At 59.2% G+C, this 196398-nt stretch carries 113 protein-coding genes, 1 tRNA gene and 3 pseudogenes; 76 read left to right on the top strand and 41 right to left on the bottom strand.

Features of this window, described 5'->3' with window-relative positions; genetic code table 11:
- Both ACTQYB_RS04245 and ACTQYB_RS04240 read right to left on the bottom strand, forming a co-directional pair.
- Window positions 1–783, bottom strand: a 783-nt coding sequence (locus tag ACTQYB_RS04245) for an LGFP repeat-containing protein (protein ID WP_441481515.1), incomplete at its 3' end; no start/stop codon positions are given.
- A gap of 115 nt (window positions 784–898) precedes the next feature.
- On the bottom strand, window positions 899–1396 hold the full coding sequence (locus ACTQYB_RS04240; RefSeq protein WP_441481516.1) for a hypothetical protein: 498 nt from the start codon (window positions 1394–1396) through the stop codon (window positions 899–901).
- A 219-nt stretch (window positions 1397–1615) separates the two neighbouring features.
- On the opposite strand from ACTQYB_RS04240, the gene ACTQYB_RS04235 reads away from it, so the two are divergent.
- Window positions 1616–4255: an RICIN domain-containing protein gene (locus ACTQYB_RS04235; RefSeq protein ID WP_441481517.1), complete on the top strand. Its 2640-nt coding sequence runs from the start codon at window positions 1616–1618 to the stop codon at window positions 4253–4255.
- A gap of 106 nt (window positions 4256–4361) precedes the next feature.
- Here ACTQYB_RS04235 and ACTQYB_RS04230 read toward each other — a convergent pair whose 3' ends face one another.
- Genes ACTQYB_RS04230 through ACTQYB_RS04215 form a run of 4 tightly spaced genes read right to left on the bottom strand, consistent with a single transcriptional unit; the run spans window position 4362 to window position 11489 of the window.
- Complete coding sequence (locus ACTQYB_RS04230; RefSeq protein ID WP_441481518.1) at window positions 4362–5321, bottom strand: glycosyltransferase family 2 protein; 960 nt, start codon at window positions 5319–5321, stop codon at window positions 4362–4364.
- Window positions 5322–5329: 8 nt separating this feature from the next.
- Window positions 5330–7243 carry a DUF6020 family protein gene (locus ACTQYB_RS04225; RefSeq protein WP_441481519.1) on the bottom strand — a complete coding sequence of 638 codons (1914 nt, stop codon included), beginning with the start codon at window positions 7241–7243 and terminating at the stop codon, window positions 5330–5332.
- 21 nt (window positions 7244–7264) lie between these two features.
- Entirely contained in the window at window positions 7265–8413 is a 1149-nt protein-coding gene (locus ACTQYB_RS04220; protein WP_441481520.1) for an acyltransferase, read from the bottom strand.
- 58 nt (window positions 8414–8471) lie between these two features.
- Window positions 8472–11489: a DUF4422 domain-containing protein gene (locus ACTQYB_RS04215; RefSeq protein ID WP_441481521.1), complete on the bottom strand. Its 3018-nt coding sequence runs from the start codon at window positions 11487–11489 to the stop codon at window positions 8472–8474.
- Window positions 11490–11683: 194 nt separating this feature from the next.
- On the opposite strand from ACTQYB_RS04215, the gene ACTQYB_RS04210 reads away from it, so the two are divergent.
- From ACTQYB_RS04210 to ACTQYB_RS04200, 3 genes are all read left to right on the top strand, one after another.
- Window positions 11684–12508, top strand: a complete 825-nt coding sequence (locus ACTQYB_RS04210) for an ABC transporter permease (protein ID WP_015449917.1) — start codon at window positions 11684–11686, stop codon at window positions 12506–12508.
- Window positions 12508–13806, top strand: a complete 1299-nt coding sequence (locus ACTQYB_RS04205; RefSeq protein ID WP_441481522.1) for an ABC transporter ATP-binding protein — start codon at window positions 12508–12510, stop codon at window positions 13804–13806. The genes ACTQYB_RS04210 and ACTQYB_RS04205 overlap by 1 nt, the downstream gene beginning before the upstream one ends.
- Before the next feature lie 125 nt (window positions 13807–13931).
- Window positions 13932–16319 carry a glycosyltransferase gene (locus ACTQYB_RS04200; RefSeq protein ID WP_441481523.1) on the top strand — a complete coding sequence of 796 codons (2388 nt, stop codon included), beginning with the start codon at window positions 13932–13934 and terminating at the stop codon, window positions 16317–16319.
- A gap of 43 nt (window positions 16320–16362) precedes the next feature.
- On the opposite strand, the gene ACTQYB_RS04195 is transcribed toward ACTQYB_RS04200, so the two are convergent.
- Window positions 16363–17598 (bottom strand): glycosyltransferase family 2 protein, encoded by a 1236-nt coding sequence (locus tag ACTQYB_RS04195; protein WP_441481524.1) that lies wholly within the window; start codon window positions 17596–17598, stop codon window positions 16363–16365.
- Between the two features lie 126 nt (window positions 17599–17724).
- Window positions 17725–19125, bottom strand: coding sequence for a glycosyltransferase family 39 protein (locus ACTQYB_RS04190; RefSeq protein ID WP_441481525.1), 1401 nt, complete (start codon window positions 19123–19125; stop codon window positions 17725–17727).
- A gap of 231 nt (window positions 19126–19356) precedes the next feature.
- Here ACTQYB_RS04190 and ACTQYB_RS04185 point away from each other — a divergent pair, with 231 nt between their 5' ends.
- The 3 genes from ACTQYB_RS04185 to ACTQYB_RS04175 are packed head-to-tail and all read left to right on the top strand — an operon-like array spanning window position 19357 to window position 22434.
- Window positions 19357–20370 (top strand): glycosyltransferase family 2 protein, encoded by a 1014-nt coding sequence (locus ACTQYB_RS04185; protein ID WP_441495907.1) that lies wholly within the window; start codon window positions 19357–19359, stop codon window positions 20368–20370.
- 50 nt (window positions 20371–20420) lie between these two features.
- Window positions 20421–21470: a glycosyltransferase gene (locus ACTQYB_RS04180; RefSeq protein WP_441481527.1), complete on the top strand. Its 1050-nt coding sequence runs from the start codon at window positions 20421–20423 to the stop codon at window positions 21468–21470.
- Window positions 21451–22434: a lysylphosphatidylglycerol synthase domain-containing protein gene (locus ACTQYB_RS04175; RefSeq protein WP_441495906.1), complete on the top strand. Its 984-nt coding sequence runs from the start codon at window positions 21451–21453 to the stop codon at window positions 22432–22434. The genes ACTQYB_RS04180 and ACTQYB_RS04175 overlap by 20 nt, the downstream gene beginning before the upstream one ends.
- On the opposite strand, the gene ACTQYB_RS04170 is transcribed toward ACTQYB_RS04175, so the two are convergent.
- The 5 genes from ACTQYB_RS04170 to ACTQYB_RS04150 all read right to left on the bottom strand — a co-directional run bounded on the left by ACTQYB_RS04170 (window position 22406) and on the right by ACTQYB_RS04150 (window position 31103).
- Window positions 22406–23593 (bottom strand): nucleotide sugar dehydrogenase, encoded by a 1188-nt coding sequence (locus ACTQYB_RS04170; RefSeq protein WP_441481529.1) that lies wholly within the window; start codon window positions 23591–23593, stop codon window positions 22406–22408. The two genes, ACTQYB_RS04175 and ACTQYB_RS04170, sit on opposite strands and share 29 nt — an antisense overlap.
- Window positions 23594–23633: 40 nt before the next feature.
- The gene (locus ACTQYB_RS04165; protein WP_441481530.1) at window positions 23634–25277 is read right to left on the bottom strand and encodes a DUF6020 family protein; all 1644 of its coding nucleotides are present in this window, start codon (window positions 25275–25277) and stop codon (window positions 23634–23636) included.
- Between the two features lie 219 nt (window positions 25278–25496).
- Window positions 25497–27527, bottom strand: coding sequence for a glycosyltransferase (locus ACTQYB_RS04160; RefSeq protein ID WP_441481531.1), 2031 nt, complete (start codon window positions 27525–27527; stop codon window positions 25497–25499).
- A gap of 57 nt (window positions 27528–27584) precedes the next feature.
- Window positions 27585–30305 carry an LTA synthase family protein gene (locus tag ACTQYB_RS04155; RefSeq protein ID WP_441481532.1) on the bottom strand — a complete coding sequence of 907 codons (2721 nt, stop codon included), beginning with the start codon at window positions 30303–30305 and terminating at the stop codon, window positions 27585–27587.
- 342 nt (window positions 30306–30647) lie between these two features.
- A complete protein-coding gene (locus tag ACTQYB_RS04150) occupies window positions 30648–31103 on the bottom strand; it encodes a hypothetical protein (RefSeq protein WP_412171202.1) in 456 nt (151 codons plus the stop codon).
- A gap of 370 nt (window positions 31104–31473) precedes the next feature.
- Between ACTQYB_RS04150 and ACTQYB_RS04145 the strand changes: the two genes are divergently transcribed.
- Window positions 31474–32883: a polysaccharide biosynthesis tyrosine autokinase gene (locus tag ACTQYB_RS04145; RefSeq protein WP_441481533.1), complete on the top strand. Its 1410-nt coding sequence runs from the start codon at window positions 31474–31476 to the stop codon at window positions 32881–32883.
- 205 nt (window positions 32884–33088) lie between these two features.
- On the top strand, window positions 33089–35278 hold the full coding sequence (locus ACTQYB_RS04140) for a hypothetical protein (protein WP_441481534.1): 2190 nt from the start codon (window positions 33089–33091) through the stop codon (window positions 35276–35278).
- Between the two features lie 1532 nt (window positions 35279–36810).
- On the opposite strand, the gene ACTQYB_RS04135 is transcribed toward ACTQYB_RS04140, so the two are convergent.
- The 3 genes from ACTQYB_RS04135 to trxA all read right to left on the bottom strand — a co-directional run bounded on the left by ACTQYB_RS04135 (window position 36811) and on the right by trxA (window position 41145).
- Entirely contained in the window at window positions 36811–37722 is a 912-nt protein-coding gene (locus ACTQYB_RS04135) for a hypothetical protein (protein WP_441481535.1), read from the bottom strand.
- Between the two features lie 1537 nt (window positions 37723–39259).
- Window positions 39260–40264: a G5 domain-containing protein gene (locus ACTQYB_RS04130; protein WP_033507390.1), complete on the bottom strand. Its 1005-nt coding sequence runs from the start codon at window positions 40262–40264 to the stop codon at window positions 39260–39262.
- 542 nt (window positions 40265–40806) lie between these two features.
- Window positions 40807–41145, bottom strand: coding sequence for a thioredoxin (gene trxA, locus ACTQYB_RS04125; RefSeq protein ID WP_033507392.1), 339 nt, complete (start codon window positions 41143–41145; stop codon window positions 40807–40809).
- A gap of 474 nt (window positions 41146–41619) precedes the next feature.
- On the opposite strand from trxA, the gene ACTQYB_RS04120 reads away from it, so the two are divergent.
- From ACTQYB_RS04120 to ACTQYB_RS04060, 13 genes are all read left to right on the top strand, one after another.
- Complete coding sequence (locus ACTQYB_RS04120; protein ID WP_033507394.1) at window positions 41620–42246, top strand: DUF4916 domain-containing protein; 627 nt, start codon at window positions 41620–41622, stop codon at window positions 42244–42246.
- A 607-nt stretch (window positions 42247–42853) separates the two neighbouring features.
- On the top strand, window positions 42854–43675 hold the full coding sequence (locus ACTQYB_RS04115; protein ID WP_441481693.1) for an alpha/beta fold hydrolase: 822 nt from the start codon (window positions 42854–42856) through the stop codon (window positions 43673–43675).
- Between the two features lie 111 nt (window positions 43676–43786).
- A complete protein-coding gene (gene nudC, locus ACTQYB_RS04110; protein WP_033507396.1) occupies window positions 43787–44899 on the top strand; it encodes an NAD(+) diphosphatase in 1113 nt (370 codons plus the stop codon).
- A gap of 304 nt (window positions 44900–45203) precedes the next feature.
- On the top strand, window positions 45204–46838 hold the full coding sequence (locus ACTQYB_RS04105) for a L,D-transpeptidase (protein WP_441481536.1): 1635 nt from the start codon (window positions 45204–45206) through the stop codon (window positions 46836–46838).
- A gap of 171 nt (window positions 46839–47009) precedes the next feature.
- On the top strand, window positions 47010–47423 hold the full coding sequence (gene gcvH / locus ACTQYB_RS04100) for a glycine cleavage system protein GcvH (RefSeq protein ID WP_015449952.1): 414 nt from the start codon (window positions 47010–47012) through the stop codon (window positions 47421–47423).
- Between the two features lie 325 nt (window positions 47424–47748).
- A complete protein-coding gene (locus ACTQYB_RS04095; RefSeq protein ID WP_033507400.1) occupies window positions 47749–48963 on the top strand; it encodes an App1 family protein in 1215 nt (404 codons plus the stop codon).
- A 135-nt stretch (window positions 48964–49098) separates the two neighbouring features.
- Window positions 49099–51645, top strand: coding sequence for a S9 family peptidase (locus ACTQYB_RS04090; protein WP_441481537.1), 2547 nt, complete (start codon window positions 49099–49101; stop codon window positions 51643–51645).
- A 275-nt stretch (window positions 51646–51920) separates the two neighbouring features.
- Complete coding sequence (locus ACTQYB_RS04085) at window positions 51921–52958, top strand: 3-isopropylmalate dehydrogenase (protein ID WP_015449955.1); 1038 nt, start codon at window positions 51921–51923, stop codon at window positions 52956–52958.
- A gap of 455 nt (window positions 52959–53413) precedes the next feature.
- Window positions 53414–54274 carry an NINE protein gene (locus ACTQYB_RS04080; RefSeq protein ID WP_441481538.1) on the top strand — a complete coding sequence of 287 codons (861 nt, stop codon included), beginning with the start codon at window positions 53414–53416 and terminating at the stop codon, window positions 54272–54274.
- Window positions 54275–54285: 11 nt separating this feature from the next.
- The gene (locus ACTQYB_RS04075) at window positions 54286–55404 is read left to right on the top strand and encodes a lipoate--protein ligase family protein (protein WP_441481539.1); all 1119 of its coding nucleotides are present in this window, start codon (window positions 54286–54288) and stop codon (window positions 55402–55404) included.
- 590 nt (window positions 55405–55994) lie between these two features.
- Window positions 55995–56714 carry a Crp/Fnr family transcriptional regulator gene (locus tag ACTQYB_RS04070; RefSeq protein ID WP_033507404.1) on the top strand — a complete coding sequence of 240 codons (720 nt, stop codon included), beginning with the start codon at window positions 55995–55997 and terminating at the stop codon, window positions 56712–56714.
- 191 nt (window positions 56715–56905) lie between these two features.
- The gene (locus ACTQYB_RS04065) at window positions 56906–59032 is read left to right on the top strand and encodes a transglycosylase domain-containing protein (protein ID WP_441481540.1); all 2127 of its coding nucleotides are present in this window, start codon (window positions 56906–56908) and stop codon (window positions 59030–59032) included.
- Between the two features lie 326 nt (window positions 59033–59358).
- Window positions 59359–60516 carry an NADH:flavin oxidoreductase/NADH oxidase gene (locus tag ACTQYB_RS04060; RefSeq protein WP_441481541.1) on the top strand — a complete coding sequence of 386 codons (1158 nt, stop codon included), beginning with the start codon at window positions 59359–59361 and terminating at the stop codon, window positions 60514–60516.
- A gap of 180 nt (window positions 60517–60696) precedes the next feature.
- On the opposite strand, the gene ACTQYB_RS04055 is transcribed toward ACTQYB_RS04060, so the two are convergent.
- The 5 genes from ACTQYB_RS04055 to ACTQYB_RS04035 all read right to left on the bottom strand — a co-directional run bounded on the left by ACTQYB_RS04055 (window position 60697) and on the right by ACTQYB_RS04035 (window position 73621).
- Window positions 60697–63198: a DUF3488 and transglutaminase-like domain-containing protein gene (locus ACTQYB_RS04055; protein ID WP_441481542.1), complete on the bottom strand. Its 2502-nt coding sequence runs from the start codon at window positions 63196–63198 to the stop codon at window positions 60697–60699.
- Window positions 63195–64415 carry a DUF58 domain-containing protein gene (locus ACTQYB_RS04050; RefSeq protein ID WP_441481543.1) on the bottom strand — a complete coding sequence of 407 codons (1221 nt, stop codon included), beginning with the start codon at window positions 64413–64415 and terminating at the stop codon, window positions 63195–63197. The genes ACTQYB_RS04055 and ACTQYB_RS04050 overlap by 4 nt, the downstream gene beginning before the upstream one ends.
- A gap of 43 nt (window positions 64416–64458) precedes the next feature.
- The gene (locus tag ACTQYB_RS04045; RefSeq protein WP_441481694.1) at window positions 64459–65739 is read right to left on the bottom strand and encodes an AAA family ATPase; all 1281 of its coding nucleotides are present in this window, start codon (window positions 65737–65739) and stop codon (window positions 64459–64461) included.
- Between the two features lie 242 nt (window positions 65740–65981).
- Window positions 65982–72170, bottom strand: coding sequence for an Ig-like domain-containing protein (locus ACTQYB_RS04040; protein ID WP_441481544.1), 6189 nt, complete (start codon window positions 72168–72170; stop codon window positions 65982–65984).
- Between the two features lie 50 nt (window positions 72171–72220).
- Window positions 72221–73621 (bottom strand): serine/threonine-protein kinase, encoded by a 1401-nt coding sequence (locus ACTQYB_RS04035; protein WP_441481545.1) that lies wholly within the window; start codon window positions 73619–73621, stop codon window positions 72221–72223.
- Window positions 73622–74839: 1218 nt separating this feature from the next.
- Here ACTQYB_RS04035 and ACTQYB_RS04030 point away from each other — a divergent pair.
- On the top strand, window positions 74840–75025 hold the full coding sequence (locus ACTQYB_RS04030) for a hypothetical protein (RefSeq protein WP_441481546.1): 186 nt from the start codon (window positions 74840–74842) through the stop codon (window positions 75023–75025).
- Between the two features lie 713 nt (window positions 75026–75738).
- Here the strand turns inward: ACTQYB_RS04030 and ACTQYB_RS04025 are convergent.
- Entirely contained in the window at window positions 75739–76884 is a 1146-nt protein-coding gene (locus ACTQYB_RS04025) for a quinone-dependent dihydroorotate dehydrogenase (RefSeq protein WP_321046455.1), read from the bottom strand.
- A gap of 176 nt (window positions 76885–77060) precedes the next feature.
- Here ACTQYB_RS04025 and ACTQYB_RS04020 point away from each other — a divergent pair, with 176 nt between their 5' ends.
- The 6 genes and pseudogenes from ACTQYB_RS04020 (at window position 77061) to ACTQYB_RS03995 (ending at window position 83872) form a co-directional block, all read left to right on the top strand.
- Entirely contained in the window at window positions 77061–77834 is a 774-nt protein-coding gene (locus ACTQYB_RS04020) for a polyprenol monophosphomannose synthase (RefSeq protein ID WP_412171187.1), read from the top strand.
- A gap of 218 nt (window positions 77835–78052) precedes the next feature.
- Window positions 78053–78844: pseudogene (locus ACTQYB_RS04015) on the top strand (DeoR/GlpR family DNA-binding transcription regulator); the annotation flags it as partial.
- Window positions 78845–79195: 351 nt separating this feature from the next.
- On the top strand, window positions 79196–80479 hold the full coding sequence (gene galT / locus ACTQYB_RS04010; RefSeq protein WP_441481547.1) for a galactose-1-phosphate uridylyltransferase: 1284 nt from the start codon (window positions 79196–79198) through the stop codon (window positions 80477–80479).
- A gap of 192 nt (window positions 80480–80671) precedes the next feature.
- Window positions 80672–81895 (top strand): galactokinase, encoded by a 1224-nt coding sequence (gene galK / locus ACTQYB_RS04005; RefSeq protein ID WP_441481695.1) that lies wholly within the window; start codon window positions 80672–80674, stop codon window positions 81893–81895.
- A gap of 272 nt (window positions 81896–82167) precedes the next feature.
- Entirely contained in the window at window positions 82168–82440 is a 273-nt protein-coding gene (locus tag ACTQYB_RS04000) for an ACT domain-containing protein (protein ID WP_015449974.1), read from the top strand.
- 67 nt (window positions 82441–82507) lie between these two features.
- Complete coding sequence (locus ACTQYB_RS03995; RefSeq protein WP_033507421.1) at window positions 82508–83872, top strand: PFL family protein; 1365 nt, start codon at window positions 82508–82510, stop codon at window positions 83870–83872.
- 1254 nt (window positions 83873–85126) lie between these two features.
- Here ACTQYB_RS03995 and ACTQYB_RS03990 read toward each other — a convergent pair.
- The gene (locus tag ACTQYB_RS03990; RefSeq protein ID WP_081966448.1) at window positions 85127–85801 is read right to left on the bottom strand and encodes a tRNA (cytidine(34)-2'-O)-methyltransferase; all 675 of its coding nucleotides are present in this window, start codon (window positions 85799–85801) and stop codon (window positions 85127–85129) included.
- 80 nt (window positions 85802–85881) lie between these two features.
- Here ACTQYB_RS03990 and ACTQYB_RS03985 point away from each other — a divergent pair.
- The 14 genes and pseudogenes from ACTQYB_RS03985 to ACTQYB_RS03920 form a co-directional block, all read left to right on the top strand.
- Window positions 85882–86856, top strand: a pseudogene (locus tag ACTQYB_RS03985) (hypothetical protein); the annotation flags it as partial.
- A 210-nt stretch (window positions 86857–87066) separates the two neighbouring features.
- Window positions 87067–87729 carry a hypothetical protein gene (locus tag ACTQYB_RS03980; protein ID WP_441481548.1) on the top strand — a complete coding sequence of 221 codons (663 nt, stop codon included), beginning with the start codon at window positions 87067–87069 and terminating at the stop codon, window positions 87727–87729.
- A gap of 651 nt (window positions 87730–88380) precedes the next feature.
- Window positions 88381–91950 carry a DNA-directed RNA polymerase subunit beta gene (gene rpoB / locus ACTQYB_RS03975; protein WP_015449988.1) on the top strand — a complete coding sequence of 1190 codons (3570 nt, stop codon included), beginning with the start codon at window positions 88381–88383 and terminating at the stop codon, window positions 91948–91950.
- Window positions 91951–92042: 92 nt separating this feature from the next.
- A complete protein-coding gene (locus ACTQYB_RS03970; protein ID WP_441481549.1) occupies window positions 92043–96158 on the top strand; it encodes a DNA-directed RNA polymerase subunit beta' in 4116 nt (1371 codons plus the stop codon).
- A gap of 971 nt (window positions 96159–97129) precedes the next feature.
- Entirely contained in the window at window positions 97130–101638 is a 4509-nt protein-coding gene (locus ACTQYB_RS03965; protein WP_441481550.1) for a PD-(D/E)XK nuclease family protein, read from the top strand.
- Window positions 101635–106095: an ATP-dependent DNA helicase gene (locus tag ACTQYB_RS03960; protein WP_441481551.1), complete on the top strand. Its 4461-nt coding sequence runs from the start codon at window positions 101635–101637 to the stop codon at window positions 106093–106095. The genes ACTQYB_RS03965 and ACTQYB_RS03960 overlap by 4 nt, the downstream gene beginning before the upstream one ends.
- Before the next feature lie 142 nt (window positions 106096–106237).
- A complete protein-coding gene (locus ACTQYB_RS03955) occupies window positions 106238–107161 on the top strand; it encodes a GNAT family N-acetyltransferase (protein ID WP_052400824.1) in 924 nt (307 codons plus the stop codon).
- Window positions 107162–108583 carry an MFS transporter gene (locus tag ACTQYB_RS03950; protein WP_441481552.1) on the top strand — a complete coding sequence of 474 codons (1422 nt, stop codon included), beginning with the start codon at window positions 107162–107164 and terminating at the stop codon, window positions 108581–108583.
- A 92-nt stretch (window positions 108584–108675) separates the two neighbouring features.
- A complete protein-coding gene (gene dapB, locus ACTQYB_RS03945; RefSeq protein ID WP_441481553.1) occupies window positions 108676–109428 on the top strand; it encodes a 4-hydroxy-tetrahydrodipicolinate reductase in 753 nt (250 codons plus the stop codon).
- Between the two features lie 184 nt (window positions 109429–109612).
- On the top strand, window positions 109613–110518 hold the full coding sequence (dapA, locus tag ACTQYB_RS03940; protein ID WP_033505010.1) for a 4-hydroxy-tetrahydrodipicolinate synthase: 906 nt from the start codon (window positions 109613–109615) through the stop codon (window positions 110516–110518).
- A gap of 60 nt (window positions 110519–110578) precedes the next feature.
- On the top strand, window positions 110579–112438 hold the full coding sequence (locus ACTQYB_RS03935) for a ribonuclease J (RefSeq protein WP_015449999.1): 1860 nt from the start codon (window positions 110579–110581) through the stop codon (window positions 112436–112438).
- 653 nt (window positions 112439–113091) lie between these two features.
- Window positions 113092–115698 carry an aminopeptidase N gene (gene pepN, locus ACTQYB_RS03930; RefSeq protein WP_441481554.1) on the top strand — a complete coding sequence of 869 codons (2607 nt, stop codon included), beginning with the start codon at window positions 113092–113094 and terminating at the stop codon, window positions 115696–115698.
- Between the two features lie 105 nt (window positions 115699–115803).
- On the top strand, window positions 115804–116361 hold the full coding sequence (locus tag ACTQYB_RS03925) for a helix-turn-helix domain-containing protein (protein WP_441481555.1): 558 nt from the start codon (window positions 115804–115806) through the stop codon (window positions 116359–116361).
- Window positions 116361–116729 carry a HepT-like ribonuclease domain-containing protein gene (locus tag ACTQYB_RS03920; protein WP_033505013.1) on the top strand — a complete coding sequence of 123 codons (369 nt, stop codon included), beginning with the start codon at window positions 116361–116363 and terminating at the stop codon, window positions 116727–116729. Before ACTQYB_RS03925 ends, ACTQYB_RS03920 begins: the two co-directional genes overlap by 1 nt.
- A gap of 142 nt (window positions 116730–116871) precedes the next feature.
- Here ACTQYB_RS03920 and ACTQYB_RS03915 read toward each other — a convergent pair whose 3' ends face one another.
- The 4 genes from ACTQYB_RS03915 to ACTQYB_RS03900 all read right to left on the bottom strand — a co-directional run bounded on the left by ACTQYB_RS03915 (window position 116872) and on the right by ACTQYB_RS03900 (window position 122500).
- On the bottom strand, window positions 116872–118236 hold the full coding sequence (locus tag ACTQYB_RS03915) for an aspartate aminotransferase family protein (protein WP_101451885.1): 1365 nt from the start codon (window positions 118234–118236) through the stop codon (window positions 116872–116874).
- Between the two features lie 359 nt (window positions 118237–118595).
- Window positions 118596–119039, bottom strand: coding sequence for a GNAT family N-acetyltransferase (locus ACTQYB_RS03910; protein ID WP_321046396.1), 444 nt, complete (start codon window positions 119037–119039; stop codon window positions 118596–118598).
- A gap of 104 nt (window positions 119040–119143) precedes the next feature.
- Window positions 119144–121879, bottom strand: coding sequence for a bifunctional amino acid transporter/iron-containing alcohol dehydrogenase (locus tag ACTQYB_RS03905; RefSeq protein ID WP_441481556.1), 2736 nt, complete (start codon window positions 121877–121879; stop codon window positions 119144–119146).
- Between the two features lie 18 nt (window positions 121880–121897).
- Window positions 121898–122500, bottom strand: coding sequence for an AAA family ATPase (locus ACTQYB_RS03900; RefSeq protein WP_441481557.1), 603 nt, complete (start codon window positions 122498–122500; stop codon window positions 121898–121900).
- A 584-nt stretch (window positions 122501–123084) separates the two neighbouring features.
- Here ACTQYB_RS03900 and glmM point away from each other — a divergent pair.
- Window positions 123085–124485 carry a phosphoglucosamine mutase gene (glmM, locus tag ACTQYB_RS03895; protein WP_015450010.1) on the top strand — a complete coding sequence of 467 codons (1401 nt, stop codon included), beginning with the start codon at window positions 123085–123087 and terminating at the stop codon, window positions 124483–124485.
- Between the two features lie 2 nt (window positions 124486–124487).
- Window positions 124488–125144 (top strand): peptide deformylase, encoded by a 657-nt coding sequence (locus tag ACTQYB_RS03890; protein WP_029576618.1) that lies wholly within the window; start codon window positions 124488–124490, stop codon window positions 125142–125144.
- 289 nt (window positions 125145–125433) lie between these two features.
- Here the strand turns inward: ACTQYB_RS03890 and ACTQYB_RS03885 are convergent, their stop codons facing one another.
- Window positions 125434–126525, bottom strand: a complete 1092-nt coding sequence (locus ACTQYB_RS03885) for a hypothetical protein (RefSeq protein ID WP_441481558.1) — start codon at window positions 126523–126525, stop codon at window positions 125434–125436.
- A 152-nt stretch (window positions 126526–126677) separates the two neighbouring features.
- Between ACTQYB_RS03885 and ACTQYB_RS03880 the strand changes: the two genes are divergently transcribed.
- Window positions 126678–127718 carry an endonuclease/exonuclease/phosphatase family protein gene (locus tag ACTQYB_RS03880; protein ID WP_441481559.1) on the top strand — a complete coding sequence of 347 codons (1041 nt, stop codon included), beginning with the start codon at window positions 126678–126680 and terminating at the stop codon, window positions 127716–127718.
- Between the two features lie 269 nt (window positions 127719–127987).
- On the opposite strand, the gene ACTQYB_RS03875 is transcribed toward ACTQYB_RS03880, so the two are convergent.
- Window positions 127988–128293 carry an exodeoxyribonuclease VII small subunit gene (locus ACTQYB_RS03875; RefSeq protein ID WP_029576615.1) on the bottom strand — a complete coding sequence of 102 codons (306 nt, stop codon included), beginning with the start codon at window positions 128291–128293 and terminating at the stop codon, window positions 127988–127990.
- Window positions 128294–128487: 194 nt separating this feature from the next.
- Window positions 128488–129822, bottom strand: a complete 1335-nt coding sequence (gene xseA / locus ACTQYB_RS03870) for an exodeoxyribonuclease VII large subunit (protein WP_441481560.1) — start codon at window positions 129820–129822, stop codon at window positions 128488–128490.
- Between the two features lie 463 nt (window positions 129823–130285).
- On the opposite strand from xseA, the gene nrdD reads away from it, so the two are divergent.
- The 7 genes from nrdD (at window position 130286) to ACTQYB_RS03835 (ending at window position 141688) form a co-directional block, all read left to right on the top strand.
- Window positions 130286–132634 (top strand): anaerobic ribonucleoside-triphosphate reductase, encoded by a 2349-nt coding sequence (nrdD, locus tag ACTQYB_RS03865; protein WP_441481696.1) that lies wholly within the window; start codon window positions 130286–130288, stop codon window positions 132632–132634.
- A gap of 211 nt (window positions 132635–132845) precedes the next feature.
- Entirely contained in the window at window positions 132846–133559 is a 714-nt protein-coding gene (gene nrdG, locus ACTQYB_RS03860; protein ID WP_081966451.1) for an anaerobic ribonucleoside-triphosphate reductase activating protein, read from the top strand.
- 224 nt (window positions 133560–133783) lie between these two features.
- A complete protein-coding gene (locus tag ACTQYB_RS03855) occupies window positions 133784–134320 on the top strand; it encodes a hypothetical protein (RefSeq protein ID WP_441481561.1) in 537 nt (178 codons plus the stop codon).
- 2 nt (window positions 134321–134322) lie between these two features.
- Window positions 134323–134457, top strand: coding sequence for a hypothetical protein (locus ACTQYB_RS03850; RefSeq protein ID WP_441481562.1), 135 nt, complete (start codon window positions 134323–134325; stop codon window positions 134455–134457).
- A 226-nt stretch (window positions 134458–134683) separates the two neighbouring features.
- Window positions 134684–139498, top strand: a complete 4815-nt coding sequence (locus ACTQYB_RS03845) for an acyl-CoA dehydratase activase-related protein (RefSeq protein ID WP_441481563.1) — start codon at window positions 134684–134686, stop codon at window positions 139496–139498.
- 245 nt (window positions 139499–139743) lie between these two features.
- Window positions 139744–141015 (top strand): glutamate-cysteine ligase family protein, encoded by a 1272-nt coding sequence (locus ACTQYB_RS03840; RefSeq protein WP_441481564.1) that lies wholly within the window; start codon window positions 139744–139746, stop codon window positions 141013–141015.
- Window positions 141016–141058: 43 nt separating this feature from the next.
- Window positions 141059–141688: a TetR/AcrR family transcriptional regulator gene (locus ACTQYB_RS03835; RefSeq protein WP_441481565.1), complete on the top strand. Its 630-nt coding sequence runs from the start codon at window positions 141059–141061 to the stop codon at window positions 141686–141688.
- 99 nt (window positions 141689–141787) lie between these two features.
- Here the strand turns inward: ACTQYB_RS03835 and ACTQYB_RS03830 are convergent, their stop codons facing one another.
- Window positions 141788–144109 (bottom strand): glycoside hydrolase family 3 N-terminal domain-containing protein, encoded by a 2322-nt coding sequence (locus ACTQYB_RS03830; RefSeq protein ID WP_441481566.1) that lies wholly within the window; start codon window positions 144107–144109, stop codon window positions 141788–141790.
- A gap of 510 nt (window positions 144110–144619) precedes the next feature.
- Between ACTQYB_RS03830 and ACTQYB_RS03825 the strand changes: the two genes are divergently transcribed.
- From ACTQYB_RS03825 to ACTQYB_RS03800, 6 genes are all read left to right on the top strand, one after another.
- On the top strand, window positions 144620–145285 hold the full coding sequence (locus tag ACTQYB_RS03825; protein ID WP_441481567.1) for a MarR family winged helix-turn-helix transcriptional regulator: 666 nt from the start codon (window positions 144620–144622) through the stop codon (window positions 145283–145285).
- A gap of 143 nt (window positions 145286–145428) precedes the next feature.
- The gene (locus ACTQYB_RS03820) at window positions 145429–147165 is read left to right on the top strand and encodes an ABC transporter ATP-binding protein (RefSeq protein ID WP_441481697.1); all 1737 of its coding nucleotides are present in this window, start codon (window positions 145429–145431) and stop codon (window positions 147163–147165) included.
- A complete protein-coding gene (locus tag ACTQYB_RS03815) occupies window positions 147165–149246 on the top strand; it encodes an ABC transporter ATP-binding protein (RefSeq protein WP_441481698.1) in 2082 nt (693 codons plus the stop codon). The genes ACTQYB_RS03820 and ACTQYB_RS03815 overlap by 1 nt, the downstream gene beginning before the upstream one ends.
- A 428-nt stretch (window positions 149247–149674) precedes the next feature.
- The gene (locus ACTQYB_RS03810) at window positions 149675–154591 is read left to right on the top strand and encodes a Spy0128 family protein (protein WP_441481568.1); all 4917 of its coding nucleotides are present in this window, start codon (window positions 149675–149677) and stop codon (window positions 154589–154591) included.
- Window positions 154592–155304: 713 nt separating this feature from the next.
- A complete protein-coding gene (ileS, locus tag ACTQYB_RS03805; protein ID WP_441481569.1) occupies window positions 155305–158634 on the top strand; it encodes a mupirocin-resistant isoleucine--tRNA ligase in 3330 nt (1109 codons plus the stop codon).
- Window positions 158635–158949: 315 nt separating this feature from the next.
- Window positions 158950–161139 (top strand): GTP-binding protein, encoded by a 2190-nt coding sequence (locus tag ACTQYB_RS03800; RefSeq protein ID WP_441481699.1) that lies wholly within the window; start codon window positions 158950–158952, stop codon window positions 161137–161139.
- 61 nt (window positions 161140–161200) lie between these two features.
- Here the strand turns inward: ACTQYB_RS03800 and ACTQYB_RS03795 are convergent, their stop codons facing one another.
- Complete coding sequence (locus ACTQYB_RS03795) at window positions 161201–161560, bottom strand: YccF domain-containing protein (protein ID WP_033505108.1); 360 nt, start codon at window positions 161558–161560, stop codon at window positions 161201–161203.
- A 698-nt stretch (window positions 161561–162258) separates the two neighbouring features.
- Window positions 162259–163287, bottom strand: a complete 1029-nt coding sequence (locus tag ACTQYB_RS03790; RefSeq protein ID WP_441481570.1) for an aldo/keto reductase — start codon at window positions 163285–163287, stop codon at window positions 162259–162261.
- A gap of 161 nt (window positions 163288–163448) precedes the next feature.
- Between ACTQYB_RS03790 and ACTQYB_RS03785 the strand changes: the two genes are divergently transcribed.
- From ACTQYB_RS03785 to ACTQYB_RS03775, 3 genes are all read left to right on the top strand, one after another.
- On the top strand, window positions 163449–164801 hold the full coding sequence (locus ACTQYB_RS03785) for a glycerate kinase family protein (protein WP_441481700.1): 1353 nt from the start codon (window positions 163449–163451) through the stop codon (window positions 164799–164801).
- 483 nt (window positions 164802–165284) lie between these two features.
- Window positions 165285–166502, top strand: a complete 1218-nt coding sequence (locus tag ACTQYB_RS03780; RefSeq protein WP_441481571.1) for a trans-sulfuration enzyme family protein — start codon at window positions 165285–165287, stop codon at window positions 166500–166502.
- Window positions 166503–167969: 1467 nt separating this feature from the next.
- Window positions 167970–168926, top strand: coding sequence for an SPFH domain-containing protein (locus ACTQYB_RS03775; RefSeq protein ID WP_441481572.1), 957 nt, complete (start codon window positions 167970–167972; stop codon window positions 168924–168926).
- 331 nt (window positions 168927–169257) lie between these two features.
- Here ACTQYB_RS03775 and ACTQYB_RS03770 read toward each other — a convergent pair whose 3' ends face one another.
- Both ACTQYB_RS03770 and murI read right to left on the bottom strand, forming a co-directional pair.
- Window positions 169258–170103, bottom strand: coding sequence for a patatin-like phospholipase family protein (locus tag ACTQYB_RS03770; protein WP_033505054.1), 846 nt, complete (start codon window positions 170101–170103; stop codon window positions 169258–169260).
- A 508-nt stretch (window positions 170104–170611) separates the two neighbouring features.
- Window positions 170612–171388 (bottom strand): glutamate racemase, encoded by a 777-nt coding sequence (murI, locus tag ACTQYB_RS03765; RefSeq protein WP_033505055.1) that lies wholly within the window; start codon window positions 171386–171388, stop codon window positions 170612–170614.
- Window positions 171389–171741: 353 nt separating this feature from the next.
- Here murI and ACTQYB_RS03760 point away from each other — a divergent pair, with 353 nt between their 5' ends.
- From ACTQYB_RS03760 to dapF, 3 genes are all read left to right on the top strand, one after another.
- Window positions 171742–172818 carry a hypothetical protein gene (locus tag ACTQYB_RS03760; RefSeq protein ID WP_441481573.1) on the top strand — a complete coding sequence of 359 codons (1077 nt, stop codon included), beginning with the start codon at window positions 171742–171744 and terminating at the stop codon, window positions 172816–172818.
- Between the two features lie 418 nt (window positions 172819–173236).
- Window positions 173237–173821 (top strand): hypothetical protein, encoded by a 585-nt coding sequence (locus ACTQYB_RS03755; RefSeq protein WP_412170930.1) that lies wholly within the window; start codon window positions 173237–173239, stop codon window positions 173819–173821.
- Window positions 173822–174065: 244 nt separating this feature from the next.
- Entirely contained in the window at window positions 174066–174965 is a 900-nt protein-coding gene (gene dapF, locus ACTQYB_RS03750; RefSeq protein WP_441481701.1) for a diaminopimelate epimerase, read from the top strand.
- A gap of 130 nt (window positions 174966–175095) precedes the next feature.
- Here dapF and ACTQYB_RS03745 read toward each other — a convergent pair whose 3' ends face one another.
- On the bottom strand, window positions 175096–175704 hold the full coding sequence (locus tag ACTQYB_RS03745; protein WP_441481702.1) for a vitamin K epoxide reductase family protein: 609 nt from the start codon (window positions 175702–175704) through the stop codon (window positions 175096–175098).
- 174 nt (window positions 175705–175878) lie between these two features.
- On the opposite strand from ACTQYB_RS03745, the gene ACTQYB_RS03740 reads away from it, so the two are divergent.
- Window positions 175879–176763, top strand: a complete 885-nt coding sequence (locus ACTQYB_RS03740; protein WP_441481574.1) for a PHP domain-containing protein — start codon at window positions 175879–175881, stop codon at window positions 176761–176763.
- 392 nt (window positions 176764–177155) lie between these two features.
- Here ACTQYB_RS03740 and ACTQYB_RS03735 read toward each other — a convergent pair whose 3' ends face one another.
- Together ACTQYB_RS03735 and ACTQYB_RS03730 are read right to left on the bottom strand one after the other, a co-directional pair.
- Window positions 177156–177380, bottom strand: coding sequence for a DUF3107 domain-containing protein (locus ACTQYB_RS03735; RefSeq protein WP_015450064.1), 225 nt, complete (start codon window positions 177378–177380; stop codon window positions 177156–177158).
- Between the two features lie 1135 nt (window positions 177381–178515).
- Window positions 178516–179697 (bottom strand): annotated as a pseudogene (locus tag ACTQYB_RS03730) (phosphotransferase); the annotation flags it as partial.
- Between the two features lie 924 nt (window positions 179698–180621).
- Here ACTQYB_RS03730 and ACTQYB_RS03725 point away from each other — a divergent pair.
- Window positions 180622–182139, top strand: coding sequence for an ATP-dependent helicase (locus ACTQYB_RS03725; RefSeq protein ID WP_441481575.1), 1518 nt, complete (start codon window positions 180622–180624; stop codon window positions 182137–182139).
- Window positions 182140–182309: 170 nt separating this feature from the next.
- On the opposite strand, the gene ACTQYB_RS03720 is transcribed toward ACTQYB_RS03725, so the two are convergent.
- A complete protein-coding gene (locus ACTQYB_RS03720) occupies window positions 182310–183992 on the bottom strand; it encodes a zinc-dependent metalloprotease (protein ID WP_441481576.1) in 1683 nt (560 codons plus the stop codon).
- A gap of 237 nt (window positions 183993–184229) precedes the next feature.
- Between ACTQYB_RS03720 and ACTQYB_RS03715 the strand changes: the two genes are divergently transcribed.
- Both ACTQYB_RS03715 and ACTQYB_RS03710 read left to right on the top strand, forming a co-directional pair.
- Window positions 184230–185078 (top strand): YlbL family protein, encoded by an 849-nt coding sequence (locus ACTQYB_RS03715; protein ID WP_441481577.1) that lies wholly within the window; start codon window positions 184230–184232, stop codon window positions 185076–185078.
- Window positions 185079–185170: 92 nt separating this feature from the next.
- A complete protein-coding gene (locus ACTQYB_RS03710; RefSeq protein WP_205827695.1) occupies window positions 185171–185602 on the top strand; it encodes a DUF3052 domain-containing protein in 432 nt (143 codons plus the stop codon).
- A 356-nt stretch (window positions 185603–185958) separates the two neighbouring features.
- On the opposite strand, the gene ACTQYB_RS03705 is transcribed toward ACTQYB_RS03710, so the two are convergent.
- Window positions 185959–186032, bottom strand: a tRNA-Val gene (locus ACTQYB_RS03705).
- Between the two features lie 189 nt (window positions 186033–186221).
- On the opposite strand from ACTQYB_RS03705, the gene ACTQYB_RS03700 reads away from it, so the two are divergent.
- The 6 genes from ACTQYB_RS03700 (at window position 186222) to ACTQYB_RS03675 (ending at window position 194549) form a co-directional block, all read left to right on the top strand.
- Window positions 186222–188009 carry a DivIVA domain-containing protein gene (locus ACTQYB_RS03700; RefSeq protein ID WP_441481578.1) on the top strand — a complete coding sequence of 596 codons (1788 nt, stop codon included), beginning with the start codon at window positions 186222–186224 and terminating at the stop codon, window positions 188007–188009.
- Between the two features lie 366 nt (window positions 188010–188375).
- A complete protein-coding gene (dxr, locus tag ACTQYB_RS03695; RefSeq protein WP_033505121.1) occupies window positions 188376–189560 on the top strand; it encodes a 1-deoxy-D-xylulose-5-phosphate reductoisomerase in 1185 nt (394 codons plus the stop codon).
- Window positions 189557–190807 (top strand): flavodoxin-dependent (E)-4-hydroxy-3-methylbut-2-enyl-diphosphate synthase, encoded by a 1251-nt coding sequence (gene ispG / locus ACTQYB_RS03690; RefSeq protein ID WP_441481579.1) that lies wholly within the window; start codon window positions 189557–189559, stop codon window positions 190805–190807. Before dxr ends, ispG begins: the two co-directional genes overlap by 4 nt.
- Before the next feature lie 339 nt (window positions 190808–191146).
- Window positions 191147–192904 (top strand): alpha/beta hydrolase family protein, encoded by a 1758-nt coding sequence (locus ACTQYB_RS03685; protein WP_441481703.1) that lies wholly within the window; start codon window positions 191147–191149, stop codon window positions 192902–192904.
- Window positions 192905–193032: 128 nt separating this feature from the next.
- On the top strand, window positions 193033–193755 hold the full coding sequence (gene recO, locus ACTQYB_RS03680) for a DNA repair protein RecO (protein ID WP_441481580.1): 723 nt from the start codon (window positions 193033–193035) through the stop codon (window positions 193753–193755).
- Window positions 193756–193757: 2 nt separating this feature from the next.
- Window positions 193758–194549: an isoprenyl transferase gene (locus tag ACTQYB_RS03675; RefSeq protein ID WP_441481581.1), complete on the top strand. Its 792-nt coding sequence runs from the start codon at window positions 193758–193760 to the stop codon at window positions 194547–194549.
- A gap of 179 nt (window positions 194550–194728) precedes the next feature.
- Here ACTQYB_RS03675 and ACTQYB_RS03670 read toward each other — a convergent pair whose 3' ends face one another.
- Window positions 194729–195886, bottom strand: a complete 1158-nt coding sequence (locus ACTQYB_RS03670; RefSeq protein ID WP_441481582.1) for a LacI family DNA-binding transcriptional regulator — start codon at window positions 195884–195886, stop codon at window positions 194729–194731.
- Between the two features lie 33 nt (window positions 195887–195919).
- Here ACTQYB_RS03670 and ACTQYB_RS03665 point away from each other — a divergent pair, with 33 nt between their 5' ends.
- Entirely contained in the window at window positions 195920–196165 is a 246-nt protein-coding gene (locus tag ACTQYB_RS03665) for a hypothetical protein (RefSeq protein ID WP_441481583.1), read from the top strand.
- The last annotated feature ends 233 nt before the right edge of the window (window positions 196166–196398 follow it).

Here is a 196398-nt window from a genome sequence, read left to right as displayed (position 1 = left end):
GCGCTGGCTCCAGTATTGTTGGATGGCTCCTCTGGTGAAGTGCGCCCCGGTGCTTGGCGACCAGTGGATCTGCCCGTATTGGAAGACCTGGGACGCCCCTCCGTTGAGTTTGATCTCATCGGTGGTCGGGAAGCCGAGGATTCCCTGTTCGAACTTCAGGGCTGAGTACCTGCCGTGGATGTCGCCTTTGACGGCGTGTGTGCCGGTGCTGTTGGACCAGAAGAGGGTGCCGTGTTGGAAGGTCTGGGATGCGCCGCCTTTGACGGTGAGTTCGTCGCCGGTGGGCCAGCCGAGCCAGCTGTCCTGCCAGCCGCGCTGGCTCCAGTATTGTTGGATGGCTCCTCTGGTGAAGTGCGCCCCGGTGCTTGGCGACCAGTGGATCTGCCCGTATTGGAAGACCTGGGACGCCCCTCCGTTGAGTTTCATCCCGTCGTTGACTGGGAAGCCGAGGTCCTGCAGATGCTTCTGGTAGCAGCTATCGATATTGGAAGCTACAGAGTGAACCTTGGTATTGGCGGACCAATAGACGGCACCATGCTGATATGTACGCATAGCGCCATCGTTGACGGCAGTGACAGCGGTGATTTCAGCTGTCGGAGCGCCGAGCCATGTGTGTGCGGCGGCATATGCGTCAATTGCCCCATCGGACGGATCCGTGTCCGCGGGTTGATTTGGATCCGTATCTGTGGGCTGATTGTGGTCGGCCTCAGGGCTTTCGCTGGTTGGTTGTTGTTGCGCGGGTGTCGTGGTGTTTGCTGCATATGCCGGTGACATCGGAGCCATAGCCAGTCCAAGGCATAGCGCTGTAATGCAGGTTGTTGCAACTGCTGCTACCCGATTATTCGGCCGAGTACCGGTCTCCGTGTCTTTCTTCTTCATTATGCTCCCCATGACTTGTTCAGTCTTTACTTGTGACGTACAGATCGAGTCCGCTTCGTGTGTTGTATGTCCACTGGGCGGAATAGCCATCCCAACTGATGGGCACCATACTGGGGTTATCTTGCTTCTCGAGCATTTCCGCGGTGTAGTGTTCCGGTATATTCAGATGAGTGGCGACACATTTCAGCGTGGAAAAGTCTGAAGCGTTGCCGGAAAAAACGGTAAGCGATTTGCCGTTATCCTCCAGTACGAGCGCCTCCTTGGTAGTCGCAGTCTCATCAAACTCGACACCCCTGTTACATGCTTGGTATGCTGCGCTGAGCGATTTCGCCATCTTGGTTGAGGTCGGCGTGCCGGAAGGCTGTATCGTGGTTGAAGATGACTGGTTGCTTGCGGAGGGCTTAGCTGGTCGCTCGTCCGAATCCGAAGAATGCGAGAAGACAATAGCGGCGACAATGCAGGCAATAATCAGAATGCCTCCTGCCGCTAGCGCAATCGCTTTGCGATGTTTCCCCATGAGTTTCTCTCCCCGAATCATGGCTGACCATTGGTTTCCATTACGAGCAAGTATCGTACTCCTTGGCATTGCCATGAGTTCTATGCTGATAACAATATTGTTGCGGTGCTTTCTCCTGCTCTGCGAATATCATAACAACATAGGTGTGCCCTGATTCGAGCAACGTCTTCCGTATGCGTGCAGAGTTGCCGGATAGGGCGGAGAAAGGAATACTTCGGCATGACTTTGAAAACAATGCGATCCATGGTGGTGACTGCCGCTGCTGCTCTCATCTGTGTGGGCATGCTTGCGTCATGTGGAACATCCGGTTCTGCGGCGGACAAGACGGTGGATACAGTGATATCCGCGAACTCCGTGGCTGATCAATCAGGCAGTAACACAGCAACAACTATTGCGGACGACAATGCTGCTGCTAGTGATGCCATGCCAAGCAATCCTTCCCAAGATCTGCCGGATTCGGTGGATTCGTCGATTCCGAACAATGCGACCGTGGTCTCTTCGAATTTGGCGGTCACCAAGGACGGCACGGTGAAGAATCTTGAAACCGGCGAAACCGTCACCGATCCCGAGATTGTGGGTACTGAGGACACACCTCCTGATCCGCTTGCTAAGACCAACGGGCAGCGGTTCATCCCGGTGTCGGTGAAGACCGTGCGCAATGCTATCAAGGACCAGGCGAACACTGAGACTTCGGCATCGAAGTCAAAAGCGTTGACGTCTGCCGGTCCGAATGTGATGTCCGCTGTGTTGAAATCCAACACGAAGGCATCGGTGAAGCAGACAGTGTTGCAGAATAACGAATATGGCGCGTATTGGGGAACCTACGGGGGTGCACAGGCTTTCTTCGAGAAAGGAGGCTCACTGTTTGCGCAGAATGCCAAAGGTGTTGTCGATGTTTCGGAGCACAACGGAACCATTGATTGGGTGAAAGCAAAGGCCAATGGGGTGCAGGGGGTGATTATCCGTCTCGGCTTTGGCTGGGGGAATCGCCTGGATTATCAGGCGCGACAGAATATCAGTGAGTGCAAACGACTCGGCATTCCTTTTGGCATCTACTGGTATTCGTATGCATATCAGAATTATCAGGCGCAACGTGAAGCCGAGACGCTGGTTTCGCAATTGCGGCAGCTCGGTGTTAGCCCTTCAGATTTGTCATACCCCGTATTCTATGACCTGGAGAAGTGGGTATGGAGCGGGCACAATCCACCAAGCGACCCGGCAGCCTACCAAGGTCTCGTGAGCACGTGGTGGTCGCGTCTCAACTCCGCCGGATTCACGAATCTGAGCGTCTATTCATATGCCAGTTATCTCAATGGTCCCCTGAACACGAGCGATATCCACTCCAAAACCCGCTGGGTCGCCAGCTACGGCGGACATGTAGGGTTCGGGTTCGGCAGTGGTCTTCGAGGATGGCAGTATGCAGATAACGGGAATATTCCAGGCATTCCCAACCGTGTGGATTTGAATGCTTTCAGCAACGTATACGATGTTCGGACGCTTCCCAAGGTTACGATTCCTGATGGTGCATATTACCTCAATGCGATGGTACGGGATTCGTCTGGTGTAGATATCCAGTGGGGGTCTACGAGCAATGGCGCCCGAACCCAGTTATATCAGGCCAACGGTTCATCGGCGCAGAAATTCGTATTTACAAAACAGAGTGATGGTAGCTATGTGATTACCAGTGCACTCAGTGGCAAGGCGTTGGATGTTGCGGGTGCCGCGGCTGGCAATAATGCAGCGGTCCAGCAATACTCACCGAATGGAACCAAAGCGCAACGCTGGTATATCCGAGATACCGGATCAGGGTATTGCATCCAGTCGGCATTGGGCAATTGGGTACTTGATATTGCAAACGGTTCTGCAACCAATGGAACCTCTATCAGCCTGTACACTCCGAATGCGAGCAATGCCCAGAAGTTCACCTTGTCTTCGGCGACTGCTGCGATTCCAACCAATGTCAGTCTCAAGATTACATCCGCAGAAAATACGTCATTGACTATGGATGTGCCGGGGGCTTCTACCCAGAACGGCGCGAGGATCCAGATATATCGGGCGAATGGTTCAGATGCCCAGATATTCAGCGCGCAGCAAGTGGGTAATGGGGTCTATACCCTCACGAATACCGCTTCCGGTAAAGTTCTGGATGTTGCTGGGGCTTCCACTGGCAATGGAGGCGTGGTGCAGCAATATGCGTCAAATGGCACTGCCGCACAGCACTGGTCTCTGCTCGACTATGGCAATGGCAAGATTTCATTGACCAGCAATGTTTCCGGTAAGGCAGTCGATATTCCGTCTGGTAATGCTTCTTCATCGGTCAAGCTGCAGATTTATTCCGCGAACGGCACGAAGGCCCAGCAGTGGACGGTGACGAGGGTCAAGAGCGAGCGTGACAAGATTAACGATCTCGCTGCTCAAAATAAGGGCGTACTCGCTGACGGTACGATCACGGTGGTTTCCGCGCTGTCGGCTTCCAAAGCGCTTGATGTGTCCGGCGCGTCCCGCTCCAATTGCGCGAACGTGCAGCTGTACCAATCCAATGGTACGGGTGCGCAGCGTTGGATTGTTTCGCACGACGGCCAAGGGTATGTTACGCTTCGCAATGCCGCCTCGGGTAAGGTGCTCGATATTGCTGGTGCGTCCACCGCGAATGGTGCGAACGTGCAGCAGTATGCGTCGAATAACACATGGGCGCAGAAGTGGGTCGCCGTTTCTAACGGCGATGGTACGGTTACTCTGCATTCGGCTCTGAAGTACGGTCTTGTGCTCGATGTTGCTGGTGCGTCTACCGCGAATGGTGCGAACGTGCAAGTATATGCGTCGAATGGCACGAAGGCACAACGCTGGGTACGGAAGTGACCGACCATGTAGGGTGTATAGAAGACGTGGGAGAGCGGTCTTCTATGCGGGAATAAGCTTGTGGGCGGCGCCATTGGTGCCGCCCACAAGCATTACTGCCATTTTGTCAATCTATCTCGTGTCGGTTGGCCAGATGCCGTTTTAGATACGCGAAACGGTTGGCTTCGAGGATAAAAGTCTTCCTGTCGTTCTTAGCAATGACATCAAGGATGATTCCCGCGACAATAAGTAGCAGTCCTGCAATGACCAGCATGACCGCGCCGATCAGTGTGGGGAACCGCGCGACCATGCCGGTCGCCCAAAATTCCGATGCCACCTGCCCGCAGAGAATGATGCCGATGATGCCGATGATTGCGCCCAACCCACCGAAGAAGGGGAGTGGCTTGTACTCGCGGATCATGCGGAAAATCGTCGACATGACCTTCATGCCATCGCCCACGGTGTTGAGCTTGCTGACGGAGCCGGCGGGGCGGTCACGGTATTGGATGGGCATTTCGTAGAGGCGGAGATTGTTGTTGAGTGAGTGGATGGTCATCTCCGTCTCGATCTCGAATCCGCGGGACAGGACCGGGTAGGTTTTCACGAAACCGAAGGAGAATGCGCGGTACCCGGTCATGATGTCGGTGACATGGGCGCCGAACAGGCCATTGATCGAGCCTCGGACCAGTCGGTTTCCGAAGTTGTGGAAGGGCCGCTTGTTCTCCTGGAAGTACGTGGAGCTCAACCGGTCGCCAATCACCATGTCGTAACCCTCGAGGATTTTCGCGACCATGGCCGGGGCGGCGTCCGCCGGATAGGTGTCGTCGCCGTCAGCCATCACGTACACGTCGGCGTCAATGTCCTCGAACATGGCTCGGATTACGTTGCCCTTGCCTTGACGTGGTTCCTTGCGGACGATCGCGCCTTCGGCGGTGGCGATTTCCGCGGTGCGATCAGTGGAGTTGTTGTCGTACACGTACACGTCGGCACTTGGCAACGTGGCCTTGAAATCACGCACCACCTTGCCGATGGTGATTTCCTCGTTATAGCACGGCAGAAGCACCGCGACCCTAGTATTCTCTTGCACGGGTATCACTATAGCGAGGATGCAAGAAATGCGTGAGTGCCAGTCGAGGCAGAAGACTTCGTGTTATCGCTCTGAGTTGAATAGACATATCCTATCATCAATGGTGCAAATAATACGGACGCGAGAGCATAGCGAGTTGGGTCAGATGAGCCGGTCGTCGAGAGTGAGATTGGGCAAGCGAACAGCAGTATTGTCGAGCACAAGTAAGGTATTATTCCTGAGAAACCTATGTTCTGTGAACTCTTTCTTCGAATCCATAAGATATAGCATAAATAGCACGGTATGATAGCGGTCCAGAATGCGGTACTGAATAGTACGTTTACCACCGGTGTCGTTCTTGCGGTATTCATTATTGAACTGACGAATGAGCTTGATGGGCTGGGCTGATTACTGGGCATAACCTTACCGAAGGTATCTTCATTCGTGTGAGACGATGTGAGTAACTCTAGTTGTTGTGGGCGCGTATCCGAGTAGCTTGTGGATCCAGTCCACCTTGTGCTGCCAACAAAAGTAATCCAGCCCGATTCTTCGCAGAAGAATGACGTGATGTATGTCCCGGGATGTCTGAGCCCGACACGAATCCAAGCTTTCGCAAAATCGGTGAACGAGCTGGTTTGGTGCATTGGCTGGTATGCGAATCCGCTGACTGAGTCTGATGTGAACGGTGCATAGGATTTGCCAATGGAATCCCAATCGTTAATGAGATATCCATCTATTGCCGCACGCTCTTCTTCAGAAATATCAGAATGATGATAATGCGATGCGCGGGCAAGCATCAATATTGGCATCACAATTGCAGAGGGGCCATCGTCTTTGATTACACGTGTGTGCGAATATATGAAATTAGGAACAACGGTGGACGTCGACAGAACGGCCAAGACTGCAATGAAGACTGATGTAACACGCAATAATACTTTGGAGTGTTTGATGAATACCAAAAGCAGCAATGAAAAAACAACAATAGCCAAACCTGTCTTCTTCGTCAAGGGAAGAATGAGTGTGATAATCACGAATAGGGTTGTAAAAACCGGATGCGTGAGCTTTTCGAGCTTGGTGCTGGCTATTTCAACATACATAGCAGTCCAAACAATAAAAACAATGAGATAAGTTACATCCTTTGACATAATCATTCCGGTGATTGGAACGATGGGAAAGAACGCGAGAAAACAGGCGAGGATGTTATAAACTTTTATTGCGAGATTTCTTAGAACCAGAATTCTCAGAGCATATGCGCATGCGATAGCCAGACAGCATTCTTGAACCAGACTAAACAGAAAGATTCCAGCATTGTACGAGTTGAAGATTGACTTACCGATGCTGAGGAATGCTCCATAGAGATAAGTATCAAGGAACGGATGATGGTCCCATATTACCCCGGGTTCCTGCCCGAACACAGAGTGACCGAAATACTGAGCGAGTTGATCACCTGTATCCCAGTACACGATTCCAGGGCGAAGTAGTATCAGATAAGGAACCCAGCATACGAAAAAACGAAGGCTATTCCTGAGTAATGATTTTACATTGGCGCAATACTCAAAATGATATTGCCTGCTGATATTGGCCGATCCTGTGGTGTGAACGGAAATGCTGCTATGAGAAATCGCATAGATGACAAGCTTGTCGCAGCAGCGGAACGTAAGCATGAATAATAGGCTGAACAGTAAGGCTTGGGCCCAAAATGCAAGAGATGCTACAGGGATATTTGCGAAGACAGCTGCATTAGTGCCGCAGGCAAAAAGTAGACCAAGAACTACTGGGAAGAGTAGTCCATGATACCATGAATGAATATTTGTAGTATTCATATCGTTGCTGGAGATTTCATTACCATTGTCTGATCGTAATTTCTTAACAAATCTGTTAATATGAAGATGTGGTATAGACAATCCTGTCTTGCTCAATTTAAACCCCTTATGGTAAGCCATGAAATAGAATTTGCTTGTCTATCAACGAGTATTGCTATGTAGCTGCTCTTCAATTTTCATAATCAGCTGCTTAACAGCCAGCACGAAGATGGCAGTTATTGCATAGTACAAAAGTCCCCTTAACAGAGGAAGATTAGGCAGTACTGGTATGACAAGAAGCTGATTAACCAACAGAATATGGAACAGATACACGCCAAGCGACGCGCTTGACAATATGCGGATCACTTTTGAGAATGACGCAGGTGTGTGCCGTAATCTCGGCTCAAGCCATGCAAAGATCAGGAACAGACTGATTGCCTGGATGACTGCCAGCGGCGAGGTCGTACCGGACCAATAATTGATATATTCGCTGCTCAAACCGGCGGCAGAGCGCCAGCCATTATTAAGCAGTGTGGCAAAGAACATCGCGGCGGACGACAGCAGGAACGCGATTGACGCCATCCATAGGTGTGGTTTGACAACCGGAATGACATAGTTGTTCAGATAGTAACCAAGCGCAAAGTAGAGTAGTGAGACGGAAGCGAACAGAGGCCATCCGAACAGTTGCCCGAAGTACTTCGAGGGCACGCCAAGGTGTTCGATCAGCGGCAGAACAACTGCAACGAAACCCGTCAATCCAACAAGATATCGCATGGTCTTGCGTTCTGTGCATTTGCTGAGCAGCGGGGTCAGCATATACAGGTACAGAATCGAGTAGAAGAACCAGTAGATATCGTTGATGCTATTGGTTAGGAAATGCTTCGCGAAACCGATGATGCCGAAGTCGTCGGCAATGGATTCAGTGCCGTAGAACGAAGACGGGAAGAGCCCGAATACCAGGTAGCACACGACACTTCCGACCAACAGCGCGCGGCCCGTACGCCAGGCGCGTTTCTTGAAAAATGTGGCCGTGTCATATTTCTTGCGATATCCGAGCAAGTTCATGCCGCTGATCATGAAGAATATCGGCGTGGCAAAGATGAACAATGACTGCATGGCGACTTGACGTTTCCATAGCATCGTTTGCTCAGGATGGAACGCCCCAAGCGATGTATGCAAACAAACCACTGCGATACACGCAATGACGTTCAACACGTCGACGAACAGCCAGTGGCGTTTTACCTGAGTGGTTGCCTGTTGTTCTGCCAGTACGGGGTGAACAGTCGCCGCGCCTGTTGTTTCGGCCGTCATATTGTATTTCTTCCCTTCTCGTATGATGACATGTTGTAAAACAGACAGTGCGGTCAGCTCACCGCCCGCGCACAGCGCGACCGAAGCTCTTCAGCACTTCCCGCCGCCGTGACCCAATCGGCGCGAGCGGGTCGACAACCTTCCTCAGCACGTTGTCTTCGCCGACGGCTCGTGGTGGCTTCGGGCCGCCGATCGGCTTCGCATTGGGAGAGACGATTTTGCCGATGAGCTGCTCATAGAAGGGTGTCTGCCTTGCGTAGCTCCAGTACACGGGCGCGAAATCGCAGTCCGGTTTCACCCACGGCTTCTCGAATCCGGCGTAGTGGATGATCTTCGGATCCTTGCGGGATGCGATGTATGCATCATAGGAATCGTTCGGTGCGAAGGAGAACACGTTTGCCACGCGGTTCGCGCAATCATGCACCACGTTCCACGACCAGTCAAGGAACACGACACGGCCCTCACAGTGCGCGTTGAGCACGTCTTGGTCGTTGTAGATGAAGTCGGGGTCTGATGCGTAATCCAGCCACTGCTTGATGCTGTACGCCTTGCGCATCTCCTTCGTGTTGAGTACGAGCACACCTGCCTGGAAGTACTGGAACGGGTGCTTCATGTGCAGTTTCTCGTTCGTGTACTTCAGTCGCTTGCCGTCATTCATGTTCAGATTGCCCTGATAATCGATGTCGTGTACGGCGGCCAGCAGGTTGTCACCGAGTTCGGTGTCGTACAGCTGCGCGATGTCGCCGTTGATGACGATGTCGGAATCGAGGTAGAGCACTTTGTCGTAGAACGGCAGGGCTTTCTGGATCAGGAAGCGGTAGTAGGTCTCAATGCTGATATGCGCATTGCTGGTCGTCAGGTCGTAGCCTGAGATCTCACGGCTCACGTCGGCGAAGCGCAAGTTCAGGTTCTTGAACCTGCCGAGCAGGAACTGTCGCATACGTTCCTGGTTTTCCCAGGCGATGTCCTTCTGCAAGACAGTGACGTCATAATACCGGTCAGGATCGGCATTGGTCATTGCCGAGTAGATGGTGGTCGTCAGCTGCGGAACATAGTTGTTGTCTGCTGCGAACACCACCGGGACCACTGTCGCAGGGTCGATTTCGTCGGAAAGCCTTTCCAGCGGGTGATGCGGCTCCGGGTGAGTGAAGTGCACGCACTGCAGCTCCTTGACCTTCCAGCCGCTGCCGATGCGCTTGTGATGCATCAGGTAGATGTTCAGCAGCCGTTCGGACAGATGCCCCGGCGTGCGCAGGGCTTCCTTGCTGTACAGGGACATGTCCGTCGTCTCTTCGAACTTCTGGAGAATCGGGAACAGCCATGCGCAATAATCCTGGAAGATATCCTTGCGCATGATGAACATGTTGCAGAAGCAGGAACGATGCCCGTGCAGGAACGCGTCGGCATCGGTCTTGTAATCCGGGTGCATCTCGCACAGGATGTCATACATGTGCCGCAGGTCACGCAGGTGGAGCTTCGGCGCATGCTGGTAGATCTTGATGGGGGATCCATAGCCCTCGATAATCTCGCGCAGGTCGCCCCAACGCGTGGTCACCACGTCGGCACCAGCGATTGCCTTTTTAATGGATTCGTCATCGAGGCCGTATCGCTTGATGCTGGCGGCGTCGATGTAATCATCCATGATCTCACCGTACGCGTTCTCCTTGTGCTCAACACCCGAGAAGTCGAAATAGCGGCGGTAATGGCAGAATCCGTAATAATCGGCGTCGACGTTCTTCCACGCCCAGTACTGCGTGGTCAGCTCGCAGTACATCGGGTTCTTGTCGGCGATGTTCTCGCCCTCATCGTCTTGGAACGCCCACGGGAATCGTGTGGTCTTCGGCCCGACTTGAACCGGCTGGAGAATATCGCTCTGCGGCTTGTCGACCTCCTTGTGGGTGGTTACGAAGATGCGGATGCGCTGCTTGTCGTATTGTTCCTTCAATGCTCTGCTTTCGATATAACCGAGATGTTCCAACGCTTTGTCTTTCATCGAGATGAAACGTTCCGACGGTGAGAAGGGACGACCGGCGTTTTCGACCTCATCGGCAATTCGTTCCCAATAGTAAAGATTGTCCTGTTGCTGCGGAACAGTGTGTGAATCGAGGAATGAGTACGCCCTGTCACGGATGAAACGCCAGATTTCACGGCATGTGACATCGGTGCCGAACACGTCGTTCATCTGTTGGGCGGCCGCAAGCTTCTCCTCTTCGGGAACTCGTGTCAGCCAGTCGTTTGCGAGAAGCTCTATGGACTTATGTTTCAATCCGGCCAGGCAATCGTCGATGGAATCGATTGCCGCATGCGTCTTGGCAAAATCCTCGGATGCTGTGATGCAGGCGTGGAACTGGTTGCAGAATTCCCCGAACCGTTGAGCGGAAATCTGGGAAACGCCGGTTACACCGATACCGTAGTGGTAACGATACCCGCGGATATCTTCAGCTGGTGCGCATGAATCAGCCAACGCGCAAAGTACAAACATCTCGTATGCGTCTTCAGCGCGTTCGAGACGGGTATCGGTCATGGCGTTGAATCCGCGTACGAGCAGTTCCGTGTTGAAGATGCGCTGGGTGGCCCGCCAATCCATGGTCTGGCCGTTGTTCTCATCAAATGTCGCACGCAGAATGTCGCTTCCTTGCAGCAGCTGGCTGGGGGCATTGATGAAAGAGGCGAATGAGGCCGCATCAGTGGCGCTGATTCCGTTCTCGCCAATCACCGAAATGCCGAAATGAAGCATGTCGGCATGAGTTCCCGAGAATCTGGCGACAAGCTGCTCGCACATGTTCGAGTCAAGTTCGTCATCGCCGTCGAGCATGAGCGTGTATGCGCCGGTAGCGGCCAGAACGCCTGTCTTGCGGGCGAGATGGAGGCCTTTGTTCTCGTCATGCCGTAACGCCACGATGCGATGGTCTTGCTGCGCCGCTTTCTGCAGTATTCCCGGGGTGTCATCCGTGCTTGCATCGTCGACAACGATGATTTCAATGTCATGAAGAGTCTGGTTGCAAACGCTGTCGAGACAACGCTGGAGATACGGGCCTACATTATAGGCCGGGATCACAATGGAGACCTGTGGCATGCTTCCTCGTTTCGCTATCATTCGGAACCAGTCTACCCGTATGGGTGTGCAAGAGGCCACTGCTTGTCGCACGCGGCCGGAGGAGTAGGGGAGTTGTGCTGATTGGATGCGAATTGCAACAGGCGCGGACGGGGCGCGCTACCATGACGCTGTCTGTTGGTATTGACTGATAGAGTAGGTTCTTTGTGAAGCAGATGTTCGAACGTATACAGAAGAAATACCACTACGCGATGGTGGTGTTCAAGGAGCTGGTGAAGACCGACTTCAAGCTCCGCTACCAGGGATCGTTCCTCGGCGTGGTATGGTCGGCGCTCAAGCCGCTGATGCTGTTCGCCGTCATGTATGTGGTCTTCGTCAAGTTCCTCAAGTTCACTGATGGAACCCCAACCTTCCCCATCTCACTGCTGTGCGGTACCAGTTTGTGGGGGTTCTTCTCCGAAGCGACGAGCATGAGCATGCATTCGATCGTCGACCGTGGCGATCTGCTGCGCAAGGTGCATTTCCCCAATTACATCGTGGTCGCGTCCACCACCATGGGTTCCATGATTTCCTTGGGCATCAACCTCGCGGTGGTGATTCTGTTCGGCTTCTTCGCCCACGCGCAATACACCTGGCGCATTCTGCTGGTGCCGTTCAGCATCATCCAGCTGTATGCGGTCACGCTCGGCTTCGCGCTCATCTTGGCGACGATGTTCGTGTATTTCCGCGATATCGCTCAGATCTGGGAGGTCGTACTTCAAGCGTTGTTCTATGCGACCCCTATCATCTACCCGATTTCGATGGTCCAGAACAATCCGGAGTTCAGCTGGGCTGCGGGCCTGCTCATGCTGAGCCCTACCTCACAGGCGATCATGGATATCCGACATAATCTGCTGTCGCCTCAATACGTTCCCACGGTATGGGATATCGTCCATAACCCGCTGGTGTGCCTGATTCCGTACCTGCTGTCCGCGGTGATTCTCGGTGTCGGCATCATGGTGTTCCGCAAATACAGCGCGAAGTTCGCGGAGGTGTTGTAATGGCAAGCAAGGAAACGGCGAAGAAGGAAGACGACCGCCCTGTCGTCCTGTCTGTGCAGCATGTGGCCAAATCGTTCCGTCTGCCCACCGAGCAGGCTACGGGGCTGAAAATGGCCTTCCTCAACTGGACGAAGGGGGTGAGCGGATTCACTGAGCAGAAGGTGCTGCGTGATATCTCCTTCGAGGTAAAACAAGGTGATTTCTTCGGTATCGTCGGCCGCAACGGCTCAGGCAAATCCACGCTGCTGAAGATTATCTCCGGGATTTACGTGCCGAATAAGGGCACGGTTACAGTCAACGGCAAGCTCGTCTCGTTCATCGAACTGGGCGTCGGCTTCAACCCGGAACTCACCGGTCGCGAGAACGTCTATCTCAATGGCGCATTGCTGGGATTCACCCGGGACGAGATCGACGCCATGTACGACGATATTGTCGATTTCGCTGAACTCGGCGACTTCATGGACCAGAAGCTCAAGAACTATTCATCCGGTATGCAGGTGCGTCTTGCTTTCTCGGTTGCCATCAAAGCGCAGGGCGACATCCTCGTGCTCGACGAAGTGCTCGCCGTCGGTGACGAAGCCTTCCAGCGTAAGTGCGATGACTTTTTCGCACAGATTAAAAAAGACCCAACGAAAACCGTCATTTTGGTCACCCACTCCATGGATGCGGTCAAGAAGTACTGCAACAACGCCATTCTCATCAAAGACGGTGAGATTATTGCATCGGGTGATAAAGATGATGTCGCCGACCGTTACACGCTCGAGAATCTCCGACAGGAGAAGAAAGAGAAGAAGAACTCCAGTAATAACGATGGTGATGACGAGCCGAAACATCCGCTTGGTTTGAACGATACTGTTCCAGTGTTGACGGTTACTCCGACTCATGATTCGTTATGCTCAATCTCCGGAGGTTTTGACTTCATGGTCGAATATGATTACCGAGGCAACAAGCCGTTCTATGTAGCTTTGGCGTTGCATGATTTGCGAAGAGGCGGCATTCCATTCGGAGATAGTTTTGATTTGATCGAATCAGGACATCATACCGTACATTTCCACCTTCCCATGGCGCTATTCAACAATGGTGAGTTTCGCATTACTGCCTCAATGCATACTTGGGACGGCTCACATGCATCCACTGCAGAGATGATAGCGTTCACGAATGAGAACAACTCGTGTAATTTCTCGGTACGAGATAAGAACGGAAAAGACAATTACGCGTTAATCAACAAGGTATCCATGTCATACGAGAGTCTCGATAAGGAATTGGCGACACGGCAGCATCCCGTAGAAGAGGATTAATACCTCGTGGGAGTGCGCTGCGTTGACACCGTCCCCGTGACATGAGGATAACAAGAAGGCGGGAGGCACACATGTCATTTACTGTTACCACATTGTGCAGAGGCGCAGGCAAAGGGTATATTTGCGTGGCGAGTGAGACCGACCCGGACGGGCTTCGGGCACGGGCGGTGACGGGCGATGGCACAGAGTTGCCGTGTCCGCTGTATCGTATCGGCTTCCCAGGAGAAGACAGCGTAGCGCGCCGCCACTGGGGTGAAGAAGACGCTGGGAAACCGTACTCGTTCGTTCTGGCGGTTCCTCTCTTTGACCATGTCAGTTTGTCGATTCAGCTGATTTCAAAAGCTTCCGGTGAAATTGTGTACGCTATCCCGTTTGGATATCTTGCTACACGTATCCGTTCACGAATGACCTACAAGCTAAAGCCACAGGCTGCATCAGCGATTCGTGACATCGATCAGAGGCGCCTGTCGGGCGGAACATACCTGTACGTGACCGGCATCTATCCAGTAGAGGAGCATGAAGTATCGTGCCGTGTGTGTGTTCGTTTCCCGATGTCGGAAGATGCAAACTTACACTCGCATTGCAATATCGAGGTATTTGACAGCAACGCAAAACAAATGGATGTCGTTCCGGTTATTCTTGAGGATTCGGTTATACCTGATCCTCATGACTCGCAACGGAAAATGCGACAACTCCTGGTATCAATTCGTATGCCCGATTCGCCTACTTCTTTGTGCATCACGGCACGTCCAGACGGTGCAGAGCCAAACTTTGTTGGTATTCCTGCCTCAACATTCAGCGGTTTCATCTCAGGAGCGCATGACTATACGAAATACGTTACTTTCGATGACGGGTATGATGCTTGGTTCGAACAACACCGCGCAACATATTCGGATGTTCGCAATGAACGCGAAAGTTGCGAACAATGGAGTAGTCATCCGTTGATTTCCATTGTCACAGTTGTTTACAATACGCCTGCAACCTACCTGCATGCTCTGATCGAGTCTTTCAAGGCACAGTCATATGAACATTTTGAAGTGATATTCGTAAATGTCAGCGATGTGTCCGAACAGATTGATGTTATTCTCGGCGAGGTAGACGATGCCAGATTCCGCGTGATCCGAGCAGAGAACAAGAGTATCGCAGAGAACACTAATGTGGGGATAAAGGAGTCTGTAGGTGACTATATCGCTTTCGTAGACCATGATGATGTCATTGAACCGGATGCGCTATATCGATACGTATGTGCCATTCAGCATCAGCCTGAGGCTGATTTGCTATATTGCGACGAGGATCTTCTGGATGAGTCTGGCAGATATTCAACTCCGATGTTGAAGCCTGATTTCAATCAGGATTTACTGGATTCGTATAATTACGTGACGCATATGCTGGTTGTCAGCAAAGAAGTCCTGAACAAAGTCGAGTTGTCGCCGGCAGATGTTTCCGGCGCCCAAGATTATGATTTGACGTTGAAATGTGCTGAGCGGGCTCGCGCCATCGTACATGTGCCAAAAATCCTTTACCATTGGCGTACTCATCGGAATTCAACAAGTATCAATCCAGATAGCAAGCCTTACGCTCAGCAAGCAGGTAGACTGGCGTTGATGCGGCACTACCAAAGGATTGGAATTCCGGCTATTGTCGAGGACTCTGAACGACATTTTCATTATCGTGCACATTTCCCAACAGCTGAGACTCGATGGGTCAACATCGTGATCCCGCTGGAAACAGAAGACACTAGTTTTGTCAGCAATCTTAGGAAATTGCTGGCAGTCACAGAATATAATTATTATGATATTACGATTGTCATAAACAATGATAAATATGAAATAATAGAAGAAAAAATAAGAGAAGTGGCTGGTAGTGATATTAGTATTCACTTGGTGAGTACCAACGAGAGTAGCCATGCAGCTTTATGTAATGTTGGTGCATCCAAAGTTAATGGTGACTTGTTGCTGTTTCTCGATGGCGATGCTGAAGTAGCCAATCAAGATTGGCTCCGTTCAATGGCGAATTTCTTTGCACGACCGGAAGTTGGAGTTGTCGGAGCAAAGCTTCTCGATCATGATGGTCTGGTGCAGAATGGTGGAATGTGGATTTCGCCTAACGGTATCGGGAACTATGGCGATTTGATGTCCTATAAGGATGACGGATACCTTGGAACCCTCTTATATCCTTGGGACTGTGCTGCTGTCGACGGAGCTTGCCAAATGATACGACGGTCGACTTTCTTCGAAATAGGCAGTTTCGATAAACGATATGCGTCTGGGATTGATGCTATTGATTTTTGTATGCGGGCACGCCAACATGGATATTCTGTGGTGTTCGATCCACAATCCGTGTTGTACCACAAGAGACATGCAGAATCAGCATCGGTCAATGACACAAGCGCTGGTAAAGCTTGTCAGCACCGTGCGGCATTTCATGCGCGGTGGGATGGTTCGCTGAAGGCAGGTGAGTTCACGAATCCAAATCTCAATCAGTATGATGGGCATTTCAAGCTGCGGTGGTAATACCCTGCATGTTTGAATGCCGTATGTGGCCGGGGCTTCCAGCTTATTGACGTCGAGGTTTCGAGAACCTGCTGTTTCTGAACAATTGGCTGATTCTCGAGAATAATCCTGTTGAGGGATTATGCTGCTGCGCAAGAATTCCGCCAGGCTCATGAAGATGACCAAGCGCGATATCGCGTAGCTGAGTATAGTGACGATTGCCGGAATCGGGAGTTTCCTCACGAGCGATCTGTTGGACATACCCTAGGTATCGCAATGCTTCTGTACGGTCGTGCTGTTGCAATGCTCGGTCTTGAGGGTGTTGGAGATAGTCGTAGGCGAAATCGCGAACATAACGGTAGAGTTCTGCACAGATGACATCATCGCTCAACGCGTGGCGAATATCATCCAGCGCGTTGGATTGCAACGAGCTCGGAAGATTGTCCTTCCATTCGTTCATGACATGTTCCCCGAGCCTGTCGCGAACATCGGCGAGACGGCCAGTCCAATCATTCCTCAGAATGGAGTGTTGATTTGTGCTGACGAATTCGCGGATGAGCCGCAGGGCTGTTGCATCGCGCTGCGCAAGCTTTGCCATGGATTCGCGCGTTAGCGGCTGTCCAAAGGTATCGCCACGTCCGAGGTGATAGAGATACCACTGGGCATGAGGAACTGCAAGATATGATTCTGCGAACGAATCAATGATGAAGTTCATGTACAAATCGTCAGAAAGCACTAGGTATGTGTCGGCAGAGACGCTATATGCGCGGCGTAGCAATTCTCCGCGGAACAACTTGTGATGAACATGCCAGTCGAATCCGTATTCAGAGGCAAATTGGAGTCTGAGGATATCTTGTCCGTGTATCTCCCGTGGAGTGGGGCACAAAAACCCCTCCATACCAGCGGCGGCTTTTCGTGCAGCCGTATTTTCCGGTACAACGCGTACTCCGAAGTGGATGATGTCGAATTTGCTGCCTGCAATGTACTGGCGAAGCTGATTGAATGAATTAGGCGCTATTTCATCATCCTGGTCGATGAGCATCACGTAGTCGCCAGTGCTTGCAAGTACACCGTCCCTCCGGGATCGTAACGTGCCGAGGTTGTCGGAGTGGAGTATCAGCCGGATTCTGTGGTGTTGCGAGGATAGGGCTTGTAATGCCTCGACGGTGTTGTCGCTACTGGCATCATCCACAACAATGATTTCATCGTCGCCGGCAAGTTGCGGCAGTACGCTCTCAATGCACTGTGTGCAGTAACGGGCACAATTGTAGACAGGAATGACAACGGAAATACTTGTCATGAGCGACCCCTCAATCGTCTTAAACGTGTCATCTCGAGATAGTGAGAACGTTTGCCATGATACTTTTTGCAACTAATAACTCACATGCGTTGCATTGGTGGTGTGAAATAGCAACTGTTCGATCTCTCAGTTGAGATTAGTAGCTGTGGCAACGGCAAAGAAGCTGCAGACGATTGCGAATACAGGTACGCTTACTGCCAGAATCTTGGAACGTCGATTTTGCAACGCAAGCACCCAGCAGCAGAGCACGAGTGGAATGAGATACATTCCATATCGGGGTGTGACATACAGGAACATATGTCCATTGCTTAGGAATTCGCGTATTTGAATCAGTGTTGGGAACATGAGCATTGAGACTGCAACAGTCGCAATCAACAACATGTGTGATTGGTCGTTGTCGTGTTGGAAGTATAAGAAGCCGAGAGAGCCCACAAGTATCACTGCCAGTACCGCAACCCACATGATTGATGCAGGCTGTGATTCTAAACCTCGCTGACCATCGAAATTCGCCAGGTTCAATCCTGCAAAGAGAGTCGTCATGATTTCACCGAGCGGGGTACCTGTGATAGTTACTTTCCCTAAACTAGCGTTTGGATTCGACCAGTCGCTTGCGCCTCGTATGGACTGGAACTTGGACCAACCGATGACGCAGAAGACCGAAGCTGCTGCGACGGAAACCGCAAGTATTGCGCCATTGGTTCCTTTCCGTCTATCGCCTGTATAGAGGAGAAGCATCGATTGGATAAACAAGATAATGGAGAGTCCTAGAAATCCGAATGCGAAAGTTCCTTTCATCGAACAGAACAATAAAGCCATAACAATAGGTACCCAATCATACTTATTGTTTCGATAGATTCTTGCCATACACCATAGAATTGCTGCGCCGCAAGCTAATGCCGGGGCATCGTTGTTTATGGCACTGCCTGCGTTGCAAACCACGGGAATGTATGGGATAATTGCGGCGCCAGACAATGCATACGTTTCACGTACCCCCCAAGCGCGTAAGGAATAAAAGCATAGCATGATGCCGATGATGACCCAGACGATTTGCAGCAATCGAGCTGCGTGTACAAATGTCATTGATGGTATAAAGTGAGATATGATTCGTGCAGCTGTTCCAGTGATAGCATAATATATTGGCGGATGAATGAAATTATACTGTGTTCCCCCCAATGGATATTTGGATAGCGGTGCATGTGTACCACACTTTGGAATATTCTCAGTATTGGATTGTCCTGCGCAACTCAAGTCATCTAGAATGGGCTCTTCGATTGGGTCTCCTTTTGCGGGGATGTGTCCGTGCGAAACTGACCATGCATAGCTGGCATGGGATGGTTCGTCTATGTTTGAGTATCTGCCATGAAGTTTGGATTGGTAAATTCCTAAGAATAGTGCAGGAAGTATGACGAAGATGGCAATCTTCGCAGCGATGGTAACAAATTGACGTTCATCGCGAATCCAGTGGCTGTGATTATGGGTGCTCTCGCCAGTATTATCACCAGTGCTTGGGCTAATCCGGGTTCTCATCGTTTTCGGAACTCCTCGCGTGGGTATGGCTGTTGTCTGATTTGTCAGGCGCGGAAATTTTACCTCTCGCGGGCGATTATTGCGAGTGGTCCCGACGAAACAGACATATGGTTTATAGACGGAACACTGCGAACAATCACAGATAGTCATATACAATGGATAAACTACGAACGGTCTTACCTCCGTCACGAAAGTCAGGTTGTCATGCGCCTGTTTATTCAGATTCCTTGTTTGAATGAAGAGCATACATTGCCTATGGTTCTCAAAGGAATGCCGAAGAAAATAGAGGGTGTCGATAGTATAGAGCTGCTCGTAATTGATGATGGCTGCACTGACCGCACTGTGGAAGTTGCCCGTAGTCTGGGCGTTCAGCATTTCGTGCATCATGCCAGACCGATGGGATTGGCCAGGGCTTTCCGGGACGGGGTAGATTATTCGCTGAAGCATGGTGCTGATATCGTGGTCAACACTGATGGAGATAATCAGTATCCGAGCGGGAAAATCGCCGACTTGATTGCCCCGATTATTCGCCATGAAGCTGATATTGTGGTTGGCGATCGACAGACTGACACCATCTCGGAATTCAGCTGGTTCAAGCGCCGAATGCAGAAGTTCGGGTCATGGGTGGTGAATAAAGCGGCAGGGACCGACATCCCAGATGCCGCCAGTGGCTTTCGCGCATATTCAAAGAATGCTCTACTGAAGCTGAATATTGTCACGGAGTTCAGTTATTGCATGGAGACCATCATCCAAGCCGGTAACAAGCGTCTGCGGATTGTCTCTTGCCCAATTAGCACAAATCCCAAGACTCGTGAGTCGCGTCTCTTTAGCAACATTTTCGAGCACATGGCGAAATCCGGCGGTGCGATTATTCGCAGTTTCCTGATGTTCCACTCGAACGTGGTGTTCCGCTGGCTTGCGTTGTTCTGGGGAATACTTGGAGCAATACCGTTCATTAGGTTTCTGGTCTTCGCATGTCAGGGAGATAGTTCCGGGCATGTCCAGTCCTTGCTGGTGGGGGTCGCCTTGTTGATGCTATGCGCATTCTGTATTGCGCTGCAAATCATTTCCGAGGTACAGCGTATACACCGGCGTCTGGCAGAGGACCAGTTGGAGAGAATCAAGGAGATTGAATATACTCCTCAATTCCAGAACATCTGGATGCTGCAGGATGAATATGGGGCGTTTCCCGTCGATAATCAGTCCATCGAACAGCCTAGTACAGCTCGGAAAGAATGCCAATGACATCGACTGTTCTCGCTTTCGGCACTTACAATCTTCGGAAACATCCCCGTGTGGGCATCATCCTTGATGGGATACGCGATAACGGTATGCATGTCGAGGAAATCAACGAGCCTCTATTGTTGACAACCGCTCAGCGGGTAGATATCTTGAAACATCCATGGAAACTGTTCGGTTTCACATGGACAATCTTGAAATCATGGGGGGCGCTTTCTCATCGAGCAAAGAGCTGGATGAAGGTGCACGGCAAGCCGCGTGTGGTCGTAGTAGGGTACATGGGGCATTTTGATGTGTTGCTCGCCAGACATATTTTCAAAGATGTCCCTATCATTCTCGATCATCTGATTTTCGCAGGGGATACAGCGGCGGATCGTGGTGCCAAAGGTCTCAAGGTCACGATGCTGCGGCATCTTGATAAATGGGCGGTCAATGCGGCGGATCTTGTCATTGTCGATACGCAGGAACACCGTCAAATGCTTCCTGCCGGGGTCGAGAGCATGGTCGTTCCGGTAGGGGCGTCAGCTGAATGGTATGAGGTGAGGAAAGCAGGTAATGAGCGTAATCATGATGTAATTTTCTACGGATTGTATACCCCTCTTCAAGGAACCCCGGTCATTGCGCAGGCGCTGCGCATCTTGGCGGAGGACGGCATCACTCCGCATGTGACCATGGTGGGGAAAGGACAGGATTATCCGCAGGTTGTCAAGATCTGCGAAGGCTTGGACAACGTCGATTTCGTCGAATGGGTGGAGCCGGAACGTCTTCCGAGAGTCGTCGCATCACACAAGATTGCATTGGGAATATTCTCCACGACAGCAAAGGGAATGCACGTGGTTCCAAACAAGGTCTACCAATCAATGGCTGCTGGTTGTGCGGTGATAACCAGCGGTACTGCGCCGCAGCGTCGCATGTTGCAGGATTCCGTGATGTTCGTTCGTCCCGGTGATCCGCATGATTTGGCGAATGCAATCTCGTCGATGCTTGCATCTGAAGAGATACTGCATGAATGGCAACGTGCCGCATCCGAAAAATCAGATGATTTCACGGGCGAGATTCTTTCCCGACCTGTCGTGAATTGGATCAATGCTCATTCAGCACGGTAAGCATTTCATGGAGAATATCAAACGGATTATTGAGTCGCCGTTGTTGCGATGGTTGTTTCTTATTGTGGCGCTGACAGGACTGGTCTGGGCGGTTGCCCGGAACTGGCAGGCATTTATCGCTGCTCTGGCAGTTCTGCCATGGTACATCGTTGTGGCAAGCCTTCTGCTGGCGCTGGTGTACGTGTGGTTTACACTCTGGTCTTGGAAGGTGATTCTTGCAGATTTGGGCTCTCCTTTGGACTGGCGGGCATCAATCCAATTGTTCGGTATAAGTCAGATTGGGAAGTATATCCCAGGCGGTGTATGGAATATTGTTGCTGCGGCGCGAATCGGCCATGATCATAACATTCCCGCACGCCGCTCAGTAGCTGCCATGACAATAGCCGTATTGATTTCCCTGGTTTCAGGTACTGGTATCGGTGCATGCGCGCTGATGACTATGCCAGAATCAGGGGATATTCCCATATGGGCGGTTTGTCTGTTGCTGGGCGTGCTGGTGGTATTGCTGTTGCCGCCTGTATTAAATCGGATAATATCAACGTGTTTTCGACTCATGAAAAGACCAAGTCTGGAACAGGGGATGACCTTTTCCGGTCTCGGGTTGTCTGCTTCGCTTGCGGTCATCTCGTGGATTGTAGCAGGCATCCAAGTGTGGGTTCTTGCTTGCGGGTTTGGTATGACTCCAACGTTGCGCAATATGGCGGTATCAATCGGCGCCTATGCTCTTGCTTGGGTAGCCGGCTTTCTCGCAGTTGTCGTCCCGGCTGGTACTGGCGTGAGGGAATGGGTGTTGGGATTGCTCCTTGCAGGAATGCTCTCGAATGGCGAAGTCCTTGCTGTTATTCTTGTCAGTAGAATCACAATGACTGTAGCCGATTTATGCTACGCCGGTATCGGCATGTTGTTGAGCAGAAACGACGATAAGACGTCGGGGCCTACTCCTGATGCCACAGATCGCGGGTAAAGAGCTTGTCTTGCACGTCGGCAAGCTCCGGCGTGTATCGGTTGCACACAATCAGATCGCATTCATGCTTGAACTGATCAAGATCATGGATGACCGGATGACCTTGATACGTGTCGTCCTCAATCATCGGTTCGTAGATCGCATAGGGTACGTGGGCGGCATCAAGCCGTTCCATGACACCTTGGATGGAACTCTGCCGGAAGTTGTCTGACCCGGCTTTCATCACCAAACGGTAGATTCCGGCTTGTTGCGGTTTGCGTTCGATAATTTTCTGGGCGATGAAATTTTTCCTCGTGTCGTTTGCTGTGACGACTGCCTGGATTAGATTCTGGGGAACATCTTTGAAGTTTGCGAGGAGTTGCTTGGAATCCTTTGGCAAGCAATATCCGCCATAGCCGAAGGACGGATTATTGTAGAAGTCGCCGACACGAGGGTCAAGACAGACGCCACGGATAATGCTGGCGGTATCAAGACCACGTGATTCAGCATACGTGTCAAGCTCATTGAAATACGCGACGCGCAATGCAAGATAAGTATTCGCGAACAGTTTGATGGCTTCTGCCTCGGTGGAGCCAGTGATGAGGGTCGGAATATCTTGCTCAACAGCACCTTCGGCAAGCAGAGAAGCGAATCCCTTTGCCTTCACTTGCTGCTCTTCCGAACTGTCGCGCGGAATACCGACTACGATGCGTGACGGATGCAGATTGTCATATAATGCTTTGCCTTCACGCAGAAACTCAGGGGAGAACGCGATATTGAGTGTAGGGTACAGGGAACGGATGTGCTCGGTATAGCCGACAGGAATGGTGGATTTGATGATGATGCATGCCATGCAGGAGCGTTGCGCGAGTTCGTCGAGGACCGATTCGATGGAGCTGGTGTTGAAGAAGTTCCGTTGCTCGTCATAGTCGGTCGGGGTGGCGATCACCACATAATCTGGATGATCATATGCCCAATCCGTGTCGAGGCCGGCGTGGAGATTGAGTTTTCCAGACGCGAGGAATTCGCTGATCTCTTTGTCCTTGATGGGGGAGATACCCTGATTGATTAGGTCGACCTTCCGCTCGACAATATCCAAGGCTCGAACCTCATTGTGCTGGGCCAGCAGGCAAGACAACGAAAGACCGACATAGCCGGTACCGACAACACTTATTCTCATACCTGAGCATGGTAGCAAGGACGCTGAACCGACAGCGCTGTTAACGCTCTGATGAGTGATTGGCATCCACCGTCAGCAGAGCGCACCCAATCGGCGCGATGCCAAGCATTGGCATCAGATACCGGAGACCCTCAGGTGTTACTGAACCTCCGGATATCCACATGAATGGCACCGAGACGAGCATCGGGACCAGCCAAGCGGCATACGTCCAAGACAGTTCTTTCGCGCGCAGCCTGCGAATGGTCTCATACAGCTGCATGAACGGAAGCCAAGTGACCCAGAATGCCCGCGAAAGCCATGGCTGCATGAAGAACTGATTGCCCAGCCAAATGACGAACTGATCGATACCACCATACAGCCGAGTATGCTTGGAGTGTGGAAGATCTGAAGTGACGATATTTGGGGATGGTGCAGTACGCATATACAGGTAATTCGACTGAAGATTCTCATTGACTATCGCGTTCGGTAACGCGACCCACCCCTGTTCCAGCAGGAAATATGCACGCGCATAGGTTTCCGGATATTTCACGGCGTTTTTCGCCCAAATGCGCAGAAACGGATGGAGCAGTCGCGCTCGCTGTTCCGTCCAGTGTGTTCCCTTGGCCTTGTCCACAGCCCACCATTCATAGTCGTCTGCTGCATCCTGTTCGAGTATCCCAGTCAGAACGTCCTTCTCGGCTTTCGGCAACTCGTCGCCGTGCTCACGTAGCAGCAGTGCAGACTGTTGCAGAGGAATCGCGATCATCTCCTGTTTGCCTCCGGGAATGATATGACAGGCGGGGAATAACACCAAGGGGAGTGCCACGAAGATGACCAGCCCGCTGGCGGCTGCCGTTCCCAGCAGTTTCACACGCGCACGGTTTCCGGTAACAACGAATGCAAGCAGGATACACGCGAGCGCCACCGAGTAGACCCCGGTTTTCTTGGTCAACGACACAAGGAAGGCCAACATCATGAACAATGCGAGAGTCCGGCGGTTCTTCAGACAGACGCCCTTCGTACGGGCGACTTCCATGCATTGGACCGAGAACAGCATGAATAACGGCAGGAAAACAGCATCCTTGACCATTGCCATCGAAAAAATCGGAATAAACGGGAACACACAGAAGAACAGAAACGCCCCAAGATACGCTTTCCTGCTGACTCCGGATTTGGCGAGATAACGGACGGTGTATACGAATACGGCAATTGCGACAGCAGCGATGCAGGTCGTGTACAACGCCACACTGACGGACGGGTGCCCGATCCACGCGCCTAATTGATAGAACACTCCGAAAATGAGCGTGTCAAGAACAGGATGATGATCCGACCATGCACCGCTGGTGATTGCATTGGGCAATCCCTTCCATTGCAATACCTGCTGGACGGTGTCATACCAGATTTCGCCGGGGAGCGCCAGCAGATAGTACGGCAGCCAGCACACTGCCATAACCCCGGCTGCTTTCAGCGCCTGATGCCTGTCGCCAGTGAAATCGGGGGCGATTCGTCGCAGAAGTCTTGACAGGATGCTCGGGTGACTTTGGCTGCTTTCAGTCTGCTTTGAGTCGCGTCCCAGCCAACTGATGAAATGCTCGAACACCAGTGTCATCACCATGAAGAACACCGTCAACGCGATGACATGCAGGGCACGCCTGACGTTACCGCCGCCGCCTTCGTTCAGATAGGCGCAGTATTCTGCCAGCATTGCAAGAACAAGACTGTAACAGAACAACCCTAACCGGGGCAGGCGCAATTTCCGCCGTGTCGCGCTCGTGCTGGCGGTTGACGATTCGACTACTGTTGACATCCTCTTCATCAAGGTTCCACCATATCAACTAGACGCCACGAACACAGCCGGGTATGAGGATTACGACAATTCTCACGCCCAGCTGTTATCTGCTTGGCTGCTTGTGGCTTCTCGCAATTACTCCTGTGCCGGATTCTCCTTGAAAATCCGCTCCCACGTCTCGAAGCTCGTGAAACGCGGATCGCTGTATGCGGTGTGGAGCCGTTTCCAGTTGCGCCTCAATTCGCTGGAAAGATGGAGCGCTTCGTTGATGTCCCGGCGGAACAGACGGTCATCACGACGCATCCAAGTGACGGAATTACCGTCCGGTGAGGTGACCAGAGCCGAATCCACACCATTGTATGCGTTCCAGGTGGATTCCATGGTCGGTACGGCAACATCTGGGGCAGTGGACTTGCGTCCATCGCGAGGTAACAACATCGCCTTCCCGAAGTTCACCGCGCAATCAATGGCACGTCGGATAGACGTCGTCGGCCGGGTGCTGGGCGAAACGAACCTGCGGCGTGGCTCCGGGAACTCATCGAAATCCGTAACCGCCTGCGAATCGGGGAACGTCGAACGAAGCTTTCTGACACTCGCCATCGCGGTCGAATAGATGCCGATGATGAATTGCGGACCTCGCAGCAGATCCTGGATGGCCCGGTGGTGCAATCCGATGCCGGAATACACCAGATGGAGTCCCATATTGATATCGGCGGAAAGCACGTTCACCGGCATGGTCCGAGAAGGTTCCGGATTATGCCGCAATGCGAAAATCCAACGGTTGCGCTGCATGAAATACTCCTCCCATGTACGGGAGATGTCCTTGTCATGCCACCCCTGATGCCACACCGCGACGCCGGGAAGCGACACCGTAGGATAGCCGTGTTCCTTGGCACGGAATGCGTAATCAATATCGTCGTACTTGATGAACACCGGAATCGCAAGACCGATTTCGCGAATCACCGATGTCGGAATCAAACACATCCACCAGCCGTTGTATTGCGCGTCAAAACGCTGGTGGCATTCGGGGGAGTCCCGTAGCGGATTCGTAGCGAAATCGTGGGATCCGAAGGCATTGCGTAACGGCATCTGGCGCCCGTCGATATCTTCTCCCTGTGACCACAACACCGTACGGTTATCCAGATGCAGCATGCCGCCGCCAACCAGCAGCGGCCGTTTTGCATAATCCGCAAACTGCACGGCGCGCACAATCGCCTCTGGTTCGCTGATCGCGTCATCGTCCAGCAGCAGTACGTATTCGCTCTTACCTGCCTTACATGTTTCGTACATGCCGCGGGAGAAGCCGCCGGATCCGCCGAGGTTACCCTGCCGCAGATACGTGAGCTGGCTGCCCAAATCCCTGGCAACCGCATCGAAATCCGGCTGATTGCGTACCAAATCGGTGCCTTGGTCAGTGCAGTAGATGGTGTCGAGGCGCTCGCGGACGGACACTTCTCCAGCGATTGCCTTGAGCTGGTTCATGCAGTAGGGTGCACGGTTGAAAGTGGTGATGGCAATCGACAGTGTGGTGCGGTTCTTCGCTCTGCGTTCTTCGACCGGTACCTGCCAGCCGGCATCGCTTACCGTGAGCGTGGAATCGGTTGCGGCCTGGGCGTCGAACCAGAAGAATCCGCCGTCCATGAGGCCTTTCATATCAAATGTGCCAGAAACCGCCGTGGGAGCGTCGGCATCGATATTGATGCTGCCTGCGGGGGTAATCAGGCCGCGGCCGTTCGACCGGAAGAGGTTGATCTTCCCCTTGCCTGCCGCCGTGGCTACAAACCGTACGTGGCTCACCGCAGTCCACCGGCGCCAGTATGAGGCGGGGAACGCGTTGAAATATGTGCACAGGGAGGCGTGGCCGCCCTTGTGGACTTCCAACTCAGTGCGGGACAGACAGGTGAAGGAGTTCTCGGGGGCTGATGCATCCGCGGCCCCCTCGCGCAGCAGATTCATCAGATCGCGACGATTCATATGCTTGGTGTCCACGCGAAGCTGGTTGACACGAACGTCTTGGGCTCCGGCGTCTACATGCGGACGCGTCCACTCGACTGCATAGAGAGGAAGGGTCAAATCAGCGTCTTTGACGGGGAAAACAACACGATTGACGGTTTCCCATGCCGATGCTGCTACGGAATCTGCGATATGGGTATCGGACTGCTTCATGCCGACAAGTATACAAACCTTGGCGTATCACGGTATGGGTTCGTGGGAGGTTGAAGACTACTTTGAGACGGCCATGAAGTCAGTATTCTTCAAATATTGTTTGCCGGCGGTCAAATCGTATTGGATCAGCTGATAATCATGGAGCAGCTCTTTCTGCTGCGTTGTCAGATCCTTCGGCTGGATTCGATTCCCGTCCGCATCCAGGTAGACAGGCTTGCTGGCATCGCCGGCGGATGCGGGAATAGAGATTGCGGGGATTGCCACATGCATTTCGGTCAGGAATGCGAGATAGGGCGAGACCTTGGCATTGAGATGCTCTGCTGCTTGGGCCATGAAATAGTTTGAGGATGTGTAGGCGCTTGTAGTGTCGTCCAGCTTGGTATTCGCGGATGCCGAGGCAGCGTTCGACCAAATGAAGTAGTCGGTTTCGTGCAAAGTAATCTGGTTATGTTTGTTCTCGCTGGCCGTCGAGTAGATGCCGGGAAGATGGTCGCCGTAGAAAATCACGGTGATTGGACGGTTGATCTGGTTGAGCTGATTGAGGAAATCCGCAGTCGCCTGGTCGGTGTAATTCACACCCTTTGCATAAGTTTCGATACCGGATTTCTCTTCTTCGCTAATATTCGTAGACGTATCGCCACTGCCTTTGAATTGGTTGTCTGGATACCAGTCGTTATATGGAAGATGATTCTGCATGGTTACCATCTGTAAAAACATGTTAGTGGCCCTAGAGGCGAATGCATACTTAAGCGTTGACGAATAGAAGGAGGAATCGGAATAATTCCAATTATTGTCAACTCTAGATAAACCATTCAATAGCGGTTTCCCATCAATAGCATAGAACTTTGAGAACCCGAACTTCTTGTAATTGCTGTCGCGCAGATACATGGTGCGGGAATACGCGTGGAACGCAACCGAGCTGGACTTGCCGTTCGCCTCGTTCCAGATTTGATTGAATGTGGGCGTCCACTTGAGTTTCGGCACCAGCTGCTGGTAAGCGATAGAAAGCGACGAATCATAATTGGCCATGCTCAAGCCGGTCAATGCCTGATACTCGATATTCGCCGTCCCTCCCCCATAACCAGGGGAGAGCATCAAGCCAGACGTGGTCGTGGACTTGATGGCTCTGATCTGTGGCATCGGGTCTTCGGCGAACGACACGCCTGGCACGCGAGTCGGGTCGGAGAATGATTCAGACAGTAGCAGAATCACCGTATTGTCAGTCAGGTTTGCAGTGCGCGTCTGGTTGATGGTTTCCGCTTCGCCTGCATACTTCTTGACAAGAGCTTCCATGGTCTCTTTGCTGTATCCGTTTGGCTTGTCCATGATTTTCACGTGTGCGAGACGCAGGAAGTTCATAGCTGGGCCGTTATTCGAAGCATCGCCCATAGCATTCCACAGCTGCGGGGCATCGGACAATCCAGTCGCGAAATTCTTCGCCCAGGATCCTGTAACAGGCAGCCCCCACGTAAACGATACGCACAGCACCACACTGAGTATGGCGGTTGCCCACCTGCACACCATGGCGGTGATGTTCTTGACGCTGACGAATTCCGAACGCTTCCATGTGTATGGGATCAGCCCGCGGCGCCGGTCGAGGAACTGCAACACCACGCACACCACGATCAACCAGATCACTCCGGTGACGGCGGAGTTGATGAGGATCATGTCCTTCTTCGTGGTGAATGACATGATGCTGTCGCCGTTGCCGCCCGTGATGAACTGGAGGTCAGCCGGAATGATCGGCTCGTTGCGCAGCTCCACCTTGATCTTGTCGGCGATGGCGAACACGGTCATCAGCGTGCCGAAGATCGCGGTCGCCACCCAGAACCGGTTGATGACCAGAATAATCGTGAGATAGAGCACGCCCAACACAATGAAGTTCAGCCATGCCTGATAGCTCTGGTGCAGCCAGATCTGGCTGACGAAACTCGTAAGCTGCCCGGCGACGGAATTCAGCGCCTTAGTCTGGTCGTCCACAACCTGCCCCTTGGCGTACGTCGGCTCGGTGTAGACGCTCCATTGCAAGCCGATGACACTTGCCGCGGTCACCACAATAAACACAATGGTGTAGAACGCGAAGGAGAAGCGCATCCGCTTGTCCCAGATGCGGGATTTGAAGAACTTGCAGGCGGAGAAAACGACTTGCACGGCTTTCAAGGATGTAAACGCGTGCCAGCCGCGGGCGATGGCACCAAACACCGGGGCGAAGAACGCGGCTACAGCCGCCCAAGCAGTGGACACTGCGCTGCGGACAGTGTTCCATGCCTTGCTGAGGAGGGCGGCGACTCTAGCGAACGCATGCCGCGCTTGGAATCCTGAATCACCTGCGGCCTTGGTGCCATCGGCTGTATCGTTGCTCCGTTGTGACGAGTCTGCGGATGTGCTGGGCTCGTCCTTTTCTTCTGAATCATCTTCAGAATCACCTGTCGTCTCACTGCTATCGGCTGACGAGTTGGTGAAATCCACGGATCCATCAGGCCTGAACACCGCACCCATAGGCGGTGCGGCTTTCGTTGCCGGCTGCTTGGGCGCTGTTTCCGAGGCTTTGACGTCAGTGCTGACAGTATCTTGTTCAGTTTCAGTCTCGGAATTGGTTGGGGAAGTACCGTCTTGTGCGAGCGTATGGTGCGTGTGAATCAATCCATCATCTCCGGGGATAACCGTGTCATAACCGATTCCATCGGTATCAAGCAATTGTGCGAACAAGGATGCGTTGTCGGGGGCGTCATTGGGGTCGTCGCCCGTATGCTGTCGCTGTCCTTGCTTGGCTTGCACGAGACATCATCGTACCGGCATAGTATAGACAAGCGAATCCCTTGGTAGACAACGCGTTAACGGCTGAATGATGACTGAATGTGAACGCAACCATTGGGTGGCGCCCGCGGACTTCACGCTGATGCTCGAATCATTGCGAATTGAGAGCGGAAGTGAAGCGGCGCGGAAGTCCTCCAAAAAAGCGTGGCTCCCAGCACTCTGCCGGGAGCCACGTATAGCTTCAGCCAAGTCATACGGATCCGCATGAGATGACGGAGTGATGAGGCGCGACGCAGTCGTGACGGCGCATTGATATCGGTCGGTACGCTCGCGTCGCACCTCTTGCGTCTACGAAACTGCTGATTATTTCAGGGTCTGGCCCTTCTTGCGGCCACGATGCTTCATTACGCCTGCGGTCGCATCTGCGGCGGCGAACACGGCCACACGGTCCGTTGGGGAAACCCGCCCGACAATCGCCTGATAGGCGACGCGGTCCTCGTCGACCTCGGCAAAATCGAAGAACGAGGCGATGGCGTCCACCACCGACGGTTCGCGCACAGTAACCGAGGAGGCCTTCGTGGCCTCTTCGCCCTGCTTCTTTACCCGGCTGAATTTCACCGCGTTGCGATCCGAGGCCTCGCACGGCTCAACGGCAATCTGGCTGGTGCTCGTGTTGACGAGGATTTTCACGTACTCCGGGCATTCCATTGCGACCACCGTCGCCTTGTTGAACCGGACTAGCGTCTTGGTAACGGTCATCACGGCTTTTCCGACGGGCTTGTGGATATTGATCTCTTGGAATCCGTGTAATGAGGTCATTAGATACTCCTTAATATTCTTGCGTTGTTCCGAGGACGTATCCGCGAATTTAACCCAGGCTTCATGCTTGAGTGTTCGTGTATATCGTGATTAAAAAGTATACCATTGATTTGTGTAATTCTTATCGATTTTTCCGTGAATATTGAAAATGAATACTTTTAACTTCGAAACCAGTAGTGTATCCAGCAGATGCACGGACAAGACAATGCAAACCATCTGAGAATCATGAGCAACAAATCTGCTCGCGTTACCGGCACCCAGCAAGAATTAGGTGGTCGTGTGGAAGAGGGGGTAAGTGGCGGAGCGAATTCTCCCGCTAGTGGTATCGTATAAGAGTTTTTGAGGAGATCCCACGAGAATTGGGGAACCATTGACAATCGCTGATTTACTCCAGGCCGTACGCAAGCATATGGCGGCTGCGATCGCTACATTCGTCGTGATTGTGGCCGCAGTCGCGGGGTATACGTTCCTGGTGCCGCCCCAGTACACGGCAACCGCGGAGCTGTTCGCAACCTACGCCTCACAAGGGGAAACGCAGAATTCATCGGATATGAATTCGGGCGCATCGTATCTGTCAACCCAGATCAAGACCTACCCGCAGCTGGTGAAGACCGAGGCCGTGCTGAAGCCGGTCATCAAGGAACTCGGTCTGGACATGACCACGGACGAGCTTGCCGCAAAGGTCACCGCCACCAATCCAAGCAACACCTTCATGGTGGACGTTTCCGTCCAAGACGGCAACGCCGAGCAGTCCGCTCGAATCGCCAACAGCGTCGCGAAAAACCTTTCCGAACAGATTTCATCATCCCTGTACACAGACGAATCCGCCAAATCCCCTATCCAACTGACCCTCGTGCAAAAGGCCCGTACGCCGCAGTCTCCGAGTTCACCGAAAGTCGGGCTGTACCTTGCAGCGGGCGTGGTGCTTGGCCTGATTTGCGGAGTCGGCATGGCGTTGCTGCTTGACGTGATCAACACGCGTGTCGAAAGCTCCTCCGATGTGCGCGAACTGACCAAGGCTTCGTCACTCGGTTCGATTCAGTGTTCGGAACTGCTTGACGAACCGCGACCTGTCGTTATTTCCCAGCCGAGCAGTAAAGAAGCGGAAGAGTTCCGCAAGATTCGCACGAATATCTCCTTCCTCGCACCGAATGTCAAGGAACACGGTCATCTGCTCGTCTTCGCGTCGACAAGGCCGGGCGAAGGCAAGACCACGACGGCAACCAATACCGCGGCCGCCATCGCCGAAGTCGGCAAGAGCGTGCTGCTTATCGACGCTGATTTGCGCCATCCGTCCGTGGCGAAGAAAATGGGCATCGAAGGCCACGTCGGCTTGTCTCATATTCTTTCCGCTCAGGCGACGCCGCGTGACGTGGTGCAGAAGTACTGGAAGCAGAATCTTCATGTGCTGCCCGCAGGCAAGCGTCCTGCCAACGCCAGCGTGCTGCTCAATTCGGAGCTGATGACCGAGATGGTCGAACAGGCGCTCACCCAGTACGATTACGTCATCATCGATACCGCGCCGCTGTCTGTAGCCGACGATGCAACAGTGTTCGGGCGTATGGCGCATGGTCTGATTCTCGTCGTCGGCAGGGGTGTTGCAGAGAAGAAGGATCTTGCAGACACCGCCACATCGCTGAAGGAAGCGGATGTCCCGGTTCTCGGCTTCGTACTCGACTATGCGGACGAGAAGAAGCATTCCAATAAGAACGGCAATTATTACTACTATTATTATGATGAATCCACTGGGAATCATGGTAGGAGCAAACATAGCAAGTGACACCCGTCATTGAGGCGAAAATGGGGGCAGACGGAGTCGAAGGATTCCGGCTGCCCCCGCGTGTATTTTCTTGGTGCGTGGTGGTACCGACGTGCGGGTGGCCGATCGCAATCCGTGGAGGTACCGGCGGTGACCTACCATAGGTAAAGATGTGCATGGCGTGACGCGCGGCAAGAGTTGCGCGAAGTGAAACAAGGAGAAGTTGATGACAGGGCAGGAGCATCAGCAATCGGATATGAACTCGCTGTTTCCGATCGCCAAGCCGACTGACGATGCTGACAAAGCCTGGCATGCCGACAAAGACGCGGCCGCTGGTAATGCCGAGCAACAGGGGAGTCAGGGGTTTCTGGGTAATGTGGGCGGTTCTGCTGGCGCGAATGGCCTGAACGGTATGAATGGCGTGGCTGACTCGGATGCTCCGGGCGGCATCACCGCCGATTCCTCTAGTATTCCAGCTGCCGAAGCGCTCGGAACGGGTAATGCTCCGGTGTCCGCCGATGAGGACGGGATACTGCCAGGGGATATCGTTGACACGAACTGGGATATTCCGCTTATCACGTTCCCGATGTTGGACAATGAGCAGAGTGGCGAGGTTTCGCCAATCAGCAAGATTGCGGATATCAGCTCGCGCGCTCCCCGCACCAGCAAGTCAACTGCCGGCGGGCCTGCGGCAGCCGCCGGTGTTGCCGGCGCCGCAGGCGATGTTGCCGGCTCTGCAGTTGCAGGTTCTGCGGCTGTTGCGGCTCCAATATCCCCGTCCAATCTCACAGCGGGAGCGCCTCAACATCGTGCCGGAACAAAAACCGAACAATGGTTGAACGCGGCGAGGCAAGACAATAATCAGGCGGAGACCCAACAATTCGGGGCCGCGCTGGCGCCATCGAATATTGGGACGCAAAGTGGCATGTCGAACGCGGCGTTTGGGACGTCAAACATCAGCTTGTCGATGCCGGATGTGCCGGGAATGACGATGCCGAATCCGGTAGCTGCTGTTTCGGGTGGTGTTGCTTCGGGCACGGCTGCTTCAGCTGCTGCCACTGCTACTGTTGATGCTGAGGGTGCTACAGGTGCGGCTGGGGCTCAACGGGGCGGTAATCAACACGTCGGTCAACACGTCGGTCTTCAGCAGCCGGGACCATCATTGCTCACTCCTCCGGCTCCGCGCGCGGATGATATCGCTCGTGAACGCGTCGCCAATGCGGAAACTGAAACTATGACGCCCGTCTCCTCGGCGGCTGTCGTCGCTGGGACCGCTGCGATTAGCGCAAAAGTCACGGCTCCGGGGGCTGCAAAAACCAATGCCACCAGGACCATCCATACCCCTCAAAGCGGGATGACCGGTCCGCAGGATGCCGTCGGCTCCTTGCAGGAGGAACTGGTCGACAACAGCGTGCGACAACAAGCATCTGGTAACGAGCGGAGGCGTGCTGAGGAAGCCGACGACTCTCCATCATCGCGCGGAACGAAAACCCGCAGTCGGGTGATTGTCGTGATATTCCTGATCATCACCATCATCGCTGCCGGGGTGGGTGTGTACTACCTGTACGGGATGGTCCGGACCAATCGCAATCGCAGCAATGCATATTCAGACTGCACGAAAGCGTATAGCCAAGTTAAAGAAAACTCAGAAACCCTTACAGCAACGCTGAAAAGCACTGCAGCGCAACAGAAAATCGGCACCGATCAGGTCGCCGATGTCATGACCGTAGAAAAGCTGAAAACCGCGGTAAGCAAGGCAAAATCCGCGAGCAAGCCGGTCATGTGCAAGACTTCCATGAGCACGGAAGCACTCGGCACGGCGGCGAAAACCAATCAGACACTGGCCACGCAGCTGGTCAACTTGAATTCCATCGTAAAAGCCGCTGCAAAGGATGTGAAGTCCAGCGCGAAAACCAAGCAGACCAATGATTACAACTCTGCGGTCGACACGTTGAAGACAACGACAAGCGAAGCCTCGACTTTGCTGTCCAACAGCCAAGGGGTTGTCGCGGATGACAACACGCGAACGACGCTGCAATCCGCAATTGACGCGGCCAATACGCTGTTGCAGAAGGACAAGCCGGCGCTCGTGGACGTGCAAAAGGCGCAAAACGACCTGCAAACCGCTTCTGACGCGGTGAACGCATCGATGGAAGAGTACAAGACCCAGCGGGCCGCCGCTGATGCTGCAGCTGCGGCCGCGGCTGCAGCTGCACAGGCTCAGAGTCAGACGCAGGGGCAGACGCAGAGTCAGACGCAGGGGCAGAATCGGGGCGGGAGTACGCCTACCGGTGGGGATACTGGAGATACCACGAATCAACAACCCACTGATAACCCGGGCAAGAATCCCAAGGCTCCCAGTACTCCTGATGGTTCTACGCCGCCAACTCCGTCGGCGAGTGCGAGCGGTAAGTAGTGGTCGACGGCTGGCGTCTCGGTTGCTGGTGGTATTGGACAGGTGCGGACTGGACCCGAGGTTAGTATGTGATTTCCGATTTGGTCCGCTGGTGTGGGCTGTCTGATGGCCGGTGTATCGGTTGATCGTCTTCCGAGCGCTGGTGGAGTGTTGGTATTCCGCGGTTTGGTGATTATCGCGGTTGGTGTCCTGTTGGCTGGTGGTGTTGTGCGGACTGGATCGGGAATCGGTCAGTGATTTGCGATTTGGTCCGTGGATCTGGGCGGCGCCGTGGTTGGTGGCTAGGCGGCTGATGTCTGCCGCGCTGGTAGGTTGTTGGTATTCCGCGGTTTCATGGTGCTGCCGTTGCACGTGATCCGGTGCCGGGCGGCGTGGTCGTGCACTGGATTCGGAATCGGTGTGTGATTTGCGATTTGGCTCACGGATTTGGGTTGCGTTGTGGTTGTCGGTATGGCGGCTGCTGTCGAGTGTGCTGGTGGAGTCTTGGTATTCTGCGGTTTTGGGGGAATCGGCCTGGTCGATGGTCTGGAGTCTGGGCGCGTGGCACGGACTGGATCGGGAATCGGCGTACGATTCTCGATTTGGTCGCGGGCTCGGGCTGTTACGTGGTTGGTGGCACGGTGGCTGATGTCTGCCGCGCTGGTCGGTTGTTGGTATTCTGCGGTTTTTGTGTTGTTGTTGTAGTGGATCGGTGGTTTGGTGCTGGATGGTGTTGTCTGGACTGAACGGGATATCAGTACACGATCTCCGATTTGGTCCGTGGGCACGGGCCGTCTGATGACCGGTGCCTCGGTTGATTGCCTCCCGAGCGCTGGTCGATTGTTGGTATTCTGCGATTCCTGTGCTGTCGTTGTGGTCGATGGTCCGGAGTCTGGTGGCATGGTGCGGACCAGATTAGGAATCTGCACACGATTTCCGATTCGGTCCGTGGGTTTGGTCTGCACTGTGGTTGGTGGCTCGATGCCTGGTGTCTGCCGTGCTGGTGGATTGCCAGAATTTGGCGGTTCTTGGATAATCGTCATTGTCGGTGGCAAGGCGACGGGTGTTGTGATTGTGCCCTGGATTCGAAATCGGCGTGTAATTCCTGAGCTGGTCCATTGATTCGGCTACTTGGCGGTTGGTGAGGTGTGGTCGATTGTTGGTATTCTGCGGTTCTTGGGGAATCGTCGTGGTTGGTGGCCCTGTGGCAGCGCGCGTGGCGCGGACCGGATCGGGAATCAGCACACGATTTCCGATTCAGTCCGCGGATTCAGCCGATTTCACAGATCGACGAGTCGACGGCCTTCTCCGAGGTGTACGCAGATGCCCAGAATTCCATTGCCTGCGCTGCCATACTGGTAGACCAATCCGTTGCGCGAGGCTGTCGCTTGGCAAACCATATGGGACCGAATCAGGAATCAATCCCCGATACTCGCTCTAGTCCTGTCATCTGGCGCGGTCGTCAATCAGGCAATGAATCCGGTCATCAGCCAGCCAATCAGCCCGTAATCTGCCCCAAATATCAATCCAGCATAAGTCCAATCACCACCCCGTCATCGTAGCGAATGCCTACGCCGGTCAGCCAACATCTCCCACGGAATTTGAGTGGACAGCATGAGCGGATGTCCGGCTCTTTGCGCCCGTGCTGAGGCAATTCTCATGGCAAGGCGCTCGCGGTTGATGGGATTCACAAGATCAAGTTGGGTCACCTGCAGAATCATCCAACCCATGGATTCGAGAAGACGGTGCTTCTGCAGATCCCTACGCCATTGACGTTGTTCAGTCCGATGTTGGTCGCCTGCGTATTCGATGCCGATTTTCAGTTCGCAATCAGCGAGATCAAGCGTGATATCTCCTCCCTGATCGGAAAGGATATCCGGAACCCGATAATTCACTTCGAATCGGTCCAGTCCGTATGAATACAGGCATAACCGCAGCTGGGTCTCCTTTGGTGAATCACTTCCGGTGACGACCAGTGCGAGCGAGGCACGGCATTTGGCTTTGCCCGGGAAACGCTGTGATGTGAGGAATTCTTCGAGTGAGGCTTCCGTCGCATGCCCATGCCTGATAAGCGACTCGGCGACTTCGGTGAGTTCATCGATTCGCAAGCCCGGTGCCAGCAATCCCCATGTCGCTTCAGGTGATAACACCCGCAATCCGGCGGACAGCATAATGGTATGTTCTGCAGTCAGGTCTTTCCACTGGTGCATCGCAATATCCGGACTGTCCGGACCGAATTGCTGACGACGCAAATGGCGTTTGCTTACGGTGATATGAAGCTGATGATCGTTGAGTAGCCGTTCTGGACGTTCGACACGCAATAGATCAAGGGCAGTGGTGTGCGAAACCACCCCTTTGAAGCGCACGCTCAGGCAAGTCCGTAACGCTTGCTGTTGTCGTTCCGATAGCGTTTTCGCTGTGATTGGCTTGTACAGTTCGTCTGGGTTGGGTGATGGACCGCTCATGGTTCGACGATATGTGATGGGCAGTGGGAAAACGATTCCGCTCGAACAATGTGGTCAGAAGATGATGGTGAGTTGTCATCAGTGATTCTTGAGGTCGATTACGGATACGCTGTGCTGACAGGAGTAACTCGGGCGCATGATATCGGACGATGGACTGAATCGGAGATTCAACGACGAGATTGGATTCATTGCAGGGAATGGATACTGTGCAGGCATCGGGTATGCATGCAAGCAAGAGGGCGAATACCGCTGCCTTGCAGGTATCTGATGGGGTGAAACGGTGGTTGAGCGGGGCCCATGTGTGTTGGACTGCATCCGATATTCATGATTGATTTAGGATTTGAGCCTAAGAACGGGATATACGGCGTATGAGTGCTGAGGGAGTGATGATTATGAATTGTTGGTATTCTGCGGATTTCGGTATAACTGTGAGAGTGGCCGGGGTCTGTCTGCGCGAGGGGCTTGGACCGGATCGGGAATCGGTGGTTGATTCCGGGATGAGACCTCGATCAGACGCCCTTCAGAGCATGACGGTGTGAAGGCTATGAGGTAGGCGAGGTGTGGTCTTGCGAGATGGCAGATGCAGGATGGATATTCGTGGATTGGAATCAAGTTAGGGAATAGATTTCGCATTCAGTCACTGAAGGTGGGTGACTACATCGGCTCAGCTGATGGCAGACAGAATAGGTCTGTTGGTATTCTTCGGATTTCGGTTGCACTGCGAGAGTGACCGCGGTATGTGCAGGTGCGAGGCTCGGACCAAATCCGATATTGCGGGGCAATCCTTGAAATAGTCCGTGCCGACGTGCCTGGGAGCGGATATCATCCAGATGCACCGGATTGCCGATTGTTGGTATTCCTTGATTGTGAGATTGGTCATCGGCACGGAATGACTTGGGAATGACCCGTGGCAACTGCCACCGACGGACTGAATATGATTTCCATACTCGATCTCAGATTCAGTCCGTAATCTGAGGCCGGCTTATGACTGCAGTGATTGAGCACACGGCTAGGATTGCTGCTATTCCAAGGTTCTTGAGCCCTATGCACCTTACATGCGATACGTGGTAGGTGGCAGACATGGACTGGTTCGGTTTTCACCGGTCGATTCCGGCATTGGTCCGTGGAATCGATCACCCGCCCATGTCGGGGGTTGGAACGAACAGCGACCTGAAAGCCATGGACGGCACGCGCACGCCCGCCCATGTCGGGGGTGGAACATCTCTATTGACAACACACGTAATCGCGGAAATCACTGGTTCGAGATGAAATGGCGGCATCCAGCTGATGGTAAGCGGAATCATCGCGAAGGATTGGCATTGAGTTCAATGAGAGTAATCCATGAACAACGTGACTCGCGCGATGGAGTCATGCGCGATTATCATTTGGTCTTACTGACAACGTGCGTGCTGTCATGTAACCGTTATTCCCTGTGACTGAGAAGGGCACTACACCCAGCAACACAAACTGGCTACGCTGAGCGAGGTCTCAGCGTAGCCAGTTTGTGAGAAAAACAGCTGTCAATCAACAGCAGCGATCAGTAGCTGTGCGCGCTCAGCCAGTGGCTATAAGCCCCCTGTACCGAGCCATAGCGGGAGTTGCAATACCCCCAGAACCAACGGAGCTGCGTCTGGTAGTTGGTCGCCCAGTCGGCGCCCGCGGAGGCCATCTTGCTGCCGGGGAGCGCCTGCGGCAGGCCGTACGCGCCGGAGCTTGCGTTAGTGGCGTTTACACGCCAACCGGATTCGTGCGTGATGATGTACACGGTCGCCGTGAAATCGGCTTCGCTGCCGCCGTTGGCGATGAGATAGTCATGCGCCCACTGCTGCATCTCGCCCACCGGGGTGGTCGTGCCGATGTCGGTGCTCGTCGGGTTGGAGCTCGCCTTCTTCGTGGTACCCGTGCCCACAAGAATCACCTTGTCAACAGGAGCGGTTTTCACATACGACGCGAACACGTTGGAAGAGACAACCTTGCCGCCTGCGCGCTGCACGAGGCTTGTGGTCTCCATGACGCCGTCCTTGCCTTCGGTTTCGACCTTTTCGGTGCCCTTCGGCAAGTCCGCGGTTTCCTTGCGCACGACGTTGAATGCAATCGCGTCATCGGATGTTTCGAGATCAGCGCCGGAACGCTCGATGGAGATGACCGTGGATTCGGTGACCTTGGTGGTCAGCGAGGGGGAGACGGTGTCGTTCGGCTCAAGTGTGATATTGCCCGCTTCAAGAACGGACTTGACATTCGTGAAGCCCTTGCCGAGCACCACGCGGGACTTGCCGTTGATCTTCACCGTGATGTACGAGGTGTCGGCGTCAGCGCCCTTGAGGCTGCTACGCGTGGTACCGCGGGAGACTTCATCGGCGTTCGTTTCAGTTGCCGAATAGGAGGTCACCGTGGACTGGTGATGTTCGGCGGCGTAGTAGTTGCGTGACACGACGCCCGTCCCCACAAGAACGCCCACTGCGGCGATTACCGCCATGACCTTGATTCGCTGACGCTTACTCAGCGACCTGAGGGTGGACACTTTCTTACGGTGGTTAGCCATGTCGCTCCTTGCTCGACCTACAGATGCCATGTGCCGGGGTTATCAACTGCATAACCCCACGTCGCCGACTGCTCAACGCTGCCGCCGTCGGGTTGCACATCTCCTCTATACTACCGCGCTGATGTGAAACGGCAAATTCCGGACAAGCGGATTGCCGATTGCGGTCGGGTGCGTGCGGCCCGGAATTCAGCCCTTGCGTATAGCCGGACACCTACTGGCGTTCGGAGTGTCAGTAGGTGTCCGACAGCCCGCGTGCGCCGGGTGTGTTCCTGTGCGGAGACGTGGCGCGTCGTGCGTGTTCGCTCGCTGAGTAATCCGCGGAATCCGTAATATTCATGGGCCACGTTTGATGGGTCGGTGTAGCGGTTGCGTAGTTTGTTCGATGTCGGCGGATGGGCGGCTTCGATGGTGGTTGTTTGCGCGCTTGGATCTGCGTGTAAATCCCCCGTCGAAAACAACAGGACCGCACGGTGTGTCGGCTGTGCGGTCCTGTTGATGCTTGATTTGTCTTTGTTGGAAAGATTATTGCGCAACGAATCAGGTCAGGCCTGATCGCCGCTTTGATAGGCCTTGGCCTGTCCGATGAGGTTCTCCAGATCGGAGCCGCGTAGAGCGCCTGCCTGCTTGAAAATGACCTTGCCGCCCTTGACAACCATCAGCGTGGGCACGGCCTGGATTTGGGCCGCGGCGGCGAGTTCCTGATTCTGATCGATGTCGACCTTCGCGAAGGTGATGTCGGGATGCTCTTCGCTTGCCTTTTCGAACACCGGACCGAACGCCTTGCACGGGCCACACCAAGTGGCCCAGAAGTCAACGAATACCAGGTCGTTGTCGGTGATGGTCTTCTCAAACGTCTGCGTAGTGACGGCGGTGGTTGCCATGTTGGGCTCCTTACTTTCCGGATTTCCGGTCTTCCCTGTCTTCCCGGATTTTCTGTTTACCGGGGCGACTGCCGCGGGACTCGGACTGTCGCGGTGTTGGGTTTTGCGTGGTTCCCAGCATCTCACACCGTGCCTGAAAGTCTAGCGCTGTCCGCCGATAGCCGAACCGCCGATAGCCGAACCGCAGATGGTCCGGATGCTGGCATGGGGTTGCGCACCATGGGCAGGCGGCTGCGGCGTTGTGTGAGGATTGGCTCGCACGTCGGCGGGTTGGTGGGGTGGTTTGGTGGGTTTGGTGGTGCCGGGCGGCCGTTGTGTGAGGATTCGCTCACACACTGGCGGCGGCCGCGCGCACGCACAATCACGGCAGTCACGGCACTGCGACATTCCGTTGTCACCTGCTTGCGACCCCGCGGTCCGCACCTGCTGGCGAACACGCCGCCAGGATTCTTGGGGTTGGGCAATAATGGAACCATGCCAGTGCTGAATGACGAGGTGCCCGACGAGGGCGACTACGATGCGAATCGCCGCAGAGGCGAGTTCGACCATATCACGCCGGAGGATTTCATCCGCGGATCAGGCCACGGCAACCCTCCGGGATGGCTTGACTCGGGCGAAATCACCCGGATCCGCCGTGAAACCCCGATGCCGTACGTTGTCGTTGTGCCGGTGCGCGTTGATGATTTCGGCCGAATCAGCAAGGTCGGCTCCCTCCTGTGCGTCAGCGAGGACGGGTCGGTTGAGCGCACGTTGATTGCCGGGCGAGTGCTGTATCACGAATCCGTGCGCGAAGCCATCGCCCGCAATATCTCCAAGGATCTCGGCGATATCGCGCTGCCGACCCTACCGCAGAGCCTGCAGCCGTTCACTGTGGCCGAATTCTTCCCAACCCCTGGTATTTCACCGTTTTACGACCCTCGCCAGCACGCAATCGCCCTGTGCTATGTGGTGTCGATTCCGGGCGATTGCAAGCCACAGGATGAGACGCTCGACGTGGAATGGTGTGATGCACAAGGCGAGCAGCTGACCGAGTGCATCGATCAGATGGCCAACGGGTATGGTGAAATCGTCCGTCGTGCCCTTGCCTGGGCCGGAGCTTGATTTGTGTGGACCGCACGATGTCAAGCTGCCGAGACGAGAGTTGAGGAATGGCGACGAATGCGGCGACAACAACACCGGAACCATTGATCCGGCCGCGTTATGACAACGTCAGGCGCGTGCGGATCGCATGAAATCTATGAGTCAAGCTCACGGAAAACAAGAATCGGAACGGTCGGGCGGTCAATTTGCTGATACTTGGGACCATCGTTGAACGCAGTTTGATGTGATGCGGGGCGATTCGCTGGTGTGGGACACACAGCTGGATGTCAATCACCTACTGGCCGTATACCAGCCACATTTCAGTCAACACAGGTCAGGATGAAGGAAGGAACGAAGGACAGCAATGACAGAACAACGTAATACTGGGCATGGCGATATTTCCGGTGAAGTCGGGACAATCGCGGCAACTAGCGCGACTACTGCGACTGGCGCAGCAGTCGCAACTCCGGCAAGCGGCGCAACTACGGCAACCGGCGCAGCACCGGCACCCGAAACACCCGAACCCGCGCAAACCGCCGCTACTCCCGGTGTGTCGGCTGCCGTTGCCGAACATCATCATCCATTCGCGCTCAACAACACGGTGTATCGCGACGGCTCGGCCACGCCGATGATTCTGGTGCATGCCTTCCCGGTCGACCACCATATGTGGGACGCTTGCGCGGCCCAGATCATCAAGCTTGCGAACGCGCAAGGGCTGGACACCTTCGCCCTGTGGGCGCCTGACATGCCGGGGGCTGGGAACGGTCCGATTCCCGCCGTCGCAGACAGCGGCCGCATCGCCGCAGACGGCGCATACACGGACGCGCTCGACCTGATGACCGATGCCTACGCGTCCCTGTTGCGGCGTGCGGGATACCGTAAGGCCGTATGGGTCGGCCTGTCCATGGGCGGCTATGTGGTCATGGACATGCAACGACGCCACCCTGACCTGATTGCGGGGCTCGCCATGTGTGATACCAAAGCATCCGCGGACGACGATACCGCACGCGCGAACAGGCTTCGCATCGCCGACGAGTGCGAGCATGAGCACACAATTGAGCCGGTCATGCATTTCGCCCAGCCCCAGGACGGCGATTCGAGCATCAAACGTTCCGACGCCTTCATCAAGCAGATGACCGCCTGGATTCAGGCCCAAAGCCCGGAAGGCATCGCTTGGCGGCAGCGCATGGCGGCAGGACGGCCGGATTTGGGTGGCCAGCTCGCCGCGGTACATGCCCCGGCTGCCGTCGTCAGCGGGGAATGTGATCCGTCCAGTCCGCCGGAACAGATGCGGGCGCTCGCCGCGGCGATGACCGGCACGGAGGTCTCGTTTACGGAAATCCCCGATTGTGGGCATTTCAGCGCTGTCGAGCATCCTGCCGTCGTCGCCGAGGCGTTAGTCAATCTGATGTCGCGTGTTCAGCGGCTTGAGTGCTCCGAGCGTCCCTGACACCGCTCTGGGATATCGCGAAAATGAGAAAACGATCATGACGGGGATTATTGGAAGTATCGGTCGTGATGGATGTAACGGCCACAATGAACGAATCGAGGACAACCGACAATGAGCATGTTTTCACCGCTTGCACTCACGCAAGCCCTGCCGTTCCTGCCTCTGGCACAAGGGGATATCGATTATCAGGTGGATCGCAGGAACGACCCGGACCTGTTCACGTCAGTACTGTCATCGCCGGTGTGCACGGTCATGCTCGTCGATGGCGGCAAAGTCGCCGTACCCAAGGGGCAAGGCGATTTGGTCGATTATGACAATGTCAAGCTGCGTTTGGCGACGCTCCCCGGAGCCTATGTGCTTCCGGAACTCGCCTCGCACCCGCAGGCCGTTCCGATGTTCCTCGGCTCCTACGGCGGCGCTCGCGCGGAACAGGTTGTGGCGGTAGACGTGACGCGCTTGCCGGGGCTTCATGACAACAACCTCGACGACCGCGTGCCGGATTCCGCATATGAGGGGGCCGACGACGCATTCGGCGCTACGACCGGGGATGCCGCTTCTCGCAAGCCGCGCGCAGTTCCGTCGGCGCTCGAACAGGCAGCGAAACGCTTCGATTGGGTCGATTTGCGAGGATTCGCGCCGCATGCCTCGGCACGTGAGGCGGGGCAGGCCACCACGGCAGCCTCGTTGAGCGTGTGGCATATGCGGCAACGGCACTGCCCGACGTGCGGGGCCGAGGTCAAACCAGCGCTGGGCGGTTGGGCACAGCGCTGCACGAACGCGGCGGACGGCAACAGACTGCTGTTCCCTCGCATCGAGCCTGCCGTCATCGTCTCCGTCGTGGATTCGCAGGACCGCTTGCTGCTGCAACATAATCGCGCGTGGCAGACCGAGACCATGTACTCAGTGTCCGCCGGATTCGTGGAAGCCGGGGAGAACCTTGAGCACGCCTGTCGTAGGGAAACCCGCGAGGAGACCGGCATCGAACTGGGCGAGGTGAAATATCTCGGTTCCCAGCCGTGGCCGTTCCCGGCATCCCTGATGGTCGCGTTCAAGGCGAGGGCGCTGAGCACGGATATCCGCGTGGACGGCGAGGAAACCGGGGACGCGCGCTGGTTCACCCGCGACGAATATGAGCAGGCGATCGCATCCGGCGAAGTCACGCCTCCGGTCAAAGCCGCCATCGCGCGCTACATGATCGAGGAGTGGCTTGGGCACGAGCTGTGAAACAAGTTCGCTGTGCGGATGGGTACCTGTGAGGCTATGCGTCTGAGCGCGGCTATGTGTCAAAGCGCGGTGGTGACGCACAGGTCGTGGGCTGCGCCGCATAGGTTGTGCCGTATAAGCCGCGCCGCATCGCTGTCGGCGTGCCGGATGTGATGTTCGACACATGACATCGCTTCCGAAGCCTGTGCGCCCTGAACTGGTCATGTGATGCGGCTAAAGTCAGACAGGAATGGATAGGAAAGGCATCAACGTGACGAACACTTTTGACGGTTCCGTGCCACGATACGGAGTTGGGGGTCCCGATATGCCGCGAAATACGCGCGTGCCGGTGCAGCCTGATGTCCCGGGGGACATCTGGAAAACCAATCTGGCTGCCGACGCTGCAGATGCTGCCGACGTGAACGATGACACGCTCTCGGGCATGGAGATTCCGCTGTATGCCATCTCCGACGCCGGAAACGGCAATGCAGACGATGAGATGGCCACTGCGTTACGCCCGCCGCATAAGCGCCCGTGGCTGAGAATCCTGCTGATTGTGCTCGCAGTGCTTGCCGTCGCGGCGGTCGCCGGCTTCTTTACGGCACGTTGGTACTATCAGGACAAAGCCGCGCCGGGAGTCATGTTCGCCGGTGCATCGGTGGCAGGGCAGAATAGTGAGCAGCTGGCTGCCACGGTCAAATCCGCGGTGGAAAACACGAAAATCACTGTCACCGACTCGCAGGGTAATGCGGTCACCGCAAGCCTCAAGGATCTCGGCGTCAATGTCAACCAGAAGCAAACGGTATCCGCGCTGATCGCCGCGAAAGACAGCAATCCGTTCGTGCGCATCAACCCGTTCAGCAAGCAGAATGTCAAGCTCTCCGCAACCGCCGACAAGCTTGCGCTCAGCCAATACCTGACTGGCAAGCTCATTCCGAACGACAGCCAGGCCATCGCATCCACCATTGCCTATGATCAGACGTCGCAGAAATTCACAGTGACCGTGGGGCGAGGCGGGCAGGCGCCTGTGACGGACAGCGTGGTCAAGGCAATAGATCAGGCGCTAGACACCCCGGGAACCACGCGAACCGCGAGCATCACCTACACGCAGACCGACATGCCGATCAGCGAGGCGGCTGCGACCACCGCCGCCGATCAGGCGAACGCCGGCCTTGGGCTGAGCATCACCATCAACAACGGCGATGCCACGACATACAAGATTCCGGCGGCAACCATCGCTTCGTGGACCGTTACGACAGCTGACCCGGCGAAGGGCACCATCGCGGTGTCCTATAACAAGCAGGCAATCAGTGACTACATGAATGGCGAGTTGGGCAATCACCTCAACCAGACGAAGACCAATCAGGTCGATTTGGTGGACACGTCCGGCAACGTCATCATGACGAAAACCAAGGGCATGAACGGTGTGACGATCAAGGACACCGCTACGGTCGCCGATCAGGTGTACAGCGCGTTGAGTGCGAATCGTTCGGCGACGCTGACAGTTGCCAGCGATGTCACGAAGTTCGACACCGAACAGCAGACCGTCACGTGGAAGATCGTGGTCGACCGTTCGAAGCAGACAGCCACCGTGTACAACAATGACCAGGTCGTCCAGACCTTCAACGTGTGCACCGGCAAGACCGGAAAGCACGAGACAACACCTGGCAACTATTTCATCTACCTGAAATACCAGGTGCAGGACATGCGCGGCACCAATGATGACGGTTCACAATACCTGAGCCCGGGTGTGAAATGGGTCAGCTACTTCAATGGCGGCCAAGGTTTCCATACCGCAAACTGGAACGCGGCTGGTATCGCATCTGGGGATCCGACCGGTCATGGTTCCCACGGCTGTGTCAACATGAACGAAGCTGACGCCAAGTGGATTTATGATAACTGCCCGGATGGCACGCTCGTTCAGGTGGTCGGTGCCCAACCGACTGCCCCGGTGCGCTGAGTCGTCAGACCGGCTGCGGCTGTTCTCACCTCACAAACTGTTTACGCTGAGTGTTCGGTTTGCGTAGACAGTTTGTGATATGCGAGTGTTGTGGGGTGCCGACCGGGTAGGTTGCGGCTGCGGTGTCGCGATTTTTGCGCGGCGGTTGACTTTATGCGATAGGCTGACATCATGAGCAATAACGAACAGGAAGATGATCGCCCGAATCTCGAAGTCCCGGATCATCTGGAATATTCCGACGAGCATGTGTGGGTTGACGCCAGTGTGGACCCCGCGGTGATCGGCATCACCGAATACGCGGCCAACCAGTTGGGCGACTTGGTTTTCGTCGACCTGCCGGAGGTAGGCACTCGCGTCGAGGCGGGCGATGAGATCGTTGAGTTGGAATCGTCGAAGGCCGTCGAACCCTTGGTCAGCCCGGTCGCTGGCACGGTGCGGTACGTGAACCGTGAGGCCGCGGACGATCCGAGCATCATCAACGGCGACCCGTACGGCGAGGGCTGGATTCTTAAGATCGCACTCGATGACGACGAGCCGGATCTGCTGTCCGCCGAGCAGTATGCGGCGATGCTTCGCCGGCTGTAACTCGTGCCGGAAGCTTCTGCCGGTGCTGTGGCACCCGTCCTTCTGCGCGGCGTGAAGCGTGTCCAGTCGCGTCCCCGCCTCGGCAGAGGCTGAGACACTGGCTTCACCGAGAATACGAACGGCGCGTACAGCTCTGTCCGGTTGCGTCCCTGCTTCTGTCGACGCTGAGACACCCGTCAGCGTCGACAGAAGCAGAAGATTGGCCAGAGAGGGTCGTCCGCATCGGATATGTCCATCCGGGATGTCCCTGAGCCGGCCCTGAATTCTTCCGGAACTCACGTTCCCTCGTCATCCGTTCTTCAACACCCCACCGTATGATGGGGGCATGAGCAGCATTACACAATTCCCTCACAAACGGAATGAGGATGACATGGCGACTGTGCCGATTCCGGCGCGTCGTGTCGTCACCACCTTCGATGCTGCCTCCAAACATGAGCAAATCGACGTCAAGCCTCTTCCTGTGAGGATTTTCCGCCGCATCGTTACCGGCGTGTTCAGCCTATGGGCGAAGATTTCCACGACAATCGTGACCAATCTGAATTGGCGGCAACAGGTCGAGCCGTATGTTGGATACGGCACCAGCAATTTCTCGCGGTTGATCTGCCGGACCGTGTACGAGCCGCTCCGCCGTCAACCGGGCGCATTGATGCGCGGATGGCGCGGCATGCTGGCGGTTCCCGCGCCCAAAGTCAAAGTGAAGCTGTCCATCGACGGTGTTCCGGTGGAAACCGTACAGGTCGGCACAAGCGAAGTCTACGACCGCGTCGACAGATTCCGCGAGCGCAGCATCGACTATGCGGTCTCTGATTCCGCTGGATATCTGGATCTGGTCGCCGACCGGGCACTCGAACCCGGAATCCATCACGTGTCCTATCAGGTCGAGGGCCGTCACGCGGTCGATTCCAATCTGTTCACCATCGCGCCGGGCACGCGTGTCGGTGTGATATCTGATGTGGATGACACCATCATGATCACTCAGGCGCCCACCTTGTGGAAGGCCGCATACAATCTGCTGCTGCTCAATCCGCAGAAGCGAGCGTCCGTCCCAGGTATGGCGGTGCTGTTCAACCGGATCGCGGATATTTTCCCGGACGCGCCGTTCTTCTACCTGTCCACCTCGCCGTGGAATGTGGAAAGCTCAATCCGCCATTTCATTGAGAACTACGGCTTCCCGGCCGGCCCTCTGCTGTTGCGGGACCTCGATCCCAGGCCGAAGACCTTCATTCCTTCGGGTGTACAGCACAAGCTGGAGTATGCCGAGCAGCTGATGGGCGATTTTCCGGACATGAAGTTCATTCTGATCGGCGATGACGGGCAGAAGGATCCGACCACGTATGCGACCATAGCGAAACGATATCCGGGGCGTGTCCTCGCCATTGGGATTCGGCAGTTGAGCCCGCGGGAATCCTCGCCGCTCGGCCCGGTTCGTGGCATGACACAGTCGCAGCCTTCGCCGGTCACGGACGTGCCGGTGTTCACGGGTACGACCGGCGCCAATCTCATGAAGACAATGCTGCCTTACCTACGGCAGTTCGCTTAGGTTTCGTTCGAAGCGATGCTCGACGCGCGATGCACGCAACTTCGAGAGGCGGGGTGACTCAACGGAGAACGGCGGGCGACATGCGTGAACTCGCCGTCATCGGACCGTCCCCGGGCTTGTTTTACGATGGTGCCTATGAGTGACGAACAGCGCAATGACGACCGTCCGCAAGGGCTTTGCGGCAAGGGCTCGCAATCCGATTCAGGCTTGTCCGGTTCAGGCTTGGGCTCCGGCGACAACCCGCCGTACGCCAAGCAGGAGCCCCACCGGCGGATTGAACACGGGGATGTGTTCGACGATCCGTATGAGTGGATGCGCGACAAGGATTCTCCGGAACTCGCCGCTTACGTCGCCGCGCAAAACGCCTACTGCGAACGCCGGATGGCTCCGCTGCACCATCTGCGCGAAACCCTATTCAAGGAATTCACCTCGCATGTTCAGGAAACCGACATGTCAGTCCCCACGCGAGTGAACGACTACTGGTATTTTTCCCGGACCCGGGAAGGCAGCCAATACGCCGCATCCTGCCGCATTCCCGTGCGTGGTGAGGATGATTGGGATCCGCCACATATCGACCGTGAGGCCGAACCGGGTTCCATGCCCGGGGAACAGGTGTATTTCGACGCGAACAAAGAATCACAGGGCCATGAATTCTTCCGCATCGGCGGCATGGACGTGAGCCATGACGGCCGCTGGCTGCTCTACGGCGTCGATACTGCAGGCGACGAACGCTACGACTTCCGAATTCGCGACTTGAATGACGGCAGTGAATTGCCAGAGGTACTCAAAGGCATTGCGGGGGCGTGCTTCACGGCCGACGGCGCATGGGTGTTCTACACCGTGCTTGACGACGCATGGCGTCCATACGCGGTGTTCCGGCACCGCGTCGGCACGCCGGTTGACGACGACGTCGAAGTGTTCCGCGAGCAGGACGAGCGCTTCTGGGTGGGCGTCGGCCTGAGCTTCGACGAACGGCATGTGGTCATCTGCACCGGGTCCAAGACCACCAGTGAAGTGCTCATGCTCCCCGCAAGCGATCCGACGGGGGAGTTCACCTCGTTCATCCCGCGCCGTGAGGGTATTGAGTATGACGTGAGTTTCGCGTGTTTCGAGGGCGCCGGCGAACATGGTGAAGACATTCCGGTCGCCGTTGTGGACCATAACGCGACGAATCCGAATTTTGAGATTGATGTGATCGATATGCGATCACATAAGCCGCCGTACCGGCTCGGCGAAGGCGTGTGCGTGGCGGCCGGGTCGCCGTATGGTTGCGAACAGGGGGATGTGGCGCTCGCCGGTGCGTCCGACATGCCGGTCGGCACGCCATATCATGATCCGCGCAACCCAGCGATTTTGCAGGGTACGCGTGGGTTGTCCATCGACGGGATCGCATTGCATCGGCATTTCGTTGCCCTGTCGTATCGCGCGGATAGTCTGCCGCATCTCGCCGTGATGGCGAAAACCGATGCCGCCCAAGACTTTCTTGCGGGGCGTCCTTGGCGATTCCGCGAATTGGTCCCGCCGCCGCTGACGGAAGCAGGTGCCGGCGATAGTTGCGCAGATGGTACGAACGATGGCGCGAACGATGGTGGCAAAAATGGCACTAGTACGAACGATGATGTGAGCGACGATACCAACGACCGCGGTAGCGACGGGCGGCTGTATTCCATCGGGGCCGCCGGCAATCCGTCCTATGACGCTCCGCGCATGCGCTACTCCTTCGGCAGCTACACCCGACCCGGCGAACTGCATGAGGTTGATCCGACCACGGGCGCGGACACGCTGCTCAAAACGGCCCGCGTACTTGGCGATTTCGATGCCCACCGGTACGCCGAACGTCGCATCTGGGTGCGCGCACGTGACGGCGAATCAATCCCCGTGTCGCTGGTGTGGCGTCGCGACAAACTGTCTGCGCAACCCGGCGAGTCGGCATGCTATGGCATTCGTGCTGACGGGTCATCCCCGATGTTCATCCTCGGGTACGGGGCGTATGAAGTCAGTTCCGACCCCGGATTCTCGGTTGCCCGGCTCAGTCTGCTCGATCGCGGCGTGCTGTACGCGTGCGTGCACGTTCGTGGCGGCGGGGAAATGGGTCGTGCTTGGTATGAGCAGGGGCGGCGGCTCAACAAGAAGCACACCTTCGAGGATTTCGTCGATGCGACACGGGAGCTGCAACGCATGGGACTCGCCTCACCGGCGCGTACGGTTGCGGAAGGCGGCTCGGCGGGCGGCCTGCTCATGGGCGCGATCGCGAATATGGCTCCGGAATGTTACGCGGGCATCGAGGCGGACGTGCCGTTCGTGGATGCGCTGACCTCGATTCTTGATCCATCGCTGCCGTTGACGGTGACGGAATGGGACGAGTGGGGCGATCCGCTGCACGACCGCGCGGTGTACGAGTACATGAAATCGTATTCACCGTATGAAAACGCTCCCGAACCGGGAGACCCGCGGGCGCGCGCCTTCCCGAAGATTTTCGTGACCACGTCAATGAACGATACGCGCGTGCTTGTCGTCGAACCGCTCAAATGGGTGGCTCGCTTGCAGGCGGCTGGCGTGGATGCCGTCGAGAAGATCGAAACCGAAGCGGGACATGGCGGTACGTCCGGCAGGTACCGTCAGTGGCGCGAGATTTCGTACGAGAACGCGTGGTGCCTGGCGACTATGGGCATCACGAGATAGGGATTATTTGGGCGTGCGCATTAGCCGGGTGTCTTTGGCCGGGCGTCTTGGGGTGTGCGCCCTTGGACAGGCGCTTTGACCGGGCATCGGGCGGGTGTCTTTGGCCGGGCGTCGGTGTCCGGGGCACTCGCCAGCCGATAGCGGGCTTGTGGACAATCATGCCGAAAACCCATGAATTTGGCCGAAATGCGGACGTAATTCCATCATTCGGACTGGTGTCCAACTGACGGAATACGCGTGTCTCGGCCGCGGGTGAACCGACTATTGTCGCGAACATGAGCACAACCAAGACATATCGGATTGCCGTCATCCCGGGCGATGGCATCGGCAAGGAAGTCACCCCTGTCGCCCAGGCCGCGCTCGAAAAAGCGGCTGACGGCGTGGCGTCGTTTACTTACGAAAACTTTGATCTCGGTGCGGAACGCTACCTGCGCGACGGCGCGATTCTGCCGGACGAGGATCTCGAACGCATCAAGGGCACCGACGCGATTCTGCTCGGTGCAGTAGGCGACCCGCGCATCAAGGCGGGCATCCTCGAGCGTGGCCTGCTGCTCAAGCTGCGTTTCTCGCTTGACCAGTACATCAACCTGCGCCCGTCCAAGCTGTACCGCGGCGTCACTTCGCCGCTCGCCAACCCGGGCGACATCGACTTCGTCGTCGTGCGCGAAGGAACCGAAGGCCTGTACTGCGGTGCCGGCGGCGCAGTCCGTCGCGGCACGCCGAACGAAGTGGCCACCGAGGTGTCCATCAACACGGCGTTTGGTGTCGAGCGCGTGGTCCGTTACGCCTTCCAGCTCGCCATGAAGCGCAAGAAGCATGTCACGCTCGTGCACAAGAAGAACGTGCTCGTCAACGCGGGCGACATGTGGCAACGGATCGTCGACAAGGTCGGCGAGGAATTCCCGCAGGTCACGCACGACTACCTGCATATCGACGCGACCACGATTTTCCTCGTGTCGAACCCCTCGCGCTTCGACGTAATCCTCACCGACAACCTCTTCGGCGACATCCTCACCGATGAGGCGGGTGCCGTGGTCGGCGGCGTCGGATACTCCGCCTCCGGCAACATCAATGCTTCCAACGAATACCCCTCGATGTTCGAGCCAATCCATGGGTCGGCACCGGATATCGCGGGCAAGGGGATCGCCAACCCGACGGCCGCCGTGCTATCGAGCGCGATGCTCCTGCGCCATCTCGGATTCGACGAGGCCGCCGCGAAAATCGACCGTGCGGTCGAAGCGGATATCGCCGAACTCGGGTCGACCAAGCGCACCACCGAAGAAGTGGGACGCGACATCTTGGCGCGCATCTGATACCTCTCACGCCACAAGCGTGTGAGCGCCGCCCTGCAATCCTGTGCAACGGAAGAAGTCAACAACAGCACGGGGATGCAGGGCGGTTTATTTTCTGTATCGTAATCACCCCCATGTCCACTGTTAAGATTCTGTGAGTTGGGTGGATGAGTGCGGGGTTTGCACGCGATGGCACGCGGGGTGGCGGATTGTACTTGATGTGTCGGGTTGCGTATGTCGGGGCATGCGTGCGGGGACGGTTGTTGTCGTTGGCTGCGGGTTCGGTGGGGTTCTGGCGGGTTGCGTATGTCGGGGCATGCGTGGCGTGACGTGAAGTACACCGAGTTTGGCGGTCCTGCTTGTGATTGAACGTCCACGGGGGTGTGGTTTCGGTGGGTTTCGCATTGCAGACGCTGGATGTCCATGGGCGGTGGCTTCGGCATCAGCAAAGGCATGGGTCATGCGATACTGACGGTATGGAAGAAAATAACCAGAACAGCCAGAATTCCGACATCACAGGTCAGGAAGCGCCGCAGCAGTCCCAGTACGCGCCGGCTGCATCGCAGCAGTCAAAGTACGAGCAGTCCGCGCAGGCTGCTCCGGAACCGCAATCGGAAACTCCGCAACCCCAATACGGTCAGGAGTACGGGCAGCAGTCCGCCCAGCCGCAGCAGTTTGGGCAGCCTGCGTATAACCAGCAGTCATCGTACGAGCAGCAGTACAATCAGCAGTCATCCGCGCAACCGCAGCCCGCGCCCGGTCGGTACGGTCAGTACGGTCAGTCCCAGTCGGATCAGCCCGGGGATGCACAGTATTCCCAGCCGGCATCGCAGGAATACACCTATGGTCAAGGCAACACCCCAACCACCCAATATCAAGAGGGATACCAGTACGCATCTCCGCAGCAGCAGTACGAGCAGCCTGCAGCGTCGGCAGCTTACCCGGCGGCCGGAGTGGCGATGGGCGAGGGCTACCAGTATCAGCAGCAGCCCTACGGCCAGCAGTATCAGCAGTCGTACGAGCAGCCGTATCAAGCTGCGCAAGGCTACCCCTATCCGCCGGCGAACTACGGCGGGTACGGATACGTCGGCCAGAAATCAAAAATCGCAGCCGGTCTGCTGGGTATCCTCTTCGGCTCTCTCGGGGTGCATAATTTCTACCTCGGCAACACCGGCAAGGCGGTGGCTCAGCTGTTGTTGACGCTCATCGGCTGGATTGTGCTCATTGGTCCTGTTATCGCAGGTATCTGGGGGCTGATTGAGGGCATTCTCATCCTGACGTCGTCTACAGGTAGCGAATGGCATAAGGACGGCAAGGGGTACGAGCTTCAGGACTGAGGATCTGCCCTATGCGCGGTGAATATAAAACTCCAGGCGGCAAGCTTGTCGGGGTCACGGTGGCGTGTGACCCCGCTGGCTTCATCACCTCATGCAGCATTGACGGCGATTTCTTCATGGAAGGTGAGGAATCCGAGCAACAGGTCGTGTTGGGCGCGCTCGCGGATGCGTTGCGGCACGGGGACGATCTCAACGCCGTATTCTCCGCCCATCCGCACGTCCAGTTGATTGGTGCCGATGCCGACGCGTTCCTCATCGCATTCCATCGGGCGGTCGGCAACGGCGGTGCGGTACTGCACTCCACAGCAATACGCGATACCGCATCGTCACGCAGCCACGCGGCCACGATATCCAGCCAAGCGCATCGCACCCTTGAACAAGCCGAACGGAAGGCGGAACGACGTCGTCGAGCCCGCTGGCAGGCGCTGAAACCGGAAGTCATCCACGACACTCCCCGCATGCCCCAGGAGCAAATGGACATCGATATCCGCCTTGCTGAGCGTGTCGCCGCCGGTAAGATGCCGCCTACCTTGCGCTTTTGGGAGTGGGCCGCGCCCGCAGTCGTCATCGGCAGATTCCAGTCGCTCGAAGACGAAGTGAACCTTGACCAGGCGCAGCAGTCCGGGTTCACCGTCGTCCGTCGTTGCACGGGCGGGGGAGCCATGTTCATCGAACCGGGCAACACCATCACCTACTCCTTGTATGCCCCGCGTGATTTCGTCGCCGGCATGGACATCGAGGAATCCTATCGGCTGTGCGACCAATGGCTGATTGATGCCCTGCGCGATTTGGGCATCGAGGCTTCGTTCAGCTCAATCAACGACATCTCGTCAAGCGCGGGGAAGATCGCAGGGGCCGCCCAGCGACGGTTCCCGCCGATCGGGAAAGGGCCAGGTGCCGTGCTGCATCACGTGACCATGGCCTACGACATCGATGCGGTCGCCATGTCCCGCGTACTGCGGGTTTCGCAGGAGAAGATGTCGGACAAGGCCGTGAAATCCGCCATCAAACGCGTGGACCCGCTGCGCTCGCAAACCGGGTTGAGCCGGCATGAAATCGTCGATCGGCTGATTGAAGCGGCGCGTCGTCAGCAACCAGCGGTGATGCCTTTCACATTGCCGTTCGTGTGATGCCGTTCGTGTGATGCCGTTCGTGTGACGCTGTCCGAGTGGCGGCCCGTGTCATGCCGTTCGCGTGAGTGCGCACGTATGAGGTGTGTGGCCAATGCGATGCAAAGCTTGACCCAGCCGGGACCGTGCAATCGGCGACCCGAACCGGTGCCTGATAGCGGCAGTTGCATATCTGCGGTACTGATCTGCAGTACCGCCGAGCGTGCATCTTATCTATCTGTAGTACCTCCCCGACCATATCTTCACTATCTGTGTGCGTATGCACCCGATACCGCAAGTATCACCCGCGCAATTCCGACGGGCATACTCCAGGTATCAGCCGCCGACGCACACAAATACGCGAGATAGCTTGTGTGAAGTACTACAGATACCGCAGATAGCGGCAAAGCTGCGTGTGGTATTGCGCTGTACCGTACTGATGTCTGCCGAAGAAGCTCCGGCCGACCGCCGGCGGTGTCAATCGCCGGCAACATTGACCCATGTGATCCATACATCAACCCGGGGAACGGCGCCGATTTCGTCGGGAACCGGGATACAATGGGTGCCGTATGTGTCGCATCGATGCCAAGCGAAGCGGCAAGGAGGAGCCCATGGTCATGCCCAAGCCCAACGCGATGCCCGAGCCTGACAACATCCTGTTGCGCACCGCGCTGTTCAAACAGGTATCCGAGCAGCAGGCGGCGCGGCTTCTGCCGTACCTGCAACGTGCGCAGTTCGGCAAGGGCGGCGTGATTTTCGCGGAAGGGGACACTGATCACCGCATGTATCTGCTGGAGCGGGGGCGCGTGAAGCTCACCCGGCGTTCCAGCGACGGCCGCGTGCAACTTCTGAGCATTCATGCTCCGGGTGAAGTATTGGGTGAGATTCCGGTGTTCGATCCGGAAGGCGGGCCTCGTACGGCGTCGGCGATCGCCATTTCTAACCCGACTCAGGTTGTCTGGCTTGAGCATGACGCTCTGTTCGCGTGGCTCGACCAATATCCGCGTGTCGCCGTCGACATGTTGCAGGTGCTCGCACGCCGTATGCGCGCAAACAACGAGCGCATCAGCGACCTGGTATTCATGGATGTACCCGCCCGATTGGCGAAAACCCTGATCAATCTGGCGTCCCGCTTCGGTGTACCGGAAGAAGCCGGCGTCAAGATCCCGCACGATCTGACCCAGGAGGAGCTGGCACAGCTGGTCGGCTCGTCCCGCGAGACGGTGAACAAGGCATTGACCGAATTCGCGAACCGCGGGTGGATCGCGCGTGACGGCAGAAGCATCGTCATCTACCAACCTGGAGCGTTGATTCGTCGTTCCAAGCGCTGAGCCGGTACGGGATTCGTTCACTCGGATTGAGGCCGTCGGGTGGTGGTTTCCACAATGCATCCGCTCTCCGATAGGCCGATTTTCGGCTTGTTTTCAGTCTTTTCTGCATTTCCGGCGGAATGTGCAAATACCGTGCCGTTGTGCGAGCGGCAACGCGGTAATGGTACAGGCGACACCATAGAATGGGGCACATGCCCAAGAAGAACTCCCTGACCGCTCGACGTGTGCTCGCTTTGCTGCTCGCGTATCTGACCCTCTGTATCGCCGGAGGCGTCGTCGTGAGCCTGATGGCGATGCCCGCCGTGTTCGGGACGAACAACGCGGCGAAAGCGCTTGCACCATCCCTGACTGTCGAGGGCATTGATTTCGATGTGACCAGCCTGCCGCAGAAATCCACGCTGTACGCGTCCGACGGCAAGACGGTGATCGCCTCGTTCTATGCGCAGAACCGCGAGGTCGTGCCGATCAAGAACATTTCCGTATACATGCAGCGTGCCGTGGTCGCACGCGAGGATCGCCGATTCTTCGAGCACGCCGGCGTCGACGTCCAGGGTGTGCTGCGTGCGTTCGTGCAGACCTACGTAGCCAAGGGCGACACCCAGGGCGGCTCGTCCCTGACCCAGCAGTATGTCAAGAACGTGCTCATGGTCAAGGCCCGCGAAGATGATGACCCAATCGCCGAATACCATGCCTCCGAGGACACCGTCGCGCGCAAGTTGCGTGAGATGCTCATCGCTGTGCAGATGGAGAAGAAATACTCCAAGTATGAGATTCTGCAAGGGTATTTGAACATCGCGCAGTTCGGCTCAGGCAGCCTGTACGGCGTGGAAGCGGCGGCGAAACGCTACTTCAACACGACCGCGGCGAAACTCACTGTCGTCCAGGCGGCCACCATCGCGGCAATCACCAAGAACCCGGAGAAATACGATCCGTCAATCGAGTCCAATCAGAAAACTGCTGAAGAACAGCGAAATATTGTGCTGGACCTGATGCTTCAAGAGAAGTTCATCACGAAAACGCAGCACGACAAAGCCAAAGCCACCCCGCTGAAAGATACGCTGAACATCCAGTCCGTGCAACAAGGGTGTCAGGTGGCCGGCGATGCCGCGTTCTTCTGCAGCTACGTGACCAACCAGATCCTCAATTCCAAGGAATTCGGCAAAACTGCGCAAGCCCGACAGAAGTTGCTGAACGAGGGCGGCTTGGAAATCTACACCACGATGGACGTCAACGCGAATAACGCCGCGATGAAAGCCGCGAGGGACACCATTCCGGTCGATGACCCCACAGGCTTCGAAGTGACGATAGCTGCGATAAAACCGGGGACGGGCGAAGTGCTCGGTTTTGGTATCAATCGAACCTATGATGCGACGGATGCGGCGAAAACCGATCCGACACGAACATCCATCAACTATGCGGTCGACCAGAAAGACGGGGGAGGTATCGGCTTTAACGTCGGTTCCACGTGGAAGCCGATCAACATGATCGCCTGGATGTTGCAGGGGCATTCCATCAACGAATCCTTGAGAACCTACACGAGTTATGCGAACAGTTCCTTCAACTGCTCGAAGTTCTCCGGACACGGCACATGGTCGTTGCACAACTCCGAAGGCGGTACCGTCAGCCAGGAAACCCCGTTGCAGGGCCTGATCAAATCGCATAACACCACGCAAGCGTCCATGACACAGCAGATTGGCCTGTGCGCGATCGCGGATGCGGCGAAAACCGTCGGCTACCACAATGCAATCCTGGGGCAGGAGGACGTCTACTCGGCCAACTCGTTCAACCCGCCAATGATCATCGGTTCCGTTCAGGCTTCCCCGCTGACCATGGCGAACGTGTATGCGACCATCGCGGCGAACGGTGTGGAATGCATGCCAATCGCCATCAAGAAGGTCATCAAGCAGAACGGCAAGAGCATCAAAGTGCCGAGCGCGAACTGCCATCAGGCCATCTCTCCGGAAATCGCCCAGACCACGGCATATGCCTTGAATCAGGGTGTGTTGAAGGGCGAGGCGAAAGCAGCGCAACTTGACAACAACCGCAAGACCTTCGCGAAAACCGGTACCAACGAGCAGACATACATGTTGACGGCCGGGTTCGTGCCCAACCAGGTGGCGGCATTTGTCGCCGTCGGCAACGCCGAGGTACAGGAGAGCTTCTCCGGCAAGACCATCAACGGGGTCAGCCACGGCACCTGGTACGGCATGTACATCGCGTCTCCGGCGTGGAAGGAATTCGTGGACACGTATCTAGCCGCAATCAACGCGCCGATTGACAACGATTACGGCGCACCCGCCGAGCAATATATGAAGTGATTCGGCTGGGGCATCGGCACGACGGCCACACAGGAGGCGATTCGCGGTTGCGGGTCGCCTCCTGTCGTATTTCGTTGCGAATCGGCGCGGACCGTCGCCTCGTCGCAGATCGGCGCCGAAGTCGGTGCACGGACGTTGGGCAGATGTTCGGCGGACGTTTGTTCGTCCGTTGTTCACCAAATCTGCCGGCGATTTGCAACCGGACATCATACAATGCAAATGGAGGCACACGAGAGACCAACACGGGCGATTCGCGCATGGGCCAGTTGTCGAACGGCATCGAACAGCCCTCGGCGGTTCATCGCGGCCCGTTGAAAGGAGTCGATATGGCGAAAGACGATAAGGCCACGAAAGTGAAGGGCATCAAGGGGAAGCGCGACAAGGGACAGTCCCGCGTCGATAGCAAGCTGTTCGAGCCGTTCCAGCTGCGCGGCTTGACGATGCGCAACCGCATCTGGCTGCCTCCGATGGACACCTATTCGGTGTACGCGCAGGACGGCAAGCCGACGCCGTTCCACTATCAGCATTATGTCTCCCGCGCCATCGGCGGGTTCGGCATGGTCATCGTCGAATCCACTGCGGTGAGCCCGGAAGGCCGTATTTCCCCATGCGATGTCGGCCTGTGGAATGACGACCAGATCCAAGCATGGCGTTGGATTGTTGAAGGTGCGAAAGCGACCGGAGCTCGCATCGGCGTGCAGCTCAACCATGCCGGCAGGAAAGGCAATACCGGCAGTTTCTCGCTAGGATATATCCATGAGAATGTGCCGCAGGACAAGGGCGGCTGGCAGACCGTCGCCCCGAGCCCGATCCCGTATGCGAAACTGGATGCTCCGCGCGAGCTGAGCGTTGATGAAATCCACGGGATCGTCGCACAGTTCCGCGATGCTGCGGCGCGTGCTGTGGCTGCCGGCTTCGATATGGTGGAAATCCACGCAGCCCACGGCTACCTGCTTTCGGAATTCCTTGATCCGCTGACCAATGAGCGCGAGGACGAGTATGGCGGTTCGCTGGAGAACCGGATGCGCTTGGTGGTCGAAGTCGTAGATGCCGTCCGCCAGGTGATTCCCGACTACATGCCGCTTGTGGTGCGTGTTTCCGCGACCGATTGGGCCGCCGGCGGTTGGAATCTGGTCCAGACTGTGGAGCTGTCCCGTGTGCTCAAGGAGCATGGTGTGGATCTGATCGACGTGTCGACCGGCAGCATCATCCCGCATGTGAATGTGCCAGTCAAGGATGGCTGGCAGGTGCCGTTCGCCGCGGCGATCCGCAAGGAGGCCGAGATTCCAGTGAGCGCGGTCGGGCTGATCACCAAGCCTAAGCAGGCGGAAAAGATTGTGCGCAAAGGCAAGGCGGATGTTGTGGAAATCGGCCGTGCCGCGTTGCGTGACCCATATTGGCCGTTGCGCGCCGCCTACAAGCTGGGTGTGCCTGCCGACCAGGCGCCGTACGCGGACCAGTACCGTCGGGGAGCTTACTGCTGAGGTTGTTTTCGATACAGCTGGGCTCTGCCGTAGGGTTTGTTGCCGAGTTGAGCGTCGGGTTTGGCACTGTGTTGGGTGGGACATGCCGTCGGGTTTGACGGGGCTCATCATTGTGCTGGGCGTGGGTTCGGTGGAACGCGTCGTCGGGCTGGGCGCCGGACTGATACGGATGGCGAATGTTCATGCGGTGCGTCGGACTGATGGTTCCCGGCCTCTTCCGGGCGTTTTCCAAGTCATCCCTGTGCAACATGTCTTGTGGAACATCCCTCGCAGCGAGAGCTTGGCGCGCCATCTGCGTAACGCCGGCAGCGATTTGAGCATGGCAGCGCGTTCCTCGATGACGTCATTCCAATACCGGTCGACTTGATGCTGATCGATGGTGTTGCCGGAGAAGGAGACATAGTCCGCTTCCTTGCCCAACATGATCAGCGCGTCTAGCGTGAGGCCCATTTCCTTGGCGATGGCTTGCGCCTGTTCGTTTCTGGTGCCGTGAACGCTGAGACCGCTTTGCATGGCGGTTGCGGTGACCGCCTGCCAGCCTGCAGCGACGCGTTGCGATGGGCTGCCGTGCTTGCGCGCCCATAGCAGCGCGATTGCCTTGACGGCGAGCAGCAGTGCACATACGGCGAGCAACACCCAGATTGGGCTGCCATACAGGGCGACCGCTCGGGCAATGGTACGGAACCGTGCCCAAGACGTGTTGTCCGGTGCCTCATCAGCCATGCTACCGCCGATTGATGATGCGCCGGTGGCTTGATTGTCGTCACGCAAGGGGTTGGTGAGCGGGACTGCGGGCTGGCGCACCAGCGTCTGCGGATTCGGCGGGGCCAGGTTCTGGTTGTCGTCCGGGATTTTTGTTTCCTTCGGTGTCGGGTAGAACGGCACCCAACCATATCCGTCCAGCTTGATTTCCACCCACGCGGTCACATCGTTGCCGGTGAATTGTGTGACGGTGGATGAGCCGTGCTTCTCGGTGCGGCTTTCGCTGATGTCGCCCTCATCGTTCTTTGGCAGGAACCCGAGCACAACGCGGCTCGGCATGCCAAGGCTGCGGGCCATCAACGCCATCGCGGAGGCGTATTGCTCGCTGTCGCCGACCATGGCGGACCCCGCCAACAGCTGGTCGATACGGTAATTGCCGTGGCCGGCACTGGAGGGGTAATCTCCGTCCAGCCCATGTGAGAACCAGCCTGATTCCTTGAGCTGCTTTGCGATGGATTGCGCCGCCTCGCCGCCGCTGGCCTGTCCGCCGGCCGTGGCGTTGGCGAGTTTATCCACGCTGTCGGGCACGTCTTCGGCTTTGGGCTGACTGATCGGGCTGGTTGCCGCCTTGGCGATCTCCTTGTCGGTCGGCATGCGAGGGATGATGCCGGTTTCCGTGTAGGACAACCCCGCGTAGGTGCGTGCGGAGTAGATGGAGGACATGGTGTCGGTGTTGTAATAGAACGAATCGGCGTCGGACGTTTTGGCGAATTGTACGCTTGACGCGGCCCCGGCGATGGGCAGCCAATAGTCGGTCAGCCCTTTGTCCACTGTGAATTTGGCGGTAAAACGTTTGCCTTCCGCGGTGTTGCGGATACTGGTGCCGACACGGCGGTAGTTGGAAGAGTCCGAGGCCATGGCAAAGTCGGACAGATTCCACACATTGCCGTCGAACCGGTCCATGACGGCAAGGCGTACGGTGGAGCCGGCGGGCAGATCGGTGATGGTCAGCAGCACGTCATCCTTGTGGTTCTTGACGTATGAGCGCATGCCGCTGAGCGGGCTAGTGTACTGGTAGGGGCTCAGCGGTGGTTCGTAATGGTCGCGCAGGATGGTGCGGTGCTGTCCGACAACCGCGCATCCACCGACCGCGAGCGACGCCGAAATCAGCACGATGACGATGCTGCTCAACCACCGGCTCAGCTCCAGCAGATTCCATCGCGAGCTGATCCATGCCACCAGAGTAATGGCTGTCACGGTGCCCGCGGCGATGCGGTGGAATCCGGTCGGGGAGCCGAGCAGCGCGCAGACCGCCGCATTCGCCAAGATAGGGATGACGGCGATTATGGTGTACCGTCCGTCCTTGGTGACGGCGAAGATGCCGGTTAGCAGCGCCGCCCACAGACAGATTGTCCATACGGCTAGGAGCGAGCCGTCTGCCGTCCCCACCGGCGGGTCGAGTGCAAGCAGGTATTTGAACGAGCCCAGCATGCTCATCCACCCCTGTCTGATGGTGCGGACTGTCGGAATGATATGGGCGATGGTGGTGTCGTTAAGTATCAAGGTGGGGCCGACCACCAGTTGCGCAAATGCCATGAACAGCATCTGCCACCATAGGCGCAGCACGGGGAAGAGACCGGCGAGCGCCACCAGCGAGCCGATGATGGTTGCGGGGATTGCTGCCGTGGCCCATGACAGTGCGGATCCGTAGACATCAATCAGATTGCTGGATGCGACGAGGGTGAGCAGTGCGGCGATAAGCAGGCTTGTGTAGGGTGCCGCGCTGTGCCATGTGCCGGCGATGGGGGCGGGTTGTCCTGGGCGCGTTATCCAGATTGCCGAGCGCATAGAGTCCATCCATGTGCCGGTGGCTGTCGTCGTCGCCGTGGATGTGACAGTCGATGCGGCGGTGCCGGTCGGGTCCGTGACGCTGGTGACATTGCCGGTGTTCATGGTATGGACGGGGTTCGTGGGGTTCATACCAGTGCTCCCATGATGATCGGGAGGTCGTCGAGGTCTCCTATGGTTGCCAGGATGAAATCGGGGTAGTGTTTGATGGCGCGTGGCTGGCCTGGTGCGGTTTGCAGGACTACGCAGGTCGCGCTGTGGGGGAGCGTCAGCGCCATGCGTTTGATGATGTCAATGGATTTGAGGCTTCCAACCGTGAAGAAATAGAACGATGCGTCCCGGGCGCGTGCAAGCGTGTCCTGCGCGAGATTGGGGTTGTCATCGATATCGGGATCGATGCCGCTGCAATCATCCAGGAATTCCGTGGGATTGCGGGGTGTTGTGTGGTTGATGCCGGCGTGGGCGGTCACCGGCCGGTCCTGTTGCAGGCACTGCACGCCGATGGATGCGTGGACTGACACCGCAAGTTCAAACTCCTGCGAGTGCGCATAATCATGGGGATTCACACTGATGGTCAGCGAGGTGTTGGTGCGTCGGGTGGCTTCGTATTGGCGGATCATCAGTGTTCCGGTTTTCGCAGAGCTCAGCCAGTGGATGTTGCGCACGTCGTCGCCTGGGGCATATTCGCGCAGGCCGTGGAAATCCAGGTCATCGTCCACGATTTCGTTGCTTGGCTGGCCTTCGAGGTCGCGGGGGACGCCTGCGCTGAGCGTATTCAGCGCGACTGTGCGCGGATGGATGAACACGGTGATCTGCTCGGTGAGTCGCCTCTCACGGCGCACTAAGCCGAATGGGTCGCCTCTGCGGATGGACAGGGGGCCGATGGGCAGGATATCCCGTGATACTGCGGTGAATTCCACGGTTGTCATGCGTGACTGGCCTGCGGCGAGCATGGGGATGGTGAAGCGCTCGTGGTCGTCGCCGATGGGCAGGTCGCCTCGCGCCGAAGCGGTGGGTGTGCGGCCGGGATTGTCGACGCATACGTTGACGGCCACCTTGTCCGATACAGTGACCCGGCGGCGGGACACATCGATGGTGGCGTTGAAGGTGGTGTTGCCGAGCGACAGCACAACCGCACATATCATCATGGCTGTGAACGCCACTGCCACGGCGAGCAGTTCGTGCCATCCGAGCACAAGGAATGCCGTCGCCGAGATGATGGCCAGGGCGCTGACGGTCCACCCGGGAACGGAGATATACGAGGTGAGTAGCCGTTTGGCCCGGTGCCGGATGCGTCGCAGGGTGCGTACCGTGGCTGTTCTGCGCCACATGGTGTGCGATTGCTGCATTCCTTGACCTTTCGATGAGGGTGGTTTACCGGTTCGATATGGTTCACGCGTTGGCACCAAGGGTTGGCACGGGGACGTCTTCTAGAATCTGCCCAATCAGCTGTTCAGGGGTTGATCCGGCGAATGTAGATTCAGCGGTCAGGGTGATGCGGTGGGCGAGAACCGCAACCGCGAGATGCTTCACATCGTCGGGCACCACGTATCCGCGATTGTCGGCGGCTGCCCAGACGCGCGCACACCGGGTGAGTGCCAGTGCGCCTCGCATGGAGGACCCGACTCGGATGCGCTCGTTGTGGCGGGTGGCTTCGACCAGCCGCACGATGTATTCAAGGATTGAATCATCGAGACGCACATGCTCGCTGATGCCACGCATACGCAGTACATCCTCCCCGGAAAGCACCGGGTGTACGGTGGCGGCTCGGTCAGTGACGTTGATTTGCCTGAGAATGTCCACGCTGACGTCATGACTGGGGTGGCCGACGGTCGTTTTGATGAGGAAACGATCCATCTGCGCTTCGGGCAGTTTATATGTGCCGAGCTGTTCGATCGGGTTCTGGGTGGCGATGACCATGAACGGCTGGGGTACCGGATGGGTGACGCCGTTGACGGTGACGCTCTGTTCCTCCATGACTTCGAGCAGTGCCGACTGTGTTTTCGGGGAGGCACGGTTGATTTCGTCGGCGAGCACGATGGAAGCGAAGATGGGGCCCTCTCGGTATTCGAATTCGCCGGTTTTCTGGTCGTAATAGGTGACGCCGACCACGTCGGACGGCAGCAGGTCCGGTGTGAACTGGATGCGCTTGAACTGCATATCAATGGAGTTGGCCAAGCCGCGGGCTAGCTGGGTTTTTCCGGTTCCCGGGTTGTCTTCGAGCAGGATGTGCCCGCCGACCACCATGGCGGCGGCGCATTGGCGGATCGGTGTTTCCTTGCCGACCACGACGTGGGAGACGTTGTCAACGAGTTTGGAGAACATGCTGTGGAATTCGGCGATGTCCGCAGACGGGGCAGGAAGCAGAGATGATGGGGCGTGCGACTGGGCTGCTCGTCCCTGTTGACCATGCCGTTCCTGCAGTGGTTGTGCAGGTTGAGCGGGTCGGACAGGTTGAGTGGGTCGCGCAGGAGAGGATATGGCTTGCGTGGTGTGCGATGTCTGTGGAGTTAGCGGTGCCTGTGGAGTCATCGGAGTGTGCGGGGACTGCTGATTCGGTGTGGGAACGATCCCCGTGGGTTGGCCTTGTGATGGTGCCGGAGTCGTTTGTATCGCGGCCGGTGGTGTCGTCAACGGCAGAGTGCCGCGAGTGCTCAGCAGCGTACCTTCCATATCGTCATCTGGATGCGCCGGTGGAAGTCCTTGGCTTGGAGCCGTTGCCGCAGCGGATACCGGTGCCGCGACCGGGGGTGCGGCTGTGGTCGCTGAAGAAACCGGCGTCGGAGCCGGAATCGCCGGCTGGACCGGTTGTTGTCCGGTTTGCGCAAGGAACGGCTGTGGCACCTCCGGGTGGCCGGGAATGCGCGGTGTATGGCCGATGGAGCCCAGTCGGGTTTCATCGTCGAATTCGTCGCTCATGGGATGATTGCTCCTTGCTGTTGGGTGATCATGGTCGGGATGCGTCGCTCCTTGGTCGACGGCGTACGCCATGCCCTGAGCCCCAGGGCTTGGATCTGCTGCCGATGCTGGAACAGTGTCATGGGGGAGACAGGGGCCGATTCCCGTCTCGCCGTGTTCACGGTAACCGTGCCTGCGAGTGCGTTGCTCGTCCCGTTCGATCGGACATTCCGACTTGTGCTGGGCGTTACGCCGAGAGTTGTGCTCGGGTTCTTGCTGGGGTTTGCGATGGGACTCGCGCTCGGGCTCGGTGTCGGGTCCGGCTGCGCGGGCGGCTGGTACCTGTTGGCATCTTTCAGGCGCTCACCACTGGTCTCATTGCTCAATGCCGGGTCGTCGCCGACCACGCGCGCCTTCCAGACATAGTCGGCTCCCGTCGGGAGTATGTTGTTGACATTGAGCGTGCGATCGGAGGGCGTCCACGGGACATCGTACGACTTGCCTTCTGCTGTGAAGGTGATCATGGTTTTGCCTGACTGCCCGTACATGTTCACGGTTCCGCCGGTGATGTCGATGGTGTCCGTATCGGTGCTGCTCCAGCGCAATTGTGGTGCCTGGATGCCTGCTTTCTGCTTGTTCACATAGACAGGGGAGGCGCTGCCTTCGGTCGGTTTGCTTGTCACACCCTTGAACCGCTGCATCACGCTGGCCGAAGTGCAGGACTGCCATGGGGCCATCATGAAATCGTGCGACCGTTCGGACGCCCCTGCCTCATAGGGATCGAACCCGCTTGCGTGTACGGTGTGCCCGTCGGCGTGCCCCTGCATCTTCCATGTGACCGTGCAGATGCCGTTGTCGCCGGAAACGGAGACGCGTTCCGGCTTCTCCACGGTGTACCGCGGGGTGAAAGTCACCTTGGCGCGGCCGCTTCGCGTCGCCTTCTTGCCGATGACAATCGCTTCGACGACGTATTCCTTTGTGTTGAGATTACGCTCCGGGATATCGAAGGATTCCGATCCGGAGCAGGACATCGTCATGGTGACGTCTCCAGACAGTTCAATGGACTTGCATCCCGCGTTGCGTGTATTGCCGACCGATTCGACGGTGACGGTTCCGCGCGTGTCATCATTGGTCAATGTGACAGCCGGGGCGTCCGGCTTGCCCCAGGGCTTCGCATCGCCGGACTGCTTGGAAGGCTGGCTCCAGTTCACGTTGTTGTGCGATTGCACGGTAGCCTTGTAGGATGCGCCGTCGACAATCGTGTTATTTTCGATGGCGAAGGTGACGCTGGTGCCGGTCGTTTCAACGGGGGCGGGTGCGTTCGTGCCGCTCAGCGTCACCCGGTACTTGTCAATCGCGGAGAAATCGCCGTTCGGGGCTTTCCACGTGACCGTGACAGTGTATTCACCCGCTTCGGCCGTCACATCTGTCGGCGCGTCCGGCAGTTTGTCGGGTGTGCTTTCCACGGCGTTGGATTCCTTCGACCAGCCGACCTCGTTCTTCGCCTGCACCTTGAACGTGTAGGTTCTGCCGTTTCTCAGGCCGTCCACCGTACATGAGGTTGCCGCGCCGCATGATTTCTGGCCGGAACCCTCGCCACCCCAGATGACCCGATATTCGGTGATTGGGCTGCCGTTGGCCGATCCGGCCGTCCAACTCAAATCGACTCTGCCATCCTGCGGTTTGCCCGAAACCGCGGACAGGAGCGGCGCATCGGGCTTGTCCGTCACGGAAACGTTGATGGTCCCGGTCGCTTCGCGGTCCTTGACTTGGGTGGCGTCGCGCACGGTGACAATCACCCTGTTCGTGCTTGCGCCGATGTCTAAGGCCGCCTTGATGGAAACCACGCCGTCGGGCGAACAATCTACGGTGAACTTCGCGTTCTTGTCTGAAACGCAGCCGGTTACGGTCAAAGGGGTGTCCGGGAACGGGTTGAAAGCGTCGGACAGCATATGCACCTGCCTGACGGATCCGGTTTTGATGGTTATCGCCTTGTCGCCCAGACGCGCCAACGGTCTGGTGGATGAGGTGACGCGCACCGTCAGGCCGGCGTTGACTGTGCCTTTCGCATAGGCGATTGCAATCGGCACATTGACGGTGGTGCCGGCTGTGACGGTTTTGTCCGCGGACACGGTCAGTTTGCCGGTCGAACTCACCTTGGCGGTGACACCGTTGGCGCTCGCCCCACCGGAATACGTGTATTGCTTCTCGTCATCGTATAATCCGGATGCCGAATGGGTCAGCGCTTTCAAGTCGATGGTTGAAGCGCTTTCGCCGGCCACCACATCGATTGTGGAAGAGGAGAAGGTCGGTGCGGGCACGTCACGTCCGATCACGGTGATCGGCAGGGTGAGCACCGCGGAATTGACGATTTTCACGTTGTCGTTCTTGCCGCGTTTGCCGTCCGTTGCGGTGAAGGTGATGGAAGCTGGACCGGCATAGTCGCAGGGCGCGGTGAACCGTAGCGTTTGTTCGTTGACGTACTGGTTGTCGTCCGCGGCTTTTGTGGCGCTCACCGAATCCGCGCCGTCCACGTAGGCGGTTTTGCCTGCGCCCACACGAACATAATCGGCGATGTCGATGGTGATGGTCTCACGTGCGTTGACTTTCAACGTGGGGGTTTTCGGACGCAGGGTGGGCGGGAAGACGCCGTACGCCGGCACTTGGATGAACGCGGTGGATGTGATGCTGTACGTCGTGTTTGTCACGGTGTACGGGACCGCACGCGTCTCGTCGGTCAGCTCCACGGTGATGGTGGTGGAATCCTTGCCACCTTTGACATGAGCATGATCTGCGGCGGAGGGGTCGACGCCCACGGTCAGCTCGTCGGCGGTTCCCGAGGGATTGGCGATCCACTGCGAGACATCCACGTCCACGGATTTCTTGTCGATTGTGGCGGCTGCGGGAACGCGGTAATCGTAAGCGGTCGGAGGATCGATGGGGGCGTTCGCGTCGACGTTCACCGTCAGGGTCGCGGTGTCGGACAGGCCGGCCTTGTTCTTGACCGTATACGCCACGTAATAGGTGCCTGCCTGTTTCGGCGTGGTGAAAGCGAGCATACCGTCGATGACGGTGATGCCGTTGATGCCTTGCGATTCGACGTGTTCGGCGACCGTGAGGTCCGTGTTATCGCCGCAGATGTCGTTCTGGGCTACTGGTACGGTCGTCGCCGTATTCGGGCGCAGGGTGATTTCGTCATCGCGCGCGTACACGCCGGAATCGGAGCCGGAGGAGAAGACACCCACGCGGATTTGCGCGGTAGCCCGCTGTCCGGTCCAATCCTCCACGGCGTAGGAGAAGGTGTCGGTGCCTGACGAATCGGCGTACGCCTCATACACCAGGTATGTGGCGCCCACTTTGGTGATGCGGCCGAGTTTTGGCGCCTTATTGCCCAATCCGAGCAGTTGCACGTCGTCACCGTCAGGGTCGATACCGGTTAGTGCGATTGGAATCTGGACTTTCCTGCCTGCTGCCACTTGGGCTTCCGTATCCGAGGGGGTTGGAGCAGGCTTGTCGGCGACATCCTTGCGGTGCACATCAATGGTGATGGTGGCGGAGGCTGTGTTGCCCAGATTATCTTTGACCGTGTATGTGACGGGGTAGGACCCGGGCTCTCCCGTGGCCTGATAACGTACGGTGTTCCCGGAGACGAACACCAAGCCCTTGAACGTGGCCTTGTCGACCTGCAGGTTGTCTTGCAGTTTCACTGTGATCCCGTCCGAGTAAGTCACATGGTCGAGCACGTTTACGGACACGATGCCGCCGGTCCTCACCTGCGCTGTGACATTCTCGGCTTTCGGCACGGAGTTCGATCTGGTCAATGCGGGCGGTTGCAGGATGATTATGCCGGTCGAAGATCCGGCTGCGTTGGCCACGGTGTATGCCAATTGCACCGGTTCGGTCGGCACTTGGCGGGCGGTGATGTAGATTCGCTTGTTGCCCACAATACCGGTTTTGATGCCGCTGTGCGTGTCCGCGGCGACGCTGGTTACTGACAGGACGCCGCCCAACGGGTCGACATCGTTGGTCAGCGGCTCGACGATTGCGATGTTATCCGCGCCCAGCAGAGCCACATCGTTCGCTGCAACCGGCTTGGCGGCATCGTCGGTCACGGCCTGCACCTCCACCCGAACAAGACCGGTCGCCGGGATGGTGCCTTGGGTGATGATGTACGGCACATAGTAGGTGCCCGGGCTTGACGCGCTGAACGCAATCGACATATCCGCCGCGTTCATGGTGGCGGATACACCGGGCACGGATTCCACCGAGGTCAGTTGGGCGGGCTCCGCGCTTGTGCCATGCACATACTGCTTGAGCGCGATGGTGGTGCGGGTACCGGGCATGGTCTGCCTAGCCACCGGGTCAATCACGGCGGCGAGCGTGTTCGCCGGTTTCACCGAGAAATAGATCATTCCCGTACCGGTCTGTTTCCCGTCCGACACGGTGACTTCGATGCCCGCGCGTCCTGAGGACACGGAACCGGCGTTGAACACAAGTTGGCCGTCGGCTCGCGTGGAGACAGTCACCTGATCGGTGTTCTGCGGCGACGCCGAAACCAAGGTCAGCGGGTCCCCGTCGGGGTCGGAGAAGCTTTCCAACGCATTGGCAGTGTAGGAAGCCCCCTGTTCGACGTCGATTTCCGGGGAAACATCGGTCTGCTGCGGGGCCCGGTCCTCGCCGTCGGTGAGGTTCAGGGACACGTTCGCGCTGGCGGTCTGGCCGCGTCCGTCAGAAATCTCATAGCTGAACGTCACTTCACCCGCCCCTGCGGCCGAGGCATCAAGTTGCAGGTACCGTCCGTCATAAACGGGGAAGACCGAGACATTCGCACCGTCGGGCGCGCTGACCGAATCGATGTGCAGCACCGAGCAGTCGGTCTGCTCATCGTTACGCAACACGTCGAGGATCTGCTGCGATCCGGTATGCGCACCGAACGCATCGTCCTGCGCCCTGATCTGCCCTGACTGGGAGGAGCAGCTCTTGCTGAAATGACGCTGATTGCTGGCGCTGTCGTTGTTGCGCTCCTGCTGCTTGGATTCCTTGGTTTCCACCTTGTTCCACTGGATTTTGATGACTTTGGCGGAATCCTGCGGGTTCCACACATTGCCGTTGATTACGTCGTTGAGCACTACCAGACGATGGTTGGTGCGGAAGACGAGTTGCGAGGTGGGGTCGATGGATTCCAGCGATGAGTATGTCGCTCCCTTCCCGTTTGCATCGCATGCACTGACATAGTTTTCTGCCCGCTGCGCCCACGCTGCGAAGACGCATCCGCCGGTCGACACCGGTCGTGCCGCGTCGCCCTTGCCCGCTTTCGGCAATGTGTTGACAGCACCGGAATGTAGATTGACCAAGGCGAGGCCGCGCGGGGTCGCCGCCGCTACCCAGCCGCTCTGCTTGCCATCGGTGGGTGGGGCCTGTAGCGTCACCTTACCTTGCAAGCCGATGTCGGCGTTTCCTTTCGGCCAGAACACCTTACCATTGCCGGCGACGACCGGCGTGCCGCCGATGACCGTGAACGATTCAACCCCCGTGGCGTTCTCGATTCGAGCGACCTTACTCGGCGAGCCCTGTGGGCCGTCAACGCTCAACACCGCATGATCGGACGGGCGATACCCGTACGCGACACCATCATGGGTCACAGCGATCGCACCTGAGGAACCGAGTTTCATAGTCGGACTGCCGCTTGTCGGGTTCACCGAGGCGATATCGGAGGCAGAACCCACCCATACATTCCCCGTTTTCGTGTTGATAACCGCCGCCGTCTTCCCACCGATTACGGTTTCCATATCGGCGGTGATGCTGGTGTTTCCGTGTACACTTACTGTGGAAGCCGCGATATTGCTCGCTTTTGTTCCCTCGGCAATCACGGTGTCGCCATCGTGCTGGGCTATGTCGAAACGTGCTGCCGTCGAAGCGACACCGGCATCGGCATCCCTGTTCTTTACGTTGAACCGCGCGGCCTTATGGTCCTTGAGCGAAGTGACCCATACCGTGCCGTCATCAAGCTGCACGTGCGGCTGTGTCACCGAACTGACAATGACGCAACCGGCGACGATGCCAAGCAACAGAACCAGCATGACGACCGGGGTAATCCACCGCCGGTTGCCGGACGGTACCAGCCGGCGCGTCATGGCAGGGAAACGCTTCCGCATCTCGTTGGGCGGCGGCAACGGTTGACGTTCGACGAAATTGCTGCTGCTCATATCCTGGCTCTTCCTTGGACGTGAAATGTGCTGTGTTCTTGTGCTTGCGATTACGGTCTGATGGCGCATGCCATCGCGGGGGTGTCGGACATCCGTCTGTCCGCACGGATCAGACTCACCTTGATGCAAGTCTGTGCTTCACCGGACGGGTCGATGGCAATGGATGTCGACGACGTCAGCGCGCTTCGCGAACTCGCGGATTCATCCGTGCCACCCACAAGCGACCACGCGTATGCGTCGCCATCCTGGGGATCAGGATTGGTCCACGAGAACGTCGCTTTGGTGCCGGCGGCGTTGTACGCGCCGGAAAGACCGCGCACTTGGGGGACTGAGCCTGCAACGACCCCCGAATCAGGGACATTCCCGTTATCTTGCCCCGAAGTCTTGCCACCGGGGCCGCTGCCCGAGACCTGCACGGCGCGGTCGTCTGAGGTTGTATCCATATGCGGGGCAATCAGGAAAAGGAATCCCGACGCAATCGCGACGATTGCGGCAAGGGCGACCAATGCGATGGCAAGCGGTTTCGTCCGTGATGTGCCGCGGCGGGACGATTCGGCAGTCGTCGGTGTTGCCGTCGTGGTCAGGCGTGCGTGCGCGGCGAGGTCCGTGGGGATATCCGCCTCGCCCTCGATTGTCGTACGCTCGGCATGACCATACATTTGCAGTTGCGCGCGTTGCATGGCACGGGCGAATTCCAGCGCCGAATAATACCGGTCCTCGGGAACCGGGCTCATCGCCTTGTGCAACACGCGCTCAACGGGGGCGGGAATGTCCGGACGGTGGAATGCCGGCAACGGCTTTGCCAAGATGATGGCCTGCAACCGTTCCGTCCGTTCCTTCCCGCGGGAATCGCCCAACTCGTCGGCAAACGCGTATTCATACGGGGATTGCCCAGTCACCATAGCGAGCAGTGTGGCACCTAGGGAATAAATATCGGACGCCTCATTACCGCCTCCGCCGTTGGCCAGTACCTCGGGCGGTGCCCAGGCAACGGTGAATCCCACACCGGGGCCTCCATAGATGGTGCTCGCGATACCGAAATCAGCGAGCATGGGCATATGTTGCGCGTTGATGAGTATGTTGCTTGGCTTGATATCGCGGTGGATAATGCCTTTACGATGTGCGGTGAACAGTGCGCTCGCCAGATCGATACCGATGGTGAGCATCTGGTCTGCGGTGAGTCTGTCATGTTCGAGGAAGGCCTTGAAATTGCCTCCCGAGGCGTACTCGAACACGGTGTATCCGTGTCCGGTCGCGGTGATGCCGCTTCCGTAAATGGACAGAATATGCGGGTGCGTGCAGATCCGTCCCATGAAATCAGCTTCGGAACGCAAACGATTCGCCGCCTGTGAATCCAGCCGCTGCTTGCTGATCTTGATGGCGACCTGGCGATTCGGGGCATGCTGACGGTACAGGTACACGTCGGCTTCCGAGCCTGATCCAAGCTGCATGATGGGTGAGTAGCCAGGGATGCGCCCGACTGCGTGTTCCGTGATGCCCGTTTGGGCCGCTTGGGTTGTCCGAAAAGCCTCGATGGTTCGGTGTGTTTGCATGCTCTTTGCACTCCACGACGAATACCAAGCCTCGGCATCCGGCCTTGCAACAGGTCGCTCGTGTGGGCCACCAAGTGACAGCGGTGCACTGATAGTCATGACAGTTCCCCCTACAATTGTGCATACATTGTCCCCCATGCGCGTTGGTGTTCGCGCGAATGTATTGGTCGAAATCGTATCCTGTGCCGAGGATCGCAATGTCACGTCTCGCCGGTAACGAATTGCCTTCTGACGCGAAGCAATGATTCTGGAAAACGGCGATGTTCTGCGTCGTCAAACGTTTCACTTCATCTGTTCGCGTTCGTGTCTATCGGCTGGACGGGCTCTTGATTTCCCTGAAACGGAGCGGTGCCCGTATGTTGAGACGGCGTGTCGGACGCGTGCAGTTGATGTCCCGATGCGGAATCGGGGCATCGGCGTGCATAAGTGGCGCGCATAAGAGGGAATGACGATGCGTGATTGGTGCTACTGAGGTATATTCATGAGCATTGATACCGCCGACAATCGGCTGACATGTATGGAAGGGCAACGGAGACGGGTGGTCGGATGGTCGGTGATGGCTGTCACGGCGCATGGAGGAAGAATATGGGCAATCCAAATATGATGTCGCCGGTTGGCCGCGGTGGACTGATGCCGCACGATGGACGGATGCCATCCGTCGGCCAAGTACCGGGGCAACTCGGTTCGTCCGGTCAGCTGCCGTATCCACAAGGGCGGTATGTACAGTCGCCGTCTCCGTACGGGTCGTATTCGCAGCAATCTGCGATGCCATCAGTGCTGCAACAGCCGGGTCCGTCGGCGCAATCTTCCTCCCGCCCGGGTACATCCACGCCATCGATACCAAGGTATGCTCAGGCATCGCAACAATCTCCTTGGCTGCAGCAGTCGGCGGTTTCCGGGCAATCACAGCCTTTGCAACAATCGCCGATATCGCAGCAACCTCAACCCATGCAACGGTCACCTTGGTCGCGGCAAGTTCCACAGCAAGTCCCGCAGCAAAGCGGACCGTATAGCGATTCCAATCCTGCGGCTGGTGTGGCGGCGACTGAATCGCAGGATCACCGTTTCGACCTGCTACCCAATTGAATCGTCAATATCGTGTTCAGCGTCGTATCGTTGTTCATCATGTTCCTGCCCGGCCTTTCTTGGGGTGTTGGTGCCAGTGGTCTGCGCGGCAAGCTCATATTGGCAGTAGTGCTGCTTGTGGTCGGTGTGGTTGGAATCAGCCGATATGCCGCCCATTTGGTGGTACTGGTCGGCATATCGGCTGATTCCAATCTGCGTGAGAGTGCGTCTGTGTGAGGATTGGCTTGCACGGTGGCGGTTTGGGCGATCGTGGGAGAGCTGATTTGGCAGCGTCAGATGTCGTTGTGTGAGGTTTTACTCACACACTGACGGTTTGGGGGCTGTGATTGGCTGGTTTGTCGGTCCGGGGAGTCGTTGTGTGAGGATTCGTTTGCGCGGTGGCGGTTTGGACGGTCGGGGATAGTTGGCTGGGTGGCGTTGAGAGTCGTTGTGTGAGGATTGACTCACACGGTTGGGCATCGAATCAGTCATGAATCCCGTCTCTTGCGGGACCAATGTGGGGACTTCGCGCGTTCTACAAACTGGTTACGCTAACTCCTTTGCCGGCGTAGCCAGTTTGTAGAAAGAGAGCGGATGGGTGATTGCAGCGGTGCAATGGGTCGGTGAGTTGTTGGATGAGTTGGTGAGCGGTTCGGCGGTGTCAATTCGTGTATCTCCTGACATACGCGAACCGTCTGATTGGCTTGCTTGGCGGCTGATTCCCGAGGCATTTGCCGGATTGCGCGTGCCCCGACATACGCAACTCGGCAAATACTGCGCGCCAGTGTCGAACCGTCAGTTTTCTGTCGTGTTTTGTATGTGGTGACATGCTTGATGTGGAGTTCATCCGCCGCGCGAACCTTGCCACGTGAACCCCAGCACAGTCAAGCACAATCAAACGCAATCAAGGCGCAGCACAACACCGTCATCAAGCCCCAATCAAGCCCTGATTAAGCGTCGACGCCGACTGCCTCGCTGACGTGCTCGAACCCGTCCCGGCGCAACAGCTCAGCGAGTCCGCGCTTGAGCACCGTGATCTGCTGCGGTCCGCGATACATGAGCGAGGAGATGAACATGACTAGGCTGGAGCCCGCGCGGATCTTCTCATACGCCTGCTTGGGGGTAAACACGCCGCCGATGCCCGCGATGGCGAAGCGGTCGCCGTACTCGCGGTAGGCCTGCCGAATCATCGCGTTGCTCGCGCGATAGGTCGGCCCACCGCTCAGTCCGCCCTTCCACATCGCTGGTATCTCCATACCGCTGCGGTCCTTCTGCAGGTTTGCGATGCTGACGCCCTGCACATTGTGTTCCGCCAGCACGTCAAGCAGCTCGCGGAATTCGGGCCACGTCTTGTTCAGCGGCATCTTGACCAGCACCGGCTGCGGGCGGTCAATCTTGTCCAACGCGCTGAACAACCGGTCGAGGTTTTCCGGCTCTCCGAACGGTTCGCCGACATAGGTGTTCGGGCAGGAGATGTTGATTTCAATCATCGCCGTGTGCCCAGCCGCTCGGCGCATCGACGTGCAGTAGTCTTCGATGCCTTCGTCGATGTCTCCGCACAGTTTGTCGTTCGTCCGCGCGATGGACACGGACACTTGCATACTTTTCGCCTTGTCCCATGCGCGTTCGGCCCGCGGAATAACCCGTTCGCTGCCGTCGTTGGCAAGCCCGACATGGACGATCATCGAATCGTATTCCGGCAGCCGGTGGAACCATGGCTTCGGATTGCCCGCGCACGGGCGTGCGGTGGTCGAGCCAACCGTTTCAAAGCCGAATCCGGCGTTGTCGAGCAGCACCGGCATGTCGCAGTTCTTGTCGAGGCCGGCGGACAGACCGAAGGGGTTATCGAAATGCACGCCCATCACATCGGTTTCGAGAATCGGGTCGGTGTAGTCGAGCATTTCGCGCAGCAGCCACATGAGCGGCGGAATATTGCGGGTGACACGGCAGAATTCAATCATCTGGTCGTGTGCAACGTCAGGTGTGTGGTTGAACACGAAGAACGGCTTGACGATGTGCTTGTAGCCGAAAGTGAAAAGGTCGGTAGTCGCCTTGTTGACGGCGTCGTGCAACGGCTGTTCGGAAACGTGAATCATACCTCATATTGTGGCACTGTTGTCAGCGTGTTCGCAACAAACGCGGGTACAGTGAACACAGAGTCCAATTGGGGCTGGTGGCGTCAAACGGCTTGAGGCGGCACAGACGGCTTGCAGTCGTTTGACGTGGCATGAAGTGATGAAAAAACGACGTGAAGCAGCTTGAAAGGGGAGTCATGACAGCATCTGCGAGTGGAACCGGCATGGCGGGGGACGGCGTGTGCGTGGTGATGCCGACATATAACGAGCGCGAGAACCTCCGCACGACCCTGGATGGTGTGTTCGCCTACAATCCGGATGTTGACGTGCTGATCGTCGATGACGCCTCCCCGGACGGCACGGGTGAGCTCGCCGATCAGATGGCACGAGACAATGGGCGTATCCATGTGCTGCACCGCGGGGGCAAAGGAGGCCTGGGGCCGGCATATCTGGCTGGGTTCGCATGGGCGTTGGATCGCGGGTATGCCGTGGTATGCGAGATGGATATGGATGGTTCGCACCGCCCACAGGATTTGGCGCGCATGCTCAAGGTGATGCGTTGCGATCGTGGCGTGGATCTGGTAATCGGCTCGAGACGTGTGCCGGGCGGGCGTACGGAAGGATGGCCGTGGTATCGCGATTTGATTTCCAGGGGCGGGTCATGGTATGCGCGCAGGATGCTGGGGTTGGGTGTGCGCGATATGACCGCCGGGTTTCGCGCGTACCGGGCCGATTTGCTCAGGCATATGGATTTGCGGTCCGTTGAAGCGAACGGCTATGTCTTCCAAATTGATATGACTAGGCGCGCCGCGGCAGTCGGCGGCAGGATTCTCGAGGTGCCGATCGTCTTCCCCGAACGTCGCCGTGGTGTGTCGAAGATGGATTCGGCGATTGTCGTTGAGGCGATACGGAATGTCACCTTGTGGGGGATTGCGAGGATACGTTCTGCCCATGGCCGTCGTGCCGATTAGCGAATCGACTGGCGGGTGCCGACTAGCGGGTGACGCGCAGCAGGCGACACGCTGCGGGCGACACGCCGATGACCACAAAGAGAATGCGTTCGTTTATGTTCATCTTGCTTACGGAAGGTGCGGAAAACTTAGCGTTTTTGTGAGTTTTCATGATGTTGTCGAGCGTTATCCGCTCAATGCTGTCACTTGTGTGCGCAATTGTGTGCGATAATGTTCATATGATTTCGTCACAACGTCAGCATCTGATTCTCAGCAGATTGCGCACTCGCGGTGCGGTGCGCATCACCGCGCTGTCCAAAGAGCTCGGCGTGTCAGCCATGACCGTACGCAGGGACATCGCCGAACTCGCCGACAAGGGCCTGCTCAAACGCGTCCACGGCGGCGCAGTGACCACCAGCACCCTGCTGAGCGAACCTCTGTTCTCCGTAAAATCGCAGATGGACATCGGCCTCAAGGACGCCATCGCACAGGAGGCAGTCAACTACGTCTCCCCGGGCGACGTCATCGCCATCGGCGGCGGCACCACCGCCTACGTGTTCGCACAGCACCTGCTTGAATCCCAGCAGTCCAGCGGCGTCACCATCCTCACCAACTCAATTCCCGTCGCCGAACTCGTTCAGGCGCTCGAATCCAAGGATGTCGAGGTGATTGTCACCGGTGGCGTCATCACCCGTTCCAACTCCCTGGTCGGGCCGATTGCGGACAAGGTCGTGCAATCCCTGCGCGTGAACACCGTGTTCCTCGGCACGCATTCGGTGTCCATTCCGCGTGGCTTCCTCATGCCGAACTCATTGGAAGCGGCCACCGACATGGCGATGATGGATATTGCCGACCGGACGATTATCCTCACCGACCACACCAAATGGAGCAGCACCTCGCTGTCCCTGTTCGCCAACTTCGACCAGGTCGACACTGTGATTACCGATGACGGGCTCGACCCTGATTCCGTCACCAAAACACGCGAACTGGTCAAGGAACTCGTGCTCGCCAAACAGGGCGAGTCGGACGAATCAGTCCGTTCGCCCCGCCGGATACACCCGAACGAGAACGGCGTGGTCGCCGAACATGTCGGGGCGCATGCTGCCGCGGGAGGCCCGGGATATCCCGATTCCGTCGATGACGAGTATGACCTTCCTGCGGATCGTGAACCTCGCGGCAGGCAGACGAAGGCCGGACGGACAACGGGAACGCCAAAACCGGTCGGCAAGTAGCAGACAACCACAACCAGACCCGGCGGCGGGCAGCGCAGCCCGTCGCCGCGACAGAGACGCAACGCGGCGCATTCAGTCTTGGCGACGCATGCGATTCTGTTGTGAAAGAAACAGACAACATAAGCTCAACCGTCCAACAAAGGAGACGACATGACCACCCAATCATCCCAATCGGCCCAGCAGACGCCGGCATGGCAGTACTATCAGCCCGGCGCATACGCGAGCGCCAACATCCGCATCACACCGACCACCCTCGCCGACGGACGCGACTTCTTCTATCTCGATGACGACCCTGAATACGTCAGCGGCAAGAAGACCCGCGAACTGCATGACCCCCGCCATCTCGCCTACCGTTTCGCGCCTCATCTGGACGCCGACGGCAACGAGGTGCCGTACGCTGCACCGCAGATGCGCCGCGACCCGCTGACCGGCGACTGGATCCCCATGGCCACTGCGCGCATGAACCGGCCGATCACCGCCGGTCCGGGGGCCACTGCGAAGGGCAACCCGCTCGCCGCGCGCAAGCCGGGTGACCCGTATCAGGACGGCGAAGTGCCGGATACCGATTACAACGTTGTCATCTTCGAAAACCGTTTCCCCTCGATGGTGCGCGTGCCCGGCGTGCCTGACACGGTGACGAATGTCGACGGCAACCCGCTGTGGCAGCAGAAAATGGCCGGCGGCAGGTGCGAGGTTATCTGCTTCGACCCCAACGAGCATGGTCTGCCCGCCGATTTGCCGGTGCGTCGCCTGCGCACGGTTGTCGAGGCGTGGGCCTTCCGCACCGCCGAGATCTCGCATATCGACGGTATTGAGCAGATTTTCCCGTTCGAGAACCACGGTCAGGAAATCGGCGTCTCGCTCGCCCATCCACACGGCCAGGTTTACTGCTACCCGTTCATCGCGCCGAAGCTGGAAACTGAACTGCAGCACACCGAGGCATACCACGAACGTACCGGCGGCAACCTGCTGCGCGACCTCATGAACGCCGAAATCGAGGCGGGGGAGCGGATCGTCATGCGCAACCACAGCTGGGTAGCCTACGTGCCGGCGGCGGCGCGCTGGCCGTTGGAAGTGCATGTCGTCCCAGTGCGCGACGTGCTCACCATCGACGAGCTTGACGACCAGGAGCGTTGGGATTTGGCACAGATGTACTCCACGTTGCTCAAGCGTGGCAACGCCTTCTTCGACAAGGGCGACGGCAAGGGCATGGATCTGCCGTACATCGCCGCGTGGCATCAGGCGCCGATTCATGACGCCCGCCGCGCGAACTACCGGCTCAACCTCCAGTTCTTCTCCTTCCGCAGGGCGGCGAACAAGATCAAGTATCTGGCGGGTTCCGAATCAGGTATGGCCGCATGGGTGTCCGACACGACGCCGGAACTCATCGCCAAGCGGTTCCATGAGCTCGGGCCGATTGACATCGACGACTGAACATGTATCGGCTGGCCGTGCGGCGGCTGACCAGGCATTGGCGTGCGGAACGTCGGTGGGCCTGGACCAGCTGCCGGTGGGCAGCACAGCGGCACATCAGCGCAACATCATTCGAAAGGAATAATCATGACAACACCAGGCCAGCAGCATGCAACGCAGGATGCCGCCGGAAGCATCCCGTTCATCGACGCGATGGACGACGCGGAAGGCGCCGCCGCAGCCCGAGAGCTGTTCGAACAGGCATACGGTGAGGCGCCGGCAGGTGTGTGGGCGGCTCCGGGGCGTGTGAACCTCATCGGCGAGCACACCGATTACAACGCGGGTCTGTGCCTGCCGATCGCGCTGCCGCACCGCACGTATATCGCGCTGAAACCGCGCGAAGACACGAGTGTGCGTGTGGTTTCCGATGTCAGCCCCGACAAGGTCGCACAAGCCGATTTGGACGGTCTCACAGCCGGAGGCGTCGACGGGTGGGCGGCCTACCCGGTTGGTGTCGCATGGGCGCTGCGTGAAGCCGGATTCGGGCAGGTCGAGGGCTTTGACGCGGCCTTCGCCTCTTGCGTGCCGCTGGGGTCCGGCCTAAGCTCTTCTGCCGCCATGACATGCTCCACCGCTCTGGCTCTGGACGACGTGTACGGCCTTGGCTACGGCGATTCCGATGCCGGTCGTGTGACCCTCATCAACGCCGCCATCAAGTCCGAGAACGAGATGGCCGGCGCCTCCACCGGCGGTCTTGACCAGAACGCTTCCATGCGTTGCACCGAAGGCCACGCGCTGCTGCTTGACTGCCGTCCGGAGCTGACCCCGCTGGAGAACGTCTCCCAGCAGGAGTTCGACCTCGACAAGTACAACCTCGAGCTGCTTGTGGTCGATACCCAGGCTCCGCACCAGCTCAACGATGGCCAGTACGCTCAGCGTCGCGCTACTTGCGAGGAAGCCGCCAAGATTCTCGGTGTGGCCAACCTGCGCGTTACCGCCGACGGCATCTCCAAGGCCGATGACCAGTTCCAGGCCCTCAAGGAAACGCTTGACGCCCTGCCTGACGAGACCATGAAGAAGCGCGTGCGCCACGTCGTCACCGAAATCGAGCGCGTGCGTTCCTTCGTGCGTGCCTTCGCTCAGGGCGACATCAAGGCTGCGGGCCGTCTGTTCAACGCTTCCCACGATTCGCTGGCCGCCGACTACGAGGTCACCGTCCCCGAGCTGGACATCGCCGTAGACGTGGCCCGCAAGAACGGCGCCTACGGTGCGCGTATGACCGGCGGCGGCTTCGGCGGCTCCATCATCGCGCTGGTAGACAAGGGACGCAGCCGTGAAGTCGCGCAAAAGATTGCCGACGCGTTTGCAGTGCATGGATTCCACCAGCCTCGGGCGCTCGCCGCGGTCGCATCCTCTTCGGCGCACCGCGTCGACTGATACAGATCGACTGACACGGGGAACGTCAGCAAGGCCGAGATGCCCGGAACGGACCGTCGGCAACAATGCCGAGTTCGTTTCGGGCGTCTGTTGTTTTATGTGTCCCGCTTCAGGCGTCGTTGACTTGACGTCCGCTATTTTGCACAGCGAGTCGGCATCCTTCCGCCTTAGGCAAATCGTCCCGAAACGGACATCCCCGGCCCGATGACGTGTGCATTCCCTATACTTGAATCCATCTGGATACCATCGCACCGATTTTCCAAGGGAGATCCATGAACAAGGCAATCATCACCGTCGTAGGCCAGGACACTGTCGGCATTATCGCCCGCGTCTGCACGTATCTTTCCGGTCACCATGTCAACGTCCTCGACATCTCGCAGACCATCATCGACGGGTTCTTCAACATGATGATGATCGTCGATTACAGCAACGCCGACAACGAATTCGGCACCATGGTCAACGACCTCGACAAGCTCGGCGAGGAAATCGGCGTGCGCATCCGCTGCCAGCGCGAAGAGATCTTCACCAAGATGCATCGCGTCTGAGTCCAGTTATCACGCGGATCGCCGCGCAAGAACGCAACCGAACGAATCGAAAAGGACAGACACGACCATGCTGAATATCATGGAGGTCCACGAGACCAACAAGATGATCGAGCAGGAGAAGCTCGACGTGCGCACCATCACCATGGGCATCAGCCTGCTTGACTGCGCGGCCGACACCGTGGACGAGGTGTGTGACAACATCTACCGCAAGATCACCACGTACGCCAAGGACCTGGTTTCCACAGGCGAGGCCATCGAGCGCGATTACGGCATTCCGATTGTCAACAAGCGCATCACCGTCACGCCGATTTCGCTGGTCGGAGCCAGTGCTTGCAAGAGCTCCGAGGATTTTGTGCGCATCGCCCATGCGCTTGACAAAGCCGCGAAAACTGTCGGCGTTGACTTGATTGGCGGATACTCCGCACTTGTTTCCAAATCCATGACGCCCGCCGAGGAGATGCTCATCCGCTCCCTGCCGCAGGCGCTGAGCGAAACCGACATCGTGTGCTCGTCGGTGAACGTCGGCTCCACCAAGACCGGCATTGACATGAACGCGGTTTACCTGCTCGGTCACATCGTCAAGGACGTCGCCTACGCCACCCGCGAGACCGACAGCGACGGCTGCACCAAGCTTGTGGTGTTCTGCAACGCGCCGGATGACAACCCGTTCATGGCGGGCGGCTTCCATGGTGTCACCGAAGGCGACGCGGTCATCAATGTCGGTGTTTCGGGCCCGGGTGTGGTCTCCCGCGCGCTTGACGAGGCCAAGGGTAAGGATTTCGAATTCCTGTGCGAGACCATCAAGCGCACCGCGTTCAAGATCACGCGTGTCGGCCAGCTGGTCGCCCAGGAGGCGTCGCGCCGGCTCGGCATCCCGTTCGGTATCATCGATTTGTCGCTTGCTCCGACCGCCGCTGCCGGTGACTCTGTCGGCGAAGTGCTTGAGAAATGCGGGCTTGAGCAGGTCGGCGCGCCCGGCACCACCGCAGCGCTGGCCATGCTTAACGACCAGGTTAAGAAGGGCGGCATCATGGCGTCCTCGTACGTCGGCGGCCTGTCCGGCGCGTTCATCCCGGTTTCCGAGGACAAGAACATGATCGATGCGGCGGCGTCCGGTTGCCTGCGCATCGAAAAGCTCGAGGCGATGACGTGCGTGTGCTCGGTCGGCCTTGACATGATTGCGATTCCGGGCGATACCACGCCGTCCACCATCTCCGGCATGATCGCCGACGAGGCGGCCATCGGCATGGTCAACCAGAAGACGACCGCCGTGCGTGTGATCCCGGTCATCGGCAAGGGTGTCGGCGAATCCGCGGAATTCGGCGGACTCATGGGCTACGCGCCGATTATGCCGGTCAACACCGCCAGCTGCGAGGCATTCGTGTCGCGCGGCGGGCGAATCCCGGCGCCGATCCACAGCTTCAAGAACTGAACTGCTATAGAGGGTATCAGGTATCCCAAGTATTCTCGAGTAATCAAGGGTATTGGATGTGACCCGACGGGCCGCGTACCGGGATTGTCCGGTACGCGGCCCGTTCGCTATTTCGGCTGGTTGATAGTTGGTTGCTGGTAGCTGGTAGTTGGCGGCTGGCAATCGGTTACGGTGGTTGTCGGTTGTCAGTTGTCGGTCGTTGGTTGTTGGCTGTCGTAACCGGTTGCGGTGGTTGCTGCGTTGCGGGTAGCGGTGGTTGGCGTTTACGGAACTCAGTTGGTGACAATCCACAATCTGGTGACGCTGGGCGGTTCGTTAGCGTAGCCGGTTCATGTGAGTATACAAACTGGCTATGTCCACGGCCCGCTTGGCGTAGCCGGTTTGTAAGAGTATACAACTTGGTGACGTTTCGGGCGTGCTTAGCGTAGCTAGTTGGTGGAGATGGTTTGGGCGCGGTGCTTCTTGACCCCAACCTTCTGCCGACGCTGAGACACCATTTAGCGTCGGCAGAAGGTTGAGAGAGCGGCGGATTTCGCTGCGTGCCTGCGGAATATGTTGCGTTGACGGTGTGGTCGGCGGTTATCGTGGGCGGGACGGGAGAGCTTCGAAGAGCCGACTTCTGATGCATAACATCCCGGTTTCTCGTGGGAGTTTAGCGCGGATGCGTCATTCTGTTGCTTTTCTCCCACAGATGGCTTTTGGTCGATTTTCGAGAACCGCAGGATTCCAACGTTCTCGATGGGAGATTATCCGTGGAGAGGGTGGATTCCGATAAATTCCCGCGGATTGTGCGGGAGGAAAGCCATGGATTGCGAAATCCGCGATTTTTCCCGGGAGAACAGTCGAGGATTTCGCAACCCATGGCTTCTCCCGGGAGAAAGCAGCTGGCATGGCGATTTCGCTCGGACTCCCATCAGTGCCCAAGCAGGGGCAGTCTCCTTGCACTGACGACGCCACTTCGAAGCGCCAACACGGCGGATGACGAACTGAGGATTGGGACGATTAGTCAAGCTCATGCAATTACGTGCTGGGCTTGTGTTGTTTTTATGGTGTGCTTCGCGCCGTTTTTCTGCTTCGGGCCTCGATGAAATCGGCCCTCAGCGGCGCTACGAAATGGCCCACCGGGGCCATTTCGCTTACGCGCCGGGCTTATTTTGTGATTTTGTCGGCTTCGCCGGCTGTTTTTCTGCTTCGGGCCTCGATACAATCGGCCCTCAGCGGCGCTATCAAACACCCCAGTGGGGGTGTTTGATTTTACGCGCCGCCCTTGAATTTGAGTTGGCGCCAGGCTTCGTAGATGGCGATGGACGCGCAGTTGGTCAGGTTCAGGCTTCGCAGGCTCGGACGCATCGGCAGTCGCACCTGCTCGGCGACATGCGGGCCGAACATGATATCCGTCGGATCGGGGATATTGCCAGGCTCAGGGCCAAACAGCAGAATATCCGTCGGCCGGTACTCGACCTCCGTGTACAGCTTCGTCGCATGCGCAGTGAACGCGATGATCCTGGAATTCGGCATCGATTCAACCAGATTGTCGAAATCCGGATGCAGCACCACATGCGCCATGTCATGGTAATCCAATCCAGCGCGGCGCAACTTCGTATCATGCAGATTGAATCCAAGCGGCTCGACCAGATGCAGAATCGTCCCCGTCACCGCGCACAGGCGAATCGCCGACCCCGTATTGCCGGGGATACGCGGCGAGTAGTAGCACAGGTGCGGCGTGCTCGTCTCGGCTTTCGCCGCATCCTCAGCACTCATCATCGCATCCGTCACATTGATCGGATTGCCGTGCGCGTCGGTTACGAGCTCATCCGGCCCATAATTCGACTTGCGATACCCGTATTCGAACATCGACTCGACCTTCGTCTCCGGATTCGCCGACGAGCCGGCGTCCTGAGACTGCTGCGGATTGGCTTCATGTGTCATACGCTCCAACCTAACCCGTTCAACCGACAGCCGCGCGGCACATCAACATGCCCCGGTCGAATGCTAAGATACGGCACACGATGAACACCAACCGTCCCGACATTGAGCATACGCCAGACGCGCCACCCGGCCGCGCGAAGCCTGCCGCCACAGACCACGCGCCCCAAATCCGGCACACGCCTGAAATCCAGCGCGTGCTCACCTTGTGGTGGCACGCGAACGCCCGCGACCTGCCATGGCGATTCGGCCGCACCACCCCGTGGGGCGTCCTCGTCAGCGAAGTCATGAGCCAGCAGACCCAGATGAGCCGGGTCGTGCCCTACTGGACCGCGTGGATGCGCCATTGGCCGGACCCGGAAGCACTTGCCGCGGCATCCACGGCAGAGGTCATCACCGCATGGGGGCGCCTCGGCTACCCGCGTCGCGCTTTGCGTTTGCAGGAGTGCGCCCGCGAAGTCGCCACGCGATACGGCAACCGGCTTCCTCACAGTTACGACGAGCTGGTCGCGCTGCCCGGAATCGGCGATTACACGGCGAGTGCGGTCATGAGTTTCGCGTTCGGAGAGCGGATTGCCGTCATCGATACGAATATTCGGCGTGTCCTGTCGCGTCTGTTCGTCGGCGAGGAATCGTTGGGCGGGTCCACGACGGCGAAGGATCGGGATCTGGCTTCGCGCGTGCTTCCCGAAGATCAGACAGCCAGCGTCGTGTGGAACGAGGCGGTGATGGAGCTCGGCGCACTGGTGTGCACGGCGAAATCTCCGGCTTGTGAGACTTGCCCGGTTGCGTCGGTTTGCGCGTTTCTTGCGGCGGGCCGTCCGGGACTGGGACAGCGCCGGACTCGTCCCCGTCAGCGGTTCGCGGGCACGAATCGACAGGTGCGCGGCATCGTGTTGGCTGCGTTGCGTGCGCTACCTGCGGATGCCCCGGTATTGTCGCGTGCGCGGGTGGCGTCGTTGTGGCCCGACCAGACGCAGCTTGATGCGTGTGTCGCCTCGCTTGACGAGGACGGACTGATTGAAATCATTGGTGATGAAGGGATTCGTCTGCCCGCCGGGAGTGTCCGGAATGCTGATGCCGACGCGGACGCAGGTGCCGGTGCCGATGACAGTGCTGGTGCCGTTGGCAGCGCCGATGCCAGTGCGATCATCGAAACGCACGCCAATACTTCGCAATCTGACGCAACTTCGCAATCTGACGCTACTTCGCAATCCGACGTAGCGTCCGCGTGACACGTCACCACTGGCATGACTACACTGGACCATATGTCATCGAGCAGCCAGCGCACTTCCAACAACCCGCGGAATCGCCGTCCCCGCCGCAAATTGTCCAAACGGCAGCGGCAGATCTATCGCAGGCGTCGCATTGTTGCGTTGATTGCGTTGATTGTCGTTCTTGCGTTGATTGCGTTTTGCGTGTACAGCCTCGGCCGGGGGATGATGGCGATTGATGCGTCGATCCGCCATGACGACCAGATGGCGCTGACTCGTTCGGCGGTACCGACGCCGATGCAGCAGAGCAAAGTCAAGGATTGTACGGCGTCCGATATCGATTTGTCGTTGCAGTCGGATTCCCAGACGGTTGCTGTCGGTGGTTCCATGAAATTCATAGCGACCATCAAGTATGTGCCGAAGGGCAAGAGCAGCTGCCTGATTGATGCTGCGGATGATTCGCGGGTGCTGACCATCAAGTCGGGAAGCGACACCGTGTGGCGGTCCGACGCGTGCGATGTGGATTCGCGCCAGCTGCTGCTTGCGATGGGGGATACCGACACGCAGACGATGACGTGGAACACGAATCGTACCGGGGACTCGTGCGCCGACGACTCGACGCTGCCGAAAGTAGACGCCGGGACTTATACCGCGCAGCTATCGATGAAGGACCATCCGAAGATTGTGAGCAATAAGGTGACGATTACCGTCGGGTAGGCGGTTTGGATAGGCGGTTTGGATAGGCGGTGCCGGTCAGCGGAGTCGGGCTGGTTGCGCTGTGGATTAGCGGTGCTGGGCGGGTGTCGCTGGGTTGACAGTGGTGGGTTGGCGGCTTGTGGCTGGCGGTGCTGAATGGTGGTACTGAATGGGTGGCTTGATGTCGTCAGACGGTGCTGAATGGGTGGTACTGGGGATTCGCAGCGCGTGGCTGGACGGGCGGCGTTGGATGGTCCTTCCCGCCATCAATTTCAAACGTCCATCTATGGCGATACTAGGCGGTGGGTTGGCTGGGTGGCCCGTGGTTGTGTGAGGATTGGCTCGCATTCTGGCGGTCAGCGTGACGGACAGGCCGCTCCCGCTACTCCCGCAGCCGCTCATCGATCCCTCCGCCCCACTTCCGCCACTCCCGTTGCCATCCCCTCACTCCCGCAGCCGCCCATCACTCCCACCCCCCACCATCCCTGTCCACCCCCACAAGCGTGTCGCATTTGCGGCGCGCGCAATCATCGGCTAAACTATTGACTTTGCGTAAAGTGTGTCATATTGCGGGCATGCTGACAGTGAAGAAGCGCCCGCGAACAGCATATAGTGGCCGTCCGCCCGCGTTTCCGGGGAACAAACGACAAAGCGAGCGATAAGGAACGTCCATTGGCTGCTGAACAAGCTACGACGAACACCACCAAAGTCATCGCACGTGCCGACGAGCATGACATCAAACTGCACAAGGCGTCGGATCGCGTGAATTTCGGCTCCATCCGTGAGCCCATCGATGTGCCCTACCTGCTGGGCGTGCAGACCGACAGCTTCGATTGGCTGATCGGCAACGAGCGCTGGAAGAAGCGCGTTGAGGAAGACGAAAAGAACGGCACCAACACCGTGCCGCACGTTTCCGGCCTTGACGAGGTCTTCCAGGAGATTTCTCCGATCGAGAACTTCACCCAGACTATGAGCCTGACCTTCTCCGACCCGTACTTCGAGGAGCCGCGTCACACGGTCCAGGAGTGCAAGGAGAAGGATTACACCTATTCCGCGCCGCTGTATGTGAACGCTGAGTTCGAAAACGGCGACACCGGCGAGATCAAGAGCCAGACCGTCTTCATGGGCGATTTCCCGCTGCAGACCCCGCACGGCACCTTCATCATCGGCGGCACCGAGCGCGTCATCGTCTCACAGCTCGTGCGCTCCCCGGGCGTGTATTTCGACCGCCAGCAGGACCGCACCTCCGACAAGGAGGTCTTCGGCGCGAAGATCATCCCGAGCCGCGGCGCATGGCTCGAGTTCGAGATCGACAAGCGCGACGTCCTCGGCGTGCGCGTGGACCGCAAGCGCAAGCAGTCCGCGATCGTGTTCCTCATGGCCATCGGTATGACCAAGCAGGAGATCGCCGAATCCTTCAAGGATTACCCGCTTGTGCTTGACGCGCTGGCGAAGGAAACCTCGATCAACACGCAGGACGAGGCCCTCGTCGACCTGTACCGCAAGATTCGCCCGGCGGACACCCCGACCCCCGAGGCCGGCAAGAACCTGCTGGATTCCTTCTACTTCAACACCAAGCGTTACGATCTGGCGCGCGTCGGCCGCTACAAGATCAACCGCAAGCTGGGCCTTGAGCGTGATTACAACGATCGCAGCCTGAGCCGCGAGGACATCATCGCCACCATCAAGTACCTGGTGACTTTGCATGCCGGCGACAAGACCTTCCCGGGCATGCGCGACGGCGAGCCGGTCGATCTGCGTGTGGACGTCGACGATATCGATCACTTCGGCAACCGTCGTATCCGCCAGGTCGGCGAGCTGATCCAGAACCAGCTGCGCACTGGCCTGAGCCGTATGGAGCGTGTCGTGCGCGAACGCATGACTACCCAGGACGCCGAGGCCATCACCCCGCAGTCCCTGATCAACATTCGCCCGGTCAACGCGACCATCAAGGAGTTCTTCGGCACTTCCCAGCTGTCCCAGTTCATGGACCAGAACAACCCGCTGGCCGGCGTGACGAACAAGCGTCGTCTGTCCGCCCTCGGCCCCGGCGGCCTGTCCCGTGACCGCGCATCCATGGAAGTGCGAGACGTGCACCCGTCCCACTTCGGCCGTATGTGCCCGATCGAATCCCCTGAAGGCCCGAACATCGGCTTGATCGGCTCGCTGGCGACCTTCGGCCGCATCAACCCGTTCGGCTTCATCGAGACCCCGTACCGCAAGGTCGTCAACGGCCATGTGACCGACGAAGTCGTCTACATGACAGCCGACCGCGAGGCCGAGCACGTCATCGCGCAGGCCAACCAGGAGCTTGACGAGAACGGCAACTTTGTCTCCAAGGAAGCCCTTGTGCGTGACGCCCAGGGCGAAGCGGAAGATGTCCCGGTCGAGATGGTCGACTACATGGATGTCTCCCCGCGTCAGATGGTGTCCGTCGGCGCCTCCCTGATTCCGTTCCTCGAGCATGATGAAGGCCACCGAGCGCTGATGGGTACCAACATGCAGCGTCAGGCCGTCCCGCTGGTCAAGTCCGAGCGCCCGCTCGTGGGCACCGGCTCCGAATGGCGTGCAGCCGTCGATTCCGGCGATGTGATCCTCGCCGAGAAGGATGGCGTGGTCACCTACGTGTCCGCCGACATCATCCGCACGATGAACGACGACGGCACGCAGTCCAGCTATAAGCTCGCCAAGTTCCAGCGTTCCAACCAGACCACCTGCTACAACCAGGTCCCGCTTGTCAAGCATGGCGAGCGCGTGGAGAAGGGCACCGTCCTCGCCGACGGTCCGGCCACCGAGAAGGGCGATTTGGCACTGGGCAAGAACCTGCTCATCGCGTTCATGCCTTGGAACGGCTACAATTACGAGGACGCTGTGATCATCTCCCAGCGTCTGGTGCGCGACGACACCCTGTCCTCGATCCACATCGAAGAGTACGAGATCGACGCCCGCGAAACCAAGCTCGGTGCTGAGGAAATCACCCGCGACCTGCCAAACGTCGGCGAGGACGCGGTCGCGAACCTCGACGAGCGCGGCATCATCCGCATCGGCGCCGAGGTCGAGGCCGGCGATATCCTCGTCGGCAAGGTCACCCCGAAGGGCGAGACCGAGCTGACCCCGGAGGAGCGCCTGCTGCGCGCCATCTTCGGCGAGAAGAGCCGCGAAGTTCGTGATACCTCGCTGCGCGTGCCGCACGGCGAGACCGGTACTGTCATCGCGGTCAAGGAAATCACCCGCGAGGATGCCGAGGAGGACGGCGACGAGCTGCCCAACGGCGTCAACCAGATGATCCGCGTGTACATCGCCCAGCACCGCAAGATTACGCAGGGCGACAAGCTCTCTGGCCGCCACGGCAACAAGGGCGTCATCTCCCGGATTCTTCCGGAAGAGGATATGCCGTTCATGGCCGACGGCACCCCGATCGACATCATGCTCAACCCGCTGGGCGTGCCGAGCCGAATGAACCTGGGCCAGGTGCTCGAGCTTCACTTGGGCTGGATTGCACACGCCGGCTGGGATATCAGCATTGACCCGGATGTCGAGGCCGCTTGGAAGAAGTACGTGCCTGAAGGCGCCGAAAAGGGCGCGCCTGGCACCCCGGTCGCGACCCCGGTGTTCGACGGCGTCCGTCCGGACACTTTGAAGGGCCTGCTCAAATGCACGTTGCCGGACAAGGACGGCAACAAGCTCGTGGGCGAGGACGGTAAGGCGCAACTGTTTGACGGCCGCACCGGCGAACCGTTCCCGAAGCCGATTTCCGTGGGCTATATGTACATGCTTAAGCTCCACCACCTCGTGGACGACAAGATTCACGCGCGTTCCACCGGCCCGTACTCGATGATCACGCAGCAGCCGCTCGGCGGCAAGGCCCAGTTCGGTGGCCAGCGCTTCGGCGAGATGGAGGTGTGGGCCCTCGAGGCTTACGGCGCCGCCTACACGCTGCACGAGATGATGACCACCAAGTCCGATGACGTCGACGGCCGCGTGCGCGCCTACGGAGCCATCGTGAAGGGCGAGAACCTGCCGCCGGCAGGCATCCCGGAGTCCTTCAAGGTGCTTTTGAAGGAAATGCAGTCGCTCGCCCTGAACGTCGAGGTGCTCAACGCCGACGGCCAGGCGATCGACATGCGCGAGGAAGACGACGACCCGGCTTCCAACTCCAACGATCTCGGCTTCAACATCGGTGCCCGCCCGGACGCCTCCGCCAAGGAGGATCAGGCCGCGGAAGAGCCCGAATACAAGTGACGATACAGCTGTCCGTGTCCCGCCTGAAGCGGGCCGGGCGCGGACAGCTCCCGCAAACGTGATGGAAACAATTTCAAAGACAGGAATCAAGAGTGCTGGACGTCAACGCATTTGACAAGCTTCGCATTGGCATGGCCACCGCCGACGACATCCGCGGCTGGAGCTATGGCGAGGTCAAGAAGCCTGAAACCATCAATTACCGTACCCTCAAGCCTGAGAAGGACGGTCTGTTCGGCGAGCAGATCTTCGGCCCGACCCGTGACTGGGAGTGCGCGTGCGGCAAGTACAAGCGCGTGCGCTTCAAGGGCATCGTGTGCGAACGCTGCGGTGTGGAAGTCACCCGCTCCCGTGTGCGCCGCGAACGCATGGGCCACATCGAGCTGGCCGCCCCGGTCACCCACATCTGGTATTTCAAGGGTGTTCCGAGCCGTCTGGGATACCTGCTTGACATCGCTCCGAAGGACCTCGAGAAGGTCATCTACTTCGCGGCCTACATGGTCACCGAGGTGAACGAGGAGCAGCGTCATCAGGATCTGCCTGACCTGCAGTCCGAGTTCGATAATGAGATTGCGAGCCTCGAGCGTCGCCGCAACAGCGACATCGAGACACGAGCCAAGAAGGTCGAAGAGGATCTGCATGCCCTCGAAGAGGCCGGCGAAGCCAAGGGCAGCGCACGCGCCAAGCTGCGTAGCGGCGCCGAACGCGACATGGCGGCCATCCGCCAGCGTTACGACGACCAGATCCAGCGTCTGACCGCCGTGTTCGACCGTTTCAAGACCCTCAAGCCAGGGGATATGGAAGGCGACGTCGACCTGTGGCGCGAAATGAAGGATCGCTATGGCGATTACTTCGACGGCTGCATGGGCGCCGAAGCCATCAAGAAGCGTCTGCAGGACTTCGATCTGAAGGCCGCGGCCGAGGAGCTGCGCGAGGAGATCGACAAGGGTACCGGCCAGCGCAAGGCCCGTGCGCTTAAGCGTCTCAAGGTCGTCAACGCGTTCCTGACCACCGATAACAAGCCGGAGGCCATGGTGCTTGACGTGATTCCGGTCATCCCGCCGGATCTGCGCCCGATGGTCCAGCTGGACGGCGGCCGCTTCGCGACCTCAGACCTCAACGACCTGTACCGTCGTGTGATCAACCGTAACAACCGCCTCAAGCGCCTTATCGAGCTCGGCGCCCCTGAAATCATGCTCAACAACGAGAAGCGCATGCTTCAGGAAGCCGTCGACTCCCTGTTCGACAACGGCCGTCGCGGCCGTCCGGTCACCGGCGCTTCGAACCGCCCGCTCAAGTCCCTGGCTGACATGCTCAAGGGCAAGCAGGGCCGCTTCCGTCAGAACCTGCTCGGTAAGCGCGTGGATTATTCTGGCCGTTCCGTGATCGTCGTCGGCCCGAGCCTGCGCATGCACCAGTGCGGTCTGCCGAAGCCGATGGCGCTTGAGCTGTTCAAGCCGTTCGTCATCAAGCGTCTTGTGGACCTCAACTACGCGCAGAACATGAAGAGCGCGAAGCATCTGGTCGATCGCGCCGACCCGGCTGTGTGGGGCGTGCTCGAGGAAGTCATCTCCGAGCATCCGGTGCTCCTCAACCGTGCACCTACGCTGCACCGTCTGGGCATTCAGGCCTTCGAGCCGATCCTGGTCGAAGGCAAGGCCATCCACCTGCCGCCGCTCGCTTGCGCCGCATTCAACGCGGACTTCGATGGCGACCAGATGGCAATCCACCTTCCGCTCAGCGCCGAGGCGCAGGCTGAAGCCCGTACGCTCATGATGGCGTCCGACAACATCCTGAAGCCGGCAGACGGCCACACCGTCACCATGCCGAGCCAGGATATGATCCTCGGTCTGTACTACCTGACCACAGTGGTCGAGGGAGCCAAGGGGCAGGGCCGCGTGTTCGGCTCGCTGGACGAAGTCATCATGGCTCTGGACAAGCACGACATCGACATGCAGGCCAAGGTGCTGATTCGCATGCCGAAGGACTTCGTGCTGCCGACCGGTTGGGAGCCGGGCGAGCTCAAGGTCACCGACCCGGAGCCGGGCAGCCCGGATGTCGTCAAGGAGGAGCGCTTCTCCGACGGCACCTATTTGTTCGCCACCTCCTACGGACGTGTCCTGTTCAACGGCACCCTGCCGGTGGACTACCCGTTCATCAACGAGCAGGTCCCCAAGGGCCGTCTCGCCAAGATCGTCGATGACATCGCGACGCGCTACTCCACGCAGCAGGTCGCCGCATCCCTTGACGCGCTCAAGGATCTCGGCTTCACCCGCGCACCGTGGTCCGGCGTGACCATGGCGTTCTCCGACATCGTCGAGCCGCCGGATCGCGAGCCGATCATCAAGGACTACGAAGGCCAGGCTGCCAAGGTCAACTCCCAGTTCGACCTCGGTCTGTTGACTGACGAGGAGCGCCGCCAGGAGCTCATCAACCTGTGGACCGAATGCACCGACAAGGTCGCCGAAGCCATGCGCGACAACTTCCATGATGACAACAACGTGAACATCATGGTCCAGTCCGGTGCACGAGGCAACTGGATGCAGATCCGCCAGATCGCAGGTATGCGAGGCCTCGTGGCTAACCCGAAGGGCGAGATCATCCCGCGTCCTGTCAAGTCCAACTACCGCGAAGGCCTGTCCGTGCTCGAGTACTTCATCTCGCAGCACGGCGCGCGTAAGGGTCTGGCCGATACCGCACTGCGTACCGCAGAATCCGGTTACCTGACCCGTCGTCTGGTCGACGTCGCGCAGGAAGTCATCGTGCGTGAAGAGGATTGCGGCACCAAGCACGGCCTCGTCATGAAGGTCGCCGAGCGTGATGAGAACGGCAATCTCGTGCTCGTCAAGGCTGCCGACGGTGGTCCGTACTCGCGTCTGCTCGCTGAGGATGTGCTCGACCCGAAGACCGGCGAAGTGCTCTACAAGCGTGACGAAGCGATGTCCATGGACGTGCTGCGCGACATGGTCGCTCACGGCGTGGAGGAAGTCAAGGCGCGTTCCGTGCTCACCTGCGAATCCAAGCGCGGCGTGTGCGCGAAGTGCTACGGCTGGTCGCTGGCCACCAACACGCTGGTTGATGTCGGCGAAGCCGTCGGTATCGTCGCGGCCCAGTCCATCGGCGAGCCTGGTACTCAGCTGACGCTGCGTTCCTTCCACTCCGGCGGCGTCGCTTCGGCATCCGATATCACGCAGGGTCTTCCGCGTGTCACCGAGTTGTTCGAAGCTCGTACGCCTAAGGGCGAGGCGCCGATTACGGATTACGCCGGTACCGTCAAGGTGCAGGACACCGATCGTGGCCGTCAGGTCACGCTGTCTCCGGACGGCGAAGGCATTGAGCCGATTGTCTACCCGGTGTCGCGCCGTGCTCCGCTGCTGGTCAAGGATGGCGACCATGTCGCCGCCGGCACCCAGCTGTGCGAAGGTTCCGTCGATCCGAAGAAGATCCTGCGCATCCTCGGCCCGCGTGCCGCTCAGGTCAACATCGTCGAGGAAGTGCACAACGTGTACCGCTCCCAGGGCGTGGATATCCACGACAAGCACATCGAGGTCATCGTACACCAGATGCTGCATCGCGTGACCGTGCTCGACGCGGGCGACACCGCGCTGCTGCCGGGCGAGCTCGTCGATCGCCAGAAGTTCCAGGAGATCAACAAGCAGACCGTCAAGAACGGTGGCAAGCCGGCCGCCGGCCGTCCGGAGCTCATGGGTATTACCAAGGCTTCGCTCGCCACCGATTCCTGGCTGTCCGCGGCATCCTTCCAGGAGACTACGCGCGTGCTCACCGAGGCCGCCCTGAACGAGAAGGAAGACGATCTCAAGGGCCTCAAGGAGAACGTGATCATCGGCAAGCTGATCCCGGCCGGCACTGGTCTGGCGCGTTACCGCAACGCGACGGTCGAGCCGGACAAGGCGATCCGCGACACCATCTACCCGAACTTCGGGCTGGGTGGCGACACCGACGCTCCGCTCGACTTTGGCGACGAGAACGGCGACGTTGACCTGTCGAACATTGATTTCGGCGACATGAAGCTCGGCGACGATTTCAACCCTGACGACTTCAACGCCGACGATTTCAATCCTGACGACTTCCTGGACGACCAGGGCGGTCAGGAAGATATCGGCAACGCCGGTGATGATACGTCTGGCGACGGTACTGACGAAGCTGGTGCTGATAGCGCCGACGGTGACGGTGACGGACAGCAGGCCTGATCGGCCTGTGATCCGCCGGGCACGCTGAGAGCGCTCAGTATTTTCGAGTCGGGCCGAGTGACTGTGGAAACGCAGTCGCCCGGCCCGACTCGTGTATGTCGGGGGTGTGCGACTGATGTGTCGCATGGCGGGCGGGTGCCGTCGGGGTTGAGGGTTGATTGGCTGGCTATCTGGCTGTCATGCGACTGACGTGTCGCGCAGCAGGGTTGTTCGCAGTGGGACGAACGGTATCATCAATGGTTCTGGACATTTGCGGCAATCATGGTGAACGCAGCAGTCAGCAATATTCGCGACGCCGGCTTCCGCATACCGCGTTCGCCTATAGCGAGCGAGGCGACACGCCGAGAACACGAAAGATTAGGGGTATCGGGGAGGGGATAGACGGAACCACAGCTGCGTCGGAAGCTGCGGAATCCAATCAGCAGTAGGGAATGCAGAGGAGTGCGCGGGAACGTTCGGGAATACTTGGGATTGCTCGGACAATTTTTGAGGGCACGATGCACATCACCATGATGAAACTTTCACCACACTAAAGACAAAAATGTAGTAAATCGTTTGACGTGGTCGCAAGTGCGTTCTATAAATAGTGGTGGGCATTGGGGGGTGAAGCTGTACTGGCTCGAAGAACTCGGCGCGTTGCTGATATGTATCCCCAGTCCCAACGGAATGTTTGCGTAACCATTTGATCGCAATCAATCGATTGCCGGACAATCCCAGGGGGTGAGAGCATGGAGCACACACGTCATACCGCTTGCGGCGAATCGTCCGCGAGTCGCAGACCGGCAACAGACCGGCGGCACGTAGACCGGTTGCCGTTTGCCGGTATTTTGTCAAGCAATATCATGATTCGCCGCGCTGGACGTCGCTTGCGCCGGATTTAACGTCTTGCCGGACGACGGTTGCAGCAGATGTTCCACTTCGAATCATCGGCGTGTCGCACACATATGATGGATTTCATAGGAGGTACATCTATGCGAAGCAGCACGACGTTCGGCGGGCGCAGCGAAAGCGGGCAGCCCTGCGATGATTTGGTGCGGGCGTTGCTCGCCGGCACGCTGACGAACGGCTCCGGGGACCCTACCCGGACGCTGGTGGTTTTGGGGGCGCCTTGCAGCGGCAAAACGCAGTTCGCCTATCGCGCGCTGCTTGAGGGCATTCGCACGTTTGGGGACACGCGCGCGGTGATGACCGTATCCGGTCGCGTTGCGGCGGATGCTTTGGGTAACGAGGCCATTCGTGCGCTCGGGGCGGCTTCTCAAGCCCGTCCGGTGACAACCATGTCGGCGCTCGCGTTCAGGGCAATTACGGCAGTGCGGTCGGCCGAGGGCAAGGCGTTGCCGCGTCTGCTCAACGGCGCCGAACAAGATGCGCTGCTGCGTTTGGTGGTTGCCGAGCATATTCAGCATGTCCGTAGTGGAGACGAATGCCCCACATGCGAGCTGTTGCGCGAGTATTTCGCCCAGGATTCCTGGGCAGATACGGTCTGCGATCCAGTATCGCAGCAAGGTGCGCGCGCAGGCGCAAACCTGAGCGGGGTTTCCGGGCGTGGCGCGGCATCGGAATCCACATCGCTGGCGATATTCACCAAAGGTATCAGCGACGCGTTCATCATCCAGTTGCGCGATATCATCTCCCGCATCAATGAGCTCGGACTGCGTGAGTCAGACGAGCAGCCGCTGATTGGACGCTTGCACACGATTGCCGGGGCAACGGGGACTTCCGGCGCGGGTATGGGACCGCAGGCGAAACGGCTTGATGTCCAGTGGCGTCTTGCCTTCGCATTGCGGCAGGAATATGCGGCGGCGATTGAGCGCAATTATCCGGGGCAATACCGACTTGACCCGTCCATGCTGCTTGTTGAAGGGGCGCTTGCGGTGCCCTCGTTGAGCGGGGAGGATCTTCCCGAACTCATTGTGGTCGACGACGCGCAGGATTTGACGCTCGCAGGTCTCGCTTTTCTCGAACAAGCGACCGGTGCCGGTGCGCGGTTGCTCATTGTGAACGATCCGGACGAATCGGTGCAGGCGTTCCGCGGGTCGCATCCGGAATATGCGTTGGGGCGTCTGTTGTCGGCGGAGGGCGTATTCCATGCCGCGGTAGGCACGCTGGACAAGCCTGAGCAGGGTGGGTACCGTAATCTGGTCGTCTCACGGGTGAGTCTCGACATCGCCTCTGAAGAACAACTCGATATACCGATTCCGGAACGTCCGTGGAAGAACGCGGTCGTGCCCGGAAGCTATCCAATCGCATCCATCAACACTGAAACGTCGGACGGGAGCATCACTGACCATACCCAGGATGGCAGCGTGGGCACCCGGCTCTATGCTTCGGCGAATGAAGAGCTCGAAGCTGTGGTCGCTGCCATCAAGGCAGAGCATCTCGATCATGGGCGCGTGTGGAATGATATGGCGGTTATCGCGCATGACAACGCGACTGTGCGGGCGTTCGGTGAGAGGCTGCGTCGTGACGGTGTGCCGGTGCGGTACTCGTCGGTGACCACGCCGTTGAAGGACGAGCCGTTCGTCCAAGGGCTCTTCGCGTTGATTGAACTCGCCCAGGTGCGTCTGCGCGGTGCATCCGCTGTCAATGATGCGCGATTCGTCGGGACTTTCGACACGGGTGCCGCCGGGCGGGACAATATTGCGAGGCTGGCTGCGTTCATCCGTTCCCGTGTGCGCATGGTCATGGGCTCGCCGTTGATTACCGCTCGGCGGAAGAGCGGTAAGTCCCCAGCACGCATCGAACCCGTGGAGTTGGCCATGCAGTCTCTAGTCTCGCTGTCCACAGTCATACGGCAGCAGACCGCCGGAAAGACAGGCCAAACTTCTGATACCGGTAATGCTATGAGTACCGTTCACGTTGAGGATGTTGGGAATACCGGTGGGGTCGGTGCAGATTCTGCTGCACAACCTCGGAATGAAGCCCCGTTGCGGTTCTTGGAACAGCGTTGGGGCGCGCTACGAGACGCGCTGGTTCAGGCAGGTGAACAAGACAGCCAGGCATCTCCAGAAGCAACGTCAAACGAGACGACCAAGCCGCCGGCGTTGACGCTGGACGCGATGTACTTGCTGCTCACTTGCCCGCAGGCAGCACACGGTGCTGGAACGCATGAGGAGGAGAACGAAGACGCGTCCGTGCAAGTGTTGGGCGCTTTGAGTTCCATATCCCGTCATGACGCGGACATTCGCGCGTTCGGCAACCTGTGGCGGATTGTGGGCGAGATTGCCTCCGGTATCACCAGGCTTGACGACACCAAGCCGGTGTATGTGTTGAGTCTGGCTTGGGAGCGTTGCCATGTCGCCACTGCCTGGCAGACGGCGGCGCTGGTCAATTCACAGGAGGGGCGTGCCGCCAACGATCGGCTCGACGTGGCGATGCGTCTGTTCGACTACGCTTCCGGCGCGGGCGCAGGAGGCGATATCACCGCCTTCTTCCGCAAGGTGCGTTCGATGCGTATCGAAGCGGATTCGTTGGCCAAAGTCGCGCCGATCGACCAAGCGGTCACGTTGACGACGCCGGCGGGTTCGGGCGGCAGACACTGGCCGCTTGTATGGATTGTCGCCATGCAGCAGGATGTATGGCCGAATCTCATGCCACGCAACACGATGTTCGGCGGCAAAGACCTGGACGACCTCGTATTGCATGGCACACTGCCATCATTGGACCATGGGGCGCATCGGGACGAACGGCTCACCGCGGTGCTCCACAACGAGCAGAAAGGCCTGCTGGTGGCTTTAACGCGTGCCAGCGAGCACGTGATGCTCACCGCGGTACGCTCGGACGATCTCATCCCGTCGGACTTCCTGTTGCGGTATCTTCCTGAACGCTTCGACGGTTCAGACGTCGGCGGGTCTGCTGCAGGCGAGACCGCTGGCGGTGATGTTGCGGACGGCCAAGGTGCAGGCATGGCCGCCGGAGGTGAAACCGCCGTTGCACAGAGCGGAACGGATATGCCGGTTCTTGATGCGCATCTCGACGCCATGTGCACCGACGTGCGTGGTCTGGTGGCGGCGGCTCGTATCACGCTCGCCCGCAACACCGGCGATACTGAGACCGAACGGCACGCCCGCAAGGACGCGTACAAGACCCTGACCATGCTCAAGGACCACGGAGTGCTGTCGGCGGATCCGCGCAATTGGTCCTTCCTCACTGCGGTGCCGACAGTGCCGGAGAACAACGGGGAGCATACCGAGCCCGCCGCGGATGTCCAGATATCGGTACGGCAGCAGGGGGAGCAGGCTGGTCAAGGGGAACAACACAACCCCAACGAGGTGAAACTGTCCCCGTCGTCCGTTGACGGTCTGTGGGCGTGCCCGGTGTGCTGGATGATGGACAACCAGTTCGCTGGACCGCGCCCCGGTGGAGTGCAGGCAAGCATTGGCACCATCGTCCATCAGATTGCCCAGGAAGCCAGCCAGGACTGGCATCTTGACGCGCCTGACAACCAGCAGGGAGAAACAGAGGATCAACGCATTGCCGCCATCAGTGATCAGATGATGGCGCGCTATCAGGAATTGCGCGTCGATCCCGCTACGGTCAGCGACCCCGTCGACCGCTACACCCTGCTATACAAAGACGCCCAAGTGAGCACCATGCTGGGCAATATCGCCTCATACTTCGTGAAGTCCAATGACCCGGAGTATGCGATACGCCGTGGCGGCAAAGACACGGAACCAATCGAGGTTGGCAAACTTGAGTCGGCTGAATGCGAGAAAGAATTCAACGCCAAGTTCACCTTGAGCGACATCGCTGAGGCATACAACCGAGTCAAGGCTGTTACCGTACCGGCGACTGCTGCCGAAATCGGCGCAATAATGGGTACGCTTGTCGGCGGCTGGCCCGAAGGCATGAGTGATGATCTGACGATTCGCCTGTCAGGACGCATCGACCGTGAGGAACACCGGAGTGTCAACGGCAATCAAGTCATCAGGCTCATCGACTACAAAACTGGCAACAAACCCGACGTCAAAGGGATTTTCAACGATTTGCAGCTGGTGTGCTACCAGCTGGGGCTGGCCTACCCATCCGAAGGAGCCAGACTCGGCGAAACGAGCCAACCGTTGGTTGCCCAAAGCGAATTGTTCCATGTCAGCGCACACGCGACTCCCGCGGAAAGCTATGCTCCGGAAACCTTGTACCAGCCCCCGCTCTTTGTCGATGGACATCTCAACGACCATGAGTTCTCCAATCGTTACCACTACCGTAATCCTGAAAAGTTCTACGATTATCCCCGCAACGGCGAATCGCCTGTGGAAGTGCGAGAAGAGTTGTGGAAAAACTTTACCGCGGTCTCGGCCAGCACCCAGATTGCCTGGGCGTTGGCGATGATTGCCCGGGTGTTCTACGCGGGTGCCGCCCTACGGTCCGAACGGATTGTCGCACATCCGCAGAAAGCCCATCTGGCATATTGCGACGGGAATGGCATTTGCCCGGCGTGCGCAAGGGAAATCAACACGGTGTTCGAAACGAGGAAAATATGAACGGAATGAAAGCTAAGGGGAACGCATTCCAGCCGAGCGACGAGCAGCGGCAAGTCGCCTATGCACCTAAAAACGATGACGTGCTGGTCGTAGCCGGCGCGGGAAGCGGCAAAACCACGACAATGACCGCGCGCGTGAACCACCTCATCGCATGTAAGGTTCCGCCGGAGCGCGTCCTCGGCCTGACCTTCACCAAAAAGGCGGCGGCCGAACTGTCTGAAAAAGTCTCAGGCGGTCTCCAGACCGGCACAAATATGCTGCTCAAGCCCACGGTTATGACCTACGACGCGTTCTTCCAGTCAATCGTTAGACAATACGGGCTTCTAGTCGGATTCGACCAGGATACACAGCCGTTGAGCGATGCAGGCGCCATCCAACTCGCCTCCAACGTCATCGAAGCGCATCTGGACGAACTGTTCGCCGCCTCCGGGCAAGACGGCGACGACGGGCAAGACGGCGAATCCAACACCGACGAACCGGATGGCACACAGCAAGGCAAGTTCCGTACGCTTGTCGGAAAACTGCTCAACCTGTCACACGCCATCGGCGGAGCCATGATCGGCGGTGACTGTGATTCAATTTCCGAAGCGGTACGCCGCATCCGACATTGGGACGACGCATTCATCGAGCGGGTGCAGCGCATCGTCGATGCCGATATCAAAGAGCGGAACGCTGTGATTCCGTCCCGGGACCCGCTGGGTGAAGATGAGAAAAAGCGGCGCAAAAGAGCGAAGAAAGACACCGATGAACAGTATGCCGAGAAAGTGAGGAAACAGGAAGAAGAATGGCGTCAGCAACGCGCTGATGCCGCGCTGTTCCACTGCGCGAAGATGCTCGATGCAACCAAACAGCGCAACGTCCTGCTCAATCTGGTCGAAGCCTATGAGCAGGCGAAGCGCGAAGCCGGCATGGCTGAATTCAGTGATTTCACCATCGCCGCATACCAACTGGTCAGGCGTTTTCCGTCCATCGGGCAGCAATACCGCCATCGGTACACCCATGTCTTGCTTGACGAATACCAGGACACGTCAACCACGCAGTCAGAACTGATCGCCGCTCTGTTCCACCCTGACGCAGGCGGTTCAATCGCCGATGCCGGCAGGTCCGCGGTAACTGCGGTGGGCGATCCATACCAGTCCATCTATGCTTGGCGTGGCGCAAGCCCGGGCGCGCTGCGGATCTTCCAGCGTGCGTTCGATTTGGAACAGCCCGGATTCAAGCCATACCCGATGACCATCAGCCGCAGGAACCCGCGCATGGTATTGCAGATGGCGAACAATCTCACCTTGGGACTACGCCGGACGCACCGCAGGCGGAGCAGCTCGCGCATGTCCGAAGTCGATGTGCTCCCGCTGAACAACAATCCAGACAACATCGAACGCGGCACGGTCGGTGTCCAGGAGTATGCGACACTCGGGCAGGAAATCGACGCCGTCGTGCGCTTCGCCAAATTCGCCATCGCACGCCACACGAATGCCGATCCGGCGGCGGACGCCAAAGAGCGGCCGCATGTCGCAGTACTATTCCGTAGCAAACGGCAGATGCCGTACTACGAGCAGGCATTACGCGCCAAAGGTTTGAGCGTACAGACCGTCGGATACTCCGCCCTGCTTGAGCGTGCGGACGTACGCGATGTTCTCGCCTTGCTGCGTGTCGCCGCGGATCCCACCGACTCGCAATCGCTGATGCGTTTGCTGGCGACCCCTCGATTCCACATGGAAGCCAGACAGCTGACCGCGCTTGCCAGGTGTGCCGATCAGCGAGACACCGAGCGGCGGTATCAGGCGCTTGTCCAAGCCGGTTACGCCACAGGCAAGGAAACGGCCCGGCAGCGGGCCGAAGTCGTGCGAGAACATCGAGGGCAACTGCCGCATATGGTCTACCTGTCCGATGTGGTCGCAGACACTCATGAACCCGCCGATCTTGCCGGTTGCAAGCTGGACGAGACCGCGGTGGATGCCGTAGTGCGTGCCGGCGGCATCCTGCGCGAGGTGCGGCAGGCCATGGGCTTGCCGTTGGAACATGTGGTTCGCGCCGCAATCCGCGCTTTGGACCTGGATGTCGATACCGTGCTCGCCCAAGCGTTCGCCGATTCCCGGCAGTCGGTCAATCCGACTCTTGCACATGCGCCGGTCGAATCCATCATCGAACTGGTCGGCACCTACACCCAGGAAATCGTGCAAGCCGGTCAGTCGACGCTGCGAGGCTTCATCAGCTGGATTGATTCGCTGAAAACCGTGGACGACCCGACCGCTGCCGCGCATACGGAGCCAGTCGATGTCGTGCTCATGACAATCCATCAGGCCAAGGGCTTGCAATGGGATGCCGTCGCAGTCGTCGACGTCAACGACAAGACCTTCCCCAGCAACCAGGGCGACTCTCTCAGCGTCAAACCTGCCGACGACGCCAAGACCGTCAGTTCAACGAATGCCGCAGGGGAGTGGGAGCCTCCGGAATACATGGAAAAAGCCAACACATGGCTAACCTGTGCCGATATGGTGCCCGCACCGGTTCGCGCCGATGCGGATATTCTTCCGCGCTTCCCGCATGACGCCGTCCAGGGTGCTGATCCGACCGAAGCCTTCAGCGAATTCGAAGACACGCTCACCCTGGCGGACGAGGAATATGGAACAGGCCGCAATCTGCCGATTGACGGCATGGACTCCATCGACAAGAACAAGCTGTTCCTCACCCAGCGCGAAGAATACGGCCGGCGCCTGCATGAAGACGAACGGCGATTGGCGTACGTCGCCGTCACCCGCGCCAAGCACGAGGTCTTCGTCACCGCAACCCAGTCGAGCACCATCGATATGTGGCCCGAAGACGGAAAAAGCAACACAAGGTCCGTCTTCTGGCAGGAAATGTACGATTCCATGAGACATTACGCGAAGACGGAAGGACTGGAACCGGCGGCGCTGCCCTCATGGGCGGATCGGCGCGAACTCGAAGCCGACCAAGACACAGACCCGAAGGACGGGCATCCGCATACGCTCGCATCCGTCGGCCAACCGCTGCCGGATGGTTTCTTCGTCGGTGATGGCGCGCAGGACTTCGAGGACGCGGTCGTGGGGCAGGCGTGGACGACTCCTGTGGAGCTGATCCACGAAAAAACAAGCTTGGCATGGCCGGCGAACTTGAGCGATGAAATCCGCAGAAAACTCGACGAATCCGCACAAGAGACGCTCGAATGGATGACATCGGCGGAATCCGCGAAGTCTGTGGAATCTGGCAAATCGGTAAAGTCTGAGAAATCTGCGAAATCCGCGGTGTCCGGAGAATCCAGTGAATCACGGGCATCTGCAGGTTTGTCGGAATCCCCGCAATCCACGGAATCACCGGAATCCAAGCCGAGTGACGCCTCCCAAACGAACGAGCGAACCGATTCGTGGAATATCAACGAAACCGACGTGCTGTCGCACAGGACGCGCGCCCTGCTGAACGATATGGATTTGCAACCGCAGGAATACCAACTCTCCACCGCCCCCGACGATCTTGACGACCAAGTAAAGCAGACCGCCATGCGTCTGATGGCGAACAGCCGTCGTTCGGTCACTTCCCTGCAGACGCAGGCCGGCCAGACCGACAACCGTAAGTTACAACAGTATTGGCGCGGTATGATCCGGCCGATTCCGCGTATCGCATCGCCGAGCGCCGAAGCAGGAACCCTGTTCCATGCTTGGGCCGAACAGTTCGTGAACGCCTACGACGACAGCGGAATCATCGAAGACACTGATGCTTCCGGCATCGACGGACAGATGAACGACGCCGCCGTTCCGGTATCCGCCGCGACCACGCGTGAGGCGATGATCAGCGATCTCAATGCTCGCACCGAGCTGCTGTCCGCGGCAAAGGCTGAAAACCCTGAAGATTCCGTAGACGTCGCTCAAGGCTCTGCGGACGCTGTTCGAAGCGGCGCTTCCACTGCTGGCTCTTCCTCTGCCGGCTCTTCCCTTGCTGGCACAAGCGCAAAAGCAGGTGCCAGTGCAACTGCAGGTACCAGTGCGAAAGGCACCGCACTCGAACGGAAGCTCGTCACCTGGGAACGCCGATTGGTCGCATCCCGGTGGGCGAAACGTCGTCCCCAAGCCGCTGAACGCCAAATCGTCATCTCACTGCCGCAACTGGATGACATCATCGTCCATGGCAAGCTTGACGCGGTCTTCTATGGTGGCCTCGATCCGCAGGACGATACCAAGCGGTTCACGGTCGTCGACTGGAAAACCGGTAGGAAACCGCGCAAGCCAAGCGATATCGATGAGAAGCTCGCCCAGCTGGACATGTATCGGCTGCTGCTTTCGCGGGTCGAGAACATCCCGTTGGACTCCATCGACGCCACCCTGTACTATCTGAGTGAGCCCCAAGAGGCTGATCGCGAGCTGCATGCGCGCGGGAAAACAGAACAGGATATCCTTGCCGAGCTGAGCTCCGGAATCCCCGAGGAATCTGACAACGACTGACCTGCGCGTGGGCGCGGGTGGCGGTTCAGGACTGGAAAACGCGTCCGTGAACGGTCATGTCAGCGGGACCGCGACCCTCGAGCAGCATGTGTGGGCGGGCACACGTGCCGGATGCTGAGTCGAAACGAAAGTGAGGAACATCATGGGCGCGATCCGCGACCATATCCACCATGCCAAGGCATCATCCCGCAACCATACCGATGGTGCCCACACCGAGAACCGCAGCCGCTCATCTATCCAGCGCTCGCCGCAGGCCGTCGTCCCGTTGCAGACAACCAGAAGCCATGCCAAACCTGCCGTATCCGCCGCGCTCATGCCCAAGACGTCATCGGATGCCGCCACCGCAGGCGGCAGCGTTGTCATGTACCGGCCGCTGACGGCAACGGACCTTCCCGCGATCATCGACGAATACGACCAGACATGGGGATTCCGCCCGCTGTCGGAGCGCCGCCCGCTGTCACAGATGGTCTCGAAACGATTTGTCATGCATTACCTCGAAGGCACTACCCGAGCGGAAGTCGCTGAACTCGACGGCCAGGTCCTCGGTCTGACTTTCGCCCAAGTGGACGGTGAACGACCGCTCTATCCGCACGCACAGGAGACGCTCGCTGGCATCGACGACCGGCTGCGCGCTGACGACACCGGTTCGATCGCCTTGCGTGAGACCTTGTACTGGCATCGCGCGGAAAACCGTCTCGAGCGAATCAGCCAGATCGGCAAAGTCACTCAAGCGGAATTGCGGTTGTTCCTCGTGTCGCCCAAAGCCCGAGGACACGGCGTGGGCGGAGGCTTGTGGCGTCGCCTGATGGCGTATTTCCAGGATCGTGGCGTCAAACGCTACTTCCTGCACACGGACAATAGCTGCGATGTCGGCTTCTATGACCATCAAGGTCTGGTATGTAATGCGAAACGCATCGCCGCCGACCATCCGGAAGACCATGTCGAGAAGATGTACGGGCGGATGAACGACTTGTACATTTATTCGGGGGAGCCGTCCCGTACTGTACGGCACCGTCGGCGTGCAGGAGCGTCTGTCGCGCAACAGCAATCGAAACGGGGTGAGTGAGTGGCCACGACGCCGTCAAGCGCCGCAGCTGTCGCCGAGCGGGCGGGATCGCCGTACGCCCGGCTGTTCCGCCTGCCCGGTGCGAAGGCCTTCTGCGTTTCCGGAGCGGTGGCGCGGCTGCCGATTTCGATGATGAGCCTGGGCATTGTGCTCGCGCTGAATCACCTGTATGACAACTGGACAATCGCCGGAACCATGAGCGCGGTCTATATCCTCGCCGTCTCGGCGGTCACCCCGTTCTACGCGCGCCTGTTCGACCGGCTCGGCCAGCGGCGTGTCGGATTCCCCGTGCTCGCCCTGCAAGTGACCAGCATGCTGGTCTTCGCGTTCGCCGCCATGGCACGCGTACCGATCGCCGTGCTCTTCGTCCTCGCCGTGCTCATGGGCCTATGCCAATTCTCCATCGGCGCGCTCGTGCGCACGCGCTGGGCATACGCGCTGCGCGGCAACCCGGACGCTTCGCTGCTCAACACCGCATACGCGCTGGAAGCTGCGGTCGACGAAATCGTGTTCATCCTAGGGCCGATTCTCGCGGCCTTCCTCGCGACATCGGTAAGCCCGGTTTCCCAACTGTTCGTCCCGACTCTCGCCGCAGGCATCGGGGGAGCGGTGTTCTTCTCGCTACGCAACACCGCGCCGCCGGTCATCGAAGTGGTCGATGTCACGCCTGCACCCGCCGATGACGCCGATGTGCTGCGCGCCACCAGCCGCGGAGCGAAAACCGGCGAGGACACTGCCATCGCATTGGACAGCGGCGGCCTGCGAACCTCACGCCACAGCAATCGCAGCGTGCTCACCTACCCGGGCATCGGGCTGTTGCTGGTGGTGTTCATCGTGTTCAACATCAGTTTCAACGCGTTCGACGTGTCGATGACAGCCGACTACAAGGCGCTCGGCATTGAAAAATACCTCGGTCTGCAGCTTGCCATGTTCGCGCTCGGCTCGTGCATCGGCGCGATCATCTTCGGCACGCGCAAACTCAAAGGGTCGAACTGGTCTCATATGGTGGGATTCCTATGCCTGCTGACCTGCGGGTACGTGCTGTTCCGGCTGAGCATGGACCATCTGATTGTGCTTGGCGTGCTTGAAATCCTCGCCGGCCTGTGCGTGTCGCCGCTGTTCGCGACCGGCAATCTCATCGTCAAGGACATCGTGCCGGAAAGCTCGTTGACTGAAGGCCTGTCTTGGGTGACGACCGCGGGCACTGTCGGCACGTCGCTCGGATCGACCATCGCGGGCGTGGTTGTCGACCATGCCGGACCGCATGCCGGACTCATGATCCCGTGGATCGCCACGGCGTGCGCCGTCCCGATTGCACTGCTCGGGTGGAGACTGTCCCGTCGCAGCCGTCAAGGCGACAGAACGGCCAAGGCTGAAGGCCGGGACAGTGGAAACGGTCGAAGCGTCTCTTTACATTCGTAAAGCGTAGGCATCCGTAAGGGACATAATCGCATCTCGGCGGTCTCGTAGACTTCTGTGGCATCGGAACCGCCAGGATGGAGCAAGGAGTGAACATGATCAAGGTTTCCGTCGTCGGCGCCAAAGGGCGCATGGGTTCTCACGTGGTCGAAGCGGTGAAGGCGGCGCAGGACACGAGTCTCGCGCTTACGCTTGACGCCGGCGACGATCTGACACGCATCACCCCGGAGAACACTGATGTCGTTGTTGAATTCACCGTGCCGTCCGTATCGTTGGACAACGTGCTCGCTCTTGTCGCCCAAGGCGTCAACGTGGTTGTCGGCACAACCGGATGGACCGACGAGAAACTCGACCAGGTCCGTGCTGCGCTCGCGAAGGCCCCGCGGCAAAACCAGAGCGTGTTCATCGCCCCGAATTTCGCGATTTCCGCGGTGCTGGCGGACTATTTTGCGAAGGTCGCGGCGCCCTATTTCGAATCCGCTGAGGTGATCGAACTGCATCATCCGAACAAGGTGGATGCGCCTTCCGGCACGGCGATCCACACTGCGCACGCCATCGCCGAAGCACGGAAGGATGCCGGCCTTGGCGCTGTCCCGGACAATACACAGACCGACGGCGGCTCGCGCGGCCAGGTGATTGACGGCATCCACGTGCATGCGGTACGTCTTCGCGGTCTCAACGCCCACGAGGAGGTCCTGTTCGGCAACGCCGGCGAACAGCTGACGATTCGCGCCGACAGCTTCGACCGCATCTCCTTCATGCCCGGCGTCCTGCTCGCTGTACGCAAGATCGCGTCCGGCAACCACCCCGGTCTCACCGTCGGCCTGGACCACTTCCTCGACCTCTAACCCCACTTCCCGTCCCTCTACCGACGCTGCGACCGTCCTGAGCGTCGGTAGAAGGTTGTGCCGACGTTGAGCGCCCTGTGAGCGTCGGTAGAAGGTTGTGCCGACGCTGGGTGGCTTGTAGGCATCGAGAGGGGCTTGGAAACGATGGGGTCTGCGTCCCACCCCAGAGGTACGGTTACCAAGTATGAGTGATACCACCATGCATCTTCTTGATCCGGCCCCGTTCGGGCGTATTCTGCCCGCTATGGTGACGCCGATGAAAACTGACGGTTCCATCGATTATGACGCAGCCCAGAAGCTTGCCAAGCAGCTGGTCGCGGATGGCGCCGACGGTCTGGTGGTCAACGGCACAACCGGCGAATCGCCGGTCACCCACATGGAGGAGAAAGTCGACCTCGTCACCGCGGTCAAGGAAGCGGTTGATGTTCCGATCATCTCCGGTGCCGGCTCGAACGACACCGCGCACACCGTACGCATGGTCGAGCAGACGCAAGAGGCGGGCTGCGACGCTGTGCTCGTGGTGGCGCCGTACTATTCCCGCCCTTCACAAGAGGGCATTTTCCGTCACTATCAGGCGGTCAACGAATCGGCGGACAAGCCGATCATCATCTATGACGTCCCGGGTCGCACCGGCGTGCACATCCAGCTGGAAACGTACCGTCGTATGGCTGAGCTGGATCACGTCAAGGCGGTCAAGGACGCGACCGGCGACATCGCTGGAGCGGTGCGCAAGCGTCTGGAGACCGGTTTGACTTGGTATTCCGGCGATGATGGTCTGTTCCTGCCGTTCCTGTCCGTCGGCGCTGTCGGCATCATTTCGGTGATTGCCCATGCGGCCGCCGGTCCGATGCGCGATCTGGCCAATGCGTTCGATCAAGGCGATATCCATACGGCACAGAAGATCGCCGTCCAGCTTTCCCCGCTGGTCGAATCGCTCAATGGCACCGGATTCCAGGCGGTCATGGCCAAAGCCGCGCTCAAGGTTCGCGGCGTGCTGGATTGCACGACGATGCGTCTGCCGAATGTCGGACCGGGCGAACCCGAGTTCGAACGCGCGCGCGAAGGCATGCGCGCCGCTGGCCTCCTGTGACGGGCACTACCTCGCCCACGTATAGGCGCGGGCACTAAGTAACAGAAACCCAACGAGGAAATGGCAAAAGAACAAGAACAGAACAAGAGCAATTCCCGCAGGCGCGGCCAGCATACCGGCCGCCGCGCCCGCACGTCGTCGGCCCGCAACACCGGCCGTACGACCACGCGCCGTGGATCGCGCCCACAGGAGTTCGCCACGGCCCCCCAGCAGGACGATGTGCTGATCGCCCCGCCGAAGTACCGCAAGGGCTCGATGCGTATCGTGCCGCTTGGCGGTCTCGGCGAAATCGGCCGCAACATGAACGTGGTCGAATACAACGGCCACCTGCTGCTCATCGATTGCGGCGTGCTTTTCCCTGAGGAGGAGCAGCCGGGCGTTGACCTGATCCTGCCTGATTTCCACTACATCAAGGACCGTCTCGACAAGGTCGAGGCCCTGGTGCTCACCCACGGCCACGAAGACCATATCGGCGGCGTACCGTACCTGCTCAAGCTGCGTCCGGACATCCCGCTGATCGGTTCCAAGCTGACGCTGGCCTTCGTGGAGGCCAAGTGCAAGGAACACCACATCAACCCGACGATGATTGAGGTCAAAGGCCGTGACAAGATCAAGGCCGGCCCGTTCAACCTTGAGTTCGTGACCGTCACCCACTCGATTCCAGACGCGCTTGCCGTATGTGTGCGCACGCCCGCCGGCTCGCTTATCGACACCGGCGATATCAAGCTTGACCAGCTGCCGCTTGACCACAAGATCACTGATCTGGTTGAGTTCGGCAAGCTGGGCGAACGTGGCATCGACCTGCTGATGATGGATTCCACGAACGCGGAAGTCCCCGGATTCGTGCGCCCCGAGACCACAATCGGCCCGGTGCTTGACCGCGTGTTCGCCGAAGCGACCCGCAAGATCATCGTCGCGAGCTTCTCCAGCCACGTGCACCGCGTGCAGCAGGTCGTCGATGCCGCCCACAAGTACGGTCGCAAGGTCGTCTTCGTTGGCCGTTCGATGGTGCGCAATATGTCCATTGCCGCCGATTTGGGCTACCTGCACATCCCCGAGGGCACGGTCGTCGATCTCAAGAAGGCCAAGGACATTCAGGACGACAAGATCGTCTACATGTGCACCGGTTCGCAGGGCGAGCCGATGGCAGCGCTTGGGCGTATCGCCGACGGCAATCACCGCGATATCACCGTCAACGAGTTCGATACCGTGATTCTGGCCAGCTCGCTGATTCCAGGCAACGAGAACGGTGTGTACCGCGTGATCAACAAGCTCGTCCAGCTGGGCGCCCGCGTGGTGAACAAGGACAATGCGGCGGTTCACGTGTCCGGTCACGCGAACGAGGGCGAACTGCTGTACCTGTACAACATCATCAAGCCGAAGTGCGCAATGCCGATCCACGGCGAGAACCGCCATCTGGTCGCCAACGGCCTGATCGCGGTGAAGACGGGTGTGGCCCCGGACAACGTCGTGCTCGCAGAAGATGGCGATGTCGTCGACCTGTACCACGGCAAGGCGGCGGTCGTCGGTTCCGTGCCGTGCGGCTATGTGTATGTCGATGGCGATTCGGTCGGCGAACTGACCGATGAGGATCTTGAGAAGCGTCGCATCCTCGGCACCGAAGGCTTCGTGTCGAGCTTCGTGGTGGTCAATACCGACACCGCGGACGTGCTCTCCGGTCCGAAGATTTACCTGAACGCCGTGGCTGAGGACGAAAGCGAGTTCGAGAAGGTCCGCCACCAGATCGTCGAGCAGTTGCAGGACGCGATGATGCAAGGCACCCGCGACACGCACAAGCTCCAGCAGATCATGCGTCGTACGCTGGGCAGCTGGGTCGCGCGTCAGCTGCATCGCAAGCCGGTTATCGTGCCGGTGGTCGCCGATATCGCGCAGCGCGACGAGGACGATCCGCTGCGCTGAGCGAGCGGCACAGCTTCGCGGCGATTTCGCGGCGACTATGGCTGTGATTCAACGGCAAGCCATCAGTGAGCGCCGTTCCACCATTTCCGTGGGACGGCGCTCACTCATATATCATTGGCGGGATTGCTCTGTGATTGCGCTGTTGCTGTTCCATGATTTCCCTGCGGTCGCTTTGTGCTGACCTTGTGGTTTCCGTGTGGTCATCCTGTGATATCCCTGTGGTTGCCTTATATCTGACCCGTGTCCTCATGCACTTGCCTCGCGGTTCCCCTGTATTTTCTCTGTGATTTCCAACGGTGGCCTTACGGTCGTCTCATGGTCGTCTAGCGTTTCCCCGTGATTACAGCCCACGCCTATATCATCTGCCGAAGACTTTTCCCTTGCAGCGCACCCCGTTCTGTCGAATAATGGACATTGCCCGTACCGTGGCGTAGAATCGTCATGTTATCGACAACCAGTGCGGCAAGCACTGAAGAACAACCAACATCGCGGCGAGGCGTGGCTCACATGCCGAGCCGCGATGTTTTGCGTATACACGGCACTACGGCATCAGCCATGCGAATCTGCGATACCGGCCAGCAACCACGGACAGATACACCGTGCCAACCGGTGTATTTCTGCATGCAGCCAAAGCCGTACAAGGAAGGAGCGACATGCCAGGCGCGAACCTCACCAGAGAAGAAGCACAGGAACGTAAATCCATCGTCAAGGCGCCCATCCACTATGCCGTCAGCCTAGACCTGACCCAAGGCGCAACGGATTTCGGTTCGACCGCCACCATCACTTTCGGCGCGAATACCGGAGCGAGCACGTTCCTCGACCTGATCGCCGACGACGTCACTTCGATCACCCTCAACGGCAAGGAGCTTGACCCGGCGACCGCCTACCGCGACAACCGCATCGAACTGGCCGGGCTGCTCGAGCACAACGAGGTCACCGTCACCGCCCGCTGCCAGTACTCGCGTACCGGCGAAGGCCTGCACCGCAGCGTCGATCCCTCCGACGGCAACGTATACCTGTACACCCAGTTCGAGGTGCCGGACGCCCGTCGTGTCTATGCGGTCTTCGATCAGCCTGATCTCAAGGCGATTTTTGAGTTCCACGTGCTCGCCCCGCAAAGCTGGATTGTCACGTCGAATATGCCGGTCACCTCCACGCAAGACGTGGACCATATCACCGCTGAAGGCACGCTCGGCGACCATTCGGCGGAAAGCTCCCGCCAGTGGACGTTTGAGCCCACCCCGGTGATGAGCTCCTACCTGACCGCGATCTGTGCCGGCCCGTATGCGCAGTGGCACACTGAATACGCGAACGAGGACGGCCGTACCATCCCGATGGCGCTCTACTGCCGTCAGGCGCTCAAGGATGCGCTCGACAAGGACGCCGATTACCTGTTCGACATCACCAAGAAGGGCTTCGCGTTCTACGCCAAGACCTGGGGTGTGCCGTACCCGTACGCCAAGTACGACCAGATCTTCGTGCCGGAATACAATGCGGGCGCGATGGAGAACATCGGCATGGTCACCATCCGCGACCAGTACGTGTTCGAATCCAAGGTAACCGACGCATATGCCGAGCGCCGCGTGGTCACCGTGCTGCACGAGCTCGCCCACATGTGGTTCGGCGATTACGTGACCATGAAGTGGTGGAACGACCTGTGGCTGAACGAATCCTTCGCCGAATTCATGTCCACGCTCGCCACCGCGGAGGCGACCGAATGGCATGACGCGTGGGCGACCTTCAGCTCCGGAGAGAAGAGCTGGGGCCAGGCGCAGGACCAGCTGCCGACCACCCACCCGATTGTCGCGCCGATCAATGACCTGAACGACACCTATGTGAACTTCGATGGCATCACCTACGCGAAGGGCGCGTCCGTGCTCAAGCAGCTCGTCGCCTATGTTGGCCGCGACAAGTTCTTCAAAGGTATCAACCATTACCTCAACAAGCACGCGTACGGCAACGCAACGCTCGCCGACCTGCTCGCCGAACTGGAGCAGACCTCCGGTCGCGACCTTAAGGCCTGGAGCCAGCAGTGGCTGGAAGCCGCGGGTATCAACACCATCAGCGCCCGTGTCGACGAGAACCCCGACGGCACCATCGCCGCACTGACCCTCGAGCAGAGCGCCCCCGCGGAGCACCCCGTACTGCGGCCCCACCGCCTCGCGGTAGGCTTCTACAACGAGAACGCTGACGGGCAGATCGTGCGCACTGACCGATTCGAACTCGACGTGACCGGCGAACATACGACCGTCGAGGAAGCAGCCGGCAAGAAGCGTCCGGCGTTTATCCTGGTCAACGACGATGACCTGACGTACACCAAGTTGCGGTTCGATACGCAATCCCTCGAATTCGCGGCGGAAAACCTCTACCGCTTCGCTGACCCGCTCGCGCGGTCCGTGGTGTGGCTGTCCCTGTGGGATATGACCCGTGACGGCGAATTCCCGGCCGAACGCTTCATCAAGACGAGCCTTGATGCGCTGGCGACTGAACATGAGTCCACCACCTTCCGCTACGCACTCGCGCAGGTGTCCACAACGGCCCACCACTATGTCGTCCCTGCCCGCAGCGCCGACGTGGCGAAGAACACCGCCGAGCGCCTGTGGAAGCTCGCCGGCAAGGCACAAGCCGGCTCCGATGAGCAGTTCCAGCTGGTCGGCGCCTACCTCACCTACGGCGTGGAAGGCGACGAACGGTTCCTCGCCAACGCCGAAGGCCTGCTGGACGGCAGGGTCAAGCTCGAGGGGCTCGACATCGACAACAACATGCGCTGGACGATCCTCAAGGCGCTTGCCGGTGTGAACGCCATCGACAACGCGCGCATCGACGAGGAGCTTGCCAAGCGCGATACGACCGAGAACCGTGAATTCGCCTACGGAGCCCGTGCGAGCCGCGCGACGGCCAAGGCGAAGTCGTGGGCGTGGGACCAGGCGCTGCACAATGGCGATTTGACCAACATGCAGCTCGAAGCGGTCGCCGCAGGCTTCGCATTCACCCCGCGCGAGGACCTTGCCAAGCCGTACGCCGCCGAGTATTTCAACCAGGTTGACTGGGTGTGGGAACACAAGACCTTCCACATGGCCGAAGCCCTGCTCGAAGGGCTGTACCCGTCCTATGCGGATCCGGCGGAACTCGTCAGACTGGGCGACCAGTGGCTCAGCGAGCACGCTGATGCGCCGCGCGCGTTGCGCCGCATCATCATCGAGAACGTCGAATCCTCCCGTCGTGTGCTCAAGGTGCGTGCCTACAACGAGGCGCTGTGACCTTCTGACACAGACACCTTGAGGGCCGGCCGGCTGCCGTTTTGGTGTCGGCCGGCCCTCAGACGTTCAATTCGATATATATAGCATATATGCTATAGTGCTGGTATGAACACCATTGACGCATTGAAGGCCCGCCGTCTTCAAGCGGGGTTGAGCCAGCAAGCGGTGGCGTTCCGGATGGGCACCACGCAATCGGCATTATCGCGCGCGGAACACGGCGGCAATCCGACTCAGGATTTCCTGCAACGGTATGACGATGCCCTTTCCTGTCTCACGACGAAGTCAGGTATCGCACTGAATACTGGTATTTCGGCGAAATCCGGTCTCACCGTGAAATCCAGCAGTATCGTCGATATCGCGACGGTGAAGCTGATCGCCGGTGCTATCGCAAAGAAATACGGTCTTGCGCAAGTGTATCTTTACGGTTCATTCGCTCGCGGCGAGGCGGATGACGATTCCGATATCGACTTGCTGTATGTCTCGCGGGGAGCAAGTCGATTCGGCATGGACGACCTTGCACGATTGAAGAGTGAACTGGAACGGTCGTTTGGTAGGGAAGTCTCGCTGACCTCACTTGTCTCACTGCGTCGGCACGCGCAGCGCAGTCGTGCAAGCAGGCGATTCTACGAGCATATTCAGCGCGATATGGTTCGGGTGGTGTGATGCAACGACGACATGCCGACCAGAGATTCAGGGATGATACGAATCTCATCCGTCTCGCGGAGCATCTGGTCCGCGCAAGCCGTGATGCCAGCGCGGTTTCTTCGGCTCAGGAGCTGGAAACGGATTACATGAGATTCAATTCGGTCGCCATGGATATGGTTCAGGCGCAGGAGGCTGCGCGGAAGCTATCCGACGAGTTCCTCGAAGAAGTCCCGCAGCTGCCATGGCATGAACTGCGGGGATTGCGTAATGCCATCGTCCACGAATACGACGAAATCGATCCTGACGCTCTGTACGTATCCGCCACGGTGGATGTTCCACGGCTGCTTGCCCAATTGCAACCGTATCTTGACGCCATCGAGGATTGAACGCCGGTGTCGGCAACGGGGCTCTTGCGGGCATGCAAGTGGCGGGCCGTCCAACCGTTGCGATGGAATGACCCGCCACTTACGTTATGAACAATCACCACGGGCGAATCCGTCGAATCCGCATGGCAATCATCGCGATGGCTTACTTCGCGAGGGCCGCCTTGAGGGACTCTTCGAAGATTTCCAGACCGCGCTTGGTCTGCTCGTCGGTCATGACGAGCGGCGCGAGGAAGCGGATGACATTGCTGTCGGTGCCTGCGGATTCCATGAGCAGACCGCGCTGGAGAGCCTCTTGGATGAGGTTGGCGACGAGCTCGGTGGCAGGCTCCTTGGTCTCACGATCCTTGACGAATTCCACGCCGATCATCGCGCCGAGGCCGCGGATATCGCCGATGACGTCGTACTTCTCGGCCATCGCCTTGAAGCCCGCGGTCACCTGCTCGCCGATGTGGCGTGCCTTGGCCGGGAAGTCCTCTTCCTTGTAGATCTTCATCGCAGCCAGACCGGACGCGCAGGACAGCGGATTGCCGCAGAAGGTGCCGCCGATGGTACCTGCGGGGGCGGCATCCATGACCTCGTCACGGCCGGTGATCGCCGAAATCGGCATGCCGCCGGCGAGGGACTTCGCGGTGGTCACGATATCCGGGGCGGCGCCCGCCTCGGCCCAGTATTCGGAGGCGAAGTACTTGCCGGTACGGCAGTTGCCGCACTGGACTTCGTCGGCGATGAGCAGGATGCCGTTCTCGTCGCAGATCTTGCGCACGGCCTTGACCCACTCGATCGGGGCGGGGATGAAGCCGCCTTCGCCCTGGAGCGGCTCGACGAGCAGGCAGGCGACTTCATTGGCAGGAATGCCCTGGTCGAACACCTTCTTCAGGCCGTCCACATAGTAGGCGATGGCCTCCGCCTCGGAGTAGCCCTTCGGCGCACGATACAGGTACGGGTACGGAGCACGGGCGATATCCGCCGGGAACGGGCCCATGCCCTTGGAATAGGCCTTCTTCGCGGTGAGGGCCATGGTCAGGTTGGTACGGCCGTGGAATGCGCCGGAGAAGCAGATGACACCCTGCCGGCCGGTGTAGGACTTGGCGATCTTGATGGCGTTCTCATCGCATTCGGCACCGGAGTTGGCGAAATAGGTCTTCTTGTGCTCACCGCGACACGGAATTGTCTCGTTCAGACCTTCTGCCAGATCCACGTAGCCTTCATGGCCGATGACGTTGAAAATCGTGTGGAAGTACTTGGTCGCCTGGTCCTGCACGGCCTTGACGAGCTCCGGACGGGAGTAGCCGATGTTGAGTACGCCGACGCCGCCGACCCAGTCAAGGAACTTGTTGCCGTCGAGGTCTTCGAACATGGCGCCTTCGCCACGCTTGATGCAGATTGGATACGTCGAAGAGCACAGTCCGGCGGGGACGTTCTCGTTGCGCTTCTTGAGGAACTCCTGGGTCTTGGGGCCCGGAACGCTTTCAGTGACAATCTGGGGCATGTCTTCAGCCAATGTCATCGCGGTATCTCCTTGACTAATGGTTTTCGCAATACCGGTGGCGGAATGCTGCGGATTTCGTCGCCGTCTTACCTGACAACGAAATGTTTAACACCCGTGTGTTGCTCTGCTTTTGACATTTTGAAATGGGGTCGTTTCTTTGTCGAAACAGGAGTGTTTTCCCTGTAACATTCGCGTCGTACGAATCGGGCGCAGCTGTTGCGGGCACGGTGTCCGGTGTTGTGAAATCCGCTTGATTCCATGGTTTTGCAGTTCTGCGATGCTGCCTTCAGACGTCGTGGCACCGGGCGTGCGGATGCCGATCCGCGCGGTATCCGAACCGGGCCAGAGCCGATGGGGCTGTCCGCATATTGAACATTTCAGCGAGATGACGGCAATTGCAGCTCGAACCCGTAACAGCTGCGCTCGAACCCGTACCTCTCATAGAATCGATGCGCGGCCGTACGTGGCAGACCGGAATCAAGTGTGATTGCCCGGCATCCGCGTTGTCTCGCCAGCTCGACCGCGTAATCGAGCAGCATCGTGCCGTAGCCCTTGCCTCGTTCACGCTCGTCCACAATAAGACTTGACACATAGCATGTCAGTCCGCACATCCAGAACGTCTCGAAATAATCGCCATGGCACATGCCCACATAACGCCCCTCATCGTCAAGCAGAAACACCGCGAAACTCGCGTTATCGGCAAGCACCCGCTCATACACGTTGCGCGTGGGCGCATCCTCATACGTGTTGTAATCCCATAGCGCGCGGATGAAACGCAACGCTTCAGGGAAGTCGTCGGATTCGGCGTTCTTGATACGCATGGTATTCCTTCTCCTTGAATCGTTCGGAACATGACAACACGGCGGCCGTCGTACTATGAACGCGTTCGCGTCCTCGTACGACGGCCGCCGCCCGCCGGCAACCTTTACAACGCCTTGCGATACAGTTCGGAGATGTCCTCCGCGCTGATTTCAGTGCGCGTGTTGGCGATATTGGCGGGGGAGACCTTCATCGCGTTTTGGGTGAGCCACGGGATGTCCGATTCGCTGATGCCCAATTCGCTCAGCGTCACATCGAGCCCGATTTTCCGCTCGAAACCGCGGATCTTCCCGGCGCAATCCTCGGCCGTATAGCCGCCCATAAGCCGTGCCAGCCTGCCGAACTTGAACCGGTCGCCCTGCCATGTGGCGTCCACGACGGTCGGGGCAAGCGCCGCAAGACCCTTGCCGTGCGTCACGTTCTTCAAACCGGAGACCGGATGCTCCATGGCATGCGTCAGCGTGATGCCCGCTGTGCCAATCACCAGGCCGCCGATTGTGGCCGCTTCGGACATGTGTTCCCAGTCCTTGAGCGTGCCCGTGCCTGCGACAAGCCGTGGCAGGCTGTCGAGGATCAGCGGAAGCGCGTACAGCGCGAGCGCATCGGTGAACGGCTGCGCATTCTTGGCTGTGTACGCCTCGAAGCAGTGGCAGAACGCGTCGAAACCGACCGCCGCCAGCTGACCCTTCGGCATGGTCATCATCGCTTCCGGATCCACAATCGAGCGTTTGGCCATGATCGCCGGGCACCGCAGCGACTTCTTGTCGCCGTTCTCCGGGTTCGTGAGCACCGCGAAACCATTAGCTTCGGAACCCGATCCACAGGTGGTGGGGATGAGCACGAGCGGCAGCGCCACATCGCTGGACTTGCGTCCATAAATGTAATCGTTGACATCGCCGTCGTTCTTCGCCATGAACGCGATGCCTTTGGCACAGTCCATCACTGAGCCGCCGCCCAGGCCGACGACCATGTCGTAACCGCCGTCCTTCGCGATGCGCGCGCCCTCCTCGACCGTCGTCGTCAGCGGGTTCGCCGATGCCTTGTCGAACAAGCCGGTGGTGATGCCCGCCGCTGTGAGTGAATCGTTGACCTTGTCGTACACGCCGGTTTTCTTGGCGTTGGAACGGCCGGTCACAATAAGCGCCTTGGAACCAAGCGGTTTGGCGAGTTCGCCCGCCTTCGCCAGCGTGCCTGCACCGAAGGTGAGATTGACCGGCGCATAGTAGCTGAACGTGCGTGCCGTGGGCTCGGTTGCCGTGTCCGTAGCTGCTGCGGTGACTGCGGATATCGCCGCCGTGACCTCCGCCTGGCCGATGGTCGCGACTTTGGCTGCTGGTGCGGCCCCGGCGGCCTCGCCGGCCGCGATGGAAGCGGCTGCGGAGCGCTCGCGAGCGTAATCCTGGTCAAGCTCGTCATTGGCGACTTCAACCAAGGTGCCGAATTTCTTGCCATAGCGGGCCTTGCATGCGAAGTAGAAGACCACGCCGAGCAGCGCCCAGCTGCCGACGAACGCCCATTCGGTGGGCACGAGGGCCGCCGCGCTGCCGGGGATGCAGTACATGACGACCATGAAGCCGGACATGACGATGGCCATGAAGCCTACGAACTTGTAATGCTTCACCTTGTACGGGCGGGGCATGTCGGGCATCTTCTTGCGCAGGATCACGAAGGAGATTGCGACCATGCAGTAGGCGACGCAGCACGCGAGGTTGCCGGCGTCCACGATCCACACGAGCATCTTGCGGCCGAGCAGCGGGGCGAGGCAGCTGAGCAGGCCGATCAGGCCGATCGCCACCCACGGGGTCTTGTAGGTCTTGTGCAGCTTGCCGAACACCGGCGGGATCATGTAGGACTCGGCCATGGAGTACATGGCGCGGCTGCCGCCGATCATGAAGGAGTTCCACGAGGTCACCACGCCGCACAGGCCGCCGACGATCAGCACTTTGGCCATGACATCGGTGTGGAAGGCGCGGGCCATGGCGTCCGCGGTCACCAGGCCGCTGCCGGAATTCTCGGACTGCGCGATGGCCGCGGGGTTCAGCACGTAGCCGACGGCGAAGATGATCAGCACGTAGAACGCCACGGCGAGAAGGATCGATAGGAGCAGCATCTTCGCGATCTTCTTGAGCGGCACGTTGATTTCCTCGGCTGCCTGCGGAATCACGTCGAAACCGATGAAATAGAACGGTGTCATCATCGCGACGCGCAGGATATTGCCGAATACGCTCGCGGTGTTGCCGCCGACGAACGCCTGTCCTTCAAGGTTTGACGGATTGCCGCTGATTACGGAGCCGGCGATCAGCAGGATGCCTGCGCCGCCAATCACGCAGGTGAGCACAGTCTGCACGATGGCCGCGGTTTTCGCGCCGCGGATGTTGATATACGTGATGAACAGGGCCATGATGATGGCTACCGCGAGCCAGGACGCGTAGATGTCGAATCCTGCGACCGTGTACAGATAGCCTTGCAGGAAGCCGGGGAACAGGTAGGTGATAATTGTCGGCATCGCGCACGCCTCGAAGCATACGACGCTTACATAGCCGAAGATGATCGCCCACGTGCATACGAACGACCCGGTCGGCCCCATGGCACGGTAGCTGAATACGTGTTCGCCGCCGCAGTCCGGCATGGCGGGTGTCAGCTCCGCGTAGGTCAGGCCGATGAAGAAGATCATGACGCCGCCCAGCACGAAGCCGAGCATGGCGCCGACCACGCCGCCGCGGTCAATCCAGTCGCCGCTGGAGACGACCCAGGCCCATCCGATCATGGCGCCGAAGGCGATGACGAGAATGTCCCAGACGTTGAAGACCTTGTCGAATTCCGATGATTTCTTGTCAGTCATTTGGTTCACTTCCTCTCGTCACTCGCCCAGCATTTCGACGAGCGTCAGCAGATATTTCGCGGTTTTGTCCCACCCGAGCAGGCTGGTGTCGAGCAGCAGGTCGCGTCCACGCCGGTCGCCGCGGTGGGTGCCGGTGATGTACTTGTGCCGCGAATGGTTGAGTTCGTCGTTGTATTCGACGATTTCCTTGGCTTTTTTGGCGTCTACGTGGTCTTGTTCCATGATGGATTCGATGCGCACGCTCTTCGGCGCGTACAGGAACATGTCAAGCACGTCGTCGCGGTCGCGCAGCAGGTAGTTGGCGGAACGGCCGATGATGACGCATGATGATTTTTCGGCGAGGTCGTTGATGACCTCGGATTGGGTGAAGATGACGCGGTTGCTCAGGTTCGCGTAGCGCGGGCCGAGGGATGTTTCGAAGGCGTATTGGACGTTCGGCTTTTGGTCGGCTTGCTCGACGAGGCCGCGGCTGACGCCCAGTTGGTTGACGACCTTGTCGACCAGGTCGCGGTCGTAGTATTCGATGCCCAGAGCGTCGGCGAGCATTTTGCCGATTTGCGGGCCGCCGGCGCCGTATTCGCAGCCGATGGTGATGATGACGTGGTCCGGGTTGAAGTTCATCGTGCCATCTCCTTGATATGCTTGGTTTCTTTGGTTTCCGAGGTGATTGTGCCGGTCGTGTGCGGGCCAAAATGGGGTATCGGGTTGCGGCAGGTATCGTTCGGGGTTATGGATTGCATGTGCCCGCCGGTGCCGAGCCGGGTCGATATGAAGCCTCCATTGGGTGGTACACGCGTGGGATGTGCTTAGATCTCGTCTGCCCGCGACGATCTTGTGGACCGGTGTAGGACCTGTGAAATCTTTGATTTTGTTATAAGAGCGGAAAGTTTCGGGTGTTGTGTGCCATTCATACGTCGATTACGTGGGCGGAATGTGGACGTAACATTGAGTGTGAGCAACGGGCTGATTCGTTGTCGTGATTGACTTCGCGCGGAATCGGGGGTATCTGCGGGGTGGTTCGGGAGCGTGGGAAAGCTGTTCGAAGACGTTCCACATGTTGGACGTGTTCAGACTCGTGGAATGTCAGCGGCAGGTTCCGGCGGTGGGCTTCGTAAATGTTCACCCACACCGGCGGCGGGTTTGGGAGCACGGGTAGGTACGATGGTGTGCAGCATATTCATGTCGAAGAAGCGAGGACTACTACCATGCCGAAAATGTTCGGAACCGATGGCGTGCGCGGGTTGGCGAACAAAGACCTTACCGCCCGACTGGCATTGGATCTGGGGGACGCCGCCGTCCGCGTGCTCGGTCAGGCCGATGCGCCGAAAACCAAGGATGATGACGTGCATTCCGAAGGACGGCGTCGTGCGTTGGTGGGACGCGACACCCGTGTTTCCGGTGACTTCCTGTCATCTGCGCTGTCGGCGGGTATGAGCGCCGGCGGTTTCGACGTCATCGATGTCGGCATCATCCCGACTCCGGGCATCGCGTTCCTCACCTCCGTGCTTAACGTTGAGATGGGCGCGGTGATTTCCGCCTCCCACAACCCGATGCCTGACAACGGCATCAAGTTCTTCGCACGCGGCGGCTTCAAGCTTCCTGACAGCAAGGAAGACGAGATTGAAGCAGTCCTGGGCAAGGATTGGGACCGCCCGACCGGAGCCGGGGTAGGCCGCGTCAGCCACGACACCGTGACCGCCACGAACCTGTATATCGACCATCTGGTCTCCACGATCGCCCCAGTCGTCGGACCGGAGAAAACCCAGCCGAAGCCGCTCGCCGGCCTGCGTCTGGTCGCCGACTGCGCCAACGGCGCCACATCCGTGGTCGCCCCGGAGGCGTTGCGTCGCGCCGGTGCGGAAGTCATCGTGATCAACGCATCCCCGGACGGCTACAATATCAACGATCATGCGGGGTCCACGCATCCTGAGCAACTGCAGGCCATGGTCAAGGCCACGGGCAGCGCGATGGGTGTCGCCTTCGATGGTGACGCGGACCGCTGCCTGGCTGTGGACGAGGACGGCACCATGGTCAACGGTGATCAGATCATGGGCATCCTCGCGCGCGCCAAGAAGCGCGAAGGCAAGCTCAACCACGACACGCTCGTGGTGACGGTGATGAGCAACCTCGGCTTGAAGCTCGCCCTCAAAGACATGGGCATCAAGACCGTGCAGACCAACGTCGGCGACCGGTACGTGCTCGAGGAGATGCTGCGCGGCGACTATTCGCTGGGCGGCGAACAGTCCGGCCACGTGATTAACCGCGAATTCGCCACGACCGGCGACGGCACACTGACCGCGCTGACCTTGTGCAACGAAGTCGTTAAATCCGGCAAGAGCCTCAAACAGCTCGCCGCCGACTTCCCGCAACTGCCGCAGCAGCTGGTCAACGTCCGGTGCTCCAACAAGCAGGCGGTGACCACGAACGCCGCCGTGCAGAAGGCTGTTGAAAAGGAAACCGCGTTGCTGGGGGAGACCGGTCGCGTGTTGCTGCGCCCGAGTGGCACCGAACCATTGGTGCGTGTGATGGCTGAGGCCGCCACCCAACAGCAAGCGGACGAGGTGTGCGACCGTCTCGCCAAGATTGTCGCGGAGGAACTGGCATGAGCATGTTCACACGAGGCTCGAGTATCGATTTGGGGCTGAACCGTGCGGTTGAAAGCCTGCTCAGATCCGGCGACAGCGAAGGCATCCTCCCAATCGTCCAGGTGGGTGAACCGGTGCTGCGCCAGCCGACGCGCCGCTACAACGGGCAACTGAGCAAGAACACCCTCACCAAACTCGTCCAGGCGATGCGAACCACCATGCTCGAAGCGCCAGGTGTCGGTCTTGCCGCCCCACAAATCGGGCTTGGCATCGCGCTCGCCGTGGTCGAGGACCATATCCGTGACGACCAGGACGATCCGCGTGAGATATCCGAATTCCCGTTCCACGCAATCATCAACCCGTCCTACCAGCCGATTGGTACCGAAACGCGCAGCTTCTACGAAGGTTGCCTGAGTTTTGACGGCTATCAGGCGGTGCGCAAGCGTTGGCGCAATATCACCGCGCGTTGGCAGGATATGGACGGCACTTGGCACGAGGAGCAACTGCACGGATGGCCGGCTCGTATCTTCCAGCATGAGACCGATCATCTCAGCGGCGAGCTGTACATCGACCGGGCTCAGATTCGTTCGCTGGCAACCGATGAGAACGTCGAGGATTACTGGTGCGACGATCCGGTGCCGATTGCCGCGGCAAAGGAACTCGGGTTCAAGCTCAACTGAGCCAAGCGACACCATCGGCAAGCAGGCACGTGCGATTCGCGACTTTCCGCCGACGTTGATTGCATCGTAAGCGTCGGCAGAGGCGGAACAATAACCCTCTGCCGACGCTTAGAGTCATCTCAGTGTCGGTGGAAGCAGAGTCATAACCTTCTGCCGACGCTGACGGGGCTCTCAGTGTCGGTGGTCGGTTTGGTGCATTCGGCCGTGCCGGTTTTAGGGGTCGCCGTGCCTATGATCATGCACACGAGACAGGTCGTCGCATTGCAACACGCGCATCTTGCCGCACGGCTCACTGCCCGTGCGCGAGTTCGTATTGCGCCAGATCGAGGATGGTGTGCCACTCGTCAGGGGCCAGCTGCGGCGGAATCAGCGCCATCTGCTGGTAGGGGTCGTCGGCAAGCACGCGCCCGGCGAAGTCCCGCAGCTGCCGCCACTGTCCGCGCCTGATGAGCTGCGCCGCATACGCGTCGGCCATCGGCTCGATGTCACTGTGCTCGCTGAGCATGCGGTCGGCCTGCTCGTCCTCCCCGCACATGCGCAACACGTCATGCCGCAGCATGAGCATCGACATATCGAACTGCTCGCGGATGCCGCCCGCCGACACATCGACCAGATTCCCCTCGGAATCCATCATGAGATTGCCCGCCGGGTCGTCCTTGTCGTTGGAGCGGATATCGCGCTCGACCGATGCCATGGTCGCTTGCGCCCGGTCTATCGCATCGTAGACAAATACCCGCGTGTCGTCCCATTGCGCAAACGGCAGCGAGCACGAGATAAGCTGAACCATCTGCACCGGGTTGAACCGGAAATCATCCTGACAAGCCGCTGATACGATACCGGAGAGCGCTTGCCCGCCGGTGACCGGATCCGCGTGCTGGGCCACGCTGTCGAAGTAAATGCGCGTCTCATCAATCAAACGCTTGAGATAGGCGAGTCCTTCGCCTTCCCGGTCGGCGATGCTGCCGAGGAATGAGGACGTCGTAATCAGCGCGGTGGCGAGATTGCCGGCCGCATCGCACCACCTCGTGCTCATCAGCGCGTTTCCGACGACAGCCTCGACCCCGGACAGCGCCCCGGTGCTGTAGTAGAAGGTCGGCATGTCCGTGCGGTTGATGCCGTCGGCGCCGTCGGCTTGCGGAGTCGGGCTGAGCGAATCCATAGCGCGCAAATACCAACGAATCGGCGCGTCGATGGTCTGCTTCGCCTCCTCCGGGGGAGCCACGGGTATGTCTTCGCGCTCAGCGTCATCGCTTTGCGCGTCATCATGAATGGAACGATCCCACAGGAACGTCGGCCCTTGCAAGCCGGAATGGCTCAGCAGGTCATTGGCGAAGTCCCGTAATGCTTCGAAATGTTGGGGTGGTGTGGTGGGTTCGGTCATGCCGGTCCTTCTCATGTCGGTTGGTTCAAGCATAGCCGACTGGTGAGCATTGCGCGATGGTTCGTTTGTCTGCGACGGTGGGCGGGCGTTCGCGCATTACAGTGGTGAGGATACATGTGGTGAGGATATACGACAAGGAAAACGGAGATGTGATGGCTGGAACACCCAATTCGTCAGCGCCTGCGGTGAAGCCGAAACGCAAGCGCGTGCTTTCTGGCGTGCTTGCGGGATTGCTGATGATTGTCGCCGTCTTGGGGACGATTGCGCGGGCGCTGCCTGCTGATTTGCAGTCGCTGCCGTATGTTCCGGTCGTCGTCTCGCTGACCCCGTGGTTCGTGCCGCTCGCCGTGGTGGCGTTGCTGCTCGCACTGTTCTCGAATCGTTGGTTTGTGGCGCTGATTGCGTTGGCGTGCGTCGCGGCGCAGGTGTGGTGGCAGGCGCCGTTTTTCCGCTCCCAGGCCGCGTTGTCACAGGATGCGGTGACGGCGGTCGGTCAGGCGCATGCGGTGACCGGCGACCATTATGCGAGGGTGATGACGCTCAACGTGTTCAAAGGGCAGGCCGACCCGCAGGCTGTGGTCGATTTGGTGCGTGACGAGCGTGTTGAGGTGCTCGCGTTGCAGGAGACCACGGATGCGTTCGTCAAACAGCTGGAAGCGGATGGTATCGGCGATTATTTGCCGTATTCGCAGGTCTCATCGTCTGACGGCGTGTACGGCAACGGCCTGTGGTCGGCGGTCGCACTTGACGACCCCGTGGATGACGAGGTCCATTCGAGCGCTTCGTTCATGCCGGCGGGAACGGTTGATATGGGCGGCGTGCAGGTGCGGTTCATCTCCGTGCACACCACGTCGCCGCAGCCCGGGTATTGGTCCCAGTGGAACAGAGCGCTAAACGAGTTGTCCCTGATGCGGCAGAAAACCGGTACGGCGTATGTGATGATGGGGGATTTCAACGCCACATACGACCATGCCGCTTTCCGCGGTATCCTCGGTTCGAGGTTCTCTGACGCCACACGCCAGGCAGGGCATGGTTTGGTGTTCACATGGCCGGCGAACCATACCGGCGTGCCCGCCTTCGCCGGCATCGACCACATCCTGATCGACCAGGGTATGGTCGTCGGGCAGGTGCAGTCCAAGCATGTGACCGGTTCGGACCATGCGGCGCTGCTCGCCACATTGCAGGTGGCATGACAACGCATTCACAGGTGGCATGACGGCGCATCGCACCGGGTATGGCGATGCGTCTGCAGAGTATCATCTGTGGGGCGTCGCGTGTGGAGTGATTGCGGTTGCGCATGGTACGGCAGCGTAGACGCGCATCGGCTCACGTTGCTTGGCGGGCCGCAGCTAGACGGGCGCGCAACCGGCGGACGGCCATTCGGCTAACGGCCGCCCCGCTTCGGCTTGCCGCCGCACAGCTTCGGCTGGCCCCGCCTGCAAAACGCCCGCCAAGCCGGCGGTCACTCAAGGTTGGACTGGGTTCCCGCGGTGTCGGCGGAAGTCTGCTGCTGGGCCTGCGCGGCGTCAAGTTTGGCGCGGACTTGGTCGAGCAAGGTCTGGGCGCGCTTGGCAAGCGCTTCGCCGAGCTCCCACTGGCGCATGGACTGGTCGAGGTTCAGCCCTCCGGCTTCGAGCGCCTGCACCGCTTGGATCAGCTGGTCGCGCGCCTCCTCATAGGACATGGACGCGATGCGCTCGCGCTCCTCTTGGGTCAGGCTGGAAGCCGTGGTGTCGGTCTTCTGGGGATCCTGTGCTTCAACTGTCATCGGTGTTCCTTCCATGGGTGTTGATGATTGATAGTGGTGATTGATGTCGATGATTGATAGGCGGATTGTCGGTTGCGTTGCGATGGGCTGGGGTCGTGGCGTTGCGCGGGCGATGCTGTGCCTGCTGGTGGCCATATGGCGGCAGGCACCAAACAAGCACCACACGGGCATCGCACGGGCGCGCCGCAACTGCGTCAGTCGCCGGTGTCGATGTGGTTTCCGCCCATCTGCCCTTTGGCTTCGGCGAGCAGGGTGCCGTGGTGCAGGGTGATCGACAGTTGCTCTCCCACGCTCGCATCGGCTGCGTTGTCAAGCACATGCCCGTCGGCGGTCTGCACGACGGCGTACCCGCGGTTCAAGGTCGCCTGCGGGCTCATGGCGGTGAGGCTGGCGTGCAGCTTTTCGACGGTCATGCCGGCGTCGTCGATGATTCGGGTCAACCCATATCGCATGCGTTGCACGGCATCGTCAACCAGCCGCTGATGCGGTTCGAGCATGGTACTCGGGTTGGTCAGGCTCGGCCGGTTCGCATAGCCTTCGATAAGCCGCTGCTCGTTGCCGACCATGGCGTCCATTCGCAGATTCATGCGTTGCCAGGCGTTGGTGATGAGCTGCCACTGCTCACGCACGTCTGGTACGACCTTCTTTGCCGCATCCGTCGGCGTCGAGGCGCGAAGATCGGCGGCCAAATCGATGAGCGTCCAGTCGTCCTCATGCCCGATTGCCGAGACGATTGGTTTGCGGCATGCCGCCGTGGCACGTACTACGTTTTCGTCGGAGAAGCCGATGAGGTCTTCGAAACTGCCGCCGCCACGCGCGACGATGATGACGTCCACTCTCGGGTCGTCGTCGAGCTTGCGGATCGCTTGGACCACCTCCGGCGGGCACTGCGCACCCTGGACGTGGACATGCTCAATCACGAAGTCCACCGCCGGCCAACGCAGGTTCACGTTGGTGATGACATCGCCTTCGGCGCGGGCCTGGGGTGCGCAAATCAGGCCGATGCAACGGGGGAATTCCGGAAGCGGAATCTTGTTTTCGGCGTCGAACAGGCCTTCGCCTTTGAGCTTCTTGCGTAGCTCGTCGATTTGCACCTTGAGGTCGCCGGCTCCCACGCGGCGGATGTCGTCGGCGATGAAACTCAGGCGTGTCGCCTTCACCCACACTTCCGGCTTGCCATGGACAACGACGCGCTCGCCCTGTTTGAACTCGCGGGCCATCGCGACGAAGTTCCTGAACCCCATGACGGACATCGAGATGTCCTGGGTGTTGTCGCGCAGTGTGATGTAGCCAGACGTACTGCGCCGCATGTTGATTTCGACAATCTGGCCTTCGACCCACGACGCCGGCCAGCGTTCGACGGCATCGTGGTATTTCTGGCTGACCACGCTGACCGGCCAAGGGTTCTCCGCGGTGGTGTCGCGGGCGAGCCGCGGCAGCTGGTCGAGTGGCTTGGGCGCGTCGGCGTTGCCGGGGGCTGCCACGGCATTGCCATAGCCGTAATTCGCTTCCTGATACCCGTACTGCATATGCCTTCCCTTCGCGCCGTGGGCGTGGCGTGCCACTTGCGTGCGTGGCGTGACTGCCCTACCCGTCCGCCGTCGGCTGACGTAGCCTGACGGATGTTCGATGGCCTCTACTGTTGCGCATCGAACGGACAATTTCATTGCGCGCGCGCCCGCGTATATCACTCTTTCATGGGTGGTGGTGGCGTGTCGGAAACGACACGCTGAGGTGCTCGTGTAATCCTCATCACATTTGCCGCTTATTGGCGGAACGATGCGGATTGCTACTATATCTTGGGCAACACTCGGTGATCGTGCACTATATCTCGTGGTACAGTCGATGTGGCAAATGCAGAACGATGAAGGCCGGGAGGCGCCCGGCCAAGGGAAAGGACGGAACCCAATGGACATGCAGGTTCTTGATGTGCCTCGGACCGCCACCCCGGACAGCGATGTGGCAGACACTGTCGCGGAAGGGAAGTCGGATATGGGCAAGGTGCTCGTCGAGAAGCGTGACGGCCGAATCGTCGAATTCGACCCGATTAACATCATCAGCGCCGTCAAGTCCGCCTTCAAGGATCTCGACAAGGAGATCGGCCCGGAGGAGGAGCAGCTGATTCGCGACCTCGCCAACCAGGTCGAAGGCGAAATCAAGGAACGCTACAACGGTCCCGCCAAGATCGAGGACATCCAGAACCTGGTCGAGCACGGCCTCATCGAAGACCATCTGTATGAGGTCGCCCGCAACTACACGACCTATCGTCTGAACAAGGACATCGAGCGCGCCAAGGCCACCGATATCAACGAAGCGGTCAGCCGTCTGGTCAACCGCGACGAATCCCTCGTGCGTGAGAACGCAAACAAGGATTCCAACGTCTATGCCACGCAGCGCGACTTGCTCGCCGGCGCCGTCTCCAAGGCATCCGCGTTCTCCATGCTGCCTGACGCCGTGTCCAACGCCCATATGAAGGGCGACATCCACTTCCATGATGCTGATTACTCGCCGTTCACTGCGATGACCAACTGCTCGCTGCCGGATTTCGGCGACATGCTCGCCCACGGTTTCGAACTCGGCAACGCGATGATGGACTCCCCGAAGTCCATCGGCACCGCCGCCACGCAGATCACCCAGATCATCAAGGACATCGCTGGCGCCCAGTACGGCGGCCAGACCGTCAATCGTGCCGACGAGATGCTTGAGCCGTATGCGAAGCTCGACTATGAGAAGCATCTGAAGATGGCTCACGCCATGTTCCCCGACGACATGCCCATCGAAGCCGCGCAGACCGTCGTGCATGGCCTCAAGGAGCAGGAGCCCGCAGGCCTGCACTTCGAGAACCGCGCCCCGCTGCCCGACGACGTCCCGTTTGACACGGATGCCGAGCCTATTCAGCAGATCCGCGAAATCTATGCGAAGCTCATGACCCGCAAGGCGATTTACGACGCCATGCAGACCATGGAATACCAGATCAACTCCAACCGCGTATCCAACGGCCAGACCCCGTTCGTAACCGTCGGTTTCGGCTTGGGCACCTCATGGTTCGCCCGCGAAATCCAGCGTTCCATCCTACTCAACCGCATCCGTGGTCTGGGCAAGGATCGTCACACCGCGATCTTCCCGAAGCTTGTGTTCACCATCAAGCACGGCATCAACGCCGACCCGGGCGACCCGAACTACGACATGAAGCAGCTGGCGCTCGAATGCTCCACCAAGCGCATGTACCCGGATGTCGTCTTCTACGACAACATCGTCAAAATCACCGGCTCCTTCAAGGCCCCGATGGGTTGCCGTTCCTTCCTGCAGGGTTGGATCGACCCCAAGACCGGCAAGGATGTCGAGGACGGCCGCATGAACCTCGGCGTCGTCACCGTCAACGTGCCGCGTATCGCCCTTGAGTCCCACGGCGACAAGGACCGCTTCTGGAAGCTGTTCGACGAGCGTATGGAAGTCGCACACCAAGCGCTGCAGTTCCGTATCATGCGCTGCAAGCAAGCCACCCCGGTCAACGCGCCGACCCTGTTCCGCTACGGCGCTTTCGGCCGCCTCGGCGCCAACGACAACGTCGACCAGCTCTTCCGCAACGAGCGTGCCACTGTATCTCTGGGCTACATCGGCCTGTACGAGGCGACGGCTGTGTTCTACGGTAAGGACTGGATGCGCGACCACAGCTGGGATCCGGAAGGCAAGGAGTTCGCGCTGTCCATTGTCAAGCGCATGAACCAGCTGTGCAAGCAGTGGTGCAAGGCCGAAGGCTACCATTACTCGGTGTACTCCACGCCGGCGGAAAGCCTCACCGACCGCTTCAACCGCATGGATCGCGAGAAGTTCGGCCGCGTCGAAGGCGTGACCGACCACGACTTCTACACCAACTCCTTCCACTACCCGGTGTGGCTGTCCCCGACGCCGATGGAGAAGCTTGACTACGAGAAGGACTTCCCCTACTACGCGTCCGGTGGCTTCATCAACTACTGTGAGTTCCCGTGCCTGCAGGACAATCCCAAGGCGCTTGAGGCCGTGTGGGATTACGCCTACAAGATCGGCATCGGCTACCTGGGCACCAACACCCCGATCGACCACTGCTTCGTGTGCGGTTTCCAAGGCGACTTCGAACCGACCGAAGAGGGTTTCAAGTGCCCCGAGTGCGGCAACTCCGACCCTGACAAATGCAACGTGACCAAGCGCACGTGCGGATACCTCGGCAACCCGGTCCAGCGCCCGATGGTGCATGGCCGCCACGAGGAAATCGCCCACCGCGTCAAGCACATGAGCGGCGAAACTGGCCATGTGACGCTCAAGGACGGTTCCGAGCGCGAATGGTTCGAGGAGACCAAGTAGCCCGGAGCGCATAATCCGGAGCGCAACATCCGGAAAAACATAGCCCGGAAAACACCGGGAGCAGGCCGCCAGACGGATATCCGAAGGCGGCGAACCGGGAAACAATGATGACGGCCGTGATGCACGCTGCACACGGCCGTCATTGCCGTGCGGGAAAGCTTCGGTGGCATGCCCGGAATACAACAAGGAGCTAAGGAGCAGGGGAGTACAGATGGCAGCAACGACATTGCATGATTTCGCGGCGGGGGAGACCGACCGCGGTCCGTTCATCCCGACCAATCGGTCGAACAACCCGAAAGCCGGACAGTGGACGAACCGGATGAGCCACAATATGATCGCCGACTACAAGCGGTTCCTTATGACCGATGGCGAAGGCATCCGCTGTTCCCTGTACGTGTCCGGATGCCCGTTCCACTGCGTGGAATGCTACAACAAGTCCATCTGGGATTTCCAAGCAGGCCATGAATACAATGACGCGCTCGAGGCGCAAATCATGGACGACCTGTCCCAGTCATACGTGCAGGGCATCACCTTCCTTGGCGGCGAGCCCTTGCTCAATACGGGCGTGTTGCTGCCGCTGGCACGCAAAATCCGCGAACGTTTCGGCCATACGAAAGACATCTGGTGCTGGACCGGCTACACGTGGGAGGAGCTCATGCGCCCCGGCGAGACCCCGGACAAACTCGATCTGCTACACGAGATCGATATTCTCGTCGACGGCCGGTATATCAAGGACCTGCACGATTCTTTGCTGCAATTCCGCGGTTCGAGCAATCAGCGGATCATCGACGTGCAGAAATCCTTTGTGGCGGGCGAGCCTGTCATCTGGAGCAAACTGCACGACCAGGAGCGCTTCATCCCGGAAATCTATGGCAAGGATCGCGCCGCCGGGGAAGGTAACGATAGCATCTCCGCCGAACAGTAAATCACCTGGCGTGCGTCCGTCTCGCGCCTGTTTCCCACAAACTGTCTACGCTGGGAAAGCCGTTTGCATAGCTGGTTTGTGAGGGATGGGCGATTACAGTGGCTAGGGTGATGAAACGAATCAGGTATGCGCTGTAATGCGGCGTCGCTGAGCGTGATCGTCCTTGCGATTGCTGCGCTGTTCCTCGTGGTGGAGAACACCGCGGTTACGCTGATTTGAGAGGTGTGGGCCGTCCGCGTGCCGTCGCGATGGGTGTACGCATGCCGGTCGCGGTCGTGGGCACCCTGCTGCTGGTCTGGGGCAAACGACGCTGGGGTGACATTCCACACACCACGCGCGATGTTCTCGGCGCCCTGAAACGCGGGGAAGCTATCAACTATCACACCGCATGGCGTGACCTGCTCATCGCGCTGATTATCCTCGCCGCCGGCGCGGGCGTCGGCCCGGAAGCCTCACTCATGGGGGCGGTCATCGCGTATTCCGTCTGGCAATGCGACAAACTGCGGTACCTGCACACGCATGCCGACAGCGTCTGCGCCACGCCGATACCTACACGGTTGCGCATGCTCTACCATCCCACGCGATGGATTGAGCCAGCCACGACGACCGCAACTGCCGCTGAGCCTGCAAGCGACTCGTCCGGCCCCGCCGATACCGCATCCTGCGATGCAGCCGCCCCTACCGCCACAACCACCTTCACCCCCGCAGCCTCCGAAACCGCACCATCCGCGCGCTGTCGGGGCGCATCAAGGTGCCGATGACCGTGCGTCTGCTAGTCGGCGGCACGTTCGTCGCGCTCGTCGTCACCCTGCTCGCCTGGGGCGCCATGCGGGCGACTGTCGCGGTGTCGGCCGCGGTGAAACGCCGGATGCCGGCAAAGACACCGGCACGCTCCTGACCGGGCATGCGCGTGTTCCAACTCGCGGGTAGCACAAATCCGCGGGACAGATACCAGACATCTGTCCTGTTTCGCTGGGGGCGAGTTTCGCTGACGTCCGTATGCGTTAGCATTCACTAGAGGAAATTCGGCGGGACGGGCAGGTGCACGGTTTGAGGCCGGCACCGCCCGGCACTCCGCCGACAATGGATATGAGGTGCAGATGGTGGAACAGGGAGAACATGTCATGACCGGCGAACACGGGAGGAAACCGTTGCGTGTCGGTCTCGACATCGGATCGACCACGGTCAAAGCAGTGGTGCTCGACCAAAGTGACACGCTTGACGGTGCGCTGTTCTCCGACTACCGCCGGCATCACGCGAATGTGCGAGCCACCGTCGCCGGTCTGCTCGAAGACATCCGGACGAGACTCGACCAGCTCGGGCGGGGCGACGAACCGATTCGCTTGGCGATCACCGGCTCCGGCGGCCTGACACTCGCCGACAACATCCACGTGCCCTTCATCCAGGAAGTCATCGCCGAAACCCGCGCGATTGACCAGGAAATCCCGCAAGCTGACGTCATCATCGAACTCGGTGGCGAGGATGCGAAAATCACGTATTTGAAGCCCACCCCTGAGCAGCGCATGAACGGTTCGTGCGCGGGCGGCACCGGCGCATTCATCGACCAGATGGCCACCCTGTTGGATACGGATGCGGCCGGCCTCAACGAAATGGCCAAGCATTACCAGACCTTGTACCCGATTGCTTCGCGTTGCGGCGTGTTCGCGAAATCCGATTTGCAGCCGCTTATCAACGACGGCGCGGCGAAACCCGATTTGGCGGCTTCGATCTTCACCGCCGTCGCCACGCAGACAATCGCGGGCCTTGCTTCCGGCAGGCCAATCCACGGCAACGTCGTCTTCCTCGGCGGGCCGCTGTTCTTCATGTCCGAGCTGCGCGAAGCCTTCCACCGTGCGCTCGAAGGCAAGGTCGACGAGTTCATCACCCCGAGCAACGCCCATTTGTATGTCGCGTTCGGTGCCGCACTCATCGCCGGCGACGACAACGACGACGATGACGACACAAGCACCGCCACGGTCGCCGAACCACGCACTTGCACGCAGATTCTTGATGATTTGGAGCGACTGAAGAACCTGCCGAGCAATACGAAGACCATGCCGCCGCTGTTCCCCACCGAGGCGGACCGCGAGGCGTTCAATGCCCGTCACCACCGCGAACACGTGCATGTGGGCACGCTCGAAGGGGCGTCCGGCCCGCACTTCCTTGGCATCGATGCGGGTTCGACCACCATCAAGGCGACCCTCGTCAACGACGACCGTGAAATCGTATGGTCGTCCTACGCCACGAACGAGGGCAGCCCGCTGACCGCCGCCGTGGATATCGTCAAACGCATCCAGGCGCAGCTGCCGCCTGAAGCGTGGATTGCGCGTTCTTGTGCGACCGGCTACGGCGAAGGTCTGATTTCCACCGGTCTGCACTTGGATGAGGGCGTCGTCGAGACGATGGCGCACTACCGTGGCGCCGAAATGGTCAGCCCCGGCGTGACTGCCGTCATCGATATCGGCGGCCAGGACATGAAATACCTCGCCATCAACGACGGGGTCATCGACTCGATTGCCGTCAACGAGGCCTGCTCGTCCGGCTGCGGATCCTTCCTGCAGACTTTCGCCCAGTCCATGGGGTTGAGCATCGAGGAATTCACGCAGAAAGCCCTGAACTCCACACATCCGGTCGATTTGGGCTCGCGTTGCACCGTGTTCATGAACTCCTCCGTCAAACAGGCCCAGAAGGAAGGCGCATCCATCGAGGACATCGCCGCGGGCCTGTGCTATTCGGTCGTACGCAACGCACTGTACAAGGTCATCAAACTGCGTGACGCCGATGCGCTCGGTGACACGGTCGTTGTCCAAGGCGGCACCTTCCTCAACGATGCCGTGCTGCGTGCTTTCGAACTGCTGACCAAACGCGAGGTCACCCGCCCGAACATCGCCGGCCTTATGGGCGCGTACGGCGCCGCGCTGACCGCCCGCATGCATTACGTCGACGCTGCGGACGACGATCCGGCCGCCGAGCACACGCGTTCCGGCATCCTGAGTGGTCAGGCGCTTGACAATCTGTCGATGACCACGTCCCGTGACGTGTGCAAGCTGTGCCAGAACCACTGCAAGCTCACCATCACGACCTTCCAGGACGGTTCGCGCTACGTGACCGGCAACCGGTGTGAACGCGGCGGCGACGCGAAGAAGAAGCGTTCCGACCGGCCGAACCTGTACGACTACAAGTACAAGCGCTGCTTCGCCTACCGCCGCCTGACCGATAAGAAGGCGACTCGCGGAGAAATCGGCATTCCGCGCGTGCTCAACATGTACGAGAACTACCCGTTCTGGTTCACCCTGCTCACCAATCTCGGTTTCAAGGTCATCATCTCCGGACGTTCCAGCCACGAACTGTTCGAAACCGGCATCGAATCCATCGCCTCCGAGAACATCTGCTACCCGGCGAAGCTGGTGCACGGCCATATCAAATGGCTGCTCAACAAGGGCGTCAAGACAATCTTCTACCCGTGCGTGAGCTACGAGGAGAACCTCGTGCCCAACACCGACAACCATTACAATTGCCCGGTCGTCGCGAACTACCCGGTCGTCATCGGCGCGAATATGCCCGAACTGCGCGAACCCGGCATCCGCTACATGCGCCCCTATTTCAACCTCGCCAACCATGAGCTCATGGCTAAGCGCATTGTCGAGGAATTCGCGTGGGCGAACGTGACGATGGACGAGGCGCAGGAGGCGGTCAAGGCTGCATACGCCGAGGATAAGCTGTTCAAGCATGACGTACAGCAGGAAGGCTTGCGCGCGCTCGCGTACATGAAGGAGCACGATTGCCGCGGCATCGTGCTCGCCGGGCGGCCTTACCACATCGATCCTGAAGTCAATCACGGCATTCCCGAGACGATTTGCTCGCTGGGTATGGTCGTGCTTTCCGAGGATTCGATCTGCGAGCTGCAGCCCGGTGAGGACTTGCATTTGAGCGACTATCTGGCCGCGGGGGAGAAGAACCCCCGTGCCAAGGATTCTGCGGGATTCCGCGAGGTGGGCGACCGCAAGGTCACACGCATGCCATTGCGTGTACAGAACCAGTGGGCTTACCATGCCCGCTTGTATGCGGCGGCGCGCTTCGTGTCCTCCTATCCGGGGCTTGAACTCGTGCAGCTCAATTCCTTCGGCTGCGGCCTCGACGCCATCACCACCGACCAGGTCAGCGAAATCCTCGCCGACAAGGCCGACGTGTACACCGTGCTCAAAATCGACGAGGTCAGCAACCTCGGCGCGGCCAAGATTCGTCTGCGCTCGCTGAAAGCCGCCGTCGAGGAGCGTGAACGCAACGCCGAATTGCGCGACGGTCACAAGTCGTCGGAATCTCCTGAATCGCTGGAATCTCCTGAATCGCTGGAACCGCAGCCCGCGCAAACCGCATCCGACAGCGGCTTCCGCCACACCGGCGGCCCTGCTCCGACCCCGGGACGTCAGGCGATGCTCGACACCGTGATGGCCGAGAATCCGAAGCTCACCGAGGCGGTCAGGAAGGCCGCGCGCCGCAATGCCCAAGCATCGCAGCAGGACGGCTCGAAGACTGGCAAGCGCGGCGGATCCGCCCGCAACGAGGCCACCATGAGCCGGTACGCGCACAAGGTCCGCTTCGAGAAATCCATGCGCGACTACACCATCGTCGTACCGCAGATGAGCCCCGTCCACTTCTCGCTGGTTGAATCCGTCATCCGCTCGGGCGGCTACAAATGCGACGTACTCAAGCACGCGAGCAACGAGGACGTGGAAACCGGCCTCAAATACGTGAACAACGACGCCTGCTATCCGGCGATCATGGTCGTCGGACAACTGGTGGACGCCATCATCCAAGGCAAGTACGATCCCAACCATGTGGCGCTCGCCATTTCGCAGACCGGCGGCATGTGTCGAGCCACCAACTACTACGGTCTGATCCGCAAGGCGCTGATTGACGCCGGATATCCACAGATTCCGGTCATCGCGCTGAGCTTCCAGGGGCTGGAAAGCAACCCGGGCTTCAAGGCGACACCGGCGATGCTGGAACGTGCCGGCAAAGCGCTCGTGTACGGCGATTTGCTCATGAAATGCCTGTACCGCGTCCGCCCCTACGAGGCGGAACTGGGCAGCGCGAACGCCCTATATGAACAGTGGGATACGATCCTGCGCGAGACCATCGAACACCACGGGTATTCCAAAACCGCCAAGCGTGTGTACGGCAAGGGCTACTGGCTGTACCCGCAGCTCTTGAAGAAGATCGTGCGCACCTTCGACGAGCTGCCGCTCAAGGATATCCCGCGCAAGCCGCGTGTCGGTGTGGTAGGTGAGATTCTCGTCAAATACCATCCGGACGCCAACAACCATGTCGTTGACCAGATCGAGGCGCAAGGTTGCGAGGCTGTGGTGCCGGGCATTATCGAATTCATGACCCAGCACCCGTACACCGACAAGTGGAACGAGGACCATCTGGGCACCGGCGGTAGCCAGACTATGGACGCGATCATGCGGTGGGCCCTTAATCGCGGGCTTAATCCGGTGCGTCGTGCCATCGCCACCGCGCACGGCAAGTTCAGCCAGGACGAACGCATGGAGCAGCTCGTCAAGACCGCCGACGAGGTTACGTCAGTCGGCGTGCAAGCGGGCGAAGGATGGCTGCTGACCGCCGAGATCATCGAGCTGATCGAATCCGGCTGCCCGAACATCGTGTGCGCCCAGCCCTTCGCGTGCCTGCCTAACCATGTGACCGGGCGCGGCATGTTCGGCAAGATCCGCCGCCTGTATCCGCAGGCCAACATCGTGTCGATCGATTACGATCCGGGCGCCTCGGAGGCGAACCAGCTCAACCGTTTGAAGCTGATGATCGCCGCCGCCAAGAAGAATCACAAGGCGCATCTTGACGAGCCGATGCACGGTGCTGCCGGCAACCGGCCGGGGCAGGAAAGAGATTTGCAAGCTCCGCTGTCCACCGCGGACTGAAGCGAGCGAACGAACTGAGCCGGATGAAGCATACAACCCGCCCGAACCGGCTCAGCGTTCGAACCGTATAACAACCCGCCCGAATCGGTATCATCCGAACGGTCTGTACGCGCCCTGAGCAAGCAGAACAGCATGCTGAACGTGGCGGACAATCCGGAACGGTTTGCAAGTCGCTATCAGTTTTTCGTAGAGCGTACGGCGCGGCATTGCGCGCGTGGAACGCCCGTTTCGCATACGATGGCACCATGAGCACACCACGCATCAGCTACGCGCACATGAATGCCACCGTCAACCCCAAGCATGTCACCAGCCTGATCCGCTTCTTCGAAAGCGGCGCCAAGCCGGAACGCGATGACGGTTACGGGGTTGAAATCGAGCATCTGCCTGTACGCAACGGCACCGACCAAGCGGTCAACTACTACGAGCCGAACGGGGTTGAGGAGCTGCTCAACCGTATGCGCCCGTATTATGACGCCGATAAGGAATATTGGGAGAACGGTCGGCTCGTTGGACTCGCCCGCAAGGGTATTTCAATTTCACTGGAGCCGGGCGCCCAAGTCGAATGCTCGATCGGCGTGCTGCACAGCCCGCAGGAACTGGCCATCGAGTACAGTCGCTTCCGCAAGGAAATCAATCCGATCCTCGACGCGCTGGACTTCCGCCTGATCAACTACGGTTACCAGCCGAACACCAGCTACGCCGACATTCCGGTCAACCCGAAGAGCCGGTACGAGGCGATGACCGATTATCTGGGACGCGTCGGCCAGTACGGCTTGTGCATGATGCGCGGTTCCGCTTCCACGCAGGTGAGCATCGACTATCAGAACGAGCAGGACGCGATTCGCAAGCTGCGCGTGGGGACGGCAATCGGCCCGATTCTGGCGTGGTTCTTCCGCAACACCCCGTATTTCGAAGGCACCGAGAACCCGTTCCCGCTGCTGCGCCAGCGCATGTGGGATTTCCTTGACTGTCAGCGCACCAACCTGATCCCCGGGTTGTACGATGACCGGTTCGGCTGGGAGGATTATGCGGTGGACGTGTTGAGCACTCCGATGATGTTCGCCGACCTGACCCATACCCCGGAGGCTGAGGGGCTGCCCGAAGAGCAGAAACACCGCGCCGCGTTCCGCGACAACGCGGGCGAAATCTACCCCGACCGCGAGCTCAACGCGTACGAGGTGAACCATGTGCTGTCCACGCATTTCAACGATGTGCGGCTGAAGAACTTCATCGAACTGCGCCACTGGGATTCACTGCCGGTCGAACGTGCCCAACGGTTGACGGAGATCATCGGTTCCCTGTTCTATGACGATGAGAACCTCGGCCGGCTGACATCGTATTTCGATGGGCTGAGCGATCTTGACGTGTTGGAAGCGAAGGCGAACGTGCAGGCGCATGGTAGTGAGGCGACGCCGTATGGGCAGCCGCTTGACTTCTGGCAGGAGTTCCTCGGACTGGAGGGGCTGCTTGCCGATGTGCCGGGCGATCCCGTCCACCCAGACGTGTTCCAGGCCTGAGAGCGCGCTCGGGTTTTCCGTTCGCACCGATACACTCGGGTGTATGGATACTCAGCGCAGCAAGCGGATCCGCAAACCACCGCAGGAGCGTCGACGCGAGGTGCTGAACGCCGCGGTCGAACTCATCGGCGAACGCGGATTCAACGGCATGTCCGTGCAGGATGTCGCTGACCGGGTCGGCATTTCCAAGCAGGGCGTGCTGCGGTATGTCGGCAGCAAAGACAATATGCTGGCGATGGTGTATCACGAATATTACAATGCGATCGGCAGCCCGGAGGAGTTCCGCGCCTCCGGGCTGCCGGGCAGCGGGCCGGGTGCGATGCGGTTCCCCGCCTATCTGCGATTCCTGGTGCAGTGCAATGCGCAGCGGCGCATGCTGGTGCAGTTGTTTTCCATGCTTCAGGTCGAATCGTTCAATCCGCGGCATCCGCTGCATGAGGAGTTCGCCCGTCGGCCGGATGCGATATGGCGGTATTACAGCGGATTCGCATGGGAGATTCCGCAGTGGGTGGGACAGTGGCAGGATATGCGCCCGCTGGTCCGTCGTGCGATGGAGATCATGGATGGCGTGCAGTTGCGTTGGTTGCGCGAGCCGGCGATTGATTTGTGTGAGGAATGGGCGGCGATGGAGGATTTGCTGTTTCCGCTGCCGCTGTGGGAGGGGTACCGCTGAACCGTCGTGGGTTCGGCGGCACCGTACTCCGTATATGGTTGGTATGCAAAACGCGCGATTGTTATCGCTATATGGCGTTGCCGCCTAGGCGGATGCCACCTATGCGACGGTGAACGTGGCGCGTTTGAGGTCTGTGCGACGGCTCGAATGGCCGATCAGCACCTCGAACTCGCCGGGTTCCACAAACCTGTGGGCGTCCTGGTCGACGATGGTGCAGCCGGCCACCGGAATGTCGAAGGCCACGGTCGTGGTTTCGCCCGGTTTGAGGTGCACGCGTCGGAACGCCTTGAGCTCGCGGTCGGTCCAGCTGTATGAGGTGACGATGTCGCCGATATACAGCTGAACGACTTCGGTGCCTGCCCGGTCGCCGGTATTGGTCAGTGTGATTTCGGCGTGTACCGTGTCATCCACGGTGAATGTCCCGCATGCCGGGGTGTTGGTGATGGCCACTTCGCCGTAGTCGAAGGTGGTGTAGCTCAGCCCTTCGCCGAACGCGAATGCCGGGTCCTGTGTGAGATCTGCGTAGCGATTGCCGTGTTGACCGCGAATCTGGTTGTAATACACCGGCAGCTGCCCGACATGGCGCGGGAAGGTGATGGGAAGCCTGCCGCTGGGATCGGTGAGGCCGAGGATGATTTCGGCGATCGCCTGCCCGCCTTTCATTCCCGGGTTCGGCGCCCACAGGAACGCGCTGACGCCGGCTGCTGTGGATTCGTCCACGATCACGCCGTTGCCGCCGATCACGCATGCGGGCATGACTTGGGGTTTGGAACTCATCAGCACGACGACCAGCGGTGTGCCGGTTTCGCGCGCCACATCGCTGAGCGCTTCGAGCATGGCGTTCTGGCCGCCGAGCAGTTCCAAGGTTGCGGTGGAGCGGGTCTCTCCGACCAGTTGCACGACATCGCCGACGACGGCGACGATGAGGTCGCTCTGGCGGGCGTTATCCACGGCTTCGTCGAGCAGCCGCTGGTCGACGGGGGCGCTGACGGCGAGTTTCGGGCGCGGCTGGCCGTCTGGGAAGTATGCGCCTTCCGGGTCATCGACCAGGTCGATGATGTTCGCGCCACGGGAATAGGTGATGTTGCAGCCTTGAGGGGCGAGTTGTTTGAATCCGTCGAGGATTGTGGTGATCATGCCGCGCGGCTGGCCGTCGGGCATCCAGGTGACTTGGCCGGAGTTGCCCGCCCAGTCGCCCAGCTGGTTCTGGGCGTCGTCGGCAAGCGGACCGATGACAGCGATGCGTTTGCCGGCGGCGGCGAACGGCAACGCCCCGTTGTTGCTCAGCAGGACTGTGGATTCACGGGCGATGCGCAGATTGAGATGCTGATGGGCGTCGCAGCCGACGACTTCTTTGATGCGCCGTTCATCGGGCAATCGGGGGTCTTCGAACAGGCCGAGACGGAACTTGAGCGCGAGGATGCGGCTCACTGCGGCGTCGATCAGCGCTTCGTCCAGCAAGCCGGTGTGCACGGCTTCGATGGCGCCGTCATAGAACTGCGGTGTGGTCATGATCAGGTCGTTGCCGGCTTTGACTGCGTCTGCGGCGGCTTGCACATAATTGGCTTTGACCTTCTGCTCCCACACTGCGCGGCCGACGTTGTCCCAGTCGGTGATCAGCGTGCCTTGGTAGTTCCAGTCACCGCGCAGCTTATCGGAGAGCAGCCAGTGGTTGAATGTGACCGGTATGCCGTCGATGGACTCGTAGCCGAGCATGAAGGTGCCGCAGCCTTCTTTGGCGACCCGTTCGAAGGGCGGCAGGAACCATGATTCGAGTTTGCGGTGGGACAGGTCGGCTTCGGAAGCGTCACGGCCTCCTTGGGTCTCGCTGTAGCCGGCGAAATGCTTGGCGCATGCGAGGATGGCGTCGTGGGCGAGCGGCTCGCCGGCTTTGGCGCCGCCTTGGTAGCCCTTGATGATGGCGGAGGCCATGTCGCCGATCAGGGTCGGGTCTTCGCCGAAGGTTTCATCCACGCGGCCCCATCGGGTGTCTCGGGCGATGCACAGTACGGGGGAGAAGGTCCAGTGCACGCCGGTGGCGGAGACTTCTTCGGCGGTCGCGCGGCCGACTGCCTGCACTGCGGCGGGGTCCCAGCTGGCCGCCATGCCCAGTTGCGAGGGGAAGATGGTGGCTCCCGGCCAGAAGGAGTATCCGTGGATGCAGTCGTCGCCGATGAGCAGCGGGATGCCGAGGCGTGTTTTGGTGTTCACGGTTTCGACGGCGCGCGGCAGGTCGGCTGGGCTGGTGTGCAGAATCGAGCCGACGTGTTTGGCGACGATGAGATCATCGAGGTCGCCGTTGCGGGCATCGAGTTGCATCATCTGCCCGACTTTCTCTTCGAGGGTCATGCGTCCGAGCAGGTCGGCGATGCGTTGCGATGCAGGCAGTTCTGGGTTTCGGTAGGGAAGATCGTCGGTCATGACGGTTCGCTTTCTTCATCGAGGCGGATTTAGTTACCAACTGGTAGTTTAGTGGTTCGGTCATGATGTGACAAGCGGTGCGGGCGTGTCCGCGGGTCTTCGGGCTGCCGGGAATCGCGGGGATCCGAAGGCTGCGCCGTGCTTCCTTGGGATTGCTGCAAACAGACCGGTTCGGCCGGCGTGGCAACGGCGGATGCTGGCTGTTGCCGGGTGCCGTTGTCGGCCGGTGATGAGCCTCCGCGGCGAGTTGGTTGCCGTAATGCGCCGCAGGGCAGGGGCGGTGACCGTAACCGTGCGGACGGTATCCCGGAGAGCCGTATGTGGACCGTTCGGTCATGGGAAAGCTGCGTGGTCGATGGCAAACCGGTTCGACACGTCGAATGTTGCATATGCAACTGTTGTATGGAGCACCTATTACCATCAACATTCGGAACGTCCACGCCGACACGCCACGGCAACCGCACGTATCCTGCATCACATCCATCATTCGGGCAGTCACAGGGGAAGAACATGACATATGACATCAATCAGTCTGGCATCACGCCTGCTGTCTGCCGCGATGACAGCAGGTCCGGGCCCGGCTGCGCCCCGGCGTCCGATCAGATCCCCCTGGGAGTGGAAATCCAACGGCTCGCCAGGGCGGTCCGCCGGTATCTCGGATTGACGATGCCTGCCAGCGCGCGCGAAGCGACAGACGGCAACGCCAGCATCATCATGTTCCTCGACCGCCATCGCGGTGATGAGATATTCCAGCACGATATCGAAACCCGCTTTTGCATCACCCGGTCCACCGCCTCACGCGTGCTGACCCGCATGGAGCACAAGGGGCTGATCGTCCGCAAACCGGTCGCCCGTGACGCCAGGCTCAAACGGATCGAACTCACCGCCAAAGCCGACCGAATCGTCGCCGATCTCGTCGTCAACGGACACTGCGCCGAAACCTCCCTCACCGTGGGTTTTACGCCCGACGAACTCGCCCAATTACGCAACTATCTCGCCCGGCTGCATCAGAATATGGACACCGCGCTCGACATCGCCGCCCAATCCCAAGCCACCCGGGCGCCGGCGCAGTCCACGGACCAGCCGGAACCGTCACAGACCGTTGGCTGCCTCGCCGCAAGCATCATCCACTATGACCGGAACACCATCAAGGAAGGAAAGGAACGCAACCAGTGACCACGAGCACACCCGCGACTACGCGCGCCGCCGCCGATGCACCGGCGAAACCCACGCACGTCATCCGTACCCTGCTTCACAGCCTGCGCGAATACAAGAAGGAAAGTCTGCTTACACCGCTCGCCGTCGCCGTTGAGGCGATTATGGAAATCGTCATCCCGACGGTCATGGCGAACCTCATCGACCAGGGCATCTCCGGCGGCTCCATGCCTGCCGTGTGGAAATTCGGCCTGATCCTGTTCCTGTGCGCGCTCGTCTCGTTCGCCGCCGGCACGCTTGCCGGCCGGTTCGCCGCCGTCGCCTCCGCGGGCTTCGCAAAGAACCTCCGCCACGACGTGTTCGCCAAGGTGCAGGGCTTCAGCTTCACGAATATCGACCGTTTCTCCACCGGCTCGATCATCACCCGCAGCACCACCGATGTGACCAACCTGCAGAACTCCTACCAGATGATCGTCCGCATCGGCGTGCGCGCCCCTGTCATGATGATCGCCGCATGGATCTGCTCGTTCCGCATCAGCAAGCCGATTTCGCTGGTATATCTTGCGATCATCCCGATTCTCGGCATCGCGCTGTTCGCAATCGTCCTTCTGGTGCACCCGATTTTCGAGCGCGTCTTCCATACCTACGACAAGCTCAACAACGACGTGGATGAGAACCTCCAAGGCGTCCGCGTGGTCAAGTCGTACAACCGCGAAGACCATGAGATCGAGAAGTTCGGCCGCATCTCCCGCGCCATCTACCGCGATTTCGTCAAGGCGGAACGCATACTGAGCTTCAACGCCCCGCTTATGGACGCGTGCATCTACATCGCCCTGCTCGCGGTGTCCTGGATGGGTGCGCAGCAGATCGTGGCTTCCGGGAACAATGCGGCGCACGGCCTGACCACCGGCGACCTGACCGCACTGGTGACCTACGCGCTGCAGATCCTCATGGCGCTCATGATGATTTCGATGGTGTTCGTCATGTTCATCATCTCGCAGGCGTCCGCCGAGCGTATCTGCCAGGTGTTGCAGGAGCGCAGCACCGTCACCGACCCCGACCACCCGATTGAGCAGGTGCCGGACGGTTCCATCGAATTCGACCATGTGACCTTCCGCTATTCGCGCAACTCGGAGAAGCCGGTGCTTGACGACATCAATCTTGACATCCCCTCAGGTTCGGTGGTCGGCATCATCGGTGGCACGGGCTCGTCCAAATCCAGCCTCGTGCAGCTGATTCCGCGTCTATACGATGTGACTGAAGGCTCGCTGAAGGTCGGCGGGCATGACGTGCGTGAATACGATCTGCAAGTCTTGCGCGACCAGGTCGCCATGGTATTGCAGAAGAACGTGCTGTTCAGCGGCACCATCGCCGATAACCTGCGTTGGGGCAACCCGGAGGCCACCGACGAGCAGATCCGCCATGCTGCGCAGATCGCTCAGGCGGACGGCTTCGTCCAGGAATTCCCCGACAAGTACGACACCATGATCGAACAGGGCGGTACGAACGTGTCCGGTGGTCAGCGTCAGCGCCTGTGCATCGCCCGCGCGCTGCTGAAGAACCCGAAGATCCTGATTCTGGACGATTCCACCAGCGCGGTGGACACCAAGACCGACCAGTTGATTCGCGAAGGCCTGCGCTCCGAGGCGCCGGACGTCACGAAGATCATCATCGCCCAGCGGTTGAGTTCCGTGCAGGACGCTGACATGATTCTGGTCATGGCGGACGGCCGCATCATGGACAAGGGCACGCATGAGCAGCTGTTGAAGACCAGCGATGAATACCGCGCGATCTACGAGCTGCAGACCAAGAACCACGGCGAAGCGGATGCCGCGGATGGCGTCGCAGCCACCGCTAGCGCCCAGTCCACCACAAGCACCACCCAGGAAGGAGAGGCATGATGAGCACGCAGAACACCACGAAACCCATGGATGCCGCCAAGCCCGACGACGTGTCGGCGAAACCTGGCGCCCGGACCTCTGTGTCTGGAGCCGGCCGCAAGCCGCGCCCGAAAGTCCCGCGCGGCACCGTGAAGCGCCTGTGGGGCTACATCTCCCAATACCCGGTGCGTCTGGTCATCGTCGTCCTGTCGATCATCGTGTCCGCCGCCGCGCAGGCGCTGTCCATCGCGTTCCTGCAGCGGCTCGTCGACACGTACATCATCCCGCTGGTCACCGCCACCCACCCCGACTGGGGTCCGCTGATCCGCGCGCTCACGCTGCTGGCCATCATGTACGCGGTCGGCACGTTCTGCGCGTGGCTGTGGGGCTGGCTGATCATCGATATCGAGCAGGGCACGCTCAAGAAGATCCGCGACGACATGTTCGCCCACCAGCAGCGTCTGCCGATCCGCTACTTCGACACCCATGAGCACGGCGACGTGATGAGCCGGTACACCAACGACACCGACACCCTGCGGCAGGCGATCTCGCAATCCTTCCCGCAGATGTTCTCCTCGCTGCTGTCCGCGCTCGCATCCCTGATTGCGATGATGTGGCTGTCCGTGCCGTTCGCGCTGTTCACCCTTGCGTTCGCGATTATTCTGTTCGTGTTCGTCAACAAGCTCGTCGCCCGCTCCGGCAGCCAGTTCGTGCGTCAGCAGCGCGTGCTCGGCGATGTCAACGGTTTCGTCGAGGAAGCGGTCAACGGTCAGAAAGTCATCAAGGTGTTCAACCACGAGGACGCCACGCAACGCGAATTCGACCGCCGCAACGCCGAACTGTTCGATGCGGCCGCCAAGGCGAACACCTACGGCAACATCACCATGCCGATTGTGAACAACTCCGGCTACCTGCTGTATGTCGCCACCGCGATTCTCGGCGCGTGGGCGGGCCTGTCCGGCATGCACAACTTCGGCTTCGGCGGCGCCGGGACCATGACTCTCGGCACGGTCATCGCCATGCTCACCCTGTCGCGCGGATTCATCAACCCACTCGGCCAGGTCTCCATGCAGTTCACCATGGTCATGATGGCGCTCGCTGGCGCCTCGCGCATCTTCGCTTTGATGGATGAGCCGGTGGAAGCCGATGGCGGTACGGTCACGCTTGTCAACGTCGAACTCGGCGAAGACGGGCGCACGATGACGGAAACCGACCGGGAGACGCAGCATTGGGCGTGGAAACGCGCGGCGGATGACGACGGCACGCGTTCGCTCGCCGCCGCAGCGAAACTGCGCGGCCAGGCCCGTGAAGTCGCCGCCAAGGCCAAGGAGAGCGCAATCACTTCACCGGACGGCCGGTACACGCTGCTGCGCGGCGATGTGCGCTTTACCGATGTGACCTTCGGTTACGATCCGTCCAAGCCTGTGCTGCATGACATCACGTGGTTCGCCAAGCCGGGTCAGAAGGTCGCGCTGGTTGGTGCGACGGGTGCGGGCAAGACCACGGTCACGAACCTCATCAACCGCTTCTACGATATCCAGGAAGGCCAGATCCTGTATGACGGCATCGACGTACGCAACATCCGCAAGCCGGATTTGCGCCGTTCGCTCGGCATCGTGCTGCAGGATGTGAACCTATTCACCGGCACGGTGATGGACAATATTCGCTACGGACGTCTTGACGCGACGGACGAGGAGTGCATCGAGGCGGCGAAACGCACGAATGCGGACGGGTTCATCCGCATGCTGCCGGAAGGGTACAACACCGTGCTTTCCGGTGATGGTTCCGGTCTGTCGCAAGGGCAGCGCCAGTTGATTTCGATTGCGCGCGCTGCTGTGGCCGATCCGCCGGCGATGATTCTGGATGAGGCGACCAGCTCAATCGATACCCGCACCGAAGAGGTCGTGCAGGCGGGTATGGACGCGTTGATGAAGGGCCGTACGGTCTTCGTGATCGCGCACCGGTTGTCCACTGTCCGCAATGCGGACGTGATTATGGTACTTGACCACGGCCGGATCATCGAACGTGGCAACCACGATGAGCTCATCGCCCAGCGCGGCGAGTACTACCAGCTGTACACCGGAGCGCTCGAACTCGAGTAGCGTGTACGTCCCGGGCGGTGGCGTACCGTCCCGCGCCCCTCCAACCCTCTGCCGACGCTGACACCACTGCCAGTGTCGGCAGAGGGTTTTGTTGTGCAAACTGGTTACGCTGGGTGGCTTGTGGGTGTAGCTGGTTTGTGGTGGGGCGGACGCGATGGGGAATGGGGGCGGGTATGGGGTCGGGGGATGGGGTTGTTTCAGGAGTTTTTCAGGTGTGAACTCACTCACACTTTCTGAAAGGGGGATGGAGAAAAGGGGATGGTTTTGATAGTATTAAACCGGTTCGATACCGGGTTTTCATGATAGAACCCCCGTGCTGTGCGCCTTACGGCAACCAAACAGGGGGTGTGGGGCCGGCGGCAAGGTGGGGATGAGTTGTACTGCCAAGTGCCGGATGCAGCAATCGGTCGAAATTGGGAGAACACCAAGTGCACAAGTCAATGATTCGTCGTGGGTTCATCGTTCTCGTCGCGGTGCTGTGCGCCGTCGCGATGATCGTGCCGACGTCGTTCCTGAAGAACGCCGCAGCCTCAGCGGCCAGCCCGACGACGAACTCCACCGCGGATCCCCTCACTCGCAAGCTGACCATCCACAAATGGGGCAACGACGCGGCCGGCAATCCGCAGTATGACACCACGGCATCGTCGTCCACCGGTGAAAGCATCCGCAAGGAAATCCCCGGCGCACAGCTGACCCTGACCACCACCGACGGCTACATCAAGAAAGACAGCTCATCCAACGTCGCCGTCACCATCTCCGCGGACGGCAAGTCCGCCAGCTGGACCAGCACGTCGACCGCGCTCGCGGTCCAGGTCGCCGCGGGTTTCTACACCTTGCGTGAAGTCAAAGCACCGGCGGATTACAACAGCGCGGCAGATGTGAGGTTCACGGTCCCCGAATACAAGAACACCGTCGATAAGTCAAAGCAATGGAAAGCGACCTCCACATTCGTAATCACCCCTAATACCACGAACGCTTGGGAATACAAGGAATTAACAAAGTGGGAAAGCCGCCAGGCGGTGGCGGTCACCGGCGACGGCAGGAAAGTCGATCCTCTGCCCGCCATCACCGTGAGCGACGATAGCGACAAGTCCCAGAAGCCCCAGGACGTGTACTGCTACAACTATTTGAACACCGCGCCGCGAGGCAAACAATACAACGACCCGAAGGACCCAAACGCCAACAAATACACGGAATACGGTGAGGCCGAAGGCTCCATCGCCATGCTGTGGAAAAACGCTTCGAACCGTCTGACCTCTGACAGCTATGGCACCATCTCGGACGCCACTGAATTCGCACGCCGCATCATGTCCGTCATTACACGCGGCTACCCGAACAACAACCCCAAAAACCCCTCAGATCTGCTTTACGAGCTCAACGAAAATCAGCAGCGCATGGTCACTCAGCTCGCGGTATGGCATTACACCGATGGCGGGCTTGCTTTTTCCAAGACCCAGACGTACGCGGCCCTCGTCGAACCCACCGCCGGCAATTACTACGGGTTCGACGAAGCCATGATCGAAGCGTACAAGAAGCTCATCGACCCGACGGGTTATACACTGCAGGTCAATGAGACGCTCAAACTGTTCCAGCCAGGGCAAGGCTTGTATCGCTACCAAAACCTCCTCGGCACCAGCACCATCACACCTTCCGCCATGGAAGCCAATATCGTAGACGATTCCATCGACTATTCCAAGAATCCCGCCACCGCCACAATCAGCGGCACCAAGACCATCAACGGCAAGACGATTTCTCAATACGGCACCACCGGCGATGATGCGACGATCCGCAGCCTGTTCCGTACCTTCAAGTTCCGTATCGCCACCGACACGAATGCCCCGCTGCCCGACAGCGACACGGCCACGGTCGGCGCTGACGGCACATTCAGTTTCGGACAGATCACCTACACCCAACCGGGCACGTATGTGTATTCGGTCGCCGAGATTCCAGGAGACGATCCCGATGTCGGCTATGACAGCACCGCGCACACGGTGACCGTGAACGTCACCAAAGGCACCAGCGCCAATGCGGGTAAGCTCGTCTCCACCGTGCATTACGCCGACACGGGCGGTATCACGGTCAATAACGTGTACACCAAAGACACCACCGCGCAACTGGAAGTCACCAAGACCATCGACGGCAAAACCCCGGAGCGAGGCGCCTACAGTTTCAGCGTCCGGGCGAACAGCAATGCGCCGATGCCTCAAGGCGTCGCCGCTGGAGGGGCAACCACCATCACCAACGATTCGGTCGGCAAGGCCATCGTCAGCCCGATCGTCTTCAACAAAGCGGGCACCTACACGTACACCATCACCGAAATCAAGCCTGATGACGCAGACGCCGGCATCAGCTACGACACCGGCACGGTGACCGCGACCGTCACCGTGACCCGTGACGACACCACCAACGAGCTGAAAGCGGCAGTCTCCTATAGCAAGAAAGCCTCCGATGGCACGGTCACCACGGGCACCGGCGGTAATGCGTTCGCCAACACGACCATCGCATCGACACCGGTGGATGCGACCATCTCGGCGAAAAAGACATTGGATGGCAAAACCGGATTCGGTTCCAACACGTTCTTCTTCACTTTGCAGGCGAACGAGAGTACGACACCAATGCCCGCTGATTCTGGTGATAACGGATTAGTGCGCACCAAGCCCGCCAACAGCGACGGTTCCATTGACTTCGGCACCATCCGCTACACCGCCGAAGGCACCTACACCTACACCATGACCGAAAGCAAAGGCAGCGACGCGGGTATAGCCTACGATTCCTCCGTGGTCCTGGTCACGGTCAACGTTACCCGCAACCCCAAAACCAACAAGCTGTCCGCTGCCGTCACGTATAGCGCCAACGGCACGGAGTCCACTGAGCCGCCGACCTTCAAGAACACGACAATCAAGCCCGACGACATCAAGGAACATCTCTATTCCTACAAGACGCTCGCCGGCCAACCCGCATCAACGGGGCAGTTCACCTTCCGTATCACGGCGGCGAAAGACACGCCGATGCCTTCGACATGCGCCAGCCCGGCAACCGATGAAAACGGCGACATCTACTGCCTGACCGCGAACGGCGAGAACGGTCTGATCGACTTCGGCCCGATCGTCTACTCACAAGCCGGCACCTACCGGTACACGGTGACTGAGGAAACGCCAAGCGACCCGTACATCACCAAGGACACCTCATCCCATTCCATCACTGTGACCGTGACGCGTGACCCGAATACCAACAACCTCAGCGACACGGTCAGCTACGATGCGGAAGACGGGCCCGCAGGCTTCAACAACACGTATGTCAAAGCCGTGCCGACCACAGCCCAGTTGCGTTTGACGAAGATGTTCGACGGCATCCCCGCGACCGCCAACGGCAAGTTCTCCTTCGAACTGCAACCGGTGTCCACGGATGCAGAGGATCTCGACGGCAATGCAGTGAGCCTGCCGATGCCCGATGACACCACGAAAGACATCAACGGCACGCCGACCGCGACCACCTCGAATCAGGGCGCAGGCCACGCCTCGTGGGGCGACATCACCTTCGAATACCCTGGCGTGTACACTTACGCCATCCACGAAGTCACCGGCGCGGACCAGAACATCGTGTACGACAGCAATGTCTATGCGGCGAAAGTGACCGTGACGCGCAACAGCGACAACACGCTCTCCGCATCCGTCAGTTATGCGGGCACCGACGCGTTGCTGGTCATCCAGAACACGACCACCACCGGTTGGGTGCAGATCAAAGCGACAAAACTGCTTGACGGGAGCCCCGCGAAAGCCGGCCAATTCACCTTCTCCGTCACTCCGTCAGACAACGCGCCGAAACTGACGAACACGACGGTGACCAACGGCGACGGCGGTCTGATCGACTTCACAGTGCCAATAACGCTCGCGGATTTGAACGGCAAGGATTCCGCCAAGTTCACGTATACCTTCCGCGAGATCGACGGCGGCGACCCGACCATCACCTACGACACCACCGACCGCACGGCGAGCGTGCTGGTGAAGAAAGTCGTCAAGGACGGCGTAACCGGTTTGCGGGCGATGGTGGTGATTGACAAAGACAAGACGAGTGACGACGACCAGAACAAGGACTACGTAGCCTACGGCTGGGACGGTGTGACCGACGGCACGATCTACCATGCGAAGGCCGGTGTGACCATCACGGAGGATAATTTCGACGACGCCTCGAACTTCGACCTGGTGGCGACACCCGACCAAGGCGATGCCTACACCAAGCATTTCCCGAAGATCTACAACACCACCAAACCGGTGAAGTCCGTAACCGCGACCATCACGGCCATCAAAACCATAAACGGCGAGGCTGCGAAATCCGGAGATTATTCCTTCACGTTGACCGACCCGACAGGCAGCGCGCCCATGCCTGATGGTGCCAAGACCTCGACACTCACGGACGATGACGGCAACACCACCACCGTCCAGAGCGTGACCGTCAAGAACGGGAACAATGGCACCATCTATTTCAAGCCGATCACCTACACGAAGGTCGGTATATACCAGTACACGATCACGGAGAATGTTCCCCCGGGTGCGGCATCAGGCACCACCTTATATGACACGACAAAACATACTGCTTCGGTGGGAGTCGTGCGTTCCGCATCCGATCCGAACCAGCTGGTGGCGACCGTGGTGTACGACACGTCAACCGCGCCGGTGTTCGCCAACACCACCGTGCCGACCACCGCGGTGAAAGTGAGCAAAACCGTTGAAGGCGGGTGGCCCGCGGGTGCCCAATACACGTTTACCATGACCGCGTTGAGCACGACCAACGAGGATGGGTCCGCAGGTCCCGCCGGACCGCTGCCGAGCAATGCGACGCTGACGCTGACGAAAGGGGCGGACGGGTCTACGAGTTCCGCTTCATTCGGCGCATTCCCGTTCACGGCGGCAGATGCCGGCAAGACCTACGTATACGAAATCCGTGAAAATGGCGCCAACAACGGTGCCGCTGGAACCGGTGGCACTGACGGCGCGACCGGCGTGAAATACTCGAAGGCCGTCTATCAGGTGAGCGTCACCGTCAGCGATACGGTCGCGCAACGCAAGCTTGGTAATAAGGCAGGCGTCAAGGTCACACAGGTGGTCGACGACGATGGCAATACGCTGAGCACGGCGAAAGTCATCTACGATTCCAGCGCCAGCGACGATACCGGCAAGTCCAGTGCCAATCAGCTGAGCTTCACCAACGAGCGGGTGGTCACCGCGCTGCCGTTCACCGGTGGTTCTTCGACCGCGCGTTCGCTGATATGCGGTGGCCTGATCGCCATCATCGCCGCGCTGTTGTGCGCTGAAATCGCCCGTCGCTTGCGCCGAGCCGGACAGTGATCCGATTCCCGTCTCCATCGCGTCCGCGTGTTGAGACGGGTTATCCGCCGCGTATCCCCTCCACCACACACACAATCTGGTTACGCTGGGATGCTGCTCAGTGTAACCAGATTGTGAGTGTGCAGCTGGGGGCTTCTGTCAGCGTTGTTGGATTGTGAGTGTGTCGCTGAGTCTGCTGAGTGTCGGTGGAAGGTGGGGGAGGATGGGCATCGAATCGCGCATCCCCCTCACAAACTGGTTACGCAAAGCGGTCCGTGAGCGTAACCAGTTTGTGAGCAAGCAGCTCCGCCGGTCTCAGTTGTGCAGAAGTCCCATCTCTGTTTCTGCCGACGCTGAGTCGGGTGTGAGTGTCGGTGGAGGGCTTTTATTGCTGCTTCTGCCGATGCTCAGCACCCCGCCGGCGTCGGTAGAAGGTGGGGAAGGACGGCATCGAATCGCGTGTTCGCTGTGAGTCGCTCGGTCGTCCCGCCCGCGGTGCTATCATGGCGGCTGTATGAGGCGATGATCCGTCATCAGCGGGGAGCCTTCGGAAGAACAGGGCACGGCATCAGCCAAGCCCCCAGTAGAACCGACGGGACCGGCCCGAAACAGCCGGACACAAGCGGTCGCACACAACCGGTTCCCGGCAATGCGCGGCAAGCGAGGTGGTACCGCGGCGGAAGCGCAAACTCCGTCGTCCTCGTGGCAATGTCAACCAGCCAGTCGAGGAGAATATGGTGAGCGAAACCACCGATCACGTGTATCCCAAGGCATCAACCGGCGAGCAAAGCGCCAACGTCGCGCCGAACCCGAATTTCCCCAAGCTCGAGGAATCGGTGCTGGATTATTGGGACACCGACGACACCTTCAACAAATCCGTAGAACGCCGCCCATCCGGCGACCACAGCCAGAACGAGTTCGTGTTCTTCGACGGCCCGCCGTTCGCCAACGGCCTGCCGCACTACGGCCACCTGCTGACCGGCTACGCGAAGGATGTCATCCCGCGCTACCAGACCATGAAAGGCCACAAAGTCAACCGCGTCTTCGGATGGGACACGCACGGTCTGCCCGCAGAGCTCGAAGCGCAGAAGGAACTCGGCATCGACTCGGTCGACGACATCAACAAGATGGGCATCGCCAAGTTCAACGACGCCTGCCGTGCCTCCGTGCTCAAATACACCAACGAATGGCGTGAATACGTGCACCGTCAGGGTCGCTGGGTGGACTTCGACCACGGCTACAAGACGCTCAACATCCCATACATGGAATCCGTCATGTGGGCGTTCAAGCAGCTGTACGAAAAGGGCCTGGCCTACAAGGGCTACCGCGTGCTGCCGTACTGCCCCAAGGATCGCACCCCGCTGAGCAACCACGAGTTGCGCATGGACGCGGACGTCTACCAGGACCGTCAGGACACTTCCATCTCCGTGGCCGTCAAGCTGCGCGACGAGGACGCCTACGTCGTGTTCTGGACCACCACGCCGTGGACCGTGCCCGGCAACCTTGCCATCGTGGTCGGCGCCGACATCGACTATGTCGAGGTCGAGCCTGCGGAAGGCAAGTTCGCCGGCAAGCGCTTCTACATCGGCAAGCCGCGTCTTGAGGCCTTCGCCAAGGAACTCGGCGAGAACTACACGGTCGTGCGCGAACTCAAGGGCTCTGAGCTCGAAGGCCGTAAGTACTGGCCCGTGTTCCCCTACTACGCTTCCGACGCGCAGCTGGCCGAAGGCGGTACGCCCGGCCCCAACGCATTCACCATCTTCACCGCGGATTACGTCGACACCGTCGAAGGTACCGGCATCGTGCATCAGGCACCCTACGGCGAGGACGATATGGCGACGCTTAACGCCAAGGGCATCAAGAGCGTCGATTACCTCGACGAAGGCTGCGTTTTTACCTCCGAATGCCCCGAATACGAGGGCCAGTATGTGTTCGATGCCTCCAAGTCCGTGTTGCGCGACCTGCGCAACAGCACCGGCCCGCTCGCGCGCATCCCCGAGGAGCATCGCGCTCTGCTGTTCCAGGAGAAGAGCTACGTGCACAGCTACCCGCACTGCTGGCGTTGCGGCACCCCGCTGATCTACAAGCCGGTGTCCAGCTGGTTCGTCTCGGTCACGAAGATCAAGGACCGCCTGCTCAAGCACAATCAGGAAATCAACTGGATACCGTCCAACGTCAAGGACGGCCAGTTCGGCAAGTGGCTCGCCAACGCGCGCGACTGGTCCATCAGCCGCAACCGCTTCTGGGGCTCGCCGATTCCGGTGTGGGTGAGTGACGACCCGAAGTATCCGCGCGTCGACGTGTACGGTTCGCTTGACGAGCTCAAGGCTGATTTCGGCGATTACCCGCGCGACGACAAGGGCGAGATCAACATGCACCGCCCGTACATCGACCGCCTGACCCGCCCGAACCCGGACGATCCGACCGGCAAGAGCCATATGCACCGCATCACCGACGTGCTCGACTGCTGGTTCGAATCCGGCTCCATGCCGTTCGCGCAGTTCCATTACCCCTTCGAGAACAAGGAGTATTTCGAGCAGCACTTCCCGTGCGACTACGTGGTCGAGTACATCGGCCAGACGCGCGGCTGGTTCTACACGCTGCACATCATGGCAACCGCACTGTTCGACAAGCCGGCGTTCAAGAACGTCATCTGCCATGGCATCGTGCTCGGTTCCGACGGCCAGAAGATGAGCAAGCACCTGCGTAACTACCCGGATGTCAACGGTGTGTTCGACAAATTCGGTTCCGACGCCATGCGTTGGTTCCTCATGAGCTCGCCGATTCTGCGCGGCGGCAACCTCATCGTCACGGCGGACGGCATTCGCGACACCGTGCGCCAGGTCATGCTGCCGGTGTGGAGCTCGTACTACTTCTTCACGCTGTACGCGAACGCGGCGAACGGAGGCAAGGGCTTCGACGCACGTCGTCTGCGTGCCGACGAAGTCGACGGTCTGCCCCGCATGGACCAGTATCTGCTGGCCCGTACGCGCCTGCTGGTTGAACGCGTCGAGAAGTCGCTGGATGATTTCGCGATTTCCGATGCGTGCGAGGCGGTCACCGATTTCATCGACGTGCTGACCAACTGGTACATCCGCAACACGCGTGACCGCTTCTGGAACGAGGACGAGAACGCGTTCAACACGCTGTACACCGTGCTGGAAACCTTCATGCGCGCGCTCGCCCCGCTCGCCCCGATGGAGGCGGAAACCGTGTGGCGTGGTCTGACCGGCGGCGAATCCGTGCATCTGGCGGATTGGCCGTTCCTTGCTGACGAGAAGACTGGCGAGCCCACGGAGCTTGGTCTTGTGCTCAAGGCCAATGATGCGCTTGTGTCTGCGATGGACCAGGTGCGCGAGGTGGTTTCCGCGACCCTGTCGCTGCGCAAGGCTGAGCAGATTCGCGTGCGTCAGCCGCTGAGCAAGCTCACCGTCGTGGTCGCCGACCCGGAGGCGGTCGAGGATTACGTCGAGATTCTGAAGTCAGAGCTCAACGTGAAGTCCGTTGACTTCTCGACTCTCGAGGATGCGCCGGAACACGGGCTGAAGATCATCCACCAGCTCAAGGTCAATGCGCGCGCCGCCGGCCCGCGCCTGGGCAAGCAGGTGCAGTTCGCCATCAAGGCGTCCAAGACGGGTGCCTGGCATGTGGATGCCGCGACCGGCGCTCCTGTGGTCGAGACGCCGAACGGCGATATCGCGCTCGAGGATGGCGAGTTCGAGGTCATCAATCGCGTGGAGGAGCAGGATGCCAAGCAGGCCGCTAATTCGGTGTCCTCGGCCCTGCCGTCCAGCGGGTTCGTGATTCTCGACACCGCGCTCGACGACGATTTGCTGGCCGAAGGCTACGCGCGTGACGCGGTCCGTGCGGTGCAGGATGCCCGAAAGGAAGCCGATTTCAACATCTCTGACCGAATCGTGCTGACCCTGACCGCACCCGTGGCGGATGCGCCGAAGCTTGAGCAGTTCCGTGACCTGATCGCCCACGAGACGCTCGCCACGACGCTCGACATCAAGCCGAGCGATACCGCCAAGGAGCTCGAGGTCGCCGTCGCCAAGGCGTGACGCCTCGGGGGCGCCGTGCCTGTGGGCATGATGCCCGCTGGTTCGACGCCCCAAGGGGTGCATCTTGTTGAGTATCGACGCTCCTAACCTCACAAACTGGTTACGCTGGTGAGTCCGCTAGCGTAGCCAGTTTGTGTATCTGCCCACCCGCATCCCTGTTTCTACCGACGCTGAGACCACTGTCAGCGTCGGTAGAAGGTTGAGGAAGAGACAGGAGTCGGGGCGACGGGTACACCGGCAGCGATGACGCCATGGCGTCCTAGGATGGGGAGGTCGGGCACTGCCCGGCGCTTTCCACCGACCGACAGGAGCATGATGAAGCAGATCGTCGCGGGCGTGCTCGCCCACGTGGATGCGGGCAAGACCACCCTCTCCGAAGCGATGCTCTACGTGTCCGGCGAAGTGCGTCGGCTTGGCCGCGTCGATCATGGCGACGCGTTCCTCGATACCGACGTGTTGGAAAAACGGCGTGGCATCACCATCTATTCCAAAGACGCGATCATCGACTATCCGGGTATGCGCTTGACCCTGCTCGACACGCCCGGGCACGTGGATTTTGCCGCCGATATGGAACGCACGTTGGGTGTGCTCGATGTCGCTCTGCTCGTCATCTCAGCCGTCGACGGCGTGCAAGGTCATACCGAGACTCTGTGGCGATTGCTGGAGCGCTATCATGTGCCGACCTTCATCGTCATCAATAAAATCGACGCGCTCGCTCCCGGCATTTCGCGCGATGACGTGCTCGCCGGCATCTGCAAGCGATTTGGCGAGGTGTGCGTGGATGCCGGATTGCCGCAGAATTCTGCCGATATCGCTGAGAATGCGGATACCCCGGTCACTGCGGACATCCCCGTACCTTCGGATGCTTCAGTTACCGCAGACGCCCATGCAGCCACGGGCGCGTCAACTGGCATGATTGCCGGCGGCTCGTCCGCCCACGCCCAGATTTCCGCCGGTTCCCGAATGGAACACGATGAGGATGTTGCCGCGCTCGACGAATCCGCGCTCGACGAATACTGCGACACCGGCCGGATCAGCCCGGCGACCATCAGCCGGATGATCGCGCAACGCAAGCTTGTCCCGTGTATGTGGACATCAGCGCTGCAATTGCAAGGCATCCGCTATCTGCTGGATGCGCTTGCCGCGTACGCTCCTGAGCCGCGCTATGACGGATACGGCGACAACTCTTCCGACAACACTTCCGTCAATCATGGCAAAGATAACACCGATAACAGTAGTGATCGCAGCAATGGCAAGGATTTCGGCGCCCGTGTGTTCCGCATTTCGCATGACGCCCAGCACAACCGGCTCACTTGGCTGAAAGTGACCGGCGGCGAACTGCCGGTGAAAAGCGAGATTGAACCGTACGGAAAAATCGACCAGATCAGGCGATATTCCGGCGCGAAATACGATATCCTGCAATCCGCCCCCGCCGGAACAGTTTGTGCGGTGACCGGTCTGGAAGGCACGGTGCCAGGTCAGGGACTTGGCATGCAGACGGACGCCTCGCATCCACTGCTTGAACCGGTGCTCACCTACACGGTTACGGCCACCGATGGCACGGATACGCACAAACTGTTGGGTGCGCTACGTGAACTTGAGGACGAGGAACCGCTGTTGCACGTGCGGTGGATCGAGCGTCTTGAGGAGATTCACATCCAGCTCATGGGCGCTGTCCAGCTGGAAATCGTGCAGGAACTGCTGCGCACGCGCTTCGGCATCGAAGTCGCGTTCGATCGCGGGGGCATCGTATACCACGAGACCATAGACACGCCGGTCGAAGGGGTGGGGCATTTCGAACCGTTGCGGCACTACGCGGAAGTCCACCTGCTGCTGGAGCCGCTCGAGCGTGGCCGCGGACTCCAATTCGCCAGCGATTGCAGTTTGGATGTGCTCGACCGCAACTGGCAGCGCCTGATCATGACGCATATGCGCGAACGCGAGCATTTGGGCGTGCTTATCGGCGCGCCAATCACCGATATGCGGATTACGTTGCTGACCGGTCGGGCGCATGACAAGCACACTGAAGGCGGGGATTTCCGCCAGGCGACGTATCGCGCAATCCGCGAAGGACTTATGCAGGCGCGTCAGGGCGGGCATTGCCATGTGCTTGAACCGTGGTACCGCTTCCGTCTGGAGCTGCCCGCCGATCAGGTGGGGCATGCGATGGCTGATATCCAGCGGATGAGCGGCGTGTTCGACCCACCTGACAATGACGGCACGACGGCGGTGCTGGAGGGCGAGGCGCCCGTCGAAGGCATGCGTGATTACGCGATGGAAGTGAATGCATATACGCACGGACGCGGGTCGCTGACCTGTGTGTCGGCGGGCTACCGACCGTGCCACGACGAGGACGCGGTCATCGCCGCAGCCGGGTATGATCCCGAAGCCGATCTGGAGAACACTCCGGATTCGGTGTTCTGCGCGCATGGTGCTGGGTATCCGGTCAAATGGTACAAAGTGCCGGAGTTCATGCATCTGCCGTTCGCGTGGCAGCAGGCGTAGCAGGGTCGGTGGTTATTGCGGCCGGCGGAACTGCGGGATGATGAGAGCGTGTGTCTCGCGGTCACATGACTTGCGCGCCGAACGGCCACAACGCGAGCTTCGCCATCTTGAACGACTGGATGCCGAACGGCACGCCGATGACGGTGATGCAGTTGAGTACGCCTGCGATCATGTAGCCGATTGCCATCCAGATGCCGACCAACACCACCCAGATAATGTTGGCGAGCAGTGAGCCGACGCCACCGCCATACACCACGGACTTGCCGAACGGGGTGAGTGTCAGGCCAGCCATTTTGAACGCTTGGATGCCGAGCGGGATGCCGACGATGGTGATGCACAGCACGATGCCGATGATCGCCCATGCCACAGCCAGTTCGAGACCGCCGAGAATCAGCCACAGGATATTGCCCAACGTGTTCATGCCGCCCATTGTGCATGGCGTGGGTGACATAGTTGATTGGTCAGGTGCGGTTGAGTGGGCATGACGCGGTCGGATGAGGTTGGGTGGAGACGGTTGGCAGGGAGTGATTGGACGGGGTGGTCGTGTAGCGGGTGATTGAATTGGGTGCGGTCGGGGATTGAGCTGGTGGAGATTGCGTGGGACGCGTGTGGTTGGGTGAGCGCGGTCGGATGGGCTATGAACGGTGTCGCGAAGGGGCAGGTGTGGATAATCGATTCGGCAGGGATGACTGCTTGCACATCAGGCTGGACGTTGCCTGAGCGAATCTCAGAGTATTCACAGGGAAACATATTGTGAACCCAAGGTGACGTCCGTATCCTAAATGATGTCAGCAAAAGCTGATGGGTTCTCCTCTTGAATCCCATAATTCAATCCCTTCTCTCTTTTTTCTCTCCTTTCAGGGCCCGGTCTTCCGGGCCCTTCTCTTTTCCCGCTTCGCCTGTCGTCGTGCGCGTCGGCGACGCAGCAGGACTGCCATCGTAGCCGGTTTGCGCGCCTCCACAAACTGGTTATGCTGGGCGGGTTGTCAGCGTAGCTAGTTTGTGAAGGCTGGGCTGTCGTACTGATTGCAGCTGGTCTTCCGCAGCGGCACCGCATCCGCATCCGCAGCCGCAACCGGCTCAACCCAATCGCAATCGTTGCGAGCCCAACACAGACGGTTACCGCCCGTCGCTAGCGATCCGGTCTATGGCGGCGAGCTCGTCATCGGTGAAATCAGGCCCGTTCAACGCGCCGAGGCTGTCAAGCAGCTGCTGGGGTCGGGACGCACCCACGAGCACACTGGTCACTTCGCTCTTGCGCAGCAGCCAGGCGAGCGCCATATCCGCGAGACTCTGCCCGCGCGCAGCGGCAATCGTATTCAACGCGACAATCGCGTCATGCGTGCGTGCCACGTCGGCTTCGGTGAGGAACCGGCCGTCCCTGGCCACGCGCGAATCCGCTGGAATCCCGTCCAGATACCGGTCGGTGAGCAGTCCCTGGTCGAGCGGGCTGTAGGTGATCAGCCCCTTGCCCAGCCGGTTGACGGCATCGAGCAGGCCGTTGTGTTCCACGGTCCGGTCAAGGATGTTGTAGCGGTTCTGCGCGATGATGAACGGCACATGCAGCTCATCAAGGATCGCCTTGGCCGCTTCGAGCCGCTGCCCGTCATAGTTCGACAGGCCCACGTACAGCGCTTTGCCGCTAGTGACCGCCTGCGCGAGCGCGCCCATGGTTTCCTCGAGCGGCGTGTCCGGGTCGGGGCAGTGGTGGTAGAAGATGTCGACGTAGTCGAGGCCGAGTCGCGTCAGACTCTGATCAAGGCTGGCAAGCAGGTATTTGCGGCTGCCGTGGTCGCCGTATGGGCCGGGCCACATGTCGAATCCGGCTTTGGTGCTGATAACCAGCTCGTCGCGGTGTGCGCCGAAATAATCGTGCAAAATCCTTCCGGCGTTGCGTTCGGCGCTGCCGGGTTCCGGCCCGTAGTTGTTGGCGAGGTCGAAATGCGTGATGCCGTGGTCGAATGCGGTGAAGCACAGCTGTTTCATCGTGTCGTATGACGAGAAATCGCCGAAATTATGCCAAAAGCCGAGGCTGATGGCGGGCAGTTTCAAACCGCTGCGGCCGCTTCGGCGATACGGCATGGTCTCGTACCGGTCGGGGGATGGCGTGTATGTGCTGATACCGGTGGTGTTGGTTGATGATGGCATCGTTGCCTCCTGCGTGCTGGGTTTGTGCACTGGGTTCGTGCGTGGTGTGCGGCGTGCGGTGGGCGGGCGGCTGGCGTTCGGTTGCGAATGCCTGACCGTGTCGTGCCGTGCCGCTGGTTGCGCCCTCATCATAGGCTGGAGCCGTGAGGTTTCTCATTGCGATGGATTCGTTCAAAGGGTCGCTTGATGCCGTGTCGGCGTGTCGTGCAGTCGTGCGCGGGGTGAAGGCCGTTTGCCCGACGGCGTGTTGCGATATTGCACCGATGGCTGATGGGGGAGAAGGCACGCTGGATGCGCTGCTGGCTTCCGTTGGCGGGCGGCGCTGCAGTGCGATGGTCCACGATCCGCTGATGCGGCCGGTCCGCGCGGAGTATGGGCTGTTGGACGCGCAGAATATCGGCGGTGTGAGGGGAACCGCGGGTACACAGGGAATCGCGGGTGCACGGGGATTCGCTGGTGTGCGAAACGCCGGAAACGCGAATCGTGCGACAGCGGCCGAGTTCGGGCGTGTCGCCGTGATAGAGATGGCACGTGCCAGCGGTCTGCAATACGTGGATGAGCATACGCACGACCCGCTGCATGCCAGCACGTTCGGCACTGGCGAGCTGATTAGGTACGCGCTCGATGACGGGGCGCGCACGATTATCGTTACGCTCGGCGGCAGCGCGACCAACGATGGTGGCGCCGGCATCGCTCAGGCGCTTGGCGCTCGATTACTGGATGCGACCGGGCGGGACTTGGAACCGGGCGGTGCGGCGCTCGTGCGACTCGACCATATCGACACCGCCCGCATGGACCCGCGACTCGCGCATACAGAGGTCCGCATCGCCACCGATGTCACCAATCCGCTGACCGGGCCGACTGGCGCATCCGCGGTATTCGGGCCGCAAAAGGGTGCGACCCCTGGTATGGTCCGGCAGCTTGATGATGCGTTCGACCGGTTCGCGCAGGTCATCGAGCGTGATTTGGGGCGTTCTGTCGCCGCGGTTCCCGGATCCGGGGCAGGGGGCGGAACCGGGGCGGGACTGCTCGCCTTCACGAACGCGACCATCGAACCCGGCATCCAGCTCGTCGCGACGGCATCGCGGCTTGCGAGCCGTGCGCGGACGGCGGACGTGTGCATCACTGGTGAAGGGCGGATCGACGGGCAGACCGCCTACGGCAAAACCCCGGCCGGTGTCGCCCACATCGTCAAGCAAGCCAATCCGCGCATCATGGTCGTGGCGCTCGCCGGAGCGGTCGCCCGCGGTGTCGCCGCCGTGCCGCAGACGGTTGCCGGGAGCCGAGGTGCGGATGGGTATGCCGATGGCTCAGCCGCTCGGACTATTCCTCAGGATGATGCCGATTATTCGGCATCCGCGGATCTGTACGCGTGCGGCATCGATGCGGTATTCCCGATCATCCGCGAACCGCAATCCCTCGCGGACGCGTGCCGCGAGACCGCCGGCAACCTCGCCGCCACCGCAGCAAACGTCGCGCGGTTGCTCGCCGCTGTGGTGGACACAGACCGGTGAGGGCTCGCTGCGGGCTCCTTCGCCGGGCGGCGCCGGTTTGTGAGGATTGGCTCACATAGTGGCCGGTTTGTTGGCTGGGTTTGCCGGATTCGGTGGTCGTGGGCATGGATTTGTGAGGATTGATTAACACAACAAGTCTGCCGATGATGATGATTCTAGGGTTGGCGCGGCGCTGATGATTGCCCTTCGTAGCGCAGCACCCCTCACCCGCGTGTCGCGCTCGCCGGACTCCGCCCGTCAAGCGGCAAAACCCCAATCGCCGCAACGGTTGTTAGCCGCATATAAGTATCCCGTATGCCTTGCAGCTTGTACCTGCGCGCCTTGCGCGATTAGGTTCGTAACTAACGCGAGGCCGAAAGGTCCCGCCGCCGGCAACACGGCAGACACAACCAAACCAAACAGCAAACACAACAACCCAACAACTAAACCAACCATCCGCCCGGCCTGCCCGCGGCGCTTGCGACACTACCTAGGGGGTGCACTATGACGAGGTTCAACACTCAGCTGGTCCACGGACTGCCGGTGAACGATAACACGACCGGGGCCGTGAATCCGCCTATCTACAACTCATCCACGTATGCTTTCGAATCGGTCGAGTCCATGCCCCGCTGGGATTACGCGCGCAGCGGCAACCCGACGCGTGACTTCCTCGAGCGCCAGATCGCGCAGCTCGAACACGGCACCCGCGGTTTCGCGTTCGCCTCCGGGCTTGCCGCCATCCATGCGGTCCTGTCGATTTTCAAGCCGGGCGACCGAATCGTCGTCGGCAGCAACGTTTACGGCGGCACTTACTCGCAGTTCAACGAGCATTTCACCCGCTGGGGATTGGTCAGCCAGCCCGTGGACACCAATGATTACGAGGCGCTCGAAGCGGCGATCAGCGGCGTTGGCGTCGCCGGCGACGAGGACGGTGCCAGCGAACCCGCCAAGGCCGTCTATTTCGAGACCCTGACCAACCCGCTGTTGCAGGTCAATGATGTCGCTGCGATTGCGCAGATTGCCCACAAGTACGGTGCCATCGTGATTGTGGACAACACCTTCGTGACCCCGTATCTGCAGCAGCCGCTGGATTTGGGCGCGGACATCGTCCTGCATTCGGCGACCAAGTATCTGGCCGGGCATTCGGATGTCATCGCAGGTCTTGCCGTCGTACGCGATGACAAGCTGGGCGAGCGTGTCTACTATGCGCAGAACCGGCTGGGAGGCATCCTTCCGCCGGCTGAATCCGACTCAGTACGTCGTGGTATCCAGACGCTCGGCCTGCGCATCGAACGCCAGCAGAGCAACGCCGTTGCCATCGCGAACTGGCTGCTGGACAACCCGCTCGTCGCGACCGTCCACTATCCGGGAGTCGAAGGCGGTCGTCAGCCAGGCGACACCGACAAGGGACTCAAAGGCTTCGGCGGCGTGCTCAGCTTCGAAGTCGTCAGAGGCATCGACCCGGCGGAAATCCTCAACAACCTGCACCTGTTCCGGCTCGCCGTCAGCCTCGGCGCAGTGGAAAGCCTCGCCGAACTGCCGTGTCGCATGACGCATTTCGAACTGCCGCGCGAGGAGCGCCTCAAAGTCGGTATCACCGACGAGCTGATCCGTCTGTCCATCGGCATCGAAGACGTGAACGACCTCATCGAAGACCTCGACCAGGCGTTCGCGGTCGCGGCGAAGGCGGCACAGCCGGAGCTTGCCGAGGTGGCTCGGTAAGCGGATGCGAGGGGCGCCTGTGAGATCGGATGGTTAAATCGGCCCGTTGTATATGGTGCAATACCATATGCGACGGGCCGATTGCCGTTCTGCCGGTTGCATCGCTTCTGTCGTATTGAATTTCGCGATTTCGAAAACCGAATCCAGCATGATTGTGCAACGATACTTAGTAGCTTCACCTGCGTTAGGGCTTCACATCATCAGACATGAAGACGACTGCATCGTATTGCACGTGAATCAAATCGGACTTCCGCACCTGATTCCTGATTCAGTCCGCGGTGGCAGCAATTACGGAAAACGATTACCGCACATAATCGATCGGAACGGTGGAATATCAAGGTTTTGGTGATTTCGTCAGTCGGGCTTGCCTTCGATTCCGCCGTCATGCACGGACCAAATCTGATTTCCACGCCTGATTTCCGATTCAGTCCTCGGAACGGGTAACAGCAACATTCAGGCGCATACATGATATGCCGTAAATTGGCGGAATACCGGGAATTCCTGCAGGGCGGGACAGTTGCTACGTATTGCGTTGTGGGCTGATTGGATTTCGTCGCTCTATTCCCGATTCAAACCCGTCAATGGGACTGGCAACAGCGTAGCGGCATCATCCATGCCGATGAAAATGCCTCTCGCGCTGAGATTGGCAGACCCTACAACACATTTCCTCGACCTGAATCCGATATCGGCCTTCAATTCACGATGTAGTCCACCGCAATGACCTGTTATGAGCACTCCAAGCCATGCTTAGGTCTATGGACAGCCGAATGCTTCAGGATAAGCACACTGCAAACAGAACAAACAATGCTCCCGGAATTGTTGGATCCCAAGTATCCAGACCTTCCAGGAGCATCATGATGCAGTTGCAACAGCTGGTACCATGCCATGAGCACCTACGCACAGCAGTTCTACCCTATGTGTACACGCTGTCGGGATAAGAGGCGGCGGGTACGGTGGTAGGTGGTTTCGTCCAAATACGTGTGCATGCTGACTACATCGGCGCGTGCCGTGCGAGCTGATCCCCCTCTGGTCGGCGTCGATGAGTGTGCCGGCCAGATACAAGGCGTCAGTCGAATTGAAGCCTTGTTTGCGGAAAATGGAGGACAGCGTGACCCGCAGGGACGGAACGCTGACCTGGAAGATACGTGGCATGCGGAACCTCCTTGGATGGGACATGCGGCGTGCCGGCGTCGCGGCGCGGTTGTGCGCGCCGCATCCGGCAGTGCGGTATGGCTGTGTGACCGCAGATGGCTGCAGTCAGTGTGAATGCGTTGATTGTCTTTGACCCTAACAACCTGCGCGCTTTCGTGCGGTGGCGTTGCGTTCGCAAAAATCGATAGCCGGCTCTCAGCTTTTGGGAAGCGTGTCTTGAAAATGGCGGAATCCCAGTATTCTGCCTAGTTTCTGATATGATGAAGCAGGCTGTTCGCGCAAGGATCGCGCGGACTCGGATGAAAGGAATCCCACATGCCGTTTGTTATCGCCTTGATTGTCATCGTGGTGCTTCTGCTGTGCTCCGCACTGTACGTGGTCCCGCAGCAGCAGGCTTACATCATTGAACGGTTCGGCAAGTTCCATAAGGTGCAGTATGCGGGGCTTCGCATGAAAATCCCGTTCGTCGACCGCATCGCCATGAAAACGAATATGCGGGTCAGCCAGTTGAATGTGAAGCTGGAAACCAAGACCCTTGACAACGTGTTCGTCACCGTGGTCGCCTCCACGCAGTTCCGCGTGGCTCCGGAATCCGTCGCCACGGCATACTATGAGTTGCAGGATCCCGCCGGCCAGCTGCGCAGCTACATGGAGGACGCCCTGCGTTCCGCAATTCCGGCGCTCACCCTCGACGACGCATTCGCCCGCAAGGACGATGTCGCCGCCGACGTGCAGAAGACCGTCGGCACGGAAATGAGCCGCTTCGGCTTCACCGTCGTCAAGACCCTCATCACCGCGATTGACCCGAGCCCGCAGGTCAAGAACGCGATGGACTCCATCAACGCCGCCCAGCGTGAGAAGGAAGCCACCCGCCAGCGCGCCGAAGCACAGCGCATCCAGATCGAAACCCAGGCCGCAGCAGAAGCCGAGAAGACCCGCCTGCAGGGCGAGGGCCAGGCGAACTATCGTCGTGAAATCGCCAACGGCATCGTCGACCAGATCAAGAGCTTGCAGGCCGTCGGCATGAATATTGCGGATGTCAACAATGTGGTCCTGTTCAACCAGTATCTCGACGTGATGCGCTCGCTGTCCGAGTCTCGAAACGCGAAGACCGTGGTGTTGCCGGCTTCCACGCCTGGCGGGTATCAGGATCTGTACGAGCAGGTCACCAAGGCCATGCTCACCGCCAGCGAGATTCCGTCCGATACGGCTGCTGCTGCGTCCACGGCGACGGCTTCCGCGCGCCAGACCGATATGGCGCCGCGCAATTAGTACAGAGCACGGATGTCCGCGCCCTCGCTCAAATTCGGGCGCGACGCGGATTTCTTGCCAGTGGCGGGTTCCAGACGCTTGTGATGTCTGGAACCCGCCACTTGTCATGTGTGCCGATTCATGTGCATCGGTGTGTGCCGGCGTGTGCCGCGTCAGACTCGGCGCCTCGCTCGCGCCTATTTCGGGTCAGCTGATTGCGGGGCGGCCGATTCTGTGGTTGTTGATTCTGGCACCTCACCTTCCAGATTGCGCTGGCGGGTTGTCAGGATTTTTCGTCACCAAACCGCCAAATCGGCCTCCAGCAACCGGGCGTGATCAGGATTCGCAGCACTCAGCTCTCCAGGAATGCCGGAATCGCCTTGGCGGCGGCATACCCGGCACGGTACATGCGTTCCAGCCCCTCGAATTTCTTGGTCAGCGTGGACAGTCCGTACAGGGATTCCGGCGCGATGATCAGCACCTTGCCCTCCTGTTCGTACCGTTTGGCCAGCGCCACCTCGTCGTTATACGTCTGGTACCGGTTGAGCAGCCGGTCGGCTGCGGCCGGGTAGGTGCGTTCCAAGATGCGCGAGGGCATGATATCTTTCTTCTGCTCGCGCAGCACATCCTTGAGCCGGGTGAGAATCACCACGACCCGATCGTACCCGTCGTCGATGGCTTTCTGCACGGGGATGGGGTCGGCGATGCCGCCGTCAAAATAGGGGACCCCGTCGATCACGTACGGTTCGCAGGCCACAGGCACGGCAGAAGAGGCCTTCATGATGTCAAAATCATCGAAATGGACATCGGACTTGTCGAAATACTTGGGCTGACCGGTTTCGGCGTTGCATGCGACGACGGTGAAACCCGTCGGGTTCGCCTCGAACGCTTCGAAATCCACCGGATACTCGCCGTCATGGTTCGACAGCGTGCCGTACACGTAGTCAAGTCCGACGAAATTATGGTTCTTCCTGAAGTTTTGAACGCTTGCGTATTCCTTGCGATTGGCGTACTCGGTGTAGAACTTGTGGCTGCGGTAGGGCTGACGCGCGATGTACCCGACCATGTTGGCGCTTCCCGCGGAGACGCCGTAGCAGTGGTCGAAGTCGAGGTGCATTTCCATGAGCCGGTCCATGACGCCTGCCCCGAAAATCGCACGATACCCTCCGCCGACATCGATAAGCGCCGTTGTTACCATTTCGTCTCCCTCACACCTGGTAATCTCACCGGACGCATGCCTGACATGCGCGCATAATGCGAGCTTACGGGTGAAGCGTGGACAAAGTGGCGACCGATGGCGGAAACCGGGCAGATGATACTGAAGTGTCGCATAGGGGTGCGGAGGTGCATGTGGTGCATCGGGATGTATGTGGTGGGCCGACTGATGACCGCGGTGTTGCAGTGTTGCGGCTGGTGTCGCCGCTTATCTGCTTGTGGTGTGACTGCGTGGTTGCACAGTGGGCAGATATGGCTTCGCCGCTGCTGATTGTCCCGGTTATCCTGCCGCAGTGCGACTATCGGGTTGCATGACGTGCTGATAAATCGGTGATGTTGTCGATTTTTCGTGTTATCTGCCCATGGTGCGACTGCCTGATCGCATAGCGGACAGATGCTTCGTTCAGCAGACATACAGCCGTTGCGGCCCGTCCAATACAACTGGGAAACTGCACCGGCCATCCAGCCGCAATGTGGCTCGTCGGTTATGACTACCGTGTCAACAGTTGATGCATCAACGTGGTCATCCGTTCGCTCGGGTCGGAATTGGACAGCACGATTGTGCCTTCCGCATCTTCGGGGGCGAGCTGGCCGAGTGCTTCGAGCACCACGCGCAAATGGTTCACGGTTCCCACATTTCCGTCGATGATCGCCGTGCTGCTGGGCATGAGCCGACGGAAGTACTCGCGGAAGAACGGGAAATGCGTACAACCGAGCACCACGGAATCAATCGTCTCGAGGTCATAGCTGTCAAAATACCCGTGCAGCGTACGTTCGACCAGCTCGCTGTCGTCAAGCTGCCCGTGCTCCACAATCTCCACCAGCGCCGGGCAAGGCTGTTTGTAAATGACGTTGGTCGAGTTGAACCTAGCCATGAGTTTGGCGAACTTCTGTTCACGCAAGGTCAGTGGGGTGGCGGCCACGATGACATGCTGGGGAACGCCGTGTCCACGGTCGCATGCGACCTTCAACGCCGGTTCCATGCCGATAATCGGGATGGTGAACTGTTCCCGCAGCGCATCGACCGCGGCGGATGTCGCCGTATTGCAAGCGATGACCACGGCTTTGACGCCTTCGCGAATGAAGTTATTGACAATGGCGAATGCGAGTTTCCGCACCTGTTCGGGGGTTTTCGTGCCGTACGGGGCGTTTGCGGAATCGCCGAAATACAGGACCTGCTCATTCGGCAGATCTTTCGCGATTTCACGCACAACCGTGATGCCGCCCAACCCGGAATCGAACACGCCGATCGGTGCAGTTGAAGTCATGGCTCCTCCTCAACGATTCATTCAACGACGATGCCGCGTGTCCGCAATCCGAACTGCACGCGCTACCGCAGATAGTAGCATCGTTCCCCAACGGCGTGTTGTAATTGACGTCTGATGATATGGGCGGATTGGACGATGCCGCTCGGTACAAAAGCGTATGGATATGCGCAGATGGGTGGACCCGGCTTCGCATGTAGCGAGAATACCTTCGATACAAGTGCAACTCTGGGCGTGTCGCATTGATATTGTCGAATTATCGGTTTTCGGATGTCGTCGCATCCGGGTCATAATGGGTGACAGAGCAGGACATTGCCGGGTGAAGACATTCTCGCCGGCAAGTGATAGGGGGAAAGATGAAGCGTATCGGGTACGTTATCGCAGTTGTCGCGGCCATGGCGTGCATGCTGCCGGGAACTGCGTTCGCAGCGGGATTCGGAGAAAAGGCAAGCAAGGGAACTTCTGCAGTTCAGCCGTCATCGAGTGTGTCGTCGGAGAGCGCGTCATCAGATGCGAAGAGCAACGCCAAAGCCGCGGACAGCGCCTATGAATCTGCGAAACATGACTTGACCGAGGCCCAGAGCGCTTATGATCAAGCAGTTACTGACAATAAGAATGCGAAACAAGCCGCAGATGCTGCGCAACAGCGTGTGACTGCCGCATCAAAAGCGGTTGCCAGCGCGAGCGCAGGGCAGAGGCAAGCCGCCGCAGCCGCGGTGTCGCTGGCGAGCGCGGCGGCTGCGTTGCAAAGCGCCGAAGCCGCGTATGTGCGGGCTTTGGCCAATGATGCCGTAGTCAGGCGGAACAATGCCGCGGACAGCGATGCCGTGAAGCAGGCGGATGCCCAATTGCAGCAGGCAAGGCAGAATCGTGATTCCGCACAAACCGCCAATGATGCGGCACTGGCTGCCAAGCGCGCTGCGGACAGCCAGAGGGACGCCGACGCACCCGCGCTGCGTGCGGCAGCAGCTGAACTGACAGATGCCACCGTAGCAAAGGCCGATGCCGATGCCAAGCTTGTCAAGAGTGCTGCGACATTAGCGCAGAGCAGGGAACAGTTGGCGAAAGCCAAAGCCGCGCTCGCTCAAGCGGCGACAAACAAGATCGCCGCTGACGCGATGGTCAATCGCGAAAACGCGCCAAACAATAAGACATCATCGAAAGGCACAGTGAACGCCGCTGCGACGGCTGCTCCGTCGTCCGCCACAACGAGCAACGGCAAGAGGAGTGCTGCGTCTTCCGGCACTAAGAAGACTGCCACATCAACGCCCGGTGGCATTGCAGGGGCTTTGGCGAAAACCGGTATCAGTGCATCAATGCTGGTGCTGATCGTTGTAGCGCTCGCTGGCACGGTTGCGCTCATCTGGTACGCGCGCAAAATCGGTGTGATGTACGCACAAAGCAAGAAGCGCGGCGAACTCGAACACGCGTGACACTGGCAAGACCGCTAGCCCGCCTGCTCACAGGGGTCTGGCGTGTTTGACCATTACCACTATCGCAAGAACCACTGTCGCCAGAACTTGGCGGTTGCAGGGGCCGGCAGCCCAGCCTGTCAACATGCGGTATTCGCCGGGCCGCTGGAACGGTTGAACGATACCAGCTGCCGGCATCTGAGGATAGCAAACCCCGATGATCGGCTTACAGGCTTGCGCTGTGTACTAGGATTCGGCTCCCTGTCGGACAGCTTCGAACAGGTTGTACCGGTTGCATGGTCGAAAACGGCAGCCGGTGGTGTTTACATGGCGCGATACTGCGGGCTATGCTGAATGGTATCGCGGAAATCACCGAGGATTCTCGCGGAATTGGAACAGGAGCCTTCTGAAGGCGCTGTCCGACAACAAGGAGGTTGTCATGAACAGCAAGGGAGCATACCAGTCGGCAAGCATGCACGCCTTGAAAATCATCGTTGCGGTGGCAAGCTGCCTCTGCATGGTGTTGTGCTCCACGGCATGCAGTCCGGGCGGAGCATCGTCCGCGGACGGCACCACGTCCGCGTCTACCGACGCTTCCTCATCGGAGCCGGTGCAGCCGGATTATCTGAAAACCTATGCGGACTTCACCGTTCCCGGGTTACGCAGCTATGCGGAAAGTAAGATGATGACCGAGTATCGTCCGCACACCGAACTCGGTTCGCGCAAGTTTCGGGGCAACGGTTCCATTAGATTCTCGCAAGACGTTGCCGACGATGAAATGTATTACGCGGTGTTCATGTGCAAGCAGACCATGAACAAGCCGGTGAGCATCGGGGTGGAGGATGCCAATGGCTCCAGCCATACCATTCTTCAGGAGGACTGGTGCGTCGAAGGTGTCCAGGCGACCGGGTTGCCTGCCTCGCTGTTCCCGGACGGCACGGCGATGACCGTTACTGCGGCAGGGGCCACCGAAGTCGTCATGATTGTCTACAAATTCAAGGCGAAACTTGCCAACCATGAATAATCGGTATGTCGTATTCCTGAAGTTGCTCGCTTCTCGATTGTTGGATTGTGACAACCATTGCGATGGGCGCGGGGTGCGCAGGGACTGTGAATGAAATCCACGTCGTCTGAGATTACCGACCGGCAACCGTTGTGACAGCCGACGCTGCAGTGCTTCTCGTCTGCCTATGCTCATCAACATCCGCATCCGCCCGCTATGCGATGCGCTGTCAGCAATCCTCGCGTCGAAACGCTACAGTGATGGCATGAGCATTCCACACACGGTATACAAAGCGCACGCCACCGGCAATGATTTCGTCATATACGCTGATCCCGACGGCGAATTCGAGCCGACGGCAGACGAGGTCCGTTTCCTGTGCGACCGGCATTTCGGCATCGGCGGAGACGGCCTGCTGCGCCTGACCCACCCCGAGCATGTGGGAGACGTTTCCGCTGATACCGCCGCAGACCTTCATGCCCAAGGCGCTGAATGGTTTATGGACTACCGCAACGCGGATGGTTCCCTCGCTGAAATGTGCGGCAACGGTACGCGTGCCACGGCCTTGTTCGCGCAACGGCTCGGATATGCGCAAGGTGTAGGCGGCGAGCCATTCCGTCTGGGAACCCGTGCTGGGGTGAAAACGCTCGTCTCGCTCGGCGATATGGCCCCATGCGGTCACGATGTGTTCCGTGTGGACATGGGCCCGTGGAAACGCGGGGAGACGGATGCTTTCAACGTGACGATTCCTGGGACTGACGGGTCAGCATGCGGAACATTCGTGGATATGGGCAATCCACACGTGGTCAGCGTGCTTGAAGACGGGGAATCCACCCTGCCAGCGGTTGAAGCGCTGGATCTTGCTACCAAACCGGTGGTGGCTCCGGTACTTGAGTCCGATCAGAACGCTGAATTCGTCCGCATCGATTCCCAAGACGCCGGTACGGATACCGGCAAGGCCACCATGCGCGTCAACGAGCGCGGAGTAGGGGAGACCCTGTCATGCGGAACCGGGTTGTGCGCCACAGGCATCACCTTGTTGGCCAAAACCGGCATCCACCATTGGACGATTACCGTGCGCGGCGGCACCCTGCAAGTTGATGTCCACGACGACCGGGTGTTCCTCACCGGTTCGGCGACACTGGTCGGTCGCATCGATCTGCTGTAACTCGCCTGGTGTGCTCCTCTAATCCTCGCAACGAGCGGACGCAATCATAGGGCGCATTCAGCGCGCACGCTTGAGATTGGGGCGGCCCGTGTGCCCACCCACCGTGCGATACTGCCGAATGCGGCTCGGCTTACCTGAAAATTGCGCTGCCGTCCTTCACCAAAATCAGCGCGATAATCGCCAGCACCCACACGACATCCGCCATCAGGTCATAATTCAGACGGTAATAGGTGCGCAAACCGCGTTTGCCATGGGGAATATCCTGCACCGTAACCGTCGCATGACTCAACGCCATGAACTGGATGGTCGTCGAGAACATCAGAGCCAAGCACCACGGGCACAATGCGTGGATCACGAACAACGACTGCGTGGTCAGCCAGTAGGAGAACAGCAGCGCGGCAAGCCCGCCGAGCCACGTGCAAGTCGCGAACCAGCGCGGCACGCGCACACGAGCCAGACCAATCACTGCTATGGTCACGAACACGCTTTCCGCCGCAATGCCGAAGAAGGCGTTCGGGAAGCTCAAATCGCCCAGTTTCACCAGCTCCGCTTGCCAGGATTGCGCGACCTGCGAGCAGGAAACCACATTGTTGATATCGCAGGCGAGCAGCTGATTCGGCCGGCGTGCGAGTCGAAGCGTCTCGGCGGACAGCATGAACGAAACAAACAGAGCCGTCGCAGAAGCGAGCAGCATAATCAGATACGTCCATGTGCTGCCGTGTCGCCAGCCGGGAATCACCGCATTCTGCTCTGCCGAAGCGTTCGAATTCCGCTGCTGTTGTGGCTTTGGTGTCGTCTGTTCGCTCACGATGCCGCCTTCCTCGCTGGTAACGCTGATTACCGATGTGCCGTGCGTGCCGCGCTTCTGCGCGTGTCGTTGGCCGGTTGCGAATATCCAGCTTACGATGGTGATATGACTCTTGCACATATCGCTGATAATCCACCATCCGAAGGGTGGGATTTGCACTGTCACACCGTCTTCTCCGACGGGCGGCAGACACCTGCGGATATGGTTCGTGAAGCGTGCGCATTGGGGTTGCACGGGGTTGCGATCACTGATCATGACACCACCGCAGGTTGGAATGATGCGGCAACGGCTGCCACGGAGTGCGGCCTGCATCTGGTGCGGGGCACTGAAGTGACGGCAGACGCGGACGGCGTGTCGGTTCATATGCTCGCATACCAGTACGATCCACACAATCGCGAGATCAGTGGATTGTTCGCTAGGCTTCGTCAGGCCAGACTTGAGCGCACGAAGCGCATGGTCGGGCTGATTTCCAAGGATTACCCGATTACTTGGGATGATGTGCTCGCTCAGATTCGCGAAGGCGATGAGACGACGGTCGGCCGGCCGCATATTGCGGATGCGTTGGTCGCTGCGGGGGCGTATCCGGATCGCTCGGCGGCGTTCAACGGCGCTGTCGGTTCGCGCAGCCCTTACTACATTCCCACTCCGTCGCCGGATGCCGCTGATGTGGTTCGTGCCGTCAAACAAGCCGGGGGAGTCAGTGTCATTGCGCATGCCGGTGATCCCAGCCGTAATGCCGTGCTGTTGTCGGACGACCAGATCGGGCAGCTTATCGATGCCGGACTGGACGGGCTTGAAGTGTGGCATCGTGGCAATCCGCCCCAGCAGCGTCAGCGCCTGCTGGATATTGCCTCACGCCACCATCTGCTCGTCACCGGCGGCTCCGATTGGCACGGGCAAGGTGGCAAACCAAACCGATTGGGGGAGAACCTGACCGATGATGAAACAGTCAGGAGCATCGTTGAGCGAGGCGCAATTCCGCTGATTTGATTCGTGGTCCAGAGTGTCGGGGGCAATGGCAGCATGCCTGTTGCCCGTGGCGATCAAATCCAACGTCCGATTCAATTCGACGGCAGGATGGCGGGAAAACAACGACGTAACGCAATGATGCGAGGCGACAACGTACGGTAATGACAATGCCCGGCCTCCCGGTGAGGAGGTCGGACATTGTTGTCGTTGCTGTGCGACCACGGTCTGCGCAATACCGTCCGCGCAACGGGGGTCACATAACTCAGTCTGCGAAGCCCCGCACAGGCTCCGCAGCAGCAGTCCAGTCACACAACAGAATGCGTACCGTATGCCTACGTGAATTGTGCAATCACATGCCTTGCGCAGCTCACGTACATCCAGAAACTACGCGCGCGGCATGCCTCCGAGCGAACTCACAGCGCGCCGAAACCGACCGCGTGCTTGGTCTCGGAACCGATCAGCGCATAGCCGAGCGCCGCGCCCGGAACCACGATATGCCGGCCCTTGGTGTCCACGAGGTCGATGATCTTGCCATTGGCGACCGCGTCGTCGATGATCGCGCTGATATGTTCGGCGGTGTCATCGGAAGTGAAGCTCACCGGCCGTGCCACGTTCTGGATGCCCAGTTCGATGTCCATGTCTGCTCCTGTCGTTGATCCGCGCGCCCATCCTGTGCCTTCCCGGAAGGAAACCGGGGTGTCGTGCGGCTATGTCCTGTGATTCTTGTGTTCTATTGTGCCCGTTGGCGTGCGGTTACGCTTTCGGCGTGGTGTCGGACTGCCCGGCGGCAGCCCCTTCGTCACGGTTGGCATCGGTCGGTTGCCCGGCTGGGCGGTCTTGCTGATCGCGCTGTTCCTGCTCGGCCTGATCAGCTTTGTCTGCCTGGTCGGCATGGCCATGGCTGTCGTCTGCGCCGCTTGAAATAACGGATTCGCTGTGACTGTCACCGTTGTCGTGAGCATCCGATCGCCCGTCAGACACCTGATTGCCGGTATCTTGTGGATTGTCGGAGGCATCGGATGCTTCGTCGCGGTGGCGTTGCTGACGGGACGCGGCCTCAAGGCTTTCCCGGGCGTCCCGCATCGCGCGCTCTTCACGCTCAAGCAGGGGGATGAGAATGGTTTCCGGAGCATGCTCATCGTCGCCGGGCTGCCCGTTCTGCCTGTCATCCTGCCCGTCGGACTGCTGTTCGGCGGCCCGGAACGCCACGGTTTCGGCGTCGCTGTCGGCGAACCCTTCGACGTTGGCATCACTGTCTTTGCGCACGCGGACGCGGGCGGAAACATACGACTGCGTTTCGCTGATCACATTGCCGTTCTGTCCAATGTGCCGGGTCGCTTCCTGCACTTGGAACTGCGCTGATTGCGCACTGCGTGCAGAGGGCTGTGCCAACTGCCCTCCACGGCCTTCCTCCGGGCGTGCTACATCAGTGCCGCCATCGTTCGTCTGGTGTGCAGTTCCGGCTTGGATATCGTCTCGGGCAACGCTTTGCGTGCCATGGGCGTTTGCAACCGTGATTGTCTCGCTGCGTGTGTCGTCGTCGATGGTCTGGATGGTGCCCGACGCGTTATTCACCTGGATGCCGCGAATTGCGAAGCTCGGCGGTTTGATGGCAATCGTCGGCGCCTCGCTGTGCGGGTTGGTAGCAGGGCGGCTTGCCGTGCTGTCGCCGGTGTCTTCGCTACCGTTTCTGGCGTTTCTGGCGTTCTCTGCGTGTACCGGTGAAGATTTCGTGCTGTCCGCCGTCTCGTCGCGTTTGATGGTCGCACGCGCGATTTGCGCCGAACCGGTGCGGTCGGTCTCATTGGTCTGGTCGTTCGGCTCGCCGTTGCCACCGCTGCCGGCGTTCCCGGCTTGTGCCGAAGCATCATTGGTGTTGTCTGTTTCCTGCGCAGCGGCCTTGCGTCGGGCTTCCTCGCGCAGCATCGCGTCACGCCGCTCCCCGGCATCCAGCAGAGTGCCGACTGTGATGGTGCTCGGCGGCTTGCCGTCGGAACGGTGGATTGATGCGGCAGGGGACCGCGATCCGGTCGCAAGGCTCAGCTGGTGGGCGAGCCGCTCGACTTGAGCCTTGAACTGGATGATTTTCTGGCTGTCTGCATCGCTGAGCGCCTGAATGAATTCGCCGACCTGCTCCATCTGCAGCCACAGATTCGCCCGCAACATGATTAGACTATCCAGACGCGAACCGAGCATACGTCCGTATGCCGCCAACACCGCATTGCGGTGCGGTTCGTCAAGCTTGCCGAAAATCCATGCAAGATCGCGTGCCGGATCGTTGATTTGCATATCCTGCCAGTTGACGATCGAGGTGATCGTCGAGCCTGAGAACAGAATGTCACCATCATGGAAGCCGCCATGCACCAGGCATGTTGAGAACGACCACAGGCCATCCGTGTCGAGTACCGCCGTCCAGCTTGACGTGATTTCCTGGGGGATATGCCCGGCTTGCCTGAGACGCTTGATCCACGCGACCAGTTGCGCCCTGATTTGGCCGGTTGCATACGCTGGATAATGCTCTTGCGGAATAAACGCCGGATTGAGCCGGTGAATCGCGCCGATCGCCGTACCGACGCTGGCGCAATCATCCAAGGTCAGCAGGTCAAGTGGCCGTGACATGCCATCGAAATGCGGCGAAACCATGACCGCGGTCGTGCCGGTTGGACCATGCTCATCGTCCCCGTCGGAGTTGGCGAGTACACGGTCGACGGCGAAACCGAGCGCAGCAGGCTCCTTCGCCCGCTGCAGCGCCTGGGCTGCCTTGATGCGCCCGCGCAGATGCTTGCGACCCGCTTCGGTGTCGCTGGCATGCACGTCATACAGACGTCCTGAGGAATCCTGTACGACGGCATGGTCGATGCCTCGGGCTTCGTCGGTGGCGTTGCCTTGGTTGCTGGCGCGTACGCCTGCCACGGAAATGTCCGGCATGACGGCCGACGCCAAGGCCGCCAGCATAAAATCGCTTCGCTGATTCACAGTTCCACAGTAATACAGACAATCGCCTGAATCGAGCAGGATTCGGCATGTTGGGCGGAAGAACCGTGTACAGGAATACGGGCGCGGCATGGATGGAATGACTTGATGGCGATTGTCGGTAAAGTCCGGTTTGGCGTGGTATGGCTCAATTGCGGTCTGTCGGCTCGGCCGGGTATGCATCGATGATGGTCATTCGGCTGGGCTTCTCCTAGGTATTCCGGCATTTTTTCAAGTCGGATGCCTTACATGTATGGGTTCCGTTCTGTTTCTGCGGACTGGATTCATGTTCGGCCGCCGATTTCAGATTCAGTCCTGATACATGTCCTGCCGCGGAATGGTCGGCGGGCTTCATCTGTTGGTATTCCGCCATTCCTTACGGTTCTGTACTCCTGTGTCCGCGGGTCTCGCGGGACTGGATCCATGTTTGAGCCTCGATTTCGGTTTTGGGTCCGGAGTATGCCCTGCTGCGGGATGACCGATGGGTTGCATCTCTTGGTATTCCGCCGTTTTCCTATGTCCGGCATTCTCGCGCATACCGGTTTGTGCCCTGTTCTGCGGGCTGGATTCATGTTCGGCCGCCGATTTCGGATTTGGTCCTGGCGCATGTCCTAGCATGGAATAACCGGTGGATCTCATCTCTTGGTATTCCGCCATTTCCTGGTGGGCAGCGCTCCCATATCCGACGATTTGCGCCCTGCTGCCCGGACTGAATCGCTGATTGGCATTCGACAACGGGTATAGTCCAAGATTCCAACTGAGCGCCGCTTCGACTCTTGGCTCCCACCGCCCGCCGTGCGCCAGCTCGCAATCACCATGCGCAACACCAAGCAGGGACACCATCCGCCATCCTGCCATCCGTGTCAAGTTTGCACGTGGTCGTGCCGGCTGACACAATAGCGAGGTATGAATGGTTCGGTTGAGGATGATGCGCTCGCAGGCCTCGATGACGCGCAACGAGAAGCCGCCACGACGTTGGACGGCCCGGTGCGAATCGTGGCATGCGCCGGCGCCGGTAAAACGCGTACCATCACGCGGCGCATCGCCTACGGCTGCCGAACGGGCGCCTGGGATGCCCGAGGAGTCCTCGCCGTCACCTTCTCCGTGAAAGCCGCCGCCGAGATGCGTGCCCGGCTCGGCACGCTTGGTGTCGGCGATGACGTGACCGCGGCGACATTCCATTCCGCCGCCCTCCACCAGCTTCGTCGCGTCTGGCCGGATGTCTGCGGCGCGCCGTTCCCTCATGTCACCGACCGCCCGCAGGAGCTTACCGCGCGGGCGTTGCGTCGCACGGTGAATCCGGAAGGTCTTGACCCCACCCAGACCGGATTGCCCGCAGTACGCGATGTGCTCGCTGAAATCAACTGGTGCAAAGTGCAGCTCATCGCACCCGACGATTATGGCAGGGTTTGTGCCGCCACTCACCGGCAGCCGCCTATCGGCTTGGAACCTGACCGTTTCGCTGACGTATATACAGCGTATGAACAGGAGAAATCGGCGACAGGGCATATTGATTTCAATGACATTCTGCTCATGGCGTGTCATGTGATTGACGATGACGCGGATGCCGCGCGTGCCATCCGCCGTTCGATCCGGTGGCTGACCGTTGATGAATATCAGGATGTTTCGCCGCTTCAGCATCGTCTGCTGACCCGCTGGCTGGGTGACAACCGGAACATCTGCGTGGTGGGGGACCCGGCACAGACCATCTACTCGTTCGCCGGGGCGAGCAGTTATGACCTGTTGCATTTCACCGAGGAATTCTCGCCTGTCGCTGCGGATATCAGTTTGCGCACTGATTATCGCTCGACACCGCAGATTGTGGGGTATGCGAACCGGATTCTTGCCGCTTCTCCCGAACGCGAGCACTACTTGCGTCTGGAATCCGGCCGTGGTGCAGGGGTGCGCGTGGTTCGCACCCAATACGACGACGACGAGCAGGAAGCCCAGGGTGTCGCCGCCCGGATTGCGAGGCTTGTCGCGCAAGGCGTGTCGGCATCTGATATCGCGGTGCTGACGCGCATCAACGCCCAACAGCAGCATGTATGTGCCGCGTTGCGAGCGCAAGGATTGCGGTTCCGTGTGCGTCGTGATGCCGGTTGGCAGTCGTCGCCGCTTGCCGATGAAACGCAGGAACAAGCGGCGCTGCTTGAGGCCAAGGGGATTGTGAAGGATTCCTCTGCTGTAACGGTATCCACGATTCATGCGTCGAAGGGTCTGGAATTCCCGCACGTGTTCATTGTCGGCTGCTCGGAGGGGCTGTTGCCGTACGGGTCTCCGGCGCCCGGTGAAGCGCTTGAGGAGGAACGTCGGTTGATGTACGTGGGGGTCACTCGTGCTGAGGATACATTGCACTTGTCGTTTGCATCCCGGCAGTCGAGCGATACCGGCGCACGGCGACGCCCGAGCCGTTTTCTGGTGTGACTGCCGACATATGAATTTAGACGACCGGCGGCTGACCAGCTGCGTCAGGTAAAGGTTGATGACGCCTCAAGACTTGACGGGATGATGCCGCAGAACGGTCTAGCGGTGGGCTGTGACCGCAAGTGGCAACATCATCCCGTCTGTCGTTATGGTCGTCGGAGTCTTAGGAATTAGTCGTCCTCGCCGGTGCCATTCCCATTGTCGGCGCCGCCTTGAGCGGTACCACTTTGAGCATCACCGCCTTGAGCAGTACCACCCTCGCCGGCATCATCCATGTGATTGCCGCTGTCCTGGGCCGGATGCCCCGGATTCTGGCCATCCTCGCCATTTGGGCTGTGCTGATTGTTCTGGGCGGATTCCGCGTCCGACCCCGCTTCGGATTCGTTCTGGCTGCGCGCGTCCTCATCCAACAGTTTGGACAGTTCCGCATCCCAATCGATTCCTGTGCTCTCAGCTCCTTGAGCACCCGTCTGTCCGTCAGCATCCGCATCAGCGCCGGAAGCCGTGGCACCCGACGTACCTTCGTCGCCGGCATGCTCGCCGGGCAGTTTCGGCAGCAGATCAGGGTGCGACCACTTCGCGTCACGGCGTTCCATCCCGAAATCCGCGTCGATTCGCGCCCACAGATCCGCCGCTTCCCTGATGCGCTTGGGGCGCAGCTGCAATCCCAGCAGCGATTCGAAAGTCCGTTGCGCCGGCCCACCGACCGCGCGTTCGCGACGCATCATTTCACGCAATTGATCCAAATGCGGCAGGTGCGCCATACCGGCCTTCCACGTGACGCAATCGGTCCAGCCCTCCACGAGCGTCAACAGCTCCTCGAGGCTTGCCAGCGCCTCACGCTGCTCCGGTGTATCGGGGATGGCCACGTTGGTGAGATTCACCGCGCCGGAGAAGGAATCCGGGTTCATGATTTCCGCATCGCGCAGCTGCTCTTCCATCGCGTCCAAATCAATGCGCGTTCCGCGTGCATACTTGCCGATCAGCGCCTCGAATCGAGGCATAAGCCAAGGAACCGAAGCGAACAGCCTGGCATGCGCTTCTTCCTGCAACGCGAGGAAAGCGAGCACCTCGCTTTGGTTGATATCAAGCGAACGAGCGTATTCAATGGCGTTTTGCGCGATCAACCCGCCCGCCGGATTATTGAGCAGCGGCACGCCCTGGTCGAAACTGCCGCGGACTTCATGCGACAAATCGCCGGCGGCATGGCCCAATTGCATGGCGAATGACGTGTTCGCCAGCAGTTTGACAATTTGTGACGGATTCTTGAGATTTTCTGGAATCGGCAGCGGAATAGGGCCCGCGTAAATACCGGCGATATCGCCGTCGAATGCGTCCCCGAGCCGTTCAGAAACCACCGATGCCAGAGCCTCGTTCATCGCGGATGCGACCGGCGCAGCGAATTTCGCCCATGAATCAAGCGTGCCGTTGACCCAGTCGGCGCGGGTGAGCACTTCGGTTTCGCCCGGGGCGGGGTCGAATTCGCAGACACTGTCCAGCCACAGGTTCGCCTCGCTGGCGGCACGCCGTACGCTGGCGGCGTCTTGCGCGTTGACGGATTGCCATGATGATTCGTCGTTGGCGCGGTCGAGCGCGATGGTGGCCGCGAGCTTCACGTTGATCGGGCCGCGTTCGACGGTCTGCTGCATTTCGGCCAAAGAATTCAGCCCGCCTTCGGTGAAGGCTTTCATCATCGCCCGCACCTCGTCAGGCTTCGGCAGCTTCTGTGGATCCTGCTGCGCCAGTTGGTCCCGGACCTCCTGCGGCAGTTGGGAAAGCTGCTGCCAAGCCATCTCTCCCTGGATCGGGCCAAAACAATCGATGAGCCACTGGTGTATCGCGTGTTCGTCCATGACCTGTCATCCTTCGGTTGAGAGTGGGCGCGTAAGTACCCCTAATGATACAGTCAGCCGCCTCATTGTTCGCTGATGGTGAGCGGATTGCGGCGAGAGCTGTGAAATGCCGCCATCCGGACGGTGATGACAGCAATTCATGGTGGTCGGTGGAGGGGCCGGCGTTTGGCAATGGCAATTGCCTGCCATGCCGCCCTCATATGGCCATGACGGCAGGTGACTGGCTAGTATGGCGGTATGAGTTTCACACGCGCCATTCAAGCCGCCACAGCGTTCCTGCGCCGCGCACGCAACGATTTCGACCGACGCAGCCTCGGCTATTATGCAGGCGCGTTCTGCGTTCTGCTGTGCGGGCTTGTCCTGCTCATGCCCAGTCCGTATGTGATTGAAACGCCCGGTCCTACACGCAACGTGCTCGGCACGTCGTCAGGCAAGCAGATTATCGCGATATCCGGCGCTCGCACACACAAGCAGTCGGGCAAACTACTCATGGTAACGGTCAACGCTTCCGGTGTGCCGGGGTATCCGGTACCCAATATCGCGACGCTTGTCATGTATTTCCGCCCCGACACGACCGTGCTACCAAGCGAGGCGGTGTTCACTCCCGGCCAGACCTCCGAGGAATACGATAAGGAAGCCAATAAAGAGATGTCCTCGTCGCAGAAAGCGGCCACCAAACAGGCGCTCGCGTATGCGAAGAAACTCGGTGTGGATGTTTCCGGCGTCAACGTTGACATGCATATTGACGATATCGGCGGTCCGTCCGCCGGCATGATGTATACGCTCGGTGTAATCAGCAAGCTGACAGCCCGCGATGAGACGGGCGGCAAGACGATTGCGGGGACAGGGACCATGGAAAGTAACGGCAAAGTCGGTGCTATTGGCGGAATCCGGTTGAAAATGCAGGGTGCCAAGCGTGACGGCGCAACGTGGTTCCTTGCTCCCGCGTCCAACTGTGACGAGGTCGTCGGCCATGTGCCGTCGGGGCTGCGCGATGTGAAGGTGTCCACGCTCGACGAGGCGTACAAGGCGCTTGTCGCCATCGGTGAAGGCAAGGGGAACAGCCTGCCGCATTGCACGGTGTGAGCTGCGATGTGCGGTGACATGGCAGGTGACTTGGCAGATAAAGTGTCCAAAAACAGTCGTAAGTAACCAATAAGTTCGCGTGTCTTGCTATATTGTGCAACGTGATTGAAACGGCATTTCAAAACGCTGAAGAATTCGGGTTCCGTTCCGGGGACATCGTGCAGGAATGGCTGTGGGATGATGACGTCGACGATTCGATTCGTGAGAAGATCGAACAGTTGACGGGCGAGGAACTCGTTGACGAGGATTATGATTCCGCGGTTGACGGGGTCATCATCTGGTGGCGTGACGGTGACGACGAGGACGAGCTCGCCGACACGATTGTCGATGCGTACGCGGTGCTGGGGGATGACGGCCCGATGTGGGTGCTGTGCCCGAAGCCAGGTCGTGAAGGCGCTCCGAATGCAAGCACGGTGCAGTCCGCCGCGCAGACCGCGGGCATGAATGCCGCTACTCCGTTGACGGTCAGCAAGGACTGGAACGGCATTCAGCTGCGTGCCTTCGGCAAAGGCTCCTCCCACTGATCCCTAGCGAGCAACTACGCCGGCGGCGTCTTAGTCATAGCTGATTCGTACTCCTCTACAAACTGGTTACGCTGGCGAGGGCCTTGGCGTAGCTGGTTTGTGGATTCATACTATCTGGTGACGCTGGCGGTGTCCTGAGCGTAGCTGGTTTGTGGAAGTGGGGATGAGGCGTGGGTGTGTGCCCTGCTCTTGGAATTGCTTGTCAGCTGAACGTTCCCGGGCGCTTGTTCATGTCTCTCCTCCTGCTTCTACCGACGCTGAGAGCGTTCTGACCGTCGGCAGAAGCTTCTACCAACGTGGGGAGACGGAAATCCGCAAATCATGCAATCCCAATGTTTGCAATGGCTGCGGGAAAGTGGGCGATGAGGGGCTCGAACCCCCGACATCCACCGTGTAAAGGTGGCGCTCTAGCCAACTGAGCTAATCGCCCGCAAATCTCCACTCTACTGCATGACACGCCGGGAGCGCCGCATCCCGGCGTGTTCCCGTCCGGACGCACCGCTGGGAGCGTGCCGAAACAACGCGCTTTTCGGTATGGTTTATGGGTTTTCCAGCAAAAGAGTCTAAACAATCACGTACAGTTGAGCCTAGGAATATACGTCTAGGAGGTCGGTAGTCAATGGCTAAGAAACCTGAAACCGAACAGGGTGCGTCAGGTATTGCGCTCGTAAGCAAGCGCAAGTGGGGCTATGACGTGCCCCAGGTCGACGAGTTTCTTGAGCGTGCGCACAAGCTGTATGACAGCGAAGGCATGCAGCTGACGCAGAAGGACATTCAGAACGTATCCTTCGAAATGCGCAAGGGCGGCTATGCGATCGCCCAGGTGGACGCCGCGCTGGCGCGGCTTGAGCGTGCGGTTGTCGACAAGCAGACGACGTGGGAAATCACCCAGCATGGCCGTGTGGCGTGGAAAGCTGAGACGGAAGATTTGTACCGCCAGATCGCCACGCATGCGCAGCGGCCTGAGCGTAAACGTTTCGCCGCGGGGAAAGACAAGCAGCCGTCCTATGACCGCAAGCAGGTGGATCGCCTAGTCGACCAGATCGTCGACAAAGCCGCTGCAGAGCTTGGCGTTGACGGTGCCGATCGTGATCAGTCCAAGAAAGACATCGATTTGAACGCCCAGCGTGTCGCGAACGTGATTTTCACCCAGCGTCGCGGCAAGCGCGGGTATGACGAGCGACAGGTGGATTATTACATCAACGCGTGCGTTCAGCTACTCAGCCGCATTGAGTCTTACGCCCGTGTCGCGGATTATGTGGGAGGGTCGGAAGAACAGGCCGCCCAGCCGCGATCTGATGGCGGAGTCAAGCCGTTGTTCGCGCAGCAGGGTGATGCCGCTCTGCCGCAATTCGCCCCCGGCTCAGGCGCCGCGGCATATGCTGCCGCGTCCGCGACCCCGCAGTCGTTTGACGCGCTGCATCAAGCCGAACAGGCTATTTTCACCCCAAGCCAGACTGATCAGCCGGCTTTCGGCGCGGGAGCATCGGCAACGCCGGTGTCCCCGGTCACGCCTCAGGACCAGCAGAATGCTCCCGCCGGTGCAGGGCAGCAGGCGGGCACGCAGCAGACCAACGGCTCGTTGTTCGGTGCGACGGCAAGCCCTGCGTCTCAAGCCGTTGCATCCGTGAACGCCCAAGGCAGCCCGTCATTGGCGGCGTTGGCCAGCAGCAACCAGTCGATTTTCTCCCAGAACACGCAGCAGGCGGTCCCTGCCGCGACGCCCGCCGAGCAGGGCAATCCGGCATCGGCATATACTGATTCTCCGGCAGTCGTACCGCCGTCATTCCAACCGACGTCGCCGTTGGCGGATCAGTTTGCCCAGCAGACTTCTGGCTCTGTCCAGCCGTCTGATGCATATGCCGCTGCAGCCGGTTCGGTTCCTTCCGCGCAGCCCACGCCGGCTCCCTCGATATTCCCATCCGGGAATGCCTCTGGTTTTGGCGGTGCTTCCGCTGCTGCCCCGGCTTCCGCTGCTGCCCCGGCATCCGCAAGTGCATCATCCTCCACAATTCCGGATTTCCCGGTAGGGGATTTCTCAGCAGGAACCCAATCGCAGTCTGCTGCACAGCCGAGTGTGTTCTCCGGTGCAGCCGCTTCGACACCAGCGTCGGCAGCGCCTTCATTCGCGCCTTCTTCCTCCTTCGAACCCGCGCCGACCGCTGCTGCGGCCCCGACACAGACTCCCGCGGCGCCCGCAGCTGGGACTCCAGCATCGTTTGCAGCGCCTCAAACCGATGACCATGCTGAAACCGCGACGCCTGCGCCTTCCGTGAATCTGTTCCCGGATGCTGGTGAAGAAAATTCCCACGGTACTAGACCAGCATCGGGTTTCGGCTTCGATATCCCCGATTTGTCGTTCCCGTCCTTGGGTGACGACGGCCAGTCGGGAAGCAAGCAGGAGTAACGAGAATCCCGGATTCGTTCATCGAACCGGGTGTGCAGGAATCCGTATTCGTCGCAAGTAAAATGAAGGCAATCCGCGATGCATTGCCGAGATACCGTGAGCCAATCAGGGATGGGATATTCTGATCGACAATATCAGGAATGACACATCCTTGGATTGGTTTGCGGGCGGTGATGGAGTGACTGCGTTGTTCGTAATCCCATGCCCACCATCCCGCGCCGCCGTTGGAAATCCTTGATTGATGGCCGTCTGAGTGTATCATGTGAAGCGGTAGGGGAGTCGTGTGCTCCCGGAGGCGAATACCGACCTGCTGGCGCCGAACATGGAGCTTCGAGCCGGTCGTGAGGAGTAGGAAGCACCACTGTGATCAGACAATCCACTGTCATCGTGTTAGGATCCACAGGGTCAATCGGCACGCAGGGACTTGATGTCATCGCCCGTCATCCGGACCGGTTCACGGTGACCGGTCTTGCCGCAGGAGGCGGACATATCGACCTGTTGGCCAAGCAGGCGGCGGCATTCCACGTCCCGCAGGTCGCGATTGCGGACGAATCCAAGGTCGGGACGCTGCGTGAAGCGCTCGAACAGGCTGGTGCCTCGAATACGGCCATTCACGCCGGGCGTCAGGCGGTTATCGCACTTGCCGGGTGCGGAGCCGATACCGTGCTCAACGGCATCACGGGATCCATTGGCCTTGAGCCGTCCATCGCTGCATTGCAAGCGGGATCGCAACTGGCGTTGGCCAACAAGGAATCCGTGGTCGCAGGCGGTCATCTGCTCTTCAGCGCCCAGGTGCGTGACCAGCAGATCAACCCGGTTGATTCTGAGCATTCCGCGATTTGGCAGTCGTTGCGTTCGGGGCGCCACAGCGAAGTCTCGAAGCTTATCGTCACCGCTTCAGGTGGGCCGTTCCGCGGGATGCGCCGCGAGGATATGACCGAAATCACCCCTGAACAGGCGTTGAACCATCCCACGTGGCATATGGGCCCGGTGGTGACGATTAATTCATCGACCCTGATGAACAAAGGCTTGGAAGTCATTGAGGCGAGTCGGCTGTTTGATATTCCGCCGGAACGCATCGAGGTGACGGTACACCCTCAGTCCATCGTGCACTCCATGGTCGAATTCTGTGATGGCGCGACCATTTGCCAGGCGTCGCCGCCGGACATGCGCTTGCCGATTGCGCTCGGACTGTCCGCGCCCGAGCGTCTCGGAAACGTGGCTGCTGCGTGCGATTGGACGCAAGCTGCGCAATGGACTTTCGAACCCCTGGACAACGAGGCGTTCCCCGCGGTGAACCTCGCCCGGCAGTGCCTCGCCGCCTCCGAGAAACATACAGCGGTGCTGAACGCGGCGAATGAGCAGGCTGTTCATGCGTTCCTCGACGGCCGGCTGCCGTATCTGGGCATTGTAGACACGGTCAAGGCGGTGATCGATCAGATGGATGCGGAGCTTCGCGGCAATCCGCTGTTCGCATCCGTGGAGGAAATGGGGCAAGTTGAGCATGAAGCGCGCCAACGTGCCGATGTTTTGATAAACAAGCAGGTGTGAAGGAAAGCATCAGCATTCAAGACGATGAATTGACCGCAAGCGGCGAGACGGGGTTCCGCAAGACAGGAGCCCCTGATATCAGCGAAAGCCCGTTGCATCCGAGGCGCAAGTCCCGCCGCATCATGGTCGGTCCGGTGCCCGTCGGCGGCGGTGCCCCGATTTCCGTGCAGTCGATGACCAACACGCCGACGGTGGACGTAAACGCCACGTTGCGCCAGATTGGTGAGCTCGCGCAGGCGGGTTGCGACATCGTTCGCGTCGCAGTACCCAGTCAGGATGATGCGGACGCGTTGCCCGCCATCGTCGCGAAATCCCCGCTTCCGGTGATTGCCGACATCCATTTCCAAAGCAAATATGTGTTCCAAGCGATTGACGCCGGGTGCGCCGCGGTACGTGTCAACCCGGGCAATATCCGCAAGTTCGACGAGGTCGGGCCTTCGATTTGCAAGGCGGCTACGGATGCGGGCATTTCGCTGCGTATCGGTGTGAACGCCGGCTCGCTTGACAAGGAGCTGTATGCGAAATACGGCGGGCCGACCCCTGAGGCCCTCGTCGCTTCGGCGTTAAAGGAAGCCCGCATGTTCGAGGATGTTGGCTTCCACGATTTCAAGATTTCCGTCAAACACCATGATCCAGTCACCATGGTCCAGACGTACCGTCTGCTCGCCGGCAAGGGCGATTGGCCGCTGCATCTGGGCGTGACCGAGGCCGGGCCTGCGTGGCAGGGCACTATCAAGTCATGCCTTGCGTTCGGTGCGCTGCTCGCGGAAGGCATCGGGGACACGATTCGCGTGTCCCTGTCCGCGCCTCCGGTCGAGGAAGTCAAGGTTGGTTGCAAGATTCTCGAGTATCTGGGGCTTCGCCAACGGCATTTCGACATTATTTCCTGCCCGAGTTGCGGGCGTGCGCAGGTTGATGTGATTGAGCTTGCCAAGCAGGTGACGGAAGGGCTTAAGGACATCAAAGCGCCGATTCGTGTTGCGGTTATGGGCTGCATCGTCAATGGTCCGGGGGAGGCGCGCGAGGCTGATTTGGGCGTGGCTTCCGGCAATGGCAAGGGGCAGATTTTCATCAAGGGCAAGGTCATCGAGACCGTACCGGAAGACCAGATTGTTCCGACGTTGCTCGAGCATGCGCGCGAGATCGCTGGACGAATGGAGATCGAAAGTGCAGCAAGCGGCACGCCCGTCGCGAAAAGTGGCCCGGTTGTCGTCCCGATTACCGGCGGGACCCACCCTAACGCGTAAGTGAATGGAGCGTCCCAGTCGCATACCCAACACACCGTCGACCCCCACCTTCTGCCGACACTGAGTGTGCTGTGAATGTCGGCAGGGGGTTGTGGTTCTGTTTCTGCCGGCGCTGAGGGTGCTGCGAGTGTCGGTAGAAGGTTTTGCCGACACTGAGGCACTGCTGAGCGTCGGCAAAAGCTGAGGGGGGAGCGCAGGATTGCCGATTTAGGTGATTCCGGTCTGGTTCTTGCGACCGGCTGAACGGCCATGGTCCTCGTTAGAATAGTTGATGTGTCGAATCAGGAAGAACGCCAGAGCAGCTCCTCAACCGGCCAAGAAGCCGTCCATCGGTCCGATATGCATGCCGCTGAACCGACTGCTCGCCAGACCGGCACACTACCCGCTGACACGCTACCCACCGACACAACTGCCGAGCGCGCCCGCCAGTCCAAGCAGGAGCCCGTCGCATGGTCCCGCGGACATCGTCTCGCCGTCAGCGTTCCCATTTTCATCATTCTGCTCGGCATTCTCGTAGGCGTCTCCCATATCACCGCCGTCAGCGCGAACATCCAGCCGACTGGGCAAACCATGTCCATGCTCACCGGCGACACATCAGTCACGTTCAACAACACCACAGGCCATGCCTTGCCGTCGGTCGGCACCTACAAGGTCACTCAGCGCTATATCACCATCGATGCGAAACGCCCATCCACGGGCGAAATCCAGCATATACGCGTGCTGATCCGCGAGCCGAAAGGCGCCGGGTCGAATCGTCCAGGTGTCGTGTTCATGCACGGCGCCGGGTACGGAACCTGTGACAACTCGTTCGGCGATGTCGCCTATTCGTTGTCATCGGCCGGTTTCGTGACCGCGGTCATCGACAAACCGATATGGTCAACGACAGACATCACCCGGGACTATCCGGCCTCCGCGAAAATCTACGATCAGACAATCAACTATCTGCGATCGCTGAAACAAGTCAATGCCGCCAAAGTCGGCATTTATGCGACATCCGAAAGCACATGGATCAGCTCGTACCTGTTGCGGCTGGATCCGAAGATCGCGTTCCAGGTGCTGCTCAGCCCGATGGTGTTCTCCCCGCGACAGTCGCTCGGCTTCCTCGCTTCACAAGATTTCACTCTGGTCGGTGCGCATAGCGGATACCAGTCAATCGTGCGCCGTGTGTTCGATATGGACGGCACCCTGTTCGGTTTGAAGAATTTCGATCTCGACATCGAACAGCCTGCCGCCTATTCCATCCCCACTTTCGTCGCCTATGGTTCGAAGGATGTGATGACCGCTCAGGTCGAAGGGACGCGGGAGATTCTCGATTTGGCGCACCGGTCGGGCAATTGGGATGTGACCATTCGCAGCTATCCGGTGGCGAATCATGTCCTGCGATTGGGCAATGAGGCGGATTCCGGCACCGGATTCGCGGACGATTATGTCAAAGACATGGTTTCTTGGACGGTCGGCACCGCTGCCGGGCTTGAACAGACCAGTGAACGGGCGGCGGGAACGACACTCTACCAGTCGATTGCTGTTCCGAAGGATTTGCACGCGGATCGCGGTCTGACCCTGTACGGGGCTTGGATTCATATCGCGATGCTGGTCACGCTGCTGCTCACCTTGATAATCGGCATAGTGGCGTTGATACGGAAAATCGTGTTCATGATTCGCAGGAAAGGGCCCGCGCTCGGCTTCAAATACGGGTTCGGTGGGGCTCTCCTGAGTCTGACGATTACCACGCTCGCCACGTTCCTCCTATTCTGCGGCGGCTTGGGCCAAGTGGTGATGGGTATTGTGCAACTCGCGTGGGGTGGCGCGCCGGCGGAGGATCCGGGCATGATGTATTGGAGTTGGCCGGTCATCCAAGTGGTGTGCACATTGGTGGTGTGGGCGTGGTCGCGCGTGTTCACACGGCTGATTGAAGTCGCGAAAACCCGCGGTCTTGCGCAGCTGCCTCCGCGCAAAGGCGCGATTGGCGATGTGGTGAGCGGCCGTGAACCGGTGCTCGCTTCGAAGCGCTTCGCCCGGGTGCTGTTCTGGGTGACGGCGTTCGCCATGTTCCATGTGCTGCTGTTCTTCGCGTTCTGGGGATTGTTCATCTACTGAACGATCATCTACTGAAGGTTTATGTACTGAAAGATCATCAACTGAAATGCAACGGATGAGATATCGCGTGCGGTGTCGGGTTCGCGTCGCCTGTCGGACGGCATGTCGCGCAGCGGAAGGTCGGCGTTATGCCCCTGTATCGTGATGAGGGCGTGGTGCTGCGCACCATCAAGCTCGGCGAGGCGGATCGCATCGTCACTATTCTCACGCGCAACCATGGCAAGATCCGGGCGGTGGCGAAAGGCGTCCGTCGTGTCAAATCAAGATTCGGCGGCAGACTCGAGCCGTTTATGCGCGATGACCTGTTGATCGCTGAAGGCCGTTCTCTCGACGTGGTGTCGCAGGCGGCTTCGATTTCAACGTATGCTGCGGGTATTGTCGGCGATTTTGAAGCGTATGCGGCTGCATGCGAGATAGTCGAGACCGCCGACCGTTTGATTTCCACGGAGAATGAGCCTTCTGCCGCCCAGTATCTGCTGTTGGCGGGGGCGTTGAATGCGCTGTCCCGTCATGCGCACCCGTGTGCGGCGATCGGGGATTCGTATGTGTTGCGCGCGTTGTCGCACGCCGGTTGGACGCCTCGTCTTGATGCGTGCGTGGTATGTGGCGGACGTGATGATCTGGATTTCTTCTCTGTTCCCGCGGGCGGCGTGATGTGCGTGAAAGATCATGTCCCTGGCTCGCGGCGGATCACGCTGGATACATGCGAACAGCTTCAGGCGTTGGTGGAGGGTGATTGGGCGATTCTTGACACGCTCGCGGAACGTGCCGACACGCGCAAACTTGTCGAGGAATGGGGAGAATACTATATGGAACGGCCGATTCGTTCGCTGCGCTTGTTAGATTCGTAATCATGGCTTTCGAACATGTGGATTACAAGTCGCTGGATGTGCCGGCGGTCCCATTCTCTGACCCATCAATCATCCCGGATTTCCCGAAGGACAAGGTGCCGCGTCATGTCGGCGTGATTATGGACGGCAATGGCCGCTGGGCGAAGCAGCGCGGGCTGATCCGCACCGATGGCCATCAGGCTGCCGAACCGGTGGTGTTCGACACGATCGCTGCCGCAATTGAATGTGGCGTCAGATATTTGAGCTTGTACACCTTCTCCACGGAGAACTGGAAGCGCTCGCCGCAGGAAGTGCGGTTCCTGATGGGCTTTTCTCGCGATATCATCCATCGTCGTGTCGCCCAGATGGACGAGTGGGGTGTGCGCGTGCGTTGGGCTGGCCGTCGTCCGCGGTTGTGGAAGTCGGTGATTGATGAACTTGAGATGGCGATGGAACGCACGAAGAACAACAAGGTCATCGACGTGGTGTTCTGCATCAATTATGGCGGTCGTGCCGAAATCGCGGACGCGTGTGCGGATATCGCGCGTGAGGTGCGCGAGGGCAAAATCAAGGGTGATCGTGTGACTGAGAAGATGATCGCCGAGCACATGTATAACCCGGATATTCCTGACTGCGATTTGGTGATCCGCACGTCGGGGGAGCAGCGTACCTCGAACTTCCTTGCGTGGGAAGCGGCTTACGCGGAATACGATTTTGTGCCGGAATTGTTCCCTGACTATGGGCGTGAGGCGTTCTGGCGGTCGATTGATCACTACATTCATCGTGATCGTCGGTTCGGTGGAGTGAAGAAGTAAAGCTTGGCCCGCCTGGTTGGTCTGTTTGGTGCCGGCGTCTGTGTTGATCCGCGTCACAATCATCAACTGTGTGCCGATGCGGGTGACCTATGTCTGCTCCTGCCGATGCTCAGGGTGTCGTAAGTGTCGGCAGAGGCTTCTATCGACGTTGAAGGTGTCGTGAGCGTCGGTACTTGCTTCTATCGACGCTGAGTGAGTCGTGAGCCGTCGGCAGAAGCAGATGAGCTCGGATTCGCGTTGCTCCCAGCGGTCTGCGCCGGTTCGGAATCGTCGTGCGTGCGCGGGCCGCCGACGATGGATTCCTTTTCAACGATGGCACAATGAATGCGCGCAGGACCGTCAGTATCCAACGGCGGCATGGACGCGGCATTGTATGATGGCGTGACACGTTCCTGCTCAATCGGGTCGGTGCCTTCGATCATGGAGATGATTTTGCACGCTCCCCAGAAGCCCATTTCGTAGTGGGGCAGTTCCACGCTGGTTAACGCCGGTACGGTGGTATCGCAGATGACTTCATGATTGTCCACGCCGATGACTGACAGGTCCTCGCCGATGGTCAGCCCATGCTGGAACGCGTAATCATACACGTAGACCGCACGCGCGTCGTTGAACGCGAACACGCCGTCCGGATGCGTGTCGTCCAGCAGTTTGCACACGGCTTCGAGAGCGGGGCGACCGTGGGAGACCCTGCTGGTCAGCCGCTTGTCGAATGGTATTCCCGCGTCTTTCAGCGCCTGACGATACCCTTTGAACCGTCCGACTTGGGCGATGGCAGGCTCATCGCAGCCGATGTATGCGATGCGGCGGCATCCGGCGTGGATCAGTCGTGTTGTGGCGTCGTATCCGATTGAGAATTCGTCCGGCTCGATTCGCGGGTGGATGACGGTGCGCTCCTCGGCGTTGACGACGACGACCTGCATATCGTCGAGTGTCGGCGGCACGCTGATGTACCGGTTGGCGAATTTGGCGTAAATGTAACCGTCCACGCCCCAGCTGAGCATGCGGTCGATGTCGCCGCTGATGTCGCGTTCGTCGTCGGCATCGATGATGAACATCATGTACCCGAGTTGGCGGGCTGCATCTTCGGCACCGTGAATGATTTCGCCCGCGTACGGGGTGGTGGCGACTTGGTCACTGATAAAAGTGATGGTGTGTGTCCGGCCGCTGCGTAATGAGCGGGCCATGGCGTTCGGATGATATCCGAGTTCTTCGGCGACTTTCCAAATAGTCGCCGCAATGTCGGGTTTGACGCGACCTTTGTCGCGGTGGTTGATGACCAGTGAGACAGTGGAGATTGATACGCACGCCTTTGCTGCAATATCCTTCATGGTGACCATACCCCCCCATTGTACGCAGGATTAACCGTTCAGGTGAGCAACAACCGCGGAATATCAGAAATCGCTGGGGAAATAATGGACGAGATAGGGGAGATAGGTGAGATGGGGAAGAGGGGGAAGAGGGACAAGATGGGGAAGATGAGAGAGATAGGCAAGATGAGCGAGGTGGAGGAGATGGAGGAGATGGGGGGAGATGGAGGAGATGGGGGGAGAGAGGGAACATGCGGGAACATGGCGGATTGGCCAGGAGAGGGGATAACAATGCTCACCGCGGTATGACCGGTTGGTCGCTGAGTGGCGTGGTTTGCGGAGTTTCTTGGTCGGACCGGGGGATATCTCGTTGTGGTGTGCCCGGGTGATTGCATGGCGGCGAGTTACCACCGGTTTCGCAGGTGAGCCACAAGGTATCGGCGTGGGGGGGGGGGGGCCCCCCACCGCCCCCCCCCCCCAACCCCCCCCCCCCAGCACGCCCCCCCAAAAAAAAACCCAAACCCACAAGACCGCGGCGGCGG

Source organism: Bifidobacterium sp. LCP19S3_E9 (assembly GCF_052121135.1).
Classification (GTDB): domain Bacteria; phylum Actinomycetota; class Actinomycetes; order Actinomycetales; family Bifidobacteriaceae; genus Bifidobacterium; species Bifidobacterium thermacidophilum.
This window is presented reverse-complemented; position numbering and strand designations above follow the sequence as displayed.

Coding starts and splice junctions, on each gene's coding strand:
- ACTQYB_RS04085 (WP_015449955.1), top strand. CDS start 51,921: ATGAGCACAACCAAGACATATCGGATTGCCGTCATCCCGGGCGATGGC.
- ACTQYB_RS04000 (WP_015449974.1), top strand. CDS start 82,168: ATGAACAAGGCAATCATCACCGTCGTAGGCCAGGACACTGTCGGCATT.
- ACTQYB_RS04090 (WP_441481537.1), top strand. CDS start 49,099: ATGAGTGACGAACAGCGCAATGACGACCGTCCGCAAGGGCTTTGCGGC.
- ACTQYB_RS03785 (WP_441481700.1), top strand. CDS start 163,449: ATGGATTCGTTCAAAGGGTCGCTTGATGCCGTGTCGGCGTGTCGTGCA.
- ACTQYB_RS03900 (WP_441481557.1), bottom strand. CDS start 122,500: ATGAACTTCAACCCGGACCACGTCATCATCACCATCGGCTGCGAATAC.
- ACTQYB_RS04060 (WP_441481541.1), top strand. CDS start 59,359: ATGGCGAAAGACGATAAGGCCACGAAAGTGAAGGGCATCAAGGGGAAG.
- ACTQYB_RS04160 (WP_441481531.1), bottom strand. CDS start 27,527: ATGAAGCAGTCCGATACCCATATCGCAGATTCCGTAGCAGCATCGGCA.
- ACTQYB_RS03935 (WP_015449999.1), top strand. CDS start 110,579: ATGGCAAAAGAACAAGAACAGAACAAGAGCAATTCCCGCAGGCGCGGC.
- ACTQYB_RS03720 (WP_441481576.1), bottom strand. CDS start 183,992: ATGGACGAACACGCGATACACCAGTGGCTCATCGATTGTTTTGGCCCG.
- ACTQYB_RS03815 (WP_441481698.1), top strand. CDS start 147,165: ATGAGCACGCAGAACACCACGAAACCCATGGATGCCGCCAAGCCCGAC.
- ACTQYB_RS04170 (WP_441481529.1), bottom strand. CDS start 23,593: ATGAGAATAAGTGTTGTCGGTACCGGCTATGTCGGTCTTTCGTTGTCT.
- ACTQYB_RS03835 (WP_441481565.1), top strand. CDS start 141,059: ATGGATACTCAGCGCAGCAAGCGGATCCGCAAACCACCGCAGGAGCGT.
- ACTQYB_RS03685 (WP_441481703.1), top strand. CDS start 191,147: ATGCATGCCGCTGAACCGACTGCTCGCCAGACCGGCACACTACCCGCT.
- ACTQYB_RS03845 (WP_441481563.1), top strand. CDS start 134,684: ATGACCGGCGAACACGGGAGGAAACCGTTGCGTGTCGGTCTCGACATC.
- ACTQYB_RS03715 (WP_441481577.1), top strand. CDS start 184,230: ATGAGTTTCACACGCGCCATTCAAGCCGCCACAGCGTTCCTGCGCCGC.
- ACTQYB_RS03840 (WP_441481564.1), top strand. CDS start 139,744: ATGAGCACACCACGCATCAGCTACGCGCACATGAATGCCACCGTCAAC.
- ACTQYB_RS03725 (WP_441481575.1), top strand. CDS start 180,622: ATGAATGGTTCGGTTGAGGATGATGCGCTCGCAGGCCTCGATGACGCG.
- ACTQYB_RS03920 (WP_033505013.1), top strand. CDS start 116,361: ATGCAACGACGACATGCCGACCAGAGATTCAGGGATGATACGAATCTC.
- ACTQYB_RS04150 (WP_412171202.1), bottom strand. CDS start 31,103: ATGACCTCATTACACGGATTCCAAGAGATCAATATCCACAAGCCCGTC.
- nudC (WP_033507396.1), top strand. CDS start 43,787: ATGAGCATGTTTTCACCGCTTGCACTCACGCAAGCCCTGCCGTTCCTG.
- ACTQYB_RS04065 (WP_441481540.1), top strand. CDS start 56,906: ATGCCCAAGAAGAACTCCCTGACCGCTCGACGTGTGCTCGCTTTGCTG.
- ACTQYB_RS03755 (WP_412170930.1), top strand. CDS start 173,237: ATGAACAGCAAGGGAGCATACCAGTCGGCAAGCATGCACGCCTTGAAA.
- ACTQYB_RS03700 (WP_441481578.1), top strand. CDS start 186,222: ATGGCTAAGAAACCTGAAACCGAACAGGGTGCGTCAGGTATTGCGCTC.
- nrdD (WP_441481696.1), top strand. CDS start 130,286: ATGGGCAAGGTGCTCGTCGAGAAGCGTGACGGCCGAATCGTCGAATTC.
- ACTQYB_RS04140 (WP_441481534.1), top strand. CDS start 33,089: ATGACAGGGCAGGAGCATCAGCAATCGGATATGAACTCGCTGTTTCCG.
- ACTQYB_RS03905 (WP_441481556.1), bottom strand. CDS start 121,879: ATGACTGACAAGAAATCATCGGAATTCGACAAGGTCTTCAACGTCTGG.
- ACTQYB_RS04130 (WP_033507390.1), bottom strand. CDS start 40,264: ATGGCTAACCACCGTAAGAAAGTGTCCACCCTCAGGTCGCTGAGTAAG.
- xseA (WP_441481560.1), bottom strand. CDS start 129,822: ATGCAGTACGGGTATCAGGAAGCGAATTACGGCTATGGCAATGCCGTG.
- galT (WP_441481547.1), top strand. CDS start 79,196: ATGACCACCCAATCATCCCAATCGGCCCAGCAGACGCCGGCATGGCAG.
- trxA (WP_033507392.1), bottom strand. CDS start 41,145: ATGGCAACCACCGCCGTCACTACGCAGACGTTTGAGAAGACCATCACC.
- ACTQYB_RS03675 (WP_441481581.1), top strand. CDS start 193,758: ATGGCTTTCGAACATGTGGATTACAAGTCGCTGGATGTGCCGGCGGTC.
- ACTQYB_RS04040 (WP_441481544.1), bottom strand. CDS start 72,170: ATGAGCAGCAGCAATTTCGTCGAACGTCAACCGTTGCCGCCGCCCAAC.
- ACTQYB_RS03880 (WP_441481559.1), top strand. CDS start 126,678: ATGGCTGGAACACCCAATTCGTCAGCGCCTGCGGTGAAGCCGAAACGC.
- ACTQYB_RS04120 (WP_033507394.1), top strand. CDS start 41,620: ATGCCAGTGCTGAATGACGAGGTGCCCGACGAGGGCGACTACGATGCG.
- ACTQYB_RS04135 (WP_441481535.1), bottom strand. CDS start 37,722: ATGAGCGGTCCATCACCCAACCCAGACGAACTGTACAAGCCAATCACA.
- ACTQYB_RS04225 (WP_441481519.1), bottom strand. CDS start 7,243: ATGGCTTACCATAAGGGGTTTAAATTGAGCAAGACAGGATTGTCTATA.
- ACTQYB_RS04075 (WP_441481539.1), top strand. CDS start 54,286: ATGCGCGGTGAATATAAAACTCCAGGCGGCAAGCTTGTCGGGGTCACG.
- ACTQYB_RS03885 (WP_441481558.1), bottom strand. CDS start 126,525: ATGACCGAACCCACCACACCACCCCAACATTTCGAAGCATTACGGGAC.
- ACTQYB_RS04070 (WP_033507404.1), top strand. CDS start 55,995: ATGGTCATGCCCAAGCCCAACGCGATGCCCGAGCCTGACAACATCCTG.
- ACTQYB_RS03670 (WP_441481582.1), bottom strand. CDS start 195,886: ATGGTCACCATGAAGGATATTGCAGCAAAGGCGTGCGTATCAATCTCC.
- glmM (WP_015450010.1), top strand. CDS start 123,085: ATGCCGAAAATGTTCGGAACCGATGGCGTGCGCGGGTTGGCGAACAAA.
- ACTQYB_RS03960 (WP_441481551.1), top strand. CDS start 101,635: ATGAACGGAATGAAAGCTAAGGGGAACGCATTCCAGCCGAGCGACGAG.
- ACTQYB_RS04035 (WP_441481545.1), bottom strand. CDS start 73,621: ATGCAGCTTGGATCAGGCTCGGAAGCCGACGTGTACCTGTACCGTCAG.
- ACTQYB_RS04190 (WP_441481525.1), bottom strand. CDS start 19,125: ATGAGAACCCGGATTAGCCCAAGCACTGGTGATAATACTGGCGAGAGC.
- ACTQYB_RS04025 (WP_321046455.1), bottom strand. CDS start 76,884: ATGATTCACGTTTCCGAACAGCCGTTGCACGACGCCGTCAACAAGGCG.
- ileS (WP_441481569.1), top strand. CDS start 155,305: ATGGTGAGCGAAACCACCGATCACGTGTATCCCAAGGCATCAACCGGC.
- ACTQYB_RS04205 (WP_441481522.1), top strand. CDS start 12,508: ATGGCAAGCAAGGAAACGGCGAAGAAGGAAGACGACCGCCCTGTCGTC.
- pepN (WP_441481554.1), top strand. CDS start 113,092: ATGCCAGGCGCGAACCTCACCAGAGAAGAAGCACAGGAACGTAAATCC.
- ACTQYB_RS04050 (WP_441481543.1), bottom strand. CDS start 64,415: ATGCAGCAATCGCACACCATGTGGCGCAGAACAGCCACGGTACGCACC.
- ACTQYB_RS04105 (WP_441481536.1), top strand. CDS start 45,204: ATGCCGCGAAATACGCGCGTGCCGGTGCAGCCTGATGTCCCGGGGGAC.
- ACTQYB_RS03915 (WP_101451885.1), bottom strand. CDS start 118,236: ATGACATTGGCTGAAGACATGCCCCAGATTGTCACTGAAAGCGTTCCG.
- ACTQYB_RS03740 (WP_441481574.1), top strand. CDS start 175,879: ATGACTCTTGCACATATCGCTGATAATCCACCATCCGAAGGGTGGGAT.
- galK (WP_441481695.1), top strand. CDS start 80,672: ATGGACGACGCGGAAGGCGCCGCCGCAGCCCGAGAGCTGTTCGAACAG.
- ACTQYB_RS03825 (WP_441481567.1), top strand. CDS start 144,620: ATGACATATGACATCAATCAGTCTGGCATCACGCCTGCTGTCTGCCGC.
- murI (WP_033505055.1), bottom strand. CDS start 171,388: ATGACTTCAACTGCACCGATCGGCGTGTTCGATTCCGGGTTGGGCGGC.
- ACTQYB_RS03780 (WP_441481571.1), top strand. CDS start 165,285: ATGACGAGGTTCAACACTCAGCTGGTCCACGGACTGCCGGTGAACGAT.
- ACTQYB_RS03875 (WP_029576615.1), bottom strand. CDS start 128,293: ATGACAGTTGAAGCACAGGATCCCCAGAAGACCGACACCACGGCTTCC.
- dapB (WP_441481553.1), top strand. CDS start 108,676: ATGATCAAGGTTTCCGTCGTCGGCGCCAAAGGGCGCATGGGTTCTCAC.
- dapF (WP_441481701.1), top strand. CDS start 174,066: ATGAGCATTCCACACACGGTATACAAAGCGCACGCCACCGGCAATGAT.
- ACTQYB_RS03955 (WP_052400824.1), top strand. CDS start 106,238: ATGGGCGCGATCCGCGACCATATCCACCATGCCAAGGCATCATCCCGC.
- ACTQYB_RS04095 (WP_033507400.1), top strand. CDS start 47,749: ATGAGCAGCATTACACAATTCCCTCACAAACGGAATGAGGATGACATG.
- ACTQYB_RS03800 (WP_441481699.1), top strand. CDS start 158,950: ATGAAGCAGATCGTCGCGGGCGTGCTCGCCCACGTGGATGCGGGCAAG.
- ACTQYB_RS03820 (WP_441481697.1), top strand. CDS start 145,429: ATGGAAATCGTCATCCCGACGGTCATGGCGAACCTCATCGACCAGGGC.
- ACTQYB_RS04235 (WP_441481517.1), top strand. CDS start 1,616: ATGACTTTGAAAACAATGCGATCCATGGTGGTGACTGCCGCTGCTGCT.
- dapA (WP_033505010.1), top strand. CDS start 109,613: ATGAGTGATACCACCATGCATCTTCTTGATCCGGCCCCGTTCGGGCGT.
- ACTQYB_RS04020 (WP_412171187.1), top strand. CDS start 77,061: ATGACAGCATCTGCGAGTGGAACCGGCATGGCGGGGGACGGCGTGTGC.
- recO (WP_441481580.1), top strand. CDS start 193,033: ATGCCCCTGTATCGTGATGAGGGCGTGGTGCTGCGCACCATCAAGCTC.
- ACTQYB_RS03830 (WP_441481566.1), bottom strand. CDS start 144,109: ATGACCGACGATCTTCCCTACCGAAACCCAGAACTGCCTGCATCGCAA.
- ACTQYB_RS04220 (WP_441481520.1), bottom strand. CDS start 8,413: ATGACGGCCGAAACAACAGGCGCGGCGACTGTTCACCCCGTACTGGCA.
- ACTQYB_RS03790 (WP_441481570.1), bottom strand. CDS start 163,287: ATGCCATCATCAACCAACACCACCGGTATCAGCACATACACGCCATCC.
- ACTQYB_RS04165 (WP_441481530.1), bottom strand. CDS start 25,277: ATGCTGGCAGAATACTGCGCCTATCTGAACGAAGGCGGCGGCGGTAAC.
- ACTQYB_RS03735 (WP_015450064.1), bottom strand. CDS start 177,380: ATGGACATCGAACTGGGCATCCAGAACGTGGCACGGCCGGTGAGCTTC.
- ACTQYB_RS03995 (WP_033507421.1), top strand. CDS start 82,508: ATGCTGAATATCATGGAGGTCCACGAGACCAACAAGATGATCGAGCAG.
- ACTQYB_RS03990 (WP_081966448.1), bottom strand. CDS start 85,801: ATGACACATGAAGCCAATCCGCAGCAGTCTCAGGACGCCGGCTCGTCG.
- ACTQYB_RS04210 (WP_015449917.1), top strand. CDS start 11,684: ATGTTCGAACGTATACAGAAGAAATACCACTACGCGATGGTGGTGTTC.
- nrdG (WP_081966451.1), top strand. CDS start 132,846: ATGGCAGCAACGACATTGCATGATTTCGCGGCGGGGGAGACCGACCGC.
- ACTQYB_RS03965 (WP_441481550.1), top strand. CDS start 97,130: ATGCGAAGCAGCACGACGTTCGGCGGGCGCAGCGAAAGCGGGCAGCCC.
- ACTQYB_RS04240 (WP_441481516.1), bottom strand. CDS start 1,396: ATGGGGAAACATCGCAAAGCGATTGCGCTAGCGGCAGGAGGCATTCTG.
- ACTQYB_RS03910 (WP_321046396.1), bottom strand. CDS start 119,039: ATGCGTATCAAGAACGCCGAATCCGACGACTTCCCTGAAGCGTTGCGT.
- ACTQYB_RS04195 (WP_441481524.1), bottom strand. CDS start 17,598: ATGACAAGTATTTCCGTTGTCATTCCTGTCTACAATTGTGCCCGTTAC.
- ACTQYB_RS03760 (WP_441481573.1), top strand. CDS start 171,742: ATGAAGCGTATCGGGTACGTTATCGCAGTTGTCGCGGCCATGGCGTGC.
- ACTQYB_RS04175 (WP_441495906.1), top strand. CDS start 21,451: ATGCTCATTCAGCACGGTAAGCATTTCATGGAGAATATCAAACGGATT.
- ACTQYB_RS03775 (WP_441481572.1), top strand. CDS start 167,970: ATGCCGTTTGTTATCGCCTTGATTGTCATCGTGGTGCTTCTGCTGTGC.
- ACTQYB_RS03980 (WP_441481548.1), top strand. CDS start 87,067: ATGTCATCGAGCAGCCAGCGCACTTCCAACAACCCGCGGAATCGCCGT.
- ACTQYB_RS03770 (WP_033505054.1), bottom strand. CDS start 170,103: ATGGTAACAACGGCGCTTATCGATGTCGGCGGAGGGTATCGTGCGATT.
- ACTQYB_RS04055 (WP_441481542.1), bottom strand. CDS start 63,198: ATGAACCCCACGAACCCCGTCCATACCATGAACACCGGCAATGTCACC.
- ACTQYB_RS04115 (WP_441481693.1), top strand. CDS start 42,854: ATGATTCTGGTGCATGCCTTCCCGGTCGACCACCATATGTGGGACGCT.
- ACTQYB_RS03795 (WP_033505108.1), bottom strand. CDS start 161,560: ATGAACACGTTGGGCAATATCCTGTGGCTGATTCTCGGCGGTCTCGAA.
- ACTQYB_RS03890 (WP_029576618.1), top strand. CDS start 124,488: ATGTTCACACGAGGCTCGAGTATCGATTTGGGGCTGAACCGTGCGGTT.
- ACTQYB_RS04215 (WP_441481521.1), bottom strand. CDS start 11,489: ATGCCACAGGTCTCCATTGTGATCCCGGCCTATAATGTAGGCCCGTAT.
- ACTQYB_RS04080 (WP_441481538.1), top strand. CDS start 53,414: ATGGAAGAAAATAACCAGAACAGCCAGAATTCCGACATCACAGGTCAG.
- gcvH (WP_015449952.1), top strand. CDS start 47,010: ATGAGCAATAACGAACAGGAAGATGATCGCCCGAATCTCGAAGTCCCG.
- ACTQYB_RS04045 (WP_441481694.1), bottom strand. CDS start 65,739: ATGGAAGGTACGCTGCTGAGCACTCGCGGCACTCTGCCGTTGACGACA.
- ACTQYB_RS03925 (WP_441481555.1), top strand. CDS start 115,804: ATGAACACCATTGACGCATTGAAGGCCCGCCGTCTTCAAGCGGGGTTG.